The sequence below is a fragment of the Streptomyces californicus genome (assembly GCF_000717645.1).
GTDB classification, from domain to species: domain Bacteria; phylum Actinomycetota; class Actinomycetes; order Streptomycetales; family Streptomycetaceae; genus Streptomyces; species Streptomyces californicus.
Genome location: NZ_JNZZ01000007.1, coordinates 55,942 through 247,482, shown reverse-complemented (window position 1 = coordinate 247,482; position 191,541 = coordinate 55,942). Strand labels below are relative to the sequence as shown.

The window sequence follows — 191,541 nt, the reverse complement described above, 5'->3', positions numbered from 1 at the left end:
GTGCGGGGAGGGGGGCGGCCGACGGGGGGCGACGGCGGCGGGCCGGGGGGCGGGTCAGGAGTGGAAGGGCAGGCCCGCGTCGGCGACCAGTTCCGTGCTGTCGGGGTCGGGCGGCGGGAGGAGGGTGGCGGAGCCGTCGGTGACGGGGACGACGCCGAGCTCCAGCAGTTCGGCCATGGCGGCGCTGCCCGCCAGGTCGCGGACCTGGAGCTGGTAGCGGGCGGTGGTCCGGTAGGCGCCGCCCGCGTCGTCGCCGGTGCGCTGGAGGAAGCCGGAGTCGGTGAGGAAGGCGACGGCCTTGCCGATGATGCCGGTGGTGGATCCGGCGAGCCTGCGGGCGTCCTTGGTGGCGCCGGTGGCGCTGCGGCGGGTGTAGATCCGCCAGCCCGCTTCGAGCCCGGGGGCGTCGCTGGCGGGGTCGGTGTTGTCGCCCTGCTCCTCGGCGCGCTCCTCCAGCCGCCGGCATGCCTGGCGTACGAAGGCGTCGACGCCGTTGACGGTGATGCGGCCGATGTAGGCGTCGTCGGCGAGGTCCTCCGGGCGGGGGAAGGCGAGCGCGGCGACGGCGAGGTGGGCGAGGCCGTGCAGGAAGCGGTCGGCGGAGTCGGAGGAGGCGCGGCGGGCGTAGTCGCCCATGCGGACGGCGAAGACGGAGTCCTCTCCGGCGGTCACGGCCATCCCGGCGCGCGGGGAGACCTCCAGGACCACGAGGCCGAGGCCGGTGGCGACGGCGTCGGCGAGCCGGGCGAAGGCGCTCTCCTCCCGGTAGCGGCGCAACAGGTCGGCGTACTCGGCGTCGCGGGCGGGCAGCAGCTTGGGCTGGAGCCCGAAGGAGACCAGGCGGGCCGCGTCGGCGGCGTCGGCCGGGGTGACGGCGCTCGGCCCGGTGGGCTCGGCGGCGCCGGCGTGGGCGGAGTCACCCGCGTACGGGGTGGGGGAACCGGCGTACGCGGAGGGCTCGTTCCACGCGTCGGGGTGCTCGGCGTCGTGGTCGCTCACGGCTGGGACTCCTCGGTACGGAAGACGTGCGGGTGCGAAGGAAGGGCGGGGGCCGGGGCGGGGAGGCCCGGCCCGGCCGGCGGCGCGGATCGCACCGGCCCGGTCACGAGGCGTCCTGGCGGTCGGCGGCCATCCCGGCGGCGTCCAGCAGGGCGGTGCCCACGATCAGGTCGGCGCCGCCGAATCCGGGGTCGTCCAGTTGGGTGCCGTCGTCGACGGCGAACAGCAGCCGCCGCTCGCCCTGCCGGTAGGCGGTGCCGACCGGGGGGCTGGCGGCGTGCACGGCGAGCAGGGCGACCAGGTAGGCGAGGTCCTCGCCGTCGCCGCCGCTGCGCCGGGCCTCAGCGAGCAGTCCGGAGAGGCGGCGCGGGGCGTCGTGCTCCAGGTCGAGCAGGGTCATGGCGCGGGCGAGCTGCTCGTCGCTGAACCGGCTGTCGTCGGGGGTGGCGATCAGGTCGGGCTCGGGCATCTCCGCGCCCAGGTGCTCGCGTTCCTGCGGCGGGGTGAGCAGCAGCTCGACCAGGTCCCCGACGCGTACGGCGGTGGGGGTGCGCAGTCCGGTGCCGCGGGCGAAGAAGGCGTCGGTGGCCCGGGTGGACTGTTCGACGGGGAGCGGGAGGAGCGGGGCGAGGAGCTGCCCGTACAGGTCGAGGCCCGTCTGCGTGGCCGGCGGTGCGAACGCCTGGCGGTCCTGCTCGGCGCGGAAGAGGGGGCCCGCCTCCAGGAGCCGGGACTGGAGCTGGGTGTGACGGCGGATGCAGTCCTTGACGATGTCGACCAGTTCGGCGGCCCGGCGCTTGTGCTCCGGCTCCTCGGCCTCGTCGCGGGCCTTGCGGATGTTGGTGAGGATCGCGTTCTCGTGGCGGTAGCGGTCGGCGACGTGCTCCAGGGCCTCGGCGATCATGTCCGGGACGGTGTGGAGCCAGTCGACGGCGCGCACGTTGCGCCGGGTGGCCTCCAGGGTGCGGCGCAGGGTCTCCGCGTACTGCACGGTGCGGTAGCGGGCCTGTTCGGCGGCGAGCTGGGCGTCCGCGAGGCGGCCCCGGCTGATCAGGACCTCCAGCTTGACCTCGGCGGCGATCTGGGCGCTGGTGACGTCGGTGTCGAGCGCGCCGACGAGGACGTTGACCGCTTCGTCGGTGGCGCGGAGGAAGACCGTGCCGCCGTGGCCGGGGACCTCCTCGATGAGCTTGAAGTCGTAGTCGCGGCGGACGTAGACCCCGTCGGGGCCGAAGGTGCCGTAGACCGCGCGGAAGCCCCGGTCGACGCTGCCGACGTTGATCAGGTTCTCCAGGACCCAGCGGGCGACCCGTTCGTGCTCGGCGACGGGGCGGTCGGGGGCCTGGGCGCCGACCCGGGGCAGCAGCCTGGCCACTATCTGGTCGTGGTCGGCCCCGGTGTCGAAGTCCATGTTGAGGGTGACGTGGTCGATCGCGGCGAGGGCGACCTCCGCCATGGCGTACACCGTGTACTCGCCGGCCAGATTCGCCTTGCGGACGTCCAGGTCGTGCAGGGGCGCCGTGCACGCGAGCGCGCGCAGCCGCCGGGAGAGCCCCTCGTCGGCGGCGGGGCCCGGGGCAGGCCGCGGCCCCGCGCTGAGCTGCGGCGAGGCGGTGTCCGGGTAGGCAGGCGAAGTCACGTGGAACAGATTAGGTCCTCGTACGGACAACGGTCGAAACGGCGTTTATGCGACCGGAGCGGGGACCTCCGCTCGACCGGAGCGGCGGCGGGACCACGCGACCGGTGCCGGGATGCCCGCGCGGCCGCGCGGCCGGGTCGGTGGCGTCTTCGCGACCGGGGCGGTACCGCGTCCTACGCTCGCGCGGGTCCGTACCCCCCGCCGCCCGGGGTGCGGACCACCAGCACGTCCCCGGCGCCGAGTTCGGCGGTGTCGCACCCCGCCAGCGGCACCACCTCGCCGTCCGCCCGTTCGATGTGCTGCTCCCCGAGCGCTCCGGGCTCCCCGCCGCCCGCTCCGTACGGCGGGACACGGCGGTGGCCGGAGAGCAGGGCGATCGTGACGGGTTCCAGGAAGCGGATGCGGCGCTCGACGCCGTCGCCGCCGCGCCACCGGCCCGCTCCCCCGCTGCCGTCCCGGACCGCGAAGGACTCCAGCCTCACGGGCAGGCGCCACTCCAGGATCTCGGGGTCGGTGAGGCGCGAGTTGGTCATATGGGTCTGCACGGCGTCGGCGCCGTCGAAGCCGTCGCCCGCTCCGGAGCCGCTGGCGATCGTTTCGTAGTACTGGACGTGGTCGTTGCCGAAGGTGAGGTTGTTCATGGTGCCGGACCCCTCGGCCAGGCCCCCGATCGCCCCGTACAGCGCCCCGGTGACCGCCTGGGAGGTCTCGACGTTGCCCGCGACCGTCGCCGCCGGGTAGTGGGGGTCGAGCATCGATCCGGGCGGAATGGTCACCTCCAGCGGGGTGAGGCAGCCGCTGTTCAGCGGGATGTCCTCCCCGACGAGGGTGCGGAACACGTAGAGGACGGCGGCCATGACGACGGAGCGGGGCGCGTTGGCGTTGCCGGGCCGCTGGGGCGAGGTCCCGGTGAAGTCGAGGTGGGCGCTGCGGGCGTCCCGGTCGACGGTGAGCCGGACCTCGATCACCGCCCCCGTGTCGGTCGTGTAGCGGCAGTGGCCGTCGTGCAGCCGGGCGACGATCCGGCGGACGGACTCCTCGGCGTTGTCCTGGACGTGCCGCATGTACGCGTCCACGGCCTCGGCCCCGAACTGGTCGGTCATGCGTCGCAGTTCGGCGATGCCCTTCTCGTTTGCGGCGATCTGGGCGCGGAGGTCGGCGAGGTTGGTGTCCGGATCGCGGGAGGGGTACGGGGCGGAGGCGAGCAGCGCGCGGGTCTCGGCCTCGCGCAGCCGGCCGTCGCGGACGAGGAGCCAGTTGTCGAAGAGCACGCCCTCCTCGTGGACCGTCCGGCTGAAGGCGGGCATGGAGCCGGGGGTGGTGCCGCCGATCTCCGCGTGGTGGCCGCGCGAGGCGACGAGGAAGCGGAGCCCGGGGCCGCCCTCGCCCGGGCTCCCGTCTCCGCCCTCGCCCGGGATCGCGTCGCCGCCCTCGCCCGGGGTCGCTTCCCCGTCCCCGTCCCGGCTTCCGTCGCCGCCCTCGTCGAAGACGGGGGTGACCACGGTGACGTCCGGCAGGTGGGTGCCGCCGTGGTACGGGTCGTTGACCGCGTACACGTCCCCGGGCCGCAGCGTGCCCTCGTTGCGGCGCAGCACCTCCTTGATCGACTCGCCCATCGAGCCGAGGTGGACGGGGATGTGCGGGGCGTTGGCGATCAGGTCGCCCTCGGCGTCGAACAGGGCGCAGGAGAAGTCGAGGCGCTCCTTGATGTTGACGGAGTGGGCGGTGTTCTCCAGGCGGACGCCCATCTGCTCGGCGATCGACATGAAGAGGCTGTTGAAGACCTCCAGCATCACCGGGTCCACCCGGGTGCCGACGGCGGTGCGTTCGGGCCGGGGGGTGGAGCGGGTGAGGACGAGATGGCCGGTGGCGGCGGCCTCGGCACGCCAGCCGGGGTCGACGACGGTGGTGGCGTCGTCCTCGGCGACGATCGCGGGCCCGGTGACGGTGTCGGCGGGGCGCAGATCGGCCCGGCGGTGGAGCGGGGCCCGCCGCCACCGCCCTTCTGCGTACAGGTCCACGGTGTCGGCCGGGCTCGGAGGCGCGTCCTGCGCGGGGGCGGCGGGGCCGGTGCTCGTGCCGGGGGCTTCGGCGGCCGCCGCCCCGGTGTCGCCGGTGGCCTCCACGGTGGCGGTCTCCACCACGACCGGTCTGTCCATGGCGAAGCCGAACCGGGCCCGGTGGGCGGCGGTGAACGCCCGGGCCATGGCGTCCTCCGTGCCCAGGTCCACCGCGAGCGCCGCGTCCGTACCGGCGTACCGCAGCAGGAGCCGGGCGCGCACGGTGATCGCACGATCCGCCACGCCGTCGGCGCGCAGGGCCTCGCGGGTACGGTCGGCCAGCTCCGCGCAGAGCCGTTCCACCCGCTCCAGGCAGGCCGGGCCGAGTGGTTCCTCCACCGATTGTTCGCGCAGGGCGGTGGCGTCGGCGAGGCCGATGCCGTACGCGGAGAGGACCCCGGCGAGCGGCGGGACGAGGACGGTGTCGATGCCCAGGGCGTCCGCCACCGCGCAGACGTGCTGGCCGCCCGCGCCGCCGAAGCCGGTCAGGGCGTAGCGGGTGACGTCGTGGCCGCGCTGCACGGTGATCTTCTTGACGGCGTTGGCCATGTTGAGCACGGCGATCTCCAGGAAGCCCGCCGCGGCCTCCGCCTCGTCCGGGCGTCGGCCGGTGGCCCGCCCCACCTCGTCGGCGAGCGCGGTGAACCGTTCGCGGACCGTGTCGGCGTCGAGCGGGAGGTCGCCGCTCTCGCCGAAGACCGCCGGGAAGTGGGCGGGCTGGACGCGGCCGAGCATGACGTTGGCGTCGGTGACGGTGAGGGGGCCGCCCCGCCGGTAGCAGGCGGGGCCGGGATGGGCGCCCGCCGAGTCGGGGCCGACGCGGTAGCGGCTGCCGTCGAAGTGGAGGACGGAGCCGCCGCCGGCCGCGACGGTGTGGATGCTCATCATCGGGGCGCGCATCCGCACCCCGGCGACCTCGGTGCCCAGCTCACGTTCGAACGCGCCGGCGTAGTGCGAGACGTCGGTGGAGGTGCCGCCCATGTCGAAGCCGATGACGCGGTCGTGTCCGGCCTGCCGCGAGGTGCGGACCATGCCGACGACGCCGCCGGCCGGTCCGGAGAGGACGGCGTCCTTTCCCCGGAACCGGGCGGCTTCGCGGAGCCCGCCGTTGGACTGGAGGAACATCAGCCGGATCCCGTCGAGGTGGGCGGCGACCTCGTCGACGTACCGGCGCAGGACGGGTGAGAGGTAGGCGTCGACGACGGTGGTGTCGCCGCGCGGGACGAGCCTGATCAGCGGGCTGACCTCGTGGGAGGTGCTGACCTGTGTGAAGCCCGCCTCCCGGGCGGCTTCGGCGACGGCCCGTTCGTGGGCGGGGTGGCGGTAGCCGTGCATGAGGACGACGGCGGCGCTGCGCAGCCCGTCGGCGTGGGCGGCGCGCAGGTGTTCGCGTACGGGGGCGAGGTCCAGGGGGCGTACGGTGCGGCCCTCGGCGTCGAGCCGCTCGGGCACCTCGATCACCCGCTCGTGGACGGCCTCGGGCAGGACGATGTGCCGGTCGAAGAGGCGCGGCCGGTTCTGGTACGCGATGCGCAGCGCGTCCCGGAAGCCCTCGGTGATCAGCAGGACGGTCGCCTCGCCCCGGCGCTCCAGGAGGGCGTTGGTGGCGACGGTGGTGCCCATCCGGACGGCGGCGACCCGGTCGGCGGGCACCGGTTCGTCCGGGCCGAGGCCGAGGAGCAGCCGGATCCCGGCGACGGCCGCGTCGTCGTAGCGGCCGGGGTCGTGGGAGAGGAGCTTGCGGGTGATGAGGCGGCCGTCGGGGCGGCGGCCCACGATGTCGGTGAAGGTGCCGCCGCGGTCGATCCAGAACTCCCAGCGTCCGGTCATGGCGCCATTGTGTGCCCGCGCCACCGGTCCCGCAGCGGCGGCGAAGGGGCCGCCGGCATGGTGCCGCGCGTAGGGCTCCGGGCCCGTCCGCATACGGATACGGGAACGCGCCCGGGTCCGGCTCAGTCCAGGAAGAGCACCGCCAGGCGCGGCAGACGTACGCGGTTCGCCTCGTCGTCCTCGGCGTCCCAGCTCTCCCCCGCCGGCCCGGCCGGCCGTTCGCGCTCGCTCAGGGCCTCCTCCACCGCGGCGTCGAGGGAGGCGGTCTCGCCCGTCCGCCGGCGGTGGGCCGCGTTCACCAGCGCGCTCAGCGACTCGTATCCGATCCAGCCGCGCTCGCCCCGGGCCATCCGGATCACGACCGGCAGTCCGGCCAGCGCGTCGGGGTCGGCCACCACCCGGGTGAAGGTCTCCCGGCCGAGCAGGGCGAGCCCGTCGCGGAAGTCCGTGAAGCCGTCGTCGCCGCAGCCGCCCTCGATGAGGTGGGCCGCGTTCCACAGGGGCCACCGGTAGGCGGACCAGGACACCTCCACGGCCGTCACGGCGAACTCCGCGATCCGTCCGGGCTCCAGGGCGGCGAGCACGTCGGTCAGCGCTCCCGGCAGCGGGTCGTCGGGCGCGTCCCGGTCGTCGGCCCGGCCCCCGGCCATGTCACGGGCCCGCTCGACCAGCCCCCACCACGTGTCGATGTCCATGGCGGAAAGGTTAGGAGGAGGGTCTGACAACGACCCTCCTCCCGGTGTCCGTGACCTGCGCGGTCAGACCGCGGAGGTGTCCGGGCCGATCCGGCTCCGTACGGCGGTCTGGACCTCGGCCTCCTCGGCCGGGTCGGCGGCGAGGCGGCGCAGCCGTTCCGCGACGCGGATGTCGCCCGTCTCGGCGTGGCGGGCGGCCACCTCGCGGGTGGTCTCCTCGCAGTCCCACAGGCACTCCACCGCGAACCCGGTCGCGAAGGACGGGTCGGTGGCGGCCAGCGCGCGGGCCGCCCGGCCCCGCAGGTGCGAGGAGGACGTCTCGCGGTAGACGTGGCGCAGCACGGGGGCTGCGCAGGCGATGCCGAGGCGCCCGGCCCCGTCGACCAGGGTCCACAGCCGGGGGGCGTCGGGTCCGTCGCCGCGCACGGCCTCCCGCAGCGCGCCGAGGACTTGGGGAGCGTCCTGGGCGGTGCCTCGGCAGGCGAGCACTCCGGCGGCGGAGGCTCCGAGGGCGTCGGGGCGGTGGGCCCAGCGCCGGGCCCGTCGCACGGCGGCCTCGGCGGTCATCCGCTCGAAGGCGGCGACGGCCGTGTCGGCGACGGTGCGGGAGGGGTCGGCCGCGGCGGCCTCGATGAGGTCGAGGACGACTGCTTCGCCGGTCTCCGCGAGGTAGTGCAGGGCGGCGCAGCGCGCGCCGTCGGGTCCGCTGCGGCCGGCCTCGACGATCTGGGGAAGGTCGTCGGGTCCGGCGACGGCGGTGAGGCAGCGCGCCGCGGGGACGTGCAGTTCGCTGCCGCGTTCCAGGGCCTGCTGGGCCCAGTCGAAGACGGCCTGGACGCTCCAGCCGGGGCGGGGTCCCCCGGGGCGCATCTGGCGCTGCCACCGGTCGAACGAGCCCTGTTCGCCGGCGGCCCGGACACGGGCCCCGACCGTTTCGCGCGGGTCGTCGGCCCACAGCCGCCAGGGGCGCGGTTCGAATGCGTCGCGTACGGCGGTGGCGAGGTCGGCCGTGCCCTGATCGGTGGCCGGGAAGCGGGCGAGGACGGGCAGCGCGAGGGAGCGCAGGCCGGCGTCGTCGTCGCGCAGGGCGAGCTCGTCCAGGGCCCAGGCCCAGTTGGCGCCGGTCGCCGTGTAGCGGCGGAGCAGGGCCAGGGCGTCGTCGCGCCCGTAGGAGGCGAGGTGGCCGAGGACGGAGAGCGCCAGCCCGGTACGGGAGTCGTCGGTGTCGAGGTGATCGTCGGGATCGAGCAGGTGCCGCTCGATCTCCTCGATACCGCCGTCGAGGTCGAGGTAGAGGCGCGCGTAGTAGAGGGAGCGGTTCTCCACCTGCCAGTCGTGGCGGGGGTCGCTCACGACGCAGTGGTTGAGGGCCGCGAGGGCCTCGGGGCGCGGTGCGGCGAGCGCGTGGAGCGTGCCGTCGCCGCGGCCCCTCTGCAGCAGGCCGAGCAGGGTGCCGCTCGGCGCTATGAACGGATCGAACATGGGAGAAAGCCTCACATCAAGCTGTCGACGCGACCGGGACTGTGCAGTGCCCCGTGCCTCTCGGCACGCGGGGGTGTCCGGGGGGACACCGTTACGCCGCGCAGTGACATGATCGGCCGACCGCCGTCTTTCGCCTGGTGTAGAGCATCTTCCTCTGCCTCTCGTCGGTGGCCCTGAGCGGGCCCGCGACGTCATGATGACCCAGCCATTTCGCCACCGCGACCACATTTACGACGGACCGGTCAGCGAAGCCCACGGCGGACGCCTCCAGGAGTGCGCCCGCCGTCGTCTCACCGCGCACCGAAGCGTTCCAGCAGGTCGGACTTGCCGAACATCCGGGCCGTGTCCAGCGCGGACGGCGTTCCGGCGGCCGGGTCGGCGCCGGCGGCGAGCAGCGCGTCGACGACGGCGTCCTCGCCCTTGAAGACGGCTCCGGCCAGCGGGGTCTGGCCGCGGTCGTTGGCCCGGTCCGGGTCGGCGTCGCGGGCGACGAGGGCGGCGACCGTGGCGGCGTGGCCGTGGTACGCCGCGAGCATCACGAGTGTGTCGCCCCGGTCGTTGGTGAGGTTGGCGGGGACCCCGGCCTCGACGTACGCGGTGAGCGCCTCGGTCTCACCGGCACGGGCCAGGTCGAAGACCTTGGTCGCCAGCTCGACCACCTCGGGATCAGGGGTTTCGCTCATCGGACGGGCCGCCTTCCTCGACTGCTGCCGCGGCGTCACCGCCGCGATCGACCTGGTGGGCGTACGGCACGGGGGCCGTACGAGTGAATCGACAGGGTACTGCTCCCGGGCGCGCGCGGCCCGGTCCCGATCCGACCCGGTCCCGGCCGGGCGAGGGATCGCCGGGGCCGGTCGCTCCGGTTCTTCCCACCACGGCCCGGGTGATGCCGCTCCCCGAAAGCCGTCTCCTGTGGGCCGGTCAAGTGAAAGAGCAGCATATTCACTCGATTGCACCTTTTGTCATATAGATACTTCGCGTGATCCTGGAAGGACTCATGGTGACTGTCCCCTTCAACCAGGAGAGAACCGCTCATGATCCTTTCCATCTCGGGCGTGGTCCTGCTCGCCATCGTCGTCTTCCTGTTCTTCAAGAAGGACGGGCTCAAGGCGTCCCACGCCATCGTCTGCGCACTGTTCGGCTTCTACCTGGCCGGCACCGCCATCGCTCCGAGCATCACGGCGGGCGGGGCGAGCCTCGCCGGCCTGCTGGGCGGGATCAAGTTCTGACGCTCCGCAACCGCTCCCACCCCTTCAGGAGACCGACGTGGCCCGGCGACCACTCCCCCGCATTCTGAGCAGCGGCACCGCTTCGATCACTCGTGGCAGAGAGATCGCGCGGACGGCCGCCGACAGCGCCACCGATGTCCTCCATCCGCTGATCACGGTGATCCGCGGTCTGCGGCTGCTGGCCGTGGCGGGCCGGCAGAACTGGGTCGCGATGCCCAAGGAACGGCGGGGCCCCAAGCTGTTCCTCGTCGCGGCCTGCCTGCTCGCGGCGGCGCTCGTCCCGTTCGGGCCGATCCTGGCCCTGGTCACGGTGATGGGCGCGGCCGCCTGGAAGGGGCGGGAGCGGACCCCCGTGCGCACCGGGCCCGACGAGTCGGAGAGCGCCCGGCTCCGCTCGCTGTACGAGGCGCTCGTGCCGTACTTCTCGGCGGCCGACGACCCCGAGCCGCTGTTCGCCCACGGCGGCGACTGGACGAAGACCTTCGACGGCTACGCCTTCGACCGGGACGGCCGGCTCACCCGGCTCCGGATCTCCTACCCGGCGTACTTCACGGACGGCGAGGCCGCCGCGCGCTCCCGCATCGAGCAGTTGCTCCACACGAAGTCCGGCCGGGGCCGCGAGTACCGCTTCGACTGGGACGAGGAGGCCAACCGCCTCGACGTGACCGTGCTGGACGCGCTCCCCACCACCATCGCCGCTCAGCGCTTCGTCACCGCCCCGGGCGAGACGGTCCTCGGCTTCACGGACCCGGACGCCGTCTCCCGTACCGTCCCCGTACGCGACGGCGACGCCACCGCGGACGCGTCGCCCGTCCTCTGGCGGACCGGCGGCCGCTCCACCGAGCCGCACCTGCTGGCCGCCGGGCAGCCCGGCGGCGGCACCACGACCCTGGTCCGCTCGATCGCCCTGCAGGCCCTCCAGGGCGGGGACGTCATCGTCATCGACGGCAGCGGGACCGGCGAGTACGCCGCGTTCACCGGCCGCGACGGCGTCCTCGCCGTGGAGTCGGGCCCCGGCGGGGCGCTGGCCACGCTGGAGTGGGCGGCGCACGAGACGGAGCGCCGCCTGATCACCGCCAACCGGGCCCGGCAGAGCGGCCACCCCGTACCGGACGACATCCGGCGGCCGCTGTGGATCCTGCTGGACCGCCCCGGGGTCCTGGGCCACCTCGCTGCCGCCGACGGCAGGCCCGATCCGCAGGAGCTGCTGCGTGTCCCGCTGCGGCACGGTCGGGCGGCCCAGGTCACCGTGGTGGTGGCCGAGCAGTTCGACGCGGTGGACACCCTGACCGAGACCGTGCTCAGCCACACCCGCGCCCGCGCGGTCCTCGGCCCGGCCTCGCGTGAGCAGGTCGCGGCGCTCCTCGGCGCCGAACCGCGCACCACCCCGCCGGCCGAGGTCCCCCCGGGCCGCGGCTATGTCCGCCTCGGCACGGGACCGGTCCTGCGCCTCCAGGTGCCCGCCACTCCGGACCCGTACGACGACGCCACGAGCGACGCCCACCGGCAGGCGGTGCTCGACCTGCTGCCCGGACGGCACACACCGGCGGAGGCGGCGTGGACGGCCGACGAGGAGGGGCCCATCACGGACCGGGCCCCGGTGGCCGTGGAGGCCGCGCCCCGGCAGGGCGACGTGACGCCGGTGGAGGCGATGACGGACGGGGCGGGGGCGTCCGGGCCGCTGGCGAAGGCGCAGCCCGCCGGGGCGGAGAGCTGAGCCGAAGGCGCGGCCGGGTCGGACCGGAAGCGGGGCGGCGACAGCGGCATCACGGTGACCACAAGAACAACGGGCGGGGAGCGGGCCACCACCACGGTCCGCTCCCCGCCCGCCGCCGTGTCCGGGGTCGCGAACCCGACCGGGCGCTCAGACCGGCCCTCAGGCCATCGGACCCGCAGAGCCGCTGCGGTCCGTCAGGCGCTCGGGCACCCAGGCACTCAGGCGCCCGGACCGTCAGGCGCTCAGGCACTCAAACCGTCAGTCGCTCAGGCGCTCAGAGCCGCTCGGACCGTCCGGCGCTCAGGCCACGAAGCTGCGCGGTGCGTCGGCCCCCGCGCCCGCCCCGGAGCGCACCAGCTCCACCGCGGCCGCCAGGCGGACGGCCGCCTCGTCCGCGACGGGCCCGCTCACCGTGAACGGCAGCCGTACGTACCCCTCGAACGCGCCGTCCACCCCGAAGCGCGGCCCCGACGGCACCCGGACCCCGACGCGCTCGCCCGCCACGGCCAGCCGCGAACCGGAGAGGCCCCCGGTCCGCACCCACAGGGTCAGGCCGCCGCTCGGCACGGCGAACTCCCAGTCCGGCAGCTCCCGCCGCACCGCCGCCACCAGGGCGTCGCGGTTCTCCCGGGCCTGGCCCCGGCGGACCTCGACGGCCTCTTCCCAGCCGCCCGTGCCCATGAGCCAGTTGATGGCGAGCTGCTCCAACACGGGGGTGCCCATGTCGGCGTACGCGCGCGCGGCGACCAGGCTGCGGATGACGTCCGGGGCGGCACGCACCCAGCCGATGCGCATCCCGGCCCAGAACGCCTTGCTGGCCGAGCCGACGGTCAGGACCGTGCTCCCGGCCGGGTCGAAGGCGCAGACCCGGCGCGGCATGGCGAGGCCGGGGTCCAGCCGGAGTTCGTTCATCGTCTCGTCGACGACCAGGACCGTGCCGGCGGACCGGGCCGCGTCCACCAGGTCCCGGCGCTGCTGCTCGTCGGCGAGCGCCCCGGTGGGGTTGTGGAAGTCGGCGACCACGTAGGCGAGCCGGGGCGCGGCGTCCCGCAGCACCTGGCGCCAGCGGTTCATGTCCCAGCCGCCGAGCCCCTCCTCCATGGCGACCGGGACCAGGCGGGCGCCGGTCTCGCGCATCAGCTGGAGGATGTTGGCGTAGCTCGGGGACTCGACCGCGATCCGCTCCCCGCGACCCGCGAAGAGGTGGCAGATGGCGTCGATGGCGCCCATCGCCCCGGTGGTGACCATGATCTGCTCGGGCATCGTCGGCACGCCGAGAGCCGTGTAGCGGTCGGCGATCATGCGGCGCAGCGCGGGCAGCCCGGCCGGGTAGTCGCCGTGCGTGTGGGCGTACGGCGGCAGCTCCTCCAGCGCTCCCTGGACGGCCCGGGTCAGCCACGGTTCGGGCGCGGGCAGGGCCGCGCACCCCAGGTCGATCATCGAGCCGAGCGACTCCGGCGGCAGCGGTTCGAGGCCGCGGGCGGGCAGCGGGTTTCCGGCGGGCACGGCGGTCCAGCTCCCGGCCCCGCGCCGCGACTCCAGGAAGCCCTCCGCGCGCAGCGCCTCGTAGGCGGCGGCGACGGTCGTCCGGCTGACGGAGAGGGCGAGGGCCAGCTCGCGTTCGGCGGGCAGCCGGGCGGCGACCGGAACCCGGCCCTCCAGGACCAGCAGACGTACGCCGTCGGCGAGCGCGCGGTAGGCGGGCGGCTTGCGTCCGCCCGGCCCGGTGGGCCGGGCCTGCTGGGACCGGAGCTGACGGGCGAGCTGGGCCGCGCCCACCGTCGATGTCCACTGCACCATCGAAATCAGTCCACCTTCCTCGAATTGGCCATAGTTGGTGGCCGATCCCCTGCCACAGAGTGACATGGAGCAGTCCACCACCACTACGTCAGGGGGCACAACGTGGCCAGGACCACGCGACGGAGCACCACCCATCTCTCCCGGCGGCTCGTCCAGCTGTACGCCGGTCTGGCGCTGTACGGGGCCAGCTCCGCGCTCCTGGTCCGGGCCGAGCTGGGGCTGGAGCCGTGGGGAGTGCTGCACCAGGGGCTCGCGGAGCTGACCGGCATCTCCATCGGGGTCGTGTCGATCATCGTCGGCGCGGTGGTGCTGCTGCTGTGGATCCCGCTGCGGCAGCGGCCGGGGCTGGGCACCGTGTCGAACGTCTTCGTGGTCGGACTGGCGATGGACGGGACGCTCGCCGTCGTCGGCGAGCTGGACGGCTACGGGTTCCGTGTCCCCGCTCTGGTCCTGGGGATCGTGCTCAACGGGGTGGCAACCGGCCTGTACATCGCCGCCCGGTTCGGGCCGGGCCCGCGCGACGGCCTGATGACCGGGCTGAACCGGGTCACCGGCCGCTCCATCCGGTTGGTCCGCACGGCGATCGAGGTGGCGGTGGTGGCCACCGGCTTCGTGCTGGGCGGTTCGCTGGGGGTGGGCACGGTGGTGTACGCCCTGGCCATCGGCCCGCTGGCCCAGCTCTTCCTGCGGGTGTTCGCGCTCCCGAAGCCCACCGCCCCGGCCGTCACCGCGCTCCCGGGCATCACCACGGCCCCGGGCGAACCGTGCACCCCGGCGCCGCCCCTCGGTTCCGGCCCCGTTGCCGCCCCGGCGCCCGGGCAGGCCATACTGCCGCAGTGAAACCGAGCCACCCCTATCTGGACCACCCGGCGCCGATCGCCTTCGCCCACCGCGGCGGGGCGGCGGACGGCGTGGAGAACACCGTCACGGCCTTCCGCCGGGCGGCCGACGCCGGCTACCGCTACTTCGAGACCGACGTGCACACCACGGCGGACGGCCGGCTCGTGGCCTTCCACGACGCCACCCTGGACCGGGTCACCGACGCCCGGGGCCGGATCGCCGATCTGCCGTGGAGCGAGGTGCGCCGGGCCCGGGTCGGGGGAAGCGAGCCGCCGCCGCTCTTCGAGGAGCTGCTGGAGGAGTTCCCCGAGGCGCGCTGGAACGTGGATCTGAAGGCCGGGCCGGCGCTGGAGCCGCTGCTGGAGCTGATCCGCCGGACGGACGCCTGGGACCGGGTCTGCGTCGGCTCGTTCTCGGAGGCCCGGGTGGCCCGCGCCCACCGGCTGGCGGGCCCCCGGCTGGCCACCTCGTACGGGGTGCGCGGCGTGCTGGCGCTGCGACTGCGCTCGTACGGCGTCCCGGCCCCGCTGCGGGCGGGGGCGGTCTGCGCCCAGGTGCCGGAGAGCCAGGGCGGCATCCCGGTGGTGGACGCCCGTTTCGTCCGCACGGCGCACGCGCTGGGGCTCCAGGTCCACGTGTGGACGGTGAACGAACCGGAGCGGATGGCGGCTCTCCTGGACCTCGGTGTGGATGGCATCATGACCGATCACATCGAGACGCTGCGTACGGTGCTGAGCGAGCGGGGGGCCTGGTCCTGACGCCCGGCCCGTCCGCGTCCGCAGGGGACGAGCGAGGGGACGCGGCATGAGCACCGGCACCGCAGGGAAGGCCGACCCGTCCGGACGGCCGCCGGACGACGGGACGGCCGCCGCGCGCAGACGCGAGCAGCACGGCTGGTACTTCTACGACTTCGCGTGCTCGGTCTACTCCACCAGCGTGCTGACCGTCTTCCTCGGCCCGTACCTGACGTCCGTCGCCAAGGCGGCGGCCGATCCGGACGGGTTCGTGCACCCGCTGGGCATACCCGTGCGCGCGGGCTCGCTGTTCGCGTACTCCGTCTCGGCCTCCATCGTGGTGGCCGTGATCCTGATGCCGATCGTCGGCGCGGCGGCGGACCGTACGGGGCGCAAGAAGCCGCTGCTGGCGGCGGCCGCGTACACCGGGGCGGCGGCGACGGCCGGGATGTTCCTCCTGGACGGCCACCGCTATCTGTTGGGCGCCTTCCTGCTGATCGTGGCGAACGCCTCGATCTCCGTGTCGATGGTCCTGTACAACGCGTATCTGCCGCAGATCGCCGAGCCGGAGGAGCGCGACGCGGTCTCCTCGCGCGGCTGGGCCTTCGGCTACACCTCGGGGGCCCTCGTCCTGGTCCTCAACCTGATCCTCTACACCGGCCACGCCTCGTTCGGGCTGGCGGAGTCGGACGCGGTGCGGATCTGTCTCGCCTCGGCCGGCGTGTGGTGGGGCGCGTTCACGATCGTCCCGCTGCGCCGCCTGCGCGACCGCCGGGTGAGACCGGACGGCGAGGGAGCGGTCGGCTCCGGCTGGAAGCAGTTGCGGGCCACCCTGCGCGACATGCGGCGCCACCCGCTCACGCTCTCCTTCCTGCTGGCCTACCTCGTCTACAACGACGGCATCCAGACGGTGATCTCGCAGGCTTCGCTGTACGGATCCGAGGAGCTGGGGCTGGACCAGACGACGCTGATCGTCGCCGTGCTGCTGGTGCAGGTCCTGGCGGTGGCGGGGGCGCTGGGCATGGGGCGGCTCGCCCGGACGCACGGCGCGAAGCGCACGATCCTGGGTTCGCTGGCCGTGTGGACCCTGATCCTGGTCTCGGCGTACCTGCTGCCGGCCGACGCGCCGGTGTTCTTCTTCGTCCTGGCAGCGGCGATCGGCCTGGTGCTGGGCGGCAGCCAGGCCCTGTCGCGGTCCCTGTTCTCGCATCTGGTGCCGCGCGGCAAGGAGGCCGAGTACTTCTCCGCGTACGAGATGAGCGACCGCGGTCTGAGCTGGCTGGGGCCCCTGGTGTTCGGTCTGGCCTACCAGGTGACCGGCAGCTACCGGGACGCGATCATCTCGCTGATCCTCTTCTTCGCCGTCGGCGCGGTGCTGCTCGCGCGGGTCCCGGTGCGGCGCGCGGTGGAGGCCGCGGGCAACCCCGTGCCGGAACGGATTTAGACGTTGAACTCAAAGGCCGGTAGTGTACGTCTTTGGCCTGCCCGGAGGACCGTTACTGCCAGTGGAAGCGGCTCGACCTTGAGTGACAACATCCACGAGAGGTGACAAACCGGGCATGGGCGGGTACTCAACCCAGACAAGGCAGCGGCACGACGGGCGACGCATGACCGGCAACGGGAATCTTTGCCGCCGACCGGACGTTGACCGGATGACGACGACAGCGACATTTGTCCTGTGGGCGACAAGCCCGGGAGGCACGATTCATGAGTGAGCGAGCTCTCCGCGGCACGCGACTTGTGGTTACCAGCTACGAGACGGACCGCGGCATCGATCTGGCCCCGCGCCAGGCGGTGGAGTACGCATGCCAGAACGGACATCGATTCGAGATGCCGTTCTCGGTAGAGGCAGAAATTCCGCCGGAGTGGGAGTGCAAGGCGTGTGGCGCCCAGGCACTCCTGGTGGACGGGGACGGCCCCGAGGAGAAGAAGGGCAAGCCGGCGCGCACGCACTGGGACATGCTCATGGAGCGGCGCACCCGTGAGGAGCTGGAGGAGGTGCTGGCCGAGAGGCTGGCGGTTCTGCGCGGGCCGTGACACATGTTCTGTGTCACGGCCCGCGGCTCTTGGCATGTCGGGGGACGGATGGCTTCCCGCCCGACGCTCCCGCAGCTGCCGCGGCTTTTCGGCATGGCCGGGCAGCCACGACTTCCACATGACGCGCGTCGCGGCTCTCCGGCCCCGGCAGCGACGGCTTCCGCAGGACGCGCGGTGCGGCTCCCCTGCCCCTCCGGGCCCGGGGAGCCGCGAGTCGTACCGTCGCGGCACCTCTCGGCGTTCCCGGCGCCTCAGGGAGTGAGGGGCGGGCGGGGGCCCCGGGGGTCGTCGTCCGGCCCCGAGGGCGGCTGAGGGCCGTCCTCGCGGATGACCTCGCCCTGGACGACCTTGCCGTCCGGCCGGTGCATCCTCGCCTGCTGGAAGGCGTCGGAGAAGGTGCCCGGCCCCGCGGCCCGCATCCGGCGCTCCAGCGAGCGCTCCGTGGAGCGGCTGATCAGGGTGCGTACCGGCGGCACCAGCAGGATCAGTCCGGCCACGTCGGAGATGAGGCCGGGGATCAGGAGCAGCAGCCCGCCCAGCATCAGCAGTCCGTTGCCCCGGGAGCCCTTGCCGCCCCCGATCGCGCCCGCCGGCTCGGCGGACGCGCCGGGCTGTCCCGGCGTCTGCTGGAGGGTCTCGGTGAGGTTCTTGAAGGCCCGGCGGCCGGCGCTCTTGATCACCACGGAGCCGAGCGCGGCCCCGGCCACCAGGATCAGCAGGACGGTCAGGCCGCCCGCGGCCGAGGCGACCAGGGTCAGCAGCCAGACCTCCAGGACCAGCCAGGCGACCAGGGCCAGCGGCAGGAATCTACGGACGCGCGAACGTCGGGGACGGGTCGGGGGCGGAGTGCCGGTCGTCATGCTCCCAGTGTGCCCGTACCGGAGTGCGAGTGACGTAAGGGGGTGATCATGAAGCGGTCCGGCCCCGCCCGTACGTCAGGGGGTCTTGCGGCCCAGGACCTTGTTCGCGCGGGAGGTGATGCCCCAGCCGGTGACCCGCCAGAGCGCCTCGACGAGGATGTCCCGGCTCATCTTGGAGTCGCCGACCTCCCGGTCCACGAAGGTGATGGGGACCTCGACCACGTGGTAGCCCGCCTCGACCGCGCGGCGGGCCAGGTCCACCTGGAAGCAGTAGCCCTGCGAGGCGACCTCGCCCAGTCCGAGGCCGTCGAGCGTCTCGGTGCGGAAGGCGCGGTACCCGCCGGTGACGTCCCGGACGGAGAGGCCGAGGGCGAGCCGGGAGTAGAGGCTGCCGCCGCGCGAGATGACCTCGCGGCTCTTGGGCCAGTTGACCACGCGGCCGCCGGGCACCCAGCGGGAGCCGAGGACCAGGTCGGCGCCCTTGAGCGCGGTGAGCAGCCGGGGCAGTTCCTCGGGCTGGTGGGAGCCGTCGGCGTCCATCTCGACGAGGACGCCGTAGCCGTTCTCCCGGCCCCAGGCGAAGCCGGCGAGGTAGGCGGCGCCGAGCCCTTCCTTGCCCTTGCGGTGCAGGACGTGGACCTGGTCGTCGGCGGCCGCGATCTCGTCGGCCGCCTTCCCGGTGCCGTCGGGGCTGTTGTCGTCGGCCACCAGGATGTGCGCATCCGGGACGGCGGTGCGCACCCGGTCGACGATCGGTCCGATGTTCTCGACCTCGTTGTAGGTCGGAATGATCACCAGGACCTTGCCGAGCGGGCCGAACTGCCTCTGACCGCCGTCGTTCACTACTGCCCCTTAGAGTCCGTACACAGGGGGACACCATATCGAGCACACGGGCCGCGGGGTTCGCCCCCACCGGGGAACTCGCCGCGGACGCGCCCGGATCCCGTCGATGACCTGCGGATCGGGGCCCGGCGCCCTTCGGGCCGACCTGGGACCCGCTGGCTGCGGGTCGACCGAAAGCCGTTGTCTACTGAACGTCCGGGCCCCACCCGGGTCCCACCCTCCGTCCGGCCGAGACCTTCCCTCGCCCCCGAGGCGCGGGCGCTGAACCTGGCTGTCAGTGGCGGTGCGCCGGTGTGCGGCACACCCCCTCATGACCCAGCGGCGTTCGACGACTGCGTGGAGGTTCGACCGGTCGGACGTCCTGTGGTGGACCCGGCCGAACCTACCGGCCTCCGGCCGCTTTCTGTCAACACCCGCGCGACCTGCGGGTATGCCCGGAACTCGCTGGTCAGCGACGAAGGGCCGCAGGTCGCGGACCGGTGATCCGGCCACCGGCCGGCGGTACGAAATGTCCCGACGTCACTCGTTCGGTCGCACGTAGACCGTGTGTCCGAGGACCACGGTCCGCAGGCAGACGGGGAGGTCGGCCCCGGGCGTCAGGTCGGGCAGGCCGGGCGTGCCGGACCGGGGGTCGGTGGACCATCGGGCTACCCGGTCGTCGGGGGCTTGGACCAGGAGTTCGGCGGTGCGCCAGACGGCGTAGTCGGCCGGGGCGCCCGGCACGAGCAGCCCCCCGTCGTCGCGGCCGACGGCCCGCCAGCCGCCCCGGGTGTGGGCGGTGAAGGCGGCGCGGACCGAGACGCGGTGCTCCGGGGTGCGGTGGTGGGCGGCGGCCCGCACGGTGCCCCAGGGGTCGAGCGGGGTGACCGGGCTGTCGGAGCCGAAGGCGAGCGGCACGCCGGCGCGCAGCAGCGCCGCGTACGGGTTGAGGCCGGCGGCCCGCTCCGCGCCGAGCCGATCGGCGTACATGCCCTCCGGCCCGCCCCAGGCCGCGTCGAAGGCGGGCTGGACGGAGGCGGTGAGGCCCAGCTCGGCGAAGGCGGCGATCGTCTCGGGGGTGAGCATCTCGGCGTGCTCGACGCGGTGCCGGGCGGCTCGGATGCGGTCCAGGCTGAGCTTCTCGGCGGCGGCCCTGACCCCGTCGACGACGGCGGTGACCGCGGCGTCGCCGATCGCGTGGAAGCCCGCCTGGAGGCCCGCCTCGGTGCAGGCGGCGACGTGGGCGGCGATCCGGGCGGCGTCCAGGTGGGCCGTTCCGGTGTGCGGGGCGTCAGCGTAGGGCTCGTGCAGACAGGCGGTGTGCGAGCCGAGGGAGCCGTCGACGAAGAGGTCTCCGGCCGCGCCGAGCGCGCCGAGTTCGCGGAGGCGGCGGGCGTCCTTCTCGCCGGTGACCTCCTCGGCCCAGAGGCCGAGGACGCGCGGCCCCGGCCGTTCGGCGGCGAGGGCGAGGAGGCCGGTGAAGTCCTCCTCGTCGGAGATCTCGGGCCCGCCGCACTCGTGCACGCTGCCGATGCCGAGGGAGGCCGCGTGGTCGAGGGCGGCGCGCTGGGCGGCGGTCCGCTGGGCGGCGGGGAGCGCGTTGTGGGCGGCGGCCCGTACCGCGTGGTGGGCGTCGCCGGTCAGCGGCCCGTCCGGGTGGTACCCGCGCATCGCGGTGACGCCGGGGACGAGGTCCAGGAGGGCGGTGGTGACGACGGCGGAGTGGACGTCGATCCGCGGCAGGTAGAGGGCCCGGCCGCCGGCCGCCTCGTCGAGCTCGGCGCGCGAGGGGTGGCGCCGCTCGGGCCAGCGGGCCGCGTCCCAGCCGTGTCCGAGCAGGACGTCCCCGCCGGGGCGGCCGGCGCCGAACGCGCGGACGAGGCCGAGGGCCTCGGCGAGGGTGCGGGCCGCGGAGAGGTCGAGCCCGGTCAGGGCCAGGCCGGTGGCGGTGGTGTGCACGTGGGCGTCGGTGAACGCCGGGGTGACCAGGGCGCCTTCGAGGTCGACCACCTCGTCCACGCCGCTCGCGAAGGCGTCCGCCGCCCCCTCGGACCCCACCCAGGCGACATGCCCGCGTTCGACGACCATCGCGGTGGCGAACGGGTCGGCGGGGCTGTGGACGTCGCCGCCGCGCAGCAGCACGGTGCGGTGGTCGGGGGCGCTTCGGGGGGCGGTGCTCTGGCTCATGGGACCAGTCTCGCGCCTGCGGACCGGCGCCCGGCCCCCGGCCCCCCTTCCGGAGGACGGGCGCACCGGGCTCAGATCCGCGGGGGCCGGGCCTCGTACGGGGTGGAGAGAACGACCGTGGTCCGGGTCGAGACGCCCGCGAGCGTACGGATCCGGGTGAGCAGGTGCTCCAGCTCCAGGGGGGTCGCCACTCGCACCTTGAGGATGTAGTTCTCGTCCCCGGCGACGCTGTGGCACGCCTCCAGTTCGGGCACGCCGGCGAGCCGCTCGGCGATGTCGTCGGGGGCGCTCGGGTCGAACGGCTTCACCGAGATGAACGCGGTGAGCGGCAGCCCGACGGCCTCGGGGTCGACGACCGCGGCATAGCCGCGGATCACCCCGCGCTGCTCCAGCCGGCGGACACGCTGATGAACCGCCGAGGTGGACAGGCCCGTGGCCTTGCCCAGGTCGGTGTAGCTCATCCGCCCGTCCTTGACGAGCAAATCGACGATCTGACGGTCCAGCTCCTCCATATGGATCAACCTATGGCCCCGGAGCCGTGTCGGCACAGCCACGGGGACCGCTGAAGGGCATCTGCGGGCCGCGTGTGACGAACGCCACATGTTTACGGGTCAGTAGCGGGCGGCCGCGCGGTTACCGGCCAGGTGCGACGGGAAGTGCTTGCTGTGGTCGAGGCCACAGCGCCTTGTCGGCCCACCCGAGGGGGGAAATGTCATGCAGAGCCTGAAGCTCACTGGACGCACCGAACCGGAGCCTGTCGATCCGGACGACGACGGCACCGACGACGCGTACGACATGTTCGAGATGGTCCGGGTCATCTGCCCGGACTGCGCGCAGCCCATCGCGCTGCTGGCCGACGAGGACGCGCTGCCGGAGCACGCCCGCTGCCCCTCGCCGTGGAATCCGTTCGTCCTCACCGTCTGCGCCGGGACCGGCCGCGGTGTGGCCGACGCCCTGCCCGCGGACGAGACGCTGGAGCTCCAGGAGCAGGAGGCCGGGCTGCTGCTGACGCTGCCCCAGGGCCTCGACTGGCGGATGCAGCCCTTCTCGCACGCCGGAGGACCCGGCTCCCGTCCGCTGCGCGTACCGCGGATGCGGCGCGACGCCGCCTGAGCCGTACGCCCGAAGACGCCCCGCACCACGACGGCCGGGCCGCCGTGGTGCCGGAGTTCCGCCAGCGGTCACCCACGAACGGGCGGTCGACGTGGTTCGGCAGTGACCCCGGCCCGGCCCACCGCGTTGGCCCGGTATGACCACGCTGCCCTCGCCCGTCGGTTCCGGTCGTCGCCGACTCACCCCGCCCGCCCCCGAAGAATCGGTTCCGCAGCCGGGAGCGCCCGCTCAGCCGCTGCCCCGGCCCTCGGGGGCCCCGCTTATGGGCTCCCCCGCGGACCCGCCCATCTACGGCGCGCTGCTCAGCCAGTGGGAGAGCGCGGGCCGCACGGTGCCGGGCCGCCGCGACGCGGAGTGGAACCGGGCCGCGGCGTTCCCCTCCTGGACGTGAGGGGGCCAGCGCCTCAGCGCGTCTCGGGACCCGCGAGGTGGCGCGCGATGACCATGCGCTGGATCTGGTTGGTGCCCTCCACGATCTGGAGCACCTTCGCCTCGCGCATCAGCCGTTCGGCCGGGAAGTCGAGCGTGTAGCCGTAGCCGCCGAGCACCTGGACGGCGTCGGTGGTGACCCGCATGGCCGCGTCGGTGCAGAACAGCTTCGCCATGGCGGCCTGCCGGGAGAACGGCTGCCCCGCGTCCCTCAGCCGGGCCGCCTCCAGGTACAGCGCCCGGCCGGCCTCGATCTGGGTGGCCATGTCGGCGAGCATGAACCGCAGCCCCTGGAAGTCCGCGATGGGACGGCCGAACTGCCGCCGGTCGGTGGCGTACCGGACGGCCTCGTCCAGAGCCGCCTGGGCGACCCCGACGGCGCACGCGGCGATGCCGAGCCGCCCGGAGTCGAGGGCGGAGAGCGCGATGGCGAAGCCCTGCCCCTCCTCCCCGATGCGGCGGTCGTCGCCGACCCGTACGCCGTCGAAGTGGAGCTGGGCGGTGGGCGAGCCCTTCATCCCCATCTTCTTCTCGGGGATCGCGGCGTTCAGCCCCTCGGCGTCGCCGGGGACGAGGAAGGCGGTGATGCCGCGCGCCCCTTCGACCCCGGTCCTGGCCAGCACGGTGTAGAAGTCCGCGACGCCGCCGTGGGTGATCCACGCCTTGGTCCCGGTGATGACCCAGTCGTCCCCGTCCCGTACGGCCTTGGTGCGCAGGGAGGCCGCGTCGGAGCCGGAAGCGGGCTCGGAGAGGCAGTAGGCGCCCAGCAGGCCGCCGGAGAGCATGTCCGGGAGGTGGGCGGCGCGCTGATCGTCGGTGCCGAAACCGGCGAGGGCGTGGCAGGCCAGGGAGTGGACGCTGACGCCGAGTCCGACGGTGAGCCGGGCGGCGGCCAGTTCCTCCAGGACCTGGAGGTAGACCTCGTAGGGCTGGTCGCCGCCGCCGTGGGCGGAACCGTACGGGAGGCCCAGGAGTCCGGACTCGGACAGGAGGGAGAACACCTCGCGCGGGAAGACGCCCGCTTCCTCCTCCTCGGCCGTCCGGGGAGCGATCTCCTTCGACACGATGTCGCGGACGAGCTCGACGAGCTGCCGGGACTCCTCGGTGGGCAGACGGCGTTCCACCGGCTGCGGGGCACGGTCGGTCATGACGGCGCTCTCCTCCCTGTCGGGCGTTGCGACGGTCGCGCGCTCGGGGTGGGAGAGGCGCCGCCGGGTGATCCCCCGGAAGTGAACCGGGAAAAACAGACTGCCCGGCCGATCCTGCCCTCCCGGATCACAGGGGCGCGGTCATCGGCCGTGGCGCGTTGAGTATGCCCGATCGACGGGCTCCCGTCACGGGGGCGACGGGCCAGGTCACGGGCCCGAAGGGCCCTGGGGGAAGGTGAATTGGTCCGCACCATTGGCCCCACTGGTCTAGGTGGCGGCCGCGGGGGCCCCCTTCGCGTCGGTGGCCACTCCGCCCGGCCGCCCTCGGTGCGCCGACGCCCCCCTTGCCCCGTACGGCGGCATCCGTTCGCCGCCCGGCCGTCCCGCGCCGAGACTGGTCCGGCAGCCGGGAAGCGGCCGCGGTATCCGTACGGGAAGGGGCGCACCCATGTCCTTCGCACTGCCCGGGAACATCGAGGAACGGCCGGTCGCGGTCATCGGCGCGGGCACCCTCGGGCGTCGGATCGCGCTGATGTTCGCCGATCGCGGCGGGCTCGTCCGCATCCACGACAAGTCGGAGGAGGCCGGGGCCGCCGCCCGCCGTTACGTCGAGGAGCAGCTTCCGGATCTCGTCGCCCGCCTCGACGGCGGCAGGGCGGGCCGGGTGGTGGTCACCGACGACTTGGCCGAGGCCCTGTCGGACGCGTGGCTCGTGATCGAGGCCGTGCCCGAGCGGCTGGACCTGAAGAAGGAGATCTTCGGCGAACTCGACCGGACGGCGGCGCCCGACGCGATCCTGGCCAGCAACTCCTCCAGCTACGCGTCCAGTGAGTTCATCGACCGGGTCAGGCACCCCGAGCGCGTGCTGAACATCCACTTCTACATGCCGCCGCGGCAGAACGCCGTCGACATCATGTCGGACGGCGCGACCGCCCCCGGGGTCATGGAGCTGCTGAAGAAGGAGCTGCCCAAGTACGGGGTGTTCCCGTTCGAGGCTCACAAGGAGTCGACCGGCTTCATCTTCAACCGCATCTGGGCGGCCATCAAACGCGAGGCGCTCTCCGTGGTGGCGGAGGGGGTCTCCACCCCGCAGGACGTCGACGGGATGTGGAAGATCAACATGGGTGTCGAGGCGGGCCCCTTCCGGATGATGGACCAGGTCGGGCTCGATGTGGTCCTGGACATCGAGAACCACTACGCCGACGAGAACCCGCACCTCCCCTCCGGCCCCCGCGAGCTGCTCAAAACGTACGTGGACGCGGGACACCTCGGCGTCAAGACGGGCCGGGGCTTCTACACGTACGACCGGCCCGACGCGGCCGCATGACCTCCGGACGCCGACGGACGGCCGTGGACGCCGGGAGGCTCCGGACGGTGCTCGGGCACCCGAAGCTGTGGATCGTGCCCGGACTGCTCACCGCCCTGGTCTCCCTGGTGCTGTCCCTGCTGTACATGGGCGGCATCCTCGAACCGGAGGACCGGCTGCACCGTTTCCCGGTCGCCCTGGTCAACGAGGACACGGGCCGGCCGCTGCCGGGGGCGGAGCAGAACCTGGGCGCCCGGATCAGCGCCCAGGTCGTCGGCGCCGCCTCGTCCGACGAGGTGCGGTGGCGGCGGCTGGACCCCGCGGAGCTCAAGGACCAGCTCGCCTCGGGGAAGGTCTACGGGGCCCTCGTCATCCCGGAGGACTTCACGGACGACGTACGGTCGCTCGGCGGCCGTGACGCCGCCCGGCCCACCCTGACCGTGCTCACCAACCCCGGCATGGGCAGCTTCGGTTCGTCCTTCGCGTCCCGTATCGCCCAGCAGGCCGCGCGGAAGGCGTCGACCGGGATCGGCGAGCAGATCGGGGGCTCCCCCGCGTTCGCCGACGCGAGCGCCGCGGAGAGGCTGCTGCTCGCGGACCCGGTGGAGGTGGTCACCGAGACCGGGCATCCGATCGGCGGCCACAGCGGGCTGGGGCTCAGCGCGTTCTACTACACGCTGCTGCTCGTCCTGGCGGGGTTCCTGGGCGGCAACATCATCCACAACGGCGTCGACACCGCTCTCGGGTACGCGGACGCGGAGATCGGGCCGTGGCACACGCGTCGCCCCACCATCCCCGTCAACCGCACCGAGACCTTGCTGCTGAAGTCGGTCATGACGGCGGTGCTGTGCCTGCCGATGACCGCCCTGGTGATGCTGGCGTGCATCACGGTGCTGGGGATGGACGCCTCGCACATCCCGCTGCTCGCGCTGTTCTCGTACTGCTCGTGCCTGAGCGTGGGGCTGGGCGTCCAGGCGATCAACGCCGCCTTCGGGAGCATCGGCCAGATCGTGTCGATGTTCGTGTTCATCGCCCTGGCCCTGCCGTCCTCAGGAGCCACGATCCCGCTGGAGGCCGTACCCGGCTTCTACCGGTTCCTCGCCGTCTTCGAGCCCATGCGCCAGCTCGTCTCCGGGGTCCGGGCCATCCTCTACTTCGACGCGCGCGCGGACGCCGGGCTGGGACGTGCCTGGATCATGCTCGCGGTCGGGTTCGCCCTCGCGCTGGTCTTCGGTTTCCTGATGACCCGCTACTACGACCGCAAGGGCCTGCACCGCATGGTGCCGCAGCCGGGCTGACGCGGTGGCCGCCGGTACGGAAGCGGGAGCGGGCCCTCCGGCCGCTCAGCCCTTCCCCTCGTGGCCGGGCCGCCGCCGGTGGGACGCGGGGGTCTCGCGGGCGATGACCAGGCGGTCGTCGGCGCGGACGGCGCCGATCCGGGGGTCGCTGTAGCGCAGGGGCCTGCCGTCGCGGACCACGGCCAGCACGGACTCGGCGATCTGCCGGGGGTCGCGGCCGACCTCGTCCGGTTCCGGGGAGCGTTCGGCGACCTCCAGCCCGAGTCCGGCGGAGAGCAGCTCCTCCAGCACGGTGCCGACGGATGGGCTCAGCGAGGCGACGCCGAGCAGGTGTCCGGCGGTCTCGGAGGAGGTGATGACGTTGTCCGCGCCGCCTTCGCGCAGCAGGGCGACGTTCTCGGCGCGGGCCACGGAGGCGGTGATGACGGCGGAGGCGTTCATCCGGCGGGCGGTCAGGGCCGCGAGGACGGCGGTGTCGTCGCTCGCGGTGGCGATCAGCACGTGCCCCGCCTTGCCCAGCTCCGCCCGTGCCAGCACGTCGGAGCGGGTCCCGTCGCCGACGATGCCGACGAGGCCGTGCCGGTTCGCCTCGCCGACGGCGGACGCGGCGGCGTCGACCACCACGATCTCCCGGGGCTCGGTGCCCCGCGCCCGCAGGGTGGCCACCGCGGCCCGGCCCTTGGTGCCGTAGCCGACCACCACGGTGTGGTTGCGCACCTTGCCCCTCCAGGTCTGCTCGCGCCACTCGGCGCGGGTCCGCTCCGTCAGCGCGCTGATGGTGGTGCCGACCAGGACCAGCAGGAAGCCGAGGCGCAGAGGGGTGATCACCAGGGTGTTCACGATGCGCGCCGAGTCACTGGCCGGGACGACGTCCCCGTACCCGATCGTGGTGAGGGTGACGGCCGAGTAGTAGAAGCTCGTCAGCAGCCCGAGCGGGTGGCCGGTGGAGTCGCGGTAGCCGCTGCGGCCGAGGTAGACGACCGCCGTGCCGAGGAGGATGAGCGCGAACGCGAGGGCGAGCCGGGAGACGATGATCCGGAACGGTCCGCGCGGCCGGTAGGGGAACCCGAAACGGGACTGTCGGCCCGCCTGGTCCTCGCCCTGAACGTCCACAGGGCCGAGTCTCCGGCACAACCGGAACGGCTACCACCGGAAGGATTCCGGGGCCGGCCCACGGCACCGCCGCGCGGCCCCCTCGCCGTGCGTGGCCGCCCCGCGCCGGGTGTACGGCCGGGGCGGCCGGGTCGGGTCAGTCGTCGTCGCGGCTGCCCGGCTCCGGGGGGAGGCCCACTTCCTCGCGGTCCTCCTCCACGCGGTCCTCCAGCCTCCTCTCGTCGGGGCGGCGGGGCATGCCGCGGCCATGACCGGTGTCGGGGTCGCCCTCGACCTCGTCGTTCGACTTGTGGTGGTGGTGAGCCATCGGTCGCTCCTCGTGCTCGGAGGCGGCGGAACGGATGGTTCGAGCGTCGCACGAGTGCCCGTGCCGCACGACCGGGGGCGGCCGCCCCCGGTCGGGGTGGTCAGTCCCGCAGCGCCGTGTACGCCTCGAACGGGCCCGCGGCCAGTCGGTCGCCGCGCGTGAAGACGGCGGCTCCGCGACGTCCGGCCGACGGGTCCGCCGGGTCGGCGGGCGGGAACAGGTGCGTGGTCTCCTCGCCGTCGGCGACGTGGGTCGTCACGGTCAAGCCGTCCCACAGGCGGACCACCGCTCCCGGCGGAGCCCACACCCGGGCCGTGTCGCCGTCGAGGGTGAGGCGCGCGCCGGTGGCGCGTTCCGCGAGGAGGGCGCGGTAGCGGTCCGGGGTGAGGACGCAGTCGCCCGGCGGGGTCGTGCCCCTCCAGTCGGGCGCGTTGATGCCCCGGGCCCGGGCCGCGTCCCACAGACGGGGGACGAGCCGGGGCGCGAGCGGGGCCGTGGCCATGCGCTCGCACATCCACAGCAGCCGTCCGGCTCCCCGGCCCGGGCCCAGGGCGCGCCAGCGGATGCGCAGCGCGAGGTCGGCGGCCACGACGGCGACCCAGGGGTGGACGGTGCCGAGGGGGCCCTGCGCGCCCAGCCAGGCCAGATAGCGCCGCGCCTCCTCCAGGATGCCGGTCATGGATTCGACGGGGATGCCGAGGACGTAGGCGGGCCGGCCGCGGAAGAGGCGGGGGCGGTCCGCCGCGAGCAGCAGGACCGCGCGGGCGAGGTCGCCGGCCTGCGGTCGCTGCTCGCCGTCGGGCGCGGGTCCCTCCGTCGGACCGATCCCCCACGGGTCGTCCGTCTCCGCGTCCTCGGCCTCGCGCAGGACCCGACGCAGAGCGGCCTTCGCCCGCTCGGTGAACGGCGCCTGTTCGAGTACGGGCAGGCGGGTGCTGAGCAGGAAGGCGAGCGCCCGCTCGGCCGCGAGCGGATCGTCGGGCACCGGCGCTTGCCCCAGCGCCGTCGCCATGTCGTCGGCGACCGCGGCGTCCACCATGAAGCGGCTGGTCAGCCGGCCCAGGGGGCTGGGTTCCAGGCGGTCCGCGTCCGCGGTGGGCCGGAGGCAGCCCACCAGGGCGAGGAACCGCGCGGCGTCGTGCAGCGGTTCGACGCTGTCGTGGCCCTGGTACGCGGCGAACGTGCCGGCCCACCAGCGCTCCGCTTCCTCCAGGGTCGACAGCCTCTCCTGCACGGTCTCGGCGAGGAGGTGGTCGGGCAGGTGCTCGTCGAGCCGCGACCGTACGGTGTACCCGGCGGCCAGCCGGGCCTGCCAGTGGGCCCGTTCGGCCGGGTCGCACAGCAGGAACGCCCAGCCCTCGCGCTCACCGGCGCCGATGCGCCCGGCGCGGCCGAACATCTGCTGGACCATCGACACCTCGACCCGGTCCAGTCCCAGGGTCGTGTCGCGGACGATCACCGCCCGGGCGGGCAGGTTGACGCCGGCCGCCACCGTGGAGGTGGCCACCAGGATCTCCGCCTCGCGGGCGCGGAACGCCTGCTCGGCCTCCCGCTTGTACGGCCAGTCCCGGTAGTGCAGCCGTACGCCCGCCTTGGTGCACAGCCGTTCCACCTCCTCGGCGTCGTCGGCGTCCACGCCGGTGACGGGCACGCCCCGGTCGGCGGCCAGCGCGAGCGCCGTGGACCGTACCCCGCGTTTGCTGCCGCAGAAGACGAGGACGCTGCCGCCGTCGCCGGTGACCTGGCGGGTGATGCGGACGGCGGCCTCGGTGCGGACGGCGGCGCGACGCGTCCGGTCGGCCTCGTCGACCGGGGGCAGGAGGGGCAGTTGCCAGGTGAGCCGGGTGGGCCGCCAGACGGTGCGGACGAGCCGGGCACCGAGCCAGTCCGCGACCTCGTCCGCGTTGGCGACCGTCGCGGACAGGCCGACGATGCGGGTGGCCGCGCTGTCGTCCCGTACGCGGGCGAGCAGCGCCTCCAGGACCGCGCCGCGCGTCGGGTCGCCGAGCAGATGGATCTCGTCGACGACCAGGCAGCCGACCTCGGCGAGCGCGTCCCGCAACGAGCCGGCGCGGCAGATCGCCTCGAACTTCTCGGTGGTGGCGACCCAGACGTCGGCCGACCGGATCAGCTCCGTGTCCACCGCCGCCTCACCGGTCAGGCGCACCACCCGCAGTCCCCGGTCACGCCACAGCCTCAGTTCGCGGTCGAGTTCGTCGGTGAGCGAGCGCTGCGGCACCAGCCAGGCGGCCTTGCGGCCGCGGGCGTGCGCCTCCAGGGCGGCGACCATCCCGATCGGGGTCTTTCCCGCGCCCGTCGGCGCCACGACGACGAGGTGCCCGGTGCCCTCCAGCACCGCCGGGACGGCGGCGGCCTGCACCGGGTTGAACGACGGGTGCGGCAGCATGGCGGCCCAGGCGTCGGGCACGAGGCTGCCGACGGGCACGTACGCCTCGACGGCGCCCTCCGGCAGCTCCTCCAGCGCGTCCCACTGGGCGGCGAAGGCGTCCCGGGCCGCGGCCGCCCAGCGACCGGTGGCCGGGGCGGCGCCGTCCGGACCGGCCGCGACCAGTTCGGTGCGGTCGCCGGTGTCCCCGACCGTGCCGACCTGCCCGGCCTCCTCCCAGTACCCGCTGACCCGGTACGGAACACCCCGCTCCTCCAGCCACGCCCGCAGGGCCCCGTACGCCGCGCCCTCGGGAAGGATCACCCGCACGTCATCGGCCGCCGCGAGCGCCGCGTCGGCCGGGCGCCACGCGGGGTCGGCGGTCGCGCACCACAGCAGCGCGCGCGGTTCGGTCGCGTCGGGCGCCTCCAGGTCCCCCGGCCACACCGGTCCGGTGACCATGCGCACCCGGAGGGGCGGCTGCCCCGGGACGCGCACGACCGCGGTCACGGCGACGTCCGGCCGGTCCGAGCGGCTCACGGCCGGCGCGGACGCCGGGCCGGGCCGGGGCGAGCGCACGGCCTGGCCGGGCACCTTTCCGGCCAGTTGGTCGTACCGCTTCACCCCGAGATCCGCGAGAGTGAACGCGGCGGGACAAGAGGGACAGACGAGCGCCGTGTACTGGTAGGTGCGCCCCTGGGACTCGTACGGCTTGCGCAGGGCGTGGAGTTCGCCGCCGCACTCGGGGCAGCGGCGTCCCACTGCCTCCTCGTAACTCCACCCCGGCTCCGTGAACCGCTCCGGGAACTTCCCTCCCAGCGCGACCCCCCACCGCTCCCGCACCAGGTCGGTGACCGATCCCCGCACGCCGGCCTCGTCACTACGCATGCCCCCACTGTGGCATCCCGTGATCATCGCGCGCCGGGCGATCGCGAAGTTCTCCCGCCCGAGCACCCGGTGGCGGCGCGGCCCCGGACCGGCCCGGAGCCGCCTCAGGGGCGCCGCCGGGCCGCGGGGCCGCCCGCGCTCACACCAGGCCCAGCTCCCGCAGCACGCGCCGCCGGGACGGCGAGAGGTCCGAGGGCCAGTAGACGTAGCAGACCCCGCCGGTGCCGCTCCGTACGGCGCCGTTGGCGTCGTACCGCTTGGTCCGCAGCCAGATGTTCTCGAACTCCCGCCGCCGGTAGACGCGGCGCACCGCCCGGTTGTCGGGGGACGCGGGGTCGTTGGCGATGACGTCGCCCTCGCGGGTGAAGCCGATGACCGTCATCAGGTGGCCGGCCGTCCCGTAGCCCGCCCCGGTCAGCTCCTCCTTCAGGAAGGACTGGGAGGTGATGACCGGGATGCCCACGCGGATCAGCCGCTCCACGTCGTCGAGCGAGCCGAGGCGGGTGACGACGGCGTTCAGGTCGCGGTACGTCGCGGCGTACGCGGCGTTGAACGGCCAGTTGCCGCAACCCTCGTACTGGTAGTCGTAGGTGTACCGGGCCGCGTGGCAGACCTGGGGGTCGGGCAGGCCGGGCTTGACCCAGGCCAGGTCGCGGGCGGTGGGGCGGCGGCCCCAGTACTCGATGATCATCTGCGAGGAGGTGGGGCTGCACCACGCCTCGCCGCCGTTGTCGTACTCGGGGTACTGCCCGATGTGGACGTTCTGCGAGTAGCGGGGCACCGGCAGTTCGCGGGCGGGGCCCGCGGCGCTCGCGGGGACGGTGAAGCGGTCGGGGACGTCGGAGGCCATCGCGCCGGCCCGCCACACGGTCGGGGTGAGGCGGCTGCCCGGGGTGCGGTACAGCGTCAGCCGCAGCCGGTAGGAGACCAGGCGCACGCCGCTCGCCGGGTCGTCCACCGAGAGGGTGTCGGTCCACACGGTGCTGTGCGGGTCTCCCTGGCCGTCCACGGAGGTGCGGCGGATGTCGCCGTCGCCCGAGGCCCAGCGGCCCATCACGAACCAGGGGGTCGCGGTGCCGTCCGCGTACCGGCCGCTCAGCTCGGTCTGGATCCAGGTGCCCGCCGGGGTCCGGGCGTTCCAGGAGGCGATCACCTCGGTGGCGGGGACGGCGCAACGGTGCTCGGGCGAGGTCCAGACGGCGTACTCCCACGCGGCCGTCGTACCGGTGTGCGGGTCGGTGTAGTCGCTGCGGCCGGCCGGGGACGCGATCACCAGACCGGGCCGGAGGCCGGGGAGGACCCGGGTCCCGTCCCCGGCGCCGCGGCGCCAGTCGGTGTAGGTGTGCCAGAAGCGGTTGTCCACGAGGGCCTTCGGAGCGGCGGACGGGCGAGCGGTCGGGCCGCCGGACGTTGATGGGGCGGGCGAGGCGAACGCGGCGGAGGCGGTCGCCGCGGAGGCGCCGGCCGCCGCGGCGATCGCGGCGGTCAGAACGGTCCTGCGCGAAGTCGGACTGGTCATGGGCGTGACCCCCGGTCTGATGCGGTGACGGGTACGGAAACTGGTCTGCGGGTGCGGTGGGGCGCGAGGGTGCGGTGGGGCGCCGCGCCGGGGCGGGCGATCCGTGCGCCGGTGTGTGCCGTGCCGTGCGACGCGTGTGTGGTGCGGTGTGGTGCCGTGCGACGCGTGCGTGGAGCGGGGTGGTGCCGGGCGAACGTGTACGTGGAGCAGTGGTGCCGTGCGAACGTACGTGGAGCAGTGGTGCCGTGCCGTGCGCCAACTATCCCGGTGGCGCGCGGGTCGGGCCAGCGGTTCGACCGTGGCCGCCGGACCAATATGGGTCTGGACCACTGGCGGCCGACGGCCCGGGCCACGGCCATGACCTGCCACGCCTCCCGGACGCCCGCGTGCCGGAACGTACCCTGGGGCCATGGACGACCTGGCCCGCCACGCCGAAGAGCTCGCCGCACTCCCCCCGTCCTGCGGGCCCGTCCGGCTGGTCGCCGTGGACGGGCACGCCGGTTCGGGCAAGAGCACCTTCGCCGCCCGCCTCGCGGCCGCGCTGGGCGGCGCGCCGGTCCTCCACCTGGACGATCTCGCCACGCACGAGGAGCTGTTCGGCTGGGCGGGGCGGCTGCGGGACCAGGTGCTGCTGCCGCTCTCGCGCGGTGAGACCGCGCGCTACGCCCCGTACGACTGGACGGAGCGCCGCTTCGGGCCGGCTCGCACCCTGGAGCCGGCCCCGGTGGTACTGGTGGAGGGGGTCGGCGCGGGCCGTCGCGAGGTGCGGCCGTGGCTGGCGGCGCTGTGCTGGATGGAGTTGGGGCGCGAGGAGTCCTGGGAGCGGGGCAGGCGACGGGACGGCTCGGCGCTCACCGGTTTCTGGGACGGGTGGACGCGGGCAGAGGAGCGGCATTTCGCCGAGGACCCGTCACGGCCCCACGCCGACGCGCTGGTACGTCAGTTGCCGGTGGGATACGGGTGGTCGCCGGGGCCGGCCGTGACAGCGGGAGTGAACCGCGACGTCACGGACGGTAGCCGAATCGGCCCGTCTCGTTGAGCCGTCGGAATTCGACCCCGAAGGGCCCCAACTCTGCTTGACCGGGGGCCCGTACTGGTCTTACGTTCTCATTGTGCGGCTTTTCGGAGCCCCCGCAGACGCGAAGCCCCCGGTTGTTCCCCCGTGATCGGGGGCTTCGCCCTGCGCTCACCCCCCATTCCGGCGACTACGCAGAGCGATCCCCTCACTCTCGGTCACCGCCCCCGGCGCTCGGCCGTCGGGCGGATGCTCCCCCGTGCGCGGGTACGATGCACCTCGGTGTGGTCAATTCCCTTCCCCCGCGCCGTGATTCAGCACGCTCAGGTGGGCATGCTGTGCGGGCGGGACATCCTGGGGGCACGGTTTGTGGGGGACCTGATGAACATCGGCACACAGGGCGCCGGCGCCCCTGCCGACCTCGCCTGGCTGCGTGGCATGGACGCCTACACGATGGGCGCCTATCCGCAGGCCGAGGAGGAGTTCAGGGCTGCGGTGCGGCTCGATCCGGGCATGGCGGACGGCTGGCTCGGCCTCCACGCGCTGCGCGTCGACACCACGACGGCCCTGTTACGCATGTACCAGCACCGCGACCGCTTCGGCGAGCAGCGCACACGCCACCGGCGCACGCTCAACTCCTGGTACTGGCTCGGCTGGTGGGTGCAGCCGGTGCTGGAGAGCGCCCGTGATCTGCTGCTGGCGCACGCCTCGCACTGGCTGGACGGCCGCCATGTGCCGGAGCTGGACCGGGCGTTGGCCGGGCTGCCGCCGGTGGACACGGACCCGCAGGTGCGGTTCCTGCACGCCTGCCGCTCGTATCTGGTCAAGGACTGGGAGCAGTTGGTGCGCTGCACCGAGCAGCTCGTCGACGATCCGATGCTGGGCATCGAGGCCGGGCTGTTCGGCGGGATGGCCCGGGTGCGACTGGAGATGTTCGGGCAGGCGGAGCCGCTCCTGTCGGCCGCGCTGATGCGATGTCGCAGTGAGCAGCCGCAGCGCAAGGAGCTGCGTTACTGGCTGGCGCGCGCCCATGAGGGCACCGGGCGCAGCGCGGCCGCCCTCCCGCTGTACCGGGCGGTGCACCGGGTCGACCCGGCGTTCATGGACACCTCGGCCCGGCTCGCGGCGCTGGTGGAGGGCGACGGGTACGACGAGGCGGCGGATCTGGCCGCGGTGTCCCTGTCCGGTTTCGGCGCGGGGGCCCCGGGCGCTGAGGCGTTGCCGGAGGGGGACGCGCTGCTGGGCCTCGATCCGCTGGACGGGCGCGAGGCGTGGCCGCTGGGCGACGGGGTGCTGCTCGGGGACGAGCCGGCGCCGGGCCCTCCCGATCCGGTCGAGGGGTCCCGCCGCACCAGGATCCGCAAGCCGCCGCCCTTCCCCGCCGGGCCCAGCGATCCCGCCCTGCTGGCCGATGCGCTGGCGCAGTTGGAGCGGATGGTCGGCCTGGAGCCGGTGAAGCGGCAGGTGAAGGCGCTCTCGGCGCAGCTCAACATGGCGCGGCTGCGGGCCGAGCAGGGGCTGCCCGTGCAGCCGCCGAAGCGCCACTTCGTCTTCTCCGGCCCCTCCGGCACCGGCAAGACGACGGTGGCGCGCATCCTGGGCCGGGTGTTCTACGCCCTCGGGCTGCTCGGCGGCGACCATCTGGTCGAGGCGCAACGGTCCGATCTGGTCGGGGAGTTCCTCGGCCAGACGGCGGTGAAGGCCAATGAGCTGATCGACTCGGCGCTGGGCGGGGTGCTCTTCGTCGACGAGGCGTACAGCCTGGCCAACTCCGGTTACAGCAAGGGGGACGCGTACGGAGACGAGGCGCTCCAGGTGCTCCTGAAGCGGGCCGAGGACAACCGGGACCATCTCGTCGTCATCCTCGCGGGGTACCCGGAGGGCATGGACCGGCTGCTCGCCACCAACCCGGGGCTCTCCTCCCGCTTCACCACCCGGGTCGACTTCCCCAGCTACCGGCCGCTCGAACTCACCGCGATCGGGGGCGTCCTGGCCGCCGAGAACGACGACGTGTGGGACGAGGAGTCGGTGGACGAGCTGCGGTCCATCAGCGGCCATGTGGTGGACCAGGGGTGGATCGACGAACTGGGCAACGGCCGCTTCCTGCGGACGCTGTACGAGAAGAGCTGCGCCTACCGCGATCTGCGGCTCTCCGGCTACCGGTCCGCGCCGACCCGGGAGGATCTGTCGACGCTGCGGCTCCCGGACCTGATGCAGGCGTACGGCGAGGTGCTGTCGGGGCGCGGGCCCGTGGGCCGGGGCAGGCAGGAGCCGGGCGCGGTGTGAGGCCGTACCGGAGGAGGTGTTCCTCCGGTACGGCCCCGTACGCGTGCGAGGGGCGCGGCGGCCACCCGTACGGCGTGGCTGCCGCACCCCTCGCGGGCGGGCGCCGGACTCAGTGCACGAGTGCGCCGGGCGCGGGCAGCTCCGGCCCCTTCGGTACGTCCACCGTGCGGCGGGGCACCGAGACCACCCGGTGGGCCGGGTCGCGGACCTCGCCCACCAGGGTCTCCAGGACGTCCTCCATGGCGACCAGGCCGAGGGTCCGGCCCGAGGCGTCGGCGACCTGGGCCAGATGCGTCGCGGCGCGGCGCATCACGGTCAGGGCGTCGTCCAGCGGGAGTTCGGCCCGTACGGTCGTCATCGGACGCCAGAGCTGCAGCGGGACCGCCCGGTCGGCGTCCTCCAGCTCCAGGACGTCCTTGACGTGCAGGTAGCCCATGAAGGGGCCACCGTCCCCGGCGCAGACCGGGAAGCGGGAGAAGCCGGTGCGCACCGTCAGCTCCTCGATCCGGCGCGGGGTCACCGACGGGTCGACGGTGACCAGGGACGCCGGCTCCAGCAGGACGTCGAGGACGGGCCTGCTGCCGAGTTCGAGGGCGTCCTCCAGGCGCGTCGCCGCCGCCGGGGCGAGGAGGCCGGCCTGGCCGGAGTCCTCCACGAGCCGGTTGAGCTGCTCGCTGGTGAAGACGGCCTCCACCTCGTCCTTCGGCTCCACGCCGAAGAGCCGCAGCACCAGGCCGGCACAGGCGCCGAGCGCGGTGGTGACCGGGCGGCAGATCCGGGCGAAGGCGACCAGGCCGGGGCTGAGCCACAGCGCGGTCCGCTCGGGGGCCGCCATCGCGAGGTTCTTGGGGACCATCTCGCCGATGACCAGGTGCAGGACCACCACGGACAGCAGCGCGAGTGCGAAGCCGAGGGGGTGGACCAGCCCGTCCGGGACGTGCGCCGCGTGGAAGACCGGCTCCAGGAGGTGGGCGACGGTCGGTTCGGCGACGGCTCCGAGGGTGAGGGAGCAGACGGTGATGCCGAACTGGGCGGCGGCCATCATCTGCGGCAGGTTCTCCAGGCCGTGCAGGACCGTGCGGGCCCGGCCGGAGCCCTGGGCGGCCAGCGGTTCGATCTGGCTGCGGCGGACCGAGACGAGGGCGAACTCGGCGCCGACGAAGAAGCCGTTGGCCAGGACCAGGAGCGCGGCGAGCAGGAGTTGGAGCATGCTCATCGCGCGGCCTCCAGCAGGGCGCCGGCGGCCTGGTCGAGCCGCGGGCCGGGCGTCCGGGTGAACCGGACCCGTTCCGCGCGGTTGTGGCCGACCTGGCGGACGGAGATCCGCAGGCCGGGCAGTTCGGCCACGTCGCCGGGGGCGGGGATGCGGCCCAGGAGCCCCGCGACGAGGCCGGCGACGGTCTCGTACGGCCCTTCGGGCACGTCCAGGCCGCCGCGGCGCAGGGTGTGGACCCGGCAACTGCCCTCGGCGTCCCAGGCCGGGCGGCCGTCCTCGCCGGTGGTGGCGGTCAGCTCGGGGCGGCCGGCGCCCTCGGCGTCGTGCTCGTCGCGGACCTCGCCGACGAGCTCCTCGATGATGTCCTCCAGGGTGACGACCCCGGCGGTGCCGCCGTACTCGTCGACGACCACGGCTATCGGCTGTTCGTGGCGCAGCCGCCGCAGCAACTGCTCCACCGGGAGCGTGACGGGGACCAGGAGCGGGGCCACGGCGATCAGCCCGGCCGGAGTGCGCAGGCGCTCGGCGGCGGGGACGGCGAGGGCGTCCTTGAGGTGGACCATGCCGACGACCTCGTCGATGCGGTCCCGGTAGACCGGGAAGCGGGAGAGGCCGGTGGCGCGGGTGAGGTTGAGGACGTCCTCGGCGGTCGCGGAGGAGTGCAGCGCGCTGACCTTCACCCGGGGGGTCATGACGTGCTGGGCGGTGAGTCCGGCCAGCGAGAGCGACCGGACGAAGAGGTCGGCGGTGTCCTGTTCCAGCGCTCCGGCGCGGGCCGAGTGCCGGGCCAGGGAGCCCAGCTCGCCCGGGGTGCGGGCGGAGGCCAGCTCGTCGGTGGGCTCGACGCCCAGGAGCCGCACCAGCCGGTTGGCCAGGGTGTTGAGGAGGGTGATCACCGGGCGCAGCAGGGCGGCGAAGCGGGCCTGCGGTCCGGCGACGAAGCGGGCCACCTGGAGCGGCCGGGAGACCGCCCAGTTCTTGGGCACGAGTTCGCCGACGACCATCTGGACGGCCGAGGCCAGCAGCATGCCGATGACGACGCTGACGCCGGACACGGCGCCCGCGGGGAGCCCGGTGGCGGTGAGAGGTCCGGCGAGGAGCTGGGCGAGGGCCGGTTCGGCGAGCATGCCCACCACCAGGGAGGTGAGGGTGATGCCGAGCTGGGTGCCGGAGAGCTGGAAGGAGAGTTCGCGCAGGGCGTGGACGACGGTGCGGGCCCGTCGGTCGCCCTCGGCGGCGGCGCGCTCCGCGTCGGGCCGGTCCACGGTGACGAGCCCGAACTCGGCCGCCACGAAGAATCCGTTGGCGAGGATGAGGAGGAAGGCCGCCGCGAGGAGCAGCAGGGGGGTGGTCATGAGGCCGCCGCCTCCGGGGAAGGGGCGGCGCAGGTACTACCGGACGATCCGTCCATTGCTGGAAGGAGTCACTCCTTGGGTCGCAGGAAGAACCCCGCGGGCCCCGGTCGGGGCCGTGGTGCGGGCGGGGCGGGGCGCACGGGGCGCCGCCGCACACCAGAGTAGACGCGAGGAGGGGGTGCCGGGCAGGGGATCAGGCGCCTGAGGCGGTGTCGTCGCTCCCGGCGCCGCGCGTCTCGGCCAGGGCGCGCAGGGCGCGGGCGTCGCGGATGGCCCGCTCCTTGGCGAGGCCGGGCTGGATGCCGAGGGCGGGCAGGCTGGTGCCGTCGCTGAGGTCGAGGAAGACCCAGGGGTCGCCGGAGCGCAGGTTGACGCGGAGGATCTCCTGCCACGCCAGCCTGCGGGTCCGGGTGAGGTTGACGACGGTGACCCCGGTGTCGTCGGCGGAGACCCGGGGCCTGCTGAGCAGGGCCAGGACACCGAAGAAGAGCGCCGCGATGAAGACGAAGCTGGCCCGCTCCCCCGGGTTGAGCCGTTCCAGCGTCAGCGCGACGACGGTGATGACGAGGAACATCGCCAGGCCCACGCTCAGCAGGACCACCCGGGTGAGGGTGGGCCGGAAGGTGACCGGCAGGGTGGGGAGTTCGGTCCTGGGCGCGGACATCAGGGTCTTCTCTCGGGAGGTGCGGGCGGCCGGGGCCGTCAGAGGCGGCAGGCGTGGATGGCCGTGGTGAGGATGGCGCGGGCGCCGAGCTCGTACAGGTCGTCCATGATCCGCTGCGCCTCCTTGGCGGCGACCATGGAGCGGACGGCGACCCAGCCCTCGTGGTGCAGCGGGGAGATGGTCGGGGACTCCAGGCCGGGGGTGAGGGCGACGGCGCGTTCCAGGTGCTCGACGCGGCAGTCGTAGTCCATCATCACGTAGGACCGGGCGACCAGGACGCCCTGGAGGCGGCGGAGGAACTGCTGCACCTTGGGGTCGTCGGCGGGCGCGCCGTGGCGGCGGATGACGACGGCCTCGGACGTCATGATCGGCTCGCCGATCACTTCGAGTCCGGCGTTGCGCAGGCTGGTGCCGGTCTCGACCACGTCGGCGATGATCTGGGCGACGCCCAGTTCGATGGCGGTCTCGACCGCCCCGTCGAGGTGGACGACGGACGCCTTGACGCCCGCCTTGTCCAGGTGGTTCGCGACGATGCCCTCGTAGGAGGTGGCGATCGTCATGCCGTCGAAGTCCTCGGGGCCCGCCGCCGTGCCGGGCTTGGTGGCGTAGCGGAAGGTGGAGCGGGCGAAGCCGAGCTGGAGGATCTCCTCGGAGTCGGCTCCGGAGTCCAGCAGCAGGTCGCGGCCGGTGATGCCGATGTCGAGCTTGCCGGAGCTGACGTAGATCGCGATGTCGCGGGGGCGGAGGTAGAAGAACTCGACCTCGTTCGAGGGGTCGACCAGGACCAGTTCCTTCGACTCCTTGCGCTGCTGGTAGCCGGCCTCATGGAGCATCGCCATCGCAGGCCCGGAGAGTGAACCCTTGTTGGGGACGGCGATGCGCAGCATGAGGTCGGCTTCCTTCGTGCGGGGGGAGTGTGCGGGCGGTGTCGCGCTGGTGTCGCTCGGGCCGGGCCCCGGGGGGGCCGGCGGCGGGGAGGTCGGCTCAGAGATGGGAGTAGACGTCGTCGAGCGAGATCCCGCGGGCGACCATCATCACCTGGACGTGGTACAGCAGCTGGGAGATCTCCTCGGCGGCGGCTTCCTTGCCCTCGTACTCGGCGGCCATCCAGACCTCGGCGGCCTCCTCGACGACCTTCTTGCCGATGGCGTGCACGCCCTTGCCCACCAGTTCGGCGGTGCGGGAGGTCGCGGGGTCGCCCTCGGCGGCCTTGAGCTGGAGCTCGGCGAAGAGCTCTTCGAAGGTTTTGTTCGCCATGATGGTCCTCAGAATACGGGGTCGCCCGGGGGTACTCAGCGCCAGGGTTCGCTGACGGTCCGCAGCGTGGCGGCGGTGGCCACGGCGGCGGTGACCGCTTCGTGCCCCTTGTCCTCGTTGGAGCCTTCGAGTCCCGCCCGGTCGAGCGCCTGCTCCTCGGTGTCGCAGGTGAGGACGCCGAAGCCGACGGGAACACCGGTGTCCACGGTGACCTGGGTGAGTCCGAGGGTGACGCCCTGGGAGACGTACTCGAAGTGGGGGGTGCCGCCCCGGATGACCACGCCGAGGGCGACGATCGCGTCGTAGCCGCGTCCGGCGAGCACCTTGGCGACGACGGGCAGCTCGAAGGAGCCGGGGACGCGCAGGAGGGTCGGCTCGTCGATGCCCAGCTCGTGCAGGGCGCGCAGGGCGCCGTCGACGAGCCCGTCCATGACCTTCTCGTGCCACTGGGCCGCGATGACGGCTACGCGGAGGTCGCCGCAGTTGCGTACGGACAGTTCGGGTGCACCCTTGCCGCTCATGTCTCTCCTGGTGGTGATTGCGTGGTGGTGGTCACTGGTTGGCGCAGGTCGACGGCGGGGTGCCGTCGAGCCAGGGCAGGTCGTGGCCCATGCGGTCGCGCTTGGTGCGCAGGTAGCGCAGATTGTGCTCGCCGGCCTGGACGGGCATGGGCTCGCGGCCGGTGACGGCGAGGCCGTGGCGGACGACGGCCGCGGTCTTCTCGGGGTTGTTGGTCATCAGCCGCACACTGGTGACGCCGAGGTCCCGGAGCATCCGCACGCCGGCCGCGTAGTCGCGGGCGTCGGCGGGCAGGCCCAGCTCCAGGTTGGCGTCGAGGGTGTCGACGCCGCGCTCCTGGAGTTCGTACGCGCGCAGCTTGGAGAGCAGGCCGATGCCGCGTCCCTCGTGGCCGCGCAGGTAGACGACGACGCCGCGGCCCGCTTCGGTGATGCGGCGCATGGAGGCGTGCAGCTGGGGGCCGCAGTCGCAGCGCTGGGACTGGAAGATGTCGCCGGTCAGGCACTCGGAGTGGAGGCGGACGAGGATGTCCTCGCCGTCGCCGATGTCGCCGTGGACCAGGGCGACGTGTTCGACGCCGTCGACGATGGAGCGGTAGCCGTACGCGGTGAAGTCGCCGAACGCGGTCGGCAGCCGGGTCTCGGCCTCGCGGCGGACGACCGGTTCGCTGCTGCGGCGGTAGGCGATCAGGTCCTCGATGGAGATGATCGTCAGGCCGTGCTTGCGGGCGAACGGGATGAGCTCGGGCAGCCGCAGCATGACGCCGTCCTCGCCGGCGATCTCGACGATGGCCCCGGCGGGGCGGAGTCCGGCGAGCCGGGCGAGGTCGACGGCGGCCTCGGTGTGGCCGTCGCGGACGAGGACGCCGCCGGCGCGGGCGCGCAGCGGGAAGACGTGGCCGGGGCGGACGAAGTCGCCGGGGCCCGCGACGCCGCCGGCCAGCATGCGCAGGGTGGTGGCGCGGTCGGCGGCGGAGATGCCGGTGGTGACGCCGTGGGCGGCGGAGGCGTCGACGGAGACGGTGAACGCGGTCTGCATCGACTCGGTGTTCTCCGCGACCATCTGCGGGAGTTCGAGCCGTTCCAGTTCGTCGCTCTCCATGGGGGCGCAGATCAGTCCGCGGCACTCGCTCATCATGAAGGCGACGATCTCCGGGGTGGCCTTCTCGGCGGCGATGACGAGGTCGCCCTCGTTCTCGCGGTCCTCGTCGTCCACCACGACGACCGGGCGGCCGGCGGCGATGTCGCGGACGGCCTGCTCGACCGGGTCCAGCGCGAACGTCTCGGGGAGCGGGTCGTGGTGGCCGGGGTGCGGCCAGGCGGGCCGGTCGGTCATGCCGTGGCTCCCTTCAGAGCGGGTGTCCGCGAACGCAGCCACCAGTCGCGCATCCCCCACAGGACGAGGGCGCCGTAGATCACGTAGACGAAGCCGGAGAAGGCGAACCCGTTGGCGAAGTTCAGCGGGACGCCGACCAGGTCGACCAGCAGCCAGGCGAACCAGAACTCGACCATGCCGCGGGCCTGGGCGTACATCGCGACGACGGTGCCGACGAAGATGTACGCGTCCGGCCACGGGTCCCAGGACAGCGACGGGACCGCGGTGAACAGGCCGCCGACGGCGAGGGTGCCGAGGGCCGCGGCGCCGATCAGCACGCCGCGCTCGCGCCAGGTGGCGAAGCGGACGGCGATGGAGCCGTCCTGCGCCTGCTGCCTGCCCCGGTTCCAGGACCACCAGCCCCACAGGGCGACGACGATGACGACGAGCTGCTTGCCCGCGCTGCCGGAGAGGTGCGCGGAGGCGAAGGCGACCAGCAGGATCACGCCGGAGAGGAGCTGGGCGGGCCAGGTCCAGATGGAGCGCCGCCAGCCGAGGGCCAGGGCGATCAGACCGATGATGTTGCCGATCATGTCCGACCACTTGATGTGCTGGCCGACGACGGTGAACGCCTCGGAGTTGAGCCAGTTCGCGAGGTTCATCGCGGGTCCTGTCCGGTGCGGTCGCCGAGCATCCGCTCGACGTACTTGGCGATCACGTCGACCTCCAGGTTGACCGGGTCGCCGGGCTGCTTGTGGCCGAGCGTGGTCAGGGCGAGCGTGGTGGGGATGAGGCTGACGGTGAAGAAGTCGGCCGCCGCGTCGACGACGGTGAGGCTGACGCCGTCGACGGTGATGGAGCCCTTCTCCACGACGTACCGGGTCAGCTCGGGCGGGAGGGAGACCTTGACGAGCTCCCAGTGCTCGGAGGGGGTGCGCTCGACGATGGTGCCGGTGCCGTCCACGTGGCCCTGGACGAGGTGTCCGCCGAGCCGGCCGCCGAGCGCCATCGGGCGCTCCAGGTTGACCCGGGAGCCGGGGGCGAGGGCGCCGAGGCTGGAGCGCTTCAGGGTCTCGGCCATCACGTCGGCGGTGAACGCGCCGTCGGCGGTGTCCACGACGGTGAGGCAGACGCCGTTGACCGCGATGGAGTCGCCGTGCTTCGCGCCCTCGGTGACGAGGGGGCCGCGCAGCCGGAAGCGGGAGGCGTCGGCCAGCTGCTCGACGGCGGTGACCTCACCCAGTTCTTCGATGATTCCGGTGAACACTCAGTTTCCCTTCCGAGCAGGGGCGGGGACGGCGGGCACGGCGGTGACGCGCAGATCGGGGCCGATCGGCACGGTCTCGGTCACATCGAGCCGCAACGCCTGGGAGATGGTGGTGATTCCGGCGTCGGCGAGGGCGGCGGGGCCGGCGCCGAGCAGGACCGGGGCGAGGTAGCCGACGACCTTGTCGACCTTCCCGGCGGCGACGAGGGCGCCCGCGAGGGTGGGGCCGCCTTCGAGGAGTACGGAGCGGACGCCCCGGGCGTGCAGGGCCTCCAGGAGGGCGTCGAGGTCGAGCCCGCGGCCGGTGGCGGCGCGGGGCAGCCGCAGGACGGCGTCCTCGGGGAGGTGGCCGGCCGGGGCGTCGTCGGCGACGGCGACCAGGGTGGGCGCGGTGGCGTCCAGGACCCGGGCGCCGGGCCGCACGGCGGTGGCGTCCGTGTCGACGACGACGCGGAGCGGCTGGGCGGCCCCGTCGATGCCGCGCACGCCCAGCTGGGGGTCGTCGGTGCGGGCCGTGCCGGAGCCAACGAGCACGGCGTCGGCCTCGGCGCGCAGCCGGTGGACGTCGGCGCGGGCCTCGGGCGAGGTGATCCAGCGGCTGGTGGCGTCGGCGGCGGCGATCCGGCCGTCGAGGGTGGCGGCGTACTTCCACAGGACGTACGGGCGGCCGAGGCGCGCCGAGGTCAGCCAGGCGGCGTTGCCCGCTTCGGCCTCGTCCGCGAGCAGCCCGCGCTCGGTCCGGACCCCGGCCGCGCGCAGGGTGTCACCGCCGCCGCCGGCCCGCGGGTCCGGGTCGGCGACCGCGTAGACGACGCGGCTGACGCCGGCGGCCAGGAGCGCCTGGGAGCAGGGGCCCGTGCGGCCCGTGTGGTCACAGGGTTCGAGCGTGACGTAGGCGGTGGCGCCGCGGGCCCGCTCTCCGGCCGCGCGCAGTGCGTGGACCTCGGCGTGCGGCCCTCCGGCGCGCTGGTGGAAGCCTTCGCCGACCACGGTCCCGGCGGCGTCGGTGATCACACAGCCGACGACCGGGTTGGGGCTGGTCGAGCCGAGACCGCGCGCTGCGAGCGTGATCGCTCGGCGCATGGCGGTGGTGTCGGCTGCGGTGTCCACCGGGTCCTCCTGCCTCTTCGGGCACGGACTCCGGGGCCTGTCGATGACGACAGAGAAAGCGGTCACCAGCGGAAACGCCGGAAACCCCGCGAACGGGGAACGCCGGGACCGCACGGGGACGGGAGGGAATCCCGGCCATGCGTCCGCCGACGGCGGCGTACCGATGACGAACCGCCGCGCACTGCCTCCCATCCGGACTTTAACCGTCGGTCCAGGAATTTCACCTGGTCAACCGGCCGCTGGCTGCGGACGGGTCGCGGACTGTAACCGCCGGTTCGGAATTGCACCGACCCCGGAGTGCGCTGCTACTGGTACGCAACCAGTCTGCCACGGACGCCGCACGGCCATGCGGGTGACCACTGTGGGCTGGGTCACAACCAGGGGTGGCGCATTCCCGCCGGGACGAACGCGACAACGTCGTCATTAACGAAGTCGAACCGTAAAGGTCCAGACCTATTGACGCTCTGGTCTAGTCCTCTTAATCTCTGCGTCACCTCCGAGGTTCGGTCCCACGGTGCGCGCACACCGGGACCCCGACAGACCCACCCCCTTTCAGCCAGTCGTGTTCTGCCGACCTCCCCAGGAGGAACGACCACATGCTGTCCCCCACCCGAGCGAGAGCCACGCTGCTCGCCGCCGGCGCCGCCGTCGCCGGACTGCTGCTGAGCTCCCTCGCCGCAGGCCCCTCGGCCGCCGCCGACCAGAACTCCTGTCGCCCCGACGGTCTTTACCAGACCCCCGGCGTCGACGTCCCCTACTGCTCCGTCTACGACGCCGACGGACGCGAGAAGATGGGCGCCGACCACCAGCGGCGCGTCATCGGCTACTTCACCAACTGGCGTACCGGCAAGGACGGCAAGGACGCCTACCTCGTCCCGGACATCCCCTGGGACAAGGTCACGCACCTCAACTACGCCTTCGCGCACGTCGACGGCTCCAACAAGCTCTCGGTCGGCCCCGACGGCGCCGACAACGCCTCCACCGGGATGACCTGGCCCGGCGTCGCGGGCGCGGAGATGGACCCGGCGCTCCCGTACAAGGGGCACTTCAACCTGCTGACGAAGTACAAGAAGAAGCACCCGAACGTGAAGACCCTGGTCTCCGTCGGCGGTTGGGCCGAGACGGGCGGCTACTTCGGCCCGGACGGCAAGCGGGTGAACTCCGGCGGCTTCTACTCGATGGCCACCAACGCCGACGGGTCGGTCAACCAGGCGGGCATCAACACCTTCGCCGACTCGGCCGTCGACTTCATCAAGAAGTACGGCTTCAACGGCGTCGACATCGACTACGAGTACGCGACGACGATGAAGGACGCGGGCAACCCGCTGGACCACACGCTGGCCAACGGCCGCCGCGCCGGCCTGGTCAAGGGCTACGACGCCCTGATGAAGACGCTGCGCGAGAAGCTCGACCGCGCGGGCGCCGCCGACGGCAAGCACTACCTGCTGACCGTCGCCGCCCCCTCCTCCGGCTACCTGCTGCGGGGCATGGAGACGTACCAGATGCAGAAGTACCTGGACTACGTCAACATCATGTCCTACGACCTGCACGGCGCCTGGAACGAGTACGTCGGGCCGAACGCCTCGCTGTTCGACGACGGCAAGGACGCCGAACTGGCGCAGGCGAGCGTGTACTCGACCTCGCAGTACGGCGGCACGGGCTACCTCAACACCGACTGGGCCTACCACTACTTCCGCGGCTCGATGCCGGCCGGCCGCATCAACATCGGCCTGCCGTACTACACGCGGGGCTTCAAGAACGTGCAGGGCGGCACCGACGGACTGTGGGGCAGGGCGGCCACGACCGACTGCCCGGCGGGCGCGGGGCTGACCAAGTGCGGTGACGGCGCGGTCGGCATCGACAACCTGTGGCACGACAAGGACTCCAACGGCAAGGAGTCGCCCGCCGGTTCCAACCCGATGTGGCACGCGAAGAACCTGGAGAAGGGCATCGTCGGGGACTACCTGAGCGACTACGGCTTCCCCGCCAACACCCAGCTGACCGGCACGTACGCCCGTAAGTACGACTCCACGCTGGTCGCCCCCTGGCTGTGGAACGCCCAGAAGAAGGTGTTCCTCTCCACCGAGGACGAGCAGTCGGTGAAGGCCAAGGCCGACTACGTGGTGGACAAGGGCATCGGCGGCACGATGATCTGGGAGCTGGCGGGCGACTACCGGTGGAACGCGGCCAAGGGCCAGTACGAGACCGGTGACACGCTGACGACCGCGATGTACGACGCGTTCAAGTCGGCCTCCCCGTACGGCGCCAAGCGCTCCACGATCGACCTGCCGACCCAGGCCGTGAACATCGACGTCTCCTTCGGCCAGTTCGCGCTGGGCGACTCCAACTACCCGATCAGCCCCAAGCTGAAGATCACCAACCGGACCCAGGCCACGCTCCCGGGCGGTACGGAGTTCCAGTTCGACTACTCCACCTCCGCCCCGGCCAACGCCAAGGACCAGTCCGGCTTCGGCACGACGATCGTCCGCAGCGACCACAAGGCGGCCAACAACATCGGCGGCCTGAAGGGCGACTACAACCGCGTCTCGCTGAAGCTGCCGGCCTGGCAGACCCTGGCGCCCGGCGCCTCGGTGGAGCTGGACTTCGTCTACTACCTGCCCACCTCCACGCCGTCGAACTGGACCGTGACCTTCGGCGGGAAGTCCTACGCCCTCGCCGGGGACCTGGCCCGGGGCACCACCGTGGTCGAGCCCGGCACCGGGACGAACCCCACGCCGACGCCGAACCCGACCGGCCCGACGCCGAGCCCGTCGCCGACCCAGCCGGGCGGCAGCTGCACGGCCCCGGCCTGGAACGCGGCCACCGAGTACACCGGCGGCGCCACCGTCAGCCACGGCGGCCACCAGTGGAAGGCGTCCTGGTGGACGAAGGGCGAGACGCCCGGATCGGCCGGGCAGTGGGGCGCGTGGAAGGACCTCGGCGCCTGCTGATCCGCCCGGTTCGGCGGTTCGGGGGCCCGGCCCGGGGCCCCCGAACCGCCGAGGCCCCGGCCGGCGGTGAGCGGACCCACCCCCTGCTCACCGCCGGGTGACCGGGCCCGTCGTACGGAAGGCCCCGGCGTGCACGCTCGCTGGGGCTTTTCGGCGTGCTCCGGCCGGGAGGCCCGCGGAGGCCGGGGGGCCGCGGAGGCCGGGGGGCCGCGGAGGCCGGGGGGCCGCGGAGGCCGGGGGGCCGCGGAGGCCGGGAGGCCCGTGGAGGCATGGAGGCCAGGGCCCGATGGAGGCCCGTGCGGCCGAGGGGGCGGTGAGGTCCCGTGGGGCCCGGGAGACCCGGAGCCCTTGAAGTCCCGTGGAGCCCGGGGGCTCGTGCGGTTCCGTGCCGGTCAGCCCTCCGGAGCGAACAACGCGTCCTGCGCCGCGTCCCGGGCGGTGATCAGCGCACCGCGCAGCACCGCCCCGTCGCCCAGCGAACCGGCACGGACCTCCGTACGCAGGGGCGACATCGCGGCCAGCCGCTCCTCCACCCGGGCCGCGAGCGCGGGCCCGCCCGCGTGCCCGACGGCCCCCGCGAGCAGGACGCAGCCGGGGTCCAGCACCGAGGCGACGGCGGCGGACCCCAGCGCGAGCCGGTCGGCCACCTCCTTCAGGAACGGCTCGCCCGGCTCCCCCGCCTCCAGCGCGGCCCGCACCGTCGCGACGGCGGCCGCCTCCTCACCGCCCTCCGACACCGTGGCCAGGTCCAACAGGCCGTGCGCGGAGGCGAGTTCGCACAGGGCGGCCGAGCCGGCCAGCGAGTGGAAACCCCCCGCGCAGTCGACCGCCGAGGGCAGCCCGCCCACCCCGGGGACAGGGAGGAAGCCGATCTCCCCCGCACCGCCCGAGGCCCCCTGCCGCAACCTGCCGTCCAGCATCACGGCGGCGCCGATCCCCTGGCCGAGCCAGAGCAGGACGAAGGTGTCCCGGCCCTTGGCGGCGCCCTCCCGGAGTTCGGCCACGGCCGCGAGGTTGGTCTCGTTCTCCACCAGGACGGTGGCGGGCAGCCGCCGCTGGAGCTCCCGGACCAGCCCCCGGTGCCAGGCGGGCAGGCCGGTGCTGTCGCGCAGTTCGCCGGTGGCGGGGTCGATCAGCCCCGGCGCGCCGATCCCCACACTGTGCAGGGGGACCGGGCCGGCGGCCCGGGCGGCGCTCTCCAGCAGGGCGGCGGCCCGCTCCACGGCGGGCCCGGTGCCGGTGTCGCCGCCGATGGGCAGCGCGTCCTCGGCGAGGGTGGCCCCCAGCAGATCCGTGACGACCACGCTGACGCTGCCGAGGCGCACGTCGAGCGCCGCGAGATGGGCCCGGCCGGCGACGATCCCGTACAGCTTGGCGTTGGGGCCGCGACGGACGGCTCCGGACTCCCCCACGACCTCGATCAGCCCGGCGGCCCCGAGCCGTTCGACGAGGTCGGCGACGGTCGGCCGGGAGAGGCCGGTCTCCGTCTTGAGCTGGGCGGCCGTCAGCGGACCGTGCTGCTGGAGCAGCCCCAGGGCCAGCCGGTCGTTGATGGCCCGAGCCGTGCTCGGAGATGCGCGCATACCGGGAATCCTTCCAGACCGCCGACCGGGCTCGTTCGGGCCGCCGCCCAAGGCCGCCCAAGGCCGCTCGGGGCCGTTCCCCGGGACCGTACGCGGGGCCCGTTCCCGGGGATCGAGTAATGGCTATTTATCAGGCAGGGTTCCTGATAGTTTACGCCACGCATCGGCGCGGGGAAGCGCCGGTCCGCCGGGCCGCCGGCATCCGAGGGATTTCCAGGGGAGGGACACGACGGCATGACGAACGACTCGACCGTCACGGTCTACAGCGCAGAACAGGTGAGGCGGGCCCGCTACGCCGTCGCCGCCGTCTTCACCGTGCACGGGGCGGTGACCGGCAGCTTCGCCACCCGGGTGCCGTGGATCCAGGACCACGCGGGAGTCAGCGCGGGCCAGCTCGGCCTGGCGCTGGCCTTCCCGGCGATCGGCGCCTCGATCGCGATGCCGCTCGCCGGCCGGATCAGCCACCGGTTCGGCGCGCGGAACGCCCTGCGCGGGCTGCTGGCGCTCTGGACGCTGGCACTGATCCTGCCCGCACTGGCGCCGAGCCTGGTCACCCTGTGCGCGGCGCTGTTCGTCTACGGGGCGACGGCGGGGATGTCCGACGTGGCGATGAACGCCCTGGGCATCGAGGTGGAGAACCGCCTCGACAAGTCGATCATGTCGGGGCTGCACGGCATGTGGAGCGTGGGCGCGCTGATCGGCTCGGCGGCCGGCACCGTCGCCGCCCACACCGCGACCGACGCCCGGCTGCACCACACCGTCGCCGCCCTGGTGCTCACCGCGCTGGGGCTCATCGCCTGCCGGCAGGTGCTCGACATCCAGAGCAGCCCGGACGAGGAGCCGCCGCCGCGCTTCACGCTGCCGCCCAGGTCGGCCCTGATCATCGGGGCGGTCGGGTTCTGCGCGGTGTTCGCGGAGGGCGCGAGCCTGGACTGGTCGGCCGTCTACCTCCGGGACGTCCTGGACAGCTCGGCCGGTCTCGCGGCGGCCTCCACGACGGCGTTCACCTTGACGATGGCGCTGGCCCGGATCGCCGGGGACCGGGTCGTCGACCGGTTCGGCGCGGTGCGCACGGTGCGCGCCGGCGGGCTCATGGCGACCGCGGGCGGGCTGCTGGTCGTCCTCTCGCCCTCCGCCGCCGCGGCGATGGGCGGCTTCGCGCTGCTCGGCCTCGGTGTGGCGGTCGTGGTGCCGCTGGCCTTCGCGGCGGCGGGGCGCAGCGGGCCGAACCCGAGCCAGGCCATCGCGGGCGTCGCCACCATCACGTACACCTCCAGCCTGATCGCCCCGTCCGCGATCGGCTCGCTGGCCGAGGCGACCTCGCTGATGGTGTCGTTCGGCGTGGTGACGGCGCTCTCCTTCGGCCTGGTGCTGGGCGCCGGGGTGCTGCGGTCGGCGGACCGCAAGGTGGCCGGCTCGGCGGTCGGCGAGGGTACGGCGGCCAAGAGCGCGACCGGCGGCTGACGGGCCGCGCCGGACGAGGGCCGGCGCGGGCCACGAGCGCGGGGCGGCCCTCCCGGCGGATCCCGGCACATCCCGGCTGATCCCGGCGGATCCCGGCGGGCCTCGGCGCGCCGGCGGCTCGCGGCGGTACGGCGGCGCTTCCAGCAAGACCCGGCGGTACGGCGGCGCTCCCGGAGGTGCTGCGGCGCGCGGCGCGTGCGGACATACACCGGAGCAGTGCGCGGGAGCGCGGAGGCAGGCGGCGGCGCGCGCCGACCTCCGGGTGGCCGCCGCGCGCCGCACCACTACCATGGCGCTGATCTTTTCCGCAGGTGAACACCGAACACCGGGTCGCGCAGCGTCGCAGACCGGCCGGCACACCGAGCAGACCTTCAGGGAGCAACCATGAGCCTCGGCGTGCGCTGGACCTTGCACGGCGACGGGAAGACACCCGCGCCGGGGGCGGTCGTCCGCCCCGACGAACGGCTCTCCTGGCCCCGTACGTTCGGGCTCGGCGCCCAGCACGTCGTCGCGATGTTCGGGGCCTCGTTCGTCGCCCCGGTCCTGATGGGCCTGGACCCCAACCTCGCGATCATGATGTCCGGCGTCGCGACCGCGATCTTCCTGCTGGCGACCAGGGGCCGGGTGCCGAGCTACCTGGGCTGCTCGCTCTCCTTCGTCGGCGTCGCGGCCACGATCCGCGCGACCGGCGGTGACAGCGCGACCGTCACGGGTGCGGTGCTGGTGGTCGGCGCGGCGCTCTTCCTGGTGGGTCTCGCGGTGCAGCGGTTCGGCGCGCGGATCATCCACGCGGCGATGCCGCCGGTGGTGACGGGCGCGGTCGTCATGCTGATCGGCTTCAACCTGGCGCCGGTGACCGCCTCGACGTACTGGCCGCAGGACCAGTGGACGGCGCTCGCGGTGATGCTGTTCACCGGGCTCGCGGTGGTGTGCCTGCGCGGCTTCCTCTCCCGGATCGCGATCTTCCTGGGGCTGGTCTTCGGGTACGTGCTGTCCTGGGTGCTGGACCTGGTCTTCGGGAAGATCCACTCCCCGGCGGGCGGCGCGGAGGCCGTGGACCACTGGCGGCTGGACCTCTCGGCCGTCGGGCAGGCCGACTGGATCGGACTGCCGTCCTTCCACGCCCCGAGCTTCGAGTGGTCGGCGATCCTGGTGGCGCTGCCGGTGGTGATCGCGCTGGTCGCGGAGAACGCCGGACATGTGAAGGCCGTGGGCGAGATGACCGGCGACCCGCTGGACGACAAGCTCGGCACCGCCATCGCGGCGGACGGCGCGGCCTCCATGCTCTCCACCGCCGTGGGCGGGCCGCCCAACACCACGTACTCCGAGAACATCGGCGTGATGGCCGCCACCCGGGTCTACTCCACCGCCGCGTACTGGGCGGCGGCCTGCTTCGCCCTGCTCTTCGGCCTGTGCCCCAAGTTCGGCGCGGTCGTCGCCGCGATCCCGGGCGGGGTGCTCGGCGGGATCACCGTGATCCTGTACGGGATGATCGGCCTGCTGGGCGCGCAGATCTGGCTCAACGGCCGGGTGGACCTGCGCAATCCGCTCAACCTCGTCCCGGCCGCCGCGGGCATCATCATCGGCGTCGGCGGGGTCAGCCTGAAGATCACCGACAACTTCGAGCTGTCCGGCATCGCGCTCGGCACACTGGTCGTCATCACCGGCTACCACGTGCTGCGCGCCTTCGCCCCGGCCCACCTCAAGACCCAGGAGCCCCTGCTGGACTCCGGCACCTCCGCGTACGACGAGGGCGCGGACGGCGACGGGCGCACCGGCGCGGACCGGCTGGCGGGCGGCGAGGGCGCCGGCGCGGACCGGCGCCCGGACGGCGGACGCACGGACGGCCGGGACCAGGAGCCCGGGAAGTCCTGACGCCCCGGCCGGGGCGTCCGCCCGCCGGGCACGCGCCCGGCGGGTGGCGCCGCGTTTGACGACGGGCGGCCCGAGGTACCCGCCCCTCACACGACCGAGGAGGATTAATGGGTTTCGCCACGCTCCAGCTCACCGCGCTCGACTGCCCGCAGCCGCTGCGGCTCGCCGAGTTCTACGCCGGCGTGCTCGGCGGCCGCATCGAGGGCGGCGCGGACGACGACTGGGTGGAGCTGCGTCTGGACGACGGCGGGCGGCTCGCCTTCCAGCGGGCCGAGAACCTCACTCCCCCGGAGTGGCCGCGCGCCGACCGCAACTCCCAGCAGCTCCATCTGGACCTCACCGTCACCGACATGGACGCCGCCCACGCCGAGGTGCTGAAGCTGGGCGCCCGCGAGCTGGACGTGGACGAGGAGACCCACCCCGGCTTCCGCGCCTACGCCGACCCCGCCGGGCACCCCTTCTGCCTCTGCCGCGCCTAAGCGTCCAGGGGCGGACGCGGCTTCAAGGGCCGCCACCGCCGACGCGCCCGGGCGGCGCGACTCCGTACCGGTGACGGCGCGACGGCGGCCCGGGGCGTCACCCGCCCCGGGCCGCCGTCGCGTCACGAGGCGTCAGCGCACCAGCCTGACCAGCTTGTGGTTGGCGAACTCCTCCATGCCGAACCGGCCCAGCTCCCGGCCGAAACCGGACCGCTTGACCCCGCCGAACGGCAGTTCCGCGGCGGTCCCGGAGGGCGCGCCGATGAACACCATGCCGGTCTGCAGCCGCTGGGCCACCCGCTCGGCCTGGGCGTCGTCGTCCGTCTGGATCGAGGCGCTCAGCCCGTAGGGCGAGTTGTTGGCGAAGTCGACCGCCTCCTCCTCGGAGCCGACCTTGAAGAGCAGGGCCACCGGGCCGAACAGCTCCTCCTTGTAGGCCCGCATCTCCGGGGTGATCCCCGCGAGCACGGTGGGCTCGTACCAGGCGCCGGGCCGGTCGATGCGCTTGCCGCCGGCCAGCACCGTGGCCCCCTTGGAGATCGCGTCCTGGACCTGCTCGTCCAGGGTCTCGACCGCCTTCTCGGAGGAGAGCGGTCCCATGAAGGTGCCGGGGTCGGTGGGGTCTCCGACGGTGATGGACCGGACCGCGTCGGTGAAGGCGGTCGAGAAGCCGTCGTAGTGCTCGTCCAGGGCGATGATGCGCTTGGCCGCGTTGCACGCCTGGCCCGCGTTGCCCATCCGGCCGGTCAGCGCGTTCTTGACCACCCGCTCCATGTCGGACGCGCCGAGGATCAGGTACGGGTCGGAGCCGCCGAGCTCCAGCACGACCTTCTTCAGGTTGCGGCCCGCGATCTCGGCGACGGCCGCTCCGGCCCGCTCCGAACCCGTGAGCGAGACGCCCTGGATGCGGTCGTCGCCGATCAGCGTCTCGATCTGCTCGTTGGTGGCGAAGATGTTGACGTACGCGCCCTCGGGCAGGCCCGCGTCACGGAACAGCCGCTCCATCTCCAGCGCCGACTCCGGGCACTGCGGGGCGTGCTTGAGCACGATGGCGTTGCCCAGCATCAGGTTGGGCGCGGCGAACCGGGCCACCTGGTAGTACGGGAAGTTCCACGGCATGATCCCCAGCAGGGTGCCGACCGCCTCCTTGCGGATGACGGCCCGGCCGCCGGAGGCGACGTCGAGCTCCTCCGCCTCCAGGAAGCCCTCGCCCCGCTCGGCGTAGTACCGGTAGATCGAGACGACGATGGCCAGCTCCCCGAGGGCCTGCTTGACCGGCTTGCCCATCTCGCGGGTGATGACGGCGGCGAGCTGGTCCTTGCGCTCCTCGTAGAGGTCCGCGACCCGTCGCAGTACGGCGGCCCGTTCCGCGGGCGCCCGGTCGGCCCAGGCGCGCTGGGCATCGTCGGCCAGGGTGAGAGCCTCGCGCAGTTCCCCGTCGGTGGCGGTGGGGTACTCCTTCTCGGTCTCGCCGGTGGCGGGGTTGACGACTCGGTAGGTGCTCATGGGTTCCTTCCGTGCGGCACCCGGACGGGGCCCGTGCGATGAGGGACGGGCCGCCGGACATCCGGGCGGACATTCAGGTACCCATCCGGCAGATACGCACACCTCGCCCAGCCCTCCTGTCTGCGTATGCCCTCCTGCCTCCGCCCGCCCTCCTTTCTCCACGGGGCCGCCGGACCGGGCCCGTGCACGCCGTCGTGACCCGGCGACCCGGCGAAGCGGCGGTCCGGAGTGTGCGGGCCGTCCGGGGGTACGGTCCTGCCAGGAGTGGAGCGCGCGCACATCGGGCGCCCGGAGGAGAGACGCCCGACCGAGAGGGAGCCGTGCCGACCGACGCAGCCGACTTCGATGTGGTCATCGTCGGCGCCGGGGCCGCGGGGCTGAGCCTGGCCCACCACCTGTGCGCGCCGGGGGGCCGTACGCCCCTGTCCGTCGCGCTCGTCGACGCGCCGCCGGGTCCGCTGCGCCCTCCGCCGCGGACCTGGTGCTTCTGGGAACGCGCGGCGGGGCCGTACGACGGGGCGCTGACCGCCTCCTGGTCCCGGCTGCGGGTCCGCCCCGCCGAGGCGGACGCCGTGACGGCGGACCTGCCGGAGCTGCGCTACAAGATGCTGCGCTCCGACGCCTTCGAGGCGCTCGTCGGCCGCCGGCTCTCCGGTGCCCCCGGGCTGCGCCGGACGGCGGCGGCGGTGGAGTCCGTGCGCGACCTGCCCGGCGGCGGAGCCGAGGTCATCGGCCGGGACGCGGCCGGTGCCCGGGTCGCGCTGCGGGGCCGGCACGTCTTCGACTCCCGGCCGCCCCGGCTGCTGCCGCCCGCCCGCACCACCCTCCTCCAGCACTTCTCGGGCTGGTTCGTCAGGACCGAGCGGCCCGTGTTCGACCCGGCCGTGGCGGAGCTGATGGACTTCCGCACCCCGCGGCCCGCCCGGGGGCTGTCGTTCGGCTACGTCCTGCCCATGGACGCGCACACGGCGCTGGTCGAGTACACGGAGTTCTCCCCCGCGCCGCTGACCACCGACGCCTACCGCCGGGCCCTGGACCACTACACGCGGGACGTCCTGCGGCTGGGCGCGTTCGAGGTGACGGCCACCGAGCACGGCGCCATCCCGATGACCGACGGCCGCTTCCCGCGCCGGACCGGGCGGTCCTCCTACCGCATCGGCACCGCCGGCGGCGCGACCCGCCCCTCGACCGGCTACACCTTCGCCGCGGTGCAGCGGCAGAGCCGTGCGATCGCCGCGGCCCTGCGGGCCGGACGCCCTCTCCGGGTGCCGCCCGCCCACAGCGCCCGGTCGCGCGCGATGGACGCGGTGATGCTGCGGGCGCTGGACACCGGCCGGATCGACGGATCGGACTTCTTCGGCCGTCTCTTCCGGGGTGTGCCCGCCGAACGGCTGCTGACCTTCCTGGACGGCGGCTCCCGGTGGTACGAGGACCTGCTCGTCGGAGTCCGGACCCCGGTCGGTCCCATGCTGCGGACCGTCGCCGAACTCCCCTTCACCCCCCGCCGCCCCTCCCGCCCCCTGCCTCCCCCACCCTCCGGTCCGGAAGAAAGAAGCACATGACCCTGTTGCGCGGTCCCGCACTGTCCGAAGCCTTCGACCAGGGCTCCGGGGCCTACGACCGTCTCGTCGCGGCCAGCCCCGGCTACCACGCGCATCTGCGCCGCTCCGCGCGCCGGCTCGGCCTGCCGGACGGCGGCGCCGGGCTGCGGGTCCTGGACCTGGGATGCGGTACGGGCGCCTCCACCGAGGCGCTGCTCGCCGCCGCCCCGCTCGCCCGGATCACCGGCGTCGACGCCTCCGCGGGCATGCTGGAGCGGGCGGCGGCCAAACCCCGGCTGACCCATGTGGAGTTCGTCCACGCGCCGGTGGAGGGGCTGGCCGTGCGGCTGGCGCCGGGCTCCTTCGACGCGGTGTTCGCCGGCTACCTCTTCCGCAACCTCCAGGACCCCGACGCCGCCCTGCGGCTGGTCCGCCGCCTGCTGGTCCCGTCCGGGCGGCTGGCCGTGCACGAGTACACGCTGGGCGGGTCCCCGGTGCACCGCGCCGTCTGGAACGCGGTCTGCGCCGCGATCATCCGGCCTGCCGGGCGGCTCACCGGGGACGCGCGGCTCTACCGGCACCTCCAGGACAGCGTGAACACCTTCGACACCGCTCCCGAGTTCGCCGGGCGGCTGCGCCGCGCCGGGTTCCGGGACGTGCGCGCCCTGCCGCTGCCCGGCTGGGAGACCGGCATCACGCACACCTTCGTCGGACGCGCCGGGGACGAGAGCTGATGCCGGCGAAGCGGCACGGCGGCGCCCACCGCCACGGCCGGGACCGGCGGGCCGCGGTGATCCACGCCCCCGCCGGCCGCCCCCGGTTCACCGGCGACGCCCCCTCCGCCGCGGTCGTCGGCGGCGGCCTCGCCGGGATCGCGGCCGCCACCGGGCTGGCCGAGCGGGGCGTACGGGTCACCCTCTACGAGGGCGAGCGGAATCTGGGCGGACGGCTGGCGGGATGGCCGACGTGGCTCGCCGACGGCACGACCGTGACGATGAGCCGCGGCTTCCACGCCTTCTTCCGCCAGTACTACAACCTGCGCGGCCTGCTGCGCCGGATCGACCCGGGTCTGGAGACGCTCACCGCGCTGCCCGACTACCCGCTGCGGCACGGCTCCGGGCTCCACGACAGCTTCGCCCGCGTCCCGCGCACCCCGCCGCTGAGCGCTCTCGGCTTCGTCGCGCTGAGCCCGACCTTCGGCGTCCGCGATCTGGCGCGGATGGACCCCCGGGCCGCCCTGCCGCTGCTGGACGTGCGGGTGCCCGAGGTCCACGAGCGGCTCGACGGCGTCAGCGCCCACGACTTCCTCGCCCGCATCCGCTTTCCCGAGGCCGCCCACCACCTGGCCTTCGAGGTCTTCTCCCGCAGCTTCTTCGCCGACCCGCGCGAGCTGTCCGCCGCCGAGCTGGTCCTGATGTTCCACATCTACTTCCTCGGCTCCAGCGAGGGGCTGCTCTTCGACGTCCCCTCCGAGCCGTTCCCCACCGCCCTGTGGGACCCGCTCGCCGGCTACCTGGCGGGCCTCGGCGTCGACGTGCGCACCGGCACGCCGGTCCGGCACGTCCGGCCGCTGCCCGACGGCCGGATCGACGTCGAGGCGGGAGGCGCGGAGGGCGCGGGAGAGCGCGCCTCACGCCACGACGCCCTCGTCCTCGCCCTGGACGGCGCCGGGCTGCGCCGGCTCGTGGACGCGTCCCCCGGACTCGGGGACGCGCCCTGGCGCGCCTCGATCGACCGGCTGCGCTCCGCCCCGCCGTTCCTCGTCTCGCGGCTGTGGCTGGACCGGCCGGTGGCGCGCGACCGCCCCGGCTTCCTCGGCACCAGCGGCTACGGGCCGCTGGACAACGTCAGCGTCCTGGAGCGCTGGGAGGGCGAGGCCGCGCGATGGGCGCGGCGCACCGGCGGCTCGGTGCTCGAACTCCACGCGTACGCCGTCTCCCCGGACGCCGACCGGGCGGCCGTGCAGGCGGAGGCGCTGCGCCAGGCGCACCGGGTCTACCCGGAGACGCGGGACGCCCGGATCGTCGACGAGCGCCACGAGTGGCGGGCGGACTGCCCGATGTTCCCGGTCGGCGGCTACCGGGACCGGCCCGGCGTGCGCGGTCCGGACCCGGCGGTCACGGTGGCCGGGGACATGGTCCGTACCGGGCTGCCGGTGGCGCTGATGGAACGCGCGGTGACCAGCGGGTTCCTCGCCGCCAACGCGCATCTGGAGCGGTGGGGGGTGCGCGGGCAGACCCTGTGGACCGTCCCGCGCACCGGCCGGTCGCCGGTGCTGCGCCGGCTCGCCGCGCTCGGCGGCTGACCGGCCCGGGGCGCACGACGGCGCACCGGGCCGGTCAGCCCGGGAACCGTCCCTCGGACCGCAGCTCCCAGCGCCGTTCCGCGTAGGCCAGGTCGTCGCGCCACAGCCGGCCGGCCGACGCCCGCATCAGCGGCCGGAGCAGCGGCGCGGCGGCGCGGGCGACCGCGAACCCGCGGCGGTCCGAGGCCGCGACGAGCGCCTCGACCACGGCGGTGCGGGGCCGTCCCCGATCGTCCGGCGCCAGCGGGGTGGCGTGGGTCTCGACCACGGACCCCGCACCTTCGCCCTCGACGATGTGCATGACGACGGTACGGGGCCCGGGCGCGGTGAACCGGGCCACGACAGGCACGACCAGCCGCCCGGCCACCTTGAAGGACACCTCCACCAGGAACCCGTCGTCCTCGCCCCCGGCGCTGCCGTCCGGGGCGTCGGTCACGGCCAGGTCGACGAAGGAGTACGGGTGGAACCAGGCGCCGTGCCAGGGGTCGAGCCGGTTGGCCACCACGTCCTCGGGCTCGCAGCGCCCCACCCCGGTGTAGACCGCGTCCACCGCGTCCGCCCGGCGCGGCCGTACCGGGACGCGGGGCCGTTCGGTGGGGGTCTCGCCGCCCACGTCGTCCAGCCGCGCCCAGAGCAGCACGCCGTCGTCGAAGGCCGGGTAGGGCTCCCAGCCGGCGAACGGTCCGCCGTCCAGGGCGAGGCCGTGCCAGTGGCAGACGAGCGTGCCGCAGCGCACGGGGCTCTCCCGCAGCGGCGCTCCGAGGTGGGGGCAGGCTCCCGGGCCGGCGCGCAGCCGGCCGTCGCCGTCGCGCCAGGCGACGATCTCGGTGGAGCCGACCGTGAGGCCGAGCGTCCGGCCCGGGGGCAGGTCGCGCGAGGCGCCGATGACGTACCAGTTCCCGGAGGGTCGGCTCTGCGCGCGCTTGAGCGCCCCGGCGATGAGGGAGGGCTTGGCGGCCCGCCAGGTCGGCTCCTGCCGGTCCCACGGCACGGGGGCGCGCCGCAGCCGCAGCGGGACGCGCCGTCGTGCGGACGGGCTCATGCCGCCTCCCCTCCGACGGGCAGGAGGGCGGTACGGGCGGGGGCCGCGGGGCACGGCCCGGTGGCGGTCTCCGTCCGGCGGCCCGTCCGGGAGCGGGCGGCGAGCGCGCGGGCCAGTCCGTCCAGCGCCACGACCGCCCGGCGGCGGCGCGGGACGACGGCGCGGCGGTGCAGGACCGCGTGGTCGTCGGCCTCGATCGCGTCGAGGATGCCGCTGTAGAGCACGAACGCCGTACGGATGCAGGGCCGGGACACCGGGTCCAGCATCCCGAGGCCGGGCAGGGCCTGCCGGTAGACCGACCGGGTGTGGGCGGCGAACGCCGTCAGCGCGTCGGTGATCCTCGGGTCCCGCGCACCGGTGCGGCGGCTCCACTCCAGGCGGGCCCGGTCCACGCCGTGGGCGCCGAGCAGATCGACCGGGAGGTAGACCCTGCCCCGGTCCAGGTCCTCGCCGACATCGCGGAGGAAGTTGGTCAGCTGGAAGGCGACGCCCAGCGCGGCGGCGGGGCCGGCGGCCTCCTCGTGCGGGACGACGGTCCCGAGCACCGGCAGCATCTGGAGGCCGATCACCGCGGCCGACCCGTGCGTGTAGCCGCCCAGGTCCTCGAAGGAGGCGTATCCGGTGATGGTCAGATCGGCGCGCATCGAGGCCAGGAAGTCGGTGAAGTGCCGGTGGTCGATGCCGTGGCGCCCGGCCGTGTCGGCGAGCGCGCGGATCACCGGCTCGGTGGTCCGGCCGCCGCGCAGCCCGCGCTCCAGCTGCTCCTCCAGGGCCGTCAGCGCGGCGGCCCGCTGGGCGGTGGTGGCGGTGGATTCGAGGTCGTCCACGATGTCGTCGGCATGGCGGGCGAAGCCGTAGAGGGCGTGGACGGCCGCCCGCCGGTCGACGGGCAGCAGCCGGGTCGCGAGGAAGTACGTCCTGCCGTGCCGGGCGTTGAGGTCGCGGCAGCGGGCGTAGGCGGCGCGGAGGCCGGGTTCGTGGATGCCTGCGGCGTCCAGCTCACGGGCGGTCATACGGCGGTGCCTCTCGTGCGTCGGGATGGGGCGGCGGGCGGGCCGGTGATCCTCCGCGCCGCCAGCTTTCCGGAGATCAGCACGGTCGGCACGCCGACGCCCGGCGTGGTGCCGCATCCGGCGAGGACGGCGTTGGCGGTGCCCCGCACCAGGTTGCGTGGCCGGAACGGGCCGGTCTGGGGGAAGGTGTGGGCCACGGCGAACGGTGTGCCGGCCGCGTGTCCCTGGTCGGCCCAGTCCAGGGGGGTGACCAGTCCCTCCTGCTCGATCGCCGCGCCCAGGCCGGGCATCTCACGGCGCTCCAGCCAGCCGAGCAGTTCGTCCCGGTAGCGGGGGCCCAGCTCCTTCCACTCCCGTGTGCCGGGGCCGATCGTCGTGTTCGGGCAGGGGGCGAGGACGTAGTGGAGGTGGCTGCCGGGCGGGGCGAGGGCGGGGTCGGTGGCGGTGGGCCGGGTGATCAGGAGCGAGGGGTCCGACATCAGCTCGCCGGTACGGGTGAGCTGGCGGAAGGTGCTCTTCCAGGCGGCGCCGAACGAGATGGTGTGGTGGGCGAGATCCGGCCAGGTACGGTCCGTGCCCGCGTGCAGGATCACCGCGGACGGCGAGTGCTTCAGCGGCAGCGGCCGGCGCGGGGCGCGGCCGAGGAGGCGGTAGGCGACCGGCAGATCGGGCGTCAGGACCACGGCGTCGCACGGGATGCGCTCCCGGTCGGTGACGACCGCGGTGATCCGGTCGCCCGAGCGCTCCAGCCGGGTCACCGTCCGTCCGTAGCGGAACGTGCCTCCCGCGTCCTCGGCGGCCCGGGCCATCGCGGTGGGCAGGGCGTGCATGCCGCCGCGCGGGAAGTAGACCCCGGCGACCGTGTCCATGTAGGCGATCACGGCGTACGCGGCCAGGGCCCTGGCCGGGGGGACCCCGGCGTACAGCGCCTGGAAGGAGAAGACCCGGCGCAGCCGCTCGTCGGAGACGAACCGCCCGATCCGGGCGTCGAGCCGGCCGAACCCGCCGAGGGCGGCGAGCCGCGCGAGGTCGGGATGGAGCAGTTGGAGGGGCGAGTCGAAGTTGGCGTCGATGAAGCGGCGCATCTGCACGCGGTAGAGCCGCTCCAGCCAGCGTCGCAACCGCCGGTAGCCGACCGCCTGGCGGGCTCCGGCGAACTGTTCGACCGCCGCCTCCATGGCCGCGCCGTCGGTGTGCACGTCGAGCTGCGACCCGTCCGCGAACCTGGCCCGGTAGGCGGGGTCCAGCCGGATCAGCTCCAGCCGGTCGGCCATCCGCGCGCCGACGGCGGCGAAGGCGTCCTCCACCAGGTCCGGCATGGTCAGCACGGTGGGCCCGGTGTCGATGCGGAAGCCGCCCCGCTCCAGCAGTCCGGCCCGTCCGCCGGGCAGCGCGTCCCGTTCGACGACGGTCACCCGGCGGCCCGCGCCGAGCAGGTGGAGCGCGGCGGAGAGTCCGGACAGTCCCGCGCCGACCACCACCACGTGGTCGGTGCGTCCCGGAATCGTGATCACGGTCATCGGCCTCCTTCGGCCACGGCCGGGGCGGGCGCCGCGGTCTCTCGGTACGGGGGGTGGGCGGAGCCGGGGCCGGGCGGCGGGGCGGCGCGGCTTCCCGCGACGGCGGCCAGCAGGTCCAGCAGCCGGCCGCCCGCGTGCGCCTCGACGTCGACCGCCCGCGCCAGGTGGTGCGCGGCCCGCTCCCCCAGCCGCCGCGCCCGGTCCTCGACGTGGGCGCGGGCGCCGGTGGCCTCCAGGACGGAGCGGACCTCCGCGAGGTCGTCGTCGCCGAGGCCGGGGTAGCCCACGGCGCGGTCCAGCACGGCCGGGGCGCGGCGGTCGCCGGCGGCGTCGGCGCGGGCGCGGGCGACCGCCAGCAGGTAGGTGGGCTTGCCGTCGCGGATGTCGTCCCCGGAGGGCTTGCCGGTGACCGCCGGATCGCCGAAGGCGCCGAGCAGGTCGTCGCGCAGTTGGAAGGCCGTTCCGGCGTACCGGCCGGCCGCGCGCAGTTCGTCGGTGGTCCGCCGGTCCGCCCCGGCCAGGGCCGCTCCGAGCGCCAGGGGCCGTTCCACCGTGTACAGCGCGCTCTTGAGGCGGGCGGTGCGCAGCGCGGTCGTCGCGGAAGCGGCGCCGACGGCCTGGCCGCGCAGGTCCAGGTACTGTCCGGCGATCATCTCGCCCCGCATGGCCCGCCACACCGCGGTGATCCGCCGCCGCCGGGAGGGCGGCAGGCACGTCTCGGCGACCGTGTCGTCGGCCCACACCAGGGCGAGGTCCCCGGCGAGAACGGCGGCGGAGGGGCCGAACGCCCCGCCCGGCCCGGAGCCGGCCGGGAGGCCCAGGCGCTCGGCCAGGGCGATGTGGACGGCGGGCCTGCCCCGCCGTGTGGGCGACCGGTCCATCACGTCGTCCTGGATGAGGGCGCAGGTCTGGATCAGCTCCAGGGCGACGCCGAGCCGCAACGCGGCGGCGGTGTCGGCCGCGCCGCAGGCGCGCATGGCCCACCAGAGCAGGCGGGGCCTCATCCGCTTGCCGCCGCGCAGCGTGAAGTCCGCGACCCGGTGCGCCACCTCGTCGGCGAAGACCGGATCGTGCTCGGCGGCCTCCGCGACCCGCTCCGCCAGGACGGCCTCGGCCATCCGCTGGAGGCCGCCGGGTACATCGTGGTCGACGGCCCGCGCCTCCTCGGCGGAGGGGCCGGGGTCCGCGGACGCCGTCCGGTCCACGTCCGGGTGCACGGATGCGGCGAACGCGTGGTCTGCGGGCAGCGAGAGGCCCATCTGACGCCCTTGTCGTAGACGAGGACGGCGAAATCTCACCGTCCGCAGCGACTGGTACCCCGTCAGCCCCATTGCTACCGGACGGAAAGCCCGATATGCCCCGACGGCCGTCGCCCGCCCCACCGCGAAGCGCCCGGCGCCCTTCGTCGCCTCTTCCGCCGCCGTTCGCCCGTTCCGATGAATCTCGGACCGGTCAGCGGCGTGGTGGGACCGGTACTGGGACGCTCCGCGCATGACGCAGATCGAACAGTCCGAGCTCCCGGCCGGCCTCGGGGACCCGGGTCCGGGCGGCATCCCGGTGATCGAACGTATGCGGGAATGGCGTTCCCGGTGGCCGGCCGGGGGCGGGGTCGCCGTCTTCAACGCGGCCTATCTGGACGCCGTGGAGCGGGTGGACCCGGACCTCGGCCGGGCGGGCTTCGACGACCGGGGAGCCGCCGCCCTGCTGAGTGCGCGCTGCGCGGAGCGCTATCTGTCGGCGGTGGAGACGGCGGCGGCGGGCGGCCGTCCGCCGGAGTGCTGGCGCCCGCTGCTCCCGTACCGCCGCCATCCCGGCGTACGGCCGGCGCAGTGGGCGCTCGGCGGTCTCCAGGCGCACGTGGGGCACGATCTGGTGCTGGCGGTGGTGGACGCCTGCCGGGTGCTCGGCTGCGAACCCGCTGATCTCGAAGGGGAGTTCGAGCAGATGGGCGATCTCCTCGCGTTACTGGAGGAGCACGTCCACGACGTCCTGCTGCCGGGCCCCGACGTCCTGGAGGTCGCGGACCCGCTGACCCATCTGGTGCATTCCTGGAGCCTGGAGCGGGCCCGCGAGGCGGCCTGGTCGGCGGCCCGGACGCTCTGGCGGCTGCGCGCGTTCCCCGCGCTGGCCGAGGAGTTCCGGCAGCGGACCGACGCGGGCGCGGGCCTGGTGGGGCGGCTGCTGCTCACCCCCTGCCGCTGAGGCCCGCGCCGGTACGGCCTCAGTCCTCCGGGAGCTCGACCGGGGCGATCTCGTCGAAGAGGTCGCCGGGGCCGGGGTTGGTGGCGTCGGTCGCTCCGCCGAACTGGTGCATGACGCCCCACACGGCGTTGAGCGCGGTCTGCACGGCGCCCTCGGCCCAGCCGGCCGTCCAGGAGATGTCGTCCCCGGCGAGGAAGATCCCGCGCTTGTCCTCGGGCAGCCGGTCCTGCATGAAGTGGGTGAACAGCCGCCGCTGGTAGCGGTAGTGACCGGGCAGATTGGCCTTGAACGCGCCCATGAACCAGGGCTCGTTCTCCCAGGAGACGGTGACCGGGTTGCCGATGATGTGGCTGCGGACGTCGACGTTCGGGTAGATCTCGCCGAGCGATTTGAGCATGACCTCCATGCGCTCGTTCGGGGAGAGCGGCAGCCACTTCAGGCTGTCGTCGCACCACGTGTAGGAGAGGCAGATGACGGCGGGCTTGTCCGGCCCGTCGTCCAGCAGATAGGTCCCCCGGGTCATCCGGTCGGTGAGCGTCATCGACATGGTGTCGCGGCCGGTGGCCTCGTCCTTGTCCAGCCAGAACGGCCGGTCGACCGGGACGAACAGCTTGGACGACTCCATGTAGTGGGTGCGCTCCATCGCCGTCCAGTGGTCGATCGGGAAGAGCGCGTCATCGCAGTCGATCTTGGAGAGCAGCAGCCAGGACTGGCCGGTGAAGACGGCGGCCCGGAAGGTGCGGATGTCACCGGTGGCGTCGGTGACCGTGATGCGGTTGCCCGCGGTGCGGGTCAGCCGGGTCACGGCCCCGCGCGGCTCGCCGTCGTGCAGCGAGGAGAGCGAGGTGCCGAGCGGCCAGTGGACGATCTTCCGCGGCTCGCGCTCCCACAGCCGCTGCGGGAGCTGCTGGCTGCCGCCGACGATGCCGCGGTGGTGGTCGTCGGCCTCGGTGTAGACGACGCGGAGGATCTCCAGGATGGAGTTGGGGAAGTCGGTGTCCCAGCCGCCGGTGCCGAATCCGACCTGGCCGAAGATCTCGCGGTGCCGGAAGGACCTGAACGCCTCGGAGTCGCAGAGGAAGCCGTAGAAGGTCTGGTTGTCGAGCCGCTCGACGAGCTGGGACCAGATCTCCCGGATGCGCGGGACGTCGCGCTCGCGCAGCGCCCGGTTCATGTCGGAGAAGTCGGCGCCCTCCTCCAGGCAGGCCGCCCAGGCGTCGGCCACGTCGCGGTAGACCTGCGGCAGGTCGTCGATGGTCTCGGCGTAGTGCGACTCGCCCTTGAGGTCCACGACGGTGGAGGGCGTGGCCGGGGAGAGCGGGTTGGGGAAGGGCCGGGTCTCCAGGTCCACCAGGTCGATGTAGTGCTGGAGCGCCGTAGAGGAGGGCGGGAAGCGCATCGCGCCCATCTCGGCGGTGAGGCCGGGGTCGCAGCCGTCGAAGCCGACGGTGCGCAGCCGTCCGCCAATCCGGTCGGCCTCGTAGACGACGGGCTTGAGGCCCATCTTCATCAGCTCGTACGCGGCGATGACGCCCGAGAGCCCGCCGCCGATGACGGCGACCTCCTGGCCGTGCTCGGTCGCCGGTATCTGCCCGATCCCCGCCGGGTGGGCGAGGAAGTCGTCGTACGCGTACGGGAAGTCCGGCCCGAACATGGTGATCGGCGGGGCGGCGGCGTCGGTGTGCTGGACGGCGTTGGGCACCGTGGACGTCATGGGGTACGGACTCCTTGCGCGGTACGGAAGTTGGGGGCGGGCCGGCTCAGGCGAGGGAGCCGTAGAGACCGGGGCGGCGGTCCGCGAGGTAAGGGTTGGCCTCGCGCGAGGCGGCCAGGAGGACGGGGTCCACCTCGCCGACGACGAGTTCCTCGCCGCGTCCGGCACGGGTGCGGACGGTGCCGTCGGGGCCGGCCAGGCAGCTCAGCCCGACGAACTCGAACTCGCCTTCCGGGCCGGTCCGGTTGACGTACGCCACGTACATCTGGTTCTCGAAGGCCCGTACGGGGACGACGGATTCGGCGACGAACTGGAAGGGGTGCATCTGCGCGGTGGGCACCAGCAGCAGATCGGTGCCGGCCAGGGCGTGCGCCCGGACGTTCTCCGGGAACTCGACGTCGTAGCAGATCAGCAGGCCGATCCGGACGCCGTCGAGGTCGGCCTGGACGACGGTCCGCTCGCCGGGGGTGAACCACTCCTGCTCGAAGCAGCCGAAGAGGTGGGTCTTGCGGTAGTTCGCGAGCCTCGTGCCGTCGGCGCCGATGAGCTGGGAGGCGTTGAAGATCCGCTCTCCGTCGCGCTCCGGGTAGCCGTAGAGGACGGCGAGGCCGTGGCGGACGGCGATCTCGGCGATCGCCTCGGCGCCGGGGCCGTCGGCGGGCTCGGCCAGGTCGGGGACGGCGTCGCCGATGGCGTACCCGGTGAGGAACAGCTCGGGCGAGACCAGCAGCCGGGCTCCCGCCCCGGCGGCCCGGGCGGCGGCCTCGTCCAGCGCCTTCAGGTTCTCGGCGACGGCGCCGGGACGTCCGGAGCTCTGGAGCAGGGCGGTGCGCAACGACGGCATGGCTGACCTCGGGCGGTGCGGGCGGGGTGGGGAGACGTATCGAAGGTACGTGGACCCGATCGGCCCGGACAAGGCGCGAGTGTTGCGCATCGACCGTCGATTCGTTGCGCTGGAAGCACGTGCGGCGGCGAATCGTTGCGTCCGGCATCACCGCAGGTCAGCCAGGTGATGTGAGCCACTGCCTCAGGCCGGCGGGGCCTCCGCAGAGTAGCGGCGCAGCAGGGGCGAGAGCACCAGGACGGACTTGGTTCGCTCGACGTACGGCTCCCCCGCGATCCGTTCCAGGACCTGCTCGAAGTGGCGCATGTCGGCGGCGAAGACCTGCACCACCGCGTCCGCCTCGCCGGTCACGGTGGAGGCCGAGGCGATCTCCGGGTAGCGGGCGAGCCCCTGCTTGATGGCGTCCGGGGAGGTGTTGCGGCTGCAGTAGATCTCGATGAACCCCTCGGTCTCCCAGCCGAGCGCGGCCGGGTCGACCCGTACGGTGAAGCCGGTGATGGCGCCCTCGGCGCGCAGCCGGTCGACGCGGCGTTTCACGGCGGGGGCGGAGAGGCCGACGATGGCGCCGATGTCGGCGTAGGAGCGCCGGGCGTCTTCGGCGAGGGTGTGGACGATGCGTTCGTCGAGGTCGTTCAGGCGCACGTCGGGCGGTTCACTTCTCTGCGGTGGGCCGGGGCGGGAGGCGGTGGGTGCCGCCTCCCGCAGTAGACCACGAACCCGCCGGACGCGAGCGCGCCCGGGGCGGTGCGGTGAAGGGGCCGGACGGGTCAGAAGGGGAACCGCGAGCGGCCGTGCTGGATGGAGATCCACTTCTGGGTGGTGAACGCCTCGACCATGGAGTCGCCGTTCAGCCGGCCGAGGCCGGAGCTCTTCTCGCCGCCGAAGGGGACGATCGGCTCGTCGTGGACGGTGCCGTCGTTGATGTGAATCATGCCGGTGTGGACGCGCTGCCCGATGCGCACGCCGCGCTCGATGTTGCCGGTGTGGACGGCGCCGCTGAGCCCGTACGGGGTGTCGTTGGCGATGCGGACCGCCTCCTCCTCGCCGTCGAAGGGGATCAGCAGGGCGACGGGGCCGAAGATCTCCTGCTGGAGGACGGGCGAGTCGGCGGCGAGGCCGGTGAGCACGGAGGGGCTGACCAGGTTGCCGTCGGCGCGGCCGTGCAGGAGGGCGGTGGCCCCGGCGGCCACGGTCTGGTCGACGAGCTTGGAGACGGATTCGGCCTGCGAGGAGTTGATCAGGGGGCCGATCTGGGTGGCCGGGTCGGCGGGGTCGCCCACGGTCAGCGAGGCGACCTTGGCGACGAACTTCTCGGTGAACTCCGCCTCGACGGCGCGGTCGACCAGGATGCGGTTGGCGGCCATGCAGACCTGGCCCTGGTGGACGTAGCGGCTGAAGACCGCCGCGTCCACGGCGTAGTCCACGTCCGCGTCGTCGAGGACGATCAGGGCGCTGTTGCCGCCGAGTTCGAGGACGGCCCGCTTGAGGTGGGTGGCGCAGACGGTGGCGACGTGGCGGCCGACCTTGTCCGAGCCGGTGAAGGAGATGACCTGCGGCACGGGGTGCTCCAGCAGGGTGTCGCCGATCTCCGCGATGTCGGTGATCACGACGTTCAGCAGACCCGCGGGGAGCCCGGCGTCCTCGAAGATCTTGGCGAGCAGGGTGCCGCCGCAGATCGGGGTGTTCTGGTGCGGCTTGAGGACGACGGCGTTGCCGAGGGCCAGGGCGGGCGCGACGGACTTGAGGGAGAGCAGGAAGGGGAAGTTGAAGGGGCTGATCACGCCGACGACCCCGACGGGCACGCGGTAGACGCGGTTCTCCTTGCCCTCGGTCGGCGAGGGGAGGATCTGTCCGGCGGGGCGCAGCGCGAGCTGGATCGACTCGCGGAGGAACTCCTTGGCCAGGTGCAGTTCGAAGGCGGCCTTCAGCCGGGTGCCGCCGAGTTCGGCGACGATGGCCTCGCTGATCTCCGCCTCGCGCTCCTCGACGATGCGCAGCGCCTTCTCCAGGACGGCCCGCCTGCTGTACGGGTTGGTGTCCGCCCACGCCTGCTGGGCCCGCTCCGCGGCGCGGTACGCCTGGTCGACCTCGCCCGCCGTGGCCACCGGGATCGAGGCGAGCTTCTCCCCGTCGAACGGGTTGAAGTCGATGATGTCCCAGGACCCCTTCCCCGGCCTCCACTCGCCGTCGATGTACTGGTGGGCCAGGTCAGTGAAGAAGGACATGAGATCCCTTACCGCAGAGTGGCGGGCAGCTGAGTGCGCTTCATATTACTTATTTCTCAACAGAGTTGCAGCGGCTCGCAAGCCACTCCGGGTGCCCGGAAACAGCGCCCGAAAACGCCCCTGCCCCCACCGGATCGAAGTACCGGCGGGGGCAGGAGCGTTGTGTCCGTGCGGGATCAACTCCAGCTGGCGTGGAGCGGCTTGCCCTCGGCGTAACCGGCGGCGCTCTGCACTCCGACGACCGCCTTCTCGGCGAACTCCGCGAGGGAGCCGGCGCCGGCGTAGGTGCAGGAGGAGCGAACCCCGGCGATGATCGAGTCGATCAGGTCCTCCACACCCGGGCGCGTCGGGTCGAGGAACATGCGGGAGGTGGAGATGCCCTCCTCGAACAGCGCCTTGCGGGCGCGGTCGTACGCGGACTCCTCCGAGGTGCGGTTCTTGACGGCGCGGGCCGAGGCCATCCCGAAGGACTCCTTGTAGGAGCGGCCGTCCGCCGACTGCTGGAGGTCGCCGGGCGACTCGTACGTCCCCGCGAACCAGGAGCCGATCATCACGTTGGACGCGCCGGCGGCGAGCGCCATGGCGACGTCGCGCGGGTGCCGGACGCCGCCGTCCGCCCAGACGTGCTTGCCGTGCTTCTTCGCCTCGGCGGCGCACTCCAGGACGGCGGAGAACTGCGGGCGGCCGACGCCGGTCATCATCCGGGTGGTGCACATGGCGCCGGGGCCGACGCCGACCTTGATGATGTCGGCTCCCGCCTCGATCAGGTCGCGCACGCCCTCGGCGGCGACGATGTTGCCCGCGACGATCGGCACCCGGGGGTCGAGCGCGCGGACGGCCCGCACCGCGCTGATCATGGACTCCTGGTGGCCGTGGGCGGTGTCCACCACGAGGACGTCGGCGCCCGCGTCCAGGAGCTGCTTGGCCTTGCCGGCCACGTCGCCGTTGATGCCGACGGCCGCGGCGACACGCAGCTTGCCTTGGTCGTCGGTGGCGGGGGTGTAGAGGGTGGCGCGCAGGGCGGCCTTGCGGGTGAGGATGCCGACGAGGCGGCCCTCGGCGTCGACGGCGGGGGCCAGCTTGCGGTTGGCGCCGTCGAGCTTGTTGAAGGCGTCGCGCGGGTCGATGTCCGCGTCGAGCAGCACCAGGTCCTTGGACATGACCTCGGAGAGCTGGGTGAAGCGGTCGACGCCGGTGAGGTCGTGGTCGGTGACGACGCCCACCGGGCGGCGGTCGGCGTCGACGACGACGCCCGCGCCGTGGGCGCGCTTGGGCAGCAGCGACAGGGCGTCGGCGACGGTCTGGCCGGGGGCCAGCTCGATCGGGGTGTCGAGGACCAGGTGGCGCGTCTTGACCCAGGAGATGACGTCGGTGACGACCTCGATCGGGATGTCCTGGGGGATGACGACGAGGCCGCCTCGGCGGGCGACGGTCTCGGCCATCCGGCGGCCCGCGATCGCGGTCATGTTGGCGACCACGAGCGGGATGGTGGTGCCGGTGCCGTCCGGCGACGAGAGGTCCACTCCCTGGCGGGATCCGACCGCCGAGCGGCCCGGAACCATGAAGACGTCGTCGTACGTGAGGTCGTACGGGACCGCGGGGGACTCTGTGTAGCGACCGGTGCCCGGCTCAAGAAAACGCATGACTCACATTTTTTCATACGAAACGGTGCAGGTCGCTTCCACGAAGACACAGCAAAAGACCCCCGCGTTCGTATGTTCCTCCGAAGAGGCGGCCGGGGGCCCCGGGCAAGTGGAACCTGCCTTACCCCCGGAGCCTACCCGAACGGGATTCGAATCATTCGTGATCACCATCCCTGGACCCGGTGACAAGGGGTCAGGTAGCTTCAAAGCCGCAGGTCTCGGGGGTGCCGGAAGCGTCGGCGCAGACTCGTCGGCTCCCCTGGGCACACCGTTTGACCGGAGAGGATCCCGATCCGCCTGTGGACAGCGAACTGCCGGACATCTACTGCCCGTTCCCGCAGCGGACCAATCCGCACGTGGCCCACACCCGGGCGCACCTGGACGTCTGGACCAGACAAACCGGCCTGGTCCACCGCGAGTCCGCGAGGAAGCGGTTCGAGCAAGCCGATTTCGGGTCGTTCGTCGGCATGGTCCACCCGACCGCCGACGAGGCACACCTCGATCTGGTGGCCGACTGGTTCGTCTGGCTCTTCCTCGTCGACGACCAGCTCGACGACGGCCACCTCGGCCGGTCACCCGAACGGGTGAGGGACGTCGTCGACCGGATGCGCGCGGTGGTCGACGGCTCCGCCCCGGAGCCGCAGCCGGGCGAGGAGGTCCCGGCCGCCGTGACCGCCCTGGCCGACCTGTGGAAACGTACGACGCCCAACGCCGCCCCGCACTGGCGGACCCGGTTCGCCTGGCACCTGGTCTCCTACCTCACGACCGCCACCACCTGGGAGACCAGGAACCGCGCGGAGGGCGTGGTGCCGTCGGAGGAGACGTACATCGCCAAGCGGCGGCACACCGGGGCCATCCACGTCTGCATGGACCTCATAGAGATCGTGGCGGGGATCGAGGCCCCGGAGTCGATCCACAACGACCCCCGGTTCATCACCGCCCTGGAAGCCGCCTGCAACCACGTCTGCTGGGCCAACGACGTCTACTCCTTCGAGAAGGAGCAGGTGCTCGGCGAGATCCACAACCTGGTGCATCTGGTCCGCCACCACCGGGGCCTCGGGGAGCAGCAGGCGCTGGACCACGTCGCGGAGCGCCTGGCGACGGAGACGGAGCGGTTCCTGACCGCCGAGGACGAGCTGCTGGAGCTGTATCCGGAGCTGTCCGGGCTGCTGGTGCCCTACCTCGACGGGATGCGGAGCTGGATGCGGGGCAATCTCGACTGGTCGCGCCGGACGCCGCGCTACAACCCCGCCGACGTGGCCCAGTACGAGGAGCCCGAGGAGTATCTGGAGGAGGCCGTGCTGGGCGTCCCGCCGGCGCGCAAGGAGGCGGCGCCCGCTCCGTGCGCCGCCAAGGCGCCGCCGACCGGCTGAGGAACGGCACGATGGCCGGTCACCTCTCGGGGTGACCGGCCATCGGCGCGTTCCCGGCGTCACTCGCCGTCGGGATCGGCCCGCTCCAGCGCCGGGCGGACGCCCGCGGCGGACTCGGTCAGCAGGTAGTCGGCGGCGGCCGTGTCCGTGACCAGGCTGGTGACGAGGCCGGAGCGCAGCACCGCTCCGATCGCCGCCGCCTTGCGCTGGCCGCCCGCGATCGCGACCACCTCGGGGATCCGGCGCAGCCGGTCCGCCTCGACGGTGATGCAGCGTTCCCCCAGGTCGCGGCCGACGCGGCGGCCGTCGGCGTCGAAGAGGTGCGCGGACATCTCGGCGGCGACGCCGAGCGAGGCGTAGTGGGCGCGCTCGGCGTCCGAGAGCATGTCGTGGACCGTGGAGATGCCCGGCTCCCAGGACCCGATGGAGACGGCCGCGACCGTCACCTTGTCGAAGTACTCGAAGGCGCGGGCGATCCCCGTCTGGTCGCGCAGCGCGGCGGCCGTCGCGGGGTCCGGCAGCAGCATCGGGGCGTAGATGGGGTGCGCCTCGCCGCCGGAGACCTGGGCCGCCCGGCGGACCGCCTCGACCGAGCCGCGCTCGGCGGTCCCCGCGTCGTACACACCGGTCAGCTGGACCACCGTGCACGGCGGGAGTCTGTCCAGCGCCGCGGCCATGTGGATGGTGGAGCGGCCCCAGGCCAGACCGAGCACATCGCCCTCGGTCACCAGTTCGCCGAGGAGGTCGGCCGCGACCTCGCCCAGGTTCTCCGGGTCGGCGGCGTCGTCCTGCTCGTCGGCCGGGGACTCGACGACCACCGCGTGCCGCAGCCCGTAGCGGGCGCGCAGGGCGTCGGAGCGTTCGGCGTCCAGCTCGGCCGGGACCCGGATCTCGATCCGTACGAGATCGCGTTCGAGGGCGGTCTCCAGGACCCGGGCCACCTTGAAGCGGCTCACGCCGAACTCCTCGGCGATCTGGATCTTGGACTTGCCCTCCAGGTAGAACCGGCGGGCCATGGCCGCCGCCTGCACCAGCTCCGCGGGTCCCATCCGCATGGCTGACCGACCCGCCGAGATGCCAGACACCGCGATCTCCTCACTGCTGTTCACACGCCCGATACGCCGTTCATCCTGTCAGATCCGGCGATCCTTGATCGGCCCTGTCGGGCCCCGTTCATCTGTCCTTGGTTCAGTGGTCGCACGCCCAGGGGGCCGCGGCCGTCGCCACGTCCGCCAGGGCACGCAGGTCCCGCACCGCCGCCGCCGGGTCCGCCGCCCCGTAGACCGCCGATCCGGCCACGAAGACGTCGGCGCCGGCCTCCGCGCACCGCTCGATGGTGGCGGCCGAGACCCCGCCGTCGACCTGGAGCCAGAGTTCGAGCCCGTGCTTGTCGATCAGCTCACGGGTGCGGCGGATCTTCGGCAGCATGATGTCGAGGAACGCCTGGCCGCCGAAGCCCGGCTCGACCGTCATGATCAGCAGCATGTCCAGCTCGGGGAGCAGGTCCTCGTACGGCTCGATCGGCGTCGCGGGCTTGAGCGCCATCGAGGCGCGCGCCCCCTTCGCCCGGATCTCGCGCGCCAGGCGCACCGGCGCGGCGGCGGCCTCCGCGTGGAAGGTGACGGACCCGGCTCCGGCCTCCACGTACTGAGGGGCCCAGCGGTCCGCGTCCTCGATCATGAGGTGGCAGTCCAGCGGGGTGTCCGTGGCCTTGCCGAGCGCCTCGACGATCGGCACGCCGAGGGTCAGGTTGGGCACAAAGTGGTTGTCCATGACATCGACATGGAGCCAGTCCGCGCCTTCGACCGCCTTCGCCTCCTCGGCGAGACGCGCGAAATCGGCGGACAGGATGCTGGGGTTGATCTGCGCCATGACCCAAGCCTGCCACGTTCCGCGCCGGTTCCCCGCCTCGATGCGCCACGAAGCCGCACACGGCCTTCACAGTCCGCGCATTCTGGGCATTTTGCCAGCGCTTTACCGCTCTTTTGCGATCGACGGGCGCCCGTCCCGCGTACGTACGCGACGGGTTCCGGCCGATCCGGGACGGCGGACGGGCCCCGGGGCGGGGCGCTCAGCCGGTCCGGCGGAGCAGAGCCAGGTACATCGCGTCGGTGCCGTGCAGATGCGGCCAGAGCTGGACGTCGGGCCCCTCGCCCAGGGCGGGCACCCCGGGCAGCAGCGGCCGGGCGTCGATCCACTCGGCCTCCACCGGCTCCCCGCCCCGCCCCTTGAGCACGTCCTCGACGACGACCCGGGTCTCCGCGAGATGCGGCGAGCAGGTCGCGTAACCGACCACGCCGCCGACCCGGACGGCCTTCAACGCCTCGCGCAGCAGGCCCCGTTGGAGCGGGGCGAAGCCCTCCAGGTCCTCGGCGCGACGCCGCCAGCGCGACTCGGGCCGCCGCCGCAGCGCGCCCAGCCCCGAACAGGGCACGTCCATCAGGATCCGGTCGAAGCTGCCCGGCAGCCACGGCGGGCGGGTGCCGTCGGCGGTGATCACCTGGTACGGGCCGGGGTTGCCGGCGAGCGCCCGCTCGACCAGCCGGGCGCGGTGCGGCTGCTTCTCGGCGGCGAGCAGGGTGGCGCCGCGCCCGGCGGCCAGCGCGGCCAGCAGCGCGGCCTTCCCGCCGGGGCCCGCGCAGCCGTCCAGCCAGCGGGTGTCGCTCCCCTCGACGGGGGCGGCGGCCAGGGCGGCGGCGACGAGCTGGCTGCCCTCGTCCTGGACCCCCGCCCGGCCCTCCTGGACGGCCGCCAGCGCGCCGGGCTCGCCGCCCTCGGCCATCCGCACGGCGTACGGGGACCAGCGGCCCGGCAGGGAGTTGTCCTCGCCCAGGGCCTCGGCCAGCTCTTCGGGGGTGGAGCGGCCGGGGCGGGCGACCAGGGTCACCTCGGGGCGCTCGTTGTCGGCCTCCAGCAGGTCCTCGATGCCGGCCCGGCCGCCGCCCAGCGCGTCCCAGAGCGCGGAGACGACCCAGCGCGGATGCGAGTGGACGACGGCGAGGTGGTCCTCGGCGTCCTCGTCGTACGGCGGGGCGACCTTCTCCACCCAGCCGTCGAGGTCGTGCGCGCTCACCTTGCGCAGCACCGCGTTGACGAACTTCGCGCGCCCCTCCCCCAGCACCACCCGGGCCAGCTCCACACTGGCGGAGACGGCCGCGTGGGTGGGGATACGGGTGCCGAGCAGCTGGTGGACGCCCATGTTCAGCACGTCGAGGACCGGCGGGTCCACCTCGCGCAGCGGCCGGTCGATGCAGGCCGCCACGATCGCGTCGTACGTGCCCTGGCGGCGCAGGGTGCCGTAGACCAGCTCGGTCGCCAGCGCCGCGTCCCGGCCGTCGAAGTCGCCCTTGGCGCGGGCCTTCTTCAGCAGCGGGGGCAGCACCAGGTTGGCGTACGCGTCGCGCTCGTCGACGGCCCGCAGCGCCTCGAAGGCGAGGAAGCGGACCGGGTCCTTCTTGGGCCGGCGGTGGGGCTTGGCGGGACGGCGACGCGGCTGGTCGTTCACGTGAAAGGTGCTCCGCTGAGGGTGGGTGGGGCGAACTCCCCCAGCGTACGTCGCCGCTCCCGGCCCCTCGAACGAGAGGGGCGGGCCCTGCGCCGGGCCCCGGCGGGGCGAGCCCTACGCCCCCAGCAGCTCGCCCGGCGCGATGCGGACCCCGCGCGCCCAGTCGGCGGCCCGCATCGGCTTCTTGCCCTGCGGCTGGACCCAGAGCAGCTCGACGGCGTGCGAGCCGGTGCCCGCGTACACGTTGTTCTTGGCCGCCGACAGCTCGCCCGGGACCAGGTCGGTGCGGTCCGGTACCGGCACGGCCTGGACCAGCTTGAGCCGTTCGCCCCGGAACAGCGTCCAGGCTCCGGGGGCCGGGGTGCAGCCGCGTACCACCCGGTCGACCCGGAGGGCGGGGGCGGACCAGTCGACCTGGGCGTCCTCCACCGTGATCTTCGGGGCCAGGGTGACGCCCTCGGGCGGCTGGGGCACGGCGTGCAGCGTGCCGTCCTCGATGCCGTCCATGGTGGCGGCGAGCAGCCCCGCCCCGGCGAAGGCGAGCCGGGTGAGCAGGTCGCCGCTGGTGTCGGTGGGGCGGACCTCCTCGGTGAGGACGCCGTAGACCGGCCCGGAGTCCAGCCCCTCCTCGATCAGGAAGGTCGACGCCCCGGTCACCTCGTCCCCGGCCATCACCGCGTGCTGGACGGGCGCCGCGCCCCGCCAGGCGGGCAGCAGCGAGAAGTGCAGGTTGACCCAGCCCCGGGCGGGCACGTCGAGGGCGACCTTGGGCAGCAGGGCCCCGTAGGCGACGACGGGGCAGCAGTCCGGCGCGATCTCGCGCAGCCGGGCGAGGAACGCCTCGTCCCGGGGCCTGGCGGGCTTGAGCACCTCGATCCCGGCCTCCTCCGCCCGTTCGGCCACCGGGCTCGCGACGAGCCTGCGGCCCCGGCCGGCCGGGGCGTCCGGACGGGTCACGACGGCGGCCACCTCGTGGCGGTCGGAGGCGATCAGGGCGTCCAGGGCGGGGACGGCGACTTCGGGGGTGCCGGCGAAGACGAGCTTCATGGGTGGCTGACTGCCTCTCGGGCCAAGACGTACGGTGACGAGCAGCACACCAGTCTAGAGTCTGCGGACGGACCGGACCCGGGCAGCCCTGCGGGCGGGCGGCGATCCCGGGGGCGTACGCGCGCCGTTTGCGCCCCGCGCACATCCTCGTACGCCCCGACAGCGTGACCACAGACCCGGCTCGGGCGTTGGTCAAAGGAGATTGACCGAAGCGGGCCGCCCCGAACGCGGCCCGGTCCCTTTCAACGCCGGTTCGAGAGGCTTCTTCATGGCCGACCACGCAACGCACGACGCCCAAGCGCGGGCCAGTCTGCATCTTCTGGTGCGGGACATCGAGCGGGTCCGGCGGCAGGTGGACGCACTGCGCACCCTCACCGCCCAGCTGGGCAACGTCTACCGCCCGCGCCGCTCCGGCCCCTCCGCGGGGTTCGTCGTCTACGGCAGGGCCCCGGCCCCCACCGTCCGCCTCGCGCAGGAACTGCGGGACAGCGTCGAGACCCTGGTCACCGCGGCGGTGGACTTCGACCGTTCGCTGGGCTTCTCCTGGGACGCGGTGGGCTCCGCCCTCGGCGTCACGAAGCAGGCGGTGCACCGTCGTTACGGGGCGCGCCGCGCCACCCCGCAGCCCACCGCCGAGTCGGGCGCCGAGACGGCCTCCGTGTCCCGCCCGGTCTCCGTCTCCACCGGGCTGTCCGGGGCGTCCGCCGGAGGGCCCGGCTCCCCGATGCCCTCGGTCCCCGCGGCCCGTTCGATGCCGCCGCAGCCGTCGTCGGCCCAGAAGGCGGCCCGCGACGAGCTGCGCCCGGGCGCCTTCCCCGGCCCCCGCAACGGCTGACCGCTCCGCCCCCTCCCCTGCCCCGCCGTGCCGGTCGCACGGTGGGGCAGTCCCTCGCCGGCCCACGACCACGTGCCGCTGAGCGGCGGCTCCCCCGCCCCGGACGCGCCCCGGGGCCCGGGAAGCCCGTGCCCCTTCAGCCGATGTCGGGCGGGTCGATCCTGATGCGGACCGGGTCGGCCGCCCCCTTGGCCATCCGGGCAGCGAGCGCCGTCTTGAGGGCGCGGGCGAGCGCCGCCCCCCGGCCCGGCACGACCCGGACCAGGGCGCGCTCCCAGCTCTCCCCCGGCGGGGCGTCCCCCGGTCTGCGGGGCCTGCCGGGCTCGGCCGAGGGCACCGGCACGGGCCCCAGGATCTCGGCCTCGGGCGGCAGCCCCGCCCCGGCGAGGAACGCGGCCGGCGCGTCGACGGGACCGGTCACCGAGGCCATCCGGGAGACCGGCGGGAAACCCAGCTCGGCCCGCTCCGCCAGCTCCCGCCGGGCGAACCCCGCCGGGTCCCAGCGCACCAGCGCCTGCACCGCGCGCTCCGTCGGCTCGGCCACGATCACCACCGTGCCCCCCTCGTCCTGTCCGCGCACCAGGGCCGCCGCCGCCGTCCACCGGCGCAGCGCCTCCTCCCCCGCCCGCAGATCGGGGCGGCCGAGCATGGCCCAGCCGTCCAGCAGCAGGGCGGCCGCGTAGCCGCCCTCGGCGACGGGCTCGGCGCCCGGCGTGGAGACGACCAGGGCCGGGGCGCCGGGCACCGCGTCCAGGACGTGGTCGCGCCCCGAGGTGCGGACGGGCACGGCGGGAAAGGCCCGGCCCAGCTCCTCCGCCGTGCGGCGGGCGCCGACGATCTGGGCGCGCAGCCGGAAGGACCCGCACTCCGCGCACTGCCAGGCCCCCTCGGGCCGCCCGCACCAGGCGCAGTCCAGATCGCGCTGGTCCGGCGCCTGGAGGGGGCCGGCGCAGTGCCGGCAGCGGGCGGGCGTGCGGCAGCGTTCGCAGGCGAGGCGGGGGGCGTAGCCGCGGCGGGGCACCTGGACCAGCACCGGACCGCTGCGCAGCCCGTCGCGCACCGCACCCCAGGCGAGGCTGGGCAGCCGGGCCGAGCGGGCGGCCCCGTCCCTGGCCAGCTCGCCGTCCCCGACCGTACGGATCAGGGGGGCGGCCCGGCGCAGCCGCTCGCGGTCGGCGAGGAGGGGCAGTGCCCAGCCGCTCTCCACGAGCTGGGCGGCCTCCACCGTGCAGCTCGTCCCGCCGAGCAGGAAGCCGCAGCGGCCCTGGGTCGCGCGCAGTTCCAGGACCTCGCGGACGTGCGGGAAGGGGGCGTTGTCGTCGCTGTGGCTGGAGTCGCCGTCGTCCCAGACGACGACGAGCCCGAGGTCGCGGAGGGGAGCGAACATGGCGGCCCGGGTGCCCACGACCGCCCGCACCGAGCCCCGGCGCACCGCGAGCCACTGGCGGTAGCGCTTCTCGGGGCCGGACTCGGCGGTCAGCAGGGCGTGCCGGCCCGTGCCGAGCGCTTCGGTCAGCGCCGCGTCGACCCGGGCGGCGGCCCGGCCGTCCGGGACGACGACGAGGGCGCCGCGCCCGGAGGAGAGCGTCGCCGCGACGGCCCCGGCGATCTCGGCGGGCCAGTGCGGTCCGGGCAGGGCGGTCCACACCGCGCGCGGCGCCCCGCCCTCGGCCAGCGCGCGCAGGAAGGCCGGCCCCTGGGCGTACCGCTCCCAGGAGCCCGGCGGCGGCGCCGGGGGCGGCGGCAGCGGCTCCGGGGACGGCCTGGACTCGGCGCGCCCGTTGCGGGGCGGCACGGCGAGCTGCACGACGTCGGCCAGGCTGCCCGCGTACCGGTCGGCGACCGCGCGGCACAGGGCGAGCAGGTCGGGCCCGAGGACCGGCTCCGGGGAGACCACCGAGGCGAGGGCGGCCAGCGCCCCCCGGTAGTCGGAGTCGGCGCGGCGCTCGACGATGAAGCCGTCGATCAGCCCGCCGCCCTCGCGCCGCCCGCCCTGGACGTTGCGCCCCCCGGCGCCGAACCGGACCCGGACCCGGACGCCGGGCCGGGCGTCGGCGTCCAGCTCCTCGGGGACCGCGTAGTCGAAGAACTGGTCGAGGTGGAGCACGCCCTTGTTGACCAGGACGCGGGCGACGGGAAGCTCGCGGGCGAGGGCCGCGCCGCGCCAGGTCCGCGGCTTGGCGCGCGGCACCTTCGCCCGGCGGACGGTCTCCCGGATCAGCGCAAGCTGTTCCGGCGGCCCGGCTCCGGGCTCGGCGGACTGCTCGTTCTCGCTGCTCACAGCTGCATTCCTACCAGAGGGCGGTGACAGCGGCCGGGGCACGACGGCGGGGCCCGGCCACCGCGTTCGGTGTCCGGGCCCCGCCGTCGGATCCTGCCGGGAACGCCCGGTTACAGACCGGCGGCGGCGCGCAGGGCGTCCACGCGGTCGGTGCGCTCCCAGGTGAAGTCGGGCAGCTCGCGGCCGAAGTGGCCGTAGGCGGCGGTCTGGGCGTAGATCGGGCGGAGCAGGTCGAGGTCCCGGATGATCGCGGCCGGGCGGAGGTCGAAGACCTCGCCGATCGCGTGCTCGATCTTGTCCGTGTCGACCGCGGCGGTGCCGAAGGTCTCGACGAAGAGACCGACGGGCTCGGCCTTGCCGATGGCGTACGCGACCTGGACCTCGCAGCGGGCGGCGAGACCGGCGGCCACAACGTTCTTGGCGACCCAGCGCATCGCGTAGGCGGCGGAGCGGTCGACCTTGGACGGGTCCTTGCCCGAGAAGGCGCCGCCGCCGTGGCGGGCCATGCCGCCGTAGGTGTCGATGATGATCTTGCGGCCGGTGAGGCCCGCGTCGCCCATCGGGCCGCCGATCTCGAAGCGGCCGGTCGGGTTCACCAGGAGGCGGTAGCCCTCGGTGTCCAGCTTGATGCCGTCCTCGACGAGCTGCGCGAGGACGTGCTCGACGACGAACTCGCGGATGTCGGGGGCGAGCAGCGAGTCCAGGTCGATGTCGGAGGCGTGCTGCGAGGAGACGACCACCGTGTCGAGCCGGACCGCCTTGTCACCGTCGTACTCGATGGTGACCTGGGTCTTGCCGTCGGGGCGCAGGTAGGGGATGGTCCCGTTCTTGCGCACCTCGGACAGCCGCCGGGAGAGGCGGTGCGCCAGGTAGATCGGGAGGGGCATCAGCTCGGGGGTCTCGTCGCAGGCGTAGCCGAACATCAGGCCCTGGTCGCCCGCGCCCTGCTTGTCGAGCTCGTCCTCATCGCCCTCGACCCGCTTCTCGTACGCGGTGTCGACACCCTGGGCGATGTCGGGCGACTGGGCGCCAATCGACACCGAGACGCCGCAGGAAGCACCGTCGAAGCCCTTTTTGGAGGAGTCGTAACCGATCTCCAGAACCTTGTTGCGCACGAGGTTGGGGATGTCGGCGTAGGCCTTGGTGGTGACCTCGCCCGCGACATGCACCAGACCGGTGGTGATCAAGGTCTCGACGGCCACGCGCGAGGAGGGGTCCTCGGTCAGGAGGGCGTCGAGAATCGTGTCGCTGATCTGGTCAGCGATCTTGTCGGGGTGACCCTCGGTGACGGATTCCGAGGTGAAGAGACGGCGGGACACATCGCTCCCTGGGGTTGCAGCGGCTGCTGGCTGATCATGGGCGGCACGTCCGAGAGCTGCGCTCGGGTACGTGCCGTCCGCCAGCTTATCGGTCACATCCGGCGACCGGGCCAGGTGTCTCGCTCTTTGGGAGGTTCGTGACGTGTGCCACGGAGCTCACCGGTAGGACAATCCGCCTTCCCGGCCCGGCGCTTTGAGGCTTATGGGATGGTTTCGCTCGCCCAGGAGGCGGATGGTCACCGCGACCGGAGGCTTTCCGAAACCAGGTCCCACACCGTGTCGGCGAGGGCCTCCTTGGGGCCGTACGGGACCGGGGTCTCCCGGCCGTCCGCGGCGAGGACGACCGCCTCGTTCTCCTCGGCGCCGAAGGTCCTGCGCTCCCCCACCTCGTTGACCACGAGGAGGTCGCACCCCTTGCGGCGGAGCTTCGCCCGGCCGTTGGCCAGAACGTCGTCGGTCTCGGCGGCGAATCCGACGACGAGCTGTCCGGGCCGGGCGCGCTCGGCGGAGATCTCGGCGAGGATGTCGGGGTTGCGGACCAGGGTGAGCGCGGGCGCCTCCTCGCCGTCCTTCTTCTTGATCTTGCCGGTGGCGTACTCGGCGGGGCGGAAGTCGGCGACGGCGGCCGCCATCACGACGACGTCCGCGTCGGGCGCGGCCTTCAGCACGGCCTCGCGGAGCTGGACGGCGGTGCCCACGCGTACGACGTCGGCCCCGGCGGGGTCGGGCAGCCCCGTGCCGGCCTCGATCAGGGTGACCCGCGCCCCCCGGGCCACGGCGGTCCGCGCCAGCGCGTACCCCTGCTTGCCGGAGGAGCGGTTGCCCAGGAAGCGGACCGGGTCGAGCGGCTCGCGGGTGCCGCCTGCGCTGATCACCACATGGCGGCCCGCGAGGTCGGGTTCGGCGACCCCGCGCGCCAGCACCCGGCGGCAGACCTCGAAGATCTCGCCCGGATCGGGCAGCCGGCCCTTGCCGGTGTCGACCCCGGTGAGCCGTCCGACCGCAGGCTCGACGACGACCGCGCCCCGGCGGCGCAGGGTCGCCACATTCTCCTGGGTGGCCGGGTGCTCCCACATCTCCGTGTGCATCGCGGGGGCGAAGACCACCGGACAGCGGGCGGTAAGGAGGGTGTTGGTGAGGAGGTCGTCGGCGAGCCCGTGGGCGGCCTTGGCCAGCATGTCCGCGGTGGCCGGGGCGACCACCACGAGGTCGGCCTCCTGGCCGATCCGCACGTGCGGGACCTCGTGGACGTCCTGCCAGACCTCGTCGGAGACCGGATGGCCGGAGAGCGCCGACCAGGTGGCGGCCCCCACGAAATGCAGCGAGGCGGCGGTCGGCACGACCCGTACGTCGTGTCCGGACTCGGTCAGCCGGCGCAGCAGCTCGCACGCCTTGTAGGCGGCGATGCCCCCGCTGACCCCCAGGACCACCTTCGGCTTGTCCACTGCGTCTCCCCGCACTCGGCGCCGTCACGGCAACTTGTGCGTCCCATGCTGCCTCACCGCGCGCGGCGCGTTCATCCGGCCCCGGACACACCTCAGGCCCGGCGGACGGGCCGCCGGGCCTGGAGTGAAGGTGCTGTGGTGCTGCCGCTCTACTGCGCGGGGCCCTCGATGGCCTCGGAGGTCAGCAGACCGGCGTTGATCTCGCGGAGCGCGATCGACAGCGGCTTCTCGTGCACGTGGGTGTCGACGAGCGGACCGACGTACTCGAGGAGGCCTTCACCGAGCTGCGAGTAGTACGCGTTGATCTGGCGGGCGCGCTTGGCCGCGTAGATCACCAGGCTGTACTTCGAGTCGGTGGCCTCGAGGAGCTCATCAATCGGCGGGTTGATGATGCCCTCGGGCGTGGTGATGGAAGAGGACACTCTCTGCCTTCCGAAGGGGGTGTAGATCAAAGATCAGGGGATCTGGACGATCACGGAGATCTAAGCCTGAAGCATCAAGGCTAGCAGCTCGCGTGCGACGTCCTCGACGGAGGTGTTGACCAGCGTCGTATCGAACTCCGCCTCGGCGGCGAGTTCGACCTTGGCGGCGGCGAGGCGGCGCTCGATGACCTCGGGGGCCTCGGTGCCCCGGCCGGTGAGCCGGCGCACCAGCTCCTCCCAGCTCGGAGGGGCGAGGAAGACCAGACGGGCGTCGGCCATCGACTGGCGGACCAGCCGGGCGCCCTGGAGGTCGATCTCCAGGAGGACCGGCTCGCCGGCCTCCAGGCGGTCGAGCACGGCGCGGCGCGGCGTGCCGTAGCGGTTGCCCGCGAACTCGGCCCACTCCAGCAGCTCGCCGTTGGCGATGAGCTTGTCGAACTCCTCGTCGTCCACGAAGAAGTAGTGGACGCCGTTGCGCTCCCCGGGGCGCGGCTTGCGCGTCGTCGCCGACACGGAGAGCCAGACCTCGGGGTGCACGGAGCGCATATGGGCGACGACCGTGCTCTTGCCGACCCCTGAGGGGCCGGAGAGCACGGTCAGCCGCGGACGTACGTCCGGGGGTACGGGGGACGTCCCCCGGGATGTTGCAGCCATGGGGCGATTATCCAGGTTCTCAGGAGTGCCTGAGAACGTCAGGCGGGGCTGCCGCCGAACTCACGCTCCAGGGATGCGATCTGGTTGGAGCCAAGACCCCTGACCCGGCGGCTCTCGGAGATGCCGAGACGCTCCATGATCTGCTTGGCGCGGACCTTGCCGACGCCCGGCAGGGATTCCAGCAGTGCGGAGACCTTCATCTTCCCGATGACGTCGTTCTCCTGGCCCTGCTTGATGACCTCGTGGAGGGAGGCGCCGGAGTGCTTGAGTCGATTCTTGACCTCGGCCCGCTCCCGGCGAGCCGCGGCGGCCTTTTCGAGCGCGGCTGCGCGCTGTTCAGGGGTAAGGGGCGGAAGAGCCACGCCTACGTCACCTCGGATGTCGATCTGTCGGATACGGACCGGCGGGACGCTGGACGCCCCCCGCCAGGTGAGTGGAGAACACGCTGTGCTCGCCGCTCTCGTCGGAGACTAGCGCCAAGGACCGCCGTAGTCAGCGAGAACAGACGAAAAGTCCTGGTCAGCTGTGGCTGACCAGGACTTTCGCGACATATCGACCGGGTTTCTGGTCAGTAACTCGTCAACGCGCTGTGAACGTGTCAGGGTCAGTTGCCGGACACGGCGTCGCGGACCTCGTCCGCGAACCGTCCGGCGGCCTCGCGCAGCCCGGAAACGTCCGGGCCGTGGCGGAGCACGCCCCGGCTCACACTGGGCACCACGTTGCCCACCGCGTCACCGAAGACGGCCGGGAGATCCGCGGGGGTCGCGCCCTGGGCGCCGATGCCGGGGGCGAGCAGCGGTCCGTTGATCGACAGGTCCGCACCCGCGTCGCCGAGCGTCGCGCCGACCACCGCGCCGACCGAGCCGAGCGGAGCCGCCCCGGCGTTCTCGGCGGCCATGTGGTCCAGCATCAGCTGGGCGAGCGAGCGGCCGTCGGCGGCGGTGGCCCGCTGGACCTCGGCCCCCTCCGGGTTGGAGGTGAGGGCCAGCACGAAGACGCCCGAGCCGGAGGCCGCGGCGGCGTCCAGCGCCGGGCGCAGCGAGCCGAATCCGAGGTACGGGGAGACGGTGACCGCGTCCGAGAAGAGCGGCGAGTCCTCGTCCAGATAGGTCGCGGCGTACGCCCCCATCGTGGAGCCGATGTCGCCGCGCTTGGCGTCCATCAGCACGAGGGCCCCGGCGGCCCGCGCCTCCGCGACGGCCTTCTCCAGTACGGCGACGCCGCGCGATCCGAAGCGCTCGAAGAACGCGGACTGCGGCTTGAGGACGGCGACCCGGTCGGCCAGCGCCTCCACGACGGTCCGGGTGAAGCGCTCCAGACCGGCGACGTCGTCGTTCAGGCCCCAGGAGGCGAGCAGGGAGGCGTGCGGGTCGATGCCGACGCAGAGCGGCCCGCGGGTGTCCATGGCGTGGCGCAGACGGGTACCGAAGGGTTCGGGCGTCACTGGGCGGCCTTCTTCCGGGTCTCGGCGCCGACGGCCTCGGCGAGGGTGGCGTACGGGGAGGCGGCGAGCCGGGCGGCGAGGCCCTTGTGGATCGCGCGGGCGTAGAAGGGGCCCTCGTAGATGAAGGCGCTGTAGCCCTGGACGAGGGTGGCCCCGGCGAGGATCCGCTGCCAGGCGTCCTCGGCGTTCTCGACGCCGCCGACGCCGACGAGGGTGATCCGGTCGCCCACGCGGGCGTACAGGCGGCTCAGGACCTCCAGCGAGCGGGCCTTGAGGGGTGCGCCGGAGAGTCCGCCGGTCTCCCCCACCAGCTCCGGTCCGGACGTCAGGCCCAGGCCCTCGCGGGCGATGGTGGTGTTGGTGGCGATGATGCCGTCCAGGCCCAGTTCCACGGCGAGGTCGGCGACCGCGTCGACGTCCTCGTCAGCGAGGTCGGGGGCGATCTTGACGAGCAGCGGGACGCGCCGGGCGGTGACGGTGCGGTCGGCGGCCTCGCGTACGGCGGTGAGCAGCGGTCGCAGCGACTCGGTGGCCTGGAGGTTGCGCAGGCCGGGCGTGTTGGGCGAGGAGACGTTGACGACCAGGTAGTCGGCGTGGGCGGCGAGCCGCTCGGTGGACTTCACGTAGTCGGCGGCGGCCTCGGCCTCGGGAACGACCTTGGTCTTGCCGATGTTGACGCCGACCGTGGTGCGGAAGACCGGGTTGCGGGCGGCGAGACGGGCGGCGACGGCGGCGGAGCCCTCGTTGTTGAAGCCCATGCGGTTGATCAGCGCACGGTCGGCGACGAGCCGGAAGAGGCGCTTCCTGGGGTTGCCGGGCTGCGGTTCGCCGGTGACGGTGCCGATCTCGATGTGGTCGAACCCGAGCATCGCCATGCCGTCGATCGCGACGGCGTTCTTGTCGAAGCCGGCGGCGAGCCCGAAGGGGCCGTGCATCCGCAGGCCGAGGGCCTCGGTGCGCAGCTCCTCGTGGCGGGGGGCGAGGGCGGCGGCGACGTACGTGCGCAGGACGGGGACGCGGGCGGCGAGGCGGATCCAGCGGAAGGCCGCTTCATGGGCCCGCTCGGGGTCCATCCGCTTGAAGACCAGCCGGAAGAAGAGCTTGTACATGGAGAGTTGTCCTCACAAAGAGGGGGACACCGTTTCCGGTGTCCCCCTGCTGGGCTGCCGGGGTGCCCGGCGGATCAGGTCGCGGAACCGGTCATGATCCGCCGGGGCCCCTCAGTCGCGGGCCGCTGTCAGGTGCTCGGCGTGCTCCTGGAGGGAGCGGACGCCGACGTCGCCGTGGTTGAGGGCGTCGATGCCCTGGACGGCGGCGGCGAGCGCCTGGACCGTGGTCAGGCACGGGACGGAGCGGGAGACGGCCGCGGTGCGGATCTCGTAGCCGTCGAGCCGGCCGCCGGTGCCGTACGGCGTGTTGACGATGAGGTCGACCTCGCCGTCGTGGATGTGCTGGACGATGGTCTTCTCGCCGTTCGGGCCGGGGCCCTCGGACTGCTTGCGCACGACGGTGGCGTTGATGCCGTTGCGCTTGAGGACCTCGGCGGTGCCGGAGGTGGCCATCAGCTCGAAGCCGTGGGCGACCAGCTCACGGGCCGGGAAGATCATCGAGCGCTTGTCGCGGTTGGCGACCGAGATGAACGCGCGGCCCGAGGTGGGCAGCGGCCCGTAGGCGCCGGCCTGCGACTTGGCGTACGCCGTGCCGAAGACCGAGTCGATGCCCATGACCTCGCCGGTGGAGCGCATCTCCGGGCCGAGGACCGTGTCGACGCCCCGGCCGTGGATGTCGCGGAAGCGCGACCACGGCATCACGGCCTCCTTGACGGAGATCGGCGCGTCCAGCGGCAGGGTGCCGCCGTCCCCGGTCTTCGGCAGCAGGCCCTCCGCGCGCAGCTCGGCGATGGTCGCGCCCAGCGAGATGCGGGCGGCGGCCTTGGCGAGCGGCACTGCGGTGGCCTTCGAGGTGAAGGGGACCGTGCGGGAGGCGCGCGGGTTGGCCTCCAGGACGTAGAGGATGTCGCCGGAGAGCGCGAACTGGATGTTGATCAGTCCGAGCACGCCGACGCCCTTGGCGATGCCCTCGGTGGAGGCGCGCAGCCGCTTGACGTCGAAGCCGCCGAGGGTGATCGGGGGCAGGGCGCAGGCCGAGTCGCCGGAGTGGATGCCGGCCTCCTCGATGTGCTCCATGACGCCGCCGAGGTAGAGCTCGTGGCCGTCGTAGAGGGCGTCCACGTCGATCTCGATGGCGTCGTCGAGGAAGCGGTCGACCAGGACCGGCCGGGTGGGGCTGATCTCGGTGGACTCGGCGATGTACGAGGACAGGCGCGCCTCGTCGTACACGATCTCCATGCCGCGTCCGCCGAGGACGTACGACGGGCGTACGAGGACCGGGTAGCCGATCTCGTCGGCGATGGCCTTGGCCTCGCCGAAGGTGGTGGCGGTGCCGTGCTTGGGCGCGGGCAGTCCGGCCTCGGCGAGGACGCGGCCGAAGGCGCCGCGGTCCTCGGCGGCGTGGATGGCCTCGGGCGAGGTGCCGACGACGGGGACGCCGTTGTCCTTGAGCGCCTGGGAGAGGCCGAGCGGGGTCTGGCCGCCGAGCTGCACGACGACGCCGGCGATGGGGCCCGCCAGCGATTCGGCGTGGACGATCTCCAGCACGTCCTCCAGGGTGAGCGGCTCGAAGTAGAGCCGGTCGGAGGTGTCGTAGTCGGTGGAGACGGTCTCCGGGTTGCAGTTGACCATGACGGTCTCGTAGCCCGCGTCGCTCAGCGCGAAGGAGGCGTGCACGCAGGAGTAGTCGAACTCGATGCCCTGGCCGATGCGGTTGGGGCCCGAGCCGAGGATGATCACGGCCGGCTTGGTACGGGTCGCGACCTCGCTCTCCTCGTCGTACGAGGAGTAGAAGTACGGCGTCCTCGCGGCGAACTCGGCGGCGCAGGTGTCCACGGTCTTGTAGACGGGACGGATGCCGAGGGCGTGCCGGACCTCGCGGACGACGTCCTCGCGCAGCCCGCGGATCTCGCCGATCTGGGCGTCGGAGAAGCCGTGCCGCTTGGCTTCGGCGATCAGGTCGGCGTCCAGGCGTTCGGCGGCGGCCAGCTCGTCGGCGATCTCCTTGATCAGGAAGAGCTGGTCGACGAACCAGGGGTCGATCTTCGTGGCGTCGAAGACCTCCTCCTGGGTGGCTCCGGCGCGGATCGCCCGCATGACGGTGTTGATCCGGCCGTCGGTCGGACGGACCGCCTCCGCCAGCAGCTCGGCCTTGTCGCCGACCGGGCCGGTGAAGGCGAACTGGGAGCCCTTCTTCTCCAGCGAGCGCAGGGCCTTCTGGAGGGCCTCGGTGAAGTTCCGGCCGATCGCCATGGCCTCGCCCACCGACTTCATGGTGGTGGTGAGGGTGGAGTCGGCGGAGGGGAACTTCTCGAAGGCGAAGCGCGGGGCCTTGACGACGACGTAGTCGAGGGTCGGCTCGAAGGAGGCCGGGGTCTTCTCGGTGATGTCGTTGGGGATCTCGTCCAGGGTGTAGCCCACGGCCAGCTTGGCGGCGATCTTGGCGATCGGGAAGCCGGTGGCCTTGGAGGCGAGCGCCGAGGAGCGGGAGACGCGCGGGTTCATCTCGATGACGATGACCCGGCCGTCGGTGGGGTCGATGGCGAACTGGATGTTGCAGCCGCCGGTGTCGACGCCGACCTCGCGGATGATCGCGATACCGACGTCGCGCAGCCGCTGGTACTCGCGGTCGGTGAGCGTCATCGCCGGGGCGACGGTGATGGAGTCGCCGGTGTGGACGCCCATCGGGTCGAAGTTCTCGATGGAGCAGACGACCACGACGTTGTCGTTCCGGTCGCGCATCAGCTCCAGCTCGTACTCCTTCCAGCCGAGGATGGACTCCTCCAGGAGCACCTCGGTGGTCGGGGAGAGCGTGAGGCCCTGTCCGGCGATGCGGCGCAGCTCCTCCTCGTCGTGGGCGAAGCCGGAGCCGGCGCCGCCCATGGTGAAGGAGGGGCGGACGACGACGGGGTAGCCGCCGAGGGTGTCGACGCCCGCGAGGACGTCGTCCATGGAGTGGCAGATGACGGAGCGGGCGGACTCGCCGTAGCCGATCTTCTCCTTGACGGCCTCCACGACGCCCTTGAAGAGGTCGCGGTCCTCGCCCTTGTTGATCGCCTCGACGTTGGCGCCGATGAGCTCGACGCCGTACTTCTCCAGGACGCCGTTCTCGTGCATCGAGATCGCGGTGTTGAGCGCGGTCTGGCCGCCGAGGGTGGGCAGGAGCGCGTCGGGGCGCTCCTTGGCGATGATCTTCTCGACGAACTCGGGGGTGATCGGCTCGACGTACGTGGCGTCGGCGATCTCCGGGTCGGTCATGATCGTCGCCGGGTTGGAGTTCACCAGGATGACGCGCAGGCCCTCGGCCTTGAGGACGCGGCAGGCCTGGGTGCCGGAGTAGTCGAACTCGGCGGCCTGGCCGATGACGATCGGACCGGAGCCGATGACCAGGACGGACTGGATATCGGAGCGCTTAGGCACGCTGGTCCTCCATCAGGGATACGAAGCGGTCGAAGAGGTACGCGGCGTCGTGCGGGCCGGCCGCGGCCTCGGGGTGGTACTGGACGCTGAAGGCGGGCCGGTCCAGGAGCCGGAGCCCCTCGACCACCTGGTCGTTCAGGCAGACGTGGGAGACCTCGGCGCGGCCGAACTCGGTGTCGGAGGCGCGGTCCAGCGGGGCGTCGACGGCGAAGCCGTGGTTGTGCGCGGTGACCTCGACCTTGCCGGTGGTGCGGTCCTGCACCGGCTGGTTGATGCCGCGGTGGCCGTACTTCAGCTTGTAGGTGCCGAAGCCGAGGGCGCGGCCGAGGATCTGGTTGCCGAAGCAGATGCCGAACAGCGGGGTGGAGCGCTCCAGGACGCCGCGCATGAGGGCGACGGGGTGGTCGGCGGTGGCCGGGTCGCCGGGGCCGTTGGAGAAGAAGACGCCGTCGGGGGCGACCGCGTACACCTCCTCCAGGGTGGCGGTGGCGGGCAGGACGTGGACCTCGATGCCGCGTTCGGCCATCCGGTGGGGGGTCATGCCCTTGATGCCGAGGTCGATCGCGGCGACGGTGAACTTCTTCGTGCCGATGGCGGGGACGACGTACGCCTCCTTGGTGGCGACCTCGGCGGAGAGGTCGGCGCCCACCATCTCGGGGGCCTGCCGGACGCGCTCCAGCAGTGCGGCCTCGTCGGGCAGCGCCTCGCCGGAGAAGATCCCGACGCGCATGGCGCCGCGCTCGCGCAGGTGGCGGGTGAGGGCGCGGGTGTCGACGCCGCTGATGCCGACGACGCCCTGGGCCGCCAGCTCCTCGTCGAGGGTGCGCTGCGAGCGCCAGTTGGAGGGCTTGCGGGCGGGGTCGCGGACGACGTAGCCGGAGACCCAGATGCGGGCGGACTCGGGGTCCTCGTCGTTGACGCCGGTGTTGCCGACGTGCGGGGCCGTCATGACGACGACCTGGCGGTGGTACGAGGGGTCGGTCAGCGTCTCCTGGTAGCCGGTCATGCCGGTGGAGAACACCGCCTCGCCGAAGGTCTCCCCCACGGCCCCGTAGGCGCGGCCGCGGAAGGCGCGGCCGTCCTCCAGGACGAGTACGGCAGGGGTCCGGGCCCCCCGGGTGGAGATCATCATCGTGCGGTGCCTTCCGTCGTGGTGCTGGTGAGTTCGGTGGCGGCCGGGGCGGCGGCGAGCCGGGTGACGGCGTCGACCCAGGCCGGGTGCTCGGCGGCGCGGTCGGAGCGGAAGCCGGAGTCGATCAGCGTCTCTCCGTGCGCCCAGGTGATGATCAGCAGGCCGCCCTCGGGGAGGACCTTGCCTGCCAGCGCCTTGTCGAGCCGGGCCTCGCGCAGGGCGTCGGCCGGGACGAAGAAGTCGGTGGCTCCGGGGCGCTGGACGCGCAGGCCGCGGGCGGTGAGCGTCAGCTCGGTACGGCTGCGGGTGCCCAGGCCGTGCGCGACGATCCGGTCGAGCCACTGCCCGGCGGTGGTGGAGGCGTGGTAGCGCCCCTGGAGCGTGAGCAGCGGTTCGTCGGAGGCGAAGTCCTCGGGGGCCTCGGGCAGCTCCGGCAGGCCGGACTGGAGGCTGGCGCGCCACTTCCAGCCCTGGCGCATCAGCCAGTAGACGAGGGCGACGAAGACGAGCAGGCCGGCCACCCAGGCGATGCGGGCGGCCCAGTCCGTCACTTCCGCCGACTTCTGCTCGGCGGCCAGGTGGTGCAGGGGGGTCAGAGTGATCACGCGAGCTTCCCGTCGACGACCGTGGCACAGCCCCGCAGGAAGGTGTGGGTGACGCGGCCCGGCAGCTCACGGCCCTCGTAGGGGGTGTTGCGGCTGCGGGACGCGAAGCCCGCGGGGTCCACGGCTCCACGGTATGCCGGATCGACCAGCGTGAGGTTGGCGGGCTCACCCGCCGAGACGGGGCGGCCGTGTCCGGCGAGCCGGCCGATGGCGGCGGGGCGGAAGGACATGCGGTCGGCGACGCCGGCCCAGTCGATCAGCCCGGTGTCCACCATCGTCTGCTGGACGACCGAGAGCGCGGTCTCCAGGCCGACCATGCCCATGGCGGCCGCGGCCCACTCGCAGTCCTTGTCCTCGTGCGGGTGCGGGGCGTGGTCGGTGGCGACGCAGTCGATCGTGCCGTCGGCGAGGGCCTCGCGCAGGGCCAGGACGTCGGCCTCGGTGCGCAGCGGCGGGTTCACCTTGTAGACCGGGTTGTAGGTGCGGACCAGCTCGTCGGTGAGGAGGAGGTGGTGCGGGGTGACCTCGGCGGTGACGTTCCAGCCCTTGGACTTGGCCCAGCGGACGATCTCGACGGAGCCGGCGGTGGAGAGGTGGCAGATGTGGACGCGGGAGCCGACGTGGGCGGCGAGGAGGACGTCGCGGGCGATGATCGACTCCTCGGCGACGGCGGGCCAGCCGCCGAGCCCGAGTTCGGCGGAGACGACGCCCTCGTTCATCTGGGCGCCCTCGGTGAGGCGGGGCTCCTGGGCGTGCTGGGCGACGACGCCGTCGAAGGCCTTCACGTACTCCAGGGCGCGGCGCATGATGACCGCGTCGTCGACGCACTTGCCGTCGTCGGAGAAGACCTTCACCCCGGCGGCCGAGTCGTGCATGGCGCCCAGTTCGGCGAGCTGCTTGCCCTCCAGGCCGACGGTGACCGCGCCGACGGGCTGCACGTCGCAGTAGCCGGACTCCCTGCCGAGCCGCCAGACCTGCTCGACCACGCCGGCGGTGTCGGCGACGGGGAAGGTGTTGGCCATGGCGTGCACGGCGGTGAAGCCGCCGACGGCCGCCGCCCTGGTGCCGGTGAGGACGGTCTCGGAGTCCTCGCGGCCGGGCTCGCGCAGATGGGTGTGGAGGTCGACCAGGCCGGGCAGCAGGATCCGCCCCTCGGCCTCGATCACGGTGGCGTCGCCGGCGTCGAGGCCGGTGCCGACCTCGGCGGTGGTCTCGCCGTCGATCAGAACGTCCTGCGGCTCGCCGCCGAGGACCCGCGCACCGCGGATAAGGATCTTGCTCATGGTCACTTGTTCTCCTCGGTACGGGCGGGGGCGGCGGACAGCGCGGTGTCGGCGCCGCCGAGCAGCAGGTAGAGCACGGCCATGCGGATGGAGACGCCGTTGGCGACCTGCTCGACGACCGTGCAGCGGTCGGAGTCGGCGACCTCGGCGGTGATCTCCATGCCGCGGACCATCGGGCCGGGGTGCATGACGACGGCGTGCTCGGGCATCTTCGCCATCCGCTCGCCGTCCAGGCCGTAGCGGCGGGAGTACTCGCGCTCGGTCGGGAAGTAGGCCGCGTTCATCCTCTCGCGCTGCACACGCAGCATCATCACCGCGTCGGACGTCGCCAGCACGTCGTCGAGGCTGTAGCTGACGTCGCAGGGCCACTGCTCCACGCCCACGGGCACGAGGGTGGGCGGGGCCACCAGGGTGACGTGCGCGCCGAGGGTGGTGAGCAGGTGGACGTTGGAGCGGGCGACGCGGCTGTGCAGGATGTCGCCGACGATCGTGATGCGGCGGCCTTCGAGGTCCCGGCCGAGCCCGGCCTCGGGGCCGACGAGGCGGCGGCGCACCGTGAAGGCGTCCAGGAGGGCCTGGGTGGGGTGCTCGTGGGTGCCGTCCCCGGCGTTGACCACGGCGCCGTCGATCCAGCCGGAGGTGGCGAGCCGGTAGGGCGCGCCGGAGGCGCCGTGCCGGATGACGACGGCGTCGGCGCCCATCGCCTCCAGGGTGAGCGCGGTGTCCTTCAGGGACTCGCCCTTGGAGACGGAGGACCCCTTGGCGGAGAAGTTGATGACGTCGGCGGAGAGCCGTTTGGCGGCCGCCTCGAAGGAGATGCGGGTGCGGGTCGAGTCCTCGAAGAAGAGGTTGACGACGGTACGGCCGCGGAGGGTGGGGAGCTTCTTGATCGGCCGGTCCGCGACCCGGGCCATCTCCTCGGCGGTGTCGAGGATCAGGACGGCGTCGTCGCGGGTGAGGTCGGCGGCCGAGATGAGGTGACGCTTCATCTGGGGTTCTCCGGGTGGCTGGAGGGAGTTTCAGGCATGCGGGCGCGCGGGAGCCGCCGTACGGCCCTCACGGGCGTACGGGAGGGTTCGGGCTACCGCGGGTCCGCGGGGGCGGCCTGCTTGACGCCGAGCAGGACGGCGTCACGGCCGTCCTCCTCGGCGAGCTGCACCTTGACCGTCTCCCGCAGCGACGTGGGGAGGTTCTTGCCGACGTAGTCGGCGCGGATCGGGAGTTCCCGGTGGCCGCGGTCGACGAGGACCGCGAGCTGCACCGCGCGGGGGCGGCCGATGTCGCCGAGGGCGTCGAGGGCGGCGCGGATCGTGCGGCCGGAGAAGAGCACGTCGTCGACGAGGACGACCAGGCTGCCCTCGATCCCCTCGCCGGGGATCTCGGTGCGGGCCAGGGCGCGCGCCGGGCGGAGCCGGAGATCGTCGCGGTACATGGTGATGTCGAGCGATCCGACCGGGGTCTTCCGGCCGGTGATCTGTTCGAGCTTGTCGGCCAGCCGGCGGGCGAGGAAGACGCCCCGCGTCGGGATGCCGAGGAGCACCACGTCGTCGGCGCCCTTGGCGCGTTCGACGATCTCGTGGGCGATACGGGTCAGAACACGGGCGATGTCGGGGGCCTCGAGAACGGGGCGCGCCGCGTTGCCGGTGTCGTCGTGCTGTGCGTCCATGGGTAACGGACCTCCTTCTCCGCCTCACGGGACGGATCGTTAAAGGACGTCGAAATTGCGTCATCCACGCTACCAGGGCTTGCGTTCGGCCCTGGCACCGCCCCCGGGAGGCAGCCGGTCCGGACCATTCGGCTTGACGCATCCAAGTCACGCTGCGTAACCTCACAGTGAGTTACCAGCCACGCGGCGGAGCCGCACACTGTTCCAGCGTCCGGGGAGCCATATGTCCAGCGAATACGCAAAACAGCTCGGGGCCAAACTCCGTGCCATCCGCACCCAGCAGGGCCTCTCCCTCCACGGCGTGGAGGAGAAGTCCCAGGGCCGCTGGAAGGCCGTGGTGGTCGGTTCGTACGAGCGCGGCGACCGCGCCGTGACCGTGCAGCGCCTCGCCGAGCTGGCGGATTTCTACGGGGTTCCGGTCCAGGAGCTGCTGCCCGGCACGACGCCGGGCGGAGCCGCCGAGCCGCCGCCGAAGCTCGTCCTCGACCTGGAGCGCCTCGCCCACGTCCCGCCGGAGAAGGCCGGTCCGCTGCAGCGCTACGCGGCGACCATCCAGAGCCAGCGCGGTGACTACAACGGCAAGGTGCTCTCGATCCGCCAGGACGACCTGCGCACCCTCGCCGTGATCTACGACCAGTCGCCGTCCGTGCTGACGGAGCAGCTCATCAGCTGGGGCGTGCTGGACGCCGACGCGCGCCGCGCGGTCTCCCACGACGAGAGCTGAGCCAGCGGGGCGGAAGCCTCCGCGCAGAAACGTGCCGCCGTGCGGGCGGGGCCTTCGGGCCCCGCCCGCACGGCGTTCTCGTGCCCGCACGGCCGCCGGAAGCCCCGAAGGACCCGCGATCGGGAGACCGCGGGTCCTTCGGGGCGTTCGTGCGACCGGACCGTCGCCGCCGGGGCTACTGAGCCCGGCGGAGGTTCGGCTTGAGGTCCTTGAAACGGGCCAGCAGGCCGTTCACGAAGGACGGGGAGTCATCGGTGGAGAACTCCTTGGCGAGCTGGACGGCCTCGTCGATCACCACGGCGTCCGGGGTCTCGTCCAGCCAGATCAGTTCGTACGCACCGAGCCGGAGGATGTTCCGGTCGACGACCGGCATGCGGTCGATCTCCCAGTCCACGGCGTAGGTGACGATGAGGTCGTCGATCCGGTCCGCGTACTGCGCGTACCCCTCGACGAGCTCCATCGTGAACTCCCCGACCGGCGGCTGACGGTCGTCGGTCCGCGAGAGCCGTACCCAGTCCGCGAGGACGCTCTGCACGGACTCGCCGCGCTGGTCGGCCTCGAAGAGGATCTGGAAGGCGCGCTTGCGGGCCTTGTTCCGGGCGGCCACGGTTAGCTGTTCACCCGGCCGAGGTAGTCGCCCGAGCGGGTGTCGACCTTGATCTTCTCGCCGGTGGAGATGAAGAGCGGCACGCCGATCTCGTAACCGGTCTCCAGGGTGGCGGGCTTGGTGCCGCCGGTGGAGCGGTCGCCCTGGACGCCCGGGTCGGTGTGCTGGATCGTCAGCTCGACGGCGGCGGGCAGCTCGACGTAGAGCACCTCGCCCTCGTGCTGCGCGACCGAGGCGGTGAAGCCCTCGATGAGGAAGTTGGCGGCGTCACCGACGGCCTTGCGCTCGACCATGAGCTGGTCGTAGGTGTCCATGTCCATGAAGACGAAGTACTCGCCGTCCATGTACGAGAACTGCATGTCGCGCCGGTCGATGGTGGCCGTCTCGACCTTGACGCCGGCGTTGAACGTCTTGTCGACGACCTTCCCGGAGAGCACGTTCTTGAGCTTGGTGCGCACGAAGGCAGGGCCCTTGCCGGGCTTGACGTGCTGGAACTCGACGACGGACCAGAGCTGGCCTCCGTCGAGCTTGAGCACCATGCCGTTCTTGAGGTCGTTCGTGGAAGCCACGGTTGCGGAATCTCCTGGACTGAAGCTGGTGGAACGACCGAGGATCCGCGCTAGAGCGCGAGCAGCTCCTTGGTCGTCATGGTGAGTAGCTCGGGTCCGCCGTCCGCCTCGGGGCGCACGACGAGCGTGTCATCGATCCGGACACCGCCCCGGCCCGGGAGGTGGACCCCCGGTTCGACGGTGACCGGCACACAAGCGTCCAGTTTACCCATGGCTGTCGGTGCCAGTTGCGGGTCCTCCTCGATTTCGAGCCCCACCCCGTGGCCGGTCCTCGGCTGGAGGCCCTCTCCGTACCCCGCCGTCTCCAGCGTCTGGCGGGCCGCGCGGTCCACCTCGCGGTAGGCGGCGCCCGGCGCGAGCGCCTCCCTGCCCGCCCGCTGAGCGGCGAAAACGAGGTCGTACAGCTCGATCTGCCACTCGGCGGGGGCGGTGCCGATGACGAAGGTACGGCCGATCTCGCAGCGGTAGCCCCGGTAGCTCGCGCCGAGCCGCACGGAGAGGAAATCGCCCTCCTCGACCCTGCGGTCCGAGGGCCGGTGGCGCCCCTGGCCCGAGTTGGGGCCGGTGCCCACGGAGGTCGCGAAGGCGGGGCCGTCCGCGCCGTGGTCGACCAGACGGCGCTCCAGTTCGAGGGCGAGGTGCCGCTCGGTGCGGCCGACGAGGATCGATTCGAGGAGTTCGCCGAGGGCCTGGTCGGTGATCTCGGCGGCGATCCGGAGGCAGCCGATCTCCTCCTCGTCCTTGACGATCCGCAGCTGCTCCACGGTGCCGCCCATGTCGGCGAGGGCCAGGCGCGGGGCCGCCTGTGCCATGGCCCGGTGCCGGGCCACGGTCAGATCGTGCTCCTCGACGGCCAGCGACTCCGCTCCGGAGGCCGCGGCGAGCCCCGCGGCGGCGACCACCGGGTCCCCGTCCGGGCCGGGCAGCAGATCGACCCTGAGCGCCTCGTCGGGCCGCCCGTGGGCGGCCTCGCCGACCGGGGCGCGGGGGCAGAGCAGGACGTCCTCGCCGGGGCCGAGCAGCAGCACGGCGCCGGGGGGCGCTCCGCCCGCCAGGTAGCGGACGTTGGCGGGGCGGGAGACCAGGGCGGCCGCCGCGCCGGCGGCGGCGCACCGGTCCCGGAGCAGCCCGCGTCGGACGGCGTGCACCTCAGACATGGTCCGAGCGTACGAGCGGGGGCGGCGGCCCGCCCGGCGGGCGCATCCGACCGGGGCATCGCCCGCGGCGGCCCGGAAGGACGACGGAGAGGGGGCGGGGAAGGGCGTCGGGCGGCCGGTGGGCGGGACGGGCGCGCCCCGAGGACCCGGCGGGCCGCACGGGGGCTCCGGACGGCTACCAGGCGGGCGGGCTCGCGATGGACCGGGCCAGCACGTCGTCCAGGACGCGGGCGGTGGTCTCGACGTCGTACGTGGAGTTGTCGATGATCGGGAGCCCGGAGCCGTACCAGCCGGCCATCCGGCCGTGGATGCGGGCGACCTCCTCGTCGGAGAGCCGGCGGTTGCCGCTGCGCTCCGCGTTGCGCTCCAGGACGACCTCCAGGCCGGGCAGCAGGACCACGGGCAGCAGGCCGGGGCCCACGTGGCGCTTCCAGCCGCCGAGGCCGACGACCGGGCGGTCGGGGAAGACGGCGTCGTCGAGGATGCAGGAGATGCCGTTGGCGAGGAAGTTGCGGGCGGCGAAGCCGCAGGTGCGGCGGGCCAGCCGGTACTGGGCCTCGGAGTGGTCGTTCCAGCCGGCCTGCGGGTCGGCGAAGCCGGAGCGGACCCATTCGCGTACGTCGTCGAGCGAGACGTGGGCCGTGGGCACCCGGCGGCGGGCCGCCCAGAGCTTGGCGACGGTGGTCTTGCCGGCTCCGGCCGGGCCGATGAGCAGGACGGCGAGCGTCGCGCCGCCGGTGCCGGCCTCGGCGGGCGGTGCGGGCAGCGGGACGGGGCCGCCGGGCGGGAGCTGGACGTGCCCGGTGCGGCCGGTCGCCTCGCCGGCGGGGGGTGTGGGGCCGGTGCCGCTCCAGCCCGGTGCGGGGACCTGTCCGGGCGCCGGGGGCTGCGGGGCCTGGCCCGGCGGCGGCGCCTGGCCGTGTGCCGGGGGCTGCGGGGCCGGGGGCGGCGGGGGTATCGGGGGCGGCCCGGGGTGGCCGGGGTGCTGGGCCTGGTACGGCCGTCCGACGTGCCCGATGCCGGGTCCGTGGGGCGGCGGCAGCGGGGCCCCCACTGCGTGCTGCATCCGGTGCCACTCCGTCTCGTAACCGCGACTGACGCTGATGGGAGGGCTACCGTACCCTCCCGGGCCTCCCCGGAGTGAACGGGCCGGGAGGCCGCGACGTGCCCGCCGGCCCGGGGAAAAGGCCGGCGGGCGCCGTCCGGGTGCCGGTCCGTCAGCCCGTCGGTTCGTCGGCCAGGGCCCGCAGGGCGAGCCGGTAGGAGCCGATGCCGAATCCGGCGACCGTCCCCGTGGCCACCGCGGCGACCACGGAGGTGTGCCGGAACTCCTCGCGGGTGTACGGGTTGGAGATGTGCACCTCGATCAGCGGGGCGGTGCGCTGGGCGGCCGCGTCCCGCATGCCGTACGAGTAGTGCGTGAAGGCGCCCGGGTTGAGGACGACCGGAATCGATCCGTCCGCGGCTTCGTGGAGCCAGCGGATCAGCTCGCCCTCGTCGTTGGTCTCCCGCACCTCGACGGCGAAGCCCAGTTCTTCACCGAGGTCCGTGCACGCCTCGACGAGTCCGGCGTAGGACGTGGCCCCGTACACGTCGGGTTCGCGCGAACCGAGACGGCCGAGGTTGGGGCCGTTCAGCACGAGGACCCGGCGGGTCACGCGGAGACCTCCCCGTAGGCGGCGAGCAGCACGGCCGGGTCGGGGCCCTCCAGGACGGTGGGCTTGCCGACGCCGTCCAGGACGATGAAGCGCAGCAGGTCGCCGCGCGACTTCTTGTCGATCTTCATGTTCTCCAGCAGCCTGGGCCACTGGTCGCCGCGGTAGGTCAGCGGCAGGCCCACCGACTCCAGGACGGTGCGGTGCCGGTCGGCGGTGGCGTCGTCGAGGCGTCCGGCGAGCCGGCCGAGCTCGGCGGCGAAGACCATCCCGATGGAGACGGCCGCGCCGTGGCGCCACTTGTAGCGCTCGTTCTTCTCGATGGCGTGGCCCAGGGTGTGGCCGTAGTTGAGGATCTCGCGCAGGCCGGCCTCCTTGAGGTCGCTGGAGACGACCTCGGCCTTGACCCGGATGGACCGCTCGATCAGCTCGGCGGTGTGCGGCCCCGCGAGGGTACGGGCCCCCTCGGGGTCGGCCTCGATCAGGTCGAGGATGACCGGGTCGGCGATGAAGCCGGACTTGATGACCTCGGCCAGTCCGGAGACGTAGTCGTGGACGGGCAGCGACTCCAGCGCGGCGAGGTCGCAGAGCACCCCGGCGGGCGGGTGGAAGGCGCCGACCAGGTTCTTGCCCTCGGCGGTGTTGATGCCGGTCTTGCCGCCGATGGCCGCGTCCACCATCCCGAGCACGGTGGTCGGGACGGCGATCCAGCGGACCCCGCGCAGCCAGGTGGCCGCGACGAATCCGGCGATGTCGGTGGTGGCGCCGCCGCCGATGCCGACGACGACGTCGGTACGGGTGAAGCCGGTCTGGCCGAGCGCCTTCCAGCAGTAGGCGGCGACCTCGGCGGTCTTGGCCTCCTCCGCGTTGGGGAGCTGGATGGCGATGGCCTCGTACCCCTGGTCGGCGAGGTCCTGGCGGACCGCCTCACCGGTCTCGGCGAGGGCCTCGGGGTGCAGTACGGCGACGCGCCGGGCGCGGTCGCCGATGAGCTGGGGCAGCTCGCCGAGGAGTCGGTGGCCGACCAGGACCTCGTACGGGTCGCTGCCCGCCGAGCCTGCTACCTGGATGCGGGTGGGTCCCTGCTGTGTCATGCCGGTGCTCTCCACGCCGGGGGCGGCAGCGCCCTCCGGCAGTTCCAGTGCGTCGATGATCGCCTGGGCGACCTCTTCGGGGGTGTGCTCGTCGGTGGCGACGACGGTACGGGCGACCTCTTCGTACAGGTGGCGGCGGGCGTCCATCAGCTCGCGCCACTGGCGGCGCGGGTTGACCGCGAGCAGCGGGCGGGCGGTGTTGAGCCCGACGCGGCGCACGGCCTCGTCCACGTCCATGGAGAGGTAGACGACCGGACGGCCGGCCAGCAGCTCCCTGGTCGTCCCGTCCAGGACGGCTCCGCCGCCGAGGGAGAGGACGCCGGGGTGTCCGGCGACGGCCGCGGCGACGGCCCGGCGCTCCAGGGCGCGGAAGTGCTCCTCGCCCTCGTCGTAGAAGATCTCCGCGATCGGCTTGCCGGCCTCGGCGACGATGTCCGCGTCGGTGTCCCGGTACGTGGTGCCGAGCCGGGCGGCGAGCAGTTCGCCGACGGTGGACTTGCCGACGCCCATCGGGCCGACGAGGACGACCAGGGGGCCGCTCATCGGATCTGGAGGTGGTCGAGGTACGCCTGCACGTTCCGACGAGTTTCGGCCACGCTGTCGCCGCCGAACTTCTCCGCGACCGCGTCGGCGAGCACCAGGGCCACCATCGCCTCCGCGACGATGCCGGCGGCCGGGACGGCGCAGACGTCGGAGCGCTGGTGGTGGGCCTTGGTGGCCTCGCCGGTGGTGACGTCGATCGTGGCGAGCGCGCGCGGCACGGTGGCGATGGGCTTCATCGCGGCGCGCACGCGCAGCAGCTCACCGGTGGTCAGGCCGCCCTCGGTGCCCCCGGAGCGGCCCGAGGTGCGCTTGATGCCGTCCTCGGTGGCGACGATCTCGTCGTGCGCCTTCGAGCCGGGGACCCGGGCCAGTTCGAAGCCGTCGCCGACCTCGACGCCCTTGATGGCCTGGATGCCCATGAGGGCGGCGGCGAGCCGGGCGTCGAGGCGCCGGTCCCAGTGCACGTGCGAGCCGAGGCCCACGGGCACGCCGTACGCCAGGACCTCGACGACGCCGCCGAGGGTGTCGCCGTCCTTGTGGGCCTGATCAATTTCGGCCACCATCGCCTTGGACGCGTCGGCGTCCAGGCAGCGGACCGGGTCCGCGTCCAGCTTCTCCACGTCGCCGGGGACCGGGACGACGCCGTACGGCGCCTTGGCCGCGGCCAGCTCGACGACGTGGCTGACGATCTCGATGCCCGCGGTCTCCTTGAGGTAGGAGCGGGCGACGGCTCCGAGGGCGACGCGCGCGGCGGTCTCCCGGGCGCTGGCGCGCTCCAGGACCGGGCGGGCCTCGTCGAAGCCGTACTTCTGCATCCCCGCGAGGTCGGCGTGGCCGGGGCGGGGGCGGGTCAGCGGAGCGTTGCGGGCGAGCTGGGACAGTTCGTCGGGGTCGACCGGGTCGGCCGACATGACCTGCTCCCACTTGGGCCACTCGGTGTTGCCGACCATGACGGCGACCGGGGAGCCCATGGTGAGACCGTGGCGCACACCGCCGAGGAAGGTGACCTCGTCCTGCTCGAACTTCATCCGCGCGCCGCGGCCGTAGCCGAGCCGCCGCCGGGCCAGCGCCTCCGCCACCATCTCCGTGGTGACCGGGACGCCGGCGGGAAGGCCCTCCAGCGTCGCCACCAGTGCGGGGCCGTGCGACTCCCCCGCGGTCAGCCAGCGCAACCTGCTCAACGGTGCTCCTCTTGCTCGCGCCCTGCATCCAACGGCGCCACCGGGTGCGCGGCCCTGGCCCGCCGCCCCCGATCCTCCCACGATCCGGGGGGCGGTCCGGCCGCCGGTCCAGCAGACGGACGGGCGGTCCGGTGGGCGGACCCGTCAGCGGGCCGCGAGCGCCGCTTCCCCGGCGTGCCGCACGGCGGACAGCGGCGCCGGGGTCCGGCCCGTCATCTGCTCGACCTGGAGCAGGGCCTGGTGCACGAGGAGGTCGAGTCCGCCGACCACGGCTCCGCCGCGCGCGGACCAGGCGGCCGCGAGCTCGGTGGGCCAGGGCTCGTACAGCACGTCGAAGAGGATCCCCGGGGCCTCGGGGACCGAGCCGGTGAAGGCGTCGGTGGCGCCGGCCGGGGTGGTGGCGATGACCAGCGGCGCGCCGAGCGCCTCGGCGCCGTCCGCCCAGTCGGCGGTCACGACGTCGACCCCGAGCCGCTCGCCCCAGCCCCGCATCTCGGCGGCGCGCTCGGGGCTGCGTACGTACGCCGTGACCGGACCCGCGCAGACCGCGGCGAGCGCGGCCAGGGCGGAGGACGCGGTGGCTCCGGCGCCGAGGACGGCGGCGGACTCCACCTTGTCGACGCCGCGCTCCCGCAGCGCGGCGATCATGCCGGGGATGTCGGTGTTGTCGCCGACCCGGCCCCCGTCCTCGGTGAACACGACCGTGTTGACGGCCTCCACGGAGGCGGCCGTCGCGCTGATCTCGTCGAGCAGCGGGATGACCGCCCGCTTGAGCGGCATGGTCAGGGACAGCCCCGCCCAGGAGGCGTCCAGCCCGTCGACGAACCCGGGCAGCGCCGCCTCGTCGACCTCGAACCGGTCGTAGGACCAGTACTCCAGGCCGAGTTCGGCGTAGGCGGCGCGGTGCAGGACCGGGGAGAGGGAGTGGGCGATGGGCGAGCCGAGGACGGCGGCCCGGCGGGCCTCAACCGAGGGCATCGAACTTTTCCTTGAGCTTGAGGTGCTCGTCGTAGGTCTTGGCGAACTCGGTCTTGTGCTGACCGTCCGTCGCGACGAAGTACAGCCAGCCCTCGGTGGTGGGGTTGAGGGCGGCGCCCAGCGCGTCGGCGCCGGGGTTGCTGATGGGCCCCGGTGTGAGGCCCTTCTGCGTGTAGGTGTTGTACGGGTCCTTGTTGCTGAGGATCTCGGACTCGCCGATCTTGATGTTGCTCTGCTTCTTGAGATAGTTGAACGCGGAGTCGAACTGGAGGAGCTGGTTGGTCTCCGTGTTGGTGGGCTTGAGGCGGTTGTAGACCACCTCGGCCATCTTCCGGAAGTCGTCGTGGGTCTTGCCCTCCACCTGGACCAGGCTCGCCACCGTGATGACCTGCCACGGCCCGTCGAGATCGTGCTTCTTGGCGACGGCTTCCAGGTCGAGCTTGTCGTACTCCTTGTTCGCCCGGGTGACCATGCGCTTCAGCGCGTCCTCGGGCTTGGACCCCTTGGCGACCGGATAAGCCGCCGGGTAGAGGAAGCCCTCCAGCGGGTCCTTGATGTCCGGGTTGTCGTCGGCCCAGTCGGGCAGGCCCAGGGACTCCGCCTTGGTCTTGGCGATCTTCGCCGTGGTGCCCTTCTCCAGCTTCAGCCGCGCGTCGATCTGCTCGTAGATCTTCGCGTTACGGGTCCCCTCGGGGATCACGAACGCGTTCTGGCTCTTCGGGTCGAGCATGAGCGTGATCGCGCTGGCCGCCGACATCTCCTTCTTCAGGAGGTAGACCCCGGCCTGGAGCGACTTGCCCTTCGGGTTGTCGTTCTGTGCCGCGACGAACGCGTCCGAGGACTTGATGACGCCCTTCTTGCGCAGGATGTTGGCGATGTCGTACCCGAAAGCTCCTTCGGGGATCTCGACTTCGACCTGTTCGCCGGTGCCCGATCCCGCGTAGTCGGCCGGGGCGCCGAACTGCTTCTGCCAGAAGCTGTAGCCCACGTACGCCACGCCGCCGAGGCCGCCCACCAGGACGACGGAGACGACCAGGCAGGCGCAGCCGCTGCGGTTCTTCTTCTTGCCCTTGCCGCCCCGGCGCTCGTTGCCGCCGCGGTCGCGGCGCGAGGAGCGCGATCCGTCGTCGTCGGGGTCATCGTCGTCGTCGCGCGGCTCCCGGCCGGCCGGTTCGTCGGCGCCGGTGAAGAAGGGGTGCGTCTCCTCCTGCGGCTGGTCCGGGTCCCAGTCGGTGGACGGCTGCTGTTCCGGCTCCGGCCGCTGCTCGGGCTCGGCCGCGCGGCGGCCCGGGGGCTGCGGCGGGGGGTACGCCTCGGGCGTGCCGTAGTAGTCGTGCGCCGCCTCGTGGCCGCCGGGCTGCTGGGCGTACGGGTCGTGGGGCTCGGCCCCGTACGCCACACCCACCTGCGGTCCGGGGTCCCAGCCGCCGTCGTACTGCGGCTGGGGCCCCGGCTGCTGGGCATACGGGTCGTGCTGGGGCGTTCCGTACTGCTGTTGCTGCGGCTGCTGCCCGTACTGCTGGTTCTGGTGCTGCACGCCGTACGACTGCTGGTCGTAGGACTGCTGCGCGTACTGCTGCTGGTGCTCCTGGGGCGCGTACTGCGGGTGCTGGTACTGCTGGTCCTGGTACTGCTGGGCGTACGGGTCCTGCGGATAGGGCTGCTGCTGGTCGCCGTACTGGCCCTGGCCGTGGGCGGCCTGCCGGCCTTCCCATCCCTGGTCCCCGTACAAGGGGTCCTCGGGATGCCACGGTTCGGAGCCGGAGCCCCGGCCATACTCAGTCATCGATCCCCTAGAGCCGCGAGACGATGTTCCGTCTCTTCGCTTGGCTGAGCGGTGATTTGTTCGAACACCGCCGCATCGCGCGGAACGTTACCGTATCGCGATCAGACAACCACTTCGACGCTCTCGCCGGGGGGGGTGCCTGACGCCCGTTCGGACTCCAGAGCGTTCTGGAGGATCACCACAGCGGCAGCCTGGTCGATGACAGACCGGCCCTTCTTGGACTTCACGCCCGAGGCGCGCATGCCCTGGGCGGCCGTCACTGTGGTCATCCTCTCGTCCACCAACCGCACCGGAACGGGTGCGATCGCGCGGGCGAACTCCTGGGCGAAGGCCCGGACCTTGGCGGCCGCCGGGCCCTCGCCGCCGCCGAGGGAGCGCGGCAGGCCGAGGACGACCTCGATCGGCTCGTACTCCTCGACGAGTGCGCGCAGCCGCCGGTGGGCGGCCGGGACGTCACGTCCCGGCACGGTCTCCACCGGCGTGGCCAGGATCCCGTCGGGGTCGCACGAGGCGACCCCGATCCGGGCGTCCCCGACGTCGACGGCGAGCCGTCGGCCCCGGCGCATCGGCGTCATGTCGCTCGTCACGCCGTCTCGGTGACGAGGCGCTCGACCGCGGCGACGGCGTCCCCGATGGCGGCCGGGTTCGTGCCGCCGCCCTGGGCGACGTCCGGCTTGCCGCCGCCACCGCCGCCGAGGGTCTTGGCGGCCGTACGCACGAGGTCACCGGCCTTGAGGCCGCGCTCGCGGGCGGCCTGGTTGGTGGCGATGACGGTGAGCGGGCGTCCGTTGGCCGTGGTGAACAGGGCCACGACGGCCGGGCGGCCGCCCTGGATGCGGCCCCGCACGTCCAGGACCAGCTTGCGCAGGTCGTCGGCGGAGGTGCCGTCGGGGACCTGGCCGGTGACCAGGGCGACGCCGCGGACGTCCTTGGCCGAGTCGACGAGTCCGGCGGCGGCCGCGAGGACCTTCTCCGCGCGGAACTTCTCGATCTCCTTCTCGGCGTCCTTGAGCTTGCCGAGCATGCCCGCGATCTTCTCGGGCAGCTCCTCGGGACGGCCCTTGACCAGCTCCTGGAGCTGGGCGACGACCGTGTGCTCCTTGGCGAGGAAGTTGTAGGCGTCCACGCCGACCAGGGCCTCGATGCGGCGCACGCCGGAGCCGATGGAGGACTCTCCGAGCAGCTTCACCAGGCCCAGCTGGGCGGTGTTGTGGACGTGCGTGCCGCCGCACAGCTCCTTGGAGAAGTCGCCGATGGTCACGACGCGGACCCGCTCGCCGTACTTCTCGCCGAACTCGGCGATGGCGCCCTGCTTCTTGGCCTCGTCGATCGACATGACCTCGGCCTGGACGTCGAGCTCCCGCGAGAGGACCTCGTTGATCCGCTGCTCCACGTCGGTGAGGACCGTGCCGGGGACGGCGGCGGGCGAGCCGAAGTCGAAGCGGAAGCGGCCCGGCGAGTTCTCCGACCCGGCCTGGGCGGCCGTCGGGCCGAGCGCGTCGCGCAGCGCCTGGTGCGTGAGGTGCGTGGCGCTGTGGGCGCGGGCGATGGCGCGGCGGCGGGTGGCGTCGATCGAGGCGAAGACGGGGGCCCCGACCGTCACCTCGCCGACCTGGACGACGCCCTTGTGGACGTGGACGCCCGGGACCGGCTTCTGCACGTCGCGGACCTCGATGACGGCCCCGGTGTCGAGCCGGATGCGGCCGGTGTCGGCGAGCTGGCCGCCGCCCTCGGCGTAGAAGGGGGTGCGGTCGAGGACGACCTCGACCTCGTCGCCCTCGGTGGCGGCGGGCGAGGGCACGCCGTCGACCAGCAGGCCGACGATGGTGGACTCGCCGGCCACGCTGGTGTAGCCGGTGAACTCGGTGGCGCCGGAGGTGTCCGCGACCTCGCGGTAGGCGGAGAGGTCGGCGTGGCCGGTCTTCTTGGCGCGGGCGTCGGCCTTGGCCTTGTCGCGCTGCTCCTGCATGAGGCGGCGGAAGCCGTCCTCGTCCACGGAGAGCCCCTGCTCGGCGGCCATCTCCAGGGTCAGGTCGATCGGGAAGCCCCAGGTGTCGTGGAGCAGGAACGCCTTGTCCCCGGCGAGGACCTTGCCGCCGGCGGCCTTGGTCTCGGTGACCGCGGTCTCCAGGATGTTGGTGCCGCCCTTGAGGGCCTTGAGGAAGGCGGCCTCCTCGGCGAGGGCGACCACCTCGATGCGCTTGCGCTCGGTGATCAGCTCCGGGTACTGCTGCCCCATCGTGTCGATCACGACGTCGATGAGGTCCTTGACGACCGTCCCGGTGGCGCCCAGGAGGCGCATGTTGCGGATGGCGCGGCGCATGATGCGGCGCAGCACGTAGCCGCGGCCCTCGTTGCCGGGGGTGACGCCGTCACCGATGAGCATCACGGACGTGCGCATGTGGTCGGCGACGACGCGGAGGGAGACGTCCGTGCCGTTCTCGGCGCCGTAGCGGATGCCGGTCAGCTCGGTGGCCTTGTCCATGACGACGCGCAGGGTGTCGGTCTCGTACATGTTCTGCACGCCCTGCAGGATCATCGCGAGGCGTTCGAGGCCGAGACCGGTGTCGATGTTCTTCGACGGCAGCTCCCCGAGGATCGGGTAGTCCTCCTTGCCCTCGCCGGGGCCGCGCTCGTACTGCATGAAGACCAGGTTCCAGAGCTCGACGTAGCGCTCGTCGTTGACGGCCGGGCCGCCCTCGACGCCGAACTCGGGGCCGCGGTCGTAGTTGATCTCCGAGCACGGACCGCACGGGCCGGGCACGCCCATGGACCAGAAGTTCGGCCCCATCCCCAGGCGCTGGATGCGCTCGGCGGGGACGCCGATCTTGTCGCGCCAGATGGCCTCGGCCTCGTCGTCGTCGAGGTAGACCGTGATCCAGAGCTTCTCCGGGTCGAGGCCGTAGCCGCCCTCCTCGACGGACTTCGTCAGGACCTCCCAGGCGAGGGTGATGGCCCCCTCCTTGAAGTAGTCCCCGAAGGAGAAGTTGCCGCACATCTGGAAGAAGGTGCCGTGCCGGGTGGTCTTGCCGACCTCTTCGATGTCCGGTGTGCGCACGCACTTCTGCACGCTGGTGACGCGCGGGGAGGGCGGCTTGGCCTCACCGAGGAAGTACGGCTTGAAGGGGACCATGCCCGCGGGGACCAGCAGCAGAGTCGGGTCGTCCGCGATGAGCGACGCCGAGGGAACGGCGGTGTGACCGTGCTCCTCGAAGTAGCTCAGCCAGCGGCGGCGAATTTCGGCCGACTCCATCAGTGGTCCTCATTCCGGTTGTTCGAGTTGGAGGGAAGGGTGCGGTAGGCGGGGCGCGCGGGCGGTCCGCCCGCCTCGACGGCCCGGTGCCGCTGGACGGGGAGGTCTTGGTCGACCGGGGCCTCCAGGCCGAGCGCGTCGCCCAGTTCGGCTTCGCGGCGGGCCATGCCCTCCCGGACGTCGAGGGCGAAGTCCTTGAGGCGGTGGCCCGTCTCGATCGCCTTGTCCGCGGCCTGCGCCGCGAGGCTCTCGGGGGTGAGCTGCTTGAGCTTGCGGTTGACCTTGGCGGTGGCCCACACACCGGCGGCCGCGCCGGCGGTGAACCAGAACGTGCGGCGGAACATCGCTCGATCAGTCCTTCTGTCCGCGGGCGTTTCGGCGTTCGCGCCTGCGTTCGCGCGCCGAGGGTACGGTCCGGCCGACGATCACCGTACGGCGGGCGGAGCCGCGCCCCCGCGCCGGTTCCGGTTCGGGGGCGCCGCGGCGGCCGAGCGCCTGACGTACGCCGTAGCCGAAGGCCGCGACCTTGACGAGGGGGCCGCCGAACGTGGAGGCGACGGTGGTGGAGAGCGCGGACGCGTTGGAGGTGACCTCCTGGACGTCGCTCGCGATGGCGTCGACCTTGTCCAGCTGGGTCTGCGCGGAGCGCACCGTCGCCGAGGCGTCGGCGAGCAGCGGAACGGCCTGGTCGGTCACGTCCGCCACGAGCTTGGTGGTCGCCCTGAGCGTCTGGGCGAGCCTCACCAGCACGACGGCGAGGAACGAGACCAGGATCGCCCAGAAGACGGCCACGATGATCCCGGCCACCTCTCCACCGGACACTGTGCACCGCCCTCTGCTTGTCGATCGGCCCCAGCGGGGGCTTGTCGCCGTCGAGCCTATCGCGCCGTGCGTCCCCTCCCCTACCGCATTCCCCGCGGGTGGGCGGGGAGTTGTCCGAGGAGATTGTACGGAGAGCTTTCAAGCCAGTACGCTCCGTGTCTCATGCGACGCCTGCAGGACCCCTCTTCGAATCCCGGCGATCCGGACGCCCGCCCCGCACCGGCTCCCGGCGGCCTCCCCGCCGAGCTGAACCCCTTCGTGGGCCGTGAGGACGAACTCGCCGGAATCGGTGCGCTGCTGGACCGGGAGGCCCGGCTCGTCACCGTCGTCGGGGTGGCGGGCGTGGGCAAGACCCGGTGCGTCATCCGGGCCGCCGCGCTCCGGGAGAAACGGTACTGCGACGGGGTCCTGATGGCCGAGCTGTCCGCCGTACGCGATCCCGGCCTGCTGGAGCACGCCCTGATCGACGCCCTGGAGTTGGCCGACCACACCAGCCGGACGCCGCGCGCGGTCCTCGTCGAGCACCTCCGCGAGCGCCGGACGCTGCTGGTGATCGACGGCTTCGAGCACCTCGTGGAGGCGTGCGCGGGCCTGGTGGCCGAGCTGCTGCGCCGGGCCCCCGGGCTCCAGGTGCTCGCGGCCGGGCGCTGCCCGCTGCGGGTGGCCGGGGAGCGGATGTTCCCGCTGGCCCCGATGCGGGACGGAGACGCGGTGGAGCTGTTCACGGAGCGGGCTCGGGGGGTGCGGCCGGGCTGGGAGCCGACGGAGGCCGAGCGGGGGACCGTGCGGGAGCTCTGCCACCGCCTCGACGGGATTCCGCTGGCGCTGGAGCTCGCTGCCGGACGGCTGCGGGCCCTGTCGGTGGAGCAGGTGCTGCTGCGGCTGGACGACCGCTTCCGGCTGCTGACCGGTGGCCACCGGGGCGCGCCGGGCCGCCACCGGACGCTGCGTACGGCGATCGGCTGGAGCCATGAGCTGTGCACGCCCGAGCAGCGGCTGCTGTGGGCGCGGCTCTCGGTCTTCGCCGGGTCGTTCGATCTGGAGGCGGCCGAGTACATCTGCGGCGGGCCGGATCTGCCGGCGGACTCGGTGCTGGACGTCTTGGACGAGCTGCTGGCCCAGTCGGTGGTGGAGCGCGAGGAGGGCCCGGCCGGGGCGCGCTACCGGATGCTGGACACGGTGAGCGAGTACGGGGCGCGGTGGCTCACGGCGGCCGGGGACGCCCGGCGGCTGCGGCGGCGGCACCGGGACTGGTTCGTGGGGCTCGCGACCTGGTGCGAGCTGGACTGGTTCAGCCCGCGGCAGGCGGAGGTGGCGGCACGGATCGACGGCGAGCTGCCCAACCTCCGCCGGGCCATGGAATCCTCGCTGGAGGACCCCGACGAGGTGCATCTGGCGCGCTATCTGGCCGGCACCCTCTGGTTCTACTGGGTCGGCTGCGGGCGGCTGTCCGAGGGTCGGCACTGGCTGGAGCACGTACTGGAGGAGCCGGCCCCGCACGACGCGACGCGGCTGAAGGTGCTGTGGGTGCTGGGCTACGTGGCGGTGCTCCAGGGCGACGCGGTCGCGGCGGTCGCGGCGCTCCAGGAGTGCCGGGAGGAGGCCGAGCACTCCGGGAACGCGACGGCGCTGGCGTACGCGGTGCACCGCACGGGATGCCTGGCGATCGTGACGGACGACATGCCGCGCGCCGAGGCCCTGCTGCGCGAGGCGCTGGGGCGCTACCGCGAGGCCGGGGAGCTGAACAGCAATGTGCTGATGGCGCAGGTCGAGCTGGCGATGGCGGTGGCGTTCCTGGGCGATCTGGACGCGGCGGCGGCGATCTGCGAAGAGGTCCGGGAGACCTGCGAGGACCACGGGGAGCGGTGGGCGCTGGCGTACGCGCTGTACGTCCTGGCGTACGCGGCGCTGCACCGGGGGCGGCCGGCGCGGGCGCGGCGGATGCTCGGGGAGTGCCTGACGATCGGCCGGACGTTCAACGACCTGCTGGGCACGGTGCTGTCGCTGGAGCTTCTGGCCCTGGTGACGGCGGTGGAGGGGGACGCCGCGGAGGCCGCCGTGCTCCAGGGCGCGGCGGAGGTCGCCTGGCCGTCGGTGGGGTTGCCGCTGTTCGGCTCGGTGTTCTACGGGCGGCCGCGGGCGGAGTGCGAGAAGCAGGCGCGCGGGGCGCTGGGGAACGCCGCGTACGAGGAGGGGCTGCGGGCGGGCCGCCGGCTGGATCCGGCCGCGGCCGTGGACCGGGCCCTGGCCGGCGGCGGCCCGGCGTCGGCGCCTTCGGCGCCCGGCTCGGGCGGGCCGGTCGCGGGCGGGCCCGCTGCGGCCGGCCCCGGGGGAACGCGAAGGCCCGCCGCCTCCCGGTTGACGGGGAGGGGCGGGCCGGAGCGCTGGTGAGAGCGGCTACGCCTGGATCAGCGGGCGTAGTACTCGACGACGAGCTGCTCGTCGCAGATCACCGGGATCTCCTTGCGGTTCGGGTCCCGGTCCAGGCGGAAGGCCAGGGCCTTCAGGTTCACCTGGAGGTAGCGCGGGGTCTCACCGTCGGTGTCGTAACCACCCTCGCGGGCCACCTGGAAGGGGACCTTGGAGCGGCTGCGCTCGCGGACCTGGACGATGTCGTCCGGGCGCACGCGGAAGGAGGGCTTGTCGACCTTGCCGCCGTTGACCTCGATGTGGCCGTGGACGACCATCTGGCGGGCCTGGTAGATGGTGCGGGCGATACCCGAACGCAGGACCAGGGCGTCGAGGCGGCGCTCGAGCTCGACGACCAGCGCCTCGCCCGTCTTGCCCTCGGCCTTCTTGGCGCGGTCGTAGGCGCGCGCCATCTGGCGCTCGCTGATGTCGTACTGCGCACGCAGGCGCTGCTTCTCCAGCAGACGGACCTTGTAGTCCGAGTTCTGCTTGCGGCCACGGCCGTGCTCGCCCGGCGGGTACGGACGCGCTTCGAAGTACTTGACGGCCTTGGGCGTCAGGGCGATGCCGAGGGCACGCGACTTCTTGACCTTGGGACGCGACTGGTTAGGCACGTTCTCCAGACCTCCGTTGTAGGTTAGGTTAGGCTTACCTTACTCAAGGAGATCGCATGTCTCGCCCTGGGAACACCACTCACGTCACGGACAGCACAGACAGCGGCAGCACCTCAGAGGAGGATGCTGCTACGACGGAAGGCCGATCAGATCGTGGTCAGCCGCGTCCCAGCGGGCCAGAAAACACTCGGATGCCGTCAGCAGCCGAACGCACACGAACTCTCGTACAGAGTACCTGCTCCGCACTGCTGGTCGTACCGGGGCTGGATCTGGCCGGTGCGGAACCGCTGCTCCCGGACAGCCGGAGCGTGGGCCCCGAGGGGGACGTGTTCCTCGAATTCCCCGCGGATTCCCCGGCGGTACGGGCCGCGACGCACGCCCAGGGCGACGACCTGACCGCCGTGCTGGAGATCACGGACGTCTCCCCGGTCTCCGTACCGCACCGCGTCCGGGGCCGTGCGTGGATCTCCGGCTGGCTCACCTCCGTCCCCGGCATCGCCGAGCCCGGCCGGATGATGCTGCGCCTGGAGTTCGGCGAGGCGTACGTGGACGACCTCTGGGGCGCCGAGGACATCGAGGCGGAGGACTTCCGCGACGCGGCCCCCGATCCGCTGGTCGTCCACGAGACGGAACTGCTCCAGCATCTGGCCGCCTCCCACGGCGAGCAGATGCGGACCCTGTGCGGACTGCTGGGCGAGCGCGACACCGGCGCCTTCGGCGGCCACCCGCCCCGGGCCGTGCCGGTCGCCCTGGACCGCTTCGGGCTGCGGGTCCGGTTCATCGAGAACCGGAACTCCTGCTTCGACGCCCGCTTCGAGTTCCCCGAGCCGGTGCGCGACGTCACCGAGCTGCGCCGTGCCATGCACACCCTCTTCGAGGCGGCCGCGCTCTGACACCCGCGCGGGCCGGTGCGAGGCCGGCCCCGGGCGACGCGCGACGGCCCGGCGGCCCCGCGCCGGGCCCCTGAGCCGGTCTACGACGGGTCCGCGTCCTCGCCCGTGCGGCCGAGGCGCTCGCGCACCCGCTCGACGACGTCCGCGTACCGCGCCTCCGCGCCGTACCGCGTGGGGGTGTAGTACTGCCGGTCGCTGACCGCGTCCGGCGCGTACTGCTGGGCGGCGATGCCGCCCTGCACGTCGTGCGGGTAGACGTACCCCTGGGCGTGGCCGAGCTTGGCCGCGCCCTTGTAGTGACCGTCGCGCAGGTGGGCCGGGACCGGCCCGGCGAGCCCCCGGCGCACATCGTCCCGGGCGGCGGAGATCGCCATCGTCGCCGCGTTGGACTTGGGGGCGAGGGCCAGCGCGATGGTGGCGTGGCTGAGGGTGAGCGCCGCCTCCGGGAAGCCGATCATGGCGACGGCCTGAGCCGCCGCCACCGCCGTCGGCAGCGCGGTGGGGTCCGCGAGCCCGATGTCCTCGCTGGCCGAGATCATCAGCCGCCGGGCGATGAACCGGGGGTCCTCCCCCGCCTCGATCATCCGGGCCAGGTAGTGCAGGGCCGCGTCCACGTCGGAGCCGCGGATCGACTTGATGAGCGCGCTGGCCACGTCGTAGTGCTGGTCGCCGTCGCGGTCGTACTTCACCGCGGCGCGGTCGACGGTCGCCTCGACCGTCTCCAGGGTGATCTCCGCCTCCCCCGTGGCGATGGCCGCACCGGCCGCCGCCTCCAGTGCGGTGAGCGCCCTCCGCGCGTCGCCGCCGGCGATCCGCAGCAGATGGGCCTCGGCGTCCTCGGGCAGGGTGACCGCGCCGCCGAGCCCCCGCTCCTCGATGAGCGCCCGGCGCAGGAGCGAGCGCAGGTCGTCGTCGGTCAGCGGCTCCAGGGTGAGCAGCAGGGAGCGCGAGAGCAGCGGCGAGATGACCGAGAAGTACGGGTTCTCCGTGGTGGCGGCGATGAGGGTGACCCAGCGGTTCTCCACGGCGGGGAGCAGGGAGTCCTGCTGGGCCTTGGAGAAGCGGTGGATCTCGTCCAGGAAGAGGACGGTCTCCTTGCCGAATCCGCCGGTCGCGCGCCGCGCGCCCTCGATGACGGCCCGGACCTCCTTGACGCCCGCGGTGATCGCGGAGAGCTCGACGAACCGTTTGTTGGTGGCCTTGCTGACCACGTACGCCAGAGTCGTCTTGCCGGTGCCGGGCGGGCCCCAGAGGATGACGGAGGACGCCCCGGCCGGACCCCCGCCGCCCTCGCCGACCAGGCGGCGCAGCGGCGAGCCCGGCTTCAGCAGGTGCTGCTGGCCGACCACCTCGTCGAGGGTGCGCGGACGCATCCGGACGGCGAGAGGACTGCTCGTCGGGTCCTTCTCCTGGCGGTCTTCGGCGGCTGCGGTAAAGAGGTCGGGCTCCACGTCATGAAGCCTAAGCGACCCCACTGACACAGCCGGGGGCGCCCGGCCTACCGGGAGCACGCACGGATTCTCGTGGGCGGCTTCCGCTGCCGGAGACCCGGGCGGTGCTCAGCTGGTCCAGAAGTCCCACCAGCGGGTCAGGATCAGCATGCCGATGATCCCGATCCACAGCACCGGCAGCACCCAGGGGAACTCGGTGAGCCCGTTCCGCAGCCAGGCCGGGGCCGGAAGGACGCGGTTCTTGACGTTGTGGGTGGTCACGTAGCAGAACATGACGATGGTGGCGACCCAGGCCAGACAGCACCACAGGCAGAGCGAGTTGATGTTGTACAGCGACTGGTACTGGAGCCAGGTGCAGAAGCCGACGCCGAAGAGCGTCCCGGCGTTCAGCCCGAGCCAGAACCAGCCGCGGTAGCGCGCGCCGGCGAGGAGCCCCATGCCGATCGCGATGACCATGCCGTACGTGACCAGGCCCAGCATCGGGTTGGGGAACCCGAACACCGACGCCTGCTCGCTCTTCATGATGTTGCCGCAGGCGACGACGGGGTTGAGGCTGCACCCGGGGGTGAAGGAGGGGTCCTCCAGCAGCTTGAACTTGTCGATCGTGATGACCCAGGCGGCCAGCAGTCCGGCCGCGCCGGTGATCACCAGGAGCAGGGCCAGACCGCGGCCGGCCCCGTAGGCGCGCTTGCCGCCGCCCTCGTCCTGGTCGGAGGAGAGCTCGTGGTCTACCGCTGCAGTCGTCATATCGCCGTTCCGTCACCGAGTGGTCAGCCGGGCACGGTCATTGTGCCGCACCCTCGTCCGGAACAGCCGTTCGATGAACATAAAGACGTACGCCAATGAGCGCCTGCGGCCGCAAGGGCGCTCGGGCCGCGCGCCCGCGACGACGGACGATGCCGACCTCCCCGCACCGGGCGGGCCGCACCCCTTCCGCAGGGGACTCCGCGCGGATTCCACCGTCAAGGATGAACGCGCACAACGCCACGTTGACGGAAGAGGGCGTTGCCGCCGGGACTTCCGGTCCCGGCGGCAACGCCCTCTCACAGCCTCGTCGGCCGCGCCGTCACCCGTGCTCGCGTCAGCCGAGCCGCTTCGCCAGCTCCGCCGCGGCCTCGGCCAGCGGGACCGCGCTCTGCTCGCCGGACTCCATGTCCTTGAGCTGGACGACGCCTTCGGCGAGATCGCGCTCGCCCGCGACCAGGGTGTAGCGCGCGCCCGAGCGGTTGGCGCTCTTCATGGCGCCCTTCAGGCCCCGGCCGCCGAACGCGAAGTCCGCGGCGATGCCCGCGCGGCGCAGCTCGGTGACGACGCCGAACAGCACCCGGCGGGCCTCCTCGCCGAGCGGGACCGCGTAGACGCTGGTGGTGGCGGGCAGATCGAGCTCGACGCTCTCGGCCTCCAGGGCGAGGACCGTGCGGTCCACGCCGAGCGCCCAGCCGACGGACGGCAGCTCGGGACCGCCGATCATCTCGGAGAGGCCGTCGTAGCGGCCTCCGCCGCCCACCGCGGACTGCGAGCCGAGACCGTCGTGGACGAACTCGAAGGTCGTACGGGTGTAGTAGTCGAGGCCGCGCACCAGCTTCTCGTCGTCCTCGAACGCCACCCCGGCCGCCGTGAGCAGGGCGCGGACCTCCTCGTGGTACGCCTTGCACGCGTCGCACAGGTAGTCGCGGAGCTTCGGGGCGTCGGTCAGCTGCTTCTGGACGTCGGCCCGCTTGTCGTCCAGGACCCGCAGCGGGTTGATCTCGATGCGGCGGCGGGTCTCCTCGTCGAGGTCCAGGTCGCGCAGGAAGGTCTGGAGCGCCTCGCGGTAGACCGGGCGGCACTCCTTGTCGCCCAGCGAGTTCAGCAGGATGCGGAACCGGCGCAGGCCCAGCGAGCGGTACGCCTGGTCGGCGAGGATGATCAGCTCGGCGTCCAGGGCCGGGTCCTCGGTGCCGATGGCCTCGGCGCCGACCTGCGAGAAGTGGCGGTAGCGGCCCGCCTGCGGGCGCTCGTAGCGGTAGTACGAGCCGGAGTACCAGAGCTTGACGGGGAGGTTGCCCGCCTTGTGGAGGTTGGCCTCCAGGGCCGCGCGCAGAACGGACGCGGTGCCCTCGGGGCGCAGCGCCAGCTGGTCGCCGCCCTTGGTGGTGAGGGTGTACATCTCCTTGGTGACGATGTCGGTGGACTCGCCGACACCGCGCGCGAACAGCTCGACGTTCTCGAAGCCGGGCGTCTCGATGTAGCCGTAACCGGAGTCGCGCAGGGGCGCGGAGATGGCCTCGCGCACCGCCAGGAACGTCGCGGAACGGGGCGGGGTCAGGTCGTATGTGCCCTTGGGGGCCTGAAAGGTGCTCACGTGGATACGTCTCTCGTCTACAGTCCTCGGCGCGGCGCCGCGTCCAAGCCGTTCAGATACGGATTGGACGCGCGCTCGCGGCCGATGGTCGTCTGGGGGCCGTGGCCGGACAGCACCACGGTCGAGTCGTCGAGCGGCAGGCACACACGGGCCAGCGACTCCAGCAACTCGGCGTGGTCGCCGCCGGGCAGGTCGGTGCGTCCGACGGAGCCGGCGAAGAGCAGGTCGCCCGAGAAGAGGACCGGCGGAACGTCCGCGGCCTCGGGCATCCCGAACGTCACCGACCCCTTGGTATGGCCGGGCGCGTGCGAGACGCCGAACTCCAGACCGGCCAGGGTCAGCTTCGACCCGTCGGTCAGCTCCTTGACGTCGTCCGGCTCCCCCACCGTCAGCTCGCCCATGAGCGGCATCCCGATGGAGCGGCCCAGCGCCTTCTCCGGATCGCTCATCATGTAGCGGTCCTCGGGGTGGATCCAGGCGGGGACGTCGTGGGCGCCGCAGACGGGCACGACCGAGGCGACGTGGTCGATGTGGCCGTGGGTGAGCACGACGGCGACGGGCTTGAGCCGATGCTTCCTCAGCGCTTCCTCGACACCCTGGGCGGCCTGGTGGCCCGGGTCGATGATCACGCACTCCTCACCGGCGGCGGGGGCGACCAGATAGCAATTGGTCCCCCAGGCCCCGGCGGGGAACCCGGCAATAAGCACGATCGTCCTTAATGTTCGGCGGAGGATGCGGCCGCAGGACAAGGATGCGGCGGATCAGAGCCTACCGGCGCTCCTCATCCCACAGGTAACCCATATACGGTACTGGGCAGCTCAGACCCTCATCCTCACGACGTAACAAGGAGCCCAACCGGTGTCCAGCAGCGAACAGCGGCGGCGGCAGCTCGCCCGGGAGAAGTTCGAGCGCCAGCAGAAGCGCCGGGAGGAGGCCCGCCGCCGGACGAAGCGCATCACCGCGATCGTCGCCGCTTCGGTGGCCGTGGTCGCCGTCGTGGGTGTGAGCGCGTTCGTCGTGGCGGGCAAGAAGGACGACGACAAGGACAAGAAGAGCGACGCGGCGGCGAGCCAGAGCCCTGCTCCGGAGCCCTCGGAGAGCGAGAGCAAGGCTCCGCTGCCGCCGATGAAGATCGACAAGAAGGCGAAGTACACGCTGTCGCTCACGACGAGCCAGGGTGACATCGGGTTCTCGATGGACGCGGCGAAGACCCCGCAGACGGTGAACTCCTTCAAGGCGCTCGCCGACAAGGGCTACTTCGACGGCACCAAGTGCCACCGCCTGACCACGCAGGGCATCTTCGTGCTCCAGTGCGGCGACCCCAAGGGCGACGGCACGGGCGGTCCGGGCTACAACATCCCGGACGAGAACCTGGACGCGCTCGGCAAGGCGGGCGCCGACGGCAGCGTCGTCTACCCGCCCGGCACGGTGGCGATGGCCAACACCGGCCAGCCGAACTCCGGCGGCAGCCAGTTCTTCCTGGTCTACAAGGAGACGAAGCTCCCGCCCACGTACACCCCGTTCGGCACGATGGACGACGCCTCGCTCAAGGCCGTCCAGAAGGTCGGCGAGGCCGGTGTCGAGGGCGGTGCCGGCGACGGCGCCCCGAAGAAGGCCGTGACGGTGGAGAAGGCGTCCGTCGAGAAGGGCTGAGCCGCGCGGGACGGCGACCGGCCGGGAAGGGCCTTCGCCCGGGCGAGGGCCCTTCCCCGTCCGAGCGGATAATTTCGGCCTCGCGGAGTGCGGACAGCCGGGCGGCCGGTCGCCTATGTTGGCGTTGTGCAGGGCGGGCGGTGCCCGCCCCAGGAAACTGTGGACGATGCCCGGGGGGTGAACCCCCTCGCAGGCATCAGGTGGAGGAGGCGCTGTGAGCAGCGACCCGTGGGGCCGTGTCGACGAGACGGGCACCGTGTACGTGCGTACAGCCGAGGGCGAGCAGGTCGTCGGATCGTGGCAGGCCGGTTCCCCCGAGGAGGCCCTGGCCTATTTCGAGCGCAAGTACGACGGCATCGTGGTCGAGATCGGCCTCCTCGAACGGCGGGTGAAGACCACCGACCTGTCGGCGAAGGACGCGACGGCGGCGATCGACCATCTGCGGCAGCAGGTCGACGAGCACCATGCGGTGGGCGACCTGGACGCGCTGCGCAAGCGGCTGGACGCGCTGGTGGCGACGGTCGAGGCGCGGCGCGAGGAGCGCAAGGTCCTCAAGGCCAGGCAGACCGACGAGGCCAAGCAGGCCAAGGAGGCGCTGGTCGCCGAGGCCGAGGAGCTGGCGAAGAGCGAGCAGTGGCGCTCGGCCGGTGAGCGGCTGCGGGCGCTGGTGGACACCTGGAAGGGTCTCCCCCGCCTCGACCGCAAGTCGGACGACGAGCTGTGGCACCGCTTCTCGCACGCCCGCTCGGCGTTCTCCAAGCGGCGCAAGGCCCACTTCGCCGCGCTGGACGCCCAGCGCGAGGAGGCCCGCAAGGCCAAGGAGAAGCTGGTCGTCGAGGCCGAGTCGCTGTCCGGTTCGACGGACTGGGCGGGCACGGCGGCGCGCTACCGGGACCTGATGACCGCGTGGAAGGCGGCGGGCCGCGCTCAGCGCGAGGCCGAGGACGACCTGTGGAACCGTTTCCGCGGCGCCCAGGACGTCTTCTTCGCCGCCCGCGGCGAGGTCTTCGCGGAGCGGGACGCCGAGCAGGGCGAGAACCTCAAGCTCAAGGAGGAACTCGCCGACGAGGCCGAGAAGCTGGTGCCGGTGAAGGACCTCAAGGCGGCCCGTGCCGCGTTCCGGTCCATCAACGAGCGCTGGGAGGCCATCGGCCACGTACCGCGTGACGCCCGGCCGAAGGTCGAGGGCCGGATGCAGGCGGTGGAACGCGCGCTCCTGGAGTCCGAGGAGTCCGAGTGGCGCCGGACGAACCCGGAGGCGCGGGCCCGCGCCGCGGGTCTGACCGGCCAGCTGCAGGCGGCCGTGGACAAGTTGCGCGGCCAGATCGACACCGCGCGCGCCCAGGGCAACAACGCCCGCGCGGACAAGCTGGCCAAGGAGCTGGAGGGCCGTCAGGCGCTGCTGGACCAGGCGCTGAAGGGTCTGGAGGAGTTCGGCGGCCGATAGGAAGAGGCCGCTGACGGGGAGGCGCCCGGTACGCACCGCGTACCGGGCGCCTCCCCGTTCCGCCTGCCACGGCCCGCGGTCACACCTGCGCGCGGACACCGTTCTCGGCCAGGTCCAGTGCGTGTTTGAGCACCTCGCACGCCTGGATGTGGTTCCCGGACTCCTGGAGCAGGTCGGCGAGACGTCTGCAGACCACCACCGCTTCCGGGCCGTAGATCTTGTGCGCCTGCTGGAAGGCCAGTTCGAGGACTTCGATGGCTTCGCCCGTCTGCCCCGTCTCCGCGAGCATGTCCGCCAGTTCCATCTGCACGGCGAGCAGGCTGCCCTCGCCGTTGGGCACCCGCTCCTGCAGGACGAGCCGCAGTACCGGCAGGGCGTCCCTGCCTCGTCCCCCGGCCCGCAGCATCCGGGCCAGGCTCAGCCCCGCCGACACCATGGCGGCCCTGACGTCGGCCGCGACGACGGGTCCCGCCGGCGCGCGGCGGACGGCACGCGCCCGGTTCCTGACCAGTCCGAGACGGCCGACGCCGTTCTCCTGGGACCGCTGCGGGAGTGGACGGTTCTTCCCTCGGAGCCGTTCCTCCAGCACATGGAAGACGGTGTCCAGATCGAGGAGTTCGGGCCCGTCCTTCAGCCCCTCGCGCAGCAGCGTCAGCAGTTCGCCGGTGAAGGCCGTGTAGCGCTCGCCGTCCGGTGCGAGCGCCATCCGGTCGCGAGGGGAGGCGGTGATCACATAGGCGCCGTCGACGGCCGCCTGGGCGGCGAGCACGTTCTGCGTGGCCGCCAGCGTTCTGGCCGCCCTGCCGCTGAAACAGCAGTCCAGCACCACGATCTTGCGGCGGGCCCGGGCGAGCCTGAGCTCGGCCCGTAGGTGCTGGTAGGCGACGGAGGTGTATCCGGCGTTCTCCCGTGACCCCTTCAGCCCGAGGTAGAGGTCGGCGGAGTCCGCGTCCCGCATCCCGTGCCCCGCGTAGTAGACGAGCAGGGTGTCGGTCGCCTCTTCCCCCGCCTGCCGCACCGGGTCCAGCATGGCCGCCGCGTGCTGAGGGTCCGCGACGACCGCGCAGTGCTGCGAGGGAAGACCCCAGACGGTCGCGTCGCAGAGCTCGGCCCGCAGGTCCGCGAGATTCGCTTCGACGGCGGGCAGCGCGTGGAGGTGGCGGTAGGACGCGGTCCCGATCAGCACCGCTCTGGAGGCGCCGGGGTCAGGCAGTCCCGTCATCGCCCTCTGGCTCCCGCGTCCGACCGTCGTCCTCACCGAGCGCGGCGACGATACGGCGCAGCTCCCCGGCGTCCACGGCCCCGTCCGCGGGGATCCGCACCTCCACGCGGCCCCGCCGCACGACCAGCGCGGGCGCCCTGCGCCGTCCGGCCCGCCATTCCAGTACGGAGAAGACCAGCGATCCCGAGGAGAGGGCGCTGCCCGCGATCAGAGCCACCAGGTCCAGGCCCGCCCCCATGTCCTCCGCGCCCGGCGGGGCGGTACTGCGGAGGGTGCCGCGCACTCCGGGGCCGAGGTTCTCGTCCTCCCTGAGCCAGTGCAGCAGCGACCGCAGCTGTTCTTCGGCGTCCTCGCCGCTGTCCGGAGCCAGACGTAGCTCGTACTCACTCATCACTGTCGTTCCCCCTCTGGTCGGTGTGCCGGTTGACGCTCGAGAAGAGTTCGAGCGCCTTGGGCCCGGCGCCCAGTCTGGCGAGGCACACGGCCTGCCAGAACTGGGCGGCCAAGGTGGTGGGGTGGTCGGGGCCGAGCGAGGACAGGCAGACCTGGGTGATGGAGGAGAGCATCTCGGCAGCTTCCTGGAGCTCTCCGCGCAGCACCAGGTTCACGGCCTCGCGCTGCCGCGAAACCGCGTTCTGCGGGGTCATGCTGCTGAGGACCAGCCGCCTGGTCGTGGTGCTCAGGGTGAGCGGCCTGAACACGTCGCGGCGCGGCACGCGCGGACCGGGCAGCGCGTGCTCGTCCCATTCGTACTCCGGCCCGGATTCCGGCGGGGTCTCGCGGGTCCCGGCGGGGGTCTCGCACGCCTGCAGTATCGCCGTGTTGCGCACACTGGCCGCGACCAGCTCCGCGAGAGCCGCCTGGCCGTCGTCTCCCCCGAACGGCTCCAGAAGACGTACGGCCTCGGCCGCCGTCCGGGGACGGGCGGACGCCTCCCTCGCGCACAGCCGGTCCACCAGGAGGGCGAGGTTGACCGGCGTGAACGGGAACAGGCCGGTGCTCAGCGGCCGGATCCCCGCCCCGAGCGCGCTGTCGACGACGGCGCCCACCTCGGCGGCCGGGCCGAAGGGCAGATTGCCAGTGAGCATGAAGTGGAGGCAGACGCCCAGTCCGTACAGGTCGGCGGTGGGCCCCGGCGCCGCCCCCATGATCACCTCGGGCGCCATGAACTGGGGCGTCCCCATCGTGACGCCCGTGCGGGTGATGGCCGACTCGCCCGCCAGCCGGGCCAGTCCGAAGTCGTGCAGGACCACGCTGCCCTGGCGTGTGATGCCCACGTTGGTCGGTTTGACGTCGCGGTGGAGGACGCCCGCTTCGTGGGCGGCCGCCAACGCCCGCGCCACCCCGAGGCCGACGGCACAGGCCACACCCGGAGTGAGGGCCCCCGCCTCGACCAGCGTGGCGAGGTCCACTCCGTCAACGAGCTGCATCACGAAGTAGGGCACGTCCCCGTGGAGCCCGCTGTCGTACAGCGAGACCACGCCGGGGTGGTCGATGCGGGCCAACGCCACCGCTTCGCGCTTGAACCTCGCCAGCGCCTCGTCGTCCGCCGACATGCCGCCGACCGCCGATAACTTCTTCAGCGCGACCCGGCGTTGGAGGTTCTCGTCCTCGGCCTCGTAGACCACGCCCATGGCGCCACGCCCCAGCGGTCGCACCAGCCGGTAGCGCCCGTCGATCAGGCCCGGGTCGGTCACTCGCTTCCCCCTGGCATCCGCGTCACGGCCTGCGGGCCGAGGTGACCCGGTAGACGTCGTAGACGCCCTCGACACCGCGTACGGCCTTCAGGACGTGGCCCAGGTGCTTGGGGTCGCCCATCTCGAAGGTGAACCGCGAGGTGGCCACCCGGTCGCGGGAGGTCTGGACGGCCGCCGACAGGATGTTGACGTGCTGGTCGGAGAGGATCCGGGTGACGTCGGAGAGCAGCCGGGAGCGGTCCAGCGCCTCGACCTGGATGGCGACCAGGAAGACGGAGGACTGGGTGGGGGCCCACTCGACGTCGAGGATGCGCTCGGGCTGCTGCGACAGCGACTCCACGTTGACGCAGTCGGCGCGGTGCACGGAGACGCCGCTGCCCCGGGTGACGAAGCCGATGATCGGGTCGCCGGGGACGGGCGTGCAGCAGCGGGCCAGTTTGACCCAGACGTCCTCGACGCCCTTGACGACGACGCCGGGGTCGGCGTTGGCCCGTCGCTTGCTGCGGCCGCCGTGCGAGGGCGGGGTGGACTCGGCGATGTCCTCGTTGGCCTCGTCGTGGCCGCCGAGCGCCTGGACCAGCTTCTGGACGACGCCGGCCGCGGCGACGTGGCCCTCGCCGATCGCGGCGTACAGCGAGGAGATGTCCGGGTAGCGCATCTCGTGGGCGAGGGTGACCAGGGAGTCGCCGGTCAGGATGCGCTGGATCGGCAGGTTCTGCTTGCGCATGGCGCGCGCGATGGCGTCCTTGCCCTGCTCGATGGCCTCGTCGCGGCGCTCCTTGGAGAACCAGGCGCGGATCTTGTTGCGGGCGCGCGGCGACTTGACGAAGCCGAGCCAGTCACGGGACGGCCCGGCGCCGGCCGCCTTCGAGGTGAAGACCTCGACCAGGTCCCCGTTGTCGAGCGTCGATTCGAGCGGGACGAGCCGCCCGTTGACGCGTGCTCCTATGGTCCGGTGGCCGACCTCGGTGTGGACGGCGTACGCGAAGTCGACGGGGGTCGCGCCGGCGGGCAGCGCTATCACGTCGCCCTTCGGCGTGAAGACGAAGACCTCGTTGCGCGAGAGGTCGAAGCGCAGGGACTCCAGGAACTCGCTGGGGTCCTCGGTCTCCTTCTGCCAGTCCAGGAGCTGGCGCAGCCACGCCATGTCGTTGACGGTGTCCTGGCCGCGCCCGGTGTTCTTGGGGACGTCGGTGCGCACCTTGGAGGCGCCCGCGACGGCCTCCTGCTTGTACTTCCAGTGGGCGGCGATGCCGTACTCGGCGCGGCGGTGCATGTCGAAGGTGCGGATCTGCAGTTCGACGGGCTTGCCGCTGGGACCGATCACCGTGGTGTGCAGCGACTGGTACATGTTGAACTTGGGCATCGCGATGTAGTCCTTGAACCGCCCCGGGACCGGGTTCCAGCGGGCGTGGACGGTGCCGAGCGCCGCGTAGCAGTCGCGGACGGTGTCGACGAGGACGCGGATGCCCACCAGGTCGTAGATCTCGGCGAAGTCGCGGCCCCGCACGATCATCTTCTGGTAGACGCTGTAGTAGTGCTTGGGGCGGCCGGTGACGGTGGCCTTGATGCGGGCGGCGCGCAGATCGGCCTGGACCTCGTCGGTCACTATGGCGAGGTACTCGTCGCGCTTGGGGGCCCGCTCGGCGACGAGCCGGACGATCTCGTCGTACATCTTGGGGTAGAGGATCGCGAAGGCGAGGTCCTCCAGCTCCCACTTGATGGTGTTCATGCCCAGCCGGTGCGCCAGCGGGGCGTAGATCTCCAGCGTCTCGCGGGCCTTCTTCTCCTGCTTCTCCCGCTTGAGGTAGCGCATGGTGCGCATGTTGTGCAGGCGGTCGGCGAGCTTGATGACCAGCACCCGGGGGTCCTTGGCCATGGCGACGACCATCTTGCGGACGGTCTCGGCCTGCGCCGCCTCGCCGAACTTGACCTTGTCCAGCTTGGTGACGCCGTCGACGAGGAGGGCGACCTGGTCGCCGAAGTCGCGCCTGAGGGTGTCGAGGCCGTACTCGGTGTCCTCGACGGTGTCGTGCAGCAGGCCCGCCATCAGCGTCGCCGGGTCCATGCCCAGCTCGGCGAGGATCGTGGTGACGGCCAGCGGGTGGGTGATGTAGGGGTCGCCGCTCTTGCGCTTCTGGCCCCGGTGCCAGCGCTCGGCGACCTGGTACGCCTTCTCGATCTGGCGGAGCGTGGCCGTCTCGATCTTGGGGTCGTTGCTCCGGACGGTCCGCAGGAGGGGTTCCAGGACCGGGTTGTACGGGCTGGAGCGCTGTACGCCCAGTCGGGCGAGGCGGGCCCGCACCCGGTTGGAGGAGCCGCCGGAGCGCGAGGCTGAACCGGCCGAGGACCCGGACCTGGCGGGAGGCCCGGGGGGCGGCGGTTTGGGCGCGGCGGCGGCCGGCTTCCTGGCCGGCGGCTGCGCCGGGCCCGTCGTCCCGGCCGGGTTCGGCGGGGCCTCGGGGGCGGCCGGCTTCCCGGCCGGCGGCGTCCCCGGGGGACGCTCGGTGTCGGCGGGAGCGTGCTCCGGCGCGTTCGAGGGCGCGGCCTTCTCCGGCGTGGCGGGGGCCGCCACGGGCTTCTCGGGCTGCGGGGCGGCGGCTGACTGGGCCTCGTCTGGCAAGAGCGCTCCTCGTGCGGATCCGGGGTACCCGGAGAGCCCATGGTATCGATCCCCCGGCGGGACCTCGCCCGGGGACGGTGGGAGACGGGACAACGCACGACGGGCACCCGGTGTTCCCGGGTGCCCGTCCCTGTGTGCTCGGTGTCCGTCGCCGGACCGCGACCGCGGATCAGACCGTGATCAGGGCCTCCAGCGGGGCGCCGTCGAGACGCGGCTCCAGCCGGGCCCGGCCCGCGAGGAAGCCGAGCTCCATGAGGACCGCGACGCCCGCGACCCGGGCGCCGGCCCGCCGGATGAGCTCCAGCGACGCCTCGGCGGTGCCGCCGGTGGCGAGCACGTCGTCGATGACCATGATCCGGTCCGCCGGGTCGAGGTCCTCGGCGTGGATCTCGATCTCGGCGCTGCCGTACTCCAGCTCGTAGGACTGGCTCAGCGTGGCCCCCGGGAGCTTCCCGGCCTTGCGGACCGGGACGAATCCCATGCCCGCCCGGACCGCGACGGGCGCGGCCAGGATGAAGCCGCGCGCCTCCAGGCCGACGATCTTCGTGGCGCCGTGCCGTACGCACAGCTCCGCGAGGGTGTCGGTGAGCGCCGTGAAGGCGGCCGGGTCCGCGAGCAGCGGGGTGATGTCCTTGAACATCACGCCCGGCTTCGGGTAGTCCGCGACATCGCGGATCCGGCTGAGCAGCAGCTCGCGGACGGATTCGGCGGTGCTCGTCATGGCTCAGCGCTTCCCGGGGGTGCTGCCGTGGGACCGGGGGCGGCCGATCCCGGTGCCCGCTGCCTCGGCCGCGTCGTGCCGGCCCTCGGACCCGTCGTCCGGGGACTCGCCCTTGGCGGCCGCGGCGGCCCGCTTGGCCAGCACCCGCTTCTTCAGCGCCTTCATCTGCGGTTCGCGTTCCTTGAGGTCGGCGACGAGCGGCGTGGCGATGAAGATCGAGGAGTACGCACCGGCGGCGAGACCCACGAACAGCGAGAGCGAGATGTCGTTCAGCATGCCCGCGCCGAAGACGCCGCCGCCGATGAACAGCAGTCCGGCGACCGGCAGGAGCGCCACCACGGTGGTGTTGATGGAGCGGACCAGGGTGCTGTTGATCGACCGGTTGGCGATCTCGCTGTAGGTGAAGCGGGTCTGCTTGGTGATGTCCTTCTGGCCCTCCTTGAGGCTGTCGAAGACCACCACCGTGTCGTACAGGGAGTAACCGAGGATGGTCAGCAGACCGATCACCGTGCCCGGGGTGACCTCGAAGCCGACCAGGGCGTAGACGCCGACCGTGATGGTGATGTCGTGGATCAGCGCGATGAGGGCGGCGACGGCCATCCGCCACTCGAAGGCGATGGCCAGGTAGATCACCACCAGGACCATGAAGACCCCGAGGCCGGTCCACGCCTTGTTGGCGATCTGCTCGCCCCAGCTCGGGCCGACCAGGTCCGCGTTGATGTCGTCGGCCGGGATGCCGAGCTCGTCGGAGAGCGTCTCCTTGATCTCGTTGGCCTTGGCGGTGTCGACCTCGGTGATCTGGATGCGCAGACCGCCGTTGCCGAGCTCCTGGACGATCGCCATGTGGCCGGACGCCTCGGTCGCCACGTCCGTGGCCTGGGCTGTCGAGATCCGGGCCTTGGTGTCGGTCGTGAAGACCGCGCCGCCCTTGAACTCGATGCCCATCCGCAGCCCGCCGACCGCCACGCCGATGATGGCCGTGATGGTGATCAGGATCGAGATGCCGTACCAGATCTTGCGGTTGCGGATGAAGTCGTAGCCGACTTCACCGCGGTAGAGCCGGGCGCCGAGATTGCCGAGTCGCGACATCTCACGCCTCCTTCGGTTCGGTGGGGGCGTTGACACGGCGCGAGCGGCGCAGCGGCGGCTGGGCGCCGAGCCGCTTCGGGTCCAGCCCGGACCACGGGCCGCCCCGGGAGAAGAACTTCGTGCGGCCCATGAGCGTCATCAGGGGCTTCGTGAAGAAGAAGACCACGACGACGTCGAGCAGGGTGGTGAGGCCGAGCGTGAAGGCGAAGCCCTGCACCTTGCCGACGGTGACGATGAAGAGCACCGCGGCGGCCAGGAACGACACGAAGTCGGAGACCAGGACGGTGCGGCGGGCGCGCGGCCAGGCGCGCTCGATGGCCGGACGGAGCGTACGGCCCTCGCGGATCTCGTCTCTGACGCGTTCGAAGTAGACGATGAACGAGTCGGCCGTGATGCCGATGGCGACGATGGCGCCGCAGACCGCGGGGAGGTTCAGCGCGAAACCGATGGCCGGGCCCAGCAACGACATGATCGTGTACGTGAGGACGCCGGAGACCAGGAGGCTCAGGAGCGCGATGAACGCGAGGCCCCGGTAGTAGACCACCAGGTAGACGACGACGAGGGCGAGACCGATGGCTCCGGCGATGAGGCCGCCCCGGAGCTGCTCGCTGCCGAGCGCCGCGGTCACGGTGGTGACGCTGACCTCCTTGAAGGTCAGGGGCAGGGCGCCGTACGACAGGATGTTGCCGAGGTCCTCGGCCGACTGCTGGGTGAAGCTGCCGGAGATCTGGGCGTTCTTGCTGAGCGCGGTGCGGACCGAGGGCGCGGAGACGACCTCGCCGTCGAGGACGATCGCGAACTGGTTCATCGGCGGCTGCTGCTGCGAGAGCCGGCCGGTGATCGTCTGGAACTTCTTGGCGCCGGCGGAGGTGAACTCCATCGACACGATCCACTCGCCGGTCTGCTGGTCGATGGCGCCCTTGGCGTCGTCGACGTCACCGCCGGAGACCTCGGCGGGGCCGAGGATGTACTTCTCGTAGCTGCCCGGGACGTTGGAACCGCAGGCGACGATCGAGTCGGTGGCCTTGGCGCCCTTGCCCGCGTCGGTCCGCTGCTTGGGGTCCGTGCAGTCGAGCTTGGTGAACTCCTCCTGGAGCTTGGCCGTCGCCGGGTCCGCGGAGGGCGTCGCCGCCGGGGAGTCGGACGGCTTCGGCTTGTCGGAGGCGCCGGGCGTCGGGTCCTTGGTCAGGGCGCCGGTGACCGCGCGGCCCTGGGTGGTGGCGCTCGCCGAGGGGGTGGCCTCCGTACCGGTGGCCTCCTCGCCCTCGGGCTTGTCGCCGTCCTCGGCCTTGTCCCCGTCCTTGGCCTTGTCGCCGCCCTCGGCGGACTCGCCGGGCTTCGGGGTGGCGTTGCCCGAGGGCTTGGCGGAGCCGGACGGCGTCGGCGCGGGGCCGCTCGCCTGCACCGTCAGCACGGGCCGGAAGTAGAGCTGGGCGGTGGTGCCGACCTGCTCCTGGGCCTGCTTGGAGTTCGTCCCCTTGGGGATGTTGACGATGATGTTGCGATCGCCCTGGGTCTGAACCTCGGCCTCGGAGACGCCAAGACCGTTGACGCGGCGTTCGATGATGCCGACCGCGGTGTCCATGTTGGTCTTGTTGATCGCGTTCGGCTTGCCGGGCTGGTTCTGCGCCTCCAGCGTGATCGACGTGCCGCCGGCGAGGTCGATGCCGAGCCGGGGCGTGGTGTGCCCGGACAGGAACATCCCCCCGGCGAGCGCGACCATGGCGATGAGGATCAGCGCCAGGGCACGCCCTGGCCTGCCCTGACCGCCGGACGGCCCTCGGCCCTTCTTGGCTGCTGCCACCTTCTCGTTTCTCCCTGTCCAACCGCCCCGCGCCGGGTACGCGTCGGAACGGCCACGAAATGTAGTGGGGACCCCGCCCCCGCGGACGACCTCACGGTCCCGGGGACGCCGCGCGCCGGTGGGCGCGCGACGTCCCCGGGGTCGTGTGAACTACTTGGTGTCGGCTTCGCCGTCGGTCTTGCCCTCGTCCTTGGCGTCCTTGGCGTCCTTGACGTCCTTGGCCGGGGCGTCCTCGGGGCCGGCGTCGTCGTCCGCGTCGTCCTTGCCCAGGTCGATCTTGGCCACCTCGGCGTCACCGGTCAGCGAGGAGGCGTCGTCGGGAACGACGGTGCCCTCCGTGTCCAGCTCCGGGTCGTCGCCGTGCACGATGCGGTTGTACTCCGCGTCGTCCAGGACGGCGCCGATGGCGTTCTTCGCGTAGAAGGCGTGCACGCCGGGGGCGACTTCGAGGAGGACGGTGTCGTCGTGGACTTCCTTGACGGTCGCGTACATGCCCCCGATCGTGCGGACGCCGGTGCCGGGCTGCATGTCGTTGCGCATCTGCGCGGCCGCCGCCTGCTTCTTCTTGGCGGAGCGGGTCATCAGGAACATGGCCCCGATGAGCACGATGAAGGGGAGGAAAGTCAAGAGATCCACGGGACGGGAATTCCTTCGCACGACCGCGCTGGAATGCGGCCTGTTATCTACGGGGGTGGGTACACCGACCGGTTAGGGCGGCATCGGCGGAGTCTAGATGAGTCCGCATCGATGGAACAACGCCCAGCATGGCACCCGGGTTCCCGTACACGCGAACCTGTGACCTCTCACGCCCCGAACAAACCCTGTTGTCCCTTTGCTCCGTGGGTCGGCGGAACCAGCCCCAGATGCGCCCAGGCCGCGGGGGTCGCGACCCGGCCGCGCGGCGTCCTGGCCAGCAGTCCTTCCCGTACGAGGAAGGGTTCGGCGACCTCCTCGACGGTCTCCCGCTCCTCCCCCACGGCGACCGCCAGGGTGGACAGGCCGACCGGTCCGCCCCCGAAGAGCTTCAGCAGGGCGCCGAGGACGGCACGGTCCAGCCGATCGAGTCCGCGGGCGTCAACCTCGTACACCTTGAGGGCCGCCGCGGCGATCTCCCGGTCGATCATGCCCTCGGCCTTGACCTGGGCGTAGTCGCGGACGCGGCGGAGCAGCCGGTTGGCGATACGGGGGGTGCCCCGGGAGCGTCCGGCGATCTCGGCCGCGCCGTCCGCGTCGATGCCGACGTCGAGGAGGCGGGCGGAGCGGTGGATGACGCGCTCCAGCTCGGCGGGGGCGTAGAACTCCATGTGCCCGGTGAAGCCGAAGCGGTCGCGGAGCGGGGGCGGCAGCAGTCCCGCCCGGGTGGTGGCCCCGACCAGGGTGAACGGCGGCAGCTCCAGCGGGATGGCGGTGGCGCCGGGGCCCTTGCCGACGATGACGTCGACGCGGAAGTCCTCCATCGCCATGTACAGCATCTCCTCGGCGGGCCGGGACATGCGGTGGATCTCGTCGAGGAAGAGGACCTCGCCCTCCTGGAGGGAGGAGAGGATCGCGGCGAGATCACCGGCGTGCTGGATGGCGGGGCCCGAGGTGATCCGGATCGGAGCGTTCATCTCGGCGGCGATGATCATCGAGAGGGTGGTCTTGCCGAGGCCGGGAGCCCCGGAGAGCAGTACGTGGTCGGCGGTGGCGCCCCGGGCGCGGGCGGCCTTGAGCACCAGGTCGAGCTGCTCGCGGACCTTCTCCTGGCCGACGAACTCGTCCAGGTCCTTGGGGCGCAGCGCCGCCTCGACCGCGGTGTCCTCGCCGTCCGCGTCCGCGTCGACCAGCCGGTCGTCGAGGACCGGGCCGGTCGGCTCGTCGGTCTCGGATCCGGTCTCGTCCCAGTTCATTTCGGGGCCTCTTCGGTGGTTCGGTGCCGGTCAGCGTGCGCGGTTGAGAGTCTGCAGGGCGGCCCGCAGGAGCTGCGGCACGGGGGGTGCGGCGCCTTCGGCGGCGGCGGCCTCGGCCTGCGGGGCGACGGCGTTGACGGCCTCGTCGGCCTCGCGGCTCGCGTAGCCGAGGCCGATCAGCGCGGCCTGGAGCTGGTCGCGCCAGCCCGAGGTGACGGGGGTGCCGATGCCCTGCTGGCCGATGTGCGCGCCGACCGGTTCGCCGAGGCGGTCCTTGAGCTCCAGGAGCAGCTTCTGGGCGCCCTTCTTCCCGATGCCGGAGACGGCGGTCAGCGCCTTCTCGTCGCCGGTGGAGACGGCGAGGCGCAGGGCGTCGGGGCTGTGGGTGGCGAGCATCGCCTGGGCGAGGCGGGGGCCGACGCCGCTGGCGGTCTGGAGGAGTTCGAAGACCTGCCGCTCGTCGTCGTCGGCGAAGCCGTACAGGGTGAGGGAGTCCTCGCGGACGACCAGCGAGGTGGCGAGCCGGGCCTCCTTGCCGACGCGCAGGCCGGCGAGGGTGTTCGGCGTGCACTGGACGGCCATGCCGATGCCGCCGACCTCGATGACGGCCGTGGTCGGGGCGAGGGCGGCCACCGGGCCGGAGACGAAGGCGATCATGCGGTGCGGCCTTTCGACGTGCGGGGCGCGCCGGAGGCGCTGGAGGAGCCGGTCGCGCCGGACGGTCCCGGCGCGCGGGTGGAGCCCGGCGTGCGCGGGACACCGGGCGTACGGGAGGGGGCGGCCGCCCGGTGCGTGCCGGGCGCGCGGTGGGCGGCGACGGCCTGCTGGAGCCGGTTCTGCGCGGGGGCCCGCCAGATGTGGCAGATCGCGAGGGCGAGGGCGTCCGCGGCGTCGGCGGGCCTGGGCGGCGCGTCCAGCCGCAGCAGCCGGGTCACCATCGCACCGACCTGGGCCTTGTCGGCCCGGCCGGAGCCGGTGACGGCGGCCTTGACCTCGCTGGGGGTGTGCAGGGCGACGGGGATGCCGCGGCGGGCGGCGCAGAGCATGGCGACCGCGCTGGCCTGGGCGGTGCCCATCACCGTACGGACGTTGTGCTGGGCGAAGACGCGCTCGACCGCGACGAAGCCCGGGGAGTGTTCGTCGAGCCACTGCTCGATGCCGCGCTCGACGGCGACGAGCCGGTCGCCCAGCTCGGCGTCGGCGGGCGTGCGGACGACGCCGACGCCGATCATGGTGAGCGGCCGGCCCGCGACCCCTTCGACCACGCCGACGCCGCACCGGGTCAGCCCCGGGTCGATGCCCAGAACCCGCATGGAGCCCCCCCCCTGTCCTCCGTCGTCGCCGGCGCGTTCCGCGCACCCGCTCGATCATCTGTTCCCGCAGGCTATCGGCTCGCACCGACAATCCGTCGTAACCACAGGACGACGGGCCGACGGGGAGTGCCCCGTCGGCCCGTCGCGTGAGGATCGGCCGGTCGTGCCGTCAGGCGTCGACCTTCTCCATGACCTCGTCGGACACGTCGAAGTTGGCGAAGACGTTCTGCACGTCGTCGCTGTCCTCCAGCGCGTCGATGAGCTTGAAGATCTTGCGCGCGCCCTCCTCGTCCAGCTCGACCTGCATGGTGGGCAGGAAGCTGGCCTCGGCGGAGTCGTAGTCGATGCTCGCCTCCTGGAGAGCGGTGCGCACCGCGACCATGTCGGTGGCCTCGCTGACCACCTCGAAGGTCTCGCCGAGGTCGTTGACCTCCTCGGCGCCCGCGTCGAGGACCGCGCCGAGGACGTCGTCCTCGGTCAGCTCGCCCTTGGGCACGATCACGACGCCCTTGCGGTTGAACAGGTACGAGACCGAGCCCGGGTCGGCCATGGAGCCGCCGTTGCGGGTCATGGCGACGCGTACGTCGGAGGCGGCGCGGTTGCGGTTGTCGGTGAGGCACTCGATGAGCACCGCGACGCCGTTGGGGCCGTAGCCCTCGTACATGATCGTCTCGTAGTCGGTTCCGCCCGCTTCGAGACCGCCGCCGCGCTTGACCGCGGAGTCGATGTTCTTGTTCGGGACGGAGCTCTTCTTCGCCTTCTGGATGGCGTCGACGAGCGTGGGGTTGCCGTCGGGGTCAACGCCGCCGGAGCGGGCCGCGACCTCGATGTTCTTGATCAGCTTCGCGAAGAGCTTGCCGCGCTTGGCATCGATCACGGCCTTCTTGTGCTTCGTCGTAGCCCATTTAGAGTGGCCGGACATCTGCCTTCTCCTTCGCGTCACCAAAATCGAGTCGAACCCGAGAGATCCTACCGGGGTCGGCTCACTTCACCGCGCGCACCATGTCCACGAACAGGGCGTGCATGCGGTGGTCGCCGGTCAGTTCGGGGTGGAAGGAGGTGGCGAGGGCGTTTTCCTGCCGGACGGCGACGATATGTCCGTCGTGTTCGGCGATGACCTCGGTGTCGGCTCCCACGGACTCGACCCAGGGCGCGCGGATGAACACGCCCTCCACCGGGCCGCCGTCGACGCCCACGACGTCGATCGCGGCCTCGAACGACTCGTTCTGCCGGCCGAAGGCGTTGCGCCGCACGATCATGTCGATGCCGCCGACGGTCTCCTGCCCCGAGCGGGGGTCGAGGATCTTCTCGGCGAGCAGGATCATGCCGGCGCAGGTGCCGTAGACCGGCATCCCGGTCCGCACCCGTGCGCGCAGCGGCTCCAGCATGCCGAAGAGCGCCGCCAGTTTGGACATGGTGGTGGACTCGCCGCCCGGGATGACCAGGCCGTCGACCTCCGCCAGTTCTTCGGGGCGCCGGACCGGCCTGGCCAGGGCGTCCGCCGAGGCCAGGGCGATCAGGTGCTCCCGTACGTCGCCCTGGAGTGCGAGGACGCCGATCAGGGGGGTGTCGCTCATCGGTGGTTACCAGCCGCGGTTGGCGTAGCGCTCGGACTCGGGCAGCGTGTCGCAGTTGATGCCGACCATGGCCTCGCCCAGGTTGCGGGAGGCGTCCGCGATGACCTTCGGGTCGTCGTAGAAGGTGGTGGCCTTCACGATGGCGGCGGCGCGCTTGGCCGGGTCGCCGGACTTGAAGATGCCGGAGCCGACGAAGACGCCCTCGGCCCCGAGCTGGCGCATCAGCGCGGCGTCGGCCGGGGTGGCGACACCGCCGGCGGAGAAGAGCACGACGGGCAGCTTGCCCAGCTCCGCGACCTCCTTGACCAGCTCGTAGGGGGCGCGGAGGTCCTTGGCGGCGGCGTACAGCTCGTTGTTGTCGAAGCCGCGCAGACGCGCGATCTCGTTCTTGATCTGGCGCAGGTGGCGGACCGCCTCGACGACGTTGCCGGTGCCGGCCTCGCCCTTCGAGCGGATCATGGCCGCGCCCTCGGCGATGCGGCGCAGGGCCTCGCCGAGGTTGGTGGCGCCGCAGACGAACGGGGTGGTGAAGGCGAACTTGTCGCTGTGGTTGACCTCGTCGGCGGGGGTGAGGACCTCGGACTCGTCGATGTAGTCGACGCCGAGGGACTGGAGCACCTGGGCCTCGACGAAATGGCCGATGCGGGACTTGGCCATGACGGGGATGGAGACGGCCCCGATGATCTCCTCGATCATGTTGGGGTCGGACATCCGGGCCACGCCGCCGTCCTTGCGGATGTCGGCCGGGACCCGCTCCAGGGCCATGACGGCCACGGCCCCCGCGTCCTCGGCGATCTTCGCCTGCTCGGCGTCGACGACGTCCATGATCACGCCGCCCTTGAGCTGCTCGGCCATGCCGCGCTTGACGCGGGCGGTGCCGGTGGCGGGGGAACCGGCGGACTGCGGGGTGCTGGGAAGCGTGGACACGGGACCTCACTCGGTGAAAGACGCTGAACTCTGCACCACCGAGGAAACGCTCCGGGACCAGGCCACAGCAAGGGCCAATGGGCAGGCCGTGGATCGTTCTGGCCGGGCCCGCGCCGCGGACCGCTGTCCGTGTCGGATGCCGGGCCGCCCCACGGTCCGGCTCGGACGCCGGGCCGGTCCGTTCTCCGGGTCCGTTCCCCGGGTCCGTTCTCCGGCCGGGGGGACCGGTACGTTCCCCGCTCGGACGCCGGGCCCGGTGCGTTCCCCGGCTCAGGTGCCCGGACGGTCCGCGAGGGCCACCGGCGGGGCGTCGTCCATCTCGACGGCGAGCGGGAACGGGGCGTGCCCGGCCAGCCGGAAGAGCCGGACGGTACGGTGCCGGCGCAGCGCGCGGGCGGCGCGTACGGCGTCGTTGTGGAAGCGCCGGGCCATCGGCACGCGGCGTACGGCGGCGGCCAGTTCGGTGGCCGCCTCCTCGCCGCCGGGGACCTCCTTCACCGCTTCCACCTGGGCCGGTTCGCCGAAGACCGCGCGCAGGGCGGCGCTCAGTTCGCTCTCGGCCACCTCCCGGTGGTCCTCCTCGGCCTGCCGGGCGGCGTGCGCGGCCTCGTACAGGACGATCGAGGCGGCCGGGTCCAGGACGCCGGAGGTGGCGAGCTCCTGGGTGACCGAGGCGCGGCGCAGGAGTTGGGCGTCGAGGGCGGCGCGGGCGGCGTCGATCCGGGAGTGCAGGCGGTCGAGCCGGCCGGCGGTCCAGCTGAGGTACACGCCGATCGCGACGAGGGCGACGACGATCCAGACGATGAGGGTTACGGTCACGGGCCCACACGCTACCCTCGCGCGCGGGCCCGGAACGCATCCCCCGGGCGGGAGGGCCCGTCGACCACCGGGGCCCGTTCACGACCGGACGTGGACCGGTCCGGGACGTGCCCGCGGACCCGGTCAGGATCCGCCGGACGTGGACCGGTCCGGGACGTGCCCTCAGTCCCGGGCGAGCCCGAACCGGGCCCGCAGCCCCGAGCGTTCGTCCGCCCCGACCGAGGCGGCGCCGTCGGTCACCGTCTCGTACACCGCGAGGATGTCGGCGCCCACCGTCCCCCAGTCGAAGCGGCGGACGTGGGCCCCGCCGCGCTCGCGCAGTCCGGCCCGGCGCTCCGGGTCGCCCAGCAGCCGGATCGCGGCGGCGGCCAGCGCGTCGGCGTCCTCGTTGGCGAACAGGTCGCCCGCCGCGCCCTGGTCCAGCACCTGCGCGAAGGCGTCCAGGTCGCTGGCGAGGACCGGCGCACCGGCCGACAGCGCCTCCACCAGGATGATGCCGAAGCTCTCGCCGCCGGTGTTGGGGGCCACGTACACGTCGACGCTGCGCAGCAGCCGGGCCTTGTCCTCGTCGCTGACCATGCCGAGGAACTCGACGCGCTCGCGCAGCTCCTTCGGCAGGGTGGCCACCGCCTCCTCCTCGTCACCGCGTCCGGCGACGAGGAGCCGGGCCTCGGGGTGGGCGGCGAGGATCGCGGGCAGCGCCTTCATCAGGACGGGCAGGCCCTTGCGGGGTTCGTCGATGCGGCCGATGAAGCCCAGGGTCCGCCCCTGCCACTCGGCCTTCGGCTCGGCGTCGGCGAAGAAGTCGACGTCGACGCCGTTGGGGATGACGACCGCGTCCCCGCCGAGGTGCTCGACCAGGGTGCGCCGCGCGTACTCGCTGACCGCGATCCGGGCGCTGATCTTCTCCAGCGCGGGCTGGAGGATCGGGTACGCGGCGATCATCGCCCGGGAGCGCGGGTTGGAGGTGTGGAAGGTCGCGACGATCGGCCCCTGCGCCGCCCAGCAGGCCAGCAGGCCGAGCGAGGGGGAGGTCGGCTCGTGGATGTGGATGACGTCGAACGTGCCGTCGTGCAGCCAGCGCCGCACCCGGGCCGCCGAGAGGAAGCCGAAGTTGAGCCGGGCGACGGAGCCGTTGTACGGGACGGGGACGGCCCGGCCGGCCGAGACGACGTAGGGCGGCAGCGGGGTCTCGTCGTCGGAGGGGGCCAGGACGGAGACCTGGTGGCCGAGCCGGATCAGGTGTTCGGCGAGGTCCCGGATGTGGAACTGCACGCCGCCCGGTACGTCCCAGGAGTACGGGCAGACGATGCCGATCTTCACGTCGGTTCCCTCCGGGGGTCCAGATCGTCCAGCCAGAGCCGCTGGAGCATGTGCCAGTCCTCCGGGTGCTCGGCGATGCCGCCGGCGAAGGCGTCGGCCAGGGCCTGGGTCATGGCGGCGGTCCTCTCGGCGCGGGCGCCCTCCGCGGGCTTCTCGACCGCCGGGTGGACGCGGGCGCCCATCACCGGCGTGCCGTCGTACCAGAGCGTCACCGGCAGCAGCAGCGCGCCCGTCTGCTGGGCGAGGAGCGCCGGTCCCGCGGGCATCCGGGCGGTGGCGCCGAAGAACGACACCTCGACGCCGGACGCCGACAGGTCCCGGTCCGCGACCAGGCAGACCAGGCCGCCCGCGCGCAGCCGGCGGGCCAGGGTGCCGAAGGCGGCGCCGCCGCTGTGCGGCAGGACCTCCATGCCGAGGCCCTCGCGGTAGGCGACGAACCGGTCGTAGAGGGTGGCCGGTTCCAGCCGTTCGGCGACGGTGGTGAAGGGCACCTTGAGGTCCGTGGTTACCCAGGCGCCCGCGAGGTCCCAGTTGCCGAGGTGGGGCAGGGCCAGGATGACGCCCTTCCCTGCGTCGAGGCCCTCGGTCAGCAGGTGGGCGTCCCTGACGTCGATGCTCGCCCGGATCCGCTCCGGGGTCCAGGTCGGCAGCCGGAACGACTCCATCCAGTACCGCATGTACGAGCGCATCCCGGCCCGCGACAGCTCGGCCAGCCGCTCCGAGGTGGCGTCGGGCACGACCCGGGCGAGGTTCGACTCCAGTCGCAGCACGCTCTTGCCGCGCCGCTTCCACGTCTGGTCGGCGATGGTGCGGAAAAGCCGGGCGGCGGCGGGCTCGGGCAGCTTCTTGACCGCGCCCCAGCCCAGTCCGTAGAGCCCGTCGGTGAGGCGGCCCCTCAGGTCGGAGCCGGTCACCGGTCGCCCTCGCCGTCCCGCCCGGAGGCGTCCGCGTCCGGGCGGAGCACCCCGGCCGGCCCCTGGGCCGCAGGCGCGGCGGCCTCGGCCGCGTCCGCCTCGGCCGACTCGCGGCGTACCGTCACCACGCGCTGGATCAACGTGACGAGGCTGCCGACGGCGACGATCCACAGAGCGATCGGGAGCAGCACGTCGATGCCGGGGACGCCGAACTTGTGCAGTCCGGCGAGACCGGCGGCGACCAGCGAGATGACGAGCCGCTCGGCGCGCTCCACCAGGCCGTTGACCGCGACCGGCAGGCCGATCGACTCGCCGCGCGCCTTGGTGTACGAGACCACCTGGCCGCTGGCCAGGCAGAAGATCGCCACGGCGCAGAGGATGTCGTCGTCCCCGCGGCCCGCGTACCAGAGCGCGAAACCGCCGAAGATCGCCCCGTCGGCGACCCGGTCCAGCGTCGAGTCGAGGAACGCGCCCCACCGGCTGGAGATCCCGGCCTGCCGCGCCATGTTCCCGTCGACGAGGTCGGAGAAGACGAAGACCGTGATGACGATCGTGCCCCAGAAGAACTCCCCCATCGGGAAGAAGACCAGCGCGCCCGCCATCACTCCGGCCGTACCGATGAGCGTGACCGCGTCGGGGCTGACCCCGAGGCGGAGCAGCAGTGCGGCGAACGGTGTGAGGACACGCGTGAAGAATGCACGCGCGTACTTGTTCAGCATGGCCTTCCCGAGGGTTCGGTTCACCGGGCGGCCCATTCGGCCACCGGCTGGCCCATCGTAGTCACCGCCGGTGCCTTCCACCGGCCGGGCACCCGCGGCCGGGTGTCACCGGTCTTCGGCCACGACGACGACGTCGGGCGGCGCCGCCACCGCTCCGTGCGGAGCGACCCCCCGGCGCGTGACCGGCGCACTGTCGCACACACCGCCCTCGGTCACGTCGGTGACGGGCAGTGGCGTGATCCGGACGATACGCTGTGGGCGCAGCTCAGAAGGTATGCCGCGTACGGTAGTTGGGCACACCGCAGGAGCAGACGTGCGGCGAGTGGGGGCGACAAGGTGGCCAACGACGGATTCGACTTCTCACCCGGGGCGCAGGTCCCGATCCAGGGCGCGGGCGGCCAGACCGTGGCGACCAACGCCCTGGCCTCGGCGGCGTACCGGGACAGTCCGGTGGAGACGATCCTCGACGCCAACGGCGAGTGGCACAAATCGACGGTGAAGACGGGCTCGTCCAAACTCTTCAAGTCGGACTACTTCAAGCCGAATCTCGGCGAGGCGTTCGCCCGTGCGGTGCAGGAGCGGATGCTCGGCGGCGCGCGTGCGGCGCTCATCCAGTCCTTCGGCATGGACCCGCAGACGGTGGTGGAGCACTGCCTGTCGGCGAACAACCTCCGCAAGGCCCGGGACACCCGGCTCACCCTGGTCACGCTGGTGTTCGGCGTCCTGTTCCTGCCCGGCATGCTGGCCTGGGTGATCGCGTTCCGGATCCGGGACGCGCTGAACAAGTCCAAGGACACCGCGTTCCGCGCGGTCGGCACGGTCCTGCTGGCGGCCTTCGGGATCGGCGCGCTGGTCCTGATGGTCAAGCTCCCGCTGAACGGGTTGCTCGCGCTGTACGTCCGGGGGGCGCTCATCGCCCCGGTGATCGGCTGGGTGATCGCCAAGCGGATCGCGGAGACCTCGGCCAGGGACCTGCGGGCCCGCTGGGAGGGGCTGCTCTCGGGCGGCGGCGTGATCGCGAAGATCCCCGAGGCGGTGCCGAAGAACCCCAACGAGACCGCGCGCGAGGCGATGCGCCAGGGGCTGGAGAAGCTGTCGGCCGAGCAGCAGTCGAACTCGGTCTTCTACGCCGGGCCCAAGGGCGTCCTCGGGATGGGCACCCGCTGGGGCAGCTGGCAGCTGGCCGAGGAGCTGATCCCCAAGGACAAGACCAAGGAGATCCACCAGTTCCGCAGCTGGGACCTGATCCGGATCATCCACGACCAGCTGAAGATGCTGGAGCGCGGCCCGCTGAACACCGGCGGCTTCCCGAAGCCGTCCGTGAAGCACTGGATCGTCTCGCCCATCGGGGAGAACGCCGACTCCGTCACCCGCCCCGCCGGCGAGGACGTCGCCACCTTCCAGGTGAAGCCGCACGAGATCCAGCGGATCTGCAACCACCAGCAGTTCGGCAGCGGCGACCGGCACTACCTGGGCGTCCAGTTCACCCTGTGGGACGGTCAGCTGGTCATCACGATGATGATCACCGTGACCGTCCTCCACGAGACGCTGCGCATCGAGGTCACCGGTCACGCGCTGGGGCCGGTGCACGGCCTGTTCCTCTCCAAGCCCGCGGCGAAGACGAAGACGGTCAACAAGACGGTCCGCTTCTGGGAGACCCGGGACGTGCAGCTGGCGCTGGTGGACGCCAAGGAGGTCGTCCGGCTCGCCCTCCGCGCACCGCTCACCTGGTATCCGCCGCTGCTGGACTACCTGGGCGGCAAGATCGTGCTGCCGGAGCCGTTCGGGCTGCGCCACGCGTGGGCGGCCAAGCCGTGGAACCACCGCTTCATGGCGGACGACGCGATGCGCGCCGCCACTCCGGTGCTGCGGGCCGTGCACACGGCGGCGATGCGCGTCCTCGCGGAGAACGGCGTCGACACCGAGCGCTTCGACAACCGCTCGATGGTCCTGAGCGGCCTCGTCCAGGACCCGGCCCCGCGCAAGGCCGACGTGTACGACGCGTAGGCGCGGCGCCCGTACGGCACGGGTCGGCCGGTGCGGAGGGCGGAACGCGGAGGGGAGGCCCGGCGACCGGGCCTCCCCTCCCGCACGACCGGCGACACGCGTAGGGCACACGGCACACGGCACACAGCTCAGCGGACCGGCAGGTCCCCCGTCGGCCAGGCGTCGGCCAGGATGGCCCGGGTGTCGCCCAGCAGCTGGGGCAGCACCTTGGTGTGGCCGATGACCGGCATGAAGTTGGCGTCCCCGCCCCAGCGCGGCACCAGGTGCTGGTGCAGGTGCGCGGCGATCCCGGCGCCGGCGACGGAGCCCTGGTTCATGCCGATGTTGAAGCCGTGCGCCCCGGAGGCCGTCCGCAGCGCGGTCATGGCCCGCTTGGTGAAGTCCGCCAGCTCGACGGTCTCGGGGCCGTTCAGCTCGGTGTAGTCGGCCACGTGGCGGTAGGGCACGACCATGAGGTGGCCGCCGTTGTACGGATACAGGTTCAGCACCGCGTAGACGTGCTCGCCGCGGGCCACGATCAGCCCGTCCTCGTCGGATTTGGCGGGGATCGAGCAGAACGGACAGCCGTCGTCGGCCCCCGGGCCGCTCGGCTTGTTCTCGCCCTGGATGTACGCCATCCGATGGGGCGTCCACAGGCGCTGGAATGCGTCGGGCGTGCCCACCCCGATCTGCTGCTCCGGCTCACTCGTCATGCCCGTCAGCATATGGCGTCACCCCGACGGGGCGTGTCGCCGGGGCCGCGCCGCCCGGCCGCCCGCGATGCTGAGGCGATGAGCGACCGCCCCTCCCCCGATCCGCCCGCCCGGCTGACCCGCTGGGAGCAGCGCACGGAGGTCCCCCTCTTCCTCGCGGGGCTGGTCTTCCTCACGGGGTACGCGGTCCGGGTGCTGACCCCGCACGAGGCGGAGCCCTGGAACGACATCGCGCTGACCCTCGTCTGGTCGACCTGGCTGCTCTTCCTGCTGGACTACGCGGCCCGGCTGCGCCTGAGCGGCCTCGGCGCGCGCTTCCCGCGTACGCACTGGCTGGACACCCTGGTCCTGCTGCTGCCGCTGCTGCGCCCGCTGCGGATGGTGAAGGTGTACCTGGCGGTCCAGCGCCGGCGCGACCGGCCGCGGCTCGATCTGTACGCGCGGGTGATGGCGTACGCGGGGATGACCGCGGCCCTGCTCGGGTTCGCCGCCTCCCTCGCCGTCTACCACCTGGAGCACCGGGCCCCGGGGGCCTCCATCGTCACGTTCGGCGACGCGGTGTGGTGGGCGTGCGCGACGCTCACGACGGTCGGCTACGGGGACGCCACCCCGGTCACGTTCTGGGGACGGGTGGTCGCGGCGGGGCTGATGGCCTGCGGGCTCGCCCTGCTCGGGGCGGTGACGGGGTCGTTCTCGTCGTGGCTGATCCAGGTGTTCACCCGGGAGGACGAGAAACGGCCCCCGGAGCGCGGGTGACGCTCCGGGGGCCGTGCCGGCGCCGGGGAATCAGACCTGTACGCGGTCCTCGACGGCCTTCGCGATCTTGGCGATGGCCTCGTCGACCGGGATTCCGTTCTCCTGCGAACCGTCGCGGTAGCGGAAGGAGACCGCTCCGTTGGCCATGTCCTCGTCACCAGCGATGATCATGAAGGGCACCTTGGCCTTCTGCTGGTTGCGGATCTTCTTCTGCATCCGGTCGGACGAGGCGTCCACGTCCACCCGCAGCCCCTGCTTGCGCGCCTTGGCGGCGAACTCCTGGAGGTAGGGGATGTGGGCGTCGCCGATCGGGATGCCGACCGCCTGGACCGGGGCGAGCCAGACCGGGAACGCGCCCGCGTAGTGCTCCAGGAGCACGGCGAAGAAGCGCTCGATGGAGCCGAACAGGGCGCGGTGGATCATCACCGGGCGCTGCTTGGAGCCGTCCGGGCCGGTGTACTCCAGGTCGAAGCGCTCCGGCAGGTTGAAGTCGAGCTGCACGGTCGACATCTGCCAGGTGCGGCCGATGGCGTCCTGGCACTGTACGGAGATCTTCGGGCCGTAGAACGCGGCGCCGCCCGGGTCCGGGACGAGGGGCAGCCCCTGCTTCTCGGCGACCTGGCGCAGGGTCTCGGTGGCCTCTTCCCAGGTCTCGTCGGAGCCGACGTACTTCTCCGGGTCCTTGGTGGACAGCTCCAGGTAGAAGTCGGTGAGCCCGTAGTCGCGGAGCAGGTTCAGCACGAAGGTGAGCGTGCGGTCCAGCTCCTCCGCCATCTGCTCCTTGGTGCAGTAGATGTGCGCGTCGTCCTGCGTGAAGCCGCGGGAGCGGGTCAGGCCGTGCACGACGCCCGACTTCTCGTACCGGTACACCGTGCCGAACTCGAAGAGGCGCAGCGGCAGTTCGCGGTAGGAGCGGCCGCGCGCGTCGAAGATCAGGTTGTGCATCGGGCAGTTCATCGGCTTGAGGTAGTAGTCCACCCCGTCGTCGAGCTGCATGGGCGGGTACATGCCGTCGGCGTACCAGTCCAGGTGGCCGGACTTCTCGAAGAGCTTGCCCTTGGTGGCGTGCGGGCTGTAGACGAACTCGTAGCCCTCCTCCTCGTGACGGCGACGCGAGTAGTCCTCCATGGCCCGGCGGATGACGCCGCCCTTGGGGTGGAAGACGGCGAGGCCGGGGCCGATCTCGTCGGGGAAGGAGAAGAGATCCAGCTCGTTGCCGAGCTTGCGGTGGTCGCGCTTGGCGGCCTCCTCCAGGAACTCCAGGTGCGCCTTGAGCTCGTCCTTGGTGGGCCAGGCGGTGCCGTAGATGCGCTGGAGCATCGGGTTCTTCTCGCTGCCGCGCCAGTACGCGGCGGCGTTGCGCATCAGCTTGAACGCCGGGATGAACCGGGTGGTGGGCAGGTGCGGACCCCGGCAGAGGTCCTTCCAGCACAGGTCGCCGGTCTTCGGGTCGAGGTTGTCGTAGATGGTCAGCTCGCCGCCGCCCACCTCGACGTCCGCGCCGTCGTCCGAGGAGGCGGAGCCCTTGATGCCGATGAGCTCCAGCTTGTACGGCTCGTTCGCGAGCTCCTCGCGGGCGTCCTCGTCGGAGACCACCCGGCGGGAGAACCTCTGGCCCCGCTTCTGGATCTCCTGCATCTTCTTCTCGACGGCCTTGAGGTCCTCGGGGGTGAACGGCTTCTCGACGTCGAAGTCGTAGTAGAAGCCGTCCTTGACCGGCGGGCCGATGCCGAGCTTGGCCTCGGGGAACAGCTCCTGCACGGCCTGGGCCATGACGTGCGCGGTGGAGTGGCGCAGGATGTCGAGGCCGTCCGGGGAGGAGATCTCCACGGGCTCGACGCTCTCGCCGTCCTGGAGCACGTAGGAGAGGTCCTTCAGCTCGCCGCCGACGCGCGCGGCGACGACGGTGCGCTGACCGGGGAAGAGCTCGCCGGCGGTCGTGCCCGTCGTCACCACGTGCTCTTCCCGCTCGGAATCGCGTTGGATGATCACACGGACGTCTGACACCGGTCTCTCCTGACTGAGGGGGATGCCTGCCTTCGTACGGCCAAGCACTGCGAATCGTACCGAGCCCCCGGCCCCCGATGCGAACGCCTTCCGGGCGGTCCTACGACTCCTCCCCCGCGCACGCCTCCTCGAAGAAGTCCACGTTCTCCTGGAGGGCCTTCATCAGCCGGTCCCGCTCCGCCTCGTCGACCTGGACGGGCGCGACCTGCGAGGCCCCGGTGAGCCGCCGGAAGCCGCCCCGGCTCTCCAGCCGCCCCTCCAGCCGCAGCGGCAGCCCCACCAGGTGGGCGTGGCCCGCGATGCGGTACGCCTCCTCGTCCAGCTCCGCCCGGACGTGCCCGACCTCCGCCCCGGCCAGCACTCTCAGCCGTACGATCCCGGCGCCGCGCGGCCCCGACCGCCGCAGCCGGACCACCGCACCGGTCAGCCGCACCCGGACGGCGGGTTCGTCGCGGAGGTAGCGGGCACCGGCGGCGCGCAGGGCGGGCAGGTCGCCCGGGGAGAACTCGACGGGCCCGGGGCGGGACGGGCAGCCGTCCGGGGCGCCTGCGGCGGGCGCCCACCGCAGGTCGACGCGGGCCCCCTCGCAGCCGCGCACCAAGGTGATCAGCGCCTCCGTCAGCTCGCGGCCGGCGCCCGCCGCGACCGCGCTGTCGAACGCGTCCATGGAGCCGGTGGCCCGCTGGTAGTCCACCGCCTCCCGGGTGGCGTGCAGGGCGTGGCAGAGCCGGACGGCGATCGCGCGCCCGGAGGCGGCGGGCAGGTACGCGGTGAGGGCGCGGCCGTCCGCCCCGGGCCCGAGCAGCACCTCGTCCAGGGCGGCCCGGGCCTTTCTGCGGTGCCGTGCCCCGTGGTAGCCGGCCCGGCCGCGCGCGGCGAGGGCGCCGGCCAGGAGGATCTGGCGGGCCGCCGACCGCAGCTCCTCGGCCTCCGTCCATCCCGAGGCCCCGGCCGCCGCTGCCGCCGACTCGGGGATCTCGCGCCGCCAGCGGATCTCGTCGCCGGGCACGGCGAGGGAGACGAGGATGTCGCGGGCGGAGGGGGCGGGGCTGTGGGCGAGGGCGGCGAGGGCCTCCTCCATCAGCTCCGCGCTGTCGGGGAAGGCCGCGCTCTCGGGCACCAGCAGGCCGCCCGCCGCGTCGGCGGCCCCGGGCGGGGTCCACCGCCCGTACCGTCCGGGCGCTCCCCCGCGCCGCTGCCAGCCGTGGCGCAGCAGCAGGGCCCCGAGGACGGCGGGGCCGGGAGGCTGCGCCCCGGCCTCGGCGAGGGGCGGGGCCCAGGTGCGGGCGGGGGCGGGGTGCGAGCGGGCGGCGCGGGCTCCCGCCGCGCCCGTGGGCTCGTCCATCGACCGGTGCATCAGGGTCTCCCTCCGGCCCCGACCCGGGCCATGATGTCGCAGAGTGCGCGGTCGTCGAAGATCCGTGAGGTCGGGACGCGCACGGTGGTGCGCTGCCGGCCCGTCACGGGGTGGCCGGCCAGGTTGGTCCAGTAGCAGCAGTGGCGCAGGTCGAGCCCGCCCGGCCCGGCGCGCAGCCAGTCGTCCCGGCTGCGGGGGACGATCATCACGACGAGGATCCGGTGCACCGCCACCGGGTGGCGGGCGAGCTTGGCCAGGTGGGCGTTGTCGAGGGTGAAGGAGAACGCCCCGCCCGCCGGGTGCGGCGGTATCTGGTAGGTGCACTTGAGCTGCACCTTGATGGTCACCTCGTCGTCGACGGTGTGGGCGGCGGCCCCGTGGCTGACGTGCCAGTCGATGCCGTTGTCGGGGAAGGGCTGGGACAGGGAGCATCCGGCGGCCGCCGCGACGGCGTGCAGGTAGCCCACCTGAAGGGTCTCCATGCAGGCGGTGGTGGCGAGGGAGCCGCGCAGTGGCGCTTCGGGCTGCTGCGGCGGCCGGGGCCCGGGGGCCTCGGCGCGGGCGGTTCCCCCGGGGTCGGGCTGCGCGAGCGCCATGGCTCCGTGCCTTCCGGGCGTGCCGATCGACGGCAGAGGACCTGCCGGCGGAGTGTCGTGGGCGGGAGGGATCGCCGGACGCCGGGGCCAACTCCTCGGCGTCACACCTGTGTTGTCACCGCATCGGAACGCCCGCAAACGGCGTATCAGGCAAACAGCCCGGGTATCACCGATATCGGGCAGGGGAATCACTCCATCTGCCGTGCGGGTGCGAGGAGTTCGGGGATGACGCATTGGTTCGAGGGGCCGCTGGCCGCTTTTGACACGGAGACGACAGGCGTGGACGTCGAGCAGGACCGGATCGTTTCGGCCGCTCTCGTCGCGCAGGACACCGCGGGCGGTCGCGTCCGCGTCACCCGTTGGCTGGTCAGTCCGGGGGTGCCGGTCCCGCCCGGGGCGACCGACGTCCACGGCCTGACCGACGATCACCTGCGGCGCAACGGCCGGTGGCCCGCGCCGGTGATGCACGAGATGGCCCGCGCGCTGGCGGAGAGCTGCGCGTCGGGCCGGCCGCTCGTCGTGATGAACGCTCCGTTCGACCTGACGATGCTGGACCGGGAGTTGAGGCGGCACCGGGCGTCGTCGCTGGCCCGGTACCTCGACGGGACGCCGATGCGGGTGGTGGACCCGCGGGTGCTGGACAAGCATCTGGACCGCTACCGCAAGGGCCGCCGCACGCTCACGGACCTGTGCGCGCGCTACGAGGTGGTGCTCGACGGGGCCCATGACGCGGCGGCCGACGCGACCGCCTCGCTGGAGCTGGTGCGGGCGGTGTGCCGGCGCTTCTCGACCCGGCTGGAGCGGCTGTCCCCGGCCGAGCTGCACACCCTCCAGGCGACCTGGCACGCGGCCCAGGCCCGGGGCCTGGAGGCGTGGTTCGCCAAGAGCGGGACGCCGGAGACGGTGGACCCGTCGTGGCCGCTGCGCCCGGAGCTGCCCGCCGCGGCGTGACGGGCCGGACGGGGTCCGGACATGCGAAAGCCGGTCCGCGTGACACGTGCGAACCGGCTTTCCCCGGTGGGCGATACTGGGTTCGAACCAGTGACCTCTTCGGTGTGAACGAAGCGCTCTCCCACTGAGCTAATCGCCCGGGAACGGGTTGAACCATACAGGGCTCCGCGGGCTTCGTTCAAACCGCTTCCGGCCGGGCTCTACTCAGAGCCGCCGTGGCCGGGAACTGAGTATCCGAGCGCATGTACGAGCCGGGCGGCCGGGGCCACACTCCCCTGCATGGAACCTATGCCCCCGCCCGCCGAGGAACTGGCCCGCCTCGACCGCGAACTGGCCGAGCTGGACGCCCGCCGCGCCCAGTTGCTGACCCGGCGCGCCTGGCTGCTCGCCGCGCTGCGGCCGCCCGCGCCGGCCCCCGCCCCGGGCTGGAACCCGTCGGCCTGGGGCGCCCCGCCCGGCGCTCCCGCGCAACCGTGGGGCCACGCCTCCGGCGGGCGGCCCGCCGCCCCGCGCAGCGCCCAGAACGTCCTGCTGACGCTGGGTGGTCTGCTGCTGACGGTCGCGGCGGTCGCGTTCACACTGGTGAGCTGGGGCTCGATGGGGATCGGCGGCCGGGCGGCCGTGCTGTCCGTGGTGACCCTGGCGGCACTGATCGCCCCGGCGGTGCTGCTGCGGCGCGGGCTGACCGCCACCGCCGAGGCGCTGGCGGCGCTGGCGCTGGCGCTGACCCTGCTCGACGCCTACGCGGTCCACGCGGTGGCCGCCCCGGACACGGACGGGCTCGGTTTCACGGCCGCCGCCTGCGCGGTGCTGGCGGCGTTGTGGACGGCGTACGGCCTGACGCTCGGGAAGCTTCGTATGCCGCTGCCGGCCGCCGTGGTGCTGGCGCAGTGGCCGCTGCTGTTCTGGGCGTGGGCGGCGGGCGCGCCGACGCTGGTGGTCGGCTGGGCGCTGCTGGCGACGGCGGTGGCGGACGGGGTGGTCGCGCTGCGGGGCCGGGGCCTCGGGGTGCGGATCACGGCCGCCCTCGGCGGTTCGGCGCTGGGCCTCTCGGCGCTGCTGGTGGGGCTGGTGCTGTCCGTGACGGCCTCGGGGCCGCTCGGCGCGCTGGCGCCGGGCGCGCTGCTGCTGGCGGCAGCGGCGGCGGCCCTCGCCGGTGCGTGGCACGCCCCGAAGGGCTTCGCGACGGCGGGCGGCCTGGTGGCGGGGCTCGCCGCTGTGGCCGCGGTGGGCGGAGTCCCTGCGGCGGCGGTACCGGCGACCTGGCCGGTGCTCGCCCACCTGCTGTGCGGTCTCGCGCTGACCGGGGTCGTACGGACCCGGCTGCCGAGGGACGCGGCGCGCGGGGTGCTGGTGGCGTCGGCCGCGGTGGCGGCCGGGGCGCTGGTGGGGGCGCTGCCGTCGGTGGTGGCGGTGGTGCTGGGCCCGGTGACGCTGCTGGAGGACGTCTGGGCCGGGGCGCCGGACGGTTTCCGGTCCGCGCTGGGGTCGACGCCGCCGTGGCCGGAGTCGGGCGCGGCGCCGGTGGTGCTCGCCCTGACGGCCGGGCTGCTGGGGTCGGCGTACCGGTGGTGGCCGTCGCTGGTACGGATCGTCGCCCCGCTGACCGCGCGGGAGCCGGGCGCCCCCGGGGCTCCGGAGGCCGCGGCGCCGGGAGCGGGCGAGCCCGGCGGCCTGCCGCCGTACGGGCCCGGAGCGCCCTGGCACGCGGTCGGCGGGGCGGGCGGGCGCGGGGGGCCTTCCGGGGCGGCGCTGCGCGGGTCCGCCGGGGCCGGGGCGGTGATGCTCGGCTGGGGCGCGCTGCTGGTGGCCGGGGCCGTGCTGGACGTGCCGTACGCCCTCGCGGCGGTCGCGGAGACGCTGCTGGTGGCTGGTCTGCTCGCCCTGGCCGTACGCGGCGGGGGGAGCGACCGGGCAGAGTCGGCCGCGGTGCCGGTGACCGCGCTGGTGGTGGCGGTGGCCGGGGCGGTGAGCGCCGGGCTGCTGTCGCTGGCCTCCGAGGGCGCTTCCTACGCGGTGTTCGTCGCGCTGACGGCCCTGTTCGCGGGGGCGGCGGTCCGGGCGGGGGCCGGGGTGCCGCGCGCGGTGCTCGCGGTCGCCGCGGTGGTCTGGGGCACCGCGCTCACGGGGTTCGCCGGCCGGTCCCTGGAGCTCGCCCCGTACGAGGCCACGCCGCTGCTGCTCCTGGCGCCCGCGCTGACGGTGGGGCTGGGGGCGCGGCTGCGGCGAACCCCGGTGGCACTGCCGGTGGAGCTGGCGGGCGTGCCGGGGGCGCTGCTGGCGGTGGGGCTCGCGGTCTCCGACGCGCCGTTCCTGGCGCTGACGCTGGCGCTGTGCGGGGTGCTGGCGGCGGGCGCGGCGGTGCGGCCGGAGCGGCGGCCGGTCGCGGGGTGGCTCGCGGCGGGACTGTTCGTACTGGCCGCCTGGGTGCGGCTGGCGGCCTCGGAGGTGTCGTTGGTCGAGGCGTACACGCTGCCGGTGACGGTGCCCGCGCTGGTGGTCGGGTTCCTGCGGCGGCGCGAGGACCCCGGGGCGTCGTCGTGGACGGCGTACGGGCCGGGGCTCGCGGCGACGCTGCTGCCGAGCCTGGCGGTCGCCTGGACCGATCCGGACTGGCCGAGGCCGCTGCTGCTGGGAGCGGCGGCGCTGGTGATCACCCTGCTGGGCGCGCACCACCGCCTCCAGGCGCTGCTGGTCCTCGGCGGAGCGGTGCTGGCCGTGGACGGCCTGCACGAGCTGGCCCCGTACGTGGTGCAGGTGGCGGGGGCGCTCCCCCGCTGGCTGCCGCCGGCCCTGGCCGGGCTGCTCCTGCTGGTGGTGGGGGCGACGTACGAGCAGCGGCTGCGGGACGCCCGCCGGCTGAGGGACGCGCTGGGCCGGATGCGGTGAGTCCTCCCGGTCCGGGGGCCGCGCCGCACGGGCGGTCCCCGGACCGGGAGGGAAACGGGCACAGCAGAGGGCCCGGGAAACGGAATCCGTTTCCCGGGCCCTCTGTCCGGGTGGGCGATACTGGGTTCGAACCAGTGACCTCTTCGGTGTGAACGAAGCGCTCTCCCACTGAGCTAATCGCCCGGGCGCACCGCAAACATTACCCCATGTCAGCGGTGCTTCCGGACCACTCCGAGGTCACTCGCTGATCTTCCACGGCATGGTGAGCCCGAACTTCCAGACGTAGATCCCGACCAGCACCGCCATGATCACGAGCCCGACGGCGGTCAGGATGATGTTGCGCCGCCGGACCTTGGGGTCGAGCGCGCGCTGCGCCGCCTCCGTGACCTTGCGCTTGGTCCAGCGCAGCACGAGCTGCGCCCAGACGAACTCGGTCGCCCAGATCGCCATGCCGCCGAAGATCACCAGCCAGCCGGGTCCGGGCAGGACCAGCATGAGCACACCCGCGATCACCACGCCGAGCCCGACGACGAAGACGCCGACCTGCCAGCTCAGGTGCAGCGCCTTCGACGCCTTGATGAAACCCGGGGCCCGCGAGCCCAGCTCGCGTTCCTCCCGGTCCGATTCCCCCGTGGCGGACGCCGGGTCGGCCTGCTCGGCCACCTTCGTCCGCTCGTCACTCTCCGCGTTCATGAGACTCAACTTACCCGACCCGTCGTCGTCACTGGAATGGGCGCATAACTCAAAGTTACACGCCGCTGAGCGGGGGACCCGAAGCGTCACAAATGGGTCAGAGGGGTTTACAACGCCACCGTAGGTGGCATGTCGATTTCGCCGACGTGCGAATCCCCGAGCGCACACTGAGCGAAAGGCCCTGGCGCTTATGAACACCACGGTCAGCTGCGAGCTGCACCTGCGCCTCGTTGTGTCGAGCGAGTCCTCACTGCCTGTACCTGCGGGCCTGCGGTATGACACGGCCGATCCCTATGCCGTGCACGCCACCTTCCACACCGGAGCGGAGGAGACGGTCGAGTGGGTATTCGCCCGCGACCTCCTCGCCGAGGGGCTGCACAGGCCCACCGGCACCGGTGACGTCCGCGTCTGGCCATCTCGTAGTCACGGTCAAGGCGTCGTCTGCATCGCCCTGAGTTCCCCGGAGGGCGAAGCCCTGCTCGAAGCTCCGGCGCGGGCCCTGGAGTCGTTCCTGAAGAGGACCGACGCAGCGGTTCCGCCGGGTACCGAACATCGCCACTTCGATCTGGACACGGAGCTCTCCCACATCCTGGCCGAGAGCTGAGCCAGGCAGAGAGCCGCACGACGCCGTCCGACTCGGGGCGACGGCGTCGTCACGACAACCGCATAGGGCTGACACCGGCGCCGTCGTCGCGGACACCACCGCGGCGGCGGCGTCGGTGCGCCCGCGGCCTTCGCGGCCTGGGCCTTCGCGCCCGCGGCCTTCGCGGCCGGAGCCGCCGGACGGCCTCGTTCCGCTCACCGCCGGGCGCCACCGGCCCCGGCCGCGGCGTGAGCAGCCAGTAGAGTCAGCCGCCATCGGCAGGCGCCCGCCCGCCGGAGGCCAGGGAGCGAAGCGTGCTGATCCCCCACGACACCCGGATCGCCCTCGACACGGTGGTCGATCTGGTGAACACCGCACCGGAGAGCGAGCCGCCCCGGGAGGAGACCGCCGACGGGCCCGCCGACGGCCTTGACGGCGTCGCGGCGCTGTACGCCTTCGCGGAGCGGCACCACATCAGCGGGGTCGGCGCGCTCGGCGAGAAGGACCTGGCCGCCGTGCGCGACGTCCGGGCACGGTTCGCCGAGGTCTTCGCGGCGCCCGACCCGCGCACCGCGGCCGACCTGGTCAACCGGCTCGTCGCGGCCGCCGGGACCACTCCGCAGCTCACCGACCACGACGGCTACGACTGGCACGTGCACTACTTCGCGCCGGACGCCTCGATCGCCGACCACCTCGCGGCCGACTGCGGCATGGCCCTGGCCTTCATCATCGTGGCGGGCGAGCAGGAGCGGCTGCGGCGCTGCGAGGCGCCGGACTGCGGGCACGCCTTCGTCGACCTGTCGCGCAACCGGTCCCGCCGCTACTGCTCCAGCCGTACGTGCGGGAACCGGCTCCACGTCGCCGCCTACCGGGCCCGGCGCAAGGAAGCCTCGGCCTGACCCGGGGCCGCCACCCGTGGGCGCCGGCCCCGGGGCGCACCGGCTCACAACATGAAGAGGTCGTGCAGCGCGGCCATCAGTAACAGCCCCCCGACCACCGTCAGGAAGATCATCAGCGGCGGCTGGGACAGCGCGAAGAGGCAGCCGCGGGGCTCTTCGGCGGTGCGTGCGGGGGCTTCGCCCCGGGAAGTGTCCACCATCTCGGGGTGATCATGACGCACCGGTGACCCTCCCGACGGTCAACCAGGGTGATCTGCCCGGGAGTTCACCGTCACGTGGTCATCAGTAATCGCTCCGGCACACGAATCTCCGCCAGGCGTTCGACATGGCGGGCCGCCGACGGCCGCCGGCCGGAGCGGTCCGCCCCTCAGATGCCGTGCTTCTTGAGGATCGCCTCGATGTCGCTGAAGTCGTCCGCGGGCGCCGCGGCCTCCCGCTTCTTCCCCGGCTTCGCCGCCGCGGGTCCGGGCGCGGCGCCCGCGCCGAGCGAGGGGGCGGAGGCGGCCGGGGCGACCGCCTCGTTCCGTCCGGCCGCGCGGGCGGCCTTGCGCTCCGCGCGGGTGGTGCCGCTGCGGCGCTCGACGGCGCGGGTGGTCATGAACAGCAGCCAGGAGAGGCCGAGCACCCCGAAACCGGCCCAGACGCTCGGCTTGAAGGCGATCCCGGCAACCCATTCGACGACGCCGGTCAGCACGAGCCCGACAGGGACCAGGGAGTAGGCGGCGATCCGCGTCGCCGTGAGGAACCGCTTGCGGTACGCGGTCACCGCGGCGATGCCCACACCGGCCGCCGACACCGCGGAACAGATGGTCTCGGCAAGCATGGCGGCCTCCAGGCGCAGGGGGGTACGTCCCCTCCATCCTGCACCGGCGTCCACCGATGGGGCCACGACGACGGTCCACCTCAGGGACATCTCAGGGCCGGACCTCCTCCCCAGGGGGTGGGCCCGGTCCGGATCGGGCCCACCCCCGCGCGGCCCGGAGGCCCGCACGGCCTGGAAGACTGGGCGCATGAGCGATTCCACCCCCGCGGCGCCGGTCGTCCTCGACCTCTGGTGCGATCTCGAATGCCCCGACTGCCACCGAGCCCTCGACGATGTGCGCGCCCTGCGCGCACGGTACGGGGACCGCGTCGAGATCCGGCTGCGGCACTTCCCGCTGGAGAAGCACAAGCACGCCTACGCCGCGGCCCAGGCCGCCGAGGAGGCGATCGAGCAGGGCCGGGGCTGGCCGTACATCGAGGCCCTGCTGGCCCGGACCGACGACCTCTCGGGCACGGGCGAGCCGGTCCTCCTCGACGTGGCGCGCGAACTGGGCCTGGATGTCGAAGAGCTGGACACGGCCCTGATCGACGGCCGCCATCTGCTGATCGTCGACGCCGACCACGCGGAGGGCAAGGCGATCGGCGTCACCGGCACCCCGACCTATGTGATCGGCGAGGAGCGGCTGGACGGCGGCAAGAGCCAGGACGGACTGCGCGAGCGGATCGAGGAGATCATCGACGGCACGCAGGCCGCGCGGGGGCGGTAGCCGAGGGGCCCGCGGGCTCCCGGGGCGCCCGGCCCCGGAGTCCGCTACAGGGCCTTGGCCAGGTTGTACCGGGTCGTCGTGTAGCCGAGCGACTCGTACAGCCCGAGGGCCGGGGTGTTGGACGCGAAGACGTGCAGGCCGAGCCGGTCCGCGCCCCAGGCGCGGGTGACGTCCTCGGCCAGCAGCATCAGCGCCCGCCCGTACCCCCGGCCCCGGTGCTCCGCGCGCACCTCCACGTCGAAGACGAACCCGGCCTCCGGACCGCCCGGCTCCGGTTCCCGCAGGGCGACCCACACATGGCCGACGGCCTCGCCCGCCCTCACCAGCACCTCGAAGCGCACCTTCTCGGTGGCCAGTCCGTCCGGCAGGAGGGCGGCGTGGTCCCTCTCGGACTTGAGGCGGGCCTGTTCGGGCTCCGCCCCGCGCTCGACCCAGCTCCGGGCGTACGCCAGGACCGCCTCCTGCCGCCAGTCGGCGAACTCCTCCTCGCTCATGGCGCGGGCGGTGAGCCCGGCCGGCAGCGGGACGGGGTCCGGTCCGAGGTCCTTGGCCATGTTGCGGCTGCGTTCGGTGTAGCCGAGGGCGGTCGCGAGGCGCCGGGCCGGGTCGTTGCCCGCCGGGACCTCCGCCCGTACCCGGGTGCAGCCCCATCCCCGCAGCACCTCCTCGGCGGCGAGCGCGGCGATGGTGCCCCGGCCGCGCCTGCGGCGGTCCTCGTCGACGGCGAGGGAGGACAGCACCCCGGCGGTCGGACCGAACGCCTCGTCGGTGCTGATCGCGACGGCGCCGACGGGCCGCCCGTTGTCGCAGACGTCGTAGCGGCGGGACCGCGCGCCGCCGTCTCCCTGCTGAAGCGGCCCGGACGGCCGGAGTGTCGTGGTCATCACAGGGTTGTATCCCCCGGCCGCCGCCCCGTCACGCGCGTTTCCCGGTCACCGGGCTCCTGCCGGCCGGTGGCCGGGGCGCTGCGGGCCGGTCACGGGTCGAGGTCGTCGCCCGCCCGCTCGTCGAAGACGCGCATCGCCTTCGCCGTCACCGGCCCGATCCCCGGCGTCAGCTCGCGGTCGTCGATCCGGTGCACCGCCTGGACGTCCCGGAGCGTCGAGGTCAGGAACACCTCGTCGGCCTCGGCGAGCACGTCCATCGGCAGATCGGTCTCCTCGGCCCCGGTCCACTCCACGGTCAGCGCGCGGGTGATCCCGGCGAGGCAGCCGGAGGCGACGGGCGGGGTGTGGACGCGGCCGTCCAGGACCACGAAGACGTTCGACCCGGTGCCCTCGCAGAGCCGGTCCGCGGTGTTGGGGAACAGCGCCTCGGACGCGCCCCGCTCGCGCGCCCGGGCCAGGGCGACGACGTTCTCCGCGTACGAGGTGGTCTTCAGGCCCGCGAGCGCGCCCCGCTCGTTGCGGGTCCAGGGGACGGTGATCACCGCCGTGCTGTCCGGGCGGCGGTGCACCCCGTCGAGCGCGACGACCAGGCTCGGCCCGTCCTGGCCCCGGTCGGAGCCGAGCGGGGAGAGCCCGCCGGTGTAGGTGATGCGCAACCGTCCCAGCGCGACGGGGTTGGCCTCGATGACCGCGGCGGCGGCACGCCGGATCTCGTCGTGGTCCGGATCGGCCAGTCCCAGGCCCCGGGCCGAGCGGGTGAGGCGGTCGAGGTGCCGGGTCAGCGCGAAGGGACGCCCCTCGCTCGTACGCACCGTCTCGAAGATGCCGTCGCCCACGGTCAGCCCGTGGTCGAGCACCGACAGCCGGGCGTCGCCGGCGTCCCGCAGCCCGCCGTTGACCCAGATCCTCATCATGCGGTCCTTCCTGTCTCCGGATGCGTCCCCGACGCTACAGCGAGCAGCCGGGATGCCTTGAGCTCGGTCTCGTCCCACTCGCGGTCGGGGTCGGAGCCCCAGGTGATCCCGGCGCCCGTGCCGAACCGCAGCAGCGGCGCGGGCCCGGTGCGGTCGATCCAGAACGTCCGTATGCCCACCGCGAGCGAGGCGGTCCCCCGGTCGGCGTCGACCCAGCCGATCGCCCCGCAGTAGGGGCCGCGCGGGCTCCGTTCCAGTTCGGCGATGATCCGCAGCGCGCTGGACTTCGGCGCTCCGGTGACCGAGCCGGGCGGGAAGGCCGCCGCGAACAGTTCGGGCCAGCCCGCCCCGTCGGCCAGCCGGCCCCGGACGCTGGAGACGAGGTGGACGAGGCCCGGGTGCTTCTCCACCACGCAGAGGTCGGGCACGCTCACGCTCCCGGTGGCGCAGACCCGACCCAGGTCGTTGCGGACCAGGTCCACGATCATCACGTTCTCCGCGTGGTCCTTCTCCAGCAGATCGGCCTCGGTCCGGCCGGTGCCCTTGATCGGCCCGGACTCCACCGTCCGCCCGTCGCGCCTCAGGAACAGCTCCGGCGACGCGGTGGCGATCTCCACCCCGTGACCGGGCAGCCGCACCGTTCCCGCGTACGGGGCGGGGTTGCCGCGGGCGAGCAGGGCGGTCAGGGCGTCCACGTCGGCGCCGGCCCCGCCGTCGGGGAGCGGCGCGGAGAGCACCCGGCAGAGGTTGGCCTGGTAGACCTCGCCCGCGGCGATGTGTTCACGGATCCGCCGTACGCCCGCCGTGTAGGTGTCACGGTCCAGTGAGGAGGTCCAGTCCCCGGCGGCGGGCCCGCGCCAGGCCCCGGGCACGGGCGGGGGGACCGCTTCCCTCCGCACGTCGGAGAAGCGGGCGCAGACGAGACGACCCTCGAAATCGGCGGAAACCGCCCAGAAACCGGATGAGTCGAGCGCCGCGGGATCGTGGGTCACATCCCGTAGACCGGAGGCGGTGAGGCCGTCGAAACGGGCCAAGGGGGCGAGGTCGGACACACGAATGAGTCTAGGACGGTGCGCGATGACCTGCGCCGGGGCGAGGCGACCGCAGCACGCTGCGCAAACGCGTTTTTGTACTGGCCCAGGAATCCGCTAGAGTTCAACACGTCGCCGGGACGCGCAAGCGGACCGGGAAAGACAAGCGGACGTAGCTCAGTTGGTAGAGCGCAACCTTGCCAAGGTTGAGGTCGCCAGTTCGAACCTGGTCGTCCGCTCGCAGCAGATGGGGGATTCTTCCCGAGCCCCCATCCCTGGTGGAGTGGCCGAGAGGCGAGGCAACGGCCTGCAAAGCCGTCTACACGGGTTCAAATCCCGTCTCCACCTCCAAGGACGATTAGCTCAGCGGGAGAGCGCTTCCCTGACACGGAAGAGGTCACTGGTTCAATCCCAGTATCGTCCACTGATCCGCAAGGATCCCCGCGCGATTAGCTCAGCGGGAGAGCGCTTCCCTGACACGGAAGAGGTCACTGGTTCAATCCCAGTATCGCGCACGCAGTACACGCAGGGTCACCTGCGCGATTAGCTCAGCGGGAGAGCGCTTCCCTGACACGGAAGAGGTCACTGGTTCAATCCCAGTATCGCGCACCAGCGAGAAACCCCGGTCGTCTCCACGACCGGGGTTTCTTTCGTCGTACGGTCCGTCCCGTGGACCGGGCGGACCGAGAGCCCGGCCCACGGGGGCGGTCAGGACGAGAACAGCATCCGGCCGAAGCCCTTCTGGCGGTGGTGACCGTAGTGCCCGCCGTGGTGCTGCGGCGCACCCCAGGCGGGGGCGTGGGCGGCGGGCGGAGCGGCCGGGTACGCCTGCGGCGGGGCGGGGGGCGCCTGCTGGGCCCACTGGGACTCCAGCCGGGTCAGGGACTCCAGCTCGCCGTAGTCGAGGAATATCCCCCGGCATCCGCTGCACTGCTCGATCTGAACGCCGTTGCGGTTGTACGTGTTCATCGGTGCGTGACACTTCGGACACTGCATCATCGACTCGGCTCCTCGCCCTCGTTGTGCCGTCGCCGGAATGTCTGCCCGGCGGCGGTCCGTTCACCCTACGACGCGGGGCCGGGGGTCAACTCGGGCGGCAACGTAGCGATTCGGGCACAGGATTCGATCATCAGCTGTTCGTGTGCGTCCGGATCCCGTTGCTCAGCGGCGCACTTGGCGAGGGCGACGGCCGCCGTCTGCACGGTCAGCGCGCGGGCCGGGACGTCCAGTACGGGCCAGGGGTCGCCGTCGGCGGGGACGGCCGGCCCTCCGGCGGACCGGTAGGCGTGCAGGAAGACGGACCAGTCCTCGGGGGCGAGGAGCCCGGCCGCGTACCAGGCGGCGGGGCGGGCAAGGTCCCAGGCCGGGTCGCCCACCCCCGCGTCGTCCACGTCGATGAGCAGCCAGGGGCCGTCCGGCACGGGATGGCGGACGAGTTGGCCCAGGTGCAGGTCGCCGTGGCACAGGAAGCCGCTCCGGAGCGCGGGCGGCGCGGCCTCGTCCCTGGCCCAGGCGGGGAGGGTGCGCCAGCCGGCGAGTACGGGCAGGAGGGCCGGGTCCCCGGGGCGGGCGGCGCTCATCCGGGCGACGGCGCGGGCCGCCTTGGCCGGTCCGCGCATCGGCGGCAGTGGGAAGGGGGGCGCCGTCCGGTGCAGGCGGGCGAGCAGTTCGGCGGCCTCGGCCCAGGGGGCGGCCCCGGGGTCGGTGGGGTCCACCGGGGTGCCGAGCGGCCAGAGGGAGACGGGCCGGCCGCCGGGGGCGCCGGGGCTTCCGGCCGGTGCGGCGACGCCGACCCGGGGCGCGACGAGGCCGGCGTCAGAGGCGGCGGGGCTTCCGCCCGATGTGGCGACGCCGGCGTCAGGGGCGGTGGTGCTTCCGTACGGTGCGGCGACGCCGAGGTGCGGCGTGGCGGGGCGGCCGTCCCGGTCGGCGCGCTCCACGTGCTCCGGGGCGGTGAGGGGCGGGAGCAGGATGCCGGCGAGCCCGGGCGCGGCGGCCAGGGCGATCCGGGCCGCCAGCGCCTCGCGGTCGGTGTCGGCGGCGTGGGCCTTCGCGACGACCGCCCCGCTGCGGACCACGGTGCCGTCGGGACGGTCGGCGAGGATCCGGGGCGGCTCGCACACGCAGGGCGGGCCGGCGGGGTGGGCCAGGCGGTGCGCGAGGGCGCCCAGGTCGTGGACGACTGAGGTGTGGGTGGTGGTCAACGGCTCCCCCGGCGATCGGCCCGGCCGTGGCACCGGTCCCGCCGTGAGGGTAACGCGGGGCGGGCCGAGGGGGCGGCACCGTACTCCGGCCGGACGAGGCAGGCGCCGGGCCCGGTGGCACGTCCCCCTCGGGCCGTACGGGCCCGGACAGCGCGATGCCCGGTCAGCTCCCCAGCTGACCGGACAGTCGCTGCCGTCCGCCGCACCCCCGTCCCCACGGGGCTGTTGGCCGGATGTGCGGGTCCGGACCGCTCTTCCGGACCCCGGGCGCCGCTCAGCGCCCCAGCATCACCGCCACGGACGACGCCTCTGTGACCACCGCTTCCCAGCCGCCGAAGACGACCACGAGCAGGGCCGCCAGGGGGAGGACCATCGCCGTCGCCACCAAGGGGTGACGGGTGCCGGACGGGCGGGCGCCGAACGCGGCGTACGCCTTGCGTCCGCCCATACGGGCCATCGTCCGCGTTGCCGTGTCCGCCATGGTTCCTCTCCTGACGCGATGGGGAGCGGTGGGCGTGTGACCTCGGGGGACGAGTATCTCGCCCACCGCTTGGCCTCAACACTAGGTAACCGGCGCCCACGGGGCGTCATGCCCGCGGACCCATTCCCGGGCCTCCCGGAGGATGAGCCGCCGTCGACCGGCGTACTCCCCTGGGTGGAGAAGGACCCTCGGAGGTCGGGGGCATCCCGGAGGGGGCGCCCGGAAGCGGCCGACACGTGTCCGATCCGTGGAGGGACGTACGCCTGCCGCCGGGGACGGGACGGGCGCTCTTCCCCGGGGGCCGGCCCGTCATGCCTCCACGAGTTCAACGGCCGGTGCGTACCCAGGGGCCGCACCGGGGTGCGCGATCGGCCCCGGGTGGTGCGAATCGGGTGACTTCACTCACGTCGACCGCGCTCGGGGTGCCGGGCGTCCCCCTGCCGGGGGACCGCCGGGACACCGGTACCCCGTATGCCGGCGCGGTGGTCACGGCCGCCCCGGTCACCGCGTCCGCACCCTCCCCCGGTGATCCAATCCCCCTTGTCCGGTGGCGCCTTGGGCGGGCCGTCCGGCCGAGGGCCGCCGATCCGCCGTCCCCTGACCCCTCTTCACCTCTCCGGCCCGCCGCGGGCAATCGAATCCCCGGCGAGGGCGCGGCCTCTGAGCGCGCCGGGCGCGGGGTACGTAAGCTGTGCCTCGTCAGGCGGACCAGGCAGCGGGGATGGGCAGACGATGGCGATGATGCGGCTCCGGCGCGAGGACCCGCGTCTCGTCGGCTCGTTCCGGCTGCACCGGCGGCTCGGCGCGGGCGGCATGGGCGTGGTCTACCTCGGCTCCGACCGGCGCGGACAGCGGGTCGCGCTCAAGGTGATCCGGCCCGACCTGGCGGAGGATCAGGAGTTCCGCTCGCGGTTCGCGCGTGAGGTGTCGGCGGCCCGGCGCATCCGCGGCGGCTGCACGGCCCGGCTGGTCGCCGCCGATCTGGAGGCGGAGCGACCGTGGTTCGCCACCCAGTACGTGCCCGGACCCTCGCTGCACGACAAGGTCGCCGAGGAGGGCCCGCTGGCCGCCGCCGAGGTCGCCTCGATCGGGGCCGCGCTCTCCGAGGGCCTGGTCGCGGTGCACGAGGCGGGCGTGGTCCACCGCGATCTGAAGCCGTCGAACATCCTGCTCTCCCCCAAGGGCCCGCGCATCATCGACTTCGGCATCGCCTGGGCGACCGGGGCCAGCACGCTCACCCACGTCGGTACGGCGGTGGGGTCGCCCGGCTTCCTCGCGCCCGAGCAGGTCCGGGGCGCGGCGGTGACGCCCGCGACCGACGTCTTCTCGCTCGGTGCCACGCTGGCGTACGCGGCGATGGCCGACTCCCCCTTCGGGCACGGCAGTTCCGAGGTGATGCTGTACCGCGTGGTGCACGAGGAGGCGCAACTGCGCGGTGTGCACGATGCGTTGGCCCCGCTGATCAGCGCCTGCCTGGCGAAGGACCCCGAGGACCGGCCCAGCACCCTGCAACTGTCCATGCGGCTCAAGGAGATCGCGGCGCGGGAGGCGCAGGGGCTGCACGAGAGCCGGCCGCCCGTCCAGCGTTCCGCGCAGGAGGCCGACCGGCCGACGGGGCGGATGGCCGACCCGTACGCCGACCAGCACACCCGCCGCTCCGAGGGCCCGTCCGGCCCCCGCTCCCAGCCGGGCCGGCGCGGGGCGCCGTCCGCGCGGACCGGCGCCCCGCGCACCGGTGGGTCCCGGCCGCAGCAGGCGTCGCGCGACACGACGCGGTCGGGCGCGCGGACGGGGAAGCGGCCGGGGGCTCCGGCCGGGACGAACGGCCGGCCGAGCACCCGCTCCGGGAGCCGTACGACCTCGACGGGGCGGCGTCCGGCCAATCCGCGGCTGCTGCGTCAGCGGCTCGTGGTGTTCGTCGTCGTGACGCTGCTGGTGGCGCTGGGCATCGCGGCGGCGCAGGGCTGCCAGGGGCCGGCGCGCGGCCTCGGCGGGAACGAGCGGCCGGGCGGGGTGTCGCAGGCGCGGGCCGATTCCGTACGGGACGGAGCGATCGGGGGCGATTCCGGTGGCGCTCACGGGGCGGGGCACCGCTCCGCCGGCGGGCCCGCGGGCCCGTCGGCTCCCGCGGCCTGACGCCGGCCCCGGGAGCCGCCTCGTTCAGCTCTCCGGGCGGCCGGTGGCCACCGCGTAGAAGGCGACGGCCGCCGCTGCGCCCACGTTCAGCGAGTCGACGCCGTGCGCCATCGGGATGCGGACCCAGGCGTCGGCGGCCATGAGCGCCCGGGTGGACAGCCCGTCGCCCTCCGCTCCGAGCATCAGCGCCACCCGCTCCAGCCGGTGCGGGGCCGCCTCGTCGATGCTGGTGGCCTTGGCGTCCGGAGTGAGGGCGAGGAGCCGGAAGCCGGCTTCCCGTACCGTCTCCAGCGACTTCGGCCAGGCGTCGAGCCGGGCGTACGGGACGGAGAAGACCGCGCCCATGGAGACCTTGACGGAGCGCCGGTAGAGCGGGTCCGCGCAGTCCGGGGAGAGCAGCACCGCGTCCATGCCCAGGGCGGCGGCGCTGCGGAAGATGGCGCCGATGTTGGTGTGGTCGTTCACCGACTCCATGATCACCACCCGGCGCGCGGCGGTGAGCAGGTCACCGGCGGCCGGCAGCGGCTTGCGCTGCATGGAGGCGAGCGCTCCGCGGTGGACGTGGTAGCCGGTGACGCGTTCGGCCAGCTCGGGGGCGACGGCGTACACCGGGGCGGGGACCTCGTCGATGACGTCGCGCATGACGTCGACCCACTTGGCGGAGAGCAGCATGGACCGCATCTCGTACCCGGACTGCCGGGCGCGGCGGATCACCTTCTCGCCCTCGGCGATGAACAGCCCCTCGGCGGGTTCGCGTCGGCGCCGCAGCTCGACGTCGGTCAGGCCGGTGTAGTCGCTGAGCCGGGGGTCGTCGGGGTCGTCGATGGTGATGAGTTCTGCCACAGGGTGATACTGCCTTGTCCGGTGTGTGGTGCCAACGCCTGGGATGAAGATGCGCAACCACGGGTTACGGGGCGGAACCCCGGGCCCCGTGGCGGGGCGGGACTACTCCGCGGCGGTCTCGGCGTCCCCCGGGGCGGAGTCCGGGCCGACCGCCACGACGTCGCCGATCACGATCACGGCGGGCGGGCGTACGTCCTCGGCGGCCGCGCGCTCGCCGACGTCCGCGAGGGTCGCGTCGACCCGGCGCTGGGCGGCGGTGGTGCCCTCCTGGACGAGGGCGACCGGGGTGGCCGGGTCCTTGCCGTGGGCGACGAGGGCGGCGGCGATCGCGCCGATCTTGTCGACGGCCATCAGCAGGACGAGGGTGCCGCGCAGCCGGGCGATGGCCTCCCAGTCGACCAGCGAGCGCGGGTCCTCGGGGGCGACGTGGCCGCTGACCACGGTGAACTCGTGGGCCACGCCCCGGTGGGTGACGGGGATGCCGGCGGCGCCGGGGACGGAGATGGTGCTGGAGATGCCGGGGACGACCGTGCAGGGGATGCCCTCGGCGGCCAGCGCCTGGGCCTCCTCCATGCCCCGGCCGAAGACGAACGGGTCGCCGCCCTTCAGCCGGACCACGGCCTTGCCCGCCTTGGCGTGCTCGATGAGCGCCTGGTTGATCGCCTCCTGGGCCATGAACCGGCCGTACGGGATCTTCGCCGCGTCGATGACCTCGACGTGCGGCGGGAGTTCGTCGAGGAGATCGCGGGGGCCGAGGCGGTCGGCGATGACGACGTCGGCCTCGGCGAGGAGGCGGCGGCCGCGCACGGTGATCAGGTCCGGGTCGCCGGGGCCACCGCCGACCAGGGCGACGCCGGGGGCGCGGGTGCGGTGGTGCGGGGCGGCGAGGGTGCCGTTGCGGAGGGCGTCGACGATGGCGTCGCGGAGGGCGGCGGAGTGCCGGGGGTCGCGGCCCCGGGGGGTCGTGTTGAGGACGGCGACGGTGATGTTGTCGATGCGGCCGGTGGCCGGGGTCCAGGCGGTGGCGGCCTCGGCGTCGTCGGCCCGCACGCACCAGGTGCGGGTGCGCTCGGCCTCGGCGGACGCGGCGTCGTTGGCGGCGGTGTCTGAGGAGGCGACCAGGGCGTACCAGGTGTCGGCGAGGTCGCCGTCCCGGTAGCGGCGGCGCTCCCAGCGGATCTCGCCCGCGTCGGCCATGGCCTCGACGGAGGGGGTCGCGGACGGGGAGACGAGGGTGATGACGGCGCCGGTGGCGATGAGCTGCGGCAGCCTCCGCTGGGCGACCTGCCCGCCGCCGACGACGACGACGCGACGGCCGTGCAGACGCAGCCCTACGGGGTACGCGGGGTGGTCGGCGTGACCTGAGCGGTCGGCGTGCTCTGCGTGCTCGGCCATGGCGGTACGGCTCCTCGTGCGGGTGCTGCGTTGCGTGCCGCTGCGGCGGTGGAGCGGCTGTGACGTGCGAAGACCCGGGGGTCCGGGTGGGAACACGATACGGGGTGGGGGTGGGCGGCGGGCCGGGGCGGGTGGCCGGCTTCCCGCCTGCCCCGGCCCGTCGTCGGGCCGGGGCGATGTCCCGCCCCCTCCGGCCCGGGCGCGGGGCGGAGGGGGCGGGGCGTGCTACTTCTCCGTCACGCCCGCCGAGTCGAACGTCGCCACCTCGTGCATCGCGCGTGCCGCGCTCTGCACGATCGGCAGCGCCAGCAGCGCGCCGGTGCCCTCGCCCAGGCGCAGGTCGAGGTCGACCAGGGGGCGCAGGCCCAGCTTGTTGAGCGCGGCGACGTGGCCGGGCTCGGCGCTGCGGTGGCCGGCGATGCAGGCGGCCAGCGCCTCGGGGGCGATGGCGCGGGCGACCAGGGCCGCCGCGCCGGCGCTCACACCGTCCAGGATCACCGGCGTACGCAGGGAGGCTCCGCCGAGGAGGAAGCCGGCCATCGCCGCGTGCTCCAGGCCGCCGACCGCCGCGAGCACGCCGATCGGGTCGGCCGGATCCGGCTGGTGCAGGTCGAGGGCGCGGCGGACGACGTCGACCTTGCGGGCGTGCATCTCGTCGTTGATGCCGGTCCCCCGGCCGGTCACCTCGGAGGCGTCGATCCCGGTGTAGACGCAGATCAGCGCGGCCGAAGCGGTGGTGTTGGCGATGCCCATCTCACCGGTGAGCAGCGCCTTGTTGCCCGCCGCCACCAGGTCGCGCGCGGTCTCGATGCCGACCTCGATCGCGGCTAGGACGTCCTCCCGGCTGAGCGCGGGGCCCGTCGTGAAGTCCGCCGTGCCGGGCCGCACCTTGCGGGGCAGCAGACCGGCGGTCGCGGGCAGCTCCGCCGCCACGCCGACGTCCACGACGCAGACCTCGGCGCCGACCTGGGCGGCGAAGGCGTTGCAGACGGCTCCGCCGCCGAGGAAGTTGGCCACCATCTGGGCGGTGACCTCCTGCGGCCAGGCGGTGACCCCCTGGGCGTGCACCCCGTGGTCACCGGCGAAGATCGCGACGGCGGCGGGCTCCGGGATCGGCGGCGGGCACGCCCGGGAGAGCCCGGAGAGCTGCGCGGAGATGATCTCCAGCATGCCGAGCGCCCCGGCGGGCTTCGTCATCCGCTTCTGGCGCTCCCACGCCTCGCCGAGCGCCTTCGCGTCCAGCGGGCGGATCGCGGAGATCGTCTCCTGGAGCAGGTCGTGCGGCTCGGCGCCGGGCAGCGCGCGGCGGCCGTACGTCTCCTCGTGGACGACCCAGGACAGCGGGCGGCGCTTGGACCAGCCCGCCTGCATCAGCTCGGGCTCCTCGGGGAACTCGTCGACGTATCCCACGCAGAGGTAGGCCACCACTTCGAGGTGCTCGGGCAGGCCCAGGGCGCGGACCATCTCCCGCTCGTCGAAGAAGCTGACCCAGCCGACGCCGAGGCCCTCGGCGCGGGCGGCGAGCCAGAGGTTCTCGACGGCGAGGGCCGAGGAGTACGGCGCCATCTGCGGCTGGGTGTGCCGGCCGAGGGTGTGGCGGCCGCCCCGGGTGGGGTCGGCGGTCACGACGATGTTGACCGGGGTGTCGAGGATCGCCTCGATCTTGAGTTCCTTGAACTGCTTCGCCCGGCCCTTGGGCAGCGACTTGGCGTAGGCGTCGCGCTGGCGCTGGGCCAGTTCGTGCATGGAACGGCGGGTCTCCGCCGAGCGGATCACGACGAAGTCCCACGGCTGCGAGTGGCCGACGCTCGGGGCGGTGTGCGCCGCCTCCAGCACGCGCAGCAGCACCTCGTGCGGGATGGGGTCGCTGCGGAAGCCGTTGCGGATGTCCCGCCGCTCCCGCATCACCCGCAGGACGGCTTCGCGCTCGGCGTCGTCGTAACCGGGAGCGGGCGGAGTGGCCGGCTCGGCGGGCTCCTCGGACGCCGGGGCCTCCTCGGGAGCGGCCTGTCCGGCCGCGTCCGGGAGCTCCGCGGCCACCTCGGGCCGCTCGGCCTCCGCCGGCTGCGCGGCCTCCTGCGGCGACGCCTGCCGGTCGTCGGAGACGGTCTGCGCCTGCTGGTCGGCGACGGTCTCCGCCTGCTGCTCCGCCGGGGCGGGCGTGGCGGGCGACCGGTCCTGCCGGGTGGCGTCCAGCGGCTCCGGGAGCTCGGACGGCGCGCCGGCCTCGGGGCCGGCGCCGTCCTCGTCGCCGGGCGCGGTCGCCCGTACCGGCTCGGCGGCCACGGGGGCGGTCTCCGGCTCCGGGGCGGGGAGCTGCCCGGCCGGGGGCTCCGACGCGTCCTCTCCCCGCGCGCCCTCTGCGGAAGGCGCGGCGGGCGGCTCGGCGGCGGGCTCGGGCTCCACGGGGGCGGCGTGCTGCGCCGCCGGCTCCGCCACGGCGTCCTCCGTGGCCACAGCGGCTTCCGGGGCCACGGCCGTCTCCGGAGCCGTGACGGCCTCCGGGGTCTCGGCCACCGGAGTCGTGACAGCCTCCGGGGTCCCGGCCACCGGGGCGTCCTGGAGCTGCTCGGCGGCCGGGGTCGGCTCCTCGTGCGCGGGTTCGGCGGTCTCCGCCGGTGCCGCGACGGCTTCGACGGCCTGCTCCTGGCCGGGCAGGGCCGGAGCATCGGGCCGGACCTCGGCCTCGGGCTCCGCCCGTACGGGCTCGGCCTGGGCGGGCTCCGTCGCCGGCTGCTCGGGTACGGGCTCCTGCGCCGGGGACTGCCCCTCGGCCACCACGGCGGCCGGATCCACCGGAACGGCCTGCGGCTCGGGCTGCGATCCGGCCGGGGCGGCCACGGCGGGGTGCTCGGCCTCCGGAGCGGTCGAGCCGTCCGCCGGGGCCGGGGCGGACGCGTCCGCCGGAGTCTCCGGAACATCGGCCGGTCCGGCGGGAGGCGTCTGGCCGGCGACCGGCTCCGGGACGACCGTTTCTGCCGGAACGGGCTCAGCCGGAACGGCCTGCCGGCCCGTCTCGGGCGCTGCCGGAACGGCGGGGGCGGCGGGCTCGGGGCGGGCGTCGACGCCGAGCTCCACCGGCTGCTCGGGCAGGGAATCGGCAGCGGGCTCCACCGGCTGCTCGGCAACGGCGGCCGGTTCCGACATCTCGGGCACGGCGGCGGGTTCCGACTGCTCGGCCACGGCGGCAGGTTCCGGCTGCTCGGCCACGCCCGCCGGTTCCGGCTGCTCGGCCACGGCGGCGGGTTCCGGCTGGGCCGCCGGGGAGGGGGCGGCCGTCGGCTCCGCCGTACCTTCCGGCGCAGCCGCCTGAGCGGACTGTGCGGGCCGCTCGGTCACGTCCTCCTCCGTCGCCCCGGCCGGCTGCTCGGCCTCGACGGCCGCCGGAGCCTCGGCCGGAGCCGCCGCCGGGTCGGCCACCACGGGCTGTTCCACCGGCGCGGGCCCGGCCACGGGCCGGCCCGCCTCGACGGCCTGCTCCGGCTGGGGCGCCTCCTCCGCGGACGGCTCGACGGCGGTCGACGGGGCCGCGGTCTGCTCGGCGGCCACCGGCTCCGCGACGGTCTGCCCCGGCTCGACGGCAGTCTGCCCCGGTTCGGCGGGAGTCTGCTCCGGTTCGGCGGGAGTCTGCTCCGGTTCGGCGGCGGCCTGCCCCGCTTCCGCGACCGGCTGCTCGGGTACGGGCGCGGCTTCCGGCGTCGCCGTCGCCTCGGGCTGCGGCTGCGGCGCTCCCCACGGGGCGCCGGCCTGCGGCGGGATCTCGCCCAGCTGCGGGCCGGGCAGGGCCGAGGGCGCCTCGGCCGGGGCCTCGGGGCGCTCGGCGCCGCCGGCCTGCGGGCCGGCGGGGCGCGACGGAGCCGCGGTGCGGGTGGCTCCGGCCGGCCCCCGGTCGGCCAGCGAGCGGACGACGCCGCCCTGCGTGCCGCCGTACGTCGGGGCCTCGGGGGCCGCAGGGCCCCGGTGCAGGGGGCGGCGGGCGGGGGCGGGCGTGCCGACCGGGGCGGGGGCGGGCGCGGGAACGCGTACGCCGTTGAGGTCCACGTGGCCGGAGTCGCGGCCGCCGGACTCGTGGGTGGTGTGCGGCCCGGCGGGGGCCTGGGCCGGGCGGGCCTGCTGCGCGGGCGTCTGCCGCTGGTGCTGCGGCCCGCCCTGCGCGGGGGCCGGCTGCGCCACGGCGGCGGGCTGCGCCTGCGCGGGGGCCGGGGCGGCCTGCGGCTCGCCCCAGGCCCCGTGGGAGGCGGGCATCAGGAGGAGGTCGTCGTCCTCGGGAGCGTGCTCGGAGGGGTCGAGGTAGGTGTACGCGTCCGGGGCGGGGACGCCCGGCTGCTCCACCATGCCTGCGTTCTCCGGCAGTCCCTCACCCGGGATCTGGCCGGTGTCAGTCATGCGTACCCCTCGCCCATCGTCAGTGCTCCTTCGGCCCTTCGCCCGGGACGCCGAACCACGGCACGCCGGTGCTCGTCCTCAAGAACGAGCGGGCTCGCCGCGCGGCACGAACCGCCCGCGCGACTTCCCATTCTCGCGGCCGTTCGCCGCCGCGGCAGGCAGTTCCGCCACGGCTCACTGTGGACTGCGCCACGTTGCGCGTCCCCCGGGTTGTGCCGTACCACAGTGCGGACCAAAACGTTCCACTTTTCCGGACATTGGCGAATGAATCGACGAACGGCCGGGCGCGGTACAACAATCGGCCAGCCTACCTCCCGTACCGGGCCGAACGGGTCAGGGGGCGAGGTCGGAACGGCAGGCGGAGAGCAGGAACACGACGGACCTCTCCCGCTCGGTCCAGACCTCGGTGTCCAGGTCGACGGACTGGAGGAGCGAGCACTCGACGGTGTAGCCGTCGCCGGTGAGGGCGGCGCCGAGCGCCTCGGCCTCGTCCCGGTTGGAGGCGTGCGTGACGATGCGTTCCGGCCGCCGGTCCATCACGGCCCGGGCCACCGGCACTCCCCCGCCGCCGATCCGTACGACGTCCGGTTCGGGGAGCCGTTCCAGGACGTGGGGGGCGCGTCCGCGGACGATCTGGACGGGGACGCCGAAGGCGCGGGCGGCGGCCTCGGTACGGGCGCAGGCGGCCGGGTCGTCGTCCACGGCCAAGACGGCGGCGCCGAAGCGGGCCGCCTCGACGGCGAGGGCTCCGCTGCCGGAGCCGATGTCCCAGAGCAGGTCGCCGGTGCGCGGACCGAGGCGGGCGAGCTGGGCGGCGCGCAGGCCGGGGAACTCGCCCTCGCCGGACTCCTGCATGCGCTCGGCCCCGGCGGCCCGGTAGGCGTCGGCGGGCAGGGCCCAGCCCCGTATGCCCTGGGGGTAGGCGGGCATGCGGCCGGCGATCCAGCCGCCGGCGGCGGCGGTCTCGGGGCCGCTGCCGACGACGATGACGACGTTCGGGTCGCGCCAGGCGTGGTCGGCGGCCTTGTCGGAGGTGAGGACGGTGACGCGCTCGCGGGCGGTGCCGAGTTCCTCGCAGATGACGAAGGTGCGGTGGATTCCGTCGAGGAGGAGGGCCAGTTCGGCGGGGCCCGCGCCGGGCGAGGTGAGGACGGCCACCTTGTGGTGGGCCCGGCAGACGTTGACCGCGCGGCGCAGGGTGCGGGGGTGGGCGACGACGATCTGGGCGTCGTCCCACGGCATGCCGGCCCGGGCGAAGGCGGTGGCCACGGAGGAGACGGCGGGGACGACCTCGACCTCCAGGCCGTGTTCGCGGGCGCGCAGGGTGCGGACGACGCCGAAGAACCCGGGGTCGCCGTCGGCGAGGACGACGGCGCTGCCGCGGTGTCCGGCGATCCGGCGGGCGGCGAGGTCGACGCTGCCGAGGCGGACGCGTTCGGCGGTGGGGGGCACTTCGGGCAGGGCGAGGTGGTGGGCCGCGCCCGCGACGAGGGTGGCGCCCGAGAGCGCGGCCGTGGCCGCTCTGGTCAGCGGCGAGCCGTCCCAGCCGATCACCGTGACCCGGTCGGCCATCGTCGTCTGTCTCCTGGGGGTGTCGGAGGGAGCGGAAGCGGGTGTCCGACGTACGCGGGGCGGGGCTCGGTGTACGCGGGGCAGGGGTGAGAGTACCTGGTCCGTACCTCGGTGGAGCGGGCGGCCGTGCGTGGGAGCGGAGGGGCTACTTCCAGTCGTTGTACGTGCCGTAGCCGCCGGCGTCGGCGAGCTGCTCGGCGACGCCTTCGAGGTCCTCGGGCAGGAGCCCCCAGACGATCAGGTCGGTGCGGATGTCGGTCCAGCCGCCGTCGGTGCCGTTCTCGGTCCGGGTGCGGGCGATGCGGGCGTTGCGCAGGACGCCCTCGCTGATGCAGCCGAGCTTCTGGGCGACCTGCTGGGAGTCGGTGTTGTCGGCGGGGGTGCGCAGTTCCATGCGTTCGAAGCCCTGGTCGCGGAAGAGCCACTCGGCTATGGCGAGCACGGACTCGGTGGCGTACCCCTCGCCGCGGGCCCAGGGGGCGGTGATGTAGCGGACCTCGGCGGAGCGGGTGCGCCAGTCGGTGTTGAGGAGGCGGACGCTGCCGACGAGCCGCTGGGTGAGGAACTCGGTGACGGCGAGGGCGATGCCGTGGCCGCCGGTGCGCTCGGCGGGGGCGATCCTGCGGACCCAGCGCTCGGCGTCGACCTGCGTGTAGGGGTTCGGTCCGTCCATCCAGGCGATGACCGCCTCGTCGTTCATCATCTCGATGTGCGCGGGGATGTCGGCCATCTCGAAGGGGCGCATCACCAACCTGTCCGTGCTGATGGAGATGGACGGAAAGGTGGTAGTCATGCGCAGCTCCATGCCGAAGACCGGTTAAAAGCACAGCATGCAGCATCGGGGTGGTCGCGCGCATGGGCGGGGGCGCACGCGGGAGCCCCGCGCCCGCCGGGTGGCGGATGCGAGGCTCCGGGTCAACTGCTGTGCGGGGGTCAGGACTTGGCGGGGGCGCCGAAGGCCGGGACGATCGAGCCCTTGTAGGTGTCCTCGATGTACTTCTTGACCTCGTCGGAGTTGAGGAGCCCCGCGAGCTTCTCGACGCGCGGGTCCTTCTCGTTGCCCGCCTTGACCGCGAGGAAGTTGGCGTACGGGTTGCCCTCGGCCTTCTCCAGGGCGAGTGCGTCCTTCGCCGGGGAGAGCTCGGCCTGGATCGCGTAGTTGCCGTTGATGACGGCGGCGTCCACGTCGTTCAGGGCGCGGGGCACGGTGGCGGCCTCCAGCTCCTTGAGCTCCAGGCCCTTCTTGTCGGTGACGTCGCTCAGCTTGGCGCTGGTGCCGACGCCGTCCTTGAGGGTGATGAGGCCGTTCTCGGCCAGGAGCTGGAGGGCGCGGCCGCCGTTGGTGGTGTCGTTGGGAACGGCTATGGTCTGGCCGGCCTTGATGTCCTTCAGGTCCTTGACCGTCTTGGAGTACAGGCCGAGCGGCTCCAGGTGCACGTTGACCACCGGCACGATGGTGGTCTTCTGCTTGGCGTTGAAGTCGTCCAGGTAGGGCTTGTGCTGGAAGAAGTTGGCGTCGACCTGGCCGTTCTGGGTGGCGGTGTTCGGCAGGACGTAGTCCGTGAACTCCTTGACCTCCAGCTTGAGGCCCTCCTTCGCCGCCAGGTTCTTCTTGACGAACTCCAGGATGTCGGCGTGCGGCGTCGGGGAGGCGGCGACGACCAGCGCCTTGGAGGTGTCGGCCTTGGCTCCGGTCTCGCCCTTGGCGGCGGGGTCGGAGTCCGTGCCGCAGGCGCTCAGGCCGAGGGCGAGAGCGGCGGCGGACGCGGCGGCAGCGGTGATCTTGATGTTCTTGCGCACGAAAAGTGCCTCTTTCTTGTGGTGGTGCGCCCGGACAAGGAGTTCGGGCTCGGTGGGGACGGGAAGTTCTGGGGGGCCGGGCCTCAGGAGGCGGTGCGGCCACGGCGGGCCAGCAGCCGGACGACGAGGTCGCCGATGAGCTGGACCACGGTGACGATGACGATCAGCAGCGCGACGGTGATCAGCATGAACTGGTTGTCGAAGCGCTGGAATCCGTAGGTCACGGCCTTGGAGCCGAGCCCTTCGCCGCCGACCGCGCCGGCCATCGCGGAGTAGCCGATGAGGACGATCAGGGTGGTGGTGACGCCCGAGACGAGCGAGGGCAGGGCCTGCGGGAGGAGCACCTTGCGGACGATCGTGGGGATGGAGCCGCCCATCGACTGGACCGCTTCGACGAGTCCGTGGTCGACCTCGCGGATCGCCGTCTCCACGAGCCGGGCGAAGAACGGGATGGCCCCGACGGCGAGCGGCACGATCATCGCGGTGGGGCCGATGAAGGTGCCGACGACCCAGGTGGTGAAGGGGATCAGGGCGATCAGCAGGATGATGAACGGCAGCGAGCGGCCGATGTTCACGATCACGCCGATGACCTTGTTCACCACGGTGTTCTGGAGCAGTCCGCCCTTGTCGGTCAGGACCAGCAGGACGCCGAGCGGCAGGCCGCCGACAACGGTGACCAGCGCGGACCACAGCACCATGTAGAGGGTGTCGACGGTGCCCTGGGTCAGCAGGGGCTGCATTTCGGACCAGGTCACTTGGCGGCCTCCTTGACGGGCGGGGCGGTCTGCTCCGGTACGGCGGTGGTCCCGGCGGGGCCGGCGGTCGCCGCGGAGGCCCCGGCGGGGGTCTTCGGGGCGGGGTCGCCGTCGACGACCTCGGCCTGGAGGCCCTGCTCGCGCAGGAATCCGATGGGCACGACGTTCTCCTCGAACCGGCCGGGCAGCTCGATGCGCATCCGGCCGATCTGCTTGCCGCCGACGGTGTCCATCGCGGCGCCGAGGATCGAGATGTCGATGTTGTACGTACGGGAGAGCTGGGAGATGACCGGCCGCGAGGCCGATTCGCCGTGGAAGGTGACGTCCACGACGGTGCGGTCCGGGCCGGAGGCGGTGCCGCCGACCGGGAACAGCTCGTGGGCGAGTTCGGAGCCGGGGGTGGCGAGGAGTTCGCCGACGGTCCCGGACTCGACGATCCGGCCGCGCTGCATGAGGGCCGCGGAGTCGCAGACGGTCTTGACGACGTCCATCTCGTGCGTGATGAGGAGGACGGTCAGCCCGAGCTGCTGGTTGAGGTCGCGCAGCAGCTGGAGGATGGAGCGGGTGGTCTCGGGGTCGAGCGCGGAGGTCGCCTCGTCGGAGAGCAGCACCTGGGGGTCGCCGGCGAGGGCGCGGGCGATGCCCACGCGCTGCTTCTGGCCGCCGGAGAGCTGGCCCGGGTAGGACTTCGCCTTCTCGGCGAGGCCGACCAGGTCGAGCAGTTCCTTCGCCTTGCGGGTGCGCGCCTGGCCGGAGACGCCGAGGATCTCCAGCGGCAGTTCCACGTTGTCCAGGACGGTGCGCGAGTCCAGCAGGTTGAAGTGCTGGAAGACCATGCCGATGCGGGTGCGCGCCCGGCGCAGCTCCGCGCCGGCGCGGCGGCCGCGGCCGGCGAGTGCGGTGAGGTCCTGGCCGGCCACCGTCACGGTGCCGGAGGTGGGGCGTTCCAGGAGGTTGACGCAGCGGATGAGGGAGGACTTGCCGGCGCCGCTCTGTCCGATGACGCCGTACACCTCGCCCTCGCGGACGTGGAGGTCGACGCCGTCGAGTGCGGTGACCTCACGGTCGCGCGACTGGTAGACCTTCGTGAGGCCCGTCGTGGTGATCACAGGGGTTTCCGTCACTGTCGAGTGCGCGGCGCGGTGTCCGCCGGGCACGGGGCATTCGTCTGAAGAGACTTTTCGGGCTGGTCGGCCGGGGTCTCGGCATGGCTGTACGCGGCGGTCGGCCGGGGTGGCACATGCGCGGGCGCGCTCGTTCCGCTGGACGCGGACGGCGCAGGCTCGGCCTCGCTTCGGGGCGCGAGGCTCAGGCGGGGGCCCTCAGAAGGCGCGCATTCGACACATACAACGAGCACCGGGCGTGCTGATCGCCTCGGTCGCAAGGGTGCGGCTGCTCGTCGTGGTCATGGGCCAAGTAAAACAGACGTGAGGCCGCCCCGAGCCCGACTGTCCGCATAGCGGACAGCGCCGGACACTCCGAGAAGCCCCCTACGAGTGGACCACGGAACCGCTTCATACGGCTGTGAACTGCGGAAACATCCTCGATACGGAGGGAGCGCGCGGGTGGGGCCGGGGAGGAACGAGGGGTCCGGGAGCGGAATCAGGCCCACCGGTTGTGGCCAAGGCCACCCCGCGCGACGCGGCCCCGGCACCGGCCGCCGAGCCCCGCGCGCGGCCGTTCGGGGCCGCACGCGGGCGGGCGTTCCGCCCGTAATACCCTCGACTCATGCTTGACGCCCTGACGGTCGCGGTCGCCGTGGCCGCGCTCGCCCTCGCCGCCTGGTGCGGACACGCCGCCTACCGGGACCAGCCGACGAAGGACTGGCACTTCATCGGGATGGCGGTCGTCACCGTGCTGGCGCTGGCGCAGCTGGTGGTGGGCGTCGTACAGCTGGCACGCGGGGAGCGGCCCGAGCAGGGGATGGCCGTGTTCATCGCCTATCTGATCGGTTCGTTCGCCGCCGTGCCCGCGGCCGGATTCCTGTCGTTGACCGAGCGGACCCGCTGGGGATCGATCACGGTGGCGGCGGGCGCGGTCGTACTGGCGGTTCTGGAGGTCCGGCTCTATGACATCTGGGGAAACTGACGTGAGCGACACCGACCGCTCCGAGGTGGCGACGGAACCGAAGCCGCCCTTCGAACTGGGCACCGGGCCCGGCCGGGTCCTGGTCTGGTTCTACGGGGTGTTCACGGTCGCGGCGGCCTCGCGGACGATCGTCGAGATGGCCCGGGGCTTCGACCGTGCCCCGCTCGCCTACTCGCTCTCGGCGGTGGCGGCGGTGGTCTACGGCTTCATCACGTACTCGCTGGTGCGCGGCGGGGAGAAGGCCCGCAGGGCGGCGCTGGTGTGCTGCGCGGCGGAGCTGCTGGGCGTGCTGGTCGTCGGCGCGTGGACGCTGGCCGAGCCGGCCGCCTTCCCGGACGCGACCGTGTGGTCGGACTTCGGGATGGGGTACCTCTTCATCCCGGTGATCCTGCCGGTCACCGGGATGATCTGGCTGCGCCGCGCGAAAACGGTCGCGGTCTGAGGGCCTGCCGGTCCTGACGGCCCACTGCCCTGAGGACCCGCCGGCTCTGATGGCCCACCGGTCCCGAGGACCCGCAGGCCCTGAGGACCCGCAGGCCCCACCGGTCCCGAGGGCCCGCCGGTCCGCTCCGCCGCGCGCGGCGCCCGCTCAGGCGCTGGCCACGAAGTCCCGGTCGGCGGCGTCCTTCTCCAGCAGGATGAGCTGGACCCCGTCGGCTCCGGTGACCGCCCCGACCCGGGCGTAGCCGGCCCGCCGGTACAGCCGCAGGTTGGTCTCGCTGCGGTGCCCGCTGTGCAGCCGGAACCGGGTCGCCGCCCGCTCCGCCGCCAGCGCCGACTCGGCGGCGAGCAGCAGCCGGGAGCCGAGGCCGTGGCGCTGGAGGCGCGGGTGGACGCAGAGCTTGCCGATCTGCCCCGCGCCGTCGGGATCGGTGAACCCGCGGACCGAGCCGACCACTTCGTCGCCGAGCCGGGCCACGAACACCAGGTCGTCGGCGACTTCGGCGCGCAGCGCGTCGAGGCTCTGGACGAGCGGGTCGATCCGGTAGTTGTCGTACAGCTCGGCCTCGCGCTGGAAGCAGAGGTACTGCAGTCTGAAGATCTGTTCGACGTCCTGTGCCGTCGCCGCCGAGATGGTCACGCTCATGCCCATGTGTGCACGCCTCCCGCTCACCTGTCCGCCGGTTGCCTCACGCTCCCTATCCCCGCACGGATGGAGCGACAACCTCCGCAGCCAGCATTCTGCGCAGACATCCAAGGCAACGGGAACGGATCGGACCCAAACTGCCCTGTGACATACCCAACTCCCCTGCGATTTCCCGGTAGGTCAGGTCACCGGGGGCGAGCAGCGCCTCCAGTACCCGGGGGCAGCGGCCGGGGAGCCGGCTCAGCGCGGCGCGCAGGGCGAGGCGTTCGGCGGCCCCGAGCGCGGCGCGTTCCGGGCAGTCGGCCGGTCCGGCGGCGGGTTCCGTACCGGCGTACGGGCGTTCGCGCCGGGCCGTACGGCGGCCGCGGCGGGCCTCCGCCCGTACGGTGTCGCGCACCCAGCGGGCGGCGTCGTCGGGCGGCCCGGCGGCCGGACGTTCCAGCAGCCGCACCCAGACGCTCTGTTCGAGGTCGGCGGGGTCGAGCCCGGCGGCGGGCGCCTCGGCCCGCGCCTCCGCGCGCACCAGGGGCTGTAAGGCGCGGACGACGTGGGTGGCGGAGGCGGCCGCCGGGCCGGGGGCGTGGTCGAGAAGCGTCATGTCCGGGCGGACGTGGCGGGAGGGCCGGCGGTTGCACCGGACGTGAGGGACCACTCGACCGGGGCAACCCGGGGCGGGCGGCTGACGCGGCGTCCCCTACCCGGGTACGGGACGGCACCGGGTAAGGGGCAGGCCCGGGTAAGGGGCAGGCCCGGGTCCGGGGCAGGCGCCGCCGGGACACGCCGGGCCCGCCCCCGTACCGCCGTGCCGGTCAGCGTCCGGCGTGGTCCGCAGCCGCCAGGAGGGCCGTGTCGGGGTGGTCGGCGAAGATGCCGTCGATACCCGTGGCGAAGTAGGCGGCGCAGGCACCGAAGACGTCCCCGTAGGCGTTGGGGTCGGTGCCGCGCCGGAAGTCGGCGGGCAGGAAGCCGTTCTCGTTGCGCAGGGTGTACGGGTGCACCAGCAGGCGCCGGGCGTGCGCGTCCCGCACCAGGGTGGTCGGGGCGGTGAGCCGGCCCGAGGCGTCCTTGGGGATGACCAGGTCGAGGGTGGGGCCGATGCCCTGGGCGAAGGAGGCCATCCACGTCAGGCCGGCCGGCTTCACCAGGTCGGCCACCGTGCGCGGGTCGCCCGACTCGACGAAGTCCCAGGGGCGCGTCTTCGGACCGGACAGCAGCACGATGCGCGGGGTGTCGACGAGCCGCGCGAGGCGCTGGACCGAGGTGGGCTCGAAGGACTGGAGGATGAGCGGGGAGTTCTTGCGGTCCCGGCCGTGGCGGCGCAGCAGGCGGGCGAGCGGCTCCTCCAGGGGGAGGCCGAGCTTGCGGAAGTAGGTGGGGTGCTTGGTCTCGACGTACAGCCAGACCGGCTTGCCGCGCCTGCGGCCCTCCTTCTCGGCCCAGCGCAGGACCTCCTCGAAGGTGGGGACCGTCCAGCGGCCGTCGTAGAGGGTGTTGTCGGGGCGGTTGGCGGGGATGCGCTCCTTCGCGCGGAGCGTCTTCAGCTCGGCGAGGGTGAAGTCCTCGGTGAACCAGCCGGTGGAGGAGACGCCGTCGATGCTCTTGGTCGCCTTGCGGCCGGCGAACTCGGGGTGGTCGGCGACGTCGGTGGTGCCGGTGATGTCGTTCTCGTGGCGGCAGACGAGGTGGCCGTCCTTGGTCGGCACGAGGTCCTGCTCGACGATGTGCGCGCCCATGTCGAGGGCGAGCTGGTAGGAGCCGAGGGTGTGCTCGGGCCGGTAGCCGCTGGCCCCGCGGTGGCCGATCACCGTGGGTACGGGCAGGTCGCGCAGCGAGCCGCCGCCGTGGCCGCGCCCCCGCTCGGCCGCCTGGGCGGTGGCGGGCAGGCCCAGGGCCGCGGTGCCGAGGACCGCGGCGCCCAGAAGGGTCCGCCGGCCGGGGGTCGTCCGCGCACGCTCCGTCATGAATGCTCCTCGCTTGGTGATGTCCGGGACCGTTCGAGCGAGGCCCGATCGTAGGCTGGGAGCCGTACGTCGGGGCGGACCTTCGGCCAACATGGCGGAAACACCCGTCAACACCGCGTATCCGCTCCGTGAACCCGATGTGCGATCAGCCCATACCCGCGAGTATCGTCCTCACCTGCACCGACCCATATCCGTCGGCACCGGCCACCGCCCGGTGGACCCGTTCCACCGCGTCAGGCCCGGCCACGACACCGGAGGAACCGTTGTCCCGTCTCACGGTCATCAAGGCAGTGCTCGGACCGATTCTGCGCCTGATGTTCCGCCCACAGGTGGAAGGCGCCGAGAACATCCCCGGGACCGGGCCGGTGATCCTCGCGGGCAACCACCTGACCTTCATCGACTCGATGATCATGCCGATCTGCTGCGACCGGCCGGTGTTCTACATCGGCAAGGACGAGTACGTGACGGGCAAGGGGTTCAAGGGCCGGCTGATGGCCTGGTTCTTCACCGGCTGCGGCATGATCCCGGTGGACCGGGACGGCGGCCGAGGCGGCGTCGCGGCGCTGATGACGGGCCGCCGGGTACTGGAGGAGGGCCAGGCGTTCGCGATCTACCCGGAGGGCACCCGCTCCCCCGACGGCCGGCTCTACCGGGGCCGTACGGGCATCGCGCGGCTGACCCTGATGACGGGCGCGCCGGTGGTCCCGTTCGCGATGATCGGGACCGACAAGCTGCAGCCCGGCGGTGCGGGTCTGCCCCGGCCGGGCAAGGTCACGGTGCGTTTCGGCGAGCCGATGGAGTTCTCGCGCTACGAGGGCATGGACCGCGACCGCTACGTGCTGCGGGCGGTGACGGACTCGGTGATGGCCGAGGTCATGCGGCTCTCCGGCCAGGAGTACGTGGACATGTACGCGACCAAGGCGAAGGCGGCCTGACCGGCGCGGGACGCGACGGAACGGCTGGGGCGCGTCCGGCGGATCAGGACCGGACGGGCCGCACCGGGCGTCGTGGACCCGGTCAGGATCCACCGGACACGACAAGGGCCCGCACCCCGGGAGACCGGGGTGCGGGCCCTTGCCGCCGTACGGCTCACGGGTGCTCGACGGAGTCCTCCAGCTTCTGGCCCCGCAGCAGGAACCAGGCGGCGACGGCCGCCGCCAGCAGCACCGCGGCGCCGACGCCCGCGGCGGAGCGCAGCCCCTCGACGAACGCATCCTGGGCGGCCGAGACGAGCGGCCCCGCCTGGGCGGCGGGCAGGGCGGCGGCGGATTCGACCGCCCCGCCCAGGGACTCGTGGGCGGCCGCCTCCACGTCGGCGGGGATGCCGGACGGGGTCGGGAAGCCCCGGTAGACGCCGGTGACGATGGAGCCGAGCACGGCGATGCCGAGGGCCGCGCCGAGTTCGTACGCCGTCTCGGAGACGGCGGAGGCTGAGCCCGCCTGCTCCTTCGGCACGCTGGAGAGGATCACGTCGGCGGTGACGGTGAAGGCGAAGCCCGCGCCGAGCCCGACGACCAGCAGCATGGAGCCGAGCAGCGGGTAGTCGGTGTGCTCGTCGAGCAGGGTCACACTGCCCAGCGCCAGTCCGACCGCGGCGAGGCCGCCGGTGACGACGGAGCGGACCGAGAAACGGCGGGCGGCGAGACCGGCCAGCAGACCGGCGGTCACCGCGCCGATGGCGGCCGGCAGTTCGGCGAGTCCGGCCTCCAGCGGCCCGCGGCCCTGCACCAGTTGGAGGAACTGGGAGAGGAAGAAGACGAGGCCCGACAGGCCGAGGATGGTCAGCAGGTCGGCGAGGACCGCGCCGGAGAAGCCCCGGTGGTGGAAGAGCCGCATGTCCAGCAGGGGCGCGGGCAGCCGCAGTTGCCGCCGGACGAACCAGGTCAGCGCGGCGAGGCCGACGACCGCGGCCGCGATCGAGTCCCAGCCCGCGCCGTGCGAGGCCATCTCCTTGATGGCGTACACGACGCCGAACATGCCGACCAGGGAGAGCCCGACGCTGGGCATGTCCCAGGGACCGGGGGCCGGGTTCTTCGACTCGGGGATCAGCTTGACGCCGACGACGACGAGGACGGCCATCACGGGCAGGTTGATGAGGAAGACCGAGCCCCACCAGAAGTGTTCGAGCAGGAAACCACCGACCACCGGGCCGACGGCGGCGCCCGCCGAGGCCATCGCGCCCCAGATCCCGATGGCGAGGCTGCGCTCGCGCGGGTCGTGGAAGAGGTTGCGGATCAGGGCGAGGGTCGACGGCATCAGGGTGGCGCCGGCGACACCGAGGAGCGCCCGCGCGACGATCATCATCTCGGGCGTGGTGGCGTACGCGTTGAGCACGGAGACCGCGCCGAACGCGACGGCGCCGACCAGCAGCAGCTTCTTGCGGCCGATGCGGTCGCCGAGGCTGCCCATCGAGACGAGCAGACCGGCGATGACGAAGGAGTAGACGTCACCGATCCAGAGCAGCTGGGTTCCGGTGGGCTTCAGGTCCTCGCTGAGGAACGGGGTGGCGAGGCCGAGGACGGTGGCGTCCACGGCCACCAGCAGCACCGCGAGGACGAGGACCGCGAGCGCGATCCACCGCCCCGGGCGGCGGACCTCGTCCGTGGTGTGCGCGTTCTGGTCGGTCCTGGTCATTGCTCCACGCTCCGGCGTGCTCCGCCGAGCAGCAACTCGACGATCATGTGTTGGAAGTCCTGTGCGGCGACCCGGCCCGCCTGGACGGACCAGGCCGCGGTGCCGACGAGCCCGTAGAGGGCCTCGGTCAGCCAGGCGGGGGTCAGGTCGATACGGAATTCGCCGCGTTCCTGGCCGCGGCGGAAGAAGGCGGAGACCCGGGCGTCGGCCCGGTTCCAGCCCTCGTCGACCTCGTCGCCCTCGAAGAGCTGGTTCTCGTTGACCAGGAAGGACATCAGGCCCGCGCTGGGCTCGACGGCCGCGATGAGGCGGCGCAGCGCCTCCTCGGAGGTGCCCTCGTCGAGCCGGGCGGCGTCAAGGGCCGCCTCGAACTCCTGGATGCCGAGGCTCTCCAGGGCCTTCACCAGCGCGTCGCGCCCGGCGAAGTGCCGGTGGAGGGTGGCCCGCCCGATACCGGCCGCCCTGGCGACCTCGTCCATGGTGGCGGTCGATTTGCGGGACAGCAGGGCGGCGGCGCTGCGCAGCACCTGCTCACGGTCGAGAGTCATGAGACGACCATAGACCATGTGAGACATGAATGTCTCATCGAGGGGTCGGAAGCGGCGTCACCATGAGCCGGCGTACGCGTCGGGACGGGAGGGGAGCGCGAGGGCGCGCGGACCACGACAGGGGCCGCGGGAAGGAGAACGGGAAAGCCGCAGGAAGCCTGCGGGAAAGAGAAAGGGCCCCGAGAGGGGCCGGAAAGAGAAAAGTGGCCGGAGGTGAATCCCCTCCTCGCCACTCTCAACTTATAGCGCATGGGGGGTCTTGCGGCAAGGCCCCCCATCTGCCGCAGAATCGTCCGCCGTAGCCGGGCCGGGACGCCGCCCACCGCACTCCCGCAGATCGGAACCGCCGACGTGAACCCCCTGACCACCCATGCGTTCGACCTTCCCGACCGCCTCTCCGCCAAGGCCGACCCGGCGCTGATCGCCGACGACGAACGGCACTTCGCCGACATCGCCCGCTGCCTGGAGGAGTCGGTCGCGGAGCTGACCGACCGGCTGGACGCCGAGCGCCGGGCGCCCGGCGGGGCGAGCCGGCAGGCGATGGACCGGGACGTGGAGATCCACCGGCTGACCGCCCGGCTCCGCGCCCTGCGCCGGTTCGGCCTGGACCTGTGCCTCGGGCGGATGGACCCCGCCGACGGCTCCGGCCCGCTGTACGTGGGACGGCTCGGCCTGACCGACAGCTCGGGCCGCCGGCTGCTGGTCGACTGGCGCTCCCCCGCCGCCGAGCCTTTCTTCGGGGCCACCCACGCCGACCCGATGGGTCTGGCCGGCCGCCGCCGCTACCGCTGGACCGGCGGACGGGTCAGCGACTACTGGGACGAGGTGTACGCCCCGGACGCCTTCGCCGGGCACGCGGCGCTGGACGACCAGTCCGCGTTCATCGCGAGCCTCGGCTCGACCCGCTCGCCCCGGATGCGCGACGTGCTGGGCACCATCCAGGCCGACCAGGACGCCGTCATCCGGGCGGGCTCCCGGGGCACGCTCGTCGTGGACGGCGGGCCGGGCACAGGGAAGACCGTCGTGGCCCTGCACCGCTCCGCCTACCTCCTGTACGCCGACCCGCGCCTGTCCCACCGCCGGGGCGGCGTGCTGTTCGTCGGCCCGCACGAGCCCTATCTCGGGTACGTCGCCGATGTGCTGCCCAGCCTCGGGGAGGAGGGCGTGCGGACGTGCACCCTGCGGGACCTGGTCGCGGAGGGGGCGACGGCCGGGGACGAGACCGATCCGGAGGTGGCGCGGCTCAAGGCGTCGGCGGAGCTGGTGGGGGCCGTCGAGGCGGCGGTCCGGTTCTACGAGGAGCCGCCCGCCGAGGGCGTACGGGTGGAGACCCACTGGTCCGACATCTGGCTGGGCCCCGCCGACTGGGCCGCCGCGTTCGGGGCGGCCGAGCCCGGCACCCCCCACAACGAGGCACGCGACCAGATCCGGGACGAGCTGATCGCGATCCTCGTGGACAAGCACGACGGCGACGCGCCCGAGGAGCGACTGCGCGCCTCGCTCCGGGGGAACCGGGAGCTGACCGCCCTCCTCGACCGCGCCTGGCCGCTGATCGAGGCGGCCGACCTGGTCGGTGACCTCTGGTCCGTACCCGCCTATCTGCGCACCTGCGCCCCGTGGCTGAGCAGGGAGGAGGTGCGGCGGTTGCAGCGGGCGGACGCGCGGGCGTGGACCGAGTCCGACCTGCCGATCCTGGACGCGGCGCGGCAGCGGCTCGGGGACCCGGAGGCGTCCCGGCGCCGCCGTCGCCACGAGGCGGCGGCGGCAGCCGAGCGGGAGCAGATGGACCGGGTCGTCGAGAGCCTGCTCGCGGACGAGACGCTGGCCGACGCGGACGCGGACGGCGAGGGCGCGCTGGTGATGCTGCGCGGCGCGGATCTGCGGGAGACGCTGGCCACCGCCGACCGGCCGAGCGGGGTGGAGCCGGACCTCCTGGCCGGGCCGTTCGCGCACATCGTCGTGGACGAGGCGCAGGAGCTGACCGACGCCCAGTGGCAGATGCTGATCCAGCGGTGCCCGTCCCGGAGCTTCACCGTCGTCGGGGACCGGGCGCAGGCCCGGCACGGGTTCCCGGAGTCGTGGCGGGAGCGGCTGGAGCGGGTGGGTCTCGACCGGATCACCCTGGCCTCCCTCACCATCAACTACCGGACGCCGGAGGAGATCATGGCGGAGGCCGCGCCGGTCGTCCGGGCCGTGCTCCCGGACGCCAACGTGCCGGTCTCCGTCCGCAGCAGCGGCGTCCCCGTCGCCCACGGCCGTACCGAGGAGCTGGAGGCGGTCGTGGCGCGGTGGCTCGCCGCGCACGACGAGGGGACCGCCTGCGTCATCGGCGCGCCCGCGTTCCCGGCGACGCCCCGGGTGCGGTCGCTGACCCCGGAGCTGTCGAAGGGGCTGGAGTTCGACCTGGTCGTGCTGGTCGGTCCGGAGGAGTTCGGCGGGGGCGTCGCGGGGGCGGTGGACCGGTACGTGGCGATGACCCGGGCGACCCGGGAGCTCGTGGTCCTCACGAGCGCCTGAGCCCCGCCGGGGCAGCCGTACCGGGCGGGCCGCGTACCGGCGTGGCCCGTGCGCGGTCCGTACCGGGCGGGGCGTACGGGCTCCGGCGCGCCGGGCCCGCCGCCCTCGCAGGTATCAGTGCCGGGGCAGGCCCGGTATCAGTGCCAAGGCAGGCCCGCGCGGTGGCGCCAGTACGCCTCCGGCTCCTCCACCAGGGCGTCTAGGCCCGCGCGCTGCTCCTCGTCCAGGTCGACGACGGCCGCGTGCAGGTTGCCGGAGAGCTGGGCTGCCGTCGCGGCGCCGGAGAGCACCACCCCCGCCCAGGGCTGGTGCAGGACCAGCGCGAGGGCCACCGCGTCGCCGCCCACCCCCGCGTCGGCGGCGATCTCCTGGAAGACGGCGGGGGCCTCCTCCCCGGCGAGGCGGCCGTTGGCCATGCCCTCCTTGACGATCACGGTGAGCCCGGCGTCGTGGGCCTCGGCGAGGGCGGGCGCCGCCGAGGTCTCCAGGGCGTTGTAGGTGGCCTGCAACGTACGGAAGAGGGGTTCGCCGTCGACCGTGACGGCGAGGGCCGCGCGGATCGCGTCGGCCTGGGCGGGGCCGCTGGTGGAGAGGCCGACGGTGACGCCGTCGGCGGCCAGGGCGGCGAGGCGGTGGAGCAGTTCCTTGTCGGCGAGCGCCGGGCTGTCCGGGGTGACGGAGTGGACCTGGTACAGGCTGAGCCGGTCGCCGAGGAGTTCCCGGGTCTCGGCGTACTGGCGCTCGAAGGCGGCGAGGCTGTGGTCCTTGACCTCGTGCCGCTCGGCGTCCGTGCTCCAGTCGGCGGTGTAGGTGTAGCCCCATTTGGAGCCGACGACGAGGTCGGTGAAGGCGGGCCGGGCGTTCAGCCACTCCGCGAGGAACTCCTCGGCGCGGCCGTAGGAGCGGGCCGTGTCGACGTACCGGACGCCCTGGGCGTAGGCCGCGTCCAGCAGTTCGTGGGTGCGGGCGCGCAGGGCGTCGGGGTCGCGGTCGGCGGGGAGGTCCCGGTCGCGGTGGAGGTTGATGTAGCCGGGCCTCCCGACGGCGGCCAGGCCCAGTCCGATGTGGGCGGTCGGGGTCGTCGCGGCGGCCAGGGCGGCGAAGGGCATCGCGGGCTCCTCGGGTCGGGTTTCGGATACTCCTACCCAGGTGAACGCGGCCCGCGCCACCCTTCGCCCATCCGGTGCGCCTCCGAGCCGGGCGCGCGCCCGGTCGGGATCCGCCGGACGCGCGCCCTACCGGCGGGCGGCGGCCCAGGCGTGCTGGGCCGCGAGGTCCTCCTTCACCTCGGCGAGCTGTACGGCAACGGCGGAGGGGGCCGTTCCGCCCCGGCCGTCGCGGGAGGCGAGCGCGCCCCGCACGTTGAGGACGGTGCGGACCTCGGGCGTGAGGTGCTCGGAGATCTCCGCGAACTGCTCGTCGGTGAGCTGGTCCAGCTCGATGCCGTGCCGCTCGCACTCCTTGACGCAGGCGCCGGCCACCTCGTGGGCCACCCGGAACGGGACGCCCTGCTTGACCAGCCACTCCGCGACGTCGGTGGCGAGCGAGAAGCCGGCCGGGGCCAGCTCCTCCATCCGCTCGCGGTTGACGGTGAGGGTGGCCATCATGCCGGTGAAGGCGGGGAGCAGGACTTCGAGCTGGTCACAGGAGTCGAAGACGGGCTCCTTGTCCTCCTGGAGGTCCCGGTTGTACGCGAGCGGGAGCGCCTTGAGGGTGGCGAGCAGGCCGGTCAGATTGCCGATGAGGCGGCCGGACTTGCCCCGGGCCAGCTCGGCGATGTCGGGGTTCTTCTTCTGCGGCATGATCGAGGAGCCGGTGGAGAAGGCGTCGTGGAGTGTGACGAAGGAGAACTCCTTCGTGTTCCAGATGATGACCTCCTCGGCGATCCGGGAGAGGTTGACGCCGATCATCGCGGTGATGAAGGCGAACTCCGCGACGAAGTCCCGCGAGGCGGTGCCGTCGATGGAGTTGGCGACCGACCCGTGCTCGAAGCCCAGGTCGGCGGCGACCGCCTCGGGGTCGAGCCCGAGCGAGGACCCGGCGAGCGCCCCGGAGCCGTACGGGGAGACGGCGGTGCGCGCGTCCCACTGGCGCAGCCGTTCCGCGTCCCGGGAGAGGGACTGGACGTGGGCGAGCACGTGGTGGGCGAAGAGGACGGGCTGGGCGTGCTGGAGGTGGGTCCGGCCGGGCATCGCGACGTCCGCGTGGGCCTCGGCGAGACCGGTCAGCGCGCTCTGGAGGTCGGCGACGAGGCCGCCGATGATCCGGGCGTGGTCCCGCAGGTACATCCGGAAGAGCGTGGCGATCTGGTCGTTCCGCGACCGGCCGGCCCGCAGCTTGCCGCCGAGGTCGGGGCCGAGCCGCTCCAGCAGTCCGCGCTCCAGGGCGGTGTGGACGTCCTCGTCGGCGATGGTGCCGGTGAAGGAGCCGTCCGCGACGTCGGCCTCCAGCTGGTCGAGTCCGGCGAGCATCCGGGTCAGCTCGTCCTCGGTGAGCAGGCCCGCCTTGTTCAGGACGCGAGCGTGGGCGCGGGAGCCGGCGATGTCGTACGGGGCGAGCCGCCAGTCGAAGTGGACGGAGGCGGACAGCTTGGCCAGGGCCTCGGCCGGTCCGTCGGCGAACCGCGCGCCCCAGAGCCGGACGTCACCGTTGTTGCTGCTCACTGCGTGCTCCTTGGAAGGCGAGGGCCCAGGCAAAGACGTCGAAGACATAAGCGAAGGCAGGGTGCGGATATGCGGCCGCCTCCCCGCGGTGTGGGTGGGGAGGCGGCTGTACAACGAGGGAGTGTGGTGCGAGGTCGCGTCAGGCGAGGTCGCGCTTGGCGGCGATCTTGGAGGAGAGGCCGAAGATCTCGATGAAGCCCTGCGCCTTGGACTGGTCGAAGGTGTCGCCCGAGTCGTAGGTGGCGAGGTTGAAGTCGTACAGCGACTCCTCGGACTTCCGGCCGGTGACGACGGCGCGGCCCGCGTGCAGGGTCATCCGGATGTCGCCGGTGACGTGCTGGTTGGCCTCGTCGATGAAGCCGTCCAGGGCGCGCTTGAGCGGGGAGAACCACAGGCCGTCGTAGACCATCTCGCCCCAGCGCTGCTCGACCTGCCGCTTGTAGCGGGCCAGTTCGCGCTCGACGGTGACGTTCTCCAGCTCCTGGTGGGCGGTGATCAGCGCGATCGCGCCGGGCGCCTCGTACACCTCGCGGGACTTGATGCCCACGAGCCGGTCCTCGACCATGTCGATCCGGCCGATGCCCTGGGCGCCGGCCCGCTCGTTGAGCTGCTGGATCGCCTGGAGGACGGTGACGGGGCGGCCGTCGATCGCCACGGGCACGCCCTCCTTGAAGGAGATGACGACCTCGTCGGCCTCGCGCGGGGTGGCGGGGTTGGAGGTGTACTCGTAGATGTCCTCGATCGGCGCGTTCCAGATGTCCTCCAGGAAGCCCGTCTCGACGGCCCGCCCGAAGACGTTCTGGTCGATGGAGTACGGGGACTTCTTGGTGGTCGCGATCGGGAGGTTCTTCTCCTCGCAGAAGGCGATCGCCTTGTCCCGGGTCATCGCGTAGTCGCGGACCGGGGCGATGCACTTCAGGTCGGGGCCGAGCGCGGAGATGCCGGCCTCGAACCGGACCTGGTCGTTGCCCTTGCCGGTGCAGCCGTGGGCGACGATGCCGGCGTTGTGCTTCTTGGCCGCGGCGACGAGGTGCTTGACGATGGCCGGCCGGGAGAGCGCCGAGACCAGCGGGTAGCGGTCCATGTAGAGGGCGTTGGCCTTGATCGCCGGGAGGCAGTACTCGTCGGCGAACTCGTCCTTGGCGTCCGCGACCTCGGCCTCGACGGCACCGCAGGCGAGCGCGCGCTTGCGGATGACGTCCAGGTCCTCGCCGCCCTGGCCGACGTCCACGGCAACGGCGATGACCTCGGCGTTCGTCTCCTCGGCGATCCAGCCGATGGCGACGGAGGTGTCCAGGCCGCCCGAGTAGGCGAGTACGACGCGCTCGGTCACGGGTTTCTCCTTACGGTGCAATCACTGATGGGTATAACTATGCGGTTGACCGTATGGTTTGTCAAAGCGGCAGGTCAGGGCGGTGGAGTCGGCCACGCGGGCGGAAAATGCCGTGAAGCCTCGGCTGATATGTCCCTAGCATCGGGAGCCGATGAGAGGGGTGGCCGGGGTGGACGGCTGGGACTGCTGGGACGGAGAGGCCGTACGGGCCGTGGTGCGGGTGTGCGAGGGCGCGACGCCCGCCGAGGCGTTCGACACCGCGTCGGCCGAAGCGTGGCTCGCCTTCGACGCCGGTGTGCGGTGCATGGACGACCGGCCGTGGCTGACGCACGCCCCGGCCGGGGCGCCGGGGCGACCGGGGCGATCGGCTCCGACACTGCTGGACCGCCTGCGCGGGCGCCGAGGCTCCCCGCTCGCTTCCCCGGTCCCGCCTCCGCCGCCCGCCGTCGCCCTGTGCCACCCGGACGGGCGGGTCCGGGAGGCGGCGCTGGAGGCGGTCCGCTCCGCTCCGGAGCTGCGCCCGCTCCTGGTGGTGCGGTGCGCGGACTGGGCGACGCCGGTCCGGGAGCGGGCCCGGACGCTGCTGGCCGAGCTGCCCGGTGACGCCCTGTTCCCGCTGGCCGAGCTGGTCCTGCGGCTGGCACGGCGGGAGCGGGGCGGCTTCGCCCGCGCCCTGCTGGAGGCCGCGCTGCGTGAGGGCCCGGCGGCCGGGGTGCTGGCGCTGACGGCTAGCCCGGACCGGGCGACGTACCGGCTCGCGTACCGGATCGCGGTGGAGCGCGGGCTGCTGACCCCGATGGAGCTGGCGGCCACGGCGGCGACCAGCGGGGACGTGACCCTCCAGGACCTGTGCGCGGACGCCGCCGTCGCCGTGCGGGCGGAGGGCGGCGGCCCGGCCCCGGATCCCGCCGTGCTGGACCGGCTGCTGACGGCCCGCTCCCCCCGGGTCCGTTCGGCCGGGGTGACCGCGCTGCGGCGGGCCGGACGCTGCCGGGACGCCGAGCCGTACCTCGCCGACCGGTCCGCTCTCGTACGCGCCTGCGCGCGCTACGTGCTCCGGCAGGGCGGTGACGACCCGCTCCCCCGCTACCGGGCGTGGTGCGCCGAGGCGGCCGGGCGCCCGGCGGCGGCCGCCGGGCTCGGCGAGTGCGGCGACCGGGCGGTGGACGCCGCGAGGCTGTGGGCCCTGCTGGAGCACCCGTCGCCCGCGGTGCGGTTGCACGCGGTCACGGGCCTGCGCGCGCTGGACGCGGTCGTACGGGAGCGGCTGACTCCGCTGCTGGACGACCCGAGCCCGGCCGTGGTGCGGGCGGCGACCCGGGCCCTGCTGCCGGACGCCGCCGGGATCCCGGAGCCGCTGCTGCGCGAGCGGACCGCGCCGGACCGGCCGCGGGCGGTGCGGGTGGCGGCGGAGCGGCTGCTGCGGGCGGCCAGGCGGCACCGGTGGCCGGGCCCCGGGCGGCCGTGAACGGTCGGCCGCCGCCGCGGGGACGGGCGCGTTGGGCCGTACGGAGCAGGTCCGGTGGGGCGTCGCCCCCGGTCGCCGTACGGTCCGGAGCATGCGCAGACCACTGGTGACCACCGCCGTACTCCTCGCCCTGGCCGGCTCCCTCGGGGCCGGGCCCGCCACCGGCGTACCGCCGCTGCCGGAGCGGCTGGCGGACACGGGCGGCGGCTCCCAGCTGATCACCGCCGAGGCCCCGGACGCCGCGTCCACGACGGGCACGGTGACCTGGTGGGAGCGGCGCGGCGGCCGGTGGGCACAGGCCGGGTCGGCGCCCGCGCGGTTCGGGGAGAACGGGCTGGCCGAGGGGGCGACCCGCGAGCAGGGCACCAGCACCACGCCGACCGGGCTGTACGACCTGCCGTACGCCTTCGGTGTCGAGCACGCCCCGGCCGGCACGACGTACCCGTACCGGAAGGTGACCGACGACTCCTGGTGGTGCCAGGACAACGCGTCGGCGGCGTACAACCGCTGGGTGGAGCCGCGCCCCGCCCACTGCCGGGCGGAGGAGGCCGAGCACCTGGTCTCGTACGGAACGCAGTACGCGCGGGCGCTGGTGATCGGGTTCAACTACGAGCGGCCGGTGCGCCATCGGGGCGCGGGGATCTTCCTGCATGTGAACGGGCGCGGGGCGACGGCCGGTTGCGTGTCCGTGCCCGCCGACGCCATGGCGGAGATCCTGGCGTGGGCGGAGCCGGGGCGGCGGCCGCACATCGCGGTCGGGACCTCGTCGGGCCCGACCGCGATCACGCGCTACTGAACGGGGGCGTTCAGCGGTCGTTCTGAGCGAGTCTCAGCAGGTGGTCGGCGAGCGCCTGGCCGCCGCCCGGATCGCGGCTGATGAGCATCAGCGTGTCGTCGCCCGCGATGGTGCCGAGGATGTCGTGCAGTTCGGCCTGGTCGATGGCCGAGGCGAGGAACTGGGCGGCGCCCGGCGGGGTGCGGAGCACCACGAGGTTGGCCGAGGCCTCCGCCGAGATGAGCAGTTCGGCCGAGAGGCGGCGCATCCGCTCCTCCTTGGCCGAGCCGCCCAGCGGGGCCTGCGGGGTGCGGAACCCGCCCTCGCTGGGCACCGCGTAGATCAGCTCGCCGCCGGTGTTGCGGATCTTCACCGCGCCCAGTTCGTCCAGGTCGCGGGAGAGCGTCGCCTGGGTGACGCTCAGCCCGTCGTCGGCGAGGAGCTTGGCCAGTTGGCTCTGCGAGCGGACCGGCTGCCGGTTCAGGATGTCCACGATCCGGCGGTGGCGGGCGGTGCGGGTCTGCGGCACGGACGGCCCGCCGTGCTCGGTTTCCTGCGCCTCGGTCATCGTCGTCGCCTCATTCTCCGGAAGGTCATGCTCCGGATCGTCCGTCCCCGTGTGCCGCGTCGAGAGCTCCCGGCAGGATCTCCAGGAACGCGTCCACCTCCGCGTCACCGATGATCAGCGGCGGCATGAGCCGTACGACATCGGGGGCGGGCGCGTTCACCAGGAGGCCGGCTCCCTGGGCCGCCTGCTGCACCTGCGGTGCGAGGGGTCCGGTGAGCACGATACCCAGCAGCAGGCCCGCGCCGCGGACGTGGGAGACCAGCGGGTGTCCCAGCGCCTCGACGCCCTCGCGGATCCGCTCCCCGAGCCGCTTGACCTCGTCGAGCACGCCGTCGGCGGCGAGGGTGTCGAGGACGGCGAGCCCGGCGGCGCAGGCGACCGGGTTGCCGCCGAACGTCGTGCCGTGGTGCCCCGGCTTCAGCAGGTCGGCGGCCGGGCCAAAGGCGACGGTCGCACCGATCGGCAGCCCGCCGCCGAGCCCCTTGGCGAGCGTGACGACGTCCGGCTCGACGCCCTGGTGGGCCTGGTGCTCGAACCACTGGCCGCAGCGCCCGATCCCGGTCTGCACCTCGTCGAGAACGAGCAGCGTCCCGGTGGCGCGGGTGATCTCCCGGGCGGCCTCCAGGTAGCCGCCGGGCGGGACGACGACGCCGTTCTCGCCCTGCACCGGTTCGATGATCACCAGGGCGGTGTCGGTGGTGACGGCCGCGCGCAGGGCGTCCACGTCCCCGTACGGGACATGGGTGACGTCACCGGGGAGCGGGACGAACGGCTGCTGTTTGCCCGGCTGGCCGGTCAGGGCGAGCGCGCCCATCGTCCGGCCGTGGAAGCCGCCGCCGGTGGCGACCATGTGGGTGCGCCCGGTGAGCCGGCCGATCTTGAACGCCGCCTCGTTGGCCTCCGCGCCGGAGTTGGCGAAGAAGACCCGGCCCTGGCGGCCGAAGAGCTGGAGCAGCCGCTCGGCGAGCGCCACGGGCGGCTCGGCGATGAACAGGTTCGACACATGGCCGAGGGAGGCGATCTGGGTGGAGACGGCCTCGACGACGGCGGGGTGGGCGTGGCCGAGGGCGTTGACCGCGATCCCGCCGACGAAGTCGAGGTAGCGGGTGCCGTCCTCGTCCCACACGTGGGCGCCCTCGCCGCGGACGAGCGGCAGCCGGGGGGTGCCGTAGTTGTCCATCAGCGCGCCCTGCCACCGCGGGGTGAGTCCCGCGGCCTCGGTGCCGGTGCTGGTGCCGGTCGTCATGCTTCCCCCTGTTCGGGCCCTGTGTGTACGTCGATGGGGGCGTCCGGCACGACCATGGTGCCGATGCCCTCGTCGGTGAAGATCTCCAGCAGGATCGAGTGCTGGACGCGTCCGTCGATGACGCGGGCGGTCTCGACGCCGTTGCGGACGGCGTGCAGGCAGCCCTGCATCTTGGGGACCATGCCGCTGGACAGCTCGGGCAGCAGCTTCTCCAGCTCGCTCGCGGTAAGCCGGCTGATGACGTCGTCGCTGTGGGGCCAGTCCTCGTACAGCCCCTCGACGTCGGTGAGGACCATCAGCGTTTCGGCGTTCAGCGCGGCGGCGAGCGCGGCCGCGGCGGTGTCGGCGTTGACGTTGTAGACGTGGTGGTCGTCGGCGGAGCGGGCGATCGAGGAGATAACCGGGATGCGGCCGTCGTCCAGCAGCGCCTGGACGGCCCCGGTGTCGATGGCGGTGATCTCGCCGACCCGGCCGATGTCGACGGACTCGCCGTCGATGGTGGGCCGGTGCTGGGTGGCGGTGATGGTGTGGGCGTCCTCACCGGTCATGCCGACGGCGAGGGGGCCGTGCTGGTTGAGGAGGCCGACCAGCTCCCGCTGGACCTGCCCGGCCAGCACCATCCGGACGACGTCCATCGCCTCGGGGGTGGTGACCCGCAGCCCGGCCTTGAACTCGCTGACCAGGCCCTGCTTGTCGAGCTGGGCGCTGATCTGCGGTCCGCCGCCGTGCACGACGACGGGCTTGAGGCCGGCGTGGCGCAGGAAGACGACGTCCTGGGCGAAGGCGGCCTTCAGCTCCTCGTCGATCATGGCGTTGCCGCCGAACTTGATGACGACGGTCCTGCCGTGGTGACGGGTCAGCCAGGGCAGCGCCTCGATGAGGGTCTGCGCCTTCGGGAGTGCGGTGTGCTTCCGCGCGGCGCTCATGAGCTGTACGCGCTGTTCTCGTGGACGTAGTCCGCGGTGAGGTCGTTGGCCCAGATGACGGCGGACTCGGCGCCCTCGGCGAGGTCGGCGGTGATCCTGACCTCCCGGTAGCGCATGTCGACGAGGTCGCGGTCCTCGCCGACCTGGCCGTTCTTGCAGACCCAGACGTCGTTGATGGCGACGTTGAGCCGGTCCGGCTCGAAGGCGGCCTTCGTGGTGCCGATGGCGGAGAGGACGCGGCCCCAGTTGGGGTCCTCGCCGTGGATGGCGCACTTGAGGAGGTTGTTGCGGGCGATGGACCGGCCGACCTCGACGGCGTCGTCCTCGGTGGCCGCGTTGACCACCTCGATCCGGATGTCCTTGGAGGCGCCCTCGGCGTCGCCGATGAGCTGCCGGGCGAGGTCGTCGCAGACGGCCCGTACGGCTTCGGCGAACACGCCCTGGTCCGGGGTGACGCCGCCGGCGCCGGAGGCGAGGAGCAGCACGGTGTCGTTGGTGGACATGCAGCCGTCGGAGTCGACCCGGTCGAAGGTGGTGCGGGTCGCCTCGCGGAGGGCGGCGTCCAGTCGCTCCGAGGGCACGTCGGCGTCGGTGGTGAGGACGACGAGCATGGTGGCGAGGCCCGGGGCGAGCATGCCGGCGCCCTTGGCCATGCCGCC

At 73.3% G+C, this 191,541-nt stretch carries 165 protein-coding genes, 7 tRNA genes and 1 riboswitch (1 of these 173 only partly in view); of the genes, 46 read left to right on the top strand and 126 right to left on the bottom strand.

What is annotated here, in order from left to right:
• Nucleotides 1–54 precede the first annotated feature (54 nt).
• The 6 genes from IF19_RS0111995 to IF19_RS0111965 all read right to left on the bottom strand — a co-directional run bounded on the left by IF19_RS0111995 (nt 55) and on the right by IF19_RS0111965 (nt 9,388).
• On the bottom strand, nt 55–999 hold the full coding sequence (locus IF19_RS0111995; RefSeq protein ID WP_030121236.1) for a hypothetical protein: 945 nt from the start codon (nt 997–999) through the stop codon (nt 55–57).
• 103 nt (nt 1,000–1,102) lie between these two features.
• Nucleotides 1,103–2,638, bottom strand: a complete 1,536-nt coding sequence (locus IF19_RS0111990) for a hypothetical protein (RefSeq protein ID WP_030116454.1) — start codon at nt 2,636–2,638, stop codon at nt 1,103–1,105.
• Between the two features lie 173 nt (nt 2,639–2,811).
• Nucleotides 2,812–6,528 (bottom strand): hydantoinase B/oxoprolinase family protein, encoded by a 3,717-nt coding sequence (locus IF19_RS0111985; protein ID WP_030276891.1) that lies wholly within the window; start codon nt 6,526–6,528, stop codon nt 2,812–2,814.
• A gap of 122 nt (nt 6,529–6,650) precedes the next feature.
• Nucleotides 6,651–7,223 (bottom strand): DUF4240 domain-containing protein, encoded by a 573-nt coding sequence (locus IF19_RS0111980; RefSeq protein WP_030116450.1) that lies wholly within the window; start codon nt 7,221–7,223, stop codon nt 6,651–6,653.
• Between the two features lie 63 nt (nt 7,224–7,286).
• Complete coding sequence (locus tag IF19_RS0111975) at nt 7,287–8,705, bottom strand: hypothetical protein (protein WP_030195642.1); 1,419 nt, start codon at nt 8,703–8,705, stop codon at nt 7,287–7,289.
• A 290-nt stretch (nt 8,706–8,995) separates the two neighbouring features.
• Nucleotides 8,996–9,388: an ankyrin repeat domain-containing protein gene (locus IF19_RS0111965; RefSeq protein WP_030116447.1), complete on the bottom strand. Its 393-nt coding sequence runs from the start codon at nt 9,386–9,388 to the stop codon at nt 8,996–8,998.
• A gap of 351 nt (nt 9,389–9,739) precedes the next feature.
• Here IF19_RS0111965 and IF19_RS0111960 point away from each other — a divergent pair, with 351 nt between their 5' ends.
• Both IF19_RS0111960 and IF19_RS0111955 read left to right on the top strand, forming a co-directional pair.
• Nucleotides 9,740–9,934 carry a hypothetical protein gene (locus tag IF19_RS0111960; protein WP_003970432.1) on the top strand — a complete coding sequence of 65 codons (195 nt, stop codon included), beginning with the start codon at nt 9,740–9,742 and terminating at the stop codon, nt 9,932–9,934.
• A gap of 37 nt (nt 9,935–9,971) precedes the next feature.
• Nucleotides 9,972–11,651 carry a membrane protein gene (locus IF19_RS0111955; RefSeq protein ID WP_030276889.1) on the top strand — a complete coding sequence of 560 codons (1,680 nt, stop codon included), beginning with the start codon at nt 9,972–9,974 and terminating at the stop codon, nt 11,649–11,651.
• A gap of 300 nt (nt 11,652–11,951) precedes the next feature.
• Here the strand turns inward: IF19_RS0111955 and IF19_RS0111950 are convergent, their stop codons facing one another.
• Nucleotides 11,952–13,451, bottom strand: coding sequence for an SCO1417 family PLP biosynthesis transcription factor (locus IF19_RS0111950; protein ID WP_030195638.1), 1,500 nt, complete (start codon nt 13,449–13,451; stop codon nt 11,952–11,954).
• A 102-nt stretch (nt 13,452–13,553) separates the two neighbouring features.
• Here IF19_RS0111950 and yczE point away from each other — a divergent pair, with 102 nt between their 5' ends.
• The 4 genes from yczE to IF19_RS0111930 all read left to right on the top strand — a co-directional run bounded on the left by yczE (nt 13,554) and on the right by IF19_RS0111930 (nt 17,062).
• Nucleotides 13,554–14,291, top strand: a complete 738-nt coding sequence (yczE, locus tag IF19_RS0111945; protein ID WP_030116442.1) for a membrane protein YczE — start codon at nt 13,554–13,556, stop codon at nt 14,289–14,291.
• A complete protein-coding gene (locus IF19_RS0111940; RefSeq protein WP_030195634.1) occupies nt 14,288–15,049 on the top strand; it encodes a glycerophosphodiester phosphodiesterase family protein in 762 nt (253 codons plus the stop codon). Before yczE ends, IF19_RS0111940 begins: the two co-directional genes overlap by 4 nt.
• Before the next feature lie 46 nt (nt 15,050–15,095).
• Complete coding sequence (locus tag IF19_RS0111935; protein WP_030116439.1) at nt 15,096–16,469, top strand: MFS transporter; 1,374 nt, start codon at nt 15,096–15,098, stop codon at nt 16,467–16,469.
• Between the two features lie 263 nt (nt 16,470–16,732).
• Entirely contained in the window at nt 16,733–17,062 is a 330-nt protein-coding gene (locus IF19_RS0111930) for an RNA polymerase-binding protein RbpA (RefSeq protein ID WP_050498997.1), read from the top strand.
• Nucleotides 17,063–17,313: 251 nt separating this feature from the next.
• On the opposite strand, the gene fxsA is transcribed toward IF19_RS0111930, so the two are convergent.
• From fxsA to IF19_RS0111910, 4 genes are all read right to left on the bottom strand, one after another.
• Nucleotides 17,314–17,922, bottom strand: a complete 609-nt coding sequence (fxsA, locus tag IF19_RS0111925) for an FxsA family membrane protein (protein ID WP_030116438.1) — start codon at nt 17,920–17,922, stop codon at nt 17,314–17,316.
• A gap of 75 nt (nt 17,923–17,997) precedes the next feature.
• Nucleotides 17,998–18,765, bottom strand: a complete 768-nt coding sequence (locus IF19_RS0111920) for a polyprenol monophosphomannose synthase (RefSeq protein ID WP_030116437.1) — start codon at nt 18,763–18,765, stop codon at nt 17,998–18,000.
• A 519-nt stretch (nt 18,766–19,284) separates the two neighbouring features.
• The gene (locus tag IF19_RS0111915) at nt 19,285–20,931 is read right to left on the bottom strand and encodes an amidohydrolase (RefSeq protein WP_030116436.1); all 1,647 of its coding nucleotides are present in this window, start codon (nt 20,929–20,931) and stop codon (nt 19,285–19,287) included.
• Nucleotides 20,932–21,002: 71 nt separating this feature from the next.
• The gene (locus IF19_RS0111910) at nt 21,003–21,443 is read right to left on the bottom strand and encodes an Lrp/AsnC family transcriptional regulator (protein WP_030116435.1); all 441 of its coding nucleotides are present in this window, start codon (nt 21,441–21,443) and stop codon (nt 21,003–21,005) included.
• A 202-nt stretch (nt 21,444–21,645) separates the two neighbouring features.
• Between IF19_RS0111910 and IF19_RS0111905 the strand changes: the two genes are divergently transcribed.
• Together IF19_RS0111905 and IF19_RS1000000138665 are read left to right on the top strand one after the other, a co-directional pair.
• Nucleotides 21,646–22,044, top strand: coding sequence for a hypothetical protein (locus tag IF19_RS0111905; protein WP_030116434.1), 399 nt, complete (start codon nt 21,646–21,648; stop codon nt 22,042–22,044).
• 262 nt (nt 22,045–22,306) lie between these two features.
• On the top strand, nt 22,307–22,435 hold the full coding sequence (locus IF19_RS1000000138665; protein WP_257135624.1) for a hypothetical protein: 129 nt from the start codon (nt 22,307–22,309) through the stop codon (nt 22,433–22,435).
• 13 nt (nt 22,436–22,448) lie between these two features.
• Here IF19_RS1000000138665 and IF19_RS0111895 read toward each other — a convergent pair whose 3' ends face one another.
• A complete protein-coding gene (locus IF19_RS0111895) occupies nt 22,449–23,621 on the bottom strand; it encodes an acyl-CoA dehydrogenase family protein (protein ID WP_030116433.1) in 1,173 nt (390 codons plus the stop codon).
• A gap of 448 nt (nt 23,622–24,069) precedes the next feature.
• On the opposite strand from IF19_RS0111895, the gene IF19_RS0111890 reads away from it, so the two are divergent.
• Nucleotides 24,070–24,948, top strand: coding sequence for a 3-hydroxyacyl-CoA dehydrogenase family protein (locus tag IF19_RS0111890; RefSeq protein WP_030116432.1), 879 nt, complete (start codon nt 24,070–24,072; stop codon nt 24,946–24,948).
• Entirely contained in the window at nt 24,945–26,225 is a 1,281-nt protein-coding gene (locus IF19_RS0111885; protein ID WP_050493773.1) for a YhgE/Pip domain-containing protein, read from the top strand. Before IF19_RS0111890 ends, IF19_RS0111885 begins: the two co-directional genes overlap by 4 nt.
• 45 nt (nt 26,226–26,270) lie before the next feature.
• Here the strand turns inward: IF19_RS0111885 and IF19_RS0111880 are convergent, their stop codons facing one another.
• From IF19_RS0111880 to IF19_RS0111865, 4 genes are all read right to left on the bottom strand, one after another.
• Nucleotides 26,271–27,338: a potassium channel family protein gene (locus IF19_RS0111880; protein WP_030116430.1), complete on the bottom strand. Its 1,068-nt coding sequence runs from the start codon at nt 27,336–27,338 to the stop codon at nt 26,271–26,273.
• Nucleotides 27,339–27,474: 136 nt separating this feature from the next.
• Nucleotides 27,475–27,645, bottom strand: coding sequence for a hypothetical protein (locus IF19_RS1000000137635; protein ID WP_169749609.1), 171 nt, complete (start codon nt 27,643–27,645; stop codon nt 27,475–27,477).
• Nucleotides 27,646–27,745: 100 nt separating this feature from the next.
• Nucleotides 27,746–30,919 (bottom strand): DEAD/DEAH box helicase, encoded by a 3,174-nt coding sequence (locus IF19_RS01000000134655; RefSeq protein WP_234313186.1) that lies wholly within the window; start codon nt 30,917–30,919, stop codon nt 27,746–27,748.
• 139 nt (nt 30,920–31,058) lie between these two features.
• Nucleotides 31,059–32,438 carry a peptidase C39 family protein gene (locus IF19_RS0111865; RefSeq protein WP_030121223.1) on the bottom strand — a complete coding sequence of 460 codons (1,380 nt, stop codon included), beginning with the start codon at nt 32,436–32,438 and terminating at the stop codon, nt 31,059–31,061.
• A gap of 409 nt (nt 32,439–32,847) precedes the next feature.
• Between IF19_RS0111865 and IF19_RS0111860 the strand changes: the two genes are divergently transcribed.
• Both IF19_RS0111860 and IF19_RS0111855 read left to right on the top strand, forming a co-directional pair.
• A complete protein-coding gene (locus tag IF19_RS0111860) occupies nt 32,848–33,477 on the top strand; it encodes a uridine kinase family protein (protein ID WP_030116426.1) in 630 nt (209 codons plus the stop codon).
• Nucleotides 33,478–33,834: 357 nt separating this feature from the next.
• On the top strand, nt 33,835–35,739 hold the full coding sequence (locus tag IF19_RS0111855) for an AAA family ATPase (protein WP_030116425.1): 1,905 nt from the start codon (nt 33,835–33,837) through the stop codon (nt 35,737–35,739).
• 109 nt (nt 35,740–35,848) lie between these two features.
• Here the strand turns inward: IF19_RS0111855 and IF19_RS0111850 are convergent, their stop codons facing one another.
• From IF19_RS0111850 to ribD, 10 genes are all read right to left on the bottom strand, one after another.
• Nucleotides 35,849–36,955 carry a hemolysin family protein gene (locus tag IF19_RS0111850; RefSeq protein ID WP_030116424.1) on the bottom strand — a complete coding sequence of 369 codons (1,107 nt, stop codon included), beginning with the start codon at nt 36,953–36,955 and terminating at the stop codon, nt 35,849–35,851.
• The gene (locus IF19_RS0111845; protein ID WP_030276884.1) at nt 36,952–38,310 is read right to left on the bottom strand and encodes a hemolysin family protein; all 1,359 of its coding nucleotides are present in this window, start codon (nt 38,308–38,310) and stop codon (nt 36,952–36,954) included. The genes IF19_RS0111850 and IF19_RS0111845 overlap by 4 nt, the downstream gene beginning before the upstream one ends.
• 193 nt (nt 38,311–38,503) lie before the next feature.
• On the bottom strand, nt 38,504–38,974 hold the full coding sequence (locus tag IF19_RS0111840) for a PH domain-containing protein (RefSeq protein ID WP_030116421.1): 471 nt from the start codon (nt 38,972–38,974) through the stop codon (nt 38,504–38,506).
• A 38-nt stretch (nt 38,975–39,012) separates the two neighbouring features.
• The gene (hisG, locus tag IF19_RS0111835) at nt 39,013–39,861 is read right to left on the bottom strand and encodes an ATP phosphoribosyltransferase (protein WP_030116420.1); all 849 of its coding nucleotides are present in this window, start codon (nt 39,859–39,861) and stop codon (nt 39,013–39,015) included.
• A gap of 97 nt (nt 39,862–39,958) precedes the next feature.
• Nucleotides 39,959–40,231 carry a phosphoribosyl-ATP diphosphatase gene (locus IF19_RS0111830; RefSeq protein WP_030116419.1) on the bottom strand — a complete coding sequence of 91 codons (273 nt, stop codon included), beginning with the start codon at nt 40,229–40,231 and terminating at the stop codon, nt 39,959–39,961.
• 35 nt (nt 40,232–40,266) lie between these two features.
• Entirely contained in the window at nt 40,267–40,752 is a 486-nt protein-coding gene (gene ribH, locus IF19_RS0111825; protein ID WP_003970409.1) for a 6,7-dimethyl-8-ribityllumazine synthase, read from the bottom strand.
• A 31-nt stretch (nt 40,753–40,783) separates the two neighbouring features.
• Entirely contained in the window at nt 40,784–42,085 is a 1,302-nt protein-coding gene (locus IF19_RS0111820) for a bifunctional 3,4-dihydroxy-2-butanone-4-phosphate synthase/GTP cyclohydrolase II (RefSeq protein ID WP_030116418.1), read from the bottom strand.
• Nucleotides 42,082–42,726 carry a nicotinamide mononucleotide transporter family protein gene (locus IF19_RS0111815; protein ID WP_030116417.1) on the bottom strand — a complete coding sequence of 215 codons (645 nt, stop codon included), beginning with the start codon at nt 42,724–42,726 and terminating at the stop codon, nt 42,082–42,084. Before IF19_RS0111815 ends, IF19_RS0111820 begins: the two co-directional genes overlap by 4 nt.
• Entirely contained in the window at nt 42,723–43,331 is a 609-nt protein-coding gene (locus tag IF19_RS0111810; RefSeq protein WP_030116416.1) for a riboflavin synthase, read from the bottom strand. Before IF19_RS0111810 ends, IF19_RS0111815 begins: the two co-directional genes overlap by 4 nt.
• Nucleotides 43,332–44,441: a bifunctional diaminohydroxyphosphoribosylaminopyrimidine deaminase/5-amino-6-(5-phosphoribosylamino)uracil reductase RibD gene (gene ribD, locus IF19_RS0111805; protein ID WP_030116415.1), complete on the bottom strand. Its 1,110-nt coding sequence runs from the start codon at nt 44,439–44,441 to the stop codon at nt 43,332–43,334.
• A 174-nt stretch (nt 44,442–44,615) separates the two neighbouring features.
• Nucleotides 44,616–44,746: riboswitch (FMN riboswitch) on the bottom strand.
• Nucleotides 44,747–45,037: 291 nt separating this feature from the next.
• Here ribD and IF19_RS0111800 point away from each other — a divergent pair.
• On the top strand, nt 45,038–47,392 hold the full coding sequence (locus tag IF19_RS0111800; RefSeq protein ID WP_030276882.1) for a chitinase C-terminal domain-containing protein: 2,355 nt from the start codon (nt 45,038–45,040) through the stop codon (nt 47,390–47,392).
• 392 nt (nt 47,393–47,784) lie between these two features.
• Here the strand turns inward: IF19_RS0111800 and IF19_RS0111795 are convergent, their stop codons facing one another.
• Entirely contained in the window at nt 47,785–48,975 is a 1,191-nt protein-coding gene (locus IF19_RS0111795; protein WP_030276880.1) for an ROK family transcriptional regulator, read from the bottom strand.
• Between the two features lie 234 nt (nt 48,976–49,209).
• On the opposite strand from IF19_RS0111795, the gene IF19_RS0111790 reads away from it, so the two are divergent.
• The 3 genes from IF19_RS0111790 to IF19_RS0111780 all read left to right on the top strand — a co-directional run bounded on the left by IF19_RS0111790 (nt 49,210) and on the right by IF19_RS0111780 (nt 52,793).
• Nucleotides 49,210–50,439 carry an MFS transporter gene (locus tag IF19_RS0111790; protein ID WP_030116410.1) on the top strand — a complete coding sequence of 410 codons (1,230 nt, stop codon included), beginning with the start codon at nt 49,210–49,212 and terminating at the stop codon, nt 50,437–50,439.
• 384 nt (nt 50,440–50,823) lie between these two features.
• Entirely contained in the window at nt 50,824–52,314 is a 1,491-nt protein-coding gene (locus IF19_RS0111785) for a uracil-xanthine permease family protein (protein ID WP_078580521.1), read from the top strand.
• A gap of 107 nt (nt 52,315–52,421) precedes the next feature.
• A complete protein-coding gene (locus IF19_RS0111780) occupies nt 52,422–52,793 on the top strand; it encodes a VOC family protein (protein WP_030116408.1) in 372 nt (123 codons plus the stop codon).
• A gap of 132 nt (nt 52,794–52,925) precedes the next feature.
• On the opposite strand, the gene IF19_RS0111775 is transcribed toward IF19_RS0111780, so the two are convergent.
• Nucleotides 52,926–54,299: an NAD-dependent succinate-semialdehyde dehydrogenase gene (locus tag IF19_RS0111775; RefSeq protein WP_030116407.1), complete on the bottom strand. Its 1,374-nt coding sequence runs from the start codon at nt 54,297–54,299 to the stop codon at nt 52,926–52,928.
• Between the two features lie 320 nt (nt 54,300–54,619).
• Here IF19_RS0111775 and IF19_RS0111770 point away from each other — a divergent pair, with 320 nt between their 5' ends.
• Genes IF19_RS0111770 through IF19_RS0111760 form a run of 3 tightly spaced genes read left to right on the top strand, consistent with a single transcriptional unit; the run spans nt 54,620 to nt 58,145 of the window.
• Complete coding sequence (locus tag IF19_RS0111770) at nt 54,620–55,861, top strand: lycopene cyclase family protein (protein WP_030276878.1); 1,242 nt, start codon at nt 54,620–54,622, stop codon at nt 55,859–55,861.
• Nucleotides 55,858–56,574, top strand: a complete 717-nt coding sequence (locus IF19_RS0111765) for a class I SAM-dependent methyltransferase (RefSeq protein ID WP_030122332.1) — start codon at nt 55,858–55,860, stop codon at nt 56,572–56,574. Before IF19_RS0111770 ends, IF19_RS0111765 begins: the two co-directional genes overlap by 4 nt.
• On the top strand, nt 56,574–58,145 hold the full coding sequence (locus tag IF19_RS0111760) for an FAD-dependent oxidoreductase (RefSeq protein WP_030276876.1): 1,572 nt from the start codon (nt 56,574–56,576) through the stop codon (nt 58,143–58,145). The genes IF19_RS0111765 and IF19_RS0111760 overlap by 1 nt, the downstream gene beginning before the upstream one ends.
• Before the next feature lie 34 nt (nt 58,146–58,179).
• Here the strand turns inward: IF19_RS0111760 and IF19_RS0111755 are convergent, their stop codons facing one another.
• From IF19_RS0111755 to IF19_RS0111740, 4 genes are read right to left on the bottom strand one after another with little or no spacing between them, the layout of a single operon-like run.
• Entirely contained in the window at nt 58,180–59,187 is a 1,008-nt protein-coding gene (locus tag IF19_RS0111755) for a Rieske (2Fe-2S) protein (RefSeq protein ID WP_030116303.1), read from the bottom strand.
• Nucleotides 59,184–60,200, bottom strand: coding sequence for a phytoene/squalene synthase family protein (locus IF19_RS0111750; RefSeq protein ID WP_030116302.1), 1,017 nt, complete (start codon nt 60,198–60,200; stop codon nt 59,184–59,186). The genes IF19_RS0111755 and IF19_RS0111750 overlap by 4 nt, the downstream gene beginning before the upstream one ends.
• A complete protein-coding gene (locus IF19_RS0111745) occupies nt 60,197–61,714 on the bottom strand; it encodes a phytoene desaturase (RefSeq protein ID WP_030116301.1) in 1,518 nt (505 codons plus the stop codon). The genes IF19_RS0111750 and IF19_RS0111745 overlap by 4 nt, the downstream gene beginning before the upstream one ends.
• Before the next feature lie 2 nt (nt 61,715–61,716).
• Nucleotides 61,717–62,979, bottom strand: a complete 1,263-nt coding sequence (locus IF19_RS0111740) for a polyprenyl synthetase family protein (protein WP_032747869.1) — start codon at nt 62,977–62,979, stop codon at nt 61,717–61,719.
• 232 nt (nt 62,980–63,211) lie between these two features.
• Here IF19_RS0111740 and IF19_RS0111735 point away from each other — a divergent pair, with 232 nt between their 5' ends.
• Complete coding sequence (locus tag IF19_RS0111735; protein WP_030116298.1) at nt 63,212–63,922, top strand: DUF5995 family protein; 711 nt, start codon at nt 63,212–63,214, stop codon at nt 63,920–63,922.
• 19 nt (nt 63,923–63,941) lie between these two features.
• On the opposite strand, the gene IF19_RS0111730 is transcribed toward IF19_RS0111735, so the two are convergent.
• From IF19_RS0111730 to IF19_RS0111710, 5 genes are all read right to left on the bottom strand, one after another.
• The gene (locus tag IF19_RS0111730) at nt 63,942–65,636 is read right to left on the bottom strand and encodes a flavin monoamine oxidase family protein (protein WP_030195570.1); all 1,695 of its coding nucleotides are present in this window, start codon (nt 65,634–65,636) and stop codon (nt 63,942–63,944) included.
• Between the two features lie 46 nt (nt 65,637–65,682).
• On the bottom strand, nt 65,683–66,480 hold the full coding sequence (locus IF19_RS0111725) for a carbon-nitrogen hydrolase family protein (RefSeq protein WP_030116295.1): 798 nt from the start codon (nt 66,478–66,480) through the stop codon (nt 65,683–65,685).
• A gap of 183 nt (nt 66,481–66,663) precedes the next feature.
• Nucleotides 66,664–67,122 carry an Lrp/AsnC family transcriptional regulator gene (locus IF19_RS0111720; protein WP_030119954.1) on the bottom strand — a complete coding sequence of 153 codons (459 nt, stop codon included), beginning with the start codon at nt 67,120–67,122 and terminating at the stop codon, nt 66,664–66,666.
• Nucleotides 67,123–67,247: 125 nt separating this feature from the next.
• Nucleotides 67,248–68,705 carry an aldehyde dehydrogenase family protein gene (locus tag IF19_RS0111715; RefSeq protein ID WP_030116293.1) on the bottom strand — a complete coding sequence of 486 codons (1,458 nt, stop codon included), beginning with the start codon at nt 68,703–68,705 and terminating at the stop codon, nt 67,248–67,250.
• Between the two features lie 176 nt (nt 68,706–68,881).
• Entirely contained in the window at nt 68,882–70,348 is a 1,467-nt protein-coding gene (locus tag IF19_RS0111710) for a GuaB1 family IMP dehydrogenase-related protein (protein WP_030116292.1), read from the bottom strand.
• Between the two features lie 299 nt (nt 70,349–70,647).
• Between IF19_RS0111710 and IF19_RS0111705 the strand changes: the two genes are divergently transcribed.
• Entirely contained in the window at nt 70,648–71,721 is a 1,074-nt protein-coding gene (locus IF19_RS0111705) for a terpene synthase family protein (protein ID WP_030116291.1), read from the top strand.
• Nucleotides 71,722–71,780: 59 nt separating this feature from the next.
• Here the strand turns inward: IF19_RS0111705 and IF19_RS0111700 are convergent, their stop codons facing one another.
• The 4 genes from IF19_RS0111700 to fmt all read right to left on the bottom strand — a co-directional run bounded on the left by IF19_RS0111700 (nt 71,781) and on the right by fmt (nt 76,273).
• Complete coding sequence (locus IF19_RS0111700) at nt 71,781–72,776, bottom strand: sugar-binding transcriptional regulator (protein ID WP_030116290.1); 996 nt, start codon at nt 72,774–72,776, stop codon at nt 71,781–71,783.
• A gap of 133 nt (nt 72,777–72,909) precedes the next feature.
• Complete coding sequence (rpe, locus tag IF19_RS0111695; RefSeq protein WP_030116289.1) at nt 72,910–73,593, bottom strand: ribulose-phosphate 3-epimerase; 684 nt, start codon at nt 73,591–73,593, stop codon at nt 72,910–72,912.
• Nucleotides 73,594–73,792: 199 nt separating this feature from the next.
• Complete coding sequence (locus IF19_RS0111690) at nt 73,793–75,226, bottom strand: RsmB/NOP family class I SAM-dependent RNA methyltransferase (protein WP_030116288.1); 1,434 nt, start codon at nt 75,224–75,226, stop codon at nt 73,793–73,795.
• Between the two features lie 114 nt (nt 75,227–75,340).
• On the bottom strand, nt 75,341–76,273 hold the full coding sequence (gene fmt, locus IF19_RS0111685) for a methionyl-tRNA formyltransferase (protein WP_030116287.1): 933 nt from the start codon (nt 76,271–76,273) through the stop codon (nt 75,341–75,343).
• A gap of 268 nt (nt 76,274–76,541) precedes the next feature.
• Here fmt and IF19_RS0111680 point away from each other — a divergent pair, with 268 nt between their 5' ends.
• Complete coding sequence (locus IF19_RS0111680) at nt 76,542–77,108, top strand: hypothetical protein (protein ID WP_030116286.1); 567 nt, start codon at nt 76,542–76,544, stop codon at nt 77,106–77,108.
• Between the two features lie 136 nt (nt 77,109–77,244).
• Here IF19_RS0111680 and IF19_RS0111675 read toward each other — a convergent pair whose 3' ends face one another.
• The 14 genes from IF19_RS0111675 to pyrR form a co-directional block, all read right to left on the bottom strand.
• Nucleotides 77,245–79,389 carry a primosomal protein N' gene (locus IF19_RS0111675; protein ID WP_030116285.1) on the bottom strand — a complete coding sequence of 715 codons (2,145 nt, stop codon included), beginning with the start codon at nt 79,387–79,389 and terminating at the stop codon, nt 77,245–77,247.
• A 110-nt stretch (nt 79,390–79,499) separates the two neighbouring features.
• Nucleotides 79,500–80,708, bottom strand: coding sequence for a methionine adenosyltransferase (gene metK / locus IF19_RS0111670; RefSeq protein ID WP_030116284.1), 1,209 nt, complete (start codon nt 80,706–80,708; stop codon nt 79,500–79,502).
• Between the two features lie 236 nt (nt 80,709–80,944).
• Nucleotides 80,945–82,153, bottom strand: coding sequence for a bifunctional phosphopantothenoylcysteine decarboxylase/phosphopantothenate--cysteine ligase CoaBC (coaBC, locus tag IF19_RS0111665; RefSeq protein WP_030276871.1), 1,209 nt, complete (start codon nt 82,151–82,153; stop codon nt 80,945–80,947).
• Between the two features lie 149 nt (nt 82,154–82,302).
• Nucleotides 82,303–82,575, bottom strand: coding sequence for a DNA-directed RNA polymerase subunit omega (gene rpoZ / locus IF19_RS0111660; protein ID WP_003970369.1), 273 nt, complete (start codon nt 82,573–82,575; stop codon nt 82,303–82,305).
• Between the two features lie 60 nt (nt 82,576–82,635).
• Nucleotides 82,636–83,229 carry a guanylate kinase gene (gene gmk, locus IF19_RS0111655; protein ID WP_030724089.1) on the bottom strand — a complete coding sequence of 198 codons (594 nt, stop codon included), beginning with the start codon at nt 83,227–83,229 and terminating at the stop codon, nt 82,636–82,638.
• 38 nt (nt 83,230–83,267) lie between these two features.
• Nucleotides 83,268–83,591 (bottom strand): integration host factor, encoded by a 324-nt coding sequence (locus IF19_RS0111650; protein ID WP_003970367.1) that lies wholly within the window; start codon nt 83,589–83,591, stop codon nt 83,268–83,270.
• Between the two features lie 242 nt (nt 83,592–83,833).
• Entirely contained in the window at nt 83,834–84,673 is an 840-nt protein-coding gene (gene pyrF / locus IF19_RS0111645; RefSeq protein WP_030119949.1) for an orotidine-5'-phosphate decarboxylase, read from the bottom strand.
• A complete protein-coding gene (locus tag IF19_RS0111640) occupies nt 84,670–85,782 on the bottom strand; it encodes a quinone-dependent dihydroorotate dehydrogenase (protein WP_030116281.1) in 1,113 nt (370 codons plus the stop codon). Before IF19_RS0111640 ends, pyrF begins: the two co-directional genes overlap by 4 nt.
• Before the next feature lie 111 nt (nt 85,783–85,893).
• Nucleotides 85,894–89,202 (bottom strand): carbamoyl-phosphate synthase large subunit, encoded by a 3,309-nt coding sequence (gene carB / locus IF19_RS0111635; RefSeq protein WP_030116280.1) that lies wholly within the window; start codon nt 89,200–89,202, stop codon nt 85,894–85,896.
• Nucleotides 89,195–90,334 carry a glutamine-hydrolyzing carbamoyl-phosphate synthase small subunit gene (gene carA, locus IF19_RS0111630; protein WP_030116279.1) on the bottom strand — a complete coding sequence of 380 codons (1,140 nt, stop codon included), beginning with the start codon at nt 90,332–90,334 and terminating at the stop codon, nt 89,195–89,197. Before carA ends, carB begins: the two co-directional genes overlap by 8 nt.
• A complete protein-coding gene (locus tag IF19_RS0111625) occupies nt 90,331–90,939 on the bottom strand; it encodes a PH-like domain-containing protein (RefSeq protein WP_030116278.1) in 609 nt (202 codons plus the stop codon). Before IF19_RS0111625 ends, carA begins: the two co-directional genes overlap by 4 nt.
• Nucleotides 90,936–92,222, bottom strand: a complete 1,287-nt coding sequence (locus IF19_RS0111620; RefSeq protein WP_030116277.1) for a dihydroorotase — start codon at nt 92,220–92,222, stop codon at nt 90,936–90,938. The genes IF19_RS0111625 and IF19_RS0111620 overlap by 4 nt, the downstream gene beginning before the upstream one ends.
• A gap of 2 nt (nt 92,223–92,224) precedes the next feature.
• Nucleotides 92,225–93,211, bottom strand: coding sequence for an aspartate carbamoyltransferase catalytic subunit (locus IF19_RS0111615; protein ID WP_030116276.1), 987 nt, complete (start codon nt 93,209–93,211; stop codon nt 92,225–92,227).
• Nucleotides 93,212–93,303: 92 nt separating this feature from the next.
• The gene (gene pyrR / locus IF19_RS0111610) at nt 93,304–93,888 is read right to left on the bottom strand and encodes a bifunctional pyr operon transcriptional regulator/uracil phosphoribosyltransferase PyrR (protein ID WP_030116275.1); all 585 of its coding nucleotides are present in this window, start codon (nt 93,886–93,888) and stop codon (nt 93,304–93,306) included.
• 223 nt (nt 93,889–94,111) lie between these two features.
• Between pyrR and bldD the strand changes: the two genes are divergently transcribed.
• Complete coding sequence (bldD, locus tag IF19_RS0111605; protein ID WP_006123181.1) at nt 94,112–94,612, top strand: transcriptional regulator BldD; 501 nt, start codon at nt 94,112–94,114, stop codon at nt 94,610–94,612.
• A gap of 175 nt (nt 94,613–94,787) precedes the next feature.
• On the opposite strand, the gene nusB is transcribed toward bldD, so the two are convergent.
• The 13 genes from nusB to IF19_RS0111540 all read right to left on the bottom strand — a co-directional run bounded on the left by nusB (nt 94,788) and on the right by IF19_RS0111540 (nt 108,242).
• Nucleotides 94,788–95,219, bottom strand: coding sequence for a transcription antitermination factor NusB (gene nusB, locus IF19_RS0111600; RefSeq protein ID WP_030116274.1), 432 nt, complete (start codon nt 95,217–95,219; stop codon nt 94,788–94,790).
• A gap of 2 nt (nt 95,220–95,221) precedes the next feature.
• Nucleotides 95,222–95,788, bottom strand: a complete 567-nt coding sequence (gene efp / locus IF19_RS0111595) for an elongation factor P (RefSeq protein ID WP_030116273.1) — start codon at nt 95,786–95,788, stop codon at nt 95,222–95,224.
• Between the two features lie 50 nt (nt 95,789–95,838).
• Nucleotides 95,839–96,945 (bottom strand): M24 family metallopeptidase, encoded by a 1,107-nt coding sequence (locus IF19_RS0111590; protein ID WP_030119947.1) that lies wholly within the window; start codon nt 96,943–96,945, stop codon nt 95,839–95,841.
• Nucleotides 96,946–97,120: 175 nt separating this feature from the next.
• A complete protein-coding gene (locus tag IF19_RS0111585) occupies nt 97,121–98,011 on the bottom strand; it encodes a Pro-rich N-terminal domain-containing protein (RefSeq protein ID WP_030195520.1) in 891 nt (296 codons plus the stop codon).
• A 151-nt stretch (nt 98,012–98,162) separates the two neighbouring features.
• The gene (locus IF19_RS0111580; RefSeq protein ID WP_030116269.1) at nt 98,163–98,603 is read right to left on the bottom strand and encodes a type II 3-dehydroquinate dehydratase; all 441 of its coding nucleotides are present in this window, start codon (nt 98,601–98,603) and stop codon (nt 98,163–98,165) included.
• On the bottom strand, nt 98,600–100,237 hold the full coding sequence (gene aroB, locus IF19_RS0111575) for a 3-dehydroquinate synthase (protein ID WP_078580523.1): 1,638 nt from the start codon (nt 100,235–100,237) through the stop codon (nt 98,600–98,602). Before aroB ends, IF19_RS0111580 begins: the two co-directional genes overlap by 4 nt.
• A complete protein-coding gene (gene aroC, locus IF19_RS0111570; RefSeq protein WP_030116267.1) occupies nt 100,234–101,418 on the bottom strand; it encodes a chorismate synthase in 1,185 nt (394 codons plus the stop codon). The genes aroB and aroC overlap by 4 nt, the downstream gene beginning before the upstream one ends.
• A 144-nt stretch (nt 101,419–101,562) precedes the next feature.
• Entirely contained in the window at nt 101,563–102,396 is an 834-nt protein-coding gene (locus tag IF19_RS0111565) for a shikimate dehydrogenase (RefSeq protein ID WP_030116266.1), read from the bottom strand.
• A complete protein-coding gene (gene mltG, locus IF19_RS0111560) occupies nt 102,383–104,182 on the bottom strand; it encodes an endolytic transglycosylase MltG (RefSeq protein WP_030116265.1) in 1,800 nt (599 codons plus the stop codon). The genes IF19_RS0111565 and mltG overlap by 14 nt, the downstream gene beginning before the upstream one ends.
• 101 nt (nt 104,183–104,283) lie before the next feature.
• The gene (gene ruvX, locus IF19_RS0111555) at nt 104,284–104,757 is read right to left on the bottom strand and encodes a Holliday junction resolvase RuvX (protein ID WP_030277759.1); all 474 of its coding nucleotides are present in this window, start codon (nt 104,755–104,757) and stop codon (nt 104,284–104,286) included.
• 8 nt (nt 104,758–104,765) lie between these two features.
• Nucleotides 104,766–107,435, bottom strand: a complete 2,670-nt coding sequence (gene alaS / locus IF19_RS0111550) for an alanine--tRNA ligase (RefSeq protein WP_030277760.1) — start codon at nt 107,433–107,435, stop codon at nt 104,766–104,768.
• Entirely contained in the window at nt 107,435–107,779 is a 345-nt protein-coding gene (locus IF19_RS0111545; protein ID WP_030116261.1) for a DUF6167 family protein, read from the bottom strand. The genes alaS and IF19_RS0111545 overlap by 1 nt, the downstream gene beginning before the upstream one ends.
• A gap of 7 nt (nt 107,780–107,786) precedes the next feature.
• Nucleotides 107,787–108,242, bottom strand: a complete 456-nt coding sequence (locus IF19_RS0111540; protein ID WP_030119943.1) for a DUF948 domain-containing protein — start codon at nt 108,240–108,242, stop codon at nt 107,787–107,789.
• Nucleotides 108,243–108,419: 177 nt separating this feature from the next.
• Between IF19_RS0111540 and IF19_RS0111535 the strand changes: the two genes are divergently transcribed.
• Entirely contained in the window at nt 108,420–110,648 is a 2,229-nt protein-coding gene (locus IF19_RS0111535) for an ATP-binding protein (protein WP_030277761.1), read from the top strand.
• Between the two features lie 17 nt (nt 110,649–110,665).
• Here IF19_RS0111535 and rpsD read toward each other — a convergent pair whose 3' ends face one another.
• The gene (gene rpsD, locus IF19_RS0111530) at nt 110,666–111,280 is read right to left on the bottom strand and encodes a 30S ribosomal protein S4 (RefSeq protein WP_003970343.1); all 615 of its coding nucleotides are present in this window, start codon (nt 111,278–111,280) and stop codon (nt 110,666–110,668) included.
• Nucleotides 111,281–111,471: 191 nt separating this feature from the next.
• Here rpsD and IF19_RS0111525 point away from each other — a divergent pair, with 191 nt between their 5' ends.
• Nucleotides 111,472–112,173 carry a DUF2470 domain-containing protein gene (locus IF19_RS0111525; RefSeq protein WP_030116257.1) on the top strand — a complete coding sequence of 234 codons (702 nt, stop codon included), beginning with the start codon at nt 111,472–111,474 and terminating at the stop codon, nt 112,171–112,173.
• An 80-nt stretch (nt 112,174–112,253) separates the two neighbouring features.
• Here the strand turns inward: IF19_RS0111525 and IF19_RS0111520 are convergent, their stop codons facing one another.
• From IF19_RS0111520 to IF19_RS0111505, 4 genes are all read right to left on the bottom strand, one after another.
• Nucleotides 112,254–113,624, bottom strand: coding sequence for a replication-associated recombination protein A (locus tag IF19_RS0111520; protein WP_030116256.1), 1,371 nt, complete (start codon nt 113,622–113,624; stop codon nt 112,254–112,256).
• A gap of 108 nt (nt 113,625–113,732) precedes the next feature.
• Nucleotides 113,733–114,371 (bottom strand): vitamin K epoxide reductase family protein, encoded by a 639-nt coding sequence (locus tag IF19_RS0111515; RefSeq protein ID WP_030116255.1) that lies wholly within the window; start codon nt 114,369–114,371, stop codon nt 113,733–113,735.
• Between the two features lie 334 nt (nt 114,372–114,705).
• Nucleotides 114,706–115,968, bottom strand: coding sequence for a histidine--tRNA ligase (gene hisS, locus IF19_RS0111510; protein ID WP_030277763.1), 1,263 nt, complete (start codon nt 115,966–115,968; stop codon nt 114,706–114,708).
• 17 nt (nt 115,969–115,985) lie between these two features.
• The gene (locus IF19_RS0111505; protein WP_030116252.1) at nt 115,986–116,675 is read right to left on the bottom strand and encodes an MBL fold metallo-hydrolase; all 690 of its coding nucleotides are present in this window, start codon (nt 116,673–116,675) and stop codon (nt 115,986–115,988) included.
• Nucleotides 116,676–116,826: 151 nt separating this feature from the next.
• Between IF19_RS0111505 and IF19_RS0111500 the strand changes: the two genes are divergently transcribed.
• Both IF19_RS0111500 and IF19_RS0111495 read left to right on the top strand, forming a co-directional pair.
• Nucleotides 116,827–117,621 carry a peptidylprolyl isomerase gene (locus IF19_RS0111500; protein ID WP_030116251.1) on the top strand — a complete coding sequence of 265 codons (795 nt, stop codon included), beginning with the start codon at nt 116,827–116,829 and terminating at the stop codon, nt 117,619–117,621.
• Between the two features lie 214 nt (nt 117,622–117,835).
• A complete protein-coding gene (locus IF19_RS0111495) occupies nt 117,836–119,068 on the top strand; it encodes a DUF349 domain-containing protein (protein WP_030116250.1) in 1,233 nt (410 codons plus the stop codon).
• Between the two features lie 79 nt (nt 119,069–119,147).
• On the opposite strand, the gene IF19_RS1000000135390 is transcribed toward IF19_RS0111495, so the two are convergent.
• The 18 genes from IF19_RS1000000135390 to pgsA form a co-directional block, all read right to left on the bottom strand.
• Nucleotides 119,148–120,290, bottom strand: a complete 1,143-nt coding sequence (locus tag IF19_RS1000000135390; protein ID WP_050493772.1) for a caspase, EACC1-associated type — start codon at nt 120,288–120,290, stop codon at nt 119,148–119,150.
• Nucleotides 120,274–120,681, bottom strand: a complete 408-nt coding sequence (locus IF19_RS1000000136925; RefSeq protein ID WP_030116247.1) for an effector-associated constant component EACC1 — start codon at nt 120,679–120,681, stop codon at nt 120,274–120,276. The genes IF19_RS1000000135390 and IF19_RS1000000136925 overlap by 17 nt, the downstream gene beginning before the upstream one ends.
• Nucleotides 120,674–121,987: a serine/threonine-protein kinase gene (locus tag IF19_RS1000000135385; RefSeq protein ID WP_050492737.1), complete on the bottom strand. Its 1,314-nt coding sequence runs from the start codon at nt 121,985–121,987 to the stop codon at nt 120,674–120,676. Before IF19_RS1000000135385 ends, IF19_RS1000000136925 begins: the two co-directional genes overlap by 8 nt.
• A 22-nt stretch (nt 121,988–122,009) precedes the next feature.
• Nucleotides 122,010–124,610 carry a RelA/SpoT family protein gene (locus IF19_RS0111475; protein ID WP_030116245.1) on the bottom strand — a complete coding sequence of 867 codons (2,601 nt, stop codon included), beginning with the start codon at nt 124,608–124,610 and terminating at the stop codon, nt 122,010–122,012.
• A 169-nt stretch (nt 124,611–124,779) separates the two neighbouring features.
• Nucleotides 124,780–125,331 carry an adenine phosphoribosyltransferase gene (locus IF19_RS0111470; RefSeq protein WP_030116244.1) on the bottom strand — a complete coding sequence of 184 codons (552 nt, stop codon included), beginning with the start codon at nt 125,329–125,331 and terminating at the stop codon, nt 124,780–124,782.
• Nucleotides 125,332–125,334: 3 nt separating this feature from the next.
• Entirely contained in the window at nt 125,335–126,420 is a 1,086-nt protein-coding gene (gene secF, locus IF19_RS0111465) for a protein translocase subunit SecF (RefSeq protein WP_030116243.1), read from the bottom strand.
• 1 nt (nt 126,421) lies between these two features.
• Entirely contained in the window at nt 126,422–128,224 is a 1,803-nt protein-coding gene (gene secD / locus IF19_RS0111460; RefSeq protein WP_030116242.1) for a protein translocase subunit SecD, read from the bottom strand.
• 150 nt (nt 128,225–128,374) lie between these two features.
• The gene (gene yajC / locus IF19_RS0111455; RefSeq protein ID WP_030116241.1) at nt 128,375–128,860 is read right to left on the bottom strand and encodes a preprotein translocase subunit YajC; all 486 of its coding nucleotides are present in this window, start codon (nt 128,858–128,860) and stop codon (nt 128,375–128,377) included.
• Between the two features lie 167 nt (nt 128,861–129,027).
• Complete coding sequence (gene ruvB / locus IF19_RS0111450) at nt 129,028–130,113, bottom strand: Holliday junction branch migration DNA helicase RuvB (protein ID WP_030116240.1); 1,086 nt, start codon at nt 130,111–130,113, stop codon at nt 129,028–129,030.
• A gap of 30 nt (nt 130,114–130,143) precedes the next feature.
• Entirely contained in the window at nt 130,144–130,770 is a 627-nt protein-coding gene (gene ruvA / locus IF19_RS0111445; RefSeq protein WP_030116239.1) for a Holliday junction branch migration protein RuvA, read from the bottom strand.
• A complete protein-coding gene (gene ruvC, locus IF19_RS0111440; protein ID WP_030277766.1) occupies nt 130,767–131,426 on the bottom strand; it encodes a crossover junction endodeoxyribonuclease RuvC in 660 nt (219 codons plus the stop codon). Before ruvC ends, ruvA begins: the two co-directional genes overlap by 4 nt.
• A gap of 169 nt (nt 131,427–131,595) precedes the next feature.
• Entirely contained in the window at nt 131,596–132,348 is a 753-nt protein-coding gene (locus tag IF19_RS0111435; protein ID WP_030116236.1) for a YebC/PmpR family DNA-binding transcriptional regulator, read from the bottom strand.
• A gap of 61 nt (nt 132,349–132,409) precedes the next feature.
• Nucleotides 132,410–133,003, bottom strand: coding sequence for a pyridoxal 5'-phosphate synthase glutaminase subunit PdxT (gene pdxT / locus IF19_RS0111430; protein WP_030116235.1), 594 nt, complete (start codon nt 133,001–133,003; stop codon nt 132,410–132,412).
• 6 nt (nt 133,004–133,009) lie between these two features.
• Nucleotides 133,010–133,930 carry a pyridoxal 5'-phosphate synthase lyase subunit PdxS gene (gene pdxS, locus IF19_RS0111425; protein ID WP_030116234.1) on the bottom strand — a complete coding sequence of 307 codons (921 nt, stop codon included), beginning with the start codon at nt 133,928–133,930 and terminating at the stop codon, nt 133,010–133,012.
• Nucleotides 133,931–134,200: 270 nt separating this feature from the next.
• Nucleotides 134,201–134,749, bottom strand: a complete 549-nt coding sequence (locus tag IF19_RS0111420) for a hypothetical protein (protein ID WP_030116233.1) — start codon at nt 134,747–134,749, stop codon at nt 134,201–134,203.
• A gap of 162 nt (nt 134,750–134,911) precedes the next feature.
• On the bottom strand, nt 134,912–136,072 hold the full coding sequence (locus IF19_RS0111415; protein ID WP_030195444.1) for a glycosyltransferase family 4 protein: 1,161 nt from the start codon (nt 136,070–136,072) through the stop codon (nt 134,912–134,914).
• On the bottom strand, nt 136,069–136,986 hold the full coding sequence (locus IF19_RS0111410; protein ID WP_030116231.1) for a phosphatidylinositol mannoside acyltransferase: 918 nt from the start codon (nt 136,984–136,986) through the stop codon (nt 136,069–136,071). The genes IF19_RS0111415 and IF19_RS0111410 overlap by 4 nt, the downstream gene beginning before the upstream one ends.
• Entirely contained in the window at nt 136,983–137,705 is a 723-nt protein-coding gene (gene pgsA / locus IF19_RS0111405) for a phosphatidylinositol phosphate synthase (protein ID WP_030116230.1), read from the bottom strand. The genes IF19_RS0111410 and pgsA overlap by 4 nt, the downstream gene beginning before the upstream one ends.
• A 336-nt stretch (nt 137,706–138,041) precedes the next feature.
• On the opposite strand from pgsA, the gene IF19_RS0111400 reads away from it, so the two are divergent.
• Nucleotides 138,042–139,712 (top strand): hypothetical protein, encoded by a 1,671-nt coding sequence (locus IF19_RS0111400; RefSeq protein ID WP_030116229.1) that lies wholly within the window; start codon nt 138,042–138,044, stop codon nt 139,710–139,712.
• Nucleotides 139,713–139,840: 128 nt separating this feature from the next.
• Here IF19_RS0111400 and IF19_RS0111395 read toward each other — a convergent pair whose 3' ends face one another.
• On the bottom strand, nt 139,841–140,416 hold the full coding sequence (locus IF19_RS0111395) for an HIT family protein (RefSeq protein WP_030116228.1): 576 nt from the start codon (nt 140,414–140,416) through the stop codon (nt 139,841–139,843).
• Nucleotides 140,417–140,482: 66 nt separating this feature from the next.
• On the opposite strand from IF19_RS0111395, the gene IF19_RS0111390 reads away from it, so the two are divergent.
• A complete protein-coding gene (locus IF19_RS0111390) occupies nt 140,483–141,160 on the top strand; it encodes a potassium channel family protein (protein WP_030116227.1) in 678 nt (225 codons plus the stop codon).
• A gap of 30 nt (nt 141,161–141,190) precedes the next feature.
• Here the strand turns inward: IF19_RS0111390 and thrS are convergent, their stop codons facing one another.
• The 3 genes from thrS to IF19_RS0111375 form a co-directional block, all read right to left on the bottom strand.
• Nucleotides 141,191–143,167, bottom strand: a complete 1,977-nt coding sequence (thrS, locus tag IF19_RS0111385) for a threonine--tRNA ligase (protein ID WP_030116226.1) — start codon at nt 143,165–143,167, stop codon at nt 141,191–141,193.
• 100 nt (nt 143,168–143,267) lie between these two features.
• A complete protein-coding gene (locus IF19_RS0111380; RefSeq protein ID WP_030277768.1) occupies nt 143,268–144,524 on the bottom strand; it encodes a hypothetical protein in 1,257 nt (418 codons plus the stop codon).
• On the bottom strand, nt 144,524–145,120 hold the full coding sequence (locus IF19_RS0111375; RefSeq protein ID WP_030116224.1) for a DUF4365 domain-containing protein: 597 nt from the start codon (nt 145,118–145,120) through the stop codon (nt 144,524–144,526). Before IF19_RS0111375 ends, IF19_RS0111380 begins: the two co-directional genes overlap by 1 nt.
• A gap of 225 nt (nt 145,121–145,345) precedes the next feature.
• Here IF19_RS0111375 and IF19_RS0111370 point away from each other — a divergent pair, with 225 nt between their 5' ends.
• Nucleotides 145,346–146,071 (top strand): 3'-5' exonuclease, encoded by a 726-nt coding sequence (locus IF19_RS0111370; protein ID WP_030116223.1) that lies wholly within the window; start codon nt 145,346–145,348, stop codon nt 146,069–146,071.
• A gap of 67 nt (nt 146,072–146,138) precedes the next feature.
• Here IF19_RS0111370 and IF19_RS0111365 read toward each other — a convergent pair.
• A tRNA-Val gene (locus IF19_RS0111365) sits at nt 146,139–146,210 on the bottom strand.
• Between the two features lie 140 nt (nt 146,211–146,350).
• On the opposite strand from IF19_RS0111365, the gene IF19_RS0111360 reads away from it, so the two are divergent.
• Nucleotides 146,351–148,960 carry an SCO7613 C-terminal domain-containing membrane protein gene (locus tag IF19_RS0111360; protein ID WP_030116222.1) on the top strand — a complete coding sequence of 870 codons (2,610 nt, stop codon included), beginning with the start codon at nt 146,351–146,353 and terminating at the stop codon, nt 148,958–148,960.
• Nucleotides 148,961–149,071: 111 nt separating this feature from the next.
• On the opposite strand, the gene IF19_RS0111355 is transcribed toward IF19_RS0111360, so the two are convergent.
• A tRNA-Val gene (locus tag IF19_RS0111355) sits at nt 149,072–149,143 on the bottom strand.
• Nucleotides 149,144–149,197: 54 nt separating this feature from the next.
• The gene (locus tag IF19_RS0111350) at nt 149,198–149,653 is read right to left on the bottom strand and encodes a TIGR02611 family protein (protein WP_030116221.1); all 456 of its coding nucleotides are present in this window, start codon (nt 149,651–149,653) and stop codon (nt 149,198–149,200) included.
• 190 nt (nt 149,654–149,843) lie between these two features.
• Here IF19_RS0111350 and IF19_RS0111345 point away from each other — a divergent pair, with 190 nt between their 5' ends.
• Both IF19_RS0111345 and IF19_RS0111340 read left to right on the top strand, forming a co-directional pair.
• The gene (locus IF19_RS0111345; protein ID WP_003959770.1) at nt 149,844–150,257 is read left to right on the top strand and encodes an SsgA family sporulation/cell division regulator; all 414 of its coding nucleotides are present in this window, start codon (nt 149,844–149,846) and stop codon (nt 150,255–150,257) included.
• Between the two features lie 293 nt (nt 150,258–150,550).
• A complete protein-coding gene (locus IF19_RS0111340; protein WP_030116220.1) occupies nt 150,551–151,135 on the top strand; it encodes a CGNR zinc finger domain-containing protein in 585 nt (194 codons plus the stop codon).
• Nucleotides 151,136–151,179: 44 nt separating this feature from the next.
• Here IF19_RS0111340 and IF19_RS1000000137630 read toward each other — a convergent pair whose 3' ends face one another.
• Nucleotides 151,180–151,335 (bottom strand): hypothetical protein, encoded by a 156-nt coding sequence (locus IF19_RS1000000137630; protein ID WP_167345063.1) that lies wholly within the window; start codon nt 151,333–151,335, stop codon nt 151,180–151,182.
• A gap of 167 nt (nt 151,336–151,502) precedes the next feature.
• Entirely contained in the window at nt 151,503–151,958 is a 456-nt protein-coding gene (locus tag IF19_RS0111330; protein ID WP_030116219.1) for a hypothetical protein, read from the bottom strand.
• Between the two features lie 187 nt (nt 151,959–152,145).
• Here IF19_RS0111330 and IF19_RS0111325 point away from each other — a divergent pair, with 187 nt between their 5' ends.
• Complete coding sequence (locus IF19_RS0111325) at nt 152,146–152,664, top strand: DsbA family protein (protein ID WP_030116218.1); 519 nt, start codon at nt 152,146–152,148, stop codon at nt 152,662–152,664.
• Nucleotides 152,665–152,708: 44 nt separating this feature from the next.
• On the opposite strand, the gene IF19_RS0111320 is transcribed toward IF19_RS0111325, so the two are convergent.
• The 3 genes from IF19_RS0111320 to IF19_RS0111310 all read right to left on the bottom strand — a co-directional run bounded on the left by IF19_RS0111320 (nt 152,709) and on the right by IF19_RS0111310 (nt 155,517).
• Nucleotides 152,709–153,548, bottom strand: a complete 840-nt coding sequence (locus tag IF19_RS0111320) for a GNAT family N-acetyltransferase (RefSeq protein ID WP_030116217.1) — start codon at nt 153,546–153,548, stop codon at nt 152,709–152,711.
• A gap of 92 nt (nt 153,549–153,640) precedes the next feature.
• Nucleotides 153,641–154,462 (bottom strand): aminotransferase class IV, encoded by an 822-nt coding sequence (locus IF19_RS0111315; protein WP_030116216.1) that lies wholly within the window; start codon nt 154,460–154,462, stop codon nt 153,641–153,643.
• Nucleotides 154,462–155,517 carry a chorismate-binding protein gene (locus IF19_RS0111310; RefSeq protein WP_030116215.1) on the bottom strand — a complete coding sequence of 352 codons (1,056 nt, stop codon included), beginning with the start codon at nt 155,515–155,517 and terminating at the stop codon, nt 154,462–154,464. Before IF19_RS0111310 ends, IF19_RS0111315 begins: the two co-directional genes overlap by 1 nt.
• 145 nt (nt 155,518–155,662) lie before the next feature.
• Here IF19_RS0111310 and IF19_RS0111305 point away from each other — a divergent pair.
• The 5 genes from IF19_RS0111305 (at nt 155,663) to IF19_RS0111285 (ending at nt 156,108) form a co-directional block, all read left to right on the top strand.
• Nucleotides 155,663–155,735 (top strand) — tRNA-Gly (locus IF19_RS0111305).
• A gap of 38 nt (nt 155,736–155,773) precedes the next feature.
• A tRNA-Cys gene (locus IF19_RS0111300) sits at nt 155,774–155,847 on the top strand.
• 1 nt (nt 155,848) lies between these two features.
• A tRNA-Val gene (locus IF19_RS0111295) sits at nt 155,849–155,920 on the top strand.
• Between the two features lie 19 nt (nt 155,921–155,939).
• Nucleotides 155,940–156,011 (top strand) — tRNA-Val (locus tag IF19_RS0111290).
• Nucleotides 156,012–156,033: 22 nt separating this feature from the next.
• Nucleotides 156,034–156,108 (top strand) — tRNA-Val (locus IF19_RS0111285).
• A 96-nt stretch (nt 156,109–156,204) separates the two neighbouring features.
• Here the strand turns inward: IF19_RS0111285 and IF19_RS0111280 are convergent.
• From IF19_RS0111280 to IF19_RS0111270, 3 genes are all read right to left on the bottom strand, one after another.
• Entirely contained in the window at nt 156,205–156,495 is a 291-nt protein-coding gene (locus IF19_RS0111280) for a TFIIB-type zinc ribbon-containing protein (RefSeq protein ID WP_030116214.1), read from the bottom strand.
• A gap of 65 nt (nt 156,496–156,560) precedes the next feature.
• Nucleotides 156,561–157,700, bottom strand: coding sequence for an aminoglycoside phosphotransferase family protein (locus IF19_RS0111275; RefSeq protein WP_030116213.1), 1,140 nt, complete (start codon nt 157,698–157,700; stop codon nt 156,561–156,563).
• A gap of 274 nt (nt 157,701–157,974) precedes the next feature.
• Nucleotides 157,975–158,181 (bottom strand): hypothetical protein, encoded by a 207-nt coding sequence (locus IF19_RS0111270; RefSeq protein ID WP_030116212.1) that lies wholly within the window; start codon nt 158,179–158,181, stop codon nt 157,975–157,977.
• A gap of 732 nt (nt 158,182–158,913) precedes the next feature.
• Here IF19_RS0111270 and IF19_RS0111265 point away from each other — a divergent pair.
• Entirely contained in the window at nt 158,914–160,317 is a 1,404-nt protein-coding gene (locus tag IF19_RS0111265) for a serine/threonine-protein kinase (protein WP_030116211.1), read from the top strand.
• A gap of 24 nt (nt 160,318–160,341) precedes the next feature.
• Here IF19_RS0111265 and IF19_RS0111260 read toward each other — a convergent pair whose 3' ends face one another.
• The 8 genes from IF19_RS0111260 to IF19_RS0111225 form a co-directional block, all read right to left on the bottom strand.
• A complete protein-coding gene (locus IF19_RS0111260) occupies nt 160,342–161,160 on the bottom strand; it encodes a TrmH family RNA methyltransferase (protein ID WP_030116210.1) in 819 nt (272 codons plus the stop codon).
• A 102-nt stretch (nt 161,161–161,262) separates the two neighbouring features.
• The gene (cobA, locus tag IF19_RS0111255; protein ID WP_030116209.1) at nt 161,263–162,555 is read right to left on the bottom strand and encodes a uroporphyrinogen-III C-methyltransferase; all 1,293 of its coding nucleotides are present in this window, start codon (nt 162,553–162,555) and stop codon (nt 161,263–161,265) included.
• A 225-nt stretch (nt 162,556–162,780) separates the two neighbouring features.
• On the bottom strand, nt 162,781–166,941 hold the full coding sequence (gene cobT / locus IF19_RS0111250; RefSeq protein WP_030289950.1) for a nicotinate-nucleotide--dimethylbenzimidazole phosphoribosyltransferase: 4,161 nt from the start codon (nt 166,939–166,941) through the stop codon (nt 162,781–162,783).
• A gap of 333 nt (nt 166,942–167,274) precedes the next feature.
• Nucleotides 167,275–168,513, bottom strand: coding sequence for a precorrin-6y C5,15-methyltransferase (decarboxylating) subunit CbiE (gene cbiE, locus IF19_RS0111245; protein ID WP_030114039.1), 1,239 nt, complete (start codon nt 168,511–168,513; stop codon nt 167,275–167,277).
• Between the two features lie 145 nt (nt 168,514–168,658).
• Nucleotides 168,659–169,306, bottom strand: a complete 648-nt coding sequence (locus tag IF19_RS0111240) for a GNAT family N-acetyltransferase (RefSeq protein ID WP_050491070.1) — start codon at nt 169,304–169,306, stop codon at nt 168,659–168,661.
• A gap of 140 nt (nt 169,307–169,446) precedes the next feature.
• On the bottom strand, nt 169,447–170,313 hold the full coding sequence (locus IF19_RS0111235; protein WP_030114041.1) for a MetQ/NlpA family ABC transporter substrate-binding protein: 867 nt from the start codon (nt 170,311–170,313) through the stop codon (nt 169,447–169,449).
• 83 nt (nt 170,314–170,396) lie between these two features.
• On the bottom strand, nt 170,397–171,068 hold the full coding sequence (locus IF19_RS0111230; RefSeq protein ID WP_030114042.1) for a methionine ABC transporter permease: 672 nt from the start codon (nt 171,066–171,068) through the stop codon (nt 170,397–170,399).
• Nucleotides 171,065–172,177: a methionine ABC transporter ATP-binding protein gene (locus IF19_RS0111225; protein ID WP_030114043.1), complete on the bottom strand. Its 1,113-nt coding sequence runs from the start codon at nt 172,175–172,177 to the stop codon at nt 171,065–171,067. Before IF19_RS0111225 ends, IF19_RS0111230 begins: the two co-directional genes overlap by 4 nt.
• 619 nt (nt 172,178–172,796) lie before the next feature.
• Here IF19_RS0111225 and IF19_RS0111215 point away from each other — a divergent pair.
• Together IF19_RS0111215 and IF19_RS0111210 are read left to right on the top strand one after the other, a co-directional pair.
• A complete protein-coding gene (locus tag IF19_RS0111215; protein ID WP_030114044.1) occupies nt 172,797–173,156 on the top strand; it encodes a hypothetical protein in 360 nt (119 codons plus the stop codon).
• Between the two features lies 1 nt (nt 173,157).
• The gene (locus IF19_RS0111210) at nt 173,158–173,598 is read left to right on the top strand and encodes a hypothetical protein (protein WP_030114045.1); all 441 of its coding nucleotides are present in this window, start codon (nt 173,158–173,160) and stop codon (nt 173,596–173,598) included.
• Nucleotides 173,599–173,745: 147 nt separating this feature from the next.
• Here IF19_RS0111210 and IF19_RS0111205 read toward each other — a convergent pair whose 3' ends face one another.
• From IF19_RS0111205 to IF19_RS0111195, 3 genes are all read right to left on the bottom strand, one after another.
• A complete protein-coding gene (locus tag IF19_RS0111205) occupies nt 173,746–174,249 on the bottom strand; it encodes a GNAT family N-acetyltransferase (protein ID WP_030119695.1) in 504 nt (167 codons plus the stop codon).
• A 46-nt stretch (nt 174,250–174,295) separates the two neighbouring features.
• Entirely contained in the window at nt 174,296–174,841 is a 546-nt protein-coding gene (locus IF19_RS0111200) for a sigma-70 family RNA polymerase sigma factor (RefSeq protein ID WP_030191832.1), read from the bottom strand.
• A gap of 211 nt (nt 174,842–175,052) precedes the next feature.
• Nucleotides 175,053–176,204, bottom strand: coding sequence for a glycerophosphodiester phosphodiesterase (locus IF19_RS0111195; protein ID WP_030277833.1), 1,152 nt, complete (start codon nt 176,202–176,204; stop codon nt 175,053–175,055).
• A 263-nt stretch (nt 176,205–176,467) separates the two neighbouring features.
• On the opposite strand from IF19_RS0111195, the gene IF19_RS0111190 reads away from it, so the two are divergent.
• Nucleotides 176,468–177,139 (top strand): lysophospholipid acyltransferase family protein, encoded by a 672-nt coding sequence (locus tag IF19_RS0111190; protein ID WP_030114050.1) that lies wholly within the window; start codon nt 176,468–176,470, stop codon nt 177,137–177,139.
• Between the two features lie 154 nt (nt 177,140–177,293).
• Here the strand turns inward: IF19_RS0111190 and IF19_RS0111185 are convergent, their stop codons facing one another.
• Both IF19_RS0111185 and IF19_RS0111180 read right to left on the bottom strand, forming a co-directional pair.
• The gene (locus IF19_RS0111185) at nt 177,294–178,838 is read right to left on the bottom strand and encodes an MFS transporter (protein WP_030114051.1); all 1,545 of its coding nucleotides are present in this window, start codon (nt 178,836–178,838) and stop codon (nt 177,294–177,296) included.
• Nucleotides 178,835–179,386: a TetR/AcrR family transcriptional regulator gene (locus tag IF19_RS0111180; RefSeq protein ID WP_030114052.1), complete on the bottom strand. Its 552-nt coding sequence runs from the start codon at nt 179,384–179,386 to the stop codon at nt 178,835–178,837. Before IF19_RS0111180 ends, IF19_RS0111185 begins: the two co-directional genes overlap by 4 nt.
• A 351-nt stretch (nt 179,387–179,737) precedes the next feature.
• Here IF19_RS0111180 and helR point away from each other — a divergent pair, with 351 nt between their 5' ends.
• Complete coding sequence (helR, locus tag IF19_RS0111175; protein WP_030277832.1) at nt 179,738–181,903, top strand: RNA polymerase recycling motor ATPase HelR; 2,166 nt, start codon at nt 179,738–179,740, stop codon at nt 181,901–181,903.
• 137 nt (nt 181,904–182,040) lie between these two features.
• Here helR and IF19_RS0111170 read toward each other — a convergent pair whose 3' ends face one another.
• From IF19_RS0111170 to IF19_RS0111160, 3 genes are all read right to left on the bottom strand, one after another.
• Nucleotides 182,041–183,012: an aldo/keto reductase gene (locus IF19_RS0111170; protein WP_030114057.1), complete on the bottom strand. Its 972-nt coding sequence runs from the start codon at nt 183,010–183,012 to the stop codon at nt 182,041–182,043.
• 126 nt (nt 183,013–183,138) lie between these two features.
• Nucleotides 183,139–184,566 (bottom strand): argininosuccinate lyase, encoded by a 1,428-nt coding sequence (argH, locus tag IF19_RS0111165; RefSeq protein WP_030114058.1) that lies wholly within the window; start codon nt 184,564–184,566, stop codon nt 183,139–183,141.
• Between the two features lie 139 nt (nt 184,567–184,705).
• On the bottom strand, nt 184,706–185,899 hold the full coding sequence (locus tag IF19_RS0111160) for an argininosuccinate synthase (RefSeq protein ID WP_030114059.1): 1,194 nt from the start codon (nt 185,897–185,899) through the stop codon (nt 184,706–184,708).
• Between the two features lie 151 nt (nt 185,900–186,050).
• Between IF19_RS0111160 and IF19_RS0111155 the strand changes: the two genes are divergently transcribed.
• Complete coding sequence (locus tag IF19_RS0111155) at nt 186,051–187,367, top strand: HEAT repeat domain-containing protein (protein WP_030120558.1); 1,317 nt, start codon at nt 186,051–186,053, stop codon at nt 187,365–187,367.
• A 91-nt stretch (nt 187,368–187,458) separates the two neighbouring features.
• Complete coding sequence (locus tag IF19_RS0111150) at nt 187,459–188,163, top strand: L,D-transpeptidase family protein (protein WP_030277831.1); 705 nt, start codon at nt 187,459–187,461, stop codon at nt 188,161–188,163.
• 10 nt (nt 188,164–188,173) lie between these two features.
• On the opposite strand, the gene IF19_RS0111145 is transcribed toward IF19_RS0111150, so the two are convergent.
• The 4 genes in view from IF19_RS0111145 to argJ are tightly spaced (at most 25 nt apart) and all read right to left on the bottom strand, a layout consistent with a single transcriptional unit that may run on beyond the window.
• Nucleotides 188,174–188,710, bottom strand: a complete 537-nt coding sequence (locus tag IF19_RS0111145; protein ID WP_030114063.1) for an arginine repressor — start codon at nt 188,708–188,710, stop codon at nt 188,174–188,176.
• 25 nt (nt 188,711–188,735) lie between these two features.
• Nucleotides 188,736–189,956, bottom strand: a complete 1,221-nt coding sequence (locus IF19_RS0111140) for an acetylornithine transaminase (protein ID WP_030114064.1) — start codon at nt 189,954–189,956, stop codon at nt 188,736–188,738.
• Entirely contained in the window at nt 189,953–190,882 is a 930-nt protein-coding gene (argB, locus tag IF19_RS0111135) for an acetylglutamate kinase (protein WP_030114065.1), read from the bottom strand. The genes IF19_RS0111140 and argB overlap by 4 nt, the downstream gene beginning before the upstream one ends.
• Nucleotides 190,879–191,541 carry the 3' portion of a bifunctional glutamate N-acetyltransferase/amino-acid acetyltransferase ArgJ gene (gene argJ, locus IF19_RS0111130; RefSeq protein WP_030114066.1) on the bottom strand. The gene runs 492 nt beyond the window's last position, so 663 of the gene's 1,155 nt are visible here — the last part of the coding sequence; its start codon lies off the right edge, out of view; the stop codon is at nt 190,879–190,881. Before argJ ends, argB begins: the two co-directional genes overlap by 4 nt.

What these genes read in the sequence shown, in the direction of transcription:
- IF19_RS0111985 (WP_030276891.1), bottom strand. Translation starts at nt 6,528, where the DNA reads ATGACCGGACGCTGGGAGTTCTGGATCGACCGCGGCGGCACCTTCACC.
- IF19_RS0111980 (WP_030116450.1), bottom strand. Translation starts at nt 7,223, where the DNA reads ATGGACATCGACACGTGGTGGGGGCTGGTCGAGCGGGCCCGTGACATG.
- IF19_RS0111975 (WP_030195642.1), bottom strand. Translation starts at nt 8,705, where the DNA reads ATGTTCGATCCGTTCATAGCGCCGAGCGGCACCCTGCTCGGCCTGCTG.
- IF19_RS0111965 (WP_030116447.1), bottom strand. Translation starts at nt 9,388, where the DNA reads ATGAGCGAAACCCCTGATCCCGAGGTGGTCGAGCTGGCGACCAAGGTC.
- IF19_RS0111960 (WP_003970432.1), top strand. Translation starts at nt 9,740, where the DNA reads ATGATCCTTTCCATCTCGGGCGTGGTCCTGCTCGCCATCGTCGTCTTC.
- IF19_RS0111950 (WP_030195638.1), bottom strand. Translation starts at nt 13,451, where the DNA reads ATGGTGCAGTGGACATCGACGGTGGGCGCGGCCCAGCTCGCCCGTCAG.
- IF19_RS0111935 (WP_030116439.1), top strand. Translation starts at nt 15,096, where the DNA reads ATGAGCACCGGCACCGCAGGGAAGGCCGACCCGTCCGGACGGCCGCCG.
- IF19_RS0111930 (WP_050498997.1), top strand. Translation starts at nt 16,733, where the DNA reads ATGAGTGAGCGAGCTCTCCGCGGCACGCGACTTGTGGTTACCAGCTAC.
- fxsA (WP_030116438.1), bottom strand. Translation starts at nt 17,922, where the DNA reads ATGACGACCGGCACTCCGCCCCCGACCCGTCCCCGACGTTCGCGCGTC.
- IF19_RS0111915 (WP_030116436.1), bottom strand. Translation starts at nt 20,931, where the DNA reads ATGAGCCAGAGCACCGCCCCCCGAAGCGCCCCCGACCACCGCACCGTG.
- IF19_RS0111910 (WP_030116435.1), bottom strand. Translation starts at nt 21,443, where the DNA reads ATGGAGGAGCTGGACCGTCAGATCGTCGATTTGCTCGTCAAGGACGGG.
- IF19_RS0111905 (WP_030116434.1), top strand. Translation starts at nt 21,646, where the DNA reads ATGCAGAGCCTGAAGCTCACTGGACGCACCGAACCGGAGCCTGTCGAT.
- IF19_RS1000000138665 (WP_257135624.1), top strand. Translation starts at nt 22,307, where the DNA reads ATGGGCTCCCCCGCGGACCCGCCCATCTACGGCGCGCTGCTCAGCCAG.
- IF19_RS0111895 (WP_030116433.1), bottom strand. Translation starts at nt 23,621, where the DNA reads ATGACCGACCGTGCCCCGCAGCCGGTGGAACGCCGTCTGCCCACCGAG.
- IF19_RS0111890 (WP_030116432.1), top strand. Translation starts at nt 24,070, where the DNA reads ATGTCCTTCGCACTGCCCGGGAACATCGAGGAACGGCCGGTCGCGGTC.
- IF19_RS0111885 (WP_050493773.1), top strand. Translation starts at nt 24,945, where the DNA reads ATGACCTCCGGACGCCGACGGACGGCCGTGGACGCCGGGAGGCTCCGG.
- IF19_RS1000000137635 (WP_169749609.1), bottom strand. Translation starts at nt 27,645, where the DNA reads ATGGCTCACCACCACCACAAGTCGAACGACGAGGTCGAGGGCGACCCC.
- IF19_RS01000000134655 (WP_234313186.1), bottom strand. Translation starts at nt 30,919, where the DNA reads ATGCGTAGTGACGAGGCCGGCGTGCGGGGATCGGTCACCGACCTGGTG.
- IF19_RS0111865 (WP_030121223.1), bottom strand. Translation starts at nt 32,438, where the DNA reads ATGACCAGTCCGACTTCGCGCAGGACCGTTCTGACCGCCGCGATCGCC.
- IF19_RS0111860 (WP_030116426.1), top strand. Translation starts at nt 32,848, where the DNA reads ATGGACGACCTGGCCCGCCACGCCGAAGAGCTCGCCGCACTCCCCCCG.
- IF19_RS0111855 (WP_030116425.1), top strand. Translation starts at nt 33,835, where the DNA reads ATGAACATCGGCACACAGGGCGCCGGCGCCCCTGCCGACCTCGCCTGG.
- IF19_RS0111850 (WP_030116424.1), bottom strand. Translation starts at nt 36,955, where the DNA reads ATGAGCATGCTCCAACTCCTGCTCGCCGCGCTCCTGGTCCTGGCCAAC.
- IF19_RS0111845 (WP_030276884.1), bottom strand. Translation starts at nt 38,310, where the DNA reads ATGACCACCCCCCTGCTGCTCCTCGCGGCGGCCTTCCTCCTCATCCTC.
- IF19_RS0111840 (WP_030116421.1), bottom strand. Translation starts at nt 38,974, where the DNA reads ATGTCCGCGCCCAGGACCGAACTCCCCACCCTGCCGGTCACCTTCCGG.
- hisG (WP_030116420.1), bottom strand. Translation starts at nt 39,861, where the DNA reads ATGCTGCGCATCGCCGTCCCCAACAAGGGTTCACTCTCCGGGCCTGCG.
- IF19_RS0111830 (WP_030116419.1), bottom strand. Translation starts at nt 40,231, where the DNA reads ATGGCGAACAAAACCTTCGAAGAGCTCTTCGCCGAGCTCCAGCTCAAG.
- ribH (WP_003970409.1), bottom strand. Translation starts at nt 40,752, where the DNA reads ATGAGCGGCAAGGGTGCACCCGAACTGTCCGTACGCAACTGCGGCGAC.
- IF19_RS0111820 (WP_030116418.1), bottom strand. Translation starts at nt 42,085, where the DNA reads ATGACCGACCGGCCCGCCTGGCCGCACCCCGGCCACCACGACCCGCTC.
- IF19_RS0111815 (WP_030116417.1), bottom strand. Translation starts at nt 42,726, where the DNA reads ATGAACCTCGCGAACTGGCTCAACTCCGAGGCGTTCACCGTCGTCGGC.
- IF19_RS0111800 (WP_030276882.1), top strand. Translation starts at nt 45,038, where the DNA reads ATGCTGTCCCCCACCCGAGCGAGAGCCACGCTGCTCGCCGCCGGCGCC.
- IF19_RS0111795 (WP_030276880.1), bottom strand. Translation starts at nt 48,975, where the DNA reads ATGCGCGCATCTCCGAGCACGGCTCGGGCCATCAACGACCGGCTGGCC.
- IF19_RS0111790 (WP_030116410.1), top strand. Translation starts at nt 49,210, where the DNA reads ATGACGAACGACTCGACCGTCACGGTCTACAGCGCAGAACAGGTGAGG.
- IF19_RS0111785 (WP_078580521.1), top strand. Translation starts at nt 50,824, where the DNA reads ATGAGCCTCGGCGTGCGCTGGACCTTGCACGGCGACGGGAAGACACCC.
- IF19_RS0111780 (WP_030116408.1), top strand. Translation starts at nt 52,422, where the DNA reads ATGGGTTTCGCCACGCTCCAGCTCACCGCGCTCGACTGCCCGCAGCCG.
- IF19_RS0111775 (WP_030116407.1), bottom strand. Translation starts at nt 54,299, where the DNA reads ATGAGCACCTACCGAGTCGTCAACCCCGCCACCGGCGAGACCGAGAAG.
- IF19_RS0111765 (WP_030122332.1), top strand. Translation starts at nt 55,858, where the DNA reads ATGACCCTGTTGCGCGGTCCCGCACTGTCCGAAGCCTTCGACCAGGGC.
- IF19_RS0111760 (WP_030276876.1), top strand. Translation starts at nt 56,574, where the DNA reads ATGCCGGCGAAGCGGCACGGCGGCGCCCACCGCCACGGCCGGGACCGG.
- IF19_RS0111755 (WP_030116303.1), bottom strand. Translation starts at nt 59,187, where the DNA reads ATGAGCCCGTCCGCACGACGGCGCGTCCCGCTGCGGCTGCGGCGCGCC.
- IF19_RS0111750 (WP_030116302.1), bottom strand. Translation starts at nt 60,200, where the DNA reads ATGACCGCCCGTGAGCTGGACGCCGCAGGCATCCACGAACCCGGCCTC.
- IF19_RS0111740 (WP_032747869.1), bottom strand. Translation starts at nt 62,979, where the DNA reads ATGGGCCTCTCGCTGCCCGCAGACCACGCGTTCGCCGCATCCGTGCAC.
- IF19_RS0111735 (WP_030116298.1), top strand. Translation starts at nt 63,212, where the DNA reads ATGACGCAGATCGAACAGTCCGAGCTCCCGGCCGGCCTCGGGGACCCG.
- IF19_RS0111730 (WP_030195570.1), bottom strand. Translation starts at nt 65,636, where the DNA reads ATGACGTCCACGGTGCCCAACGCCGTCCAGCACACCGACGCCGCCGCC.
- IF19_RS0111725 (WP_030116295.1), bottom strand. Translation starts at nt 66,480, where the DNA reads ATGCCGTCGTTGCGCACCGCCCTGCTCCAGAGCTCCGGACGTCCCGGC.
- IF19_RS0111715 (WP_030116293.1), bottom strand. Translation starts at nt 68,705, where the DNA reads ATGTCCTTCTTCACTGACCTGGCCCACCAGTACATCGACGGCGAGTGG.
- IF19_RS0111710 (WP_030116292.1), bottom strand. Translation starts at nt 70,348, where the DNA reads ATGCGTTTTCTTGAGCCGGGCACCGGTCGCTACACAGAGTCCCCCGCG.
- IF19_RS0111700 (WP_030116290.1), bottom strand. Translation starts at nt 72,776, where the DNA reads ATGCGGATGGGACCCGCGGAGCTGGTGCAGGCGGCGGCCATGGCCCGC.
- rpe (WP_030116289.1), bottom strand. Translation starts at nt 73,593, where the DNA reads ATGGCGCAGATCAACCCCAGCATCCTGTCCGCCGATTTCGCGCGTCTC.
- fmt (WP_030116287.1), bottom strand. Translation starts at nt 76,273, where the DNA reads ATGAAGCTCGTCTTCGCCGGCACCCCCGAAGTCGCCGTCCCCGCCCTG.
- IF19_RS0111680 (WP_030116286.1), top strand. Translation starts at nt 76,542, where the DNA reads ATGGCCGACCACGCAACGCACGACGCCCAAGCGCGGGCCAGTCTGCAT.
- gmk (WP_030724089.1), bottom strand. Translation starts at nt 83,229, where the DNA reads ATGGCTGCAACATCCCGGGGGACGTCCCCCGTACCCCCGGACGTACGT.
- IF19_RS0111640 (WP_030116281.1), bottom strand. Translation starts at nt 85,782, where the DNA reads ATGTACAAGCTCTTCTTCCGGCTGGTCTTCAAGCGGATGGACCCCGAG.
- carA (WP_030116279.1), bottom strand. Translation starts at nt 90,334, where the DNA reads ATGATGATCTCCACCCGGGGGGCCCGGACCCCTGCCGTACTCGTCCTG.
- IF19_RS0111620 (WP_030116277.1), bottom strand. Translation starts at nt 92,222, where the DNA reads ATGAGCAAGATCCTTATCCGCGGTGCGCGGGTCCTCGGCGGCGAGCCG.
- IF19_RS0111615 (WP_030116276.1), bottom strand. Translation starts at nt 93,211, where the DNA reads ATGAAGCGTCACCTCATCTCGGCCGCCGACCTCACCCGCGACGACGCC.
- pyrR (WP_030116275.1), bottom strand. Translation starts at nt 93,888, where the DNA reads ATGGACGCACAGCACGACGACACCGGCAACGCGGCGCGCCCCGTTCTC.
- bldD (WP_006123181.1), top strand. Translation starts at nt 94,112, where the DNA reads ATGTCCAGCGAATACGCAAAACAGCTCGGGGCCAAACTCCGTGCCATC.
- IF19_RS0111590 (WP_030119947.1), bottom strand. Translation starts at nt 96,945, where the DNA reads ATGTCTGAGGTGCACGCCGTCCGACGCGGGCTGCTCCGGGACCGGTGC.
- IF19_RS0111585 (WP_030195520.1), bottom strand. Translation starts at nt 98,011, where the DNA reads ATGCAGCACGCAGTGGGGGCCCCGCTGCCGCCGCCCCACGGACCCGGC.
- aroB (WP_078580523.1), bottom strand. Translation starts at nt 100,237, where the DNA reads ATGAGCGGCCCCCTGGTCGTCCTCGTCGGCCCGATGGGCGTCGGCAAG.
- IF19_RS0111565 (WP_030116266.1), bottom strand. Translation starts at nt 102,396, where the DNA reads ATGCCCTCGGTTGAGGCCCGCCGGGCCGCCGTCCTCGGCTCGCCCATC.
- mltG (WP_030116265.1), bottom strand. Translation starts at nt 104,182, where the DNA reads ATGACTGAGTATGGCCGGGGCTCCGGCTCCGAACCGTGGCATCCCGAG.
- ruvX (WP_030277759.1), bottom strand. Translation starts at nt 104,757, where the DNA reads ATGACGCCGATGCGCCGGGGCCGACGGCTCGCCGTCGACGTCGGGGAC.
- alaS (WP_030277760.1), bottom strand. Translation starts at nt 107,435, where the DNA reads ATGGAGTCGGCCGAAATTCGCCGCCGCTGGCTGAGCTACTTCGAGGAG.
- IF19_RS0111545 (WP_030116261.1), bottom strand. Translation starts at nt 107,779, where the DNA reads ATGTTCCGCCGCACGTTCTGGTTCACCGCCGGCGCGGCCGCCGGTGTG.
- IF19_RS0111535 (WP_030277761.1), top strand. Translation starts at nt 108,420, where the DNA reads ATGCGACGCCTGCAGGACCCCTCTTCGAATCCCGGCGATCCGGACGCC.
- IF19_RS0111525 (WP_030116257.1), top strand. Translation starts at nt 111,472, where the DNA reads ATGCCGTCAGCAGCCGAACGCACACGAACTCTCGTACAGAGTACCTGC.
- IF19_RS0111515 (WP_030116255.1), bottom strand. Translation starts at nt 114,371, where the DNA reads ATGACGACTGCAGCGGTAGACCACGAGCTCTCCTCCGACCAGGACGAG.
- IF19_RS1000000135390 (WP_050493772.1), bottom strand. Translation starts at nt 120,290, where the DNA reads ATGACGGGACTGCCTGACCCCGGCGCCTCCAGAGCGGTGCTGATCGGG.
- IF19_RS1000000136925 (WP_030116247.1), bottom strand. Translation starts at nt 120,681, where the DNA reads ATGAGTGAGTACGAGCTACGTCTGGCTCCGGACAGCGGCGAGGACGCC.
- IF19_RS0111470 (WP_030116244.1), bottom strand. Translation starts at nt 125,331, where the DNA reads ATGACGAGCACCGCCGAATCCGTCCGCGAGCTGCTGCTCAGCCGGATC.
- secF (WP_030116243.1), bottom strand. Translation starts at nt 126,420, where the DNA reads ATGTCGCGACTCGGCAATCTCGGCGCCCGGCTCTACCGCGGTGAAGTC.
- ruvB (WP_030116240.1), bottom strand. Translation starts at nt 130,113, where the DNA reads ATGAACTGGGACGAGACCGGATCCGAGACCGACGAGCCGACCGGCCCG.
- ruvA (WP_030116239.1), bottom strand. Translation starts at nt 130,770, where the DNA reads ATGATCGCCTTCGTCTCCGGCCCGGTGGCCGCCCTCGCCCCGACCACG.
- ruvC (WP_030277766.1), bottom strand. Translation starts at nt 131,426, where the DNA reads ATGCGGGTTCTGGGCATCGACCCGGGGCTGACCCGGTGCGGCGTCGGC.
- IF19_RS0111435 (WP_030116236.1), bottom strand. Translation starts at nt 132,348, where the DNA reads ATGTCCGGCCACTCTAAATGGGCTACGACGAAGCACAAGAAGGCCGTG.
- pdxT (WP_030116235.1), bottom strand. Translation starts at nt 133,003, where the DNA reads ATGAGCGACACCCCCCTGATCGGCGTCCTCGCACTCCAGGGCGACGTA.
- pgsA (WP_030116230.1), bottom strand. Translation starts at nt 137,705, where the DNA reads ATGCTGAACAAGTACGCGCGTGCATTCTTCACGCGTGTCCTCACACCG.
- IF19_RS0111395 (WP_030116228.1), bottom strand. Translation starts at nt 140,416, where the DNA reads ATGCTGACGGGCATGACGAGTGAGCCGGAGCAGCAGATCGGGGTGGGC.
- IF19_RS0111390 (WP_030116227.1), top strand. Translation starts at nt 140,483, where the DNA reads ATGAGCGACCGCCCCTCCCCCGATCCGCCCGCCCGGCTGACCCGCTGG.
- IF19_RS0111380 (WP_030277768.1), bottom strand. Translation starts at nt 144,524, where the DNA reads ATGCACCGGTCGATGGACGAGCCCACGGGCGCGGCGGGAGCCCGCGCC.
- IF19_RS0111375 (WP_030116224.1), bottom strand. Translation starts at nt 145,120, where the DNA reads ATGGCGCTCGCGCAGCCCGACCCCGGGGGAACCGCCCGCGCCGAGGCC.
- IF19_RS0111370 (WP_030116223.1), top strand. Translation starts at nt 145,346, where the DNA reads ATGACGCATTGGTTCGAGGGGCCGCTGGCCGCTTTTGACACGGAGACG.
- IF19_RS0111360 (WP_030116222.1), top strand. Translation starts at nt 146,351, where the DNA reads ATGGAACCTATGCCCCCGCCCGCCGAGGAACTGGCCCGCCTCGACCGC.
- IF19_RS0111350 (WP_030116221.1), bottom strand. Translation starts at nt 149,653, where the DNA reads ATGAACGCGGAGAGTGACGAGCGGACGAAGGTGGCCGAGCAGGCCGAC.
- IF19_RS0111345 (WP_003959770.1), top strand. Translation starts at nt 149,844, where the DNA reads ATGAACACCACGGTCAGCTGCGAGCTGCACCTGCGCCTCGTTGTGTCG.
- IF19_RS1000000137630 (WP_167345063.1), bottom strand. Translation starts at nt 151,335, where the DNA reads ATGGTGGACACTTCCCGGGGCGAAGCCCCCGCACGCACCGCCGAAGAG.
- IF19_RS0111330 (WP_030116219.1), bottom strand. Translation starts at nt 151,958, where the DNA reads ATGCTTGCCGAGACCATCTGTTCCGCGGTGTCGGCGGCCGGTGTGGGC.
- IF19_RS0111325 (WP_030116218.1), top strand. Translation starts at nt 152,146, where the DNA reads ATGAGCGATTCCACCCCCGCGGCGCCGGTCGTCCTCGACCTCTGGTGC.
- IF19_RS0111320 (WP_030116217.1), bottom strand. Translation starts at nt 153,548, where the DNA reads ATGACCACGACACTCCGGCCGTCCGGGCCGCTTCAGCAGGGAGACGGC.
- IF19_RS0111315 (WP_030116216.1), bottom strand. Translation starts at nt 154,462, where the DNA reads ATGAGGATCTGGGTCAACGGCGGGCTGCGGGACGCCGGCGACGCCCGG.
- IF19_RS0111280 (WP_030116214.1), bottom strand. Translation starts at nt 156,495, where the DNA reads ATGATGCAGTGTCCGAAGTGTCACGCACCGATGAACACGTACAACCGC.
- IF19_RS0111270 (WP_030116212.1), bottom strand. Translation starts at nt 158,181, where the DNA reads ATGGCGGACACGGCAACGCGGACGATGGCCCGTATGGGCGGACGCAAG.
- IF19_RS0111265 (WP_030116211.1), top strand. Translation starts at nt 158,914, where the DNA reads ATGGCGATGATGCGGCTCCGGCGCGAGGACCCGCGTCTCGTCGGCTCG.
- cobA (WP_030116209.1), bottom strand. Translation starts at nt 162,555, where the DNA reads ATGGCCGAGCACGCAGAGCACGCCGACCGCTCAGGTCACGCCGACCAC.
- cobT (WP_030289950.1), bottom strand. Translation starts at nt 166,941, where the DNA reads ATGACTGACACCGGCCAGATCCCGGGTGAGGGACTGCCGGAGAACGCA.
- cbiE (WP_030114039.1), bottom strand. Translation starts at nt 168,513, where the DNA reads ATGGCCGACCGGGTCACGGTGATCGGCTGGGACGGCTCGCCGCTGACC.
- IF19_RS0111240 (WP_050491070.1), bottom strand. Translation starts at nt 169,306, where the DNA reads ATGACTACCACCTTTCCGTCCATCTCCATCAGCACGGACAGGTTGGTG.
- IF19_RS0111215 (WP_030114044.1), top strand. Translation starts at nt 172,797, where the DNA reads ATGCTTGACGCCCTGACGGTCGCGGTCGCCGTGGCCGCGCTCGCCCTC.
- IF19_RS0111205 (WP_030119695.1), bottom strand. Translation starts at nt 174,249, where the DNA reads ATGGGCATGAGCGTGACCATCTCGGCGGCGACGGCACAGGACGTCGAA.
- IF19_RS0111200 (WP_030191832.1), bottom strand. Translation starts at nt 174,841, where the DNA reads ATGACGCTTCTCGACCACGCCCCCGGCCCGGCGGCCGCCTCCGCCACC.
- IF19_RS0111195 (WP_030277833.1), bottom strand. Translation starts at nt 176,204, where the DNA reads ATGACGGAGCGTGCGCGGACGACCCCCGGCCGGCGGACCCTTCTGGGC.
- IF19_RS0111185 (WP_030114051.1), bottom strand. Translation starts at nt 178,838, where the DNA reads ATGACCAGGACCGACCAGAACGCGCACACCACGGACGAGGTCCGCCGC.
- IF19_RS0111180 (WP_030114052.1), bottom strand. Translation starts at nt 179,386, where the DNA reads ATGACTCTCGACCGTGAGCAGGTGCTGCGCAGCGCCGCCGCCCTGCTG.
- IF19_RS0111170 (WP_030114057.1), bottom strand. Translation starts at nt 183,012, where the DNA reads ATGCCCTTCGCCGCCCTGGCCGCCGCGACGACCCCGACCGCCCACATC.
- IF19_RS0111155 (WP_030120558.1), top strand. Translation starts at nt 186,051, where the DNA reads ATGAGAGGGGTGGCCGGGGTGGACGGCTGGGACTGCTGGGACGGAGAG.
- IF19_RS0111150 (WP_030277831.1), top strand. Translation starts at nt 187,459, where the DNA reads ATGCGCAGACCACTGGTGACCACCGCCGTACTCCTCGCCCTGGCCGGC.
- IF19_RS0111145 (WP_030114063.1), bottom strand. Translation starts at nt 188,710, where the DNA reads ATGACCGAGGCGCAGGAAACCGAGCACGGCGGGCCGTCCGTGCCGCAG.
- IF19_RS0111140 (WP_030114064.1), bottom strand. Translation starts at nt 189,956, where the DNA reads ATGACGACCGGCACCAGCACCGGCACCGAGGCCGCGGGACTCACCCCG.
- argB (WP_030114065.1), bottom strand. Translation starts at nt 190,882, where the DNA reads ATGAGCGCCGCGCGGAAGCACACCGCACTCCCGAAGGCGCAGACCCTC.